This window comes from Pseudomonas putida (assembly GCF_003228315.1).
In the GTDB taxonomy this organism is placed as follows: domain Bacteria; phylum Pseudomonadota; class Gammaproteobacteria; order Pseudomonadales; family Pseudomonadaceae; genus Aquipseudomonas; species Aquipseudomonas putida_S.
On record NZ_CP029693.1, the window covers coordinates 2,427,501 to 2,652,069 of the forward strand.

The following is a 224,569-nucleotide window of genomic DNA, read 5'->3' on the forward strand; positions in this document are numbered from 1 at the left end:
GGATTGCCCTGGCGGCAGTCGGCTTGCTGTTACTGATACCGACAGGCGCGACAACGGCTGCCATCGATCCTCTGGGCGCGGGATATGCATTGGGCGCAGGGGTTTGCTGGGCGCTGTACATTCTTTTCGGGCAAAAAGCCGGCGCAGATCATGGCGTTCAGACTGCCGCACTGGGCGTGATGATTGCCGCGCTGTTCGTCGCCCCCATCGGCATCGTTCATGCAGGTACCGCCCTGCTGACACCCTCTTTACTCCCGGTGGCCCTCGGTGTCGCCGTCCTGTCCACGGCACTCCCCTATACCCTGGAGATGGTCGCCCTCACCCGCATACCGGCCAGAACCTTCGGCACCTTGATGAGCATAGAACCCGCTTTTGGCGCGCTGTCGGGCTTGCTGTTCCTTCATGAATACCTCTCCCTGTCACAGTGGATGGCGATCCTTTGCATCATCCTGGCATCGGTCGGCGCAACCATGACCATGGGCGGCGCCGCCAAGCCCGCAATTGCGGCGGATTAACGCGAGATTTGAAGAGGTGCTGGTATTTGCCGTTCATTTAGGCCATGTTTAGCCCCGCAACCCAGTGTCAGACATGGACTTTTCACGATAGGGATATCAGAACGCTTCATACGAAAAGCGACTACTGCCAGACCGGGCGTGAGATCCGGAGATGCACCAAGGAAAGCAATGAAACGAATGTTGATATTGATCGCCGTACTTGCAGTTGCGGGCTGTGCGGCGACCTCGAAGACCCAGATCAAGCACGGCAAGAAAGGCCTACACATCAACTGCTCAGGACTCTCATCCTCTTGGGACAAGTGCTACAGCAGTGCCGCCAATTCCTGCGCGCCGAAGGGATACAAGGTCATCGCCAAGTCAGGGGATGCCGTGGAGGAACCCGGCGATTATCCATTCGGGCTCAACCCGGCCGGCTATACCAGCCGCAGCATGATCGTCATTTGCAAATGATCCGGGGCGAACGCCGCCAAGCCCTCGCGTTAAATCTCGATGACCAGCCGTCCCTGTGCCGCACCCGATTTGAGCAACTCATGGGCGGCCTCGACGGTACTCAAGGTGAACCGGCGCGGATCGACAATCGGCTTGAGCTCGCCCGCCTCGATCAGACGTGCCGCCTCACGCAGTATCTCCCCATGACGCTCACGGCCCTGGCCGGTCAGTAACGGCAGCAGTGTAAAAACTCCGGAATAGCTCGCCCCACGAAATGAAAGTGGTGCGAGGCTGTGCTGCCCCCACCCCAAACAACTCACCACATGACCGTGATACACCCGCGCAGCCCTGAAGGACGCGTCCAGAGTTTCGCCACCCACCGTGTCATACACAATATCGAAGCCCACCCCGCCGGTATGCTCGCCCACATAGTCCTCGACTGACGATTTACGGTAATCGATAAAGGTCGCCCCCAGGCTTTCGATCACCCCCTGACTTCGTGCAGACCCCGTGGCGAAAACCTCGGCACCAAACGAACGAGCAATTTGCACCGCGACATGACCGACGCCTCCCGCTCCGCCATGAATCAACACTTTTTGCCCTGCCCGCACCCGCGCCCGGTCCACCAGTCCCTCCCAGGCAGTAATCAGCACCAGTGGCAACCCTGCCGCTTCACGCATGCTCAGATTGCTCGGCTTGCGGGCCAGCAGCCGCGCATCGACCACCGCATAATCCGCCAGAGAACCCTGGGCGCCACCAATCCCCGTTGCCATCGCATAGACCTCATCGCCAGGCTTCCAATCACACACGCCTTCACCCACGGCTTCCACGATTCCTGCCAAGTCCATGCCCAACACTGCCGGCAGAGGCTGACGCGCATGGCTGGCCTGACCAGCACGGATCTTGATATCCAACGGGTTCACCCCGCTGGCAGCAATCCGCACCAGCACCTGCCCTGCCCCGGGTGCAGGACGATCAATGGCAGCCAGGTGAAACGGAGCATTGGCCGATTCAACTATCAGCGCACGCATTTGCAGTGAATCCGTCATTTCGATTACTCCAGTCAGATAAAGAGACAGGACCGATCTTGCGCCCGCTCACTCATGCCGATAAGACACCGAATCGCTATAGTGAACATGCCCGATTGGCATGAATGAGAAATGCTGTGGATAAACTCAATGCAATGGCCGTCTTCGTGCGAGTGGTCGAACGCGGCAGCTTTTCCGCCGTCGCCCGGGAGCTGCAGACCAGTCAGCCCACCATCAGCAAAGTGCTGCGCGCACTGGAAACGGAGCTGGGGGGAAAGCTGATTGCCCGCAGCACCCGCAAGCTGTCCCTGACCGATGAAGGCCAGCGCTATTACAACGAGTGCCGGCACATCCTCGCCGCCGTGGATGCCGCCGAGCACAGCTTCCAGTCCGGCCGGGAATCCATCGCCGGGCCGCTGCGAATCGGTTCCTCAGTCAGCTTCGGGCGCTTGCAGATTGCCCCGCGCCTGGCGCAATTTCTCAACGACCATCCAAACGTTCAGATCGATCTGCAATTGAGTGATCAGAATCAGGAACTGGTCAGCGAGGGCCTCGATGTCACGTTCCGCATCGGCACGCTCAACGACAGCGGACTGATCGCCCGTCATGTCGGCACGACCCACCGGGTCACCGTCGCCGCGCCGCAATACCTCGCCCGGCACGGCCAACCCCGGACGCCCGAGGACCTGAAGCAGCACAACTGCCTGCTGTTCAATCTGCTCAGCAGTCAGAATCTATGGACGTACGAGGGGCATGAGGTGCGGATCAAGGGCAACGCACAAAGCAACAACTCCGAAGCGATTCGCGAGATGGTTTTGGGGGGATTGGGCATTGCGCTATCGCCGGTGTGGCTGTTCAGCGAGGATCTTAAGGATGGACGAGTAATCGCGATTCTGCAGGATTACGTTGCGCAATCGCTGCCGATCTATGCCGTGTCCCCGGCGAATCGTCGCCAATCCGCCAGGATCAAAGCCTTTGTCGATTACATGAGCCAGGCGCTGGCATCAGCGCCTGAGCTCCGTCCGATCAAATAGCCGCGGTGCGAGTGTTCAACCACTCGAGCGCGGCGCCGTCGAGCAACGGGCTCAAACGCTCACGCACCTCGGCGTGGTAAGCGTTGAACCACTGTTTTTCCTCTTCGCTGAGCAGCGACGGAATCAGGCAACGGGTATCGATCGGGCACAAGGTCAGCGTTTCGAATTTCAGGAACTCACCGAACTCGCTGCTGCCCGCCTCGCGGTTCATGGCCAGGTTCTCGATACGCACGCCCCAGCGACCCGGGCGGTAGGTGCCCGGTTCGATGGAGGTGATCATCCCAGGTTGCATCGCGGTTTGCGGTGCAGGAGCGGCTTGATAGGCGATGACTTGCGGCCCTTCGTGAACATTGAGGAAGTAGCCGACGCCGTGGCCGGTGCCGTGACCATAGTCGACGTTCTCGGCCCAGATCGGCGCACGGGCGATGGCGTCGAGCAGCGGCGACAGAATGCCTTTGGGGAAGCGGGCGCGAGACAAGGCGATGACACCCTTGAGTACGCGTGTGCAATCGCGCTTCTGCTCTTCAGTCGGCGTACCCACCGCCACCATCCGCGTGATATCGGTGGTGCCGCCCAGGTATTGGCCGCCGGAGTCAATCAGCAACAGGCCGTCGCCCTCGATCACTGCGTGCTCTTCCTCAGTGGCGTGGTAATGCGGCATGGCGCCGTTGGCGTTGTAGGCAGCAATGGTGTTGAAGCTCAGCGACACATAACCCGGACGACGCTCGCGTGCTGCAGTGAGTTTTTCGTCGATGGTCAGTTCGGTGATGCGCTCACGGCCCAGCGCCGAGTCGAGCCAGGTGAAGAACTCACAGAGTGCCGCGCCGTCCTGCTCCATGGCCTGACGGATGTGCTCGGCATCGGCCAGGCTCTTCTGCGATTTGGCCAAGGTCGTCGGGTTCAGGCCTTCCACCAGTTTGACGCCGCTATCAAGGTTATCCAGTAGCCCCGCCGTCACACGTGCCGGATCCACCAACAGGCTCGCACCGACTGGCACCGCACTCAAGGCCGCTGCCACTTCGCTGTAATCGCGCAACGTCACGCCGTCCTTCTCCAGAGCTGCGCGCAAATCGGCATCGACCTTGCTCAGCGCCACGAACAGCGTGGCCTGCTGCTGGCTGATCAGGGCGAAAGAGACGAACACCGGGTTGAACGACACATCGCCGCCGCGCAGGTTGAACAGCCAGGCGATGTCATCGAGGGTGGCGATGAAGTGCCAGTCAGCCCCCTTTGCCTGCAGGGTTTCACGCAGCTTGGCGAGTTTTTCGCCGCGGCTGACAGTGGCTTGCGGTGCCAGGTGCTGATAGACCGGCGCGTTCGGCAGTGTCGGGCGATCGCTCCAGACTTCGTTCAACAGGTCGATGTCGGTGCGCAGTCGAGCGCCACGCTCTTGCAGTTTGCTGCCCAGGGTACGCGCAGAGGCCACGGCCATCACCGCACCATCGACCGCGACAACGCCACCTTCCGGGGTTTGTTCGGCCAGCCAGTCCAGCGGGCTCGGTTGACCCGGTTGCAGCTTGACCAATTCGATGCCGCTGCCCTTGAGTTCCTTGGTCGCCTGTTCCCAGTAACGGCTGTCAGCCCAGACACCGGCGAAATCCGGGGTCACGATCAGGGTGCCGACCGAACCATGGAAGCCCGACAACCACTGGCGCCCTTGCCAGTAGCCCGGCAGGTATTCGGACAGATGCGGGTCGGCCGACGGCACCAGAAGCGCATGGATGCCCTCCCGGCTCATCAGTTCACGGGTTTGCGCCAGGCGCTGGGGCACCGATCCATTGATCGAAGACTGCGTATTCATCGTAACTCCTGCTAACCACTCATCAGTGTTGTTGTGTAGCGCCGATCAGGGTCGGCGCTTTATTGCCCTATTGCCAGAATGCCGGGGCACTGGCGCAGGCCGCTTTAATCAGTTGTGCCGCTTGATCGATATCCTGCTCGGTGGTGAACCGTCCCAGGCTCAGGCGGATGGTGCGTCCGGCCGACCGGGCGTCATGCCCCAAGGCCAGCAGCACATGGGATGGCGCATTGCTTGCCGAATTACAGGCCGAGGTCGCGGAAAACGCGATCTGCGCCTGCAGAGCCATCGAATTGAATTCGCCGTCGTTGAACGTCAGGCTCAAGGTATGCGGGATGCGTTGCTCTGCACTGCCATTTAGTCGCACGCCCGGCAGACCGAGCAACTGATCGAGCAGGCGTTTACGCAACGCGACGATATGGGCCTGTTCTTCCTCGAATGCAGCCGATGCCAACGCGAAGGCCTCGCCCATCGCCACGATCTGGTGGGTCGCCAGGGTGCCGGAGCGCAAACCGCCTTCGTGGCCACCGCCATGTATCTGCGCCAGCAAACGTTGGCGGGCCCGTGGGCCGACATACAACGCGCCGATGCCCTTGGGGCCGTAGAGTTTGTGCGCGGAAAAGGACATCAGGTCCACCGGCCATTGCGCCAGGTCGATCGCCACCTTGCCGGCTCCCTGAGCCGCGTCCACATGGAACAGCGCCTGGCGATCACGCACCACCTGGCCAATGGCCGGAATGTCATTGAGCGTTCCCAGCTCGTTGTTGACCAGCATCAGCGACACCAGGAAGGTGTCGTCGCGCATCGCCTCGCTGACCGCTTGCGGGGTGATCAGGCCATCGGCATCCGGCACCAGATAAGTCACCGCTACGCCGCTGTCCTGCAACTGCTTCGCAGTGTCGAGAATGGCCTTGTGTTCGATCTGGCTGGTAATGATGTGGCCGCCGGCAACGCCGCGGGCCTGGGCGACACCCTTGAGGGCGAGGTTGTTGGATTCGGTGGCGCCGCTGGTCCAGACGATCTGTTCAGCCAGGGCGCCGACCAGTTCGGCGACCTGGCGCCGCGCCAGCTCGACCGACTGCCGGGCCTGCTGGCCAAATGCGTGGGAGCTGGAGGCCGGATTGCCGAAATTGCCGTTGAAACCCAGACACTCGACCATGACCTTGATGACTCGCTCATCCACCGGCGTGGTGGCGGCGTAGTCGAAATACAACGGACGTTTATTCATATATGACTCACAGAGCGTGTTCCGGGGTCAGGAGGCTCATCACTGCAAACGGCAAAACGCAGCCTTGTGAGCTGCGTTGCGATTTCAGAACGTTACCAATACCTGATCGGATGCCGTTAAAGAAGTCCAGCTTCATTAAAAGTGCGTAGGTACGCTCCTGAAAAGCCAGCTTAACAGGCATCGGGCAACCGGTTGAAGCAATGAGTCAGCTAAAGCTTTCGTGCAGGATCGGATACAGCGAAGCCACCAGCAGCGCGGCCATGCCCCAGTTGAACAGACGCAACCAGCGTCGATCTTTCAACACATTGCGCAACAGCGTGCCGCAGGCCGCCCAGAGCCCAACGCTCGGCAGGTTGATCAGCGCGAACACGGCGGCGATCACGATCACGTTGGTGAAGTAGCCCTGCATCGGCGTGTAGGTACTGATCGCGCCGATGGCCATGATCCAGGCTTTGGGATTGACCCATTGAAACGCAGCGGCACCCAGATAGCTGATCGGCTTGCCTCCGCTCTTTTCAGTGTCGGAAACCGGCCCGGAATGGGCGATTTTCCACGCCAGATACAGCAAATACGCTGCGCCGATATAACGCAGGGCCGTGTAGAGCACCGGATAAGTCTGGAACACCGCGCCCAGGCCAAAACCGACCGCCACCACCAGCGCGAAGAAGCCGCAGGAAATGCCAAGCATATGGGGAATGGTCCGGTGAAAGCCGAAGTTCACGCCCGATGCCAGCAGCATCATGTTGTTCGGACCCGGTGTGATCGAGGTGACAAGAGCAAACAGGGCGAAGCCCAGCAGCAGATCGAGTGAGAGCGTCATGGGTGGCAGTCCGTCAGGGTCGGTCAGGTATTGACCCTATCGCACACCCTTGGGGAAACCCACGGACAGTTAGGCGAAAATTTGAGCAGTACAGTTTTCGATCAGCTGGCGCGACCGTGCAGCTGTACAGCTCGCTCGGCGTTCATTTCGCCTTGCTTGTCAAAACCGATGGTTTTTTGTGGCTGGCCAAGCAACTCGGCTTTTTTCGCGTGATATTCATCGAAAGACAAACCCCGGCGATTCAGGGCTTCCAGCGCCAGTTCACGGGTTTCCTCAGCGGTGTAGGGCCGCAGTTCCGGGGAAACATGACTGGCACATCCGGCAAGAACGGAAAGGCTCAGCAGCAGGGAAGCGGTGATCAGGGTTTTCATGTCTGGCGTCCTGGCGATCTGGGTTCGGGGCAATGAACACAGGCTACCCGCGCCTTTGGACGGGCAGAAATCACCGCTTTCGATAGTGGCTATCGAGTTTTTCTAATGACAGGTCCTTATATTCCATAAAGCACTATAAATATTTATTTAACTTATTTTACGGAATAACAGAGAAGCTTTATAACTCGCGCCACTGCGCAGTTTTGCGCGAATTGCGCACGACCCAATGGATTACAAGCTCCAGGAGCTGGGTGAAGGGGCACTGAACCAGGCCCCGACGATTCCCCCTTCCATTCATAGCCTGCCCGACAAGGAGCCTGCCCCATGCAACTGCTGACCTTACCGCCCTCGCCCGCGCTCGCCACCTCGATCCGCGCCACGGCGCAAGTATTCGAAGACCCGAAGTCCCAGGCCTTGCTGGCACACCTGCAACAAGTCGCGCCCAGTGAAGCCAGCGTGCTGATCATTGGCGAAACCGGCACCGGCAAGGAATTGGTCGCCCGACATATCCACAACCTCAGCGCCCGCCGCAACCGCCCGTTCGTGGCGGTGAACTGCGGCGCGTTTTCCGAATCGCTGGTCGAGGCCGAATTGTTCGGTCATGAGAAAGGCGCGTTCACCGGCGCCCTGAGCGCCAAGGCCGGCTGGTTCGAAGAGGCGGACGGCGGCACCTTGTTCCTCGATGAAATCGGCGATTTGCCGATGGCGATCCAGGTCAAGTTGCTGCGGGTCTTGCAGGAGCGGGAGGTAGTGCGCCTGGGTTCGCGCAAAAGCATCCCCATCAACGTGCGGGTGCTGGCGGCCACCAACGTGCAGCTGGAAAAGGCCATCAACGCCGGGCATTTTCGCGAGGACCTGTACTACCGGCTCGACGTGGTCAGCCTGGAGCTGAACCCGTTGCGCGATCGCCCGGGAGACATCCTGCCCCTGACCCGGCACTTCATCGATGTCTACAGCCAGCGCCTCGGATATGGCGAGATCACCCTCAGCAAGGAAGCCGAGCAGAAACTGCGCAGCTACAGCTGGCCGGGCAACATCCGTGAACTGGAAAACGTCATTCATCACACCCTGCTGATTTGCCGCAACGGGGTAATCGAACGCGATGACTTGCGCCTGTCGAACCTGCGCATCGAGCGCCAGGACGACGCCCACTTGCAGGTCGACAACAGCGCCGAAGCGCTGCTGGATCGGGCCTTTCAAAAGCTCTTCGAAGAACAGGCCGGCGCCTTGCACGAAAAAGTCGAAGACGCCTTGTTGCGGGCGGCTTATCGCTTCAGCCACTACAACCAGGTGCACACCGCCGCACTGCTCGGGTTGAGCCGCAACGTCACGCGCACGCGCCTGATCAAGATCGGCGAACTGGCGGTCAACAAGCGACGCCCCGCGGAAAACCTGCTCGGTGAGCGCTTGATGCAGCTGTCGATCTAAGCCACCAGATTGCAATGCAGGGCGTTGTCGTGACTGAGCTCCAGGCTGTGCAGCACCCGGAACGAACCAAAGGTCACGGTTTTCGCCTGATGGGCACGGATCAACTGCCAGAAATCCTGTTCACCGCTTTCAAAACCCTGAAACGCGGCTTCCCCGGCCTCGCGGGTTTGCCATTGCAGATAATTGAGCACACGCCGGCCATCGTCGCTGGCCTGGATGCTGGCACTCAGAAAACCACTGCAGTGCTGGGCCAGATGCTCGGTCTGCTGCGATAAGGCCGTCACCAGCGCCATTTGCTGATGGGGCTCGATCTCGAATTCGATCAACTGGGTGAAACTGCGATTTTTCTCCGGCGCTTGCATGAAAGCTCCCCCGCTACCTGTAGGACGGATCTTGCGATCCGAAGGCGTGCAGGTTAAAACCTCTAGTTAACTAGAGGTCAAGGAGCTTTTTCACATGATCAGCCCGGAACACCTGCACAAGGAACTCACCGTCGGCCAACTGGCGGCTCGCAGCGGCGTGGCGGTCACGGCGTTGCATTTTTATGAGTCCAAAGGACTGATCAAAAGCAACCGTAATCAAGGCAACCAACGGCGATATCCGCGAGAGGTTTTGCGTCGGGTGGCGTTGATCAAGGTCGCCCAGCGCCTGGGCATTCCCTTGGCCGAAATCGGCGAGGCGCTCAAGACCCTGCCGGACAATCGCGCACCGACGGCAGCGGACTGGAAGGTGTTGTCAGAGCAATGGAGTCGGGATCTGGATGAGCGGATCCGGCAGTTGACGCTGTTGCGCGACAAACTCAATGGCTGCATTGGCTGTGGGTGCCTGTCGATGGAGGCGTGTCCGTTGCGCAACTTTGGCGATGTGCTGGGGGAACAGGGGCCGGGGGCGCAGCTGCTGGAATCGGGGTCTGATCCGAGATAGCGGTGCGGCCATCGCGGGCAAGCCATGCTCCTACAGGATTTGTGTCGTTCGCACTAATCAAAAACGACTCGAAACCTGTAGGAGCAAGGCTTGCCCGCGATAGCGCCCTCAAGACCAAAGAAAAATCAGAACCCAGGCGCAATCTGCCCTTTGTACCGAGTCAGAATGAACTGCCGCACATCATCGGAATTCAACGCCTTGGCCAGCTTCTGCAAGCCAGGGTCGTTGATGTTGTCCGGCCGGGCGACCAGGAATTCGACGTACAGGCTCTTGCCCTTCTCGACGATCAACGCACTGTTGGTGTCGATCCCCGCCTCCAGCGCGTAGTTCGCGAACACGAACGCCAAGTCCACTTGGCTCACCGAACGGGCCAGCAACGCGCCTTCCAGTTCACGGATTTTCAGATGCTTGGGGTTCTCGGCAATGTCCCGCTGGGTGGCCAGGGTGTTGCTCGGATCCTTGAGCTTGATCAGCCCGGCCTCGTGCAACAGCACCAGCGCACGGCCGGTGTTCACCGGGTCGTTGGGGATCGATACCGTGGCGCCGTCCTTCAACTCGGAGATGTTTTTGATCTTGGTCGAGTAAGCACCGAACGGCTCGATGTGCACACCGACCACCGGCACCAGATCGGTGTGACGGGTCTTGTTGTAGTCATCCAGAAATGGCCGGTACTGGTAATAGTTGGCATCCAGGTTCTTCAACGCCAACTGCTGGTTGGGCTGGATGAAATCGGTGAAGACCTTGATGTCCAGGTCCACGCCTTCCTTGGCCAGGGTCGGTTTGACGAATTCGAGAATCTCCGCGTGCGGCACCGGCGTGGCGCCGACGGTGAGTTTTTCGTTGGCGTGAACACTTAACGAAATCAAGGCAGCCAGAACGGCCAATGTCTTTTTCATGCTGTACTCCTGGGCAGATTTAGATGGCCGTCGTGGGGCGGACGTGGGGCCGGACTTTTTCATTAAAAGGAATCGATTCTTCAGCGGTGGCTGTAGCGCGCCACCAGCCGGTCGCCGCTCATTTGCAGGGCCTGGACCAGCACCAGCAGCAACACCACGGTGACCACCATCACGTCGGTCTGGAATCGCTGATAGCCATAGCGGATGGCCAGATCGCCGAGGCCGCCACCGCCGATCACCCCGGCCATCGCCGTGTAATCCACCAGCACGATGGCGGTCACAGTGATCGCCGCCAACAGCCCTCCCCGGGCTTCGGGCAACAGCGTGTAGCGGATGATTTGCCAGGTATTGGCGCCCATGGCCTGGGTCGCCTCCACCACCCCGCGATCGACTTCGCGCAAGGCGGTTTCCACCAGCCGCGCAAAGAACGGCGTGCAACCCACCACCAGCGGCGGAATGGTCCCCGGCACCCCCAGCGAAGTGCCGACCAGCACGGTGGTCAGGGGAATCAGCACGATCAGCAGAATGATGAACGGCAGCGAACGCAGCATGTTCACGATCACCGACAGCACCCGGTAAAGCCCGACGGCTTCATGCAGCTGGCGCTTGCCGGTGAGGAACAGCAGCACGCCCAAAGGCAGCCCCAGCAGCACGGTAAAACCCAGGGCCGCGCCGAGCATGCTCAGGGTGTCGAGGCAGGCCTGGCCGATGTCCGCCCAATAAATGTTCTTGAACAATTCGGCCATGATCACGACCAGTCGTGGCGCGGCGGTTTCACGCCGTTGAGCAACCAGTTGCCGACCACGTGGTACTTCCAGCGCACAGGATCGTGCAGGGTATGCACCCGGGCGTTGCGCCAGTGGCGGTCGAGGTTGTGCTTCTTCAGGGTCGAACGGGTACCGCCGAGTTCGAACAGTTTGTTGGCCGCTTCGATGGCGATTTCGGTGGTCAGCACCTTGGCCTTGGCGACGGCCAAAGAAGCGTGGGCAACCGTGTCTTCGTCCGGTGCCGGGCGTGCCGCATCCAGCGCGCGCCCCGCCCGCTCCAGCAGGGCTTCGGCGGCCTCCAGGCGAATCTCCAGTCCGCCAACCGCAATGATGGTCAGCGGATCTTCGCTGGCCTTGTCCACACCCGCATCGATCCATGGCCGAGCGAACTCCCGGACGAAGGCGATGGTGTCGCGCAGCGCGGCGCGGGCGATGCCGGCGTCGATGGCGGCGGTGGTCAACTGGGCGAACGGGCCGGCCAGGGTCGGGCTTTCATAAGAACGATAGGTCGGGAACAGATTGAAAGCCGGGATGTGCAGGTCATCGGCCAGCACCGTGCCGCTGGAGGTGGTGCGCTGGCCGATGCTGTCCCAATCGTCGACGACCACCAGTCCTCGAGTGCCGCGTTCGACGAAGGCCAGTTGGCCCTTTTGCTCTTCATCCAGTGCCAGCACCGCCAGCCAGTGGGCGTACAGCGAACCGGTACAGTAACCCTTGCGACCGTTGATCACATAACCGTCGCCATAACGGCGGATGGTCGCCTGGATGTCCTGCACATTTTTGCCGCCGGTTTCCGACAGGGCATTGGCAAAGCGATGGCCTTGCAGCGCCAGGGCGAAGAAATGCGCTTGCTGTTCGGGCGAGCCTTGCAGGCGAATGTCTTCCAGCAGGCAATAGTGGTTCTGCGGGATCTGCCCCAGGGACGGATCGGCCGCGGAGATGATCGCAATGACCTGCGCCAGGACCGCGTAAGACACCTGTGCACCGCCGAACTCCCTAGGCACGGTGATGCCCCACAGGCCACTGTTGGAATACAGATCGACGATCTCGGCGGGTACCTGGCGTGTACGGTCGCGTTCGGCGTCCTGTTCCAGCAGGACAGCAGCGACTTGCTCGGCGACGCGCAGCGCTTCGGCTTCGTCGGCGATGCGATGGGCGGCTGGCGGGTTGATCGGATAAACGGCAGATGGGGGCAAGGCAGACATACAGGACTCTCGATAACAGTGTTTATCAAGGGTCATTGCAGCTTCTGTGCCTGGGTGCGTGGCGCCGTGTTTACGGGTGTTTCAGCGGTTTTTGCAAGTTTCGGCACTGCCGTAGCCGGGACAATCTGTTGCTTTGCTGTTGACTCACAAACACCGCAGTCCCCCTGTAGGAGCGGCCGCAGGCTGCGATCTTTTTGTGAACTCAATCCCTGCTGAAAGTCAAAATCAAAAGATCGCAGCCTGCTGTGCAGGTTTAGCCAGCTTCTACACTTGTTCCGCTGGAGAGCGGTCTTCAACTCACAAAAAAGGGAGAAGCATAATGAGCGTCAAACCGATTCCAGAGGGTTATCACAGCGTCACCCCGTACCTGGGCATCGCCAAGGCGGCCGAGGCCATCGAGTTCTACAAGAAAGCATTCGGCGCCGTTGAAGTCATGCGCCTGTCCATGCCCGACGGCGGCGTCGGCCACGCCGAACTGCGCATCGGCGACTGCCCGATCATGCTGGGCACGCCTTGCGATCAGGGGCCGCTGAGCAATCCGGACCAGTCGCCTTCCGTGGGCTTGCATCTATATGTGACCGATGTCGACAAGTCTTATAAGCAGGCGATTGCCGCCGGCGGCATCGTGGTGTCGGAGGTCAAGGATCAGTTCTATGGCGACCGTTCGGGGACCTTGAAAGATCCCTATGGCCATCTGTGGTTTCTGGCCACGCGCAAGGAGGATCTGACCCAGGAGCAGATTGAACAGCGGGCGAAGGAGATGTTTCAGCAAGGTTGAGGCATTGAGTGTTTGGGCGGGCCTCTTCGCGAGCAATCCCGCTCCCACAGGTACTGCAACCCATCCAGACTGAAAAAGTCCGCTGACCATCACCGGTTCAGCGGGCTTTCATTCCCGACTTCAACGATCACCGCCGCCAGCAATTGCACACCGGCCTCCGGGTCATTGAGCAGGTTCTCCAGGTCATTGAGGTTGGCTTTCACCCCTTGAGGATTTAGACCCTGGGTGGGCTTTCGATGAAGGTGACGCCAGGCCTTTTTGCAGGGGAACAACCTCAAGCCCCGCGACCATGAATGCAACGGAACCGGGCTGGTAACCCAGATGCCGGTAGAACGGCTCGCTGGAGCGAGTGCAGTGGAGCCGCACCCGTTGCTGGCCCTGATTGATCAACCAGTCTTCAAGATCGCGCACCAGGGTCCGCCCGGCGCCACGGCGAAACGATTCCGGCTGCACGTAACAGAACGCCACCTTGCCGCAGACCGAGGCCATGGCGACGCCGACAGGTTTGTTCTGCAACAAGGCGATATTCAGGTACAGCCGTGGGTCCGTGAGCCAGTGCCGGATATGCTCATCTGTCGTGTTGCAGGTCCAGGCGGCAAGGGTTTGCGGTTGGTTGCGGTGGTCACGAGCGCAACCAACGCGGATCGAACGCTCGATGATGCGGCTAATGATGCCGACATCGGCGGGCGTGGCCTTGCAGGTTTGAATCGGGTTATCCATGGCGACGTTACCTCAATCCGTTGAGAGTGAGGAACGATAGTTCTGAGAGGTCCGGGCGGCCAATGCAGAGACGTTACCTCTGATGTGCCGCATTGATTCCCATGCAGGAGCTGCCGCAGGGTATGTGTAGAGCCTGTCAGGCCGGCTGCAACGGCATGGTCAGCTCAACCCGCAACCCATCCGGCCGGCTGTCGAAATGCAGGGTGCAACCACAGCGTTGAACGATGGCCTGGACAATCGCCAGACCCAGGCCGCAACCGGTGCTCTGACCATTGCGCCAGAAACGCTGGGTCAAATGCTGCAAGTCGTCCTCGGCAATCCCCGGCCCGTGATCGCGGACCACAAACTGCACACGATTACCGGTGGTTTGCAGACTCAACTCCACCGGTCCGTCTCCGGGCGTATGGCGCAAAGCGTTGTCCAGCAGGTTGCGCAGCGCGGCAATCGACAGCACCGACGGCATTTTCACCGGTGCGTGGGAGAACCTGGCCGGGACGTTGAGCCTGATGCGCTGGCGATCGCCGCCGGCAGTGTCCTGGATCGCCAGTTTCGCCACCTGCTCGGCGCTGCATTGCACGCCGTCATCGAACGACAGACTGCCTTCGACCCGCGCCAGCAACAGCAATTGTTCCAGAGTCCGGTGCAGACGGTCGGCGCCCTCTTCGGCCCGGGCCAACGATTGATCGCGGGCCGCGCCCTCGGTCATCCGCGCCACTTGCAGATGGGTCTTGATCGCGGTCAACGGGCTGCGCAGTTCGTGGGCGGCATCACCGGTCAGCCGGCGCTCGCGCTCGATGGTCTTGCCGATGCGCTGGAACAGCTGGTTCTGCGTCTCGAGCAGAGGTTGCAGTTCGCTGGGCAACGGCTGGACCTGCAGCGGTTCGAGCGAGTCGGGACTGCGACGCATCAAGGCGTCGCGCATGCGATTGAGCGGCGCCAGCCCCTGGCCAATCCCCAGCCAGAGCAGGCACAGACATCCGAGTAACGCCACGCCTACTGGCACCGAAGCCGCCAGCAGGATCGACATGTTCAGGGCCTCGCGTTCGATCTGTCGATCCGCCGTGGTGATCCGCAGATCGCCACGGGCCAGGGTAAAACTGCGCCACGGCGCGCCATCGATCATCTGATCGTGGAAGCCCATTTTCTCCGCTTCCAGGGTTTGTCCCGGATCGCTGTGGCTGCGAGCGAGGATTTCCCCGCGCAACGAGCTGACCTGGCAAGCCATCCCCCCGGGAATATTGAGTTGTTCGGCACTGAAATGCGTGCCCTCGCCCTTGCTTGGCAACGGCGGCAACTGCTCCATCAGCCCGGCGACCATTCGCGCCGACGCCACCAGACGCTGGTCGAGGGAAAACATCATCTGATTGCGCAAATCGCTGAGCATCCAGGCCGCAGCCAGTGCCCAGATCAGCGCAAACGCGCCCCCGAGCACCAGGCTCAGGCGCAAACGCAGACTCATCACTTGGTTTGATCTCCCCCATCGGCCGGGCCCAGGCGATACCCCAGGCCGCGCACGGTCTCGACAATGCCATTGCCGAGTTTGCGCCGCAGATGATGGATATGGACGTTGAGGGCGTTGCTCTCCAGCTCGTCATTAAAGCCGTAGACGCTGTCCTTGAGCTGCTCGCTGGACAACACGCGGCCGCGGTTATGCAGCAGGGCTTGCAACAGGGATTGTTCGCGACGGGAAAGGTCCACCGGCTGCCCGGCAAGAGTGGTTTCGCGACTGCTCGGGTCGTAGGTCAGGGCGCCGTGCTCGATCAGGTTGACGCTGCGCCCCGCCACTCGTCGCAATAGAGTGTGCAGGCGCGCGGCCAGTTCGCGCAGGTCGAAAGGCTTGAGCAGGTAGTCATCGGCGCCGGCCTGCAAGCCGTCGACGCGGTCGGTGACCGAGTCCCGGGCCGTAAGGATCAGCACCGGCAGCTCCAGGCCGCTCTGGCGTAATTGTTGAAGCAACTTCAGGCCGTCTTCGTCAGGCAGGCCGAGGTCGAGTACCATCACGTCGAATTCCGCGACCTTGAGCATCGCCCGGGCCGCGGACGCCGTGGCCACGTGTTCAACGGTCAGGCCCTGAGCGGTCAGGCCGGCGACGATGCCGCTGGCGATCAACTCATCGTCTTCGCAAACCAGTACGTGCATGGGGAGCCTCGTGTAAATAACGCTGATTAGGCCGTTGACCGATTAAGCGGACATTATGCCGCAAGTCGCGCCATCACAAGGCCGCCAGGGTTAATCATCGGTTAATCGACACCGCACATTGTTCACTTCACTTGCAAAGGAATAAGGCTTTTCCATGCGTCATCTGCTTCTCCTCTTCGCTCTGCTGATATCGGGCCTGGCCCAGGCCGGGAGCAATCCGTTCGAAAGCAAACCTGACTTCCTCCCCGTCGCAAAAGCATTCGTTTTCACCTCCGAACGCCTCGAATCCGGCGAAATGCAGCTGTTCTGGCAAATTGCGGACGGCTACTACCTGTATCAGAAGCGGCTGAAGTTCGATGGCCTGCCCGACGCCCAGCACCCGACGCTGCCGCAGGGTGAAGCCCACAGCGACGAGTTCTTCGGCGAACAGCAGGTGTATCGCCAGGGCCTGGAGCTGAAGATTCCCAAAGGCGCGACCGGCCAGATCAAGGTAGGTTTCCAGGGTTGCGCCGATGCCGGTTTGTGTTATCCCCCGCAGACGCAGGTCGTCGATCTGGGCGGTCAGGCTGATCTGCCAGCGACTGCCCAGGCACAGGATCAGGCCCTGGCCAGCAGCCTTGAGCAGCGTGCGCTGGGCTGGAGCCTGCTGGTGTTCTTCGGGCTTGGCCTTCTGCTGGCCTTCACCCCCTGTTCGTTGCCGATGCTGCCGATTCTGGCCGGATTGATCGTCGGCAGTGGTGCCTCGCCCAAGCGCGGTTTCGCCCTGGCCGGCAGTTATGTGGTGAGCATGGCGCTGGTGTACGCGGCGATGGGTGTAGTGGCCGCGATGTTGGGCGCCAACCTGCAGGCACTGTTGCAAAACCCTTGGCTGCTGGGCAGTTTCGCGGCGATTTTCGTGCTGTTGGCCTTGCCCATGTTCGGCTACTTCGAACTGCAACTGCCGGTGGCCGTGCGTGACCGCCTGGAAAATGTCTCGCGCAATCAGCGCGGCGGCAGCCTGGTCGGCGCCGGCGTACTGGGCGCCTTGTCAGGGCTGCTGGTCGGCCCGTGCATGACCGCGCCGCTGGCCGGCGCGCTGCTCTACATCGCGCAAAGCGGCAATGCCCTGCACGGCGGGCTGATTCTGTTCGCCTTGGGCATTGGTATTGGCATGCCGCTGTTGCTGCTGGTGACAGTCGGCAATCGGTTCCTGCCCAAACCCGGCGCGTGGATGAACCTGGTCAAGGGAATCTTCGGCTTCCTGTTCCTGGCAACCGCCTTGCTGTTGCTGCGCCCGGTACTGGATGAATCGCTGTGGGTCGGCTTGTGCGGTGCCTTGTTGTTGATCGCGGCCTATAGCGCCTGGAAGCAATCGGAAGGCTTTGGACGCATTGCCCATCTGTTCGGCGCCAGCTCGTTGTTGCTCGGCCTGTGGGGCAGCCTGCTGGTGATCGGTGCGGCGGGCGGCAGTGACGATCTGTTCAAGCCGCTCCAGGTATTCCGCGCCACCGGCACCGCCGTCGCCGCGACACCGACCGGGCATGACGCCTTCACCACGATCAAGGATCCGGCGGCCCTGCAACGGGAACTCGACGCCGCGCAAGCGCAGGGTCAGTGGGTGCTGCTGGACTACTACGCCGACTGGTGCGTGTCGTGCAAGGTCATGGAAAAGCAGGTGTTCGCCAAGGCCAATGTGCTGCAGGCCCTGAGCGACGTACGACTGCTGCGGTTGGATGTCACCGCCGACAATGCCGCCAGCCGCGAACTGCTGGGTCGTTATAAGGTACCGGGTCCGCCGAGCCTGCTGTGGGTCGGCACCGATGGCGTCGAACGTCGCAGCCAACGCATCACCGGCGAGGTCGATGCCGAGACGTTCCTGCAACGCTGGACCACCACCCGGGACGCCCGTTAATGCTGACTTTCACCCTCGGCACCTTTGCCATCGCGCTCAACCATCTGCTGCTGATCAGTGCCCTGGCACTGGCGACGTTTGTTGGGTGGCGGGTGGCAAAACGCGGTGGCGAGAACCCCGAGTCGGTGCTGTTCGGGCTGTTCCTGATCGGCATGCTGGCGGCGCGGATCGCTTTCGTCGTCCTCTACTGGCCCCACTATCACAACGATCTCTGGCAGATCATCGATCTGCGTGACGGCGGCTTCCTCGCCTGGCCCGGGATCATCGCGCTGGTGATTGCCACGCTGTACCGTGGCTGGCGTCGTCCCGGCCTGCGTCGACCATTGGGCTTCGGCGTGGCCAGCGGCCTGGCGTTCTGGTTGCTGGCCACCTACTCCCTGACGATTTATGAACAAGGCACCCGTCTGCCGGAGATTACCCTGCGCAATGCCGCCGGTGAAACCGTGCAACTGGCGGACTACAAGGGTGGCCCACTGGTGATCAATCTGTGGGCCACCTGGTGCCCGCCTTGCCGCCGGGAAATGCCGGTGCTGGAGAATGCCCAGCAACAGCGTCCGGACCTGACTTTCCTGTTCGTCAATCAGGCCGAAAGCATGCAAAGCGTCGCCACCTTTCTGGAAACCCAGGGCCTGAGCCTGTCCAACGTGCTGTTCGACGGCGGTGGTCGCCTGGGGCAGGCCGTCGGCTCGATGGCCCTGCCGACTACACTGTTCTACAGTCCGGACGGTCGCCTGCTGGGCAGCCATCTGGGTGAACTGTCACAAGCGAGCCTCGCCCGCGCCCTGGAAAATTTCGAATCCGCTCCCGCCACTTCTGCAAGGAAATTGCCATGCCCCGCTTCCGCCACCTGCTGACCCTGAGCCTGGGTGCCGCCCTGCTGCACCTGCCATCGGTACAGGCTGAAGAGTTGCCCGCTGCGATCAAGCAGATCGAGGCCAAGGGCGCGAAAATCGTCGGTCAGTTCGATGCACCCGACGGCCTGCGCGGTTACGCCGCGCAATACCAGAACCGCGGGATGGCGCTGTACCTCACGCCGGACGGCAAGCATGTATTGCTGGGCAATCTGTACGACGCCGAGGGCAACGACTTGAGCAGCGCCCCTCTGCAAAAACTGGTGTACGCGCCGATGTCCAAGGAAGTCTGGGGCAAGATGGAAGCGAGCAACTGGATCGCCGACGGCAGTAAGGATGCACCGCGTGTGGTGTATTTGTTCAGCGACCCGAACTGTCCTTACTGCAACATGTTCTGGGAACAGGCACGGCCCTGGGTCAAGGCCGGAAAGGTGCAGTTGCGGCACATCATGGTCGGCATCATCCGTGAAGACAGCCCCGGCAAATCCGCCGCGCTGCTCGCCGCCAAGGATCCGCAAAAAGCCCTGCAAGACCACGAAGCGGCGGGCAAGGGCAGCTCGCTCAAGCCGTTGATGGAGGTGCCGCCGGCCATTCAAGCCAAGCTCGCCGCCAACATGCAGTTGATGGACGACCTGGAGCTGCAGGCCACGCCGGCGATTTTCTACATGGACGACAAGGGTGAACTGCAACAGCAGCAGGGCGCGCCATCGCCGGACAAGTTGGCGAAGATTCTCGGGCCTAAGTAGGTATTTTGGCTGCCAGACTTGCGCTGGCAGCACTGACGCCATCGCGGGCAAGCCCGCGATGGCGTCAGCACAAGCAACTAATTTCTTCTGGCAATAAACCTCAGCAACGCCTCGGTCACAAAACCCGGATTCTCCAGATTGGAGATATGTCCCGCCTCCGGCACCAGCACGCACGGACAACCAATCAATTCTGCCATTTCCCACGCTTCCGAAGGCGGCCGTGGCTTGTCCTGATCGCCACAGATCACCAGCGTGGTCGCTGCATCCAGTTCGCCCAAACGCGGTAGCAGATCATCGCGAGCAAAGGTAATCCGCCCCATCGGGACAACGCTTTCACGCAGACGCTTCGGTGGCAGCGCGGCCAGTTTGGCGCGGAAGTCCTGGTACAGCGCCGACTGCGGATCGATGCCCGGACGAAAGAAGATCGGCACCACAATGTCCAGCAACTGCGGCGCGATCACTCCGCTGTCTTCGATCATCTTGAACAGCGAGAAGTAATACTGGCGGGTCGGCTCCGGCTCGACGCCGACATAGGTGTCCATCAGCACCAGCCCGTTGAGTCGCTGCGGCGCCGACAGTGCCAGCCGCACACCCCACATGCCACCGACCGACAGGCCGACCAGGGTCACGCGATCGATGTCCAGGTGATCCAGCAACGCCAATGCCTGACGCGCCACATCATCCAGCGATGTCGTACCGGCGGGCATCGCCCCCGAATCGCCATGGCCCCACAGGTCCAGCGCGATGACCCGATACTGCTGCGAAAGCGCGGCAATCTGCGGCGCCCACATGGCCTGGTCCCACAGGTAACTGCCGGCCAGCAGAACCGCCGGGCCGGTGCCTTGATCGAGGTAGTGAAGAGGTTGTCCATCAATGGTTGCGAAGGGCATTGACTGTCTACTCGTCAAGAAAAGAGCTCAAAGACTGAGCCACGCACAATCGCCAGTCAATCAACCAAAGGTTTGGGCTGAGTCATTGAGAACGGCATGGGAGAGCGTTCGCGTGCCGCTGTTATCACTTTGCACCTTTGCGGCGAATTAGCTCAATTCCCAATTGACAATGATTATCATTAATCTTAGTTTGTCGCTCGATGTGACAGACGGCCCGAACTACTCGCCGTCCGACCAACCAATTTGGCAGCAGGGTGATTTCCATGACGGAACGAGCGTCCACAGGCAGGTGCGATTTGCCGCTACTTCAGACATTCGTCGACAATCGACTGATTCTGGTCAAGATTGCAGCGCGCATCACCGGCTGCCGCTCCCGCGCCGAAGACGTGGTGCAGGACGCTTTTTTCCGGCTGCAATCGGCACCGCAGATCACCTCTTCGCTCAAGGCCCAGCTCAGCTATCTGTTCCAGATCGTGCGTAATCTGGCGATCGATCACTACCGCAAGCAGGCAATGGAACTGAAATTTGCGGGGCCGGAAGAGGAAGGCTTGAACGTGGTAATCCAGGGTGCGTCACCGGAAACCTCGCACATCAATTTCTCCACCCTGGAACACATCGCCGAAACCCTCAGCGAGCTGCCGAGCCGGACCCGCCACGCCTTCGAGATGTACCGCCTGCATGGCGTGCCGCAGAAGGACATCGCCAGGGAACTCGGCGTTTCGCCGACCCTGGTGAACTTCATGATTCGTGATGCGCTGGTGCATTGCCGCAAGGTGTCGGGTGGCCGTGCGGATGCGGCAGCCCGCCGGTAGGATCTGATACCTCATCGCCCCCATTTCGCGAGCAGGCTCGCTCCTACAGCGGTTGGGTCAATTAATGCGGCACCGGCACAATCGCAATCTTGTACGGATCGAAGATCTTCAGCATCTGGCCGTTGTCTCGCAGCCCTTGCAGCAGTTGTCCGAAGGCCTCCCCCGAAATCGGAGCAGCGGGACGCAGGATGGCGTAGTGGTGATAAATCTGATCGATGCGATCGGACACCAGCAACTCGTCCGCGACCTTCAGGTTGCGCAGAAAGTAGTCACTCAAGTAGGAGCGCGTGACCAGGGCGATGTCGGCGCGCCCGCGCAGCACCATCAGCAGGTTGCTGTCATGGGAGTAGGTCAGCGTGGCGTTGTAGGTGGTGGCGAGGTATTTGGGGTCGGCGTTGAACTGGGCGAATTCGTAGTGATAACCGCTGAACAGCGCCAAGCGCTTGCCCGTGAGGTCAGTGAAATAATCCTGCTGGCGCGCCGGCTGGTTTTCCGGCTGGCGTTGCGCGACGAAAATCTCGGCGTCTTCCAGGCCCATGTCGACGTCGGTGCGGGGGATGTCCTTCCAGCCCCAGGCGGGGTTTTCGAAAATCGCCATGTCGATCCGGCCCTGCTTGAAATCACCAAAGCGCCGGGGAATCGAGGTGGGTACCAGCACAAACTGATAGTCGGTTTGCGAGGCATTGAGCGCCTCCACCAGCTGCGGCAGCAGGCCGGTGTCGGCACCGTTTTCCGGGCGCACGGTATAGGGTGGAAAGTGAGCGGCGCCGATGCGCACCAGTTGTGCAGCCGGGGATGGCAGCGCCCATGACGCGGCGATCACTGCCAGCAAAAGACCTGAAGCCGTCCGAATTGGCGAAGACATCAAAACTACTCACTCCCCGAATACTGCGTCGTTGCATTCAAGCCAGGCGGTTTCGCCCGGTTAGCCAGTTTCCTGTTCATCGACCTGCCGTTATTGCTTTTCCTCCAGCACCAGAATCAGCGCCTCATCGGCCAGCTGATCCAGGCTCATGCTGCCACCGGCGCGAAACCAGGTGGTGGTCCAGGACAGCGCTCCGGTGAGGAAGCGCCGGGTGATGAACACATCACCGCGAATGAAGCCGGCACTCTTGGCCTCGCCCAGCACCTGCAGCCAGATGTCTTCATAAATATCGCGCAGAGCCAGGACTTTTTCCTGGCCCTCCTCGGACAGCGAGCGCCATTCGTAGACCAGCACAGCCATGGCCTCGCCACTGCCGCCCATGATCGATTGCAATTCGCAGCGAATCAGCGCCAATACCCGCTCACGCACGTTCTCGGCTTCGGCAATGGCCGCACGCATCAGCGCGGTGTTGTAGCGGATGGTCTCTTCCATCACCGCCCGCAGTATTTCGTCCTTGCTTTTGAAGTGGTGAAAGATGCTCCCCGACTGAATGCCGACGGCACCGGCCAGATCGCGCACGGTGGTGCGCTCGTAGCCCTTGTTGCGAAACAGGTGGGCAGCCACTTGCAGCAGCTTGCCACGGGCGCTGTCCGGATCGGTCAACTGGCCGTTGCCGACCAAATCGCGCATGACCCTCAGGGCTTTTTGCTCGTCCACCCGTTCTCTCCTACAGTCGATCAATCATCAACGCCGATCCCCGCTAAAACAGCGGACTTGCGCGGGCAATTTAAGCTGGCATTGGCAACCAAGCAAGCGCTCGGGCAGAAAGTATTTCTGCCGTTTACAAACCAAGCGCTTGCTTGGTAGTCTCGAAACACTTCTGTCGATGGGGGTTATGCAATTGACTGCTGCCAAAACCATTCGCATCGGTTGCGCCAGCGCGTTCTGGGGCGATACCTCGACCGCCGCCGAGCAACTGGTGGACGGCGGACGCCTGGACTACCTGGTGTTCGACTACCTGGCCGAAATCACCATGTCGATCATGGCCGGTGCGCGGATGAAAGATCCCCAGGCCGGCTATGCCAGCGACTTCGTCGAAGTCCTGAGCCCCCTGCTCACCCAGCTCGCCGAACAGAAAATCCGCGTGATCAGCAACGCCGGAGGAGTCAATCCACTGGCCTGCGCCGCTGCCCTGCAAGCGGCCTGCGACAAGGCCGGAGTCGCCTTGAAGATCGCCGTGCTGCTGGGGGATGACCTTCAACCGCAGTTCAAACAGCTGAGCACCCACGGTATTCATGAAATGTTCAGCGGCGCCCCGCTGCCGCCGATGTGCGTCTCGACCAACGCCTACCTCGGCGCCCCCGGCATCGTCGAAGCCCTGCGCCTGGGCGCCGATATCGTGATCACCGGGCGCGTGGTCGACAGCGCCGTGGTCAGCGCCGCGCTGGTGCATGAGTTCGGCTGGTCGTGGCATGACTACGACAAGCTGGCCCAGGCGGCGTTGGCCGGGCACATCATCGAATGCGGCGCGCAGTGCACCGGGGGCAATTTCACCGATTGGCGCGAGGTGCCCGACTACGAGCACATCGGTTTTCCCATCGTCGAAGTCAGCGCCGACAGCCAATTCATCGTCAGCAAACCCGAAGGCACCGGTGGTCTGGTCACGCCGCTGACCGTGGGCGAGCAGATGCTCTACGAAATCGGCGATCCACGGGCTTATCTGCTGCCGGATGTGGTCTGCGATTTCACCCAGGTCAAGCTGGTGCCGCAGGGCAAAAATGCGGTGCGTGTGCACGGCGCCAGAGGCCTGCCACCCACCGATCAATACAAGGTCAGCGCCACTTGGCCCGATGGCTTCAAGTGCACCGCCAGTTGCCTGATCGCCGGCATCGATGCGGTGGACAAGGCCCGTCGCGTCAGCCAGGCGATCATCAACAAAACCTCGGAACTCTTCATCCGGCGCGGCTGGGCGCCATACACCGACGTGAACATTGAACTGCTGGGCAGCGAAGCCACCTATGGCCCCCACGGTCGGCGCCAGGACAGTCGCGAAGTGGTCATCAAACTGGCGGTGCGCCATCCAGACAAGCGCGCACTGATCCTGTTCTCCCGGGAAATCGCCCAGGCCGCCACCGGCATGGCGCCGGGGCTGACCGGCATTGTCGGCGGACGGCCGACGGTGTACCCGCTGATCCGCCTGTTCTCGTTCCTCATCGACAAAAATGCCTGCACGCTGGAGATTGATATCAGCGGCCAGCGTTTCCCCTGCACCCTGCCCGCCGTCGATGCGCTCGACCCGGACGACCTGCCCGTTCCCATCGAGCCCTCGAAACCCACCGAGCGGGCCGATGCCAGCGTCGCGCTGATCAAACTCGCGGTGGCCCGCTCCGGGGACAAGGGCAACCACAGCAACATCGGGGTCATGGCCCGCGAGCCCGAATTCCTGCCGTGGATCGCCGAGGCGCTGACACCGGCGGTGATCGTCGACTGGATGAGCCACGTCCTCGATCCGGTGCTCGGGCGCGTGGAGCGCTGGTATCTGCCCGCCACCCACAGCCTGAATTTCCTGCTGGAAAACGCCCTGGGCGGCGGCGGTGTCGCCAGCCTGCGCATCGATCCGCAGGGCAAGGCCTTCGCCCAGCAATTGCTGGAAATCCAGATTCCGGTGCCCCAGCGCATCGCCGACCAGGTCAACTAGAGGACTGCCGTCATGGCCTACGATTCGATTTTCAAAGCCGATCTTTTCGCTGGCCAAACGATCATCGTCACCGGTGGCGGCAGTGGCATCGGCCGCTGCACTGCTCACGAACTGGCGGCCCTCGGCGCTCATGTGATCTTGTTGGGGCGCAAGGCCGACAAGCTGAAAACCGTCGCCGCCGAAATTGCCGAAGACGGTGGCAAGGCCGACTGGAGCACCTGCGATATCCGCGATGAAGAGGCAGTAACGCATCTGGTCGGCGAACTGGTGCGCAAGCATGGACCGATTCATGGCCTGGTCAACAATGCCGGCGGTCAGTACCCCTCACCCTTGGCCTCGATCAACCAGAAGGGTTTTGAAACCGTGGTGCGCACCAACCTGGTGGGCGGTTTCCTGATGGCCCGGGAGGTGTTCAACCAGTCCATGAGCAAGCACGGCGGCGCCATCGTCAACATGCTCGCCGACATGTGGGGCGGCATGCCCGGCATGGGTCACTCGGGCGCTGCGCGTTCGGGCATGGACAACCTGACCAAGACCGCCGCCTTCGAGTGGGGTTACGCCGGAGTGCGGGTCAACGCCGTGGCGCCGGGTTGGGTCGCCTCCAGCGGCATGGACACTTACGAAGGTGCGTTCAAGGCGGTAATCCCGACCTTGCGCGAGCATGTGCCGCTCAAACGCATCGGCACCGAATCGGAAGTCAGCGCGGCGATCGTTTTCCTGCTCAGCCCGGCGGCGGCATTCATCAGCGGCAGCACCTTGCGCATCGATGGCGCCGCCAGTATTGGCGGACGTGCATGGCCGATTCACAAGGCGACCAACAGTGAGTCGTACAACGGCTTCCACCGTGCGTACCTTCCGGACGTGCTCAAGGACAAGGAATAACCCATGCCGGTGATTCAGTCACAACTCGATCCCCACAGCGAACAGTTCGCTCGCAACCGCGAGGCGATGCTGGGCGCGATCGAACAGGTCCGGGGGCTTGAACAGAATCTGTTGAACAAGGCGGCCGAGGCCAAAGCCAAATTCGATAAACGTGGGCAGTTACTTCCCCGCGAACGCCTCAATCTGCTGCTCGACCCCGGCGCGCCGTTCCTCGAACTGGCCAGCCTGGCCGGCTACAAGTTGCACGACGACAAGGACGGCAGTTCGGCCGGTGGCGGCCTGATCGCCGGGATCGGCTACGTGTCCGGCGTGCGGGCGCTGATCGTGGCGAACAACAGCGCGATCAAGGGCGGGACCATTTCCCCCAGCGGCCTGAAAAAATCCCTGCGCCTGCAACAGATCGCCATGGAAAACAAACTGCCGGTGATCACCCTCGCCGAAAGCGGTGGCGCCAACCTCAACTACGCGGCGGAGATTTTCGTCGAAGGCGCGCGCAGCTTTGCCAATCAGGCGCGGATGTCGGCCATGGGTCTGCCGCAGATCACCGCGGTGCACGGCTCGGCCACGGCGGGCGGCGCTTATCAACCTGGCCTGTCGGACTACGTAGTGGTAGTGCGCGGCAAGGCCAAGCTGTTTCTTGCCGGTCCCCCCTTGTTGAAGGCGGCCACCGGTGAAGTCGCCACCGACGAAGAACTGGGTGGCGCCGAGATGCACGCACAAACCGCCGGCACCGCCGAGTACCTGGCTGAAAACGATGCCGATGGCGTGCGTCAGGTGCGCGAGATTGTCAGCCTGATGTCATGGAACGAGCAGCTGCCGCAGGTGGCCCCGACGCAATGGCAAGCTCCCCTCTACCCCGTCGATGAACTGCTGGGGCTGATCCCGGACGATCCGAAAAAACCCTACGACGTGCGGGAAATCATCGCCCGCATCGCCGACGGCTCGAACTTTCTCGACTTCAAGAACGAGTTCGATCAACAGACCGTTTGCGGTCACCTGAAAATCCACGGGCGCACCTGCGGCTTCATCGGCAACAACGGCCCGATCACCCCCAAGGGCGCGAGCAAGGCGGCGCAGTTCATTCAGCTGTGCGACCAGAGCCAGACGCCGTTGCTGTTTTTCCACAACACCACCGGCTTCATGGTCGGCACTGAATCGGAGCAGCACGGCGTGATCAAGCACGGCGCCAAGATGATCCAGGCGGTGGCCAATGCCCGGGTGCCGAAACTCACTATCGTGGTCGGCGGTTCCTATGGCGCCGGCAACTACGCGATGTGCGGCCGAGGCCTGGATCCGCGTTTCATCTTCGCCTGGCCCAACAGCCGCACCGCCGTGATGGGCGGCGCCCAGGCTGGCAAGGTGCTGCGCATCGTTACTGAGGCCAAACAGGCCAAGGACGGGCTGGTGCCGGACCCGAAGATGCTCGACATGCTCGAGCAGGTCACCGCGCAGAAACTCGACGCCCAGTCCACGGCGCTCTACGGCAGTGCCAACCTGTGGGACGACGGCCTGATCGACCCGCGCGATACCCGGACTTTGCTCGGTTACTTGTTGGATATCTGTCACGAGGCCCAGGTGCGGCCAATGCAAGCCAACAGTTTTGGCGTAGCGCGTTTTTAATTTGATCGCTCCCACGCTCCCCGTGGGAACGAGCGGGTTTGTCAGGAGAACAATAAAAATGATCTTCACCCAGGAACACGAAGCACTGCGCCGCACCGTCCGCCAATTCGTCGATCACGAGATCAACCCGCACGTCGAGGAATGGGAAAAAGCCGGGCGCTTTCCGATCCACGAAATTTTCCGCAAGGCCGGTGATCTCGGCCTGCTGGGCATTTCCAAGCCAGAAAAATTCGGCGGTATGGGCCTGGACTACAGCTACTCGATCGTCGCCGCCGAAGAGTTCGGCACCATTCATTGCGGCGGTATTCCGATGTCCATCGGCGTGCAGACCGACATGTGCACCCCGGCCCTGGCGCGGTTCGGCTCCGATGAATTGCGTGACGAGTTCCTGCGACCGGCGATCAGCGGCGAGCAGGTCGGCTGCATCGGCGTCTCCGAAGTCGGTGCCGGTTCCGACGTGGCCGGGTTGAAAACCACCGCCCGCAAGGACGGCGACGACTACGTGATCAACGGCAGCAAGATGTGGATCACCAACTCGCCAAGCGCCGACTTCATCTGCCTGCTGGCCAACACCTCCGACGACAAGCCGCACATCAACAAGTCGCTGATCATGGTACCGATGAACACGCCCGGCATCAGCCTCAGCTCCCATCTGGACAAGCTCGGCATGCGCAGTTCGGAAACCGCCCAGGTGTTTTTCGACAACGTGCGCGTGCCGCAGCGCAACCGCATCGGCCATGAAGGTGCAGGGTTCATGATGCAGATGCTGCAGTTCCAGGAGGAGCGCCTGTTCGGCGCGGCGAACATGATCAAGGGCCTGGAGCATTGCGTCGACAGCACCATCGAGTACTGCAAGGAGCGCAAGACCTTCGGCAGTGCGCTGATCGATAACCAGGTCATTCACTTCCGCCTGGCCGAGTTGCAGACCGAAATCGAATGCCTGCGCGCGCTGGTCTATCAGGCCACCGAGCAATACGTCAAAGGCCAGGACGTCACCCGCCTGGCCTCCATGGCCAAGCTCAAGGCCGGGCGGCTGGGCCGCGAAGTGACCGACAGCTGCCTGCAATACTGGGGCGGCATGGGCTTCATGTGGGACAACCCCGTGGCCCGGGCCTACCGCGATGTGCGACTGGTGTCGATTGGCGGCGGCGCCGACGAAATCATGCTGGGGATCATCTGCAAACTCATGGGTATCCTGCCGGGGAAAAAGAAATGAGCCGCCTGCCCGATTGCCAGACGCTGTTACTCGACCAGCACAACAGTGTGCTGCACATCACCCTTAATCGTCCGCAAAGCCGCAATGCCATGAGCTTGCATATGGTGACCGAACTGCGCGCGGTGCTGACGGCGGTACGCGATAACCGTACCGTTCGCGCCCTGGTGATTGCCGGGGTCGGCGGACACTTCTGTGCGGGCGGCGACCTCAAGGACATGGCCAACGCCCGCGCCCAGGGCGCGACCGCGTACCGCGAGTTGAACCGAGCCTTCGGCGCCCTGCTGGAAGAAACCCAGCACGCACCACAAGTGGTGATCACCGTGTTGCAGGGCGCGGTGCTGGGCGGCGGTCTGGGTCTGGCTTGCGTCAGCGATATCGCCATCGCCGATCATCAGGCGCAATTCGGCCTGCCGGAAACCAGCCTCGGCCTGCTGCCGGCGCAGATCGCACCGTTCGTGGTCCAGCGCATCGGCCTGACCCAGGCCCGGCGCCTGGCCCTCACTGCAGCGCGCTTTGATGGCACGCAGGCGCGGCGAATGGGTCTGGTGCACTTTGTCGAGCAGGATCCGCAGGCTTTGGCCGAGCGCCTCGATGAGGTGCTGGCCCATGTGCTGTGTTGTGCACCGGGGGCGAATGCGGCGACCAAGAAGTTGTTGTTGGCGAGTGCGGTGCAGCCATCGGCAGAGCTGCTGGATCAGGCGGCGCAATGGTTCAGTGAGGCGGTGACGGGGGCTGAGGGTGTCGAGGGGACCATGGCTTTTGTGCAAAAGCGTAAACCGGGGTGGGCCTCTTAAAAGCATCGCGAGCAAGCTTTGCTCCTACAGGATTTCGCTCGATCTGTAGGAGCAAGGCTTGCCCGCGATGAGGCCATCACATTCACCGCAAATCCAAAGGGATAACCCAATGCCCGGACTCACAAAAATCCTCATCGCCAACCGCGGTGAAATCGCCTGCCGCATCCAACGCACCGCCCAGGCCCTGGGCTATCACACCGTCGCGGTGTTCAGCGACGCCGACGCCGATGCGCTGCATGTGCAGATGGCCGACGAAGCCGTGCACATCGGTCCCTCGGCGGTGCAACAGTCTTATCTGAACATTCCGGCCATCATCGACGCCGCTCGCCGTACAGGCGCCGACGCGATCCATCCGGGCTACGGCTTTCTCTCGGAAAACGCCGATTTCGCCCGCGCTTGCCAGGCGGCCGGCATCACCTTCATCGGCCCCAGTGCCGAAGCCATCGAACTGATGGGCAGCAAGCGTCTGTCGAAAATCGCCATGATCGACGCCGGCGTGCCGTGCATCCGGGGTTACCAGGGGGCTGATCAGGATGATGCAACCCTGAGCCGCGAAGCCGAACGCATCGGCTATCCACTGATGATCAAGGCCAGTGCCGGCGGTGGCGGGCGTGGCATGCGCCTGGTGCACGATGCCGCCAACTTGCTGGAGCAGATTCGCACCGCGCGTTCCGAGGCTCTTCATGGTTTCGGCAGTGACGAGCTGATTCTCGAACAAGCATTGATCGAACCACGGCATGTCGAAGTGCAGTTGTTTGGCGACGAGCACGGCAACCTGATCTACCTCGGCGAGCGCGATTGTTCGATCCAGCGCCGCCATCAGAAAGTCATCGAAGAAGCCCCCTGCCCGGTCATGACCGAGGCATTGCGCCAGGCTATGGGCGAGGCGGCGCTAAAGGCCGGTCGTGCCGTTAATTACGTCGGCGCCGGCACCGTTGAATTTCTGCTGGATGCGGATGGCCGGTTTTACTTCCTGGAAATGAACACCCGCCTGCAGGTCGAGCACCCAGTGACCGAAATGATCACTGGCCTGGACCTGGTGGCCTGGCAGTTGAGCATCGCCGAAGGGCAACCGCTGCCGCTGCGTCAGGAACAGGTGCAACTCAACGGGCATGCCATGGAAGTGCGCCTGTATGCCGAAGACCCGACCCGGGGGTTTCTGCCGCAGACCGGGCGCATCGATGCCTGGGAGCCTGCGTTGAACAGCGGCGTGCGGATCGACCATGGCCTGATCGAAGGTTCCAGCATCAGCCCGTTCTACGACCCGATGCTGGGTAAGCTGATCGCTCACGGCGCCACCCGTGAAGAGGCCCGGCGCAAGTTGCTGCGAGCGGTCGAGGACAGCGTGTTGCTGGGGGTGCAGAGTAATCAGCGTCTGCTCGCCAGCCTGTTGCAACACCCGCAGTTCATTGGTGGCCAATTCAGCACCGCGTTCATCGCAGAACACTTCACCGACCATCCATGCCTTCATCCCCATGTGCCCAGTGCCGAGGAACTGGCGATTGCCGCTGCACTGTTCTATCGGGCATCGGCTCAGGCACACCGCAATCCATTGGCCGGATGGCGCAACAACGCCAGCGTGCCGCTGCACTACCGGCTGGGGTTGGACGACCGGCAATGGTTGGTGTCACTGCATGCCGTGCCCGGCGAGGTCTGCAGGATTGAGGTCGACAACCGCAGCCTTGAACTGAAGATCATCGAGTGCGATGCACAGCATGCGACGCTGGAAATCGACGGTATCAGGCAACGTCATGCCTTCCGCTTGCAGGCCGGGCAAGTCTGCCTGTTTACCCGCCCGGGAAGCCTGTGCCTGGAGGATCGAACCCAGGTGGCAGTAAGTAGTCAGGTCGGCGTCAGCAGCGGCACCCTCAAGGCGCCAATGGACGGGGCGATCGTCGATGTGCTGGTCAACGAGGGCAGCGCGGTCAGCAAGGGTCAGCTGCTGGTGGTGCTGGAGGCGATGAAAATGGAGCATCCGCTGAAAGCAGGCATCGACGGCGTGCTCAAGCGCTTGCAGGTGCAGGTGGGCGATCAGGTCAAGAGCCGGCAGATTCTGCTGGAGGTCGAATAAGACGCTGGGCGGAACCGTCGGGTTTGGCTACGCTCAAACCCATCAAGCGCGGATACCGGGAAACCCTGCAATGCCTCACTGGCTGGTCATTGATCTGGAAGCCACCACCGATGAGGGTGGCTGGCCTGTCACGGAAATGGAAATCATCGAGATCGGCGCCACCCTGGTGGATCGCAAAGGGCGCGAAGTCGACCACTTCCAGTGCTTTGTGCGGCCATTGCGACGGCCATTGCTGACGCCCTTTTGCCGGGCTCTGACTCACATCACCCAAGCCGATGTCGATTCGGCGCAGACCCTGGGCGAAATCTGGCCATCGTTCGAACAGTGGCTGGGGCAACATCCTTCACCACTGGAAGGCTGGGTCAGCTGGGGCGACTATGATCGCCAGCAGCTCATTCAGGAATGGCAGCAGCTGCAACTCGACAGCCTGCTCAGCCGCACACCGCACATCAACCTCAAACAGCGCTTTGCCAAGGCCCGTCGCCTGGATCGCCCGCTGGGCCTCAATGGCGCGCTGCAACTGGCCGGCCTGCAATTTACCGGGCAGCAGCACCGCGCGCTGGAAGATGCGCGCAATACGGCTCGTCTGCTGCCGCAGATTCTCCCTCCTCTGGAGAGGTGACGACATCGGCCCCCTTGTGCATACTGGCCGGCCCTTTTTAGCCCTTTTCGAGGAATCGCCCATGTTTAAAGTCAATGAGTACTTCGACGGCACCGTCAAGTCGATCGCCTTTGGCACCGCTGAAGGTCCGGCGACTATCGGCGTCATGGCTCCGGGCGAATACGAATTCGGCACCAGCCAGCGTGAAATCATGCACGTGGTGTCCGGCGCCCTGACCGTCAAACTGCCAGAAAGCAGCGATTGGCAAACTTTCGCCGCCGGCAGCCAGTTCAACGTGCCTGCCAACAGCAAGTTCCAGCTGAAAGTCGCCGTCGATACCGCTTACCTGTGCGAATACCGCGGCTAAGCCCCCGGGTTTTCATGGCGTAAAAAAATGCCCGTGTCCAAGGACACGGGCATTTTCGTTTCAAGGGCACCTACTCCAGACACTCACTCCAGTACGGTCACCGGCATGCCGACTTCCAGCCGGCCACTGCCGTCATTGACCAGATTCTGCCCGAACATCGCGCCATCGGCCTCGGCACGGTACTTCTGCAAGGTGGCCAGAGGTTCACGATCAGCGCTGCGTTCACCGGTTTGCGGGTCGATGGTGGTGAGGATGCAGCGTGAGCAGGACTTGACCACCCGGAACTCGACCTCGCCGATGCGGATGCGCTTCCAGCTGTCTTCGGCAAAGGCCTCACTGCCCTCGATCACCAGGTTCGGCCGGAAACGCAGCATGTCCAGGGGACGTCCGACCCGTTGCGACAGATCCTCCAGCGACGCCTGGCCGATCAGCAGCAGCGGAAAGCCATCGGCGAAGGCCACCTGATCGTCATCCTTGCCGAAACCCGCCTCGGTGGTGCGGGCACGCTCAAGCGGGATCTGGACCAGCCGCGTCGGCTTGCCGATGAACGCGCTGACCCAGGCAGCGGCGGCATCACCAGCATCCGGCACCCGCAGTGTGTCGCGCCAGATGGTCACGCCGCGCAGCTCGGCATCATTGCCGGGCAAAGCGATTTCGATCGGAGAGTGGCCGGGGGCATTGAGGGTCAGACCGCCGTCGGCATTCCACAAGGCTGACAGCTGGCTCATCTGTGCCACCGCGCGCTGGGTGAGGAAGCGCCCGCTGGCCTCATCCACCAACATCCAGCGTCGATCGCCGTCCAGCCCCAGTTTGTCGAGGCCGATCTGCTGCAAAGTCTCGCCCTTGCCGGATTTCAACGGATAACGGTAAAGCGCGCTCAGACGCAGCATGGCCAGCTCCCTGGTGGACAAAAAAGCCACCCTATACGAGCTTGGTCACCGAATCAAAGCGAAGAAAACTGTAGGAGCGAGCCTGCTCGCAAAGAACGCCAAGGCAACACGGACTTTCAGGTAGCCCGAGTTATCGTTGACGACCATCGCGAGCAGGCTCGCTCCTACAAGTAGAGGTCCGTGCTTAAGCTGGAACCGCGTCCAGCATCAAACGCTGACGCACCACATCCACCAGCTTGTCCGGCTGGAATTTGGAGAGGAAGTTGTCGCAGCCGACTTTTTTCACCATCGAGTCGTTGAAGCTGCCGGACAAGGAGGTGTGCAGCACGACATAAAGGCCACGCAGGCGTGGATCGTTGCGGATTTCGGTGGTCAGGCGATAGCCATCCATTTCCGGCATTTCCGCATCGGTAAACACCATCAGCAGTTTTTCGGTCATGTCGACGCCGCTGTCCGCCCACGCCTTGAGCATGTTCAGCGCCTTCAAGCCATCGCTGGCGATGTGCATTTTCACGCCCAGTTGACCCAGGGTATCGCGCAGTTGCGCCAGTGCCACGTTGGAGTCATCCACCAACAGCACTTCACGGCCACGGGCACGTTCCAGCACCGGGTCGGCCAGTTTTTCGCGGGACACCTTGGCGTTGTAAGGCACGATTTCCGCCAGGACTTTTTCCACGTCGATGATTTCCACCAACTGATCGTCGACTTTGCTGATGGCGGTCAGGTAGTGCTGGCGACCGGCGCTGCCCGGTGGCGGCAGAATCGCTTCCCAGTTCATGTTGACGATACGGTCCACGCCACCGACCAGGAACGCCTGCACGGAGCGGTTGTACTCGGTCACGATGATGGTGCTGTTCGGGCCCGGTACCAGCGGGCGCATGCCGATGGCTTGGGACAGGTCGATGACCGGCAGTGTCTGGCCACGCAAGTTGACCACGCCGCAGACAAACGGGTGGCGTTGCGGCATCAGGGTCAGTTTCGGCAATTGCAGGACTTCCTGCACTTTGAACACGTTGATTGCGAACAATTGCCGTCCGGCCAGGCGGAACATGAGAATTTCCAGACGATTCTCACCCACCAGTTGCGTACGTTGGTCTACCGTATCAAGAATGCCGGCCATCAATGACTCCTGGGCTTTTACTGATGAATTCACGAATAGGAGGTTATCGGCTGTATTTGCAGGACCTTGACCCCATACAAAATGCCACGCTCAAACATTGATGTCACATTAACATCATGCTTTACTGGCGTTGTGATTTCATCTGCTACATTCTTTGCGACGCGACCATGGTTTGCGCGATTGGTTCCGCTGCGTAAGGGATTCCCTGAGCAACAATCAGGTGCAACCTGATATTCGCAATATCCAATAGCCATTAATGTGACGCCATTCTCATTGCATGAATGGAGTCAGGCTTTTGTGTGCGATCGCGGGTCAGCAGCCCTCTTCCCTCTCAATTAGTTCCGCAGCCTGTGCCAGAGCCGGGCGGAATGCGATTGCACGACGAAACGCAGACGCCCGAACGCCCGTCGTTCTCGTTGGCACACACGACATCCCCTCATTAGTCATGACGTTGTGGAGATAAGCATGCCGGACAATCGCAAAGAGTGGTCGAAACGGGTCCCGGAGTTTCTCATCGAAGCCGAATCGCTGCTGGCCAAGACCGAGGAGTGTCTGAGCCATCTGCAACTGATCAGCAATGACAGGGACGCAATCGATTGCATGCTCAGTACCCTGCTCAAACTGGCCAGCAAGGCGGATGCTCTGGCGCTGGCAGCAGTCTCGGAATTCTCCCTGCACATTCATAGCCTGCTTACCCATGCGCAGGGCCATATGGATCTGCACGACGAGGCTTTGAGTGCACTCAAGGACTGCCTGACGCTGATTGCCTGGCAACTGGAACTGATTGATCAGAAAACCGGCCAGCTCAGTCTCGATGAAAGCGAGCAGACGACCCTGATCGAAGCCTTTGCCTTCCAGGTGGGACACAGTCAGTTTCAACCACCGGTCAATTCCAAGCCTTTCTCGGTTGTCCCCTATTTGGAGCGTCAAGCCTGATGCTTAAGAAGCGTGTCGTATTTCACATTAATTGCCACTAGTACGCATTTAGTTGGCTGCATTCATGTCGCAATTGAATACTGCTTATCCATTTACGACCCATGCAAATAACAACACTTCTTTCCGGCAACTAAAAGCCTGTCTCGAACAGGGGTTAACCTGGCACCGAACCACCAGGTTTCACGGCAAATAGACTCTTTAGGCCGACGATAACCCCACTTTCCCCCCGTAGATGTCAGCAAGGAACGTTCTCTTTCCTGACTTTCAGGACATATATCCCGCAGGCGACCAACGGTAGCTTAAGTGTTATTATGCCGCCCATTAGTTGACGCCAAATAATGGCAGTATGATTTCCACTGGCCCGAACAACTTTCCGGCCGGTTTTTTTATACAGAAACTATGCACCGTTCACGTAGTTGTACAACTTTACAAACAGAGGCTCGTCAGCCCCATGACCAGCCTGCCCGCAGCGCATATTCATTGGCTCCATCCGCTATGTACGCCAACCTCAAGTCAATCGCCACGTGGCCACCTTCACGCGAAAACGCGCGTCGATTCACGCTTTCGTTATGCGCCTGCTCGACGCTGGGCAGTCTGCTGATCTATGGCCTTTCGATTCCCCTGCCCCTGGGACTGCTGATCCTCAACGTGGCGGCCTTGAGTTGTGTCTGGGTGCAATATCGGCTGTCGCGCAAGTCGATCAAGTTTCAGCCCCAGGAACTGGCCGATCGCTTGCTTGAGGTTCAGGAAAACGAACGTCACCGGCTCAGTCGCGAACTGCATGACGACATCGGTCAATTGCTGACCGCGGCGAAACTGCAAAGCGCCTGGTTAAAACGCCGGATGCCAGAAGAGCTCCAGGGACAATGCGCCGTCCTGTGCGACACGCTGGAAGAAACCCTGGCCAAGGTCCGGGATGTGTCGGCCATTCTCAATCCACGGCAATTGACCAGTCTCGGACTGGAAGCCAGCCTGCGTGCCCATCTGCTCAAGACGCTGGCCAATACTTCCGTGCACTGGAGCCTGGAATGCCACCAGCGCCTGACCGGGATACCGGAAGAAATGGCCGTGGCGGCGTTTCGCATTACCCAGGAAGCCGTCACCAACATGCTGCGCCACGCCCAGGCGCAGAATCTGCTGGTGTGCGTGCAACGCCTGCCCCAGGGCCTGTCCCTGTCGATTCGTGATGACGGCCAGGGCTTCGCGCCCGCTACGGATCCCGGTCGCGAGGGACAGCGCGGCATGGCCGGGATGTCGGAGCGGATCAGTCAGTTGGGCGGTACGCTGACCGTCACCAGCGAACCTGGCAAAGGCACTCATATCGAAGCTCTCTTCCCCTGGGCGCCCCGTGCGCTTGAGCGGGCCAGTACGAATAAGGTTATGCATTGACTTGTAACTTACTTCTTGTGGATGACCACTCGCTGATCAGGGCTGGCGTGCGCGCCCTGGTGATGGATCTTCCTGGCTATGCCGTGATCGGCGAGGCCAACGACGGCTCGCAGTTGCTTGCCATGGTCGAGCATCTGTCCCCGGACATCGTGCTGCTGGACATCTCCATGAAGCAGACCGGCGGCCTTGAGGCGTTGCAGCAGCTCAAGCGCATCCGTCCGCACAGCAAGGTGCTGATCCTGTCGATGCACACTGACCCGGCCCTGATCATGCAGGCGCTGGAATCCGGGGCCCATGGTTATTTGCTCAAGGACACCACCGCGACCGAGCTGGAACACGCGCTGGAAGCCTTGCGCAACAACGAACGCTACCTGAGCCCGGCCATTGCCCACACCGTCATCACCCAGGCACTGACCCGGACCCAGGCCGCCCCCGAACCCTCGGACACCCACAACCTGACGGCCCGTCAGCTGGAAATCCTGCGCCTGATCGTGCGCGGCAAATCCACCCGGGAAATCGCCAATGGCTTGGGCCTGAGCGTCAAGACCGTCGAAACCCATCGCTCGCAAATCATGAAGCGCCTGCAGATTTTCGATGTGGCGGGTCTGGTGTTGTTCGCTGTACGCGAGCAGATCATCAGTCTGGACGACTGACCGAGCCTTTCGTGTTCAAGAGCCCGTCGCACTCAGCAGCGGCGAGTTTTCAGGCAGATGCACGCGAAGGGCTGCCGGTCGTGCCGAGAAGCGCAGACTGTCACCCTCCAGCGGTTCGCCATCGAGGTTGATATAAAGGCCTTCGGCGGCCTTGAGCTCAACCCATGGCAGCCGGGCTCGCACGAACATGCTGTCGATACCGAAGCCGTCGGCCAAAATGTTCTTCAAGGTGCCCACCACTTCCTGCGGCGCCGGCAAAATACTGATATCGAGCAAGCCGTCATCGGCCAGAGCCTGTGGACACAGCACATGTCCACCCCCTGCCTGACGGCCATTGCCAATCCCCAAAGCCAGCAGATCACCGCTCCAGTGAAAATCAGGTCCCTGCAATTCGCCGTAGGCCGCGTGCAGTTCGCTGAAGCGTGACAAACCGGTGAACAGATACGCGGCGCCACCCAGGACCTTTTTCAGGTCCTCGGAGGTATTGGCGGTGACCTGGCTGCCAAACCCGCCCGTGGCCATGTTCAGAAATATATGCCCGCCGACTTCACCCAGATCGATGGCACAGGGTTTGACGTCCAGTAGATCCAGCGCCAAGGCAGGCTCCAGAGGAACGCCGGCCGCGCGGGCAAAATCATTGGCGGTTCCCAGCGGCATCAGCACCAGACTGGCTTGAGTCGACTGGGCGGACAGCGCTTCGGCGATATCACGCAGAGTACCGTCACCACCTCCGGCTACGATCTTCGTAAAGCCCGCCGACAAGGCTTCATTCACCAGACGCTGTGCATCACCCGCCTCCCACGTCAGCCGGACAGCCAGTTCCCAACCTTGTTGGCGCTTGCTTTCGACGGCCGCACGAACCTCCTCGTTGAGCGCTTGCTTGCCATGCAGAATCAACAGTGCCTTGCGTTCGCTCATGTGTCGCTCCCTCTTTTGGTACCACATGCGAGATGTTGACCGCGTACGGCACGGGAAAAGTCGATGCGTTTCGAATTATTTACCTTCGAGCACCTTGAGCTTTGGACGACAGGATTTTTCTTACAAAGAGTAAGGAATTGGCTTAATTGACCATCAGGTGGGATTCGTACACTTTGGTGTCCAGATTTTTCAGCCTTCCACAGAACAAAACATCCAAGGAGAAGTTGATATGGAACCTCGTGTCGTTGAGCTGGAAGCACACCTCAAGTACATCCGCAAAGACATGGAAAACATGCGCAACGAAGTCAGGTCCATGAAACATCGCCTTGCGTATTCCGTTGGGGGATCTGTCGTGCTGCTCGGCCTGCTTGGCTGGATTGCCAATAGCCGCTTCGATCAGGTTGTGACGCTGCTGTTGGCGCATTGACCCAAAAACAAACTTTAGGAGCGAGCATGCTCGCGATGGAAGTCCAGACAACGCGGGCATTCAGATACCCCGCGTAATCGTTGTCCTCCATCGCGAGCGTGCTCGCTCCTACAGTTACAGCAGTTACAGCACTTCACTCAGCGGAATGAAATACACCGCGTCACCGGCTACCAGCGTGCGATCTTCCAGTACCTCGACCAGCCCATCGGCCCAGGCAGCGCTGCGCAATACGCCAGAACTCTGATTTCTGTAGATGATTGCCCGTCCGTTCTCCAGGCGACCGCGCAAGTACTCACGTCGATTGCCTGCAACGGGCCAGTCAAATCCGGCCGGCACCTGAACTTTCAGCGGTTCCACCTGCTGCACGCCCTGGCGACGCAACAGATAGGGCCTGGCCAACAACGCAAACGTCACCAGTGTCGAAGCCGGGTTGCCTGGCAAGCCAATGACCGGTACGCCACGGAAATGTCCGAAGGTCAGCGGCTTGCCGGGCTTGATGGCGAGCTTCCACAAACTCAGCTCGCCCTCCTCCCGCAAGGCGATCCCCAGGAAATCAGCTTCGCCTACCGATACGCCACCGGTGGACAGAATCAGGTCGACATCCTTCAATTCGCCAAGCCGCGCACGGGTGGTGTCCAGATCGTCCGGAAGAATGCCCGCGTCGATCACTTCACAGCCAATGCGCTGCAACCAGCTGCAGAGCAATACGCGATTGCTGTTATAGATCTGCCCCGGTCCAAGCGCCTGTCCCGGTTCGATCAACTCATCGCCGGTGGACAGCACCGCCACCCGCACCCGGCGAACCACCTCCATTTCCGCACAACCGAGCGAGGCCGCCAGGCCCAGTTCGATCGGGCCCAGAACCGTACCGGCCGACAAAATCAACTCACCGACCGTGGTCTCCTGACCTTGTGGGCGAATGTTTTGCCCAGGGCTCAGGGCTTCGGTGAAGCGCACTCGCCCATCCGCCTGGACCTCAGCATTTTCCTGCATTTCGACACAATCGGCGCCGGCGGGAACAGGCGCACCGGTGAAGATTCGCGCGCAGGTGCCCGGTTGCAGAGCATCCGGCGCCTGCCCGGCGAAAATCTTCTGGCTGACGGCCAGCGGCTCGCCGGTCCAGTCGGCCACGCGCAAGGCATAGCCGTCCATGGCGCTGTTGGGCCACGGTGGCAGGTCGAGGGCCGACACGAGATCTTCGGCCAGCACCCGCCCCTGGATTTGCGCCAGCGGCAAGCGCTCACGCTCGACAATCCTTGAGACCTCGGCCATGTCCAGCAAACGTGCGAGCGCCACCTCGACCGGCATCAGGCTACCGGTCTTGCCTGGCTTACCCGCGGGATTCACAGGGAGCCGCCTGTTTCAGGTGAGTCACGAAATTGCACGGGCGGTGCCGCGAATCGAGCTGCTCGGCCAGGATGCCGTCCCAACCGGTGCGTACGGCATTGGTTGAACCCGGCAGACAGCAGACCAGCGTGCCATTGGCCAACCCCGCCAGAGCGCGCGATTGAACGGTCGAAGTACCAATGTCCGCGACCGAGATCTGCCGGAACAGCTCACCAAAACCATCCACCTGTTTGTCGAGCAGGCAGGCCACCGCTTCCGGCGTGCTGTCGCGACCGGTGAAGCCGGTTCCGCCGGTGATCAACACCACTTGCACGACGTCGTCGGCAATCCAGTTGGCGACTTGCGCACGAATTTTATAAAGATCATCTTTGAGCAGAACCCGGGAAGCCAGGTTGTGGCCGGCGGCGGTCAAGCGGTCGACGAAGACTTGACCTGATGTGTCGGTTTCCAGGGTTCGGGTGTCGCTGACAGTCAGAACCGCGATGTTGAGCGGTGCGAAAGGTACTTCAGCCTTGGTAGTCATAGGCTCATCCAGTTGTAGGAGAAACAGCCCGGTGTTATATCACAGCGCCCCATTTACTCGCCGCTCCACCCTGCTTAATGGAAGCCCGCCATGAAGTCGAATCAATTGCCCCCCTGTTCCATTCTGCTCCTGGCAGGCGGTCGCGGCCAACGCATGGGCGGCCAGGATAAAGGTCTGGTGCAATGGCACGGCGAACCGCTGATTGCTCACTTGCATCGCAAGACGCGCGCCTTGAGCGATGACTTGATCATCTCCTGCAACCGCAACCTGGAAAAATACGCCCCCTACGCCGACCAGTTGGTTCACGACGACGAGGGCGATTTTCCGGGGCCGTTGGCCGGCATTCGAGCGGGCCTGAAAGCAGCTCGACATACCCATATGTTGGTTTTGCCTTGCGATGTGCCACGCGTTGACGAGGCGCTGATCGCCGCCATGCGCGAAGCCGCCAGCCTTCATCTGGACAAACCGTTGATGCTGCGCCATGACGATCACTGGGAGCCTCTGCTGTGTGTCATTCCCGTGGCACTTCGCGATGATTTCGAAAGCGCCTGGCAACAGGGTGAACGCAGTCCCGGACGGCTCATGCGCCAGCTCGGCGCCACCGCGCTGCAGTGCCCTGACAACGATCCGCGACTGGCCAACCTCAATACGCCGGAACTGTTAAGCGCGCATAACACTGTGTCAGACTGACCGCACCGAGGAACTTGCAAGCGCTGCACACGTCTGAAGTTCAGTAACCAAAGAATTCATTTCGGAGACACACCATGACTCAACGGACCCTGGCCACTTTCATGCTCGCTCTGGGCCTCGCTACCCTCGCCGGTTGCTCATCGCCTGCAGTGATCACCTTGAATGACGGTCGCGAAATCCAGGCCGTCGACACGCCAAGCTATGACAAGGATTCGGGCTTCTACGAGTTCGAACAACTGGATGGCAAGCAGACCCGCATCAACAAGGATCAGGTCCGCACCGTTAAAGAGTTGTAATCCGCGCGGCGACTACCGGATACGAAAATGCCCCGACTTGTCGGGGCATTTGCTTTTCTGGCCGATGCCAATTACGGGTTCGGCTCTTTCGCCAGCTTGTCCACACGTGTGATCGCCTGCGTGGCTTCGGTAATGCATTTTTTATCGTCGTTCGCGGCGTTGGCCGCTTCCGCGCTGGCCTGCATGCGCTTGACTTCCATGGTGGTATTTTCGGAGGTGGCCGGCAGGGTGGTCACCTTGTCTCTGAGTTCCTGCAGCTTGATCGTGCAAAGGTCGTGGTCTGCGGCGAATACAGGAGAGGCCAGCATTGCCGCGCAAATGAACATTCCTGCGAAAACGGTACGTTTCATGGGTATCTCCTTGCATGGAAGGTCTCGGAGCCGCCGACGGATCTGGTTGGTGCGCCGAGTTCTTTGAACTCAAGCCTCGAGAGGCCTGTTCAAATGACTGCAAAGCTGATCATAAATTCGATTTATTCGAATCTCGTCGCCCGGCCCCCTTGGTTACCACTGCAGAGTGATCGCACTCTCGAACGTTCTTTCCTGCCCCGTGACCGGGTCCAAGAACGTCAATCCCTGGGCTAATAGCTTCAGAGGATTAGCGTAGTCGTCCTGCGCATCCTTGAGGACCTGTGGATAAAACGGGTCGTTACAGATGCTCGCGCCCAGCGCTGTCATATGCACCCGTAGTTGATGCTGCCTGCCTGTCACCGGATACAGAGCGTAGCGCCAGAGCTCACCGTTCTGCTCTTTGACCTCTACAAGCGTCTCGGAATTCGATACCCCCGCCCCTTCCTGCATACGAAAGAACGGCTCGCCCTTGATGAGTCGGCTTTTATGCACCAGGGGAAAAGAAAGATCCGGCAATGCCCGGGCGATGGCTTCATAGCGCTTTTCAATCTGCCGGGTGGGGAACAACGACTGATACGCCGAGCGGGTTTGAGGATTGGCTGAAAACAACACCAGTCCCGCCGTATGCCGGTCAATGCGATGCAATGGCACCAGGTTCGGGTTATCCAGGCGGCGTATCAGGCGCCTCAGCAAGGTCTGTTCGACATACCCGCCCGTGGGCGTCACTGGCAGAAAATGCGGCTTGTCCGCCACCACCAGATGTTCGTCCGCATACAGGATCGACTCGACCACAGGGATCGGTTTCTCGTCAGGGACTTCGCGAAAATAGTGAATGCGCAGGCCTTGCTTGTAGGGCAGGTCTAGCGGGATGGGTGAACCTTGTCCGTCAAGCACACGGCCCCGGGCGAAGCGGTCCAGCCACTGTTCACGACCGATGGCGCTGAAGTGCTCGCACAGGCAATCGAAAACGGTCTGCCACGAGCCAGGCGGCAAACAGAGTGTGCTGGCCTGGCTGTGTGCAGCGGAAAAAGACGAACTGGACATGTGAAAGCTCAAAAACTCAAGGCAGAGCGGCATTATCCAACAGCGGCGCGAGCGAACCTAGCGGAGAATCTCAAGCCGGTATCGGTGAGCGCGCCGCGGCCTCGGTGTACTCCTTGAGCCAGCGCAATACGTCGACCGCCTCCCAGCGCCCCGGGTCATACAAGGCGTACAACAAGCCCTGATAGCCCACGACATCCAACTGCCGGTGATAACCGGCACGCTGGAACAAAGCCTCGATTTCAGCGAAACAGGTATTGAAATGCAGTTTGTTGAAGGGCGTCTTGCCCTCCGTCACCAGACCGTCCAGACGCAATTCGAGGACCGCCTCGCGGACCACGTCCACCGACATCCGGTTCACGCTGCTCTTCAACTGTTCGACATTGACCACGATTCAACCCTCTTGCGCCCGGACCGGACGGCTCGCCCCTGAATCAAGGAACGGCCGCGTGCAATCCGAATTACTGTATGCGCATACAGCATCTGAATCGCACGTGTTAAGCCACCAGGATCAATCGCAAAGTTCGACCGCCATTGCGGTCATCAGGGAAGGTTCAGCGAAGAAAGTCCACCACATCGTCGGACCCGAAAGGCCAGCCCAGTTCGGCACCGGTATCAACCCGACGCAAGACCGGAATCCGCAGACTGTAGGCCTGGAACCAGGTTTCGTCGTCAGCGATATCCACCAGTTCCACCAGCAGGCCGCGTTCGACAAACTCCATCAGCAGGGCTTCGGCCACTTCGCAGAGATGGCACCCCAGGGTGCCGAACAGCTGACATTCAGGAGGCATGAGCGCTCAACCACAAAAAATAAGTGACTATTCTAGGCTTGCCTCGAAAAGTCGTCGAGCGCCCTCCCGGCGGTCGCTCAGTCCTGGCTGGTCGCGCCGATCTTGTGTATCGACAGGTCGGCACCGTAATACTCTTCCTCCTGGCTCAGTCGCAGGCCGTGGAATGTCTTTATCGTCCCATACACTGCGTAGCCGCCGACAAATGCCACCACCACGCCCAATGCCGTGCCGATCAACTGGCTGATCAGACTCACCCCGCCCAATCCACCCAATGCACTCTGGCCGAAGATGCCGCAGGCAACTCCACCCCACACACCGCACAGGCCATGCAACGGCCAGACACCCAGCACATCATCGATGTGCCATTTGCCTTGAGCAGCGGTAAAGCACCAGACAAACAGCGCCCCGGCAATCGCCCCGGTCACCAGCGCACCCACCGGGTGCATCAAGTCTGAGCCGGCACAGATGGCCACCAATCCGGCCAGCGGGCCGTTATGCAGGAAGCCCGGGTCATTGCGCCCGACGATCAGGGCCGCCATGGTGCCACCGACCATGGCCATCAACGAATTGACCGCCACCAACCCGCTGACACCTTGCAGGGTTTGCGCGCTCATCACGTTAAAACCGAACCAACCAACAATCAGGATCCACGAGCCCAGCGCCAGGAACGGAATGCTCGACGGTGCGAACGCCACCAGACGCCCTTCGCGATAGCGACCATTGCGCGGCCCGAGCAACAGGACCGCCGCCAGTGCCAGCCAGCCGCCCATGGCGTGCACGACCACGGAGCCGGCAAAGTCATGGAAACCGGCGCCGAAATGCTTGAGCAACCAGGCTTGCAAACCAAAGTTGCCGTTCCAGACCATGCCTTCGAAGAAGGGGTAGATGAACGCCACGATCAATGCGGTCGCGCACAACTGCGGAACGAATCGCGCACGCTCGGCAATGCCGCCGGAAATGATCGCCGGGATGGCAGCAGCGAAGGTCAGCAGGAAGAAAAACTTCACCAGCCCGTAACCGTGATCGACGTTGATCACCGCCGCCGGCTGCATGAAGCTCACCCCATAGGAAATCCAATAGCCTATAAAGAAGTAGGCCAGCGTCGAAACGGCGAAGTCACTGAGGATCTTGGACAGCGCGTTGACCTGGTTTTTCTGGCGAACCGTACCAACCTCAAGGAAGGCAAAACCGGCGTGCATGGCCAGGACCATGACCGCACCGATCAAAATGAACAACGTATTGGAGCTGTGAACCAGGCTGTCCACAGCGCTTTGCAGGTTTTCCATGGATTAGGCAGACCTTAAGGCAAAAAAAGCACCAAAGCAGTTCGCGCGGGCAATCCATGCACCAAGTTGTGACGCCTCGCATCGAGGGCATCACGCCTGATGAACCGCTTTGGCGCACAGGGTTCGTCAAGGCCAATCACAACCGTTTCTTTTGTTCGGGTTTTGATTGCTGCAATCAGGGTTTTGCGTAAATCATGCCCAGCAACGGCGCAATGGCCCGGGCTGACGCACCACGACACAGCAAAAGTTGTACCAGTCATTTGTACTGAACCTTCACACAAGGCTCATACTCGAACCTTTCAGACGCCACCCATGGAGATCACCAATGGCCAGCACCAAGGCAAAGACTGCTCAAGAAATCCTGATGAACGACTTTCAGACACTGGTCAGCGATACCGAACGGTTGCTGGAACATACGGCGTCCCTGGCCGGTGACCAGGCAGATGAGTTGCGCGAGCAGATCCATGAGAGCCTGCTGCGGGCCCGGGAAACCTTGAAGCTGACCGAAGACTCCTTGCGCGAACGCGGCCAGGCTGCCGTCACCGCGACCGAAGACTATGTTCAGGCCAACCCGTGGCAATCGGTCGGCATCGCCGCCGGCGTGGGTTTCCTGATCGGTCTGCTGGCGACCCGGCGCTGATCATGGCGATTGAAGATTTCGGCTCGTCCGCATCGAGCGCCAGTTCCTCATCGCGACGCCTCGGCGCCGCCGTTCTCGGGTTGCTGCACAGTCATGTCGAGTTGTTCGGCATCGAACTGCAGGAACAAAAGGCCCGCACCGTCAGCCTTCTACTGTTCGCGGGCCTTGCTCTGGTGTTTGCACTCCTGCTGCTGGTGGGGTTGTCGACACTGGTGATGATCCTGTTCTGGGACACCTATCGCCTGGCAGCCATCATCGGCCTTTGCGTCTTCTATACCCTGGCGGCGATCTTCTGCGGCATTCGCCTGAGAGCGGCGATTTTCGATGAATCCTCGCCCTTCCATGGCACGCTGGAAGAGCTGGCCAATGACCGGGAGCGCCTGCTGCCATGAACCTGCCTGAACTGCCTCGCAATAGCTCTCGCACAGAAATGCGCAAGACGCTGATCCGCTTGCGCATGGAAATGCATCGCCAGGAAATCCGCCACGAATCCGCGCAACTGCTGCAACCCTTGCAGCGTGCTCGCGGGATGGCGCAAAACCTGCACGACGGACTGGGTATCAAGCACGCTCCACTGTGGGGCGTGGCAGCGGTCACACTGCTGGGTTTCCTCACCGGCAAAGGTGCCAAGAGCGGCGGTGCCAGCAGCCTGGTCCGCCTGATTCGTCTCGGTGCGACGCTGGGACCGCTGATCAAGCTGGTGTTGCAGGGCTCCTCGCGCAAAACCTGAGCGGTCACTTTCTGGCTGTAGCCTTACCCAAAACCATGGGATGAACCTCTGCTCAAGGGGTTCAGCTCTGGGTGGCGATCTGCTCGATAGTTGCAGTTCCCCTTGCAGGTCCTGATGCGAACCGGGAAGCTAGGAATTCAAGTCCCCCGACGGAGAGCCCCGCCTTGGATTGGCATACCCTGCTTACCCGCGAACGCCTCAGAAAGCCCCTGCACAGCTCGCAAGAGCTCGGCCGCAGCCCCTTTCACAAAGACCATGACCGCATCATTTTTTCCGGCGCGTTTCGCCGCCTCGGGCGCAAGACCCAGGTGCATCCGGTTTCCAGCAACGATCATATCCACACGCGCCTGACCCACTCGCTGGAAGTCAGTTGCGTCGGCCGCTCTCTGGGCATGCGCGTCGGTGAGACCATTCGCAGCGTCCTGCCCGACTGGTGCGAGCCCGGCGACCTTGGGATGGTGGTGCAATCGGCTTGCCTGGCCCATGACATCGGCAACCCGCCGTTCGGTCACTCAGGCGAAGATGCGATTCGCCATTGGTTTCAGCAAGCCGCCGGCCGTGGCTGGCTGGACGCAATGAGCGAAGCCGAGCGTAATGATTTCCTCAACTTCGAGGGCAACGCCCAGGGTTTTCGGGTACTGACCCAGCTGGAGTACCACCAGTTCGACGGCGGCACCCGCCTGACCTATGCCACCCTCGGCACCTACCTGAAATACCCCTGGACGGCGAAGCATGCCGACTCGCTGGGGTACAAGAAGCACAAATTCGGCTGCTATCAGAGCGAACTGCCACTGCTGGAACAGATCGCCCACAAGCTCGGCCTGCCGCAACTCGAGGATCAGCGCTGGGCGCGCCATCCGCTGGTTTATCTGATGGAGGCCGCCGACGATATCTGTTACGCACTGATCGATCTCGAGGATGGCCTGGAGATGTCCCTGCTCGAGTACAGCGAAGTGGAGTCCCTGCTTTTGGATCTGGTGGGTGACGATCTGCCGGAAACCTACCGACAGCTCGGTCCCGGGGATTCTCGGCGACGCAAACTGGCCATTCTGCGCGGCAAGGCCATTGAACACCTGACCAATGCCGCGGCCCGTGCCTTCGTCGAGCAACAAGACGCGTTGCTGGCAGGTGCACTGCCCGGCGACCTGGTGGAACACATGCATGGCCCGGCCAAACGTTGTGTTATCAATGCAAAAGACATGGCTCGCAAGAAGATTTTCCAGGACAAACGCAAGACCCTCCACGAAATCGGTGCCTACACCACCCTGGAAATATTGCTCAACGCCTTCTGTGGTGCGGCGGTGGAACAGCACAACGGCCGCACGCCATCCTTCAAGAGTCGGCGGATTCTCGACCTGCTGGGTAACAATGCTCCGGATCCGCATGGTTCACTGCACGCATCGTTCCTGCGCATGATCGACTTCATCGCCGGCATGACAGACAGCTATGCCAGTGACATGGCGCTGGAAATGACTGGGCGCTCCAGCCGTTGATGACTTGCTGACAATCGGCCATTACACCACTGCAATGGCCGATCCCCCCTCAAAACACCGGTGACATTCAAGGCTCGCTGAATTGCCCTACAACGGATGTCGCTTCACCTGATCGATTGCCGGTTTTTGAAGCGAAACAATCGCGCTTCCTTTGTTCAAAAAAGAAGCATAAATAATATGATCAAAGACAATCTGCGCATCTTGCTGGTGGAAGACCACCCGTTTCAGCTCAAGGCAACTCAGTATCTACTCGAAAGTTATGGCTTTGACCGTTTAACTACAACCGGCTGTGCCCAGGAGGCGTTAACGCAAATGTTGGGTGCAGAGCAACCTTTCGATATTCTTTTGTGCGACCAATGCTTGCCGGATCTATCCGGCATTGAATTGGTAAAGTTCGCCAGCCAGCATGGAATGATCAAACAGGCCATCCTTTTGAGCAGCCTGACACCCGCTGAACTGAACAGTCTTGAAGACATGGCGACAACTCACGACCTCCCACTACTGGGTTATCTGATAAAACCACTGAAACAAGACGAATTCATAAGACTATTGACTTCAAATCCACTTAAAAAATCGCCAAAACAATAAACAAACAAAAACAACGACATCCAGATAAAACTAAAAACGCACAGCCCTCCGCCTATAAACGCCACCAATCCATGTAAGAAAACCTAGTTCAAGCGTAGTCCCATTCTTTTTTGCTTGTAGGAATTCTCCTATTTTGTCACTACAGACAAGCCAGTTCATACGTCACACCAACTATCTAAGCTAAGGTGCGCGCTTTATTACAGTTCGCATGGGAATTTATTATGAACTCCGTTTTTATTGTCGACGATCACCCTGTCATCCGGCTTGCGGTTCGCATGCTGCTTGAACACGAAGGTTACAAAGTCATCGGTGAAACCGACAACGGGGTCGATGCCATGCAGATGGTCCGTGAATGCATGCCGGATCTGGTCATTCTCGACATCAGCATTCCCAAGCTCGATGGTCTGGAAGTGCTGGCCCGTTTCAACGCAATGAGTACTCCCTTGAAAACGCTGGTACTGACAGCACAATGCCCGACACTCTTCGGCATTCGCTGCATGCAATCCGGTGCATCCGGATATGTCTGTAAACAGGAGGACCTTAGCGAACTGGTCAGTGCCATAAAAGCAGTATTGTCAGGTTACAACTACTTCCCCAGCGAAGCATTGAATCCTATACGTGGCGACGAAGCCCGTTGTGCTGAACTGGAACTGTTCAAGTCCGTGAATGACCGGGAACTGATGGTATTGCAACTTTTTGCACAGGGGCGTACCAACAAGGAAATAGCCAAAGGCATGTTCCTGAGTAACAAAACCGTAAGTACTTACAAGAAACGACTCATGCAGAAACTCAAGGCCAGGTCCCTGGTTGAACTCATCGAAATGGCAAAACGCAACGCACTCGTATGAGTAACAGGATGCCAGGTCGCGCAATGGATTATCTGATACTGATTGTCGTTGGCCTTTGCCTGAGCAACTCATCGTTCGCCTCGCAGCACAGTGAAAACTACGACTTGCTGAGTCGCTCGACAATCGGGCTCCCGGACATCCAACTGGACGCCGGACAAAAACGCTGGCTGAAGAACAAACGCGAACTGATCCTGGGCACTTCCGCTCCAGACTACCCACCCTTTGATCTGACCCTCAGCGGTCGCGACTACGAGGGTTTCACCGCCGACTACGCAGGCATCCTCGGCAAGGTCACCGAATTACCCATCAGAGTTCAACGATTCGCATCCCGCGAGGCGGCCATTGAAGCGCTTGAAAAAGGCGAAGTCGACCTGCTCGGTACAGCCAACGGATTCGAGGCACGCAACAACAATATTGTTCTCTCCGAGCCCTACGCCGTGGATCAACCGGTGCTGGTGACCCGAGAAGGAGAGTCCCGCTCATTGACCGATGGCCTGACCGACATGCGCCTGAGCATGGTGTATCACTACTTGCCGCTGGACGAAGTAAAGGCCCTGTATCCAAAGGCACTCATCACTTCCTACCCGTCCTACCAGAATGCGATCAATGCCGTTGCCTTCGATCAGGCTGACGTGTTTCTCGGCGATACCATTTCTACCCACTACATCATCAACAAGGGGTATCTGAACAACATCCGCATGGCCAGCTTCGGCAAACACGAAGCCCATGGTTTCAGCTTCGCGGTGCGCAGGAACAACCCCGATCTGCTGGGCATCGTCAACGCAATGCTCGAGGTGGTTCCTACCGGCGTTCGAGAAAGCATCGCCAAACGCTGGAGTGCCGGCAGTGACATTCTGCTCACCGATCACAAACTGGAGCTCAGTGACAGCGAGGAACGCTGGCTGGCGCAACATCCGGTGGTGCGTGTGGTAGTGAACGAAGCGTTTGCACCTCTGACCTTCTTCGACAGCGAGGATAACTTTCGTGGCGTTGCGGCGGATTTGCTCGAACTGATCAGACTGCGCACTGGCTTGCGCTTCGACATCCAGCGCAGCCGCAGCGACAGTGACATGGTCCAATGGCTCGAAGCCAATCAGGTCGATCTGATCGCCGCCCTGCTTCCCACCACACAACGGGAAACCTTGCTGAATTTCAGCCGACCGTACCTGCAAAACTCCAACGTCCTGCTCACGCGCAAGGCCGAAGACAGCCCGACCAACCTGACGCAACTTGAGGGCAAACGCCTGGCCATCGCCCAGGGGCATCCGCTGTCGACCTGGCTGCGTCGCGAATTTCCGTTGATCAAGGTCATTGAAACCCCGGACACCTTCAGTGCCGTGGAAATGCTGGCCGAAGGCCTGGTGGAAGGTACTGTCAACTCATTGGTGATTGCCAATTACTTCATTTCTTCACGACTGTTCGAGCACACCCTGCAGATCACTACCACCATTGGCACCGAGCAAGCCGCCTTCTCCCTGGCAACCAACCGCGAGGCCAAGGAACTGCATGACATCCTAAACAAGGCACTTCTAAGCATCTCGCCGGAAGAACTGGGCATCATCAACAGTCGCTGGCGCGGGTATTCGGCCTCCTCGCAAAACACCTGGCGTCACTATCACCGGCTGTTCTATCAAATCGTCATCGGTGCCGGCGTACTGCTGCTGATTTCCGTTGCGTGGAACGCTTACATGCGGCGTCAGATCAATCAACGCAAGGCCGCCGAACGCGCCTTGAATGATCAATTCGAATTCATGCGCTCGCTGGTCAATGGCACGCCGCACCCGATTTACGTGCGAGATCGCCAGGGTCTGCTGCAAAGCTGCAATGACAGTTATCTGCAGGCCTTCAATGTCAGACGCGAAGATGTCATTGGCAAAAGTGTCATCGAGGGCTCCCTGAGCAATGCCTGCGAAGCCCGGGAATATCAGGCCGACTATCAGCGCGTGATGGCCGAAGGCACACCAATGATTCTCGACCGTCCCATGCACATCGGCGGCCACCGGTTGACGATCTATCACTGGATCCTTCCCTACAAAGACTCGAGCGGTGAAGTCCAGGGCATCATCGGTGGCTGGATCGACATCAGCGAACGCCGACAATTGTTTGATGACCTGCGTTGCGCCAAAGAACGCGCCGATGAAGCAAACCGGGCCAAGAGCACGTTTCTGGCGACCATGAGTCACGAAATCCGCACACCGATGAACGCCATCATCGGCATGCTCGAATTGACGCTCAAGCGCATCGAATGCGAACACCCGGACCGTCCCGCCATCGATGTCGCGTACAACTCGGCGAAGGATCTGCTGGAACTTATCGGCGACATACTCGACATCGCACGCATCGAATCCGGTCATCTGAGCCTGAACCCGGAACGGGTCAATCCACAGGAAACAGTGGCATCGGTGGTACGGATTTTCGATGGCCTGGCACGGCAGAAAGCCCTGGAACTCCAGTTGGACTTCAACCCGGACAATCCTTGCGTCGACGTTCTGCTCGATCCATTACGTTTCAAACAGGTGCTGTCGAACCTGGTCAGCAATGCCATCAAATTTACCGAACAAGGACGGGTCAGGATCAGCGTCGAATTGCGCGCGACCACCGAGCCCGATCAGGTACGGATGCAGGTGCAAGTCGAGGACAGCGGCATCGGAATCAGTGCACAGGATCAACAACGCCTGTTCGAGCCCTTCGCCCAGGCTGAACATAGTGGGCATACGGCCCAGGGTGGCACCGGGCTCGGTCTGGTCATCAGTCGTACTCTTTGCGAAAGAATGGGGGGCAGCCTGCAACTGAGCAGTCAGCCCGGCGTCGGTACGCAAGTGCAGTTGTCACTGCTTCTGACGGCCCTGCCACGGGAGACCGCAGTGGGCAAAGCCGAGAAAACGATCCACGCGACCCGCACGCCGCTGAAGGTTCTGGTGGTCGATGACCATGCGGCCAATCGCCTGCTCATGTGTCAGCAACTGGATTTTCTAGGCCACCAGTTCAGTGTTGCGGCGGATGGTCGTGAAGGATTCGAGATGTGGAAAGCCGGCGTGTTCGACCTCGTGATTGCCGACTGCAACATGCCAGTCATGAATGGTTATGAGCTATCCCGGGCCATTCGCCAACACGAACAACAGATGCGGCAGCCGTACTGCACTGTTCTCGGTTTTACCGCCAATGCCCAACCCGAAGAGATTCAGCGCTGCAAAGATGCCGGCATGGATGACTGCCTGTTCAAACCCCTCACCCTGACGGCCCTCAGTCATTGGGTCGAGGGCCTGAAACCGACCGCCCATTCACCCGCCTTCAGCCTGGAGGGATTGCAGCAGATGACAGGTGGTAACCCAGTATTGAACCAGCGTCTTTTGACCGAGTTGCTCAACAGCAATCGCCAGGATCGCCAGGGATTGCTGGCGCTGCACGGTTCCAGCGAGCCGCAGGTATTTCTCGATATCGCCCACAAAATCAAAGGTGCTGCCCGGATCGTCCAGGCTTCTCGATTGATCGACAGCTGCGAAGCCTTGGAGATCGCTTGTCGTGAGCCCTTTCACCCCGACAAGGTGGCCGAATGCTCCGCAGCCGTGGAACGGTCGCTGCTGGAACTGGACCGGGCCTTGCTGCAAAAAATCGGCGACAACGACAACAGCAGAACGACAGAGGCTTAACTATGCTTGGTCGCTGAGCAGTGTGTTAACCATCACGGAGCGACCTGCATGCCTGACCCACTGCGTCCGGATCCACGGCGGTTTCCGCTGCACGTTCACATCAGCGTGATGTTTACCTGCCTGCTTTTGTTGACGGGGATCGTGCTGGGTATTTTCAACTATCAGCAATCCACGCAAATCATCCTGTCCAGCAGCGAGAAGCTCTTCGATCGCATAGAGCAGGATGTGCGCCTGGACCTGAAAGCCACCTATGAACCCATTCGCCATCTGCTGAGCCTGCAAGTGGTGAATCCGGCGATTCATGGGACGGACCTGGCACAGCGTCTGATGCTGCTCAAACCCTTCAGCCAGTCGCTCATCGACAACCCTGACTTGGCATCGCTCTACCTGGGCTACGGCAATGGCGACTTTTTCATGGTCCGCCCACTGCGAACCGACACTCTGAAAACACTGCTCGATGCGCCACAATCAGCGGCTTATCAAGTGTGGAGTATCGAGCGCAACAGCAATGGCCAGTCGCACTCCCAGTTCCTGTTCTTTGATCAGGAACTGACATTCATCAGTCGCCATGAAAATCCCGAGGATCGTTATGACCCGCGCAGTCGAAACTGGTTTACCAGTGCCAGTCGCGGTCATGACCAGATCACCACCGAGCCTTACATTTTTTTCTCCACCCATAACGTCGGTACCACCCTCGCCCGGCGCGGAGGCGAGCAGGTGGTGATGGGCGCCGACCTGACCCTCGCCGAGCTCAGTGCCACCCTCGCCAAACATGTGGTGACCCCCGCCACCCAAATCGTGCTGTTCGATACCCGGGGCAATGCCGTTGCCTACCCCGATGCCAGTCGCTTGATCATCGACGACCAGACCGCTCGCCTGATCAAGGCAGCCGACCTGAGCCCAAGCCTGGGCGCGTTGCTCAACAGCCCTCATGAAGGTAACCGCCTGAATGCCGATGGTCGCCAATGGATCGTCGCCCGCAGCAGCATGCAGGAAGGCGGTCCCAATGGGCTGCAACTGGCGATGCTGGTGCCCGAGGATGAATTACTCGCCGATGCCTACCGCATGCGCTGGCAAGCGGCATTGATCACCCTGGCAATACTGTTGCTGTGCATCCCGCTTGGCTGGCTGACCTCGCGCATCCTGGTCAAGCCCTTGCGGGCGCTGGTAAGGGAAGCGGATGCGATACGCAGTTTCGATTTCAACGTCCCTCTATCCCGCCGCTCACCGGTACTCGAAGTCGACCAACTGAGCGTGTCGATGGCCCGCATGAAAGACACCCTGGCGGGCTTCTTCCAGATCACCGACAGCCTGAGCGCCGAAACCCGTTTTGATCCCCTGCTGGAACGGGTGCTGTTTGAAACGGTGAAGATCGGCCAGGCCGAGGCCGGCCTGATCTACCTGCGCGAAGGTGACGGCGATCGCATGGAACCCTATGGTCTGGTGATCAAGGATGCGGCGCAGCCCCTGGCGTCTTTCGACTTGCAGGCCCACGAACTGAAGAACCCGAAGAGCCCGACCTGGATGCAGCAGCTGTGGAGCGCCGACAATGTCGTCAGCAATCTGGGTTTCGAACAGGCGGGGGATCTGCAAAAAGTCTTGCTCGCACTGGAGTGCCCCCGGGTTCATCTGATTGGCATCCGCTTGCACAATCGCCATAACGAAACCGTCGGCCTGCTGGTATTTCTCCTTTCCGACAGCGGCACCCGGGATGATTTGGAAAAACTGCGCCCGGATCGCATCGCATTCTTGCAAGCCGTATCCGGCGCGGCGGCGGTGAGTATCGAGAGCCAGCGCCTGCAAGCTCGCCAGAAGGATCTGATGCAGTCGTTCATCAAGTTGCTGGCCGGAGCAATCGACGCCAAGAGCCCCTACACCGGCGGACATTGCCAGCGCGTACCGGCCCTGACGCTGATGCTCGCCCAAGCCGCGGCGGCCAGCAAAGACCCGACCTTCAGCGGCTACCAGCCCAACGATGATGAATGGGAAGAACTGCACATCGCCGCCTGGTTGCACGATTGCGGCAAGGTCACCACCCCGGAATACGTCGTGGACAAGGCGACCAAACTGGAAACACTGAACGATCGCATCCACGAAATCCGTACCCGTTTCGAGGTGCTCAAGCGCGATGCGTGGATCAGCTACTGGCAGGCACTGGCCCGGGGAGGCGATGAGCAACCACTGGCACAACGGCGTGACGCCACCCTGCAAGAGCTGGACGATGATTTCGCCTTCGTTGCCCGCTGCAACCTCGGTGGCGAGGCCATGGCCGAGGACGACCTGCAACGTCTGTGCAGCATTGCCGAGCGAACCTGGACGCGGACCCTGGATGATCGCCTGGGAGTTTCCTGGGAAGAGAACCAGCGCCAGGCCCGCACACCGACACCGACACTGCCGGTCACCGAGCGGCTGTTGGCGGACAAAGCCGAACATCTGTTCGAACGCCCCGACGCAGAGCTGATTGCACCGGACAATCCCTGGGGCTTCAAACTCGATGTACCACTCCACAAATACAACCGCGGAGAGCTCTACAACCTGAGCATCACCCGCGGCACGTTGACGAAGGAAGAGCGCTACATCATCAATCACCACATCGTGCAGACCATCCTGATGCTCAATCAGTTGCCCTTCCCCGAACACCTGCGCAATGTTCCGGAAATCGCCGGTGGACATCACGAGAAAATGGACGGGACCGGTTACCCCAAACGCTTGAAGCGCGAGGAGATGAGCCTGCCGGCGCGAATGATGGCGATTGCCGATATTTTCGAAGCCTTGACCGCGGCCGACCGGCCTTACAAGAAGGCCAAGTCGTTGAGCGAAGCGTTGGGGATCATGGCCTTCATGTGCCGCGATGCCCACATCGATCCGCAGTTGTTCAGGTTGTTCATCGAGGCGCACATCTATCGGCAGTACGCCGAGCGTTTCCTCGACCCTCGGCAGATTGATGCGGTAGACCCGTCAGGCCTGCTGATCAAAGCTGGCCTGGCGGTTTGATCAAAAAACGGTCATCAGCAATCGGTCAGGCGCAGGAAAATCGCCGCCAATTGCTCGATACCCGCCTGATCCTCGGTGGTAAAGCGCGCCAGTTTCGGGCTGTCGAGATCCAGTACACCGATCAGGCGACCGTCCTTGACCAGCGGCACCACGATTTCGCTGTTCGAAGCGCTGTCGCAGGCGATGTGCCCGGGAAACGCGTGAACATCTTCGACCAACTGGGTTTGCAAACTCGCCGCCGCCGTCCCGCACACCCCGCGACCGAAGGGAATCCGCACGCAGGCGATCTGCCCCTGGAACGGGCCAAGCACCAACTCTTCATTACGGTTGAGGTAGAAACCGGCCCAGTTCAGGTCTTCAAGCTGATTGAACAGGAACGCGGAAAATTGCGCGGCGTTGGCGATGAAATCCCGCTCGTCCGCCAGCAGCGACTCAAGCTGCGCATGCAGCAGGCCGTAGCCTTCGAGGCCCTCGCCGCTCTTTTGTAAATCGATCATGCCTTGTGCTCCAACAGTTTCAGCCCGACCCAATAGCGGGCAAATTGATACGCGCAACGTCCGTTGCGGTTGCCGCGCCCGGTAGCCCAGCGCACCGCGAGGATGTCCAGCTCTTCAGTGCGCTGCCACGCAAGGCCGGCCTTGTCGGCCAGCTGGCCGATCCAGTGTTCGACGACGTTGAGAAAGTGTTCCTGGGTAAACGGATAGAACGACAGCCACAGACCGAAGCGATCCGACAACGCAATCTTGTCTTCCACCGCTTCACTCGGGTGCAATTCGCCATCGACCCGTTTCCAGTTTTCGTTATCGCTTTCCTTTTCCGGCACCAGATGGCGACGGTTGGAAGTGGCGTACAGCAACACGTTGTCCGGTGCCTGTTCGAGGGAGCCGTCGAGTACGCTTTTGAGCACGCGATAATCACCCTCGCCTGACTCGAACGACAGGTCATCGCAGAACAACACGAAACGTTGCGGGAGTTTGGCGATCTGCTCGACGACCCGTGGCAAGTCGGCCAGGTGGTCGCGCTCGATCTCGATCAGACGCAAGCCCGCCTGGGCATGCTCGGCCAGCAACGCGCGGACCAGGGACGATTTCCCGGTACCGCGCGAACCCCAGAGCAAGGCGTGGTTGGCCGGCATGCCGTCGAGAAACTGTTGAGTGTTGCGGCCCAGTTGCTCCACCTGGCGATCGACGCCGATCAGGTCGGACAGACGCATGTCGAGGCTGACTTGCAGCGGCAGCAGAAAACCGCTGCGCCCTTCGCGCTGCCAGCGTGCCGCCAGGCAGGTTGTCCAGTCGATGGCTTGCCGAGGGGTGGGCAACAGCGGTTCGATACGGGCCAGAACCGCATCGGCGCGTTCAAGAAAAGCATTCAATCGGGAGTCCACGTCTTTTCCTCGGGCAAGTTCACAGTAATGATGGTGATACAGCGACAGCACACAACGCTTGATGCCCGGACAAAGCCCCGGTACAACGCCGGCTCAACGGCCCGCGATAACGTCGGCATCCATGCATGATCGGCTATGCTTGAGCAGCGAAGGGAAACGGAAGTGATCCAACACCCCATGGATATCAAATTCACCCACCGGCTGTCCTACAAGCAAGCCCGGCTTACCGTGCTGGTGGGGTTTATTCTCGGCACGCTGCTCAGCCTGCTGCAAATAGGCATCGATTATGCCAGCGAAGACGCCTCCATCAACCGTGAAATCCTGTCTTTGCTGGAAATCAGCCACAACCCCGCTTCACGCATCGCCTACAACATCGACGCCGAACTGGCTCAGGAACTGACCCTGGGCCTGCTGCGCTCACCGGCGATCATCGGCGCGAAACTGACCGACAACAACGGCAACGTGCTGGCCAACGTCAAACGCGCCGGCCAGCAAAGCGGCTATCGCGTGCTCAGCGACTTGCTGTTCGGTGCTGACCGGCGGTTCGAGGACCGCCTCTATCTGGACCATCTGCCCAACGAATCCCTCGGCGTTCTGCAACTTGATGTCGACACTTACTCCTTTGGTTATCGATTCCTGCGCCGCGCCGAAGTGACCCTGCTCAACGGCTTTGCCCGCAGCCTGATCCTGACCGGCATCCTGCTGGCGCTGTTCTACGTGATGCTGACCAAGCCGCTGGTGCGGGTGATCCGTGAACTCAGTGGCCGGGATTCGCGCAGCCTCGAACCGACGGCCCTGGAATGCCCACCGGGGCACGCCAACGATGAAATTGGTGTACTGGTGACCGTCGCCAACCAGCAATTCGAGAATGTCGCCACCGAAATCCAGCAACGACGCAACGCGGAAAACCGCCTGACCGATTACCTCAGCCAACTGGAAAACATCGTCTCGGCGCGCACCACCGAACTCAAGGCAATCAACGCCCGGCTCAGCCAATCCAATCAGGAGCTGGAAATGGCCCGCAGTACGGCCCTGGACATGGCCGAAGCGCGCTCCGTATTCCTGGCCAACATGAGCCACGAAATCCGTACCCCCCTCAACGGCCTGCTGGGGATGATCGCGCTGTCACTCGATGGGCCGTTGACTGCCGAGCAACAGCAACAGCTATCCATCGCCCACGACTCAGGCAAGGTGCTGGTGGAATTGCTCAACGATATTCTCGACCTGTCGAAATTCGATGCCGGCCAGCTCGAGCTCGAACATATTCCGTTCGACCTCGGCTCGCTGGTTGAAGACACCGCCAACCTGCTGTCGCAGAACGCCGCGCCAAGTGTCGAGCTGACCTGCCTGATCGATCCGCAGTTTCCGGCCCTGGTGCTCGGCGATCCGACCCGGGTGCGACAGATCGTCAGCAATCTGCTGTCCAATGCTCTCAAGTTCACCCGTTTCGGCCGGGTTGATGTGCGCCTGTCGACCTTCGGCGAGGGCGTCAGAATCGAAGTTTGCGACACCGGCATCGGCATTCCCCAGGACGCCCAGGTCAAGATCTTTCAACCCTTCACCCAGGCGGGCGCCGGGATTACCCGGCAATTCGGCGGTACGGGGCTGGGTCTGGCCCTGACCTACAACCTTTGCGAGGCCATGAAAGGCCGCCTCAGCATCAGTTCGGAAGCCGGTTTCGGCAGCCAGTTCTGTGCGGAACTGCCACTGCCCCGCCATACCCGGGCCGTCACACCGTCGCCCATGAGAGGCAAGGTGATTGCCATTACCTCCGCCAGCAGCGGTCTGTCTGAATTGCTGTCCAGCGTATTGCCCGGCTGGGGCGTGGAATATCAGCAGCGTTCTATTGATGACCCGCTGATCGGCCTGGATCCCGATGTGCTGATTACCGATTGCCCGGAATGCCTGTTCAACCTGCGCCCCGCCATCACCGCACCGATTTTGCTGGTGACCGCCTACGGCAGTTTCCTGCCCAGTGAACAGGTCAGCGAGCTCGCCCCCTTGCAACAACAGGCCCGCCCGCTGGCACGAAATGCGTTGTACCAGAACCTGCGGCGCGTCCTGCAGCCGGAGATGACGACGATCAATGAAACCCTGCTCGACACGCCGTCTGCGCAACGCCGCGCGCGGGTGCTGCTGGTCGAGGACAACCCGGTCAATCAACTGGTGGCAAAGGGCATGCTGGGCAAACTTGGCTGCGAGGTCATCGTTGCCGCCCATGGCGTCGAGGCGCTGGATCAGTTGGAAAACAGCGAGTTCGACCTGGTGTTGATGGACTGCAACATGCCGGTGATGGACGGTTATGAAGCGAGCCGGCAAATCCGTCGCAGCGGGCGCTGGCCACAACTGCCCATCGTTGCCCTGACCGCCAATGCCATGTCCGAGGAGCGCGAGCGTTGCCGCGCGGCGGGCATGAACGACTACCTGGCCAAACCTTTCCGACGCGAAGAGCTCGCTTCCTTGCTGGATATCTGGATCCCCGTCACGACAGCGCCTTGATTTGCCCCAACAGGTGATCCAGGCCATCGCGCAGCTCATTCAGGCGATCCAGATCCACGCCGCTGTCGCACAACAGCCGGGCCTTCAGCGGTCCGACCTGGTCGCGCAGTGCCAGGCCACTGGCAGACAAGCTCAAGTGCACCTCGCGCTCATCGCGCACCGAGCGTTGACGCTGCACCAGTTGCAGTTGCTCAAGACGCTTGAGCAATGGCGTCAGCGTCCCTGAGTCCAGCGCCAGGCGTTCGCCCAGGGCCTTGACGGTCGGCTGCTCCGGCACGGTGTCCTGCCACTCCCACAACACCAGCATCACCAGGTATTGCGGGTACGTCAGGCCCAGTTGGTCGAGCATCGGCTTGTAGGCCCGGATCACCGCCCGGGATGCAGCGTACAGCTTGAAGCACAGCTGACTGTCGAGGTTCAGCGAGTCGGCGGACAAGCTGCTCATTTGAGCAGCGCTTCGATCTCGCCGGCCAGGTCCTGCGGTTTGGTCGCCGGAGCGAATCGCTTGACCAGTTGGCCGTCCTTGCCGATCAGGAATTTGGTGAAGTTCCACTTGATGCCCTGGGAGCCCAGCACGCCAGGGGCACGCTTTTTCAGTTGCACGAACAGCGGATGGGCGCCGGTGCCGTTGACTTCGATCTTCTTGAACAGTGGGAAGCTGACGCCGTAGTTCAGTTCGCAGAACTCGCTGATGGCGCCTTCGTTGCCCGGCTCCTGCTTGCCGAACTGGTTGCAGGGGAAACCAAGAACCACCAGCCCCTGATCCTTGTAGGTCTGCCACAACTCTTCGAGGCCTTTGTATTGCGGAGTGAAACCGCATTTGCTGGCGGTGTTCACCACCAACACGGCTTTGCCGGCGAAGTCCGCCAGGGTCTTTTGCTCGCCTTTGATGGTCGTGCAAGGGATGCTCAGCAGGTTGTCGCTCATGGGAAATGCTCCGACTTGAAGGTATTGAGCCAAACATAGCGAGCAATTGAATTGTGTGCAATTTAAATTATCGGATTCCCAACCCAATGTAGGAGCGAGCCTGCTCGCGATGGTCGTCAACGATAACGCGGGGAGCCTGATGCCCCGCGTTGTTCTTTAGGCCATCGCGAGCAGGCTCGCTCCTACAGGGTTCGCATTATTTGCGTGGTACCAGGTCCAGGCACACCGAATTGATGCAGTAACGCAGACCGGTCGGCGGTGGACCATCAGGGAACACGTGACCCAGGTGCGCGTCGCATTTGCTGCAGACCACTTCGGTGCGGATCATGCCGTGGCTGACGTCACGGATTTCGGTCATGGCGCTGTCGCCAATCGGCGCATAGAAACTCGGCCAGCCGCAACCGGAATCGAACTTGGTTTTGGAGTCAAACAGCGGCTCGTTGCAGCAGATGCAGTGGTAGATACCGTCGACCTTGCTGTCGTTGTATTTACCGGAGAACGGGCGCTCGGTGCCCTTGAGGCGGCACACGTTGTACTGCTCGGGGTCGAGCATGGCTTTCCATTCTTCCAGGGTTTTTTCCAACTTTTCCATCATCACACCTCGGCGGCTGAAAAAGCCCGATCTGTACCTTTTCCACGGATCGGGCGGCACGTATGATTGCGCCTCGTCAAAACGCCAGTCTGGCAGCCGGACCACGCGCATTCAAACGGATTCTCAAGGCGTCAGGCCTGTGAGATTACGCAGGATTCCCAGAGCGGTTGTTCACACGCCGCCTGGATCGTTCATTTTCGGGAACACATCGCCATGCAGGTCAGCAAATCGAACAAGCTCGCCAACGTCTGCTATGACATTCGCGGCCCGGTGCTCAAGCACGCCAAACGCCTGGAAGAGGAAGGCCATCGCATCCTCAAGCTGAACATCGGCAACCCTGCGCCGTTTGGTTTCGAAGCGCCGGACGAAATCCTCCAGGACGTGATCCGCAACTTGCCGACCGCCCAGGGCTACAGCGATTCCAAGGGCCTGTTCAGCGCGCGCAAGGCCGTCATGCAGTACTACCAGCAGAAGCAGGTCGAGGGTGTCGGCATTGAAGACATCTACCTGGGCAACGGTGTTTCCGAGCTGATCGTGATGTCGATGCAAGCCCTGCTCAACAACGGCGACGAAGTGCTGGTGCCAGCGCCGGACTACCCGTTGTGGACCGCCGCCGTGAGCCTGTCGGGCGGCAATCCGGTGCATTACCTGTGCGACGAACAGGCCAACTGGTGGCCGGACCTGGCTGACATCAAGGCCAAGATCACGCCGAACACCAAGGCGCTGGTGATCATCAACCCGAACAACCCGACCGGCGCGGTGTACTCCAAGGAAGTCCTGCTGGGCATGCTGGAGCTGGCGCGCCAGCACAACCTGGTAGTGTTCTCCGACGAGATCTACGACAAGATCCTGTACGACGACGCCGTGCACATCTGCACCGCCTCCCTGGCCCCGGACCTGCTGTGCCTGACCTTCAACGGCCTGTCCAAATCCTATCGCGTAGCCGGTTTCCGTTCCGGCTGGATCGCCATCTCCGGGCCGAAACACCACGCCCAGAGCTATATCGAAGGCATCGACATGCTGGCCAACATGCGCCTGTGCGCCAACGTGCCGAGCCAGCATGCGATCCAGACCGCACTGGGTGGTTATCAGAGCATCAATGATCTGGTGCTGCCGCCAGGGCGACTGCTTGAACAGCGCAACCGCACCTGGGAATTGCTCAATGACATTCCGGGCGTCAGCTGCGTCAAACCAATGGGTGCGCTGTATGCGTTCCCGCGCATCGATCCGAAAGTCTGCCCGATTCACAACGACGAGAAGTTCGTCCTCGACCTGCTGCTCTCCGAAAAGCTGCTGATCGTGCAGGGTACGGCGTTCAACTGGCCTTGGCCGGACCACTTCCGCGTCGTCACCTTGCCGCGAGTGGATGACCTGGAAATGGCCATCGGACGCATTGGGAACTTCCTCAAGTCCTATCGTCAGTAACTGACCCGTCACCGTGCGACGCCTCCCCTGTCGCACGGTGATTCATTCAGCAACATATGCTTACGCCCCGCCGTCTTACCCCTCGACTTAAAGCCTGTCGATCGTACGCACCCAACAAGCGCAGGGTTTGGGACGAGTGTCGACACGCGACCTCTTCCCCGGCAAACCTCGGAAATGTCCTGCAAGCAGCTAAGCTGTTGCTGTAGGACACAGTTTGAAATAGTCACTCGGTTGAATACCCCGGTGCATCACCTTATATACCCCGCAGTACGCTACATCTTAAGCAAAAGGAGATTTCTACAACCATGATGCGCATCCTGCTGTTCTTGGCCACTAACCTTGCGGTCGTGCTGATTGCCAGCATCACCCTGAGCCTTTTCGGCTTCAACGGGTTCATGGCGGCCAACGGGGTTGATCTGAACCTCAATCAGCTGCTGATTTTCTGTGCGGTCTTTGGTTTCGCCGGTTCCCTGTTCTCGCTGTTCATCTCCAAGTGGATGGCGAAGATGAGCACCAGCACGCAGATCATCACCCAACCACGTACTCGTCACGAGCAATGGCTGCTGCAAACCGTCGAGCAACTGTCCCGTGAAGCCGGGATCAAGATGCCCGAAGTCGGGATTTTCCCGGCCTACGAGGCAAACGCCTTCGCCACCGGCTGGAACAAGAACGATGCTCTGGTCGCGGTCAGCCAGGGCTTGCTCGAACGTTTTTCTCCGGATGAGGTGAAAGCTGTTCTGGCCCACGAAATCGGCCACGTGGCCAATGGCGACATGGTGACCCTGGCGCTGATCCAGGGCGTGGTGAACACCTTCGTGATGTTCTTTGCACGGATCATCGGCAACTTCGTCGACAAGGTGATCTTCAAGAATGAAGAAGGCCAGGGCATGGCCTACTACGTGGCAACCATCTTTGCCGAACTGGTCCTGGGTATCCTGGCCAGTGCCATCGTCATGTGGTTCTCGCGCAAACGGGAATTCCGCGCCGATGAAGCCGGAGCCAACCTGGCCGGCACCGCCGCAATGATTGGCGCCTTGCAGCGCCTGCGTGCGGAACAGGGTCTGCCAGTGCACATGCCCGACACCCTGAACGCCTTTGGCATCAACGGTGGCATCAAACAGGGGCTGGCACGCATGTTCATGAGCCACCCGCCGCTGGAAGAGCGCATCGATGCACTGGCGCGTCGCCGGGGCTGAATAGCTCAGGAGTAAACAAGAAGGCCCGCAGCGATGCGGGCCTTTTTATTTATCTGTTGATTAGGGGGTGATCACTCTCGCCCCTTCGCGAGCAGGCTCGCTCCCACAGGGGCTGTGCGAAACACAAATCCAATGTGGGAGCGAGCCTGCTCGCGAAGGGCCAGAACAATCAACGCCAATCAGCGACTGGAAACCCGATAAACCCGCTCTTCAAGCCGCGTTACACCAGCCTCCAGAAACTTCCCGCTCTCGCTCAGGACATCCTGGTCCTCAAGCACCTTCAACACCCACGAAGCTGCAAACAACCGCTGCACTTCATCATCGAGCACGGCAAATGGCGGTCCGGGCATTTGTTCCTGGTCGTAATCGAGCGTGATCAACAGCCCACTGGACTCCCTGGGCAATATCCGTTTCAAATGCTCCGCATAGCGCTCGCGCATCGCCTGCGGCAATGCAATCAGCGCGGCACGGTCATAAAGCGCGGAGCAATCAGCCACATCACCGGCAGTCAGCGCAAAGAAATCCCCGCACCACAGCTCAATCGAACCTGCCCGGTAGACCTTGAACGGCCCCTGTTCGCTGATGGCGGGATCGAAGCCATGTTCGGCGAAGAAATCCTCCACGGCTTTCTCCGACAGCTCGATTCCCAGGACTTCATGCCCCTGATGAGCCAGCCACAACAGATCCAGGCTCTTGCCACACAGCGGCACCAACACCCGAGCCCCGTCCTCCAGATCCAGCTGTTGCCAGAACCGTTTCAGATGAGGGTTCACATGCGGCAGGTGAAAACCGATCTGATTCGACGCCCATTTCTTGTGCCAAAACTCCGGCTGCATAATTAACCTCAAAATTCGATCAAAACACCCTAAAACTTATATTAGATTTAGATCAATGATCTGACTGAAGATGGTGCATCTTAACTCTCAGGAGCGCATTCATGTTCCCCAGCCTGTACATATCCCATGGCTCCCCGATGCTGGCCCTGGAACCCGGAGCCAGCGGGCCGGCTCTCGCCCGTCTCGCGGCGCAAATGCCGAAGCCCAAAGCCATCGTGATTGTTTCCGCGCACTGGGAGAGCCATGAGTTGCTGGTCAGCGCCAATCCCAGACCCGAGACCTGGCACGACTTCGGGGGTTTTCCAAGAGCACTGTTCGAAGTGCAGTACCCCGCGCCCGGCAACCCACAGCTCGCCGCCGAAGTCGTCGAACTGCTTGGCGCCGCAGAACTGCCTGCCCGTCTCGACCCTCAGCGGCCATTCGACCATGGCGTCTGGGTGCCGCTGAAATTGATGTATCCACAGGCCGATATTCCGATTGTCCAGGTGTCCCTGCCGACCCGCGGCGGCCCTGCCTTGCAAACCCGTGTCGGGCATGCGCTAAACAGCCTGCGCGGCCATGACGTGCTGCTGATCGGCTCGGGCAGCATTACCCACAACCTGCGGGAGCTGGACTGGCACGCCGGACCGGAGACTGTCGAACCCTGGGCCAAGGTGTTTCGCGACTGGATGATAGAAAAGCTGGCGGCCAATGATGAAGCGGCCTTGCATGACTATCGCCAGCAAGCGCCAAACGCGGTGCGTAACCACCCCAGCGACGAGCATTTGCTGCCGCTGTACTTTGCCCGTGCCGCAGGGGGAGATTTCAGCGTGGCCCACAAGGGATTCACCATGGGCGCGCTGGGGATGGATATCTACCGTTTCGGCTGATCTTTTCAGGGCAAAAAAAATCCCCGAACCAGTCGGGGATTTTTTATGCTCGATCAATCAGCCCGAAAGCGGATCAATCTTCGCGGTAGCGACGCAGTTTCAGCTGCTTACCGGCAACGCGAGTGTCCTTCAGCTTGGTCAGCAACTTCTCCAGGCCATCTTCCGGCAGCTCGACGAGGCTGAAGCTGTCACGCACCTGGATGCGACCGATGGCTTCACGCGCCAGGCCACCTTCGTTGAGGATGGCGCCCAGCAGGTTCTTGGCAGCGATGCCATCACGCGCACCCAGCGCGGTACGGCAGCGAGCACGACCTTCGGCCAGCGGCATCGGAGCACGACGCTCGCGGTCACCACGCTCAGGACGATCACCGGAACGCTCTGGACGATCACCACGTGGCGCGCTGTTCGGCACCAGTGGACGCTCTTTCTCGATAGCGGCCAGGTTCAACGCTTGACCGTTGGTTGCCTTGCGCAGCAGGGCGGCGGCCAGGGCACGTGGGCTGCAACCGATGTCGGCGGTCAGGCGATCAAGCAGATCACCGTGGGTCGACTCGGCGTCAGCTACCAGCGGCGACAGGCTGTTGGTCAGTTTCTTGATGCGAGCATCCAGAACGGCTTGAGCGTCCGGCAGGCGAACTTCAGCAACCTTCTGACCGGTAACACGCTCGATCACTTGCAGCATGCGGCGCTCACGTGGAGTCACCAGCAGCAGCGCACGACCTTCGCGACCGGCACGGCCGGTACGGCCGATACGGTGAACGTAGGATTCCGGATCGTACGGCATGTCAACGTTGAATACGTGAGTGATGCGCGGTACGTCCAGGCCACGGGCAGCAACGTCGGTCGCCACAACGATGTCCAGACGGCCATCCTTGAGGGAGTCGATCACGCGCTCACGCTGGTTCTGGGCAATGTCACCGTTCAGCGCAGCGGCTTTGTAGCCTTTGGCTTCCAGGGCGCTGGCCAGGTCCAGGGTCGCTTGTTTGGTACGCACGAACATGATCAGCGCATCGAAATCTTCCACTTCCAGCAAGCTGAGAACGGCAGAAGTCTTCTGGTCAGCGTGAACCAGCAGGTGAGCCTGCTCGATCGCGGTAACGGTCTGGGTCTTGCTCTGGATCTTCACGTGCTTCGGATCGCGCAGGTGGCGCTCGGCGATGGCACGGATCGACTGCGGCAAGGTGGCCGAGAACAATACGGTCTGACGGGTTTCCGGCATGGCCTTGAAGATGACTTCCAGGTCGTCCATGAAGCCCAGCTTGAGCATTTCGTCTGCTTCGTCGAGAACCAGGTGGTTCACGGTCTGCAGCACTTTTTCGTCGCGACGCAGGTGGTCGCACAGACGGCCCGGAGTGGCGACAACGATCTGTGCGCCATTACGGATTGCTTTCAATTGTGGGCCCATCGGCGCGCCGCCGTAGACAGCCACAACAGTCACGCCCGGCATTTGCTTGGCGTAGGTTTCGAAAGCGGTTGCAACTTGCAGCGCCAACTCACGGGTTGGGGCCAGGATCAGAGCTTGCGGCTCGCGCTTGGACGGATCAATGCGGTGCAGGATAGGCAGGGCAAAGGCAGCGGTTTTACCGGTACCGGTTTGCGCCTGACCAATCATATCGTGACCGGCGAGGATGATCGGGATCGACTGCTGCTGAATGGCCGAAGGCTCTTCATAGCCGGTAGCGACTACTGCAGCGACAATATTGGGATGAAGTTCAAGAGCGGCGAAGCCGCCGATTTCCTGGGTCATGGGTCTGCCTCTAAGTGCATCCGCAAAGACCCATGCTCCAAAGCTGCGCATGCCGTGTTGAGACTCAAGAGTCGCCCTGGCAGCTTTGTCGGCGGGGATTTGCGAAAACGAATGAATGAAAAGAATCGTCAAGGAAGAGTTCGCAGAGCGAACGTGCAACCGAAGTTGACTTCGGGGAATTGCGCTACCTAAACGCGGCCCGGTTAAAGACCGGCGCGCACTATACCGGAATTTGCCGAAAAAGGGAGCTTTTTTTAACGGGAAACTCCCGCGCATGGCGTTCTGTCACACGCTTTGCGGATAGTCGTGCCAGCGACTATTTTTCAAAGGCCCTGCCCTGCCGGGCGCAGCGCTAAAACGGTTCACCCGGAACGCGCGAACCGCCGGTCCGACTCCCCCTTTCCGCCTGAGGAAATGCTCCATGAAAGAGCTCGACGCCAGCCGTGTGAGCCGTGAAAAACGCGGTCATGTCCTGTTGATCGGCCTGGATCGGGTCGCCAAGCGCAACGCCTTCGACATGGACCTGCTCAACGGATTGAGCCTGGCCTACGGCGAGTTCGAAGCCGACAGCGAGGCAAGGGTGGCGGTGGTCTTCGGTCATGGTGAGCATTTCACCGCCGGCCTGGATCTGGCGAGCGCCAGCGCGGCCCTGAGCGAAGGCTGGCAGGCACCGCCCGGCGGCTGCGATCCGTGGGGCGTATTTGCCGGCCCCAGGGTCAGCAAACCGGTGATCGTCGCCGCCCAGGGCTACTGCCTGACCATTGGCATCGAACTGATGCTGGCCGCCGATATCAACCTCTGCGCCAGCAACACCCGCTTCGCCCAGATGGAAGTGCAGCGCGGCATTTTTCCCTTCGGCGGCGCCACCTTGCGATTGCACCAGGTGGCCGGGTGGGGCAATGCCATGCGCTGGATGCTGACCGGTGATGAGTTCGATGCCCACGACGCCTTGCACCTGGGTCTGGTGCAGGAAGTCATGGCCAGCGAGGATTTGCTGCCACGGGCGATCGAGCTGGCCGAGCGAATTGCCCGACAAGCACCGCTGGGGGTTCAGGCCACCTTGATGTCCGCGCGGCAAGCACGCTATGAAGGGGAAACCGCCGCAGCCCAGGGGTTGCCGGCGCTGGTGAAGAAATTGCTGAGCAGTGAAGATGCGCGGGAGGGGGTTCGGTCGCTGGTGGAGCGGCGGCCCGGGGTTTTCAAGGGTTGTTGAGGTTTGCATCGATAGAGATATCGCAATCGCGGGCAAGCCTTGCTCCTACAGGTTTTGTGTCATGCTCAGACAGAGTGAGCGACACAAAACCTGTAGGAGCAAGGCTTGCCCGCGATGACGCCTGACCAGACAACAACTCAAGTAGCTGGGCGAATCGCCTTGATCAACGCTTCCAATGAATACCCCAACCGCGGCGCCAGCGCTTCGGCCCGAGCAATCAGCCCTTGCATGTCCAACTCCTGATCCAGCTCCGAAGGCACGATCAGGATCACGTTGCCCTCCTTCACCGGCAACTCCCAGTAATGCCGGTGATAGAGCCCGCGCAGCAACGCGGCGCCCAACGGCTTGCCATCGTCGGTGGCCCATTGGTTGATCACCAGCCAGCCACCCGGGGTCAGGCGTTTCTGGCAGTTCTCCAGGAAGGTCCAGGCCAGATGCCCGACGCCCGGACCGACATCGGTGTAAAGGTCGACGAAAATCAGGTCCGCAGGCTCGGCGGTGTCGAGCAACTCCAGGGCATCACCAACACGAATGTACAGACGCGGATCGTCATCCAGACCAAGGTATTCGATCGCCAGGCGCGGCACATCGGGACGCAGCTCGATGGCTTCGACATCTTCCAGCGGCAGGAACTTGAGGCAGGCCTGGGTCAGCGTGCCGGCACCAAGCCCGAGGAACAGCGCGCTTTCCGGTTGTTCGTGGCACAGCGCACCGATCAGCATCGCCCGGGTGTAATCGTATTCGAGCCAGCTCGGGTCGGCGGTGAACACACAGCTTTGCTCGATGGCGTCTCCGAATTCGAGAAAACGGTAATCGGCCACTTCCAGCACACGAATCACGCCAAATTCGTCCTGCACCTCGGCGAGCAAATGCTCGACGCGCTCCTCAGTCATTTCGTCTCCTGATCGTCACCCTGCACTCAATTTAAAAAGCGGCGACGTGATAGCACCGCGAACAGGGCGCGGCAAAGGCGCGATTGTCCGCCAAGCGTCGGGAGCAGGTCACGCACTAATTGCTGATAACATGGCGATCCGAGCGTAAAACAATAGAGACCGTGATGAGCCAACCCTGGAGCCCTGACAGCTGGCGCGCCCTGCCGATCCAGCAACAACCCCAATACCCCGATGCGGCGCATTTGCAGCACGTCGAGCAGACCCTGGCCAGTTATCCGCCGCTGGTGTTTGCCGGTGAAGCCCGGGAATTGCGCCGTCAGTTTGCCGAAGTGACCCAGGGTCGCGCGTTTCTGTTGCAGGGCGGCGATTGCGCCGAAAGCTTCGCCGAGTTCTCCGCCGCGAAAATCCGCGACACCTTCAAGGTGCTGCTGCAAATGGCGATTGTCATGACCTTTGCCGCCGGGTGCCCGGTGGTCAAGGTCGGACGCATGGCCGGGCAATTTGCCAAGCCGCGCTCGGCCAATGACGAAACCATCGACGGCGTGACCCTGCCGGCCTACCGGGGCGATATCGTCAACGGCATCGGTTTCGACGAAAAAAGCCGCGTGCCGGACCCGGAGCGCCTGCTGCAGTCCTATCACCAGTCCACCGCCACCCTGAACCTGTTGCGCGCCTTCGCCCAGGGCGGTTTTGCCGACCTGCATCAGGTGCACAAGTGGAATCTGGATTTCATCGCCAACTCCGCGCTGGCCGAGAAATACAGCCACCTGGCCGATCGCATCGATGAAACCCTGGCGTTCATGCGCGCCTGCGGCATGGACAGTTCGCCGCAACTGCGCGAGACCAGTTTCTTCACCGCCCACGAAGCGCTGCTGTTGAACTACGAAGAAGCCTTCGTGCGTCGCGACAGCCTGACCAACGATTACTACGACTGCTCGGCCCATATGCTGTGGATCGGCGACCGCACCCGTCAGCTCGACGGCGCCCACGTCGAATTCCTGCGCGGGGTGAACAACCCGATCGGGGTCAAGGTCGGCCCGAGCATGAACACCGACGACCTGATCCGCCTGATCGACATTCTCAACCCGGAAAACGATCCGGGCCGTCTGAACCTGATTGCGCGGATGGGTGCGAACAAGGTCGGCGATCACTTGCCGCAACTGATTCGCGCCGTGCAGCGTGAAGGCAAGCAAGTGCTGTGGAGTTCGGACCCGATGCACGGCAACACCATCAAGGCCAGCAGCGGCTACAAGACCCGGGATTTCGCGCAGATTCTTGGTGAAGTGAAGCAGTTCTTCCAGGTTCACCAGGCGGAAGGCAGCTATGCCGGCGGCATCCATATCGAGATGACCGGGCAGAACGTGACCGAATGTATCGGCGGTGCGCGACCGATTACCGAGGATGGCTTGTCGGATCGCTATCACACCCATTGCGACCCGCGGATGAATGCGGATCAGTCGCTGGAGCTGGCGTTTTTGATTGCCGAGACACTGAAGCAGGTTCGGCGCTAAATATCAGTGCCCCTATCGCGAGCAAGCTTTGCTCCTACAGATTGTGATGCGCACAACTTGTAGGAGCAAAGCTTGCTCGCGATGGCGCAGGTTCAGGCACCATCAATATTGGCCAATGCCACCCTCAATTTCACCGCACTCGCCCTCGGGCAATTCAACTGCACCCGCTCCAACCCCAACCAATCCGCCATCCGCCGCAAATTGACCGCCAGCGCCAGCATCCCTTCCTCATCCAGCCCCAGCTCCTCCTCATGCACCGCATGCACCGCCAACTGCCCGGCAGCCCGTTCCGCACGTAAATCGACCCGCGCGGCAATCCGTTCGTTGTGCAGGAACGGCAACACGTAATAGCCATACACCCGCTTGTGCTGCGGCGTGTAAATCTCCAGCCGATAACGAAAATCGAACAGGCGCTCGGTGCGGCTGCGCTCCCAGACCAGCGAATCGAAAGGCGAAAGCAACGCACTGGCCGCCACCTTGCGCGGTGGACTGGCGTCGGGCCGGCAATACGCCGGTTGCCGCCAGCCCTGAACTTCACACATCTGCATCTCGCCCGCCTCGACCAGTTCCTCAAGACGAGGTCGACTGTCCGCAGGATTCAACCGAAAGTAGTCACGCAGGTCTTTCTCGGTCCCCACGCCCAGGGCGGTCACGGCATGCAACAGCAACCCGCGCTGGGCCTCGGGCTCGCTGAGCTGCGGTTGCGTCAGGATCGCCGAGGGAATCACCCGCTCCGGCAGATCATAGAGCCGCTCGAACCCGCGCCGACCGGCGACGGTCACTTCACCGGCGGCGAACAGCCATTCCAGAGCGTGCTTTTCCGCGCTCCAGTCCCACCAGGGTCCGGCCCGTTCCTGCCGCGTCGACAGGCTGCTGGCACCCAGCGCGCCCTGCTCCTGAACGCAGGCCAAGACCCGGTGAATCGTGTCCTGCTGCTCACGGCCGAAACGCGCCAGCTGTTGATAAATGTCTTCGCCGCGCATTGCGCGCTGCATGCGCCAACGCATCATCGGGTACAGCGACAGGGGCATCAGCGAGGCCTCATGGCCCCAGTACTCGAATAAAGTGCGACGTCGACCCTGACTCCAGGCCGCCTGGTCGAGCAGATCACTGGGATAATTGCCGAGACGGGAAAACAGCGGAAGGTAGTGCGAGCGCACCAGTGCATTGACGGAATCAATCTGCAGAATGCCCAGCCGGTCGATCAGCCGGTTGAGTTGAAGCGCCTTGATCGTCGCCGGCGGCTGGCGCCCGTTGAATCCCTGGGCGGCCAGCGCCAGACGCCGAGCCTGTTTGAGAGATAAGGACTGTGTTGCGGGCATGAGCATCTCCTTGTCTGCTCGCAACCTACCTCACCGGAAGTTGGTTTGTGTAGTTGTCGGTCACTCATTTATGCATTGGGTCGTTCCAGAATGGCTTGACCGACTCGAACTCCACATCCGCCCGACTCATACCGATGTCCTTCAACGCTTCGTCGCTCAGGCTTGCCAGCAGTTCGCGCTCGCGATGCAGCTCGTACCAGCGACTGACCTTGTGCAGCAGGTCGGAAATCAGATGAACCGAGTGTTTTTCCGCAGCGTGAAACTCATGTTGACCTTTCATCTTGTTGCCCTCCGTTTGGATGGCTCCAGTCTCTCGCCGGGTCTAAGATCAATCCAACAAATGTTTCTGATGGCAACCATCTCGGAGATTGATACATGTCGAGCTACCCGACTATCGATACCGAAGTGCTGCGCACCTTCGTCGCGATCGCCGACCAGGGTGGCTTTACCCGCGCCGGCGAACTGGTGCATCGCACCCAGTCGGCCGTCAGCATGCAGATGAAACGACTGGAGGAGGACGTGTTGCAGCGCCAGTTGTTCCAGCGTGACGGCCGACAAGTGCGGCTTACCGCCGAAGGCCAGGTGCTGCTGGGCTACGCACGGCGCATCCTCAAACTGCACAGTGAAGTGTTCAATACCTTGCGCGAACCGGACATGATCGGGACGGTGCGCATCGGTACGCCAGACGATTATGTGATGCGCTTCCTGCCCGGCATCCTGCGGCGCTTTGCCCAGTCCTACCCGCTGATCCAGATCGAGGTGCACTGCGAATCATCCAAACAATTGCTGATGCGCCAGGACCTCGACCTGTCGATCGTCACCCGCGAGCCAGGCAGCGAAATCGGCCAGTTGTTGCGCAAGGAGCGTTTTGTCTGGGCCGAGGCGCAGTGCTACAGCGCCCATGAGCAAACACCCTTGCCGCTGGCAATGTTCAATAGTGATTGTTTCTGCCGGATGTGGGCCTGCAATGCGCTGGATGCGATCGGCCGCGACTACCGCGTGGCCTACAACAGTGACAGCCTGTCGGCGATCATGGCGGTGGTCAGCGCCGGCCTTGCGGTGACCGCGCAACTGGAAAGCCTGATCACCCCCGACATGCGCATCCTCGGTGAAGCCGAAGACCTGCCCGTCTTGCCCGAGGCCAGCATCATGCTGGTGCGTAATCTGCACAACCCGTCGCCCATCACCGAATGCCTGGCCGAACATATCGTCGACGGTTTCAAACTTTAAAGGCGAGCATCACCGCGCAAAGCACCAGAAAGCCGCAGAACAGCGCACGCAGCAGGCGCTCGGGCATGGCATGGGCGACCTTCACGCCCCAACTGATGCTCAGCAGGCCGCCGATGGCCAGTGGTACACCAATCATCCAGTCCACCTGATGGTGCGCGGCATAGGTGACCAGGGTGACGCCGGTACTGGGTAACGCCAGGGCCAGCGACAGGCCTTGGGCAACCACTTGCGTGGTGCCGAACAGGCTGGTCAACACAGGCGTCGCCACGACCGCCCCGCCGACGCCAAACAACCCGCCCATGGTGCCGGACGCGGCCCCCAGAACGCCCAGCCATGGCCACGAATATTTCATCTGTGCCGACGCCGGTGTACGGGCGCCGAACATGCGCACCAGGTTGTAAGCCGAAAGGGCGACAAGGAACGCAACGAAGCCGATACGCATGGTTTGCGCGTCAATTCCCACGGCCCAGATCGAACCAAACCAGGCAAAACAGAAGCCCATGGAGGCCAGAGGCAGGGCATGACGCATTTCGATGCGATTGCGCTGGTGATAGCGCCAGAGCGCCAGCATGACGTTAGGCACCACCATGACCAATGCCGTGCCTTGAGCGATCTGCTGATCCAGACCGAACAAGACGCCCAGCAGCGGGATGGCAATCAGGCCGCCGCCGATGCCAAAGATACCGCCCAGGGTGCCCAGGGCTGCGCCAAAAACCAGATACATCAAAAACTCAATCACGGCATTTTTCTCGTCAGGTGATGGCATTCATCCTACGCAGTTGGTTATAGCGGGGAAACGCACAGCAACGCACAATGGCTGTGCCAAACTCGCACAAGCAAAGAGCGCGACATGAATCCCAACCAACTGACCGATCAACTCGGGCTGTTTCTTGATGTACTGGAAACCGGCAGCTTTTCCGCGGCCTCGCGGCGCCATCCGCTCACGCCTTCGGCGGTGGCGCGGCGGATCGACAGCCTCGAAAGTGCCGTCGGCAGCCAGTTGTTCATTCGCAGCACCCACGCGGTTCGCGCCACGCCCGCGGGACTGGCCTTTGCCGAGCGGGCGCGGAGAATTGTCGAAGAACTGCGCCTGGCCCGGGCCGAGGCGGTGTCCCTGAGCAGCGCACCCGAGGGCTTGATTCGGGTGGATGCGCCGGCGGCGTTCGGTCGACGGCACCTGGCACCGGTGATCGCCGACTTCCTGGTGCTCTACCCCGGCCTTGATGTGCAACTGCACCTGATCGACAGTTTTGTCGATATGCAGGGCCTGAACCTGGGCAAGGTCGATCTGGTGCTGCGCGCCGGGCAATTGGCCGATACCCGGCTGGTGGCTACGCCTCTGGCGAGCATCGTGCGTATCGCCTGTGCGAGCCCGGACTATCTGCGGCGTCGGGGCATGCCGAACGATCCAGCGCAGCTCATCGAACACGACGGCGTCGACTGGGATGGCCTGGCCCCGCCCTTTGCCTGGCGCTTCGAGCGTGAGGGGCAGATGCAACTGCATCGTCCGTCGCGCATCCGCATGAGCGCCAACAACGCCGAAGCCCTGGTTTTTGGCGCACTGGCCGGGCTGGGCGTTGCGCACTTGCCGACCTGGCTGGCCAGCGAATATCTGTTGCGCGGCGAACTGTTGCCCCTGTTTTGCGAAAACGGCCTGCCCAAGCCGGAATGCGCCGGGATCTATGCCCTGCGCCTGGAACAACAAGCCGTTGCCCGCAGCCGTTTGTTGCTTGAATACCTGAAAACCCGATTCAGCCCGATCCCGCCGTGGGACCTGGTGCTGCAGTCTCATCTGAACCGCCACTAGTCCGGAATTGTCTGGCGCATTAAAGATTTGCCCGCTAGATTCATGACGATCACTGATCAAGGCTATGAAATGACCACCGAACGCGACACCCCGGATAACTGCGACGGCCTGCTGCTGGACAACCAGGCCTGCTTCGCCCTGCATTCCACTTCGCTGATGATGACCAAGGTCTACAAGCCCCTGTTGCAGGCTCTGGGCCTGACTTATCCACAGTATCTGGCGATGATGGTGCTGTGGGAACAGGACGGTTTGACGGTAGGCGAAATCAGCGCACGACTGCTGACCGATCCCGGCTCGCTCACGCCGCTGCTCAAGCGCCTGGAAGCCGAAGGATTGCTCAGCCGCACCCGAAGCCGCGAAGACGAGCGCGTGGTGATTGTCGAACTCACCGAAGAAGGTCGCGGCTTGCGAGACAAGGCGCGGGGAATTCCTCAATGCATCCTCGGCGCCAGCGGCATGACGCTGGAGCGATTGCAGGCGCTGCAGGCGGAACTGCAAGAGCTGCGTCGGCATCTGCAGGACAGTCTCTGACCCACATCTCCCTGTAGGAGCGAGCCCTGCTCGCGATGGTGGCCAACGATAACGCGGGGAGCCTGACTCACCTCTGCGTTTTCAGGTTTTTCGCGAGCAGGCTCGCTCCTACAGTTTCTACCGTCGGTGAAAAAATTCTGCTGCCGACGATCTCGCCTGAACAGCTCTAACTCAATACTTCCAACCCCATCAGGTAGACCCGTAGCAAGTCAGTTTCGAATTTTCTCGAAAAAATATCTTGCGCACTAAACATTAGCGCGATACATTTATTTCGCACTCAGTTAGCGCGCAAATATTTAGCGCAAAATCAATCAAACCCGAACGAGGCTTTCACCATGCAAACTCTCTACACCGCAATCGCAACTTCCACCGGTGGCCGTGACGGTCGTGCGATTTCCAGTGACAACATTCTCGACGTCAAACTCGCCACCCCGAAAGAACTCGGCGGTGCCGGCGGTGCGGCGACCAACCCTGAGCAACTGTTCGCTGCCGGCTACTCGGCCTGCTTCATCGGCGCCCTGAAGTTCGTCGCCAGCCAGACCAAACGCAGCATTCCGAGCGACGCCTCGATCACTGCCCATGTCGGCATCGGCCAGATCCCTGGCGGTTTCGGTCTGGACATCGATCTGCACATCAGCCTGCCGGGCCTCGAACAAGCCGATGCGCAAAGCCTGGTCGACGCAGCCCACCAGGTCTGCCCGTACTCCAACGCCACCCGCGGTAACGTCGATGTGCGCCTGCACGTGACCGTCTAAGCCACGTCGTCCAAGCCAAGCCGTCCAACCAGGCCCGAACAGGAAATGAACATGAACACTTTCAGCAAAGTCTTGACCGGTACCCTTCTCGCTCTGTCCGTCCACAGTGCATTCGCCGGCGACGTTGAACACAACACCCAGGCCTTTCTCGACGTGTTGAACGCCGGCACCGGCAAACCGATGGAACAGATGACACCCAAGGATGCCCGCGCCGTGCTGGTGGGCGCGCAGTCGGGGGTGAAGCTGACGCTGCCAAAAGCGGATGTCAGCCAGAAGACCATCCAGGTCGATGGCCAACCGCTGGACCTGACCATCGTCCGGCCAGCCGGGGTCAAGGGCGAGTTGCCGGTGTTCATGTTCTTCCACGGTGGCGGCTGGGTATTAGGCGATTTCCCGACCCACGAGCGGCTGGTTCGTGACCTGGTGGCGGGTTCGGGTGCAGCGGCGGTTTTCGTCAACTACACCCCGTCGCCGGAAGCGCACTACCCGGTGGCGATCAACCAGGCTTACGCCGCGACCAAATGGGTGGCCGAGCACGGTAAAGAGATCAACGTCGATGGCAAGCGCCTGGCCGTGGCCGGCAACAGCGTTGGCGGCAACATGGCGGCGGTGGTCGCGCTGATGGCCAAAGACAAAGGCACCCCGGCGATCAAATTCCAGGTACTGCTGTGGCCGGTGACCGATGCCAACTTCGACACCGGTTCCTATAACCAGTTTGCCGAGGGGCACTTCCTCACTCGCAACATGATGAAGTGGTTCTGGGACAACTACACCACAGACGCCAAGCAACGTAACGAGATCTACGCCTCGCCGTTGCGGGCAACCCCTGCGCAACTCAAGGGCCTGCCACCGGCACTGGTGCAGACAGCCGAAGCCGACGTTCTGCGCGATGAAGGTGAAGCCTACGCTCGCAAACTCGACGAAGCCGGTGTGCCGGTGACCTCGGTTCGCTACAACGGCATGATCCACGACTACGGCTTGCTCAACGTGGTGAGCCAGGTGCCGGCGGTTCGTTCGGCGATGCTGCAGGCGTCGGAAGAGCTTAAGCAACATCTGAAGAAATAACGCAGTACCCCTGTAGGAGCGAGCCTGCTCGCTCCTACAGGGGCAGGTGTTCGTTCAGGCACAAAAAAGCCCGACTCAATGGTCGGGCTTTTTCATTCCTCAAGCAGTGCTTATTTCGCACGGCCTTTGTAGGAACCGCCTTCGCGGGTATCGATTTCGATCATGTCGTCGATTTCGATGAAGTCAGCAACCGACAGCTCGGTACCGTTCTTCAGTTTGGCAGGCTTCATGACCTTGCCGGAAGTGTCGCCGCGAGCGGAACCTTCGGTGTAGGCAACCTGACGCACGATAGTGGTCGGCAGCTCTACGGAAACCAGACGGCCTTCGAAGAACACGGCTTCGCAAACGTCGGTCATGCCTTCTTCGATGAACGGCAGAACGGCTTCGATGTCTTCGGCGTTCAGCTCGTACATGGTGTAGTCGGTGGTGTCCATGAACGTGTAGGAGTCACCGCTGATGAACGACAGGGTCGCTTCTTTGCGATCCAGGATCACGTCGTCCAGCTTGTCGTCCGCACCGTAAACGGTTTCGGTCTTGTAGCCGGTCAGCAGGTTCTTCAGCTTGGTCTTCATGATCGCGCTGTTACGGCCCGACTTGGTGAATTCAGCTTTTTGAACCAGCCATGGATCGTTGTCGATACGCAGCACGGTACCGGGTTTGAGTTCTTTACCAGTTTTCATTGCGAATATCCGAATTTGGATGGGATTTACAAAAATCTAGGCCGCGTATCATAGCCAATTTACATAAAACTGTACCAGCGCCGCGGCAAGATCGGTCCGGGAGGCCTGTTCCAGACACCACGCCTGGGCGTGTTTTTGCAGCTCTGGCCAGTATTTGCGGGTCGAATGCCAGTGGTCGGTCATTTTTTCGCCAGCGTTCCACGCTCGCCATAAACCGCTGATCGCTTCTCGCGCAGGCGCCGAAAGGTCCTTCACATAGAGCGTGAGAAAGGCTTCAAGCTTGTCCAGATGGACGTCTTCTTCCTGCTGATAGATGTGCCAGAGCAACGGTCGGCCCGCCCACTGGGCGCGGACAAACGAGTCCTCGCCACGCACCGCGTTGAAATCGCAACACCATAGCAACTGGTCATACTGGTCCTGTCGGACGAACGGCAGTACCTGAATGGTCAGGCCATCGCGCACATGCACGGCACCGGCCGTCAGGTCGTTCACGCCGAGCCAGCGTTCGACATCCCCCAGGATCCGTCCCTCCGGCACCAAAAGATGTGTAGGCACCGAATCGCTCGACAGCGCATCCAGCCAGCTGGCAAGTCCCGCATTTTCGTAGGCAAACAGCGAAATAAGCTGTGAGCCCGGGGCACGATCAACCCCCAGGCCTTGCAGGAAAGTGCGCTGGGCCTCGGGATCCTGCTGAAACGTCTGACGCCTTTCGAGCAACCCACTTTCACGCAGCAATCCGCCGGTGCCCTCTCGGAAGCCCGGAAAAAAGAAGATTTTCTGCACGTGCCGGTACTTCACCGACGGCAAACCGTGGCAACCGATCACCCAGTCCTCGGCGCTCAAATAATCCAGATTCATCCACAGCGGCGGCTTCTGCCGCTCGGCCATGGCGTCCATGTAGGCGCCCGGCAACTGGCAGGCAAACGCGGCGATCACCACATCCGCCGCTTCAACAGGCTGCCATTCGGCGCCCCAGTGACGCACCTCGACACCCTGCTGCCATTGCTGACCGAGTTGGATATCAATCTCCGGGCACATGCGTTCGAAAGCGCGCAAATCATCAACCCACAAGCGCACGGCCACGTCATGCTCGGCAACCAGCTGCCGCGCCAACCGCCAGGTCACGCCGATGTCACCGAAGTTATCGACCACGGTGCAAAAAATATCCCAGCGGGTTTTCAATTGAGACATTCCAGGCTCCCGTTGGCAAAGGCAGCGATTGTCCGCATAAATTCCCCCCTACAGAAGAGCCGACGACGATTAATCTTTCTGCGACAATCGCATTTGCCCGCGACCCACCGCCAGGAGGCAGCCATGCCCTACCGTCCCAACCCGCGCCTCCCGTTGCCGATCCAGCTCAACGCCGCAAAACTGACCGGCAGCATCGCCCTCGGCATGTGGCTGGGGTTCCTTGCGATCGCACTGACCTGCTGGCTCGCCTCGCGCTTTCTGTTAAACGAGCAATTGGCGCCGGTGGCCCAGGCGATGCAGCAACTGGCCAACCCGCCGGTGGTGCAGCAGGTGCCTGACATTCCTCCCCAGAGCCCGCTGTTCCAACAGTACGAAGAGAACCTGCGCAAAAGCGAACAGGCGCAACGGCTCGATCAGGCCCGTAGCAATAACCGTAATCTGTCCAATGCCAAATGCCAGTTCTGGCTGCAACAGGACCAGACGGCACCCAGCGAGAAAAGCCGTACCAATGTCCTGCAATTCTGCGATTGATCATGAATAAGCATACCGTCCACCAATTGATTCTCGACAAGCTGCGCATCGATCTCGACATTGCCGAACGCGCAGCGCTGACCGCCTATGAAACGGCGACTCACGAAGAAAACATCGCCGAAAACAAGTACGACACCCTGGGACTGGAGGCGTCCTATCTGGCCGCCGGCCAAGCCAGACGAGTGGAGGAAATTCGGCAGTCCCTGGCGCTTTGCCAGAACCTGATCCTGCGCCCCTATGATGACCGGCGGGGAATCGAGGTCGGTGCGCTACTGGGCCTGGAGGACGAACAGGGTCGCGAGCAGTGGCTGTTTCTTGCACCGGACGCGGCGGGCCTGAAGGTGGAGCTGGTGGGGCAACCCATTACCGTCATCACCCCGCGCTCACCACTGGGCAAAGGCCTGCTGGGCAAGTTCGAAGGCGATGAGGTGGAGATTCTGGTGGCGGGCACTCGGCAACAGTTTGCTGTCACCGAGGTCGTCTAGGAAAGATTAATGGACGGGCAGTTCGACACCGTCGAACAGCTCTTCCAGCTCCTGCTTGTTGTGGCACTGGATGGCCTTGGCCATCACGTCGCGCGTCAGGTGCGGCGCGAACTTCTCGATGAAGTCGCACATGAAGCCACGCAGGAAGGTGCCGCGACGGAAACCGATCTTGGTGATGCTCGACTCGAACAATTCGCTGGCATCGAGCACGACCAGGTCGCTATCGAGTTTGGTATCCACCGCCATTTTCGCCACGATGCCCACGCCCAACCCGAGGCGAACGTAAGTCTTGATCACGTCGGCGTCGGCGGCGGTGAACACGACCTTTGGCGTCAAGCCACGATGGCTGAAGGCTTCGTCGAGTTTCGAACGGCCGGTGAAGCCGAACACATAAGTCACGATCGGGTATTCGGCCAGCGCTTCGAGGGTCAGCTTCGACAGCTTGGTCAGCGGGTGGCCCTGAGGGACTACGACGCAACGGTTCCAGCGATAGCAGGGCATCATCACCAGATCGCCAAACAGCTCCAGCGCTTCAGTGGCGATGGCGAAATCCACGGTGCCATCAGCGGCCATTTCGGCGATTTGCATCGGCGACCCCTGGTGCATGTGCAGGGCAACGTCCGGGTACTGCTTGATGAAATTGCTGATCACCGGTGGCAGCGCATAGCGCGCCTGGGTGTGAGTGGTGGCGATCGACAGGGTGCCTTTCTTCTCGTTGGAGAATTCCTGGGCGATCTGCTTGATGCTTTCGACCTTGCGCAGGATTTCGCCGGCGGTAGTGATGATGCGCTCGCCTGCCGGGGTGACACGGGTCAGATGCTTGCCGCTGCGGGCGAAGACTTCGACGCCCAGTTCGTCTTCCAGCAGGCGGATCTGTTTGCTGATGCCCGGTTGCGAGGTGTAAAGGCTTTGGGCTGTAGCGGAGACGTTGAGGTCGTGGTGCGCCACTTCCCAGATGTAGCGCAATTGTTGAAGCTTCATATGTATCCCTCAAAGCAGATAGACGCCACGGGCATCAGCGACGGTATATAACTATATGAATGGTTTGAAGAATAAATCTAGAACTTTTTATCAGAATGCCACTATTCGTGTTCTAGCGATCCCCCTGGCGACGACGTTGCATCAGAGGCACCAGGTAAACCGGCACCTTTGACAGTTGCAACACACGCGCTGCGGTCCGGCCCAAGGGCGTTTCCGCACCAGCACCATGGCTATGGCTACCTACGATCAGCAAATCCACGGAGAGTTTCTGCGCCTGGTCCAGAATCACTTGCGCCGGATCGCCCTGCAGCACCCGTACCGCCTGAATTCTCTCCAGGTCATGCTCGCCCTCCTCTCCCAATTCCTCCCGAAAACTGTCCAGCACGCGCTGTTCGATATTAGCGATTACCGTATTCAGACCCTGGCTGTGAAATTCGTTCAGCGCCTGCTCATCCAGATAGCTCTGCAGTACCGATTCGGCAAACAGCCCCATGGGTTCAACCGCATGCACCACGTACAGGTTGGCATTGAAGGTCCGCGCCAGTTCTAGGGCGTGTTGCATCACCACGGGGGCGTACAGGCCGAGGTCAGTGGCATAGAGCATCGAGCGAATCATATGACCTCCTCGAATGCCAACATGGCGGAGATTGATTCAGCTTAGCAGTGCCTTGGCGAGTGCGACGTTTGGCGCAACACGTTGATCGGCGGGCTTAAACCTTTTGCTCGTTGCTTATGCCATGGGGTACATGACCGGTGGCGACGACCTCCCGGGCCAACTCGCAATGACCAGCCTGGTCATCGAAAAACACGTCGGCGGCGAAGGCTTCGAGAAAGGCCGACTTGGTCAGGCCGCCGAGAAACAGCGACTCATCCAGGCGGATATCCCACTCGCGTAACGTGCGGATCACCCGCTCGTGGGCAGGAGCCGAGCGGGCAGTGACCAATGCCGTGCGGATCGGGCAAGCGCCATCGGGAAACTCGCGCTGCAACAGATTGAGGGCCGCGAGGAAACCCTTGAAAGGACCGCCGCGCAGCGGTTCGCGGGCGGCTTCGCGCTCCTTGGCCTGGAAGGCTTCCAGACCACCAGCCTGATACACGCGCTCGGATTCATCGGAAAACAGCACTGCGTCGCCGTCGAAAGCGATGCGCAATTCATCGCTCGCGGCCCGGCTGGCGCCCCCTGACAGGATGGTCGCCGCGGCAAAGCCGGCGTCCAGCGCGCTGCGCACGTCTTCGGCATGGGTCGACAGGAACAGATCGCAGCCGAAGGCCTTGAGATAGGGATAAGGACTGCGCCCACCGACGAATGCTGCACGGGAAATGGCCAGTCCATAGTGATCGATCGAATTGAACACCCGCAGGCCGGTGTCGGCACTGTTGCGCGACACCAGGATTACCTCGACCCGGGCGCGACCGAGGTGAGCATTGAGGTTGAGGAGCTTCTGCACCAGAGGGAAGGCATCGCCGGGCTCGAGAATTTCATCTTCGTGTTCAATCTGATATTGCCGGTAGGCCTCGACGCCACTCGACAGATAAACCTTGTGGCTTTCACTCAAATCGAACAGTGCCCGCGAGGAAATCGCCAGCACCAGTTTGTCGTCGATCGTCTTCGCCATGCACTTCCCCCTCGGATGGATCGACTCAGCGGTTGCGTCGATCGATAAAACCCAGACTGCGATACAACGCCTCGATTCTCGGCAGTTCGCAACCCGCGGCCTTTGCCGCCGCCAGTGGCCGCGCATAAATGGCGTCCAACTCCAGCGGTCGCTTGTGCAGATGATCGTGGTACATGCTCGGCCAATAGTCGGGCATTTTCTCGGTCATCATGAACAAATGCTCGGCATAACCGGCCGGCACCTCGTGGCCGCAGGCTATGGCCCCCTGAACCACTTCGGCCATCAGCGCCTTGATCAGCTCGCGGCTGTCGGTGTCCGCCATCAACGGCGTGGTGCTCGCCCCCAGCAACACCGACAGACCGTTGTACGGAATATTCCAGACCAGTTTCAGCCAGCGCGCCTGGTGCAGGTTCGCCATGACCTGTGAATCGATGCCGGCACGGCGAAACAGTTCGACGCCCTCCTCGACAATCGCGGTGCGCTGCGCACCGTCGGTGGCCGGACCGCTGTGGTAGCCGACATGCACCGCGCCCAGCGCCTGGTGGGTGATGACTCCAGGTGCTTCGCGATGGACACAGATATAGCAGAGGCCGCCCAGCACATGCAGTGAATCGGGCAACAACTCACGCAGGCTGTCTTCGACGTCAAGACCGTTTTGCAACAACAGTACCTTGGCATTCGGCGCCGCGGCCTGAAGGATGACCGGTGCCAGGTCTGTGTTACTGGAGGTTTTTGCCCCCACCAGCAGCCAGTCGCAGGGCGGCATGTCTTCGGCCGCCGAATAGGCCTGCACCGGATTCAATGACAGCGCACCGTGCGCCGCACTGTGCAATTGCAGCCCGTGTTCGGCCACCGCGGAAAACTCACTGCGCAACAGGAAATGCACATCGAACCCGGCGCGCGCCAGCATCAACCCGTAGAAACCACCGATTGCACCGGTCCCGATAATCCCGATTGTCGGTTTGGCAACTGCCCCCATCATGGCAACTCCTCTGCTGTTCGACTCAGTGCCTGACGGATCGCCCGATTGAGTTCGGTCGCGGTCAGGCGCGAATGCAATGCTCCAAAGAACTCACCGTCGCCTACCAAAAAGAGCGCCGGCAAATGAAAGACCTGATATCGCTCGACCACCCCGCCGTTGTTCCCGGCATCTATCCAGCACAGTCGATCGACCGCCAGATCGAGTGCCGGCAATTGCTCGCGGGCAAATCGGCAACTTGAACAGCCGACACTGGTGAATATCACCAGCGAGGTGCCGTTCATCGTCAGGAGCCGCTGGTCGGCGTCAAAATCGGTCAGTTCCGATTCGACCACTATACTGGGGGAAATAATGTCAGATGGCCGACACATGGAGTCCGTGTTCATGGGACGTTTTATTCCTCATCCTGACGATGTACCCGTGGAATTGACGCTACTCAAGCCCGAATGCATTTCACGGCAACAGCTGCACACTATCAGCCTCGGGGGCGTGGCTTGCAATTATCACCGTGCCTGGCGCCACGGTACGGCCCTGGAGGTGCGCATGCCGACCCTGAACCCCGACATGCGCTTTCTCGGCTATGTGGCCTGGTGCCTGCGCCGCAAGCACGGCTATCTGGTAGGCATTGCCTTCGTCGACGAGCAGACCCTTTTCAGTGCCCGTATGGGCGAACAGGTGTGCCGGATAGAGCGTTACTGCCGCCAGCACGACGTCCACGATGACTTGCAGGAAGTCCAGGCGCGGGCGCTGGAATGGGTCCAGCAACATGCCGACGAGTTTTCCCACGAAACCGTACGCAAAGCGTTTGCACAACCGGTGCTGGAATAGGCATTGATGCCGGTTTGCCTGCCAAAGGGCGAAAACTCAGGGTCAAAGCCGCCTGAACCGGCGTCTGCCCATTGTCGAGCCACGGTGTAACGCGCTAAGGTTCGGCTCCCCGACGCGCTTAATTTGCTGTGCTCCGCCGCGCGGGTTCGCTGGCGGCCTGCACCCGTGACCTGACGAGTAAACGATGGCTGATTTACCGATCAACGACCTTAACGTCTCTTCCAACGAGACGCTGATCACCCCCGATCAGCTCAAGCGTGACATCCCTCTGAGCGACGCCGCGCTGCGCACCGTCACCAAGGGCCGCGAAGTCATTCGCAACATTCTTGATGGCACCGACCACCGCCTGTTCGTCGTCATCGGGCCTTGCTCGATCCACGACATCAAGGCCGCCCACGAGTACGCCGAGCGCCTGAAGGTCCTCGCCGCCGAAGTGTCCGATACCCTGTATCTGGTGATGCGCGTGTATTTCGAGAAGCCGCGCACCACCGTCGGCTGGAAAGGCTTGATCAACGACCCGTATCTGGACGACTCGTTCAAGATCCAGGATGGCCTGCACATCGGTCGCAAGCTGCTGCTAGACCTGGCCGAAATGGGCCTGCCAACCGCCACCGAAGCCCTCGACCCGATCTCCCCGCAGTATCTGCAGGACCTGATCAGCTGGTCGGCCATCGGCGCGCGTACCACCGAATCCCAGACTCACCGTGAAATGGCTTCCGGCCTGTCCTCCGCAGTCGGCTTCAAGAACGGCACCGACGGTGGCCTGACCGTGGCGATCAACGCCCTGCAATCGGTCTCCAGCCCTCACCGCTTCCTGGGCATCAACCAGGAAGGTGGCGTATCGATCGTGACCACCAAGGGCAACGCCTACGGTCACGTCGTGCTGCGCGGCGGCAACGGCAAGCCGAACTATGACTCGGTCAGCGTCGCGCTGTGCGAGCAGGCACTGAACAAGGCGAAGATCAAGCCGAACATCATGGTCGACTGCAGCCACGCCAACTCGAACAAGGATCCGGCCCTGCAGCCGCTGGTGATGGAGAACGTCGCCAACCAGATCCTCGAAGGCAACCAGTCGATCATCGGCCTGATGGTCGAGAGCCACCTGAACTGGGGTTGCCAGGCCATTCCAAAAGACCTCGCCGACTTGCAGTACGGCGTGTCGATCACCGATGCCTGCATCGACTGGACGGCCACCGAGAACACCTTGCGCAGCATGCATGCCAAGCTCAAGGATGTCCTGCCCAAGCGCGACCGCACCTGATCGTCGCCAAGGCAAAAAACGCAGACAAAAAAACGCCGGGCAAGCCCGGCGTTTTTTTATGTGTTCGTTTTGCTGAAGGTCACTGGCTCAGCTTGGCCGCATGCCGCTGGTGGCGCTCCATGTAGCGCTCGACATAGGAGCACGAGGGAATGACGGTGTAGCCCATTTCCTCGGCGTACTCCAGCGCCTTCTCGGTCAGTGCTGCTGCGATGCCGCGACCGCGCAATGCGTTGGGCACGAAGGTGCGGTAGATATCCAGGGTCTGTTTCCCCAGATCCATATAAGTCAGGTAGGCACGATGACCGTCCACATTGGTCTCGAACTGATGACCAGCCTGGTCATGGTGGATGGACAACGCCTCGCTCATCACTACTCCTCGCGGGTCTTTAATTGCGACCCCTACCTTACCGATGTTTTCCCGGCGAAGGAACAACTACGCCACCCCGTGCCTCAATGGACACCGAGAAGAGCTACACCGATCTCGCGCAACCGAGCACGTACAAATAGTAGGCACCATTGGCGAAAATGCTCAAGGTGCGCTCGTCATCAGCCGGGTTGGCGGGTGCTGCTCCGGGTTACGCAGGAACGGCTCGACCGAATGTCACACAAGGTCGACAGCCTGATCATTGCCGGATGTTGAGACTTAAGACGTGCCCCCGTGTTTAAAGTCACCAGAACATGGAGAAAGATATGAGAGGCATCGCGCAAAATCCGAACGAAAGTGTAGACGAAACCATCTAGACACACTTTAGTAAAGACTGGAAAAAACAGCTGTTTAGGCGCGGAACTTTTCCTCGCCGGCTCGCTCATCTCGGGGCTCACAGCTGAATATTTTTTAAACAGCGCAGTTAAAAGTTGCTCGAAAAAGAATCAACGCCTACAATTTTTTTGGCTTCCTGCTTTATGTCAGTTTACTTACGACAAGTAATGGGTAGTATGTACGCCGGCTATTTCCTCAATCGGAGGAGAAAGCCACTTAATAGAAAGTCCTTGAAGGGGAACACGATGAACAACGTTCTGAAATTCTCTGCTCTGGCTCTGGCCGCAGTTCTGGCTACCGGTTGCAGCAGCGCATCGAAAGAAACCGAAGCACGTCTGACCGCTACTGAAGACGCAGCAGCTCGCGCCCAAGCTCGTGCAGACGAAGCTTACCGCAAAGCTGACGAAGCTCTGGCTGCTGCTCAAAAAGCACAGCAAACTGCTGACGAAGCTAACGAGCGTGCTCTGCGCATGCTGGAAAAAGCTAGCCGCAAGTAATAATAGTCCTTCGGGATTGTTATCAAGCCGACCCATTCTTGGGTCGGCTTTTTTATTGCCCGTGGTTTCCTGCAGGCATAAAAAAACCCGCCGACGCGGCAAGCATCGGCGGGTTCTTTTCAAGCGTTACTGCAGCGGATCCAGCGGTGCACTGCTCACCATAGGAGCGGTGGTGTTCGGTACCGCGATTTCCACCGGCAAACCATCTTCAGCGGCGACCACGTCACGCACTACATCCCAGTTCATGCGCAGGTTGTTGGTGATGTCCTCACGCTTGAGCATGGCGTTGATCACCGAGGTGTGCTTGTCGACCACCGACGGGTTGCCCTTGTCGTCCAGTGGCGTGTGCGCTTCCAGATAAACCTTGCCGCCACTCACACCAAACTTGTACGGATCGTTGATGATGCGCACCGAAGTGCCCACCGGCACCATGCCGGCCATTTCCAGCACGTTGTTGTTGAACATGCGGAAGCAACCGTGGCTGGTGCGCATGCCGATGCCGAACTTCTTGTTCGAACCATGAATCAGGTAGCCCGGAGTACCCAGGGTGAACTTGAACGGCCCCAGGGGGTTATCCGGACCTGCCGGCACTACGTTGGGCAGCGGGTCGCCATCGGCGGCGTGCTCGGCCTTGATCGACGCCGGAGGCGTCCAGGTCGGGTTCGGTGTCTTGGCAGTGATCGTGGTGTGGGCAATCGGCGAGCCCCAGCCTTCACGCCCGATACCCAGCGGGAAGGTGTACACCACGTTCTTGCCTTTCGGGTAATAGTAAAGGCGGTATTCAGCCAGGTTGATGACGATGCCTTCACGAGGGCCTGGCGGCAGGATGAAACGGGTCGGCAGCACGATTTCGGTGCCGGCGCCCGGCAACCAGGCATCAACGCCCGGGTTGGCCGCGACCATTTCCGAGTAGCCCAGATCGTAGGTGGTGCCCAGGTCGGCGAAGGTATCTTCGTACTTGGCCTTGATCACCTGTACCTGACCGATGATGTCCTCACCGGGCGGTGGCAGGGGAAACTCCAATGCAGCAACGGGACCGGCCACACACAGGGCGGCAAGAGACAGGCAGCGGGTGACGGCAGGAAAGCGCGGCAACATCCGGAAAATCCTTCGCATGATCAACAGGGGTATAAGAATCGGATTGTACACCGCCGCCGGTTATTTCGGGGAGCTAGCCGATAGCTTGCTATCTTTGAGGCTCAAAGCTCAAACCGCAGCTCCGGCCAGATCGGCGAAGTGCCGCGCTTTTGTGACTCGAGAATCGCCCGGCACAACGAGCACAGGCGGTGGTCCTGGAACACCCGGCGATCGACGCTCGACCAGCGTGGCTGCGCCGGCAACAGGCTGCCGCATAAGGTCCGGTCCGCAGAGCCACCCAGCTCCAGCTGTCGGGTCACCAGATGCACCCGCACTTCCTGGCAGGCGAACAGATCCAGCTGTTCGTCAGGCTCGATCAGTTGGTAGGAAAATAGGGACCAGGCGGGACGCGGCATCGGGGGCTCCAAATCGGGGGCGCCACATTAGCCGAAAGCCCGCGCCTAGAAAAGTGTCATAACAGCGGTTTTAAGGTAGGCCAGACATTTTCCAGCAACTTGTCCTGGGCCCCGGCCGCCGGGTGGATACCGTCAGCCTGCATCAGCTCGGGATGACCGCCCACGCCGTCGAGGAAAAATGGCACCAGAGGGATGTTTTTTTCACTGGCGACATTGCTGAAGACATCAGCGAATGCCTTGGTGTAACGCGCACCGTAGTTGGGGGGCAGCTGCATGCCGAGCAACAACACCTTGGCGCCGCTGGCACGGGAGCTGTCGATCATCGACGCAAGATTTTGTTGCAATTGCGTTGGCAGCAGTCCGCGCAACCCGTCATTGCCGCCCAGCTCAAGGATGACCAGCTTCGGCTTATGCTCTGCAAGCAGCGCCGGCAGCCGCGCCTGACCTCCGGCACTGGTGTCGCCGCTGATGGATGCATTGACCACTTTATCGTTAAAACCTTCGCGCTTGAGCCGTTGCTCAAGCAGCGACACCCACCCCAGCCGGGTATCCAGCCCGAAACCGGCGCTGATACTATCGCCAACGATCAGGACTGTACCCGCCGCTGCGTTCTGGGCCATGCACATCAAGGCCAGGCCAGCACTCAAAAACCACACACGCATCGGATTCTCCATGGGCGCAAGCATTCTCACCGCGAAGAACCTTAGCAAAGTGGTTCCCAGCGCGGAAGGTGAACTGACCATCCTGCACGAACTCAGCCTGCAACTGAACAAGGGCGACAGCCTGGCCATCGTCGGTGCCTCGGGCTCCGGCAAATCCACCCTGCTGGGACTGCTCGCCGGCCTCGACCTGCCGAGCAGCGGTGAAGTCACCCTGGCCGGGCAAGCCCTGAGCAATCTCGACGAGGACCAGCGTGCGCGCATCCGCGCCGAGCACGTCGGCTTCGTGTTCCAGTCCTTCCAGTTGCTCGACAGTCTCAACGCGCTGGAAAACGTCATGCTGCCCCTGGAGCTCGACGGCCGCAAAGATGCCCGTGGACGCGCCACCGAACTGCTGCAGCGGGTCGGTCTCGGCCAACGCCTGACCCACTCCCCTCGCCAGCTGTCAGGCGGCGAACAGCAGCGCGTGGCCATTGCCCGGGCGTTTGCCGCCGAACCCGACGTGCTGTTCGCCGACGAACCCACCGGCAACCTCGACAGCCACACCGGCGAGCGCATCAGCGATCTGTTGTTCGAACTCAACAAGGAACGCGGCACGACCCTGGTACTGGTCACCCACGATGAGCGCCTGGCACATCGCTGCCGGCGCCTGATCCGCCTTGAAGCCGGCCTGCTGGTCGCCCCTCTGGAGCCTTGATGGCACGTTTGCCGCTGTTGCGCCTGTTCAGTCTCGCCATTCGCCAATTGCTGCGCGATGCCCGCGCCGGTGAATTGCGCGTGTTGTTCTTCGCCTTGCTCGTGGCGGTGGCGGCGAGTACCGCCATTGGCTACTTCGGCGCCCGTCTCAACGGCGCCATGATGCTGCGCGCCACCGAGTTTCTCGGCGCCGACCTGCTGCTGGAAGGCAGTTCTCCGGCTCGCCCCGAACAAATTAAAAGCGGCACTGAACTGGGACTCGAACACGCACAAGTGGTGGAGTTCTCAAGCGTCATAGCCACTGACAACGGTATTCAGCTGTCCAGCATCAAGGCCGCCGATGCCGTTTACCCGTTACGTGGCGAGCTGAAAAGCGCCCCCGCCCCGTTCGCTCCGGAGGAGTCTGGAGGCGGTCCGAAACCCGGTGAAGCCTGGGTCGAGGGCCGCCTGCTGACCGCGCTGAACCTGAAGATCGGCGACAGCATCGATGTCGGCATGAAAACCCTGACACTGACACGAGTACTGACCTACGAACCCGACCGCGCCGGCAACTTCTACAGCCTGACGCCACGGGTCCTGATCAACCTCGAAGACCTCGCCGCCACCGGCGTGGTACAACCCGGCAGCCGGGTCAGTTACCGCGAGCTCTGGCGCGGCAATGCCTCGGCCCTTGAAACCTATCGTCAACTGATCAAGCCTGGCCTCGCGGCCAACCAGCGCATTCAGGATGCCCGCGATGGCAACCGGCAGATTGGTGGCGCCCTGGGCAAGGCCGAGCGCTACCTGAACATGGCGAGCCTGGTGGCGGTGCTGTTGGCCGGTGTCGCTGTGGCCCTGTCGGCGACACGCTTTGCCACGCGTCGATTCGATGCCAGCGCGCTGTTGCGCTGCCTGGGGTTGTCCCGCCGGGAAACCATGGTGCTGTTCAGTTTGCAGCTGACCGTTCTGGGATTGCTCGCCAGCATCACTGGAGCTTTTATTGGCTGGCTGGCGCAACTTGGGCTGTTTGCCTTGCTGCATGACTTGCTGCCCAGCGACGTACCGCCGGGTGGCCTGTTTCCCGCCATCGCCGGGATCGGCACCGGACTGGTTGCATTGGCCGGTTTTGCCTTGCCACCACTGGCGGCATTGGGCCGGGTTCCACCCCTTCGGGTATTGCGCCGGGATCTGCTGCCGATTCCTTCGAGCACCTGGATGATCTACGGCGCAGCACTGGGCGCCCTCGGTCTGATCATGTGGCGCTTGAGCCTGGATCTTGTGCTGACTTTCGCACTGCTCGGCGGCGGCGTGATCGCGGCACTGGTGCTGGGCAGCTTGTTGTTGCTGCTGCTCAAAAGCCTGCGACGCTTGCTCGCCCGTGCTTCGTTGCCATGGCGCCTCGGGCTGGGTCAATTGCTGCGTCATCCGCTGGCAGCCGCCGGACAATCCCTGGCATTCGGCCTGATCCTGCTGTCGATGGCGTTGATCGCCCTGTTGCGCGGTGAGTTGCTGGACACGTGGCAGAATCAGCTACCGAAAAACGCCCCGAACTATTTCGCTTTGAACATCCTGCCAGCGGACAAACAGGCGTTCATTGATCGCTTGATTTCACTATCAGCGCAATCGGCACCGCTGTACCCGGTGGTGCCGGGACGCCTGATCAGCATCAACAGCGAACCGGTGCAGCAGATCGTCACCAAGGAATCGGCGGGGGATCGAGCCATACAGCGCGATCTCAGTCTGACCTGGGCTGCGGACTTGCCGGCGGGGAACAGGATTACCGCAGGCAACTGGTGGTCCGAGCAGCCATCCGATGAAATTCCAGGGGTATCGGTCGAAGGCAAGGTTGCGGAGAGTTTGAAACTCAAGCTGGGCGACCATCTGGTCTTCACCGTGGGTGGGGTGAATCGTGAAGCGAAAGTCACCAGCCTGCGGGAAATCAACTGGGACAACTTCCAGCCGAACTTCTTCATGATCTTCCAGCCGGGCACGTTGAAGGATCTGCCAGCGACTTATCTGACCAGCTTCTATCTGTCGGCCGGTCATGATCAGCAGATCGTCGATCTGTCCCGCAGCTTTCCGGCGGTCACCATCCTGCAAGTCGAGGCGTTGCTGGCGCAGCTGCGCAGCATCCTCGCCCAGGTCACCCTGGCGGTGGAGTATGTGCTGCTGTTTGTCCTGGCGGCTGGCATGGCCGTATTGTTTTCCGGTTTGCAGGCGACGCTCGATGAGCGCATCCGCCAGGGTGCGTTGTTGCGGGCGCTGGGCGCAGAGCGTCAATTGCTGGTCAAGGCCCGGCGAATCGAGTTCGGTTTGCTGGGTGCGGTCAGCGGCCTGCTGGCGGCGCTGGGATCGGAGGTGGTGAGCCTGGTGCTCTACCGTTACGCGCTGGATCTGCCATGGCATCCACATCCATGGCTGTTGCTGCTGCCATTGATTGGTGCGGTGCTGATAGGCGGGGCCGGTGTGTTTGGCACTCGCCGTGCACTGAATGCCAGCCCCCTGACAGTCTTGCGGGAGGGCTGAATACTCGGCTGACATCGTCCGCGCGGATCTTCACGAAGGTGAAGCGCGGACGCACACCGGCTGAGAAAATCCCTACTTTGCTTCGTAAAAAATCTCGTTGATCCACCACAACACCTCTCCGCTGGGTGTGTGGACAACCGCCTCATCGCCGACTTCCTTTTTCAAAAGCGCGCGAGCCATTGGCGAGTCGATCGAGATGTAATCGTTGCGACCATATATTTCGTCGTAGCCCACGACTCTGAATTTCTTGATCTCCCCCGCCTCGTTTTCGATCTCGACCCAAGCCCCGAAAAACACTTTCCCTTCCTGCTCGGGCGAATAGGCCACCACTCGAACATCTTCCAGGCGCTTGCGCAGGTATCGGACGCGCCGGTCAATTTCCCGCAGCAGCTTCTTGTTGTACTGATAGTCCGCGTTTTCGCTGCGATCACCCAGCGACGCGGCCCAGGTCACCTTACGCGTGGTGTCAGGGCGTTTCTCTCGCCATAGATAGTCGAGCTCTTGCTTCAGAGCTTCATGACCTTCCTTTGTGATGATGTTCGTACTCAAAGCGGATGCTCACTGGCGATTACATCGGCTAACCATATTTGAACCGCTCTCGATCAAGCAACCTGTCGATGCGTGATTGGAACGTCCCGGCAGTCGCTGATCACTTCACCGGTTGACATTAGAGACGACCAGTCTAATATCCTACTGCAATTACTAGACGGTCGGTCCAATAGAGGAAAAACATGTTCAGTGCGATCCTGATTGAAAAAGGCGACACCGGTAACCGCGCGCGCGTTGCACAACTGGAGGAATCGCAACTGCCGCCAGGCGATGTTTCCGTACGTGTGGCTTGCAGCACCCTCAACTATAAGGACGCACTGGCTATCACTGGCAAAAGCCCGGTGGTGCGCAGCTTTCCCATGGTGCCGGGCATCGACCTGGCGGGTACGGTCGAACACAGCAGCCATCCCGATTTCAAGGCGGGTGACAGTGTGCTGCTCAATGGTTGGGGAGTGGGTGAAGGGCACTGGGGCGGACTGTCCCAAATGGCCAGATTAAATGGCGACTGGCTGATTCCATTACCCCAAGGCTTCACGGCCCAGCAAGCCATGGCCATTGGGACCGCGGGTTATACGGCCATGCTTTCGGTGCTCGCCCTGGAGCGCAATGGCGTCACGCCAGACAAGGGCGAAATTCTGGTCACCGGGGCCAATGGCGGGGTCGGCAGCTTCTCCATCGCCCTCCTCTCCCGCCTGGGTTATACCGTCGTCGCCTCGACCGGTCGCCTTGAAGAAACGGACTACCTGAAAAAGCTGGGGGCATCCGAAATCATTGACCGTGCAACACTCAGCGAGCCCGGTCGCCCGCTGGCAAAGGAACGCTGGGCCGGCGCCATCGATTCAGTGGGCAGTCACACTCTGGCCAACGTCTGCGCCAGCACCCGGTACGGTGGCACTGTTGCCGCCTGTGGATTGGCCCAAGGCATGGACTTCCCCGCCAGTGTTGCCCCATTCATTTTGCGCGGAGTGACGCTGGCCGGAATCGACAGCGTGATGCGCCCGCGCAAGGATCGCCTGGAAGCCTGGAGCCGCCTGGCCCGAGACCTTGATCTTTCCATGCTGAAGGAGATCACCCGGGAAATCGCCCTGGACGAAGTCATCCAGACCGCCAGTCAACTGTTGGCCGGCGAAGTGCGCGGGCGAGTTGTAGTGAACGTCAACGGGTAAGCCATTGCGCTGCTCAGCGACGGGTAATCAACCCTTGTCGGGCAACACGGATCAGTTGCCTGATCACTTGCGGGGCGTCTTCGGCGTCGGGGGATTGAATCACCGCCAGGTCAAAACTGTCGCTGGCAAAGCGCTCCAGCGACTCACCGTCCTCGACAAATTGAATCAGGAAGGCCGCTGGCCCACCGGTGCGACGTGGCCAGCCGTCGAGATAACGCAAAAGCGTCGGCTGATGCTTGCCGCCAAGCAGGATTTTTGGATTGCGCTGGGTGAGATGTGCCGTGATCGGCGCGGGACGTACAACAGGGCTTGGTGCATTCATTGGGTCGTGTCTCTGCCTCAAAAGTCTGCATGGCAGGTGAGAGGCAACACCGAACCAGCGCTTTAGCGGTATTTCGAAACCGGATTCCGGCTTCTACGGCGACTGAATGAGTCACCTGGCGCCCCGCAAGTAGCTGTTTAAATCGGCGCATGAGCAGCATCCTAGAGAAGCTGACCGGACAGTGTCAAGAATGACGCACGCCACCGTTCAAGACTTTTCAGACGGCGCAAAAAGAAAAATGCCCGAATCTTGCGATTCGGGCATTTCCCTTGATTCGATCAGCAGATCGTTCGAAATCAGTGACGCTTGTGACCGTGAGCCAGGTTGCTGCCCACGCCGCCGCCCAAGGCGCCGCCCAGGCCTGCACCGATGGTGGAACCGGTCTTGCCACCCAGGCTGTTGCCGATGACCGAACCGCCAGCGGCACCGACGCCACCACCGATTGCAGCGCTGGTGCGGTGACCCTTCTTGGCGGCCACTGCACTACCCGCTGCGCCCGCTACGCCAGCACCAATGGCTGCACCGGTGCTGCCGCCCATGCTCTGGCCCACAACGTTGCCCAGCGCACCGCCCAAACCGCCGCCGATTGCGGCAGTACCGTCGCCAGCCATCGCGCCTTGAGCGACCAGAAGACCCAGAACCAAAGCAGGCAGTGTGAAACGCATGACAAAAACCTCAAAAATAGGGATGAAAATCAAAAGGGTCGGGATTGAATGCTTTAGCGCAGACAAAGTCCAGACATGCGCGTGCGCAACCTCGTTATCGGCGACGGTTGGACAGCATTTATCGAAAAGGTTTTATGACAGGCAAAAAAAAGCCCGCTGGGGAACGGGCAGGGAGTTGCTTTCTAACGGATGAATTCAGCCTACGTACGCACTCGTGAAAAGTCTGTGAAAAAACCGCCAGCTTAAACATTCGTTCATTCAAGCCGGATGAACGGAAATCCAGACACAAAAAACCCCGCTCATTGGCGGGGTTTGTTGATGCAATCCACATTCACTTCCTGACCGGTGCCGTTACCCTGGGAAGAAATTTCCCCTTCAGCATTCGGCTTGCCTGAGTCTTGATCCTGCGGACTTCAACCTGATCCTCGCCGAAGCTTGCAACGTACACAGTCTGCCCACACTGGACGAAATTGTTGATCGGAAATTCCGCGCCATCGTCTTCAACATACAGATCAACCATTTCATCACCCCCTTCTTCCAAAGCGGGATCGACACCGGCAAGCCCCCTTGCCCGAACCATATCGATCACCAAGGGTTTTCAGACTAGCCGGTCATTACCGGACTTGTGATTCATATTGTCGAAGGCCCGACGAATGGACCGCCAGAAAGCACAAAACCCCTGGCTTCTTTCGAAACCAGGGGTTCTGTTTACATCGAATTTGGCGGTGAAGGAGAGATTCGAACTCTCGATACAGTTTCCTGTATACACACTTTCCAGGCGTGCTCCTTAAGCCACTCGGACACTTCACCGTATCTCTTCAAACATGTTCTGTCTGTCGAGGCGCGCTAATGTAGTCGAAAGCTTTTCCGATGGCAAACATTTTTTTCAGAATTTTCATGCGCTTAACGCAGTTCACTGTTTCGGGCCAATCGGGCGATGGCAAACCGGCCAATCTCAGGTTCACCGCACACTTCTATATAGAGAGCAACGCACCGCCAGTGTGGAGGGCCGTAGCGCTAGAGCAGGCAAAGGGTGACTGGCGGGTCAGTCACAGCGCTTTACCTTGCCAATGACGCTGGGTAACGTCTGCCCATCTTTATTGAAAGGAATAGCGTCATGAGTGAGTTGATTTCCTACCACCTCGAAGACGGTATCGCGACCCTGACCCTGAGCAACGGCAAGGTCAACGCCATCTCTCCGGACGTGATTGCAGCCTTCAACACTGCGCTGGACCAGGCGGTGACAGATCGCGCGGTAGTCATCATCACCGGTCAGCCCGGAATTCTCTCGGGTGGTTATGATTTAAAGGTCATGACATCCGGTCCGAAGGAAGCCGTGTCCCTGGTTACTTCCGGCTCGACGCTGGCCCGTCGCCTGTTGTCGCACCCTTTCCCGGTGATTGTCGCCTGCCCCGGTCACGCCGTGGCCAAGGGCGCGTTCCTGCTGTTGTCGGCGGACTACCGCATCGGTGTCGATGGCCCGTTCAGCATCGGCCTGAACGAAGTGCAGATCGGCATGACCATGCACCACGCCGGCATCGAACTGGCCCGTGATCGCCTGGGCAAGGCTGCATTCCACCGCTCGGTGATCAACGGTGAAATGTTCAATCCGCAAAGTGCCGTGGATGCTGGCTTCCTGGACGTGGTGGTCTCGGCCGAAGAGCTCCAGGCTACGGCGCTGGCCGCGGCTCGCCAATTGAAAAAGATCAACATGACCGCCCACAAGAACACCAAGTTGAAAGTACGCAAGGCACTGCTCGACACCCTGGACAACGCGATCATCGCGGATCAGGAACATCTGGGCTGAGCCCCGGCCCTGTGACAACGAAAGCCCGGCCATCGCGCCGGGCTTTTTCTTACGTGGCCTGTGGAAAAGTCCATAGCCGCTCTAGCCTGTGCCTGACCGATCAGTCAGACACATATGCTTAAACATCGGCTATCTCCCCCGTCCTGAGCAGCAATTGCCGAAAACAGTGCACATCCGTACACTGCGCCACCTTTTGTCCCGGTGGGGCCTGAAAATGCTGTTTGCTTTACGTATGTCATTGATGGGCCTGCACTTTATCGTGGCAGGTGTGCTGGGCGTGGTGCTCGGCCTGTGCCGTCCGTTCAATCCGGACAACAGTCGTCTATGCGCCCGCCTTTATGCCTGGCCGGCCATGTGCATTTTGCGCTTGCGGGTGAAGGCCGACGTCGGTCCGTTGATGGATAAACCCGACAGTTGCGTGATCATCGCCAACCACCAGTCCAACTACGATCTGTTCGTTTTCGGCAACGTCGTCCCCCGCCGTACCGTGTGCATCGGTAAAAAAAGCCTGAAATGGGTGCCATTGTTCGGGCAGCTGTTCTGGCTGGCCGGCAATGTGTTGATCGACCGAGGCAATGCGCAGAAGGCGCGCCAGTCGATGCTGACCACGACCCATACCCTGCAAAACCAGGACACTTCGATCTGGGTCTTCCCCGAAGGCACACGTAACCTGGGCAAGGAATTGTTGCCGTTCAAAAAGGGTGCCTTCCAGATGGCGATTGCGGCCGGGGTACCCATCGTTCCGGTGTGTGTCAGCAGTTACGTCAATCACATGCGACTGAACCGCTGGCGCAGTGGGAAAATTCTGATTCGCTCACTACCGGCGATACCGACCGTAGGTATGAGCATGGATGACATGCCGATGTTGATTGCCCGGTGCCAGGAACAGATGCGCGAATGCATCGATTCGATGGACCGGCAACTGCAAGCCGCCTGAACATGAAACCCGCCTTGTGCGGGTTTTCTTTTGCTGGAGAACTCTGCATATTTTGCCGACTCTCAAGCAATAGACATGGCTAAGCTGATTACTGCCTGCCCCTTTGCCATTGAATGCCTGCCAATAAGAAGTGAACCAAGATCATGGGTCGAGTTGTTGCTGCTGCGGTTTACAGCGCTGGTAAGAAAGTCACCAATATCACTCTCGATGAAGGCGCGGCCTGGGCCGCAAAGCCGGGTCACTTTGTCTGGATCGGCCTGGAAGAGCCGAACGCCGAGGAACTGGCCAACCTGCAACGCCAGTTCAACCTGCACGAACTGGCCATCGAAGACGCCCTGGAAAAACACAGTCGCCCCAAGCTGGAAACCTTCGGCGACGCGTTGTTCATCGTCACCTATTCCCCTATCCGGGAAGACGGCAAACTCAAGTTCATCGAGACGCATATCTTTGCCGGCAACGGTTACATCATCACCGCACGCAATGGCCACTCGGCGTCCTACGCCCATGTCCGACAACGCTGTGAGGCGCGCCCACTGTTGCTGGAGCACGGGGAAGATTTCGTGCTCTATGCCATCCTCGACTTTGTGATTGAAAACTACCAGCCGATGGGCGAAGCGATCCATGCCGAGATTGATGAGCTGGAACACAACGTCATGTGCGGCTCGCTGAATGAATGCGATATCCAGAACCTGCACGGCCTGCGTCGCGATGTCCTGCGCTTGCGCCGTTATGCGGCGCCGATGGTGGAGATCGGCGAAGAACTGCAGCGACTCAGCTTCCCGTTCATCGACAAGAACATGCGCCCGTACTTCCGTGATGTGCAGATCCACGTCAAGCGCCAGCTGGAAGACCTGACCACTCTGGCAGAGATCGCCAGCCAGACCATCGAGGTCGGTGTGCTGCTGGAGGCCTCACGGCAAAGTGTGGTGCAGCGCAAGTTCGCAGCCTGGGCGGCCATTCTGGCATTCCCCACGGCCATTGCCGGGATCTACGGGATGAACTTCCAGGACATGCCGGAGTTGAGCTGGCACTACGGCTATTTCGGCGTGCTGGGGGTGATTACGGTGGGATGCGTGAGCTTGTGGGCGAGCTTCAAGAAGTCGGGGTGGTTGTAACAGCGCTTCATGCAAAACCTGTAGGAGCGAGCCTGCTCGCGATGTACGCAATAACACCGCGGGGTATCAGGTTCCCCGCGTTAACGTTGACGACCATCGCGAGCAGGCTCGCTCCTACAGGGGCTGTTTAAGCTGTCTCTGGCTTATGCGCCACAAACCGCATCATCCACTCGGCCACCGTGGTGCCGTGATGCTCACTGTCCAGGCTTGCAATCCCTTTCGAATAGACCTGCTCGCCCAGCGCCTGCTGACGAATGTCCAGCAAGGCCCGGGAGTAATCGTGGATGAATTCCGGGTGCCCCTGGAAGCACAGCACCTGATCGTTGATGTGGTACGCGGCGAACGGGCAGAAATCGCTGGAAGCGATCACCGTGGCGTTTTCCGGCAGTGACGTCACCTGGTCCTGATGGCTGATCAGCAGCGTCAGCTCCTCACGCACCGGGCTCATCCATGGCGCCTTGGCGGCCATTTTGTACTTGTGGGTGCCGACACCCCAGCCCTGGCTCGCCCGTTCGCTCTTGCCACCGAGTAACAGCGCCAGCAATTGATGGCCGAAGCAAACGCCCAGCAGCTTGTCGCCCCGCTCATAGCGGGTCAGCAGGTATTGCTTGAGAGTCTGGATCCACGGGTCGGTGCCGAAGGAGTCGGCCTTGCTGCCGGTCACCAGGTAAGCGTCGAAGACTTCGTCATCAGCGGGATAGTCGCCCTGCACCACGTTGTAGATGGTGAAATCGGCGGCAATGGGTTGCTGCGAAAACAGGCGTTTGAACATCTGCCCGTAGCCCTGATATTGGTCGACCAATTCCGGACGCAGGTTGTCGGTTTCCAGAATGCAGATGCGTAACGACATAAAAAATACCTGACACGTGATGGGAATAATGCACACCCCAGAGCCTGCCTCTAACACTGCAACAAGGCAAGCCCCGAGATGCGTCATCCATCTCTAAAAGACCTCCCCTTTGGCGGCTTTCTCCAGCAACAAGGCAGGTGGCGCGAAGCGTTCGCCGTATTGCCCCGCCAGATACTGGGCGCGGGCGACGAAATCCTTGACCCCGTATTGATTGATGAATTGCAACGCACCACCGGTCCAGGCGGCAAAACCGATGCCGAACACCGAGCCGACGTTCGCATCGGCGGTCGACATCAGCACCCCCTCCTCCACACACCGCACCGTCTCGATGGCTTGCACGAACAACAGGCGATCACGCACGTCCTTCGCTGAAATCTGCCCGTCGACCTTTTCAAAACGCGCTTTCAGTTCCGGCCACAGGTGCTTCTGGGCGCCGGTGGGATAATCATAGAAACCACCACCCGCCGCCCGGCCCGCACGCTTGTATTCGTTGAGCATCAGGTCAATCACCCTGAACGCCGGGTGCTCGACCAGCGGTTTGCCCTCGGCCTGCAAGTCCCTGGCGGTTTGCTGGCGGATGTGGCTCATCAGGCTCAAGGACACTTCATCAGAGATCGCCAGGGGCCCGACGGGCATGCCGGCCTTGCGCGCTTCAGTCTCGATCATCGCCGCACTCACGCCTTCGCCCAGCATCGCAATGCCTTCGTTGGTGAAGGTGCCAAACACGCGCGAGGTAAAGAACCCCCGACTGTCGTTGACCACAATCGGGGTTTTCCTGATTTGCAGGACGAAATCGAAACCGCGAGCCAGGGTTTCGTCGCTGGTGTTGGCACCCTTGATGATTTCCACCAACGGCATCTTTTCCACAGGACTGAAGAAATGCAGGCCGATGAACTTGCTCTGATCCGGCACCGCCGTGGCCAGGCCGCTGATCGGCAGGGTCGAGGTGTTCGAGGCGATCACCGCGTCCGCACCGACGATTTGTTGCGCAGCCAGCGACACCCTGGCCTTCAGCTCACGGTCTTCGAACACCGCCTCGATGATCAGGTCGCAACCGGCCAGGTCGACATCGCGTTCGGTGGTCCGGATGCGCGCCAGCACGGCGTCACGTTGCTCGGCACTCATCTGCCCGCGCGCCACTTTCTTGTCCAGCAGTGCCGCCGAATGCGCCTTGCCTTTCTCGGCCGCCGCCAGAGTGACGTCCTTGAGCACCACCTCGACGCCGGCCGAGGCGCTGACAAAGGCAATGCCCGCGCCCATCATCCCCGCGCCGAGTACACCGACCCTTTTCGTCACGTAAGGCGCGAACCCCTGTGGCCGCGAGCCACCGGCATTGATTTCGTTGAGCTGGAACCAAAAAGTGCCGATTAGGTTCTTCGAGACCTGGCCGGTGGTCAGTTCGGTGAAGTAACGGGTTTCGATCAGATGCGCCGTGTCGAAGTCCACCTGGGCACCTTCCACGGCGGCACACAGGATTTTCTCCGGCGCTGGCATGCAGCCCTGGGTTTTGCTGCGCAGGATCGACGGCGCGATGGCCAGCATCTGCGCGACCTTCGGATTCGACGGCGTGCCACCGGGGATCTGGTAACCCTTAACATCCCAACGTTGCACGGCCGTCGGGTTGGCATTGATCCAGGCGCGCGCCTTGACCAGCAGCTCATCGTGATCCGCGGCCAGTTCATCGATCAGCCCCGCCTGCAGCGCCTGTTGCGGCCGCAACTTTGTCCCTTCGAGCAGATACGGCAAGGCCTTTTCCAGCCCGAGCAAACGCACCATGCGCACCACGCCGCCACCGCCCGGCAACAAACCGAGGGTCACTTCCGGCAGGCCGAGCTGCACCGACGAATTGTCCAGCGCCACCCGGTGATGACAGGCCAGGCAGATTTCCCAGCCTCCGCCCAAGGCCGCGCCGTTGATCGCCGCCACCACAGGCTTGCCGAGGGTTTCCAGAGTACGTAACTGCGCCTTGAGGCTGAGCACCATGTCGTAGAAGGCTTTGGCCTCGGGCTTGCCGACCTTGATCAATTCATTGAGGTCACCGCCGGCGAAGAAGGTTTTTTTCGCCGAAGTGATGATCACGCCGGCAATGGCCTCCTTGTCGGCTACCAGGCGCTCAACACAATCGGCCATGGCTTCGCGGTATACCGCGTTCATGGTGTTGGCGCTCTGGCCGGGCATGTCGATGGTCAGGACGACAATCCGGTCCTGGCCCTTTTCGTAACGAATGGCTTGGGTCATGAAAGGGTTCCTTGAATGTCTGGCTCAGAGGCGTTCGATGATGGTGGCAATGCCCATGCCGCCGCCGACACACAGGGTCGCGAGGCCATAGCGCAGGTGGCGGTTTTCCAGTTCATCGAGCAAGGTGCCGAGAATCGCGCAACCCGTCGCGCCCAGCGGGTGCCCCATGGCGATCGAGCCGCCGTTGACATTGACCTTGTCCGGGTCGACGGCCATGTCCTTGATGAATTTCAGGACCACCGAGGCAAACGCCTCGTTGACCTCGAACAGGTCGATGTCCTCGACCCGCAGACCGGCCTTGGCCAGCGCCTTGCGGGTGGCCGGCGCGGGACCGGTGAGCATGATGGTCGGGTCGGTGCTGGTCACCGCCGTGGCGACGATCCGCGCCCGTGGTCGCAAACCCAGCGCCTGGCCCTTGGCCTCGGAGCCGATCAGCATCAAGGCCGCGCCGTCGACAATTCCGGAACTGTTGCCAGGAGTGTGTACGTGATGGATTCGCTCGACATGGCTATAGACCCGAAGCGCCGTGGCATCAAAGCCCATCTGCCCGATCATTTCGAAACTCGGCTTGAGTTTGCCCAGGCCTTCGAGGGTTGAATCGGCGCGAATGAATTCATCGTGATCGAGCAGGAGGATGCCGTTCTGATCCCGCACCGGTACCAGCGATTTGCTGAACGCGCCATCAGCCCGTGCCCGCGCGGCTTTTTGCTGCGAGTGCAACGCATAGGCATCGACGTCCTGGCGGCTGAAGCCTTCGAGCGTGGCGATCAGGTCGGCGCCCACGCCCTGCGGGGTGAAATGGCTGTGCAGGTTGGTGGCCGGGTCCAGCGCCCAGGCCCCGCCATCGCTGCCCATCGGGACACGTGACATCGACTCGACGCCGCCGACCACCACCAGGTCTTCGAAACCGGAGCGTACTTTCATTGCCCCAAGGTTCACTGCCTCCAGTCCCGACGCGCAAAAACGGTTGATTTGCACCCCGGCCACGCTGACATCCCAGTCCGCCACCTGGACGGCGGTTTTCGCGATGTCGGCGCCTTGATCGCCGACAGGCGTTACGCAGCCGAGGACCACATCATCGACCTGGCTGGTATCGAGGTCGGTTCGCTGTTGCAGCGCAACGAGCAACCCGGCCACCAAATCCACCGGCTTCACGCTGTGCAAGGCGCCATCGGCCTTGCCTTTGCCACGGGGCGTGCGTAACGCATCGAAAATCAACGCTTGGGTCATGACGTCCTCGATCTTGTTGTTATTGGTTTTTGGCGCTTTCAAGCAGCCTCCACCTTGATTCCCGGCCCCCGGGGATTCAATGACCGCAACGCTCACCGGCATTGACGCTCACGCTCAGACGGACGGTCGTCAACAACCGGGCAAACCGTTTTTTGACGCGCAAGTGTCTAGCAAAAGGCCGCCCAAGAAGCTGGCAATAGGCCTCATGCCTTTTTAATAGCAAAAACTCAGAACACCATACTAAATGGATCTAAACCGCGCGTGACGCGGGCTCTAAGGTGAAGGTGTACGAAGTTGTCGTCGGGTTTTGCCGAGACGGTCGTCCTTACAGGAAGTGCATCGTTTGCCGACATGGAGATATGCAGGCAGGCATCAGGAAATAACAAAAAGAAGGCGGTCAGCCATGTTTAAACAATCGAAAGTTCGTCAAGCAGGTCTCATTCTCTTCGCCACTACGCTGTTGTTGATTCTGCCGAACCTGACCAGGGTACTCGGCTAGTCGGTTTGTGAAAATTACGGCGCCACACTTGTCTATCGCCACAGCAAAAATGTGACTGGCTCGCTACCCGAGCCAGCGTGGCTGTGCCAACCTTTGCGGCACTTCCACGACATGGACGGCGGTCATTTTGAAAACGCTCATTGTGTTCGGGGCCCTGCTGCTCAGCACCCCCTTGTTTGCCGCACAGCTGAACCTGGAGCTGGGCGCGAACAGTCGCACCTGGCAAACCGAGGAACTGCTCAAGCACCCTCAGGTCCAGACCATCAATATTCCCGATGATGTTTCCTACAAACGCGACATGAGCTACCGCGCGGTGCCGCTGTCGGCCTTGTTGACGGACGTCAAACCCGAGGACCATTTGCAAGCGGTGGCGCTGGATGGTTTTGCCGCGGAGTTGTCGGCTGCACCCTTGCTCAACACTCAGGGCGCCCGGGCCTGGCTGGCCGTTGAAGACCCGGCCAAACCGTGGCCACCGCTGTCGGAAGGCAAGCACAGCGCCGGGCCGTTCTATCTGGTGTGGACCGACCCGCGAGCGGGCAATATCAGCCCGGAACAATGGCCGTTCGAAGTGGCCAGCATCAAGCGCCTGGCACCGGTGGCCGAACGCTTCCCTGCCTTGCTGCCTGATTCGGCACTGAAGGCGAACGATCCGCTGAACAAGGGGTTTGCGCTGTTCCAGAAAAACTGCCTGGCGTGCCATCGATTGAACGGGGCCGGGGACTCTCAGTTCGGGCCGGACCTGAACATTCCGTACAACCCGACCGAGTACTTTGGCGCGGACTTCCTCAAGCGCTACATCCGTGATCCGCAGAGTTTGCGTCAGTGGCCCCAGGCGAAGATGCCCGGTTTTTCCGCCGAGGTGCTGCCGGATGAGGATCTGCAGATGCTGGTGGGGTATTTGCAGCATATGGCCGGGCGCAAGGTGAAACCGTAACCCAGTGGCTCCCTGCGCGGTTTGCCTATCACCCGCATAGTCAGAGTTGATTTCACCGGCCGGCTGGCGCTGTGGATAATTCGCACATTGACCTCCCGACCGGTTTCCCTCCTTTCCGGTCTTCCCTTATAGCCACCCGCTCAGGTGGCTTTTTTTTTGTGCAAAAACGAAAACGGCCGACCCGAAGGTCAGCCGCGATAGTGCTTGTTACCGTTCATAAGATTATGCGAGACGCCCTCGTACCTCCTGTTTCACACCCCAGCCCTCAATGATGCCGCCCAACGGCTCGACCACCGCTTCGAAACCCTGTTCGAAGTCGCCGATCTCGTCGTAGGTGGCGTACATGACTTTGCATAACTCCAGTGCCCAGGCACCGTCGTCGCGCACACTGATTTGCGAATTGAGGGATTCACCATGATGAAAATGACGCGCTGCCCTGCGTGCCCGCTCCTCGTCCGGGAAAATCGCGTAGAACTCGATGGGGTGGAATCGTGAAAAATCGAAACCGCCTTCTTTCATGCGGCGCAGCACGTTGCTGCTGATGTCTTCTTGATAGGCTGTGCTCATGAAACGTCCTCCTCAAAAAACCGATGGATAGACTTTCCGTACTCCCTGCGCACGCACGTGCGGGCGGTTCGGCAGCGATGTGCCGGCGGGAAACAAGCATGTAGCTGACAAGACCAGACCTTAGCGATCCATTCGCTGATCTCGATTGCAGAGTAGCCCCAGGATAGAGGCGCTGCCAAGGCCTGGATGAGAATGTGTCAGGAAGTGTTCAGATTGGCGCGATGCCGAGGATTTGAATGCTGTTCTGGGTCTTGAGTTCTTTGACGCTGGCGTCGGCGGTACGCCCTTCCAGATCGTTCAGATCCAGCTTGGCGGCGACAGGGAGGAACCGTTCCTTGATGAGTTTGGCGGCCTGCTCGTTGTTCGGGCGTGCCTCGCACTCGAAGACTTCATTGATCGTTTCCCCATGATCATCAACGAAAGTGACTTTCCACTTTGACATCGGAGCCTCCTCGAAAAACCCGTAAATGGGTTCACACCTATCTGGACTTTTGCTCTGGGTGATCGTTCAAACGCAGTACGGCTTGTTGCGGTGAAATTAAATTTCACTTGTAGGAGCGAGCCAGTTCGCAATGGAGGCCCCGGCACCGCGGGCATTCAGGTATCCCGCGTTATCGTTGGCGTCCATCGCGAGCAGGCTCGCTCCTACAGGGTGGTGGATATCAATCGTTGCCCGGCTTGTTCACGGCCTGCAGCACGTACTGCGGCAAGGCGAAGGCACCGATGTGGATCTCCGGATTGTAGTAGCGCGTGACGATGCCGCTGCCCGCGAAGCGCTGTTGCAGGGTTTCGCGAGTCAACTTGCGATAAGCGGTATTGGTCGAACCCCAGGCGAAGGTCATCGAACCGCCGATATAGGTCGGCACCGCGGCCTGGTAGAAGTGCCAATCGGCAAACAGGCTTTGCAGGCGACCGGCGGTGGTTTTGACTTCTTCGATCTGCATGAACGGCGTGCCGTTTTGCGTCACCAGGATGCCGCCTTCGTTCAGGCAGCGATGGCAGGCCTGGTAGAAGTTTTCCGAAAACAGCACTTCGCCCGGGCCGATCGGGTCGGTGGAGTCGGAAATGATCACGTCGAACTTTTCGGTGGTGGTGGCAACGAAACGCATGCCATCGTCGATCACCAGGTTCAGGCGCGGATCATCGTAGGCGCCATTGGAGTGCTTGGGCAGGAATTGCTTGCACATGTCGACCACGGTGCCGTCGATCTCGACCATGGTGATGTGCTCGACGCTGGCGTGCTTGGTTACCTCACGCAGCATGCCGCCGTCGCCGCCGCCGATGATCAACACGCGCTTGGCGCTGCCGTGCGCCAGGATCGGCACGTGGGTGAGCATCTCGTGGTAGATGAACTCGTCGGCTTCGGTGGTCTGGATCACGCCGTCCAGCGCCATGACCCGGCCCATGCGCGGGTTTTCGAAAATCACCAGGTGCTGGTGTTCGGTGCGCACTTCGTGCAGCAGTTTGTCCATGCGAAAACGCTGGCCATAACCTTCGTAAAGGGTTTCCAGGTAGTCGTTGTTGGGGGTGATGCTCATGGGAAGCGCTCCGATGAATGCGGTGGCAACGGACGGTTACCCGCCCATGATGGCCCATCGAATACCTCGACAGGCCGGGAAAGGCGCGCATTCTACGTCGCGGGAGATGACAGGTCGAACCTTCTGAATCACCTAGACCTGTAGGAGCAAAGCTTGCTCGCGATCAGGGCAACTTGGTCTTACAGCTAGGCAGCGACAACCCGATCGCGAGCAAGCTTTGCTCCTACAGGTTTTGAGTCAGATCCTGACATTACCCCGCGGCCCGGCAATCGCCCAGATGATCAGGCCCAGAACCGGCAGCAGCACGATCAACAGCACCCAGAGGATTTTCATCCCGGTTTCGGCGCCACTTTTCAGCACGTTGATGATTGCCCAGATGTCCAGGGCAAGAATGATCAGGCCAACCAGGCTGTTGAAGGTGGAACCCATGGTGACGCTCCTGAAGAATGGTATGCACCCTTAGGATAGCCGGCCCTGCCCAGGGTTCCGTTTTATTGACAGCTTTGTCGCCTCAGACGTGGATCGCCACTTTCAGGGCTTCCAGGGCAGGCGCCGCCGCGATGCCGACCTGGGTGCACAATTCCAGCACCCGTGGGACGTCGTTCCCATAGACCAGGACCATCTGCAGTTCATCGTCGAGCAACTGGCTGATATTCATCAGGGTGTAGCCGCCGTTTTCCTTGTTCAGGCTGCTCATTTGCACCTGGATGCGATTGAGCGCCGTCAGGGCTTCGGTTTTGGCCAGTTGTTTGGGCTTGAGGTTGAACTCCACAGTCGGACCGAACGAGGCGACGATCTGCGCGAACAGGTCCATGTAGGTGTCAGCCTGGAACAGCACGGTCTCGGGAAGGCTGCCGACGACCACCCACTCGCCCAGCGGAATCGGGAAGGTATCGTCGTAGTTGATGTCCGGGTTGGCGCCCAGGAAGCCCTCGGGATCCGCATAGGCCTGGGCCGCTTCGTCAGCGACCTTGAGGATTTCATCTTCAGCCATGCACCCGGAGCTGATTTTGCTGATGAGTTCGACGAGTGCGGCTTTCATGGGGGCAGATCCTGTAGCGAGGGAGTTTTGAGGGCGCGAAGGATAACGCATTGCGCCCCGCATTTGCTTTTGTAGGAGCAAGGCTTGCCCGCGATAAACGATAACGCGGTCCATCTTCAATCCGTGCCATCGTTCATCGCGAGCAAGCTTTGCTCCTACGGGTTGGGGTTTAGCCCAGCAGTTTCTCCAACTGCGCGACAGTATCGTTGGCCCCCATGGTTCTGGCCGCATCCAGCGCCGTCAGGCCGTTGGCGTCCTTGGTTTTCGGGTCGGCGCCCTTGCTGATCAGGTAATCGACAATGGCAACGCGGTTGAACATGGCCGCCATCATCAGTGCAGTGCGGCCGTCGAACGATGAACCGTCCACTTGAGCGCCACCTTCGACCAGCGCCGTGACCACCGCCAGGTCACCCTTGAAGGCGGCCCCGGCAATCGGGCTCTGGCCGTTGTCGTTGCGGATTTCCGGATCGGCCTTGTGTTCTAGCAACACTTTCACGGTGTCCACATGGCCGTGGTACGCGGCCAGCATCAGCATGGTGTCACCCTTGTGATTGCGCAGGTTCGGCGGCAGGCCTTTGCTCAGCAGCGCTGCCATCATGGCCGCATCGCCCTCCCGTGCCTTGTTGAATACCTGTTCGGCAAACTCGGCGGCTTCTTCGGGGGTCATCTGGCGGCTTTGGTCTGACATTGGACACTCCAGGTTCTGTCATTCGGAAAGCCGACAGTTTCCCGAGCAGCCCCAGAGCTGTCACTTGTTTTTTCTGATGGACGGCCATAGCCACATTCAATGAAGGCACTCAGTAACGATAGTGTCCGCCCTGAATCTGCGACAGCAATTGCCCAGTGACTTGCACATAGGTATCGGTGCCGGGCAACCAGGCGTAAATCGGATCATCGCCGGTGCGGCCCGGGTCGAACCCCTCGTCCTTGAGCCGGGTTTTCTGATACTTGAAGGTCCCGGTGGTCTCCATTTTCAGCTTCACCCGCAGAAACAACGGCACCGCATAGGCCGGCAGCTGTTGGCGCAGAAAGGCCAGCAACGCACTGAAATCCAGGGTCGCCAGGGATTCGGCGGGCGTGATCGCGGCCATCCCCGCGCGACCGTTGGTGTTGTGGATTTCCACGCCATAGGCCACGGCTTCGGAGATCTGCGGATGCATGAGGAGCATGTTCTCGACTTCGGTGGTCGAGACGTTTTCCCCCTTCCAGCGGTAGGTATCGCCCAGGCGATCGACGAACTGCGCGTGGCCGAACCCGATGTTGCGCAGCAAGTCGCCGGTATTGAAGTAGCTGTCGCCCTTCACGAACACATCGTGAAGTACGACTTTCTCGGTTTTCTGCGGGTCGGTGTAACCGTCCAGCGGCGCCTTGTCGTCGATCCTCGCCAACAACAGCCCCTGCTCGCCTTTCCCGACCTTGCGCATGAAACCATTGGTGCCACGGATCGGCGCACCACTGTCATGGTCGTAGGCGGCCAGTTCCCAGGACATCAGGGAAAAACCGACCGTGTTGTCGAAATTCAGAATGTTGGTGAACCCGATATTGCCGTCGCTGGCGGCATACAGCTCACAGATATGCTTGACGCCAAAACGCGTCTTGAATTCCTGCCACGCGCCAGGGCGCAGGCCGTTGCCGATCATCTTGGTCACTGCGTGCTGGTCGTCATCCTTGCCGGGCGCTTGATCCACCAGATAACGACACAGTTCGCCGACATAACCCAGGGTGGTTGCGCGATATTTGCGCACGTCGCTCCAGAAGTGACTGGCGCTGAACTTGCGGCGCAGGGCGAACCCCGACGCGCCGCTGATGGCCGAACCCCAGCACACGCAAAGACCCGTGGCGTGATACAGCGGCAAGGTGCAATAGACGATGTCCGTCGGGCGCATATCCAGCGCGACCATCCCAAAACTGGCGAAGCTGCGCATCCAGCGACCGTGCTTGAACACGCCGGCCTTGGGCAGGCCGGTCGTGCCCGAGGTGTAGATATAGAAACAGGGGTCATCGAAGAAAATCTGCCGGCTACTGGCCGGATTGTCATCACAACCGTCAAGGCTGGCCGTCATCAGATTGATGAAACCCTCGGGTGCAATGCCCGGATGGTCGTAGGTGTTCTGATCGGCAACGAACCAGCAGTGGGTTGCCGGGATCGTCACCTGGTCGAGTACCGCCAGAAACGCCGGGACCAACTCCTCACCGACGATAATGGCGGCGGGAGCCACCAGATTCAGGCTGTGGATGAGGGTGTCGCGGGTTTGCGAAGTATTGAGCAAGGCACTGATCGCGCCGACCTTGGCCACCGCCAATATCGTCACCAGCAGTTCCGGACGGTTCTCGATGAACACCGCAACCACATCGCCCTTGCCGATCCCTTGGTCGATCAAATGATGGGCGATGCGATTGGCCCACTGGTTGACCTGTGTATAACTCAGCGACAGTGCATCGTGCAGCAGTGCCGGGCCATCGGGGTTACGCAGAGTGGCCTGTTCGAAACTCCAGGCCAGGCCACACGGTTGGGTCGGGTCCTTGACGTTGGCGACCTTCATGCCTTTGACCACCCGAGGCACGACTTTGGCAATCGCCGGCAGCTTGCGGAGCATCATGCTCCAGGTAATCGTGTCGTTTGACGTGCTGCTCATTCTTGCTCCCGTTCGATCTTTTTATTGTCGGGCGGCGCTGATGGAAGCCCGAAAATACGTCAACGGTTCTTGAGCTGTACACGCGGTTTTTGAAATGTTTTGTATCCGCAACAGCGGTGTTGCAGATCGAGAGCACGGGCGCTGCAAATGGTTCAATCGAACCGCCGAGAACCTCGCAAAATGCAGGATGCACGATAGCCATTCTTGCAAATTGCACGAATGCAAAAATCAGCCAAAACTACAACCTATTGTTTTTTAAAGACTTTTATTGAAGTCAGGTGCTGGCACAATCATTGCGACGCTCTGTACATGCTTGCCATTCAAGTCATCACGGAGCCGAAAGACATGAACCTGATCCAGGAAAAATTTGCATCCCTGTTTTCCAACTTCGACGTCACCACGCAGCCTCGCCCGGACGGCGGGATCCTGCTGACATTGCGTGCCGGCGAAGACAAAGTATTCAAGCGCTCGATTTCCTATCAGCAATTGCACAACGGTGACCAACTGTCGTGGGTCATCAGCGCCATCCGCCGCGACCTCGCCGAGCAAGCCAGCGAGTTGCCACAGATTTCCATGCTGCAGAGCCAGCAACGGTTTGCGTTGCCGACTTATCACTCGGCCTGAATATTATTTCCCTGTAGGAGCGAGCCTGCTCGCGATGAACTCGAAAACGCCGCTGGGCATCAGGTCTCCAGCGTTATCGTTCACGACCATCGCGAGCAGGCTCGCTCCTACAGGGTTTCCGTTGTTTAGAAAGTGCCGGGATCGATTCGGGTAAAACTGTCCACAGTGACATGCCCCGCCAGTTCCCCGCCCTCACGGGCCAGCCCACACGTGGCCATTCCCGCTGCACGCGCCGCGTCCAGCTCTTGCACGATGTCCGACAGGAACAATATCTGCGACGCCTCAAGCCCCATCGCCTGCGTGATATTCGCGTAGGACTGCGCCTCGCGCTTGGGTCCCGACGTGGTGTCGAAATAGCCGCTGAACAGAGGCGTCAAATCCCCCGCCTCAGAGCAGCCAAAGATCAGTTTCTGCGCCTGGATCGAACCCGAGGAATACACGAACAGCTGGTAACCGTCCTGGTGCCAGCGCTTGAGCGCTTCAACGGCATCGGGATACACGTGACCCTTGAGCTGCCCGGCCTGATAGCCCTGCTCCCAGACCATGCCCTGCAATGCCTTGAGCGGCGTGGCCTTGCGGTCTTCTGCAATCCAGCCCAGCAGGATCTGGATCACGCGCTCGACATCGGCATCGGGCTCATTGCTGTCCCGGCGCACCGCGTCCAACTGTTCGGCCACATCCACACGCCCGGCCTGCTGGCGAACGAAGTCCGGCAAGTGTTTGGCGGCATAGGGAAACAGCACGTCGAACACAAAACTCACCGCGCTGGTAGTGCCTTCGATGTCGGTGAGAATCGCTTTGATCGGCATCGACTCAGTCCTCAAGACGCGGGAATTGGCTGGCGATGTTCTCGCCGGTGAAGTTAGCCACCCAGCCTTCCGGGTTGTTGAACAGGCGGATCGCCACGAAATGCGGGTGTTCGCCCATGTCGAACCAGTGTTTGGTGCCGGCCGGTACCGAGATCAGGTCATTCTTTTCGCAGAGCACGGCATAGACGTAGTCGTCGATGTGCAGGGTGAACAAGCCACGCCCGGCCACGAAGAAGCGCACCTCGTCTTCGCCATGGCGGTGCTCGTCGAGGAACTTGGCGCGCAATTCGGCTTTTTGCGGGTGGTCGCTGTTGAGGCTGATGACGTCGACCGTGATGTAGCCGCGTTCGGTCATCAGCTTGTCGATCTGTTCTTTATAGGCCGCGATGACTTCTTCCTGGCTGGCACCGGGCTGGATCTTCGCGGCGGCTTGCCAGCGGTCGAAGCGCACGCCCTGCTCGGCCAGGGTCGAGGCGATGTCTTCGAAATGGGTCAGCACCTTGTTGGGAATTTCAGGGCTGGAGACGTGATAGACGGACAGGCTGCTCATGGGGCGATTCCTCGGTATCGGCCGCGCCGTCCGGTTTGTGGACACCGGTCGGGCGCAGCGCTGCATCAGGCGATGGGCGACTTGTGGATAAGTCTGCCGTTAACGGTTCAACACGCTGCGAGTCTTCAACTCGCATTCGAACAAAAATTCAAAGGCCTCGATCTGCCGCAAGGCGTCGCTCATCCGCGCGCCCCAGGTATAGAGGCCATGGCCGCGAATCAGGTAGCCAACGCAATCGGGGTGGGCGTCCAGCCAAGGCTGAACCTTGGCGGCAAGGCGCGCAATGTCCTGGTCGTTATCGAAAATCGGCACCCGCACCCGGGACTCGTGGGTCGACACGCCGCTGAAGGCTTTTTGCAGTTCGTAGTCTTCGAATTCGATGAAGTCGCCTGGCGTCAGGCGCGACAGCACCGTGGCGTTGACCGAATGGGTGTGCAGCACCGCGCCGATCTCCGCACGCCAGGTGTAGAGCTGGGTGTGCAGCAGGGTTTCGGCGGAGGGTTTCTTGCCCGGCTCCAGGCTATTGCCGGCCAGATCCGTGGCGAGCACATCGTCCGGGCCCAACTGGCCCTTGTGCTTGCCCGATACCGTCAGCAGGGCTTCGGTGGGCGACAGTCGGGTCGAATAATTACTGCTGGTGGCCGGCGACCAGCCGCGGCCATACAGAAAACGCCCGGCGTCGATGATTTCCTGGGCGAGGTGTTCACGGGTAAGGCTCATGGCCTGTCCTCTTGCATACGTGTGGCAATGATAACGGCAGCCGCGACGGCTGCGAGACTGGCAATACTAAAGGTCCATGCCGCGCCAAGGGCGTTCCAGCTATAACCGGAATACAACGCGCCCAACGCACCGCCGGTGCCGGCCAATGCGGCGTACAACGCCTGGCCCTGCCCTTGCTGGCGTGCGCCGAAACTACGTTGCACGAAAGAAATGGCAGCGGCGTGAAAACTGCCGAAGGTCGCCGCGTGCAGCACCTGGGCAAACAACAGTACCCAGAGAAATTCGGCCAATGAACCCAGCAGCAACCAGCGCAGCGCCGCCAGCAGGAAACTCGCCAGCAATACGCGTCGCAGGGAAAAGCGCGCGAGGATCCGGCTCATGGCCATGAACATCAGCACCTCGGCCACCACGCCGACGGCCCAGAGCATGCCGATGACGCCACGGCTGTACCCCAGGCGCTCCAGGTGCAGGGTCAGAAAGGTGTAATACGGCCCATGACTCATCTGCATCAGCGCCACGCAGGCGTAAAACGCCAGCACGCCGGGGCTGCGCAACTGCTTGAGAAAACCCTCGCCCGTCGGCCGGTTGCCCTGCGCCGGTTGAGCGTTCGGCACCCACAGGCTGCTCAGAACAATCCCGGCCATGATCAGCACCAGTGCGGCCGGGTAGATGTCCAGGCTTAGCCATTCGAACAGGCGCCCGAGCGCGACCACGGTAATGATGAAACCGATGGAGCCCCACAGGCGGATCTGGCTGTAGCGCGAGGTCTGCCCCTGCAGATGCGCCAGGGTGATGACCTCGAACTGCGGCAGCACTGCGTGCCAGAAGAACGCATGCAAGGCCATGACCATCGCCAGCCAGGCGTAGGTCTTGCTGACGAATATCAGCGAGAAGGTCAGCAGCGTGCAGACCGCGCCGAAGCGCACGATGGCCAGGCGCCGGCCGGTGTAGTCACCGAGCCAGCCCCAGATATTCGGCGCCACGCAGCGCATCAACATGGGAATCGCCACCAGCTCGCCAATGCGCGCGGCGGGAAATCCCAGGTGATCGAAGTACAGCGCCAGAAACGGCGCTGTCGAACCGAGCAAGGCGAAATAGAACAGATAGAAACTGGAGAGCCGCCAGTACGGAAGCGCCGCAGCCATCAGGCTGCGGCGCTTTTCATATTAATCATTCAGGTCAGCCATTCAGAGCTGACCCAGCACCGGCGTGCTCACGCGCACATCGGCATTTTGCCCACGGTGACGCAGCAAATGGTCCATCAGCACGATCGCCATCATCGCTTCGGCGATCGGCGTGGCGCGGATGCCCACGCAGGGGTCGTGACGGCCCTTGGTAATGACGTCCACTGGATTGCCGTGGATGTCGATGGAGCGGCCCGGGGTGGTGATGCTCGAGGTCGGCTTCAACGCCAGGTGGGCAACGATGGGCTGCCCGGAGGAAATACCACCGAGGATCCCGCCAGCGTTGTTGCTGAGGAAGCCTTCCGGCGTCAGCTCATCGCGATGCTCGGTGCCGCGTTGGGCAACGCAGGCGAAGCCGGCACCGATTTCCACGCCCTTGACCGCATTGATGCTCATCAGCGCGTGGGCCAGTTCTGCATCGAGACGATCGAAAATCGGTTCGCCCAGGCCCGGCATCACGCCCTCAGCCACCACGGTGATCTTCGCACCGACCGAATCCTGGTCGCGGCGCAGCTGGTCCATATAGGCTTCCAGCTCCGGAACCTTGTCCGGGTCCGGGCTGAAAAAAGCGTTCTGCTCCACCGAATCCCAAGTCTTGAACGGGATTTCGATCGGACCGAGCTGGCTCATGTAGCCGCGAATGACGATGCCCTGGCTGGCCAGGTACTTCTTGGCGATGGCGCCAGCCGCCACGCGCATGGCGGTTTCCCTCGCCGAGCTGCGACCGCCGCCGCGGTAATCGCGCTCGCCGTATTTGTGGTGGTAGGTGTAGTCGGCGTGTGCGGGACGGAACAGATCCTTGATCGCCGAGTAGTCCTTGGACTTCTGGTCGGTATTGCGAATCAACAGGCCGATGGCGCAACCGGTGGTGCGACCTTCGAATACGCCGGAGAGGATTTCGACCTCATCGGCTTCCTGGCGCTGGGTGGTGTGACGGCTGGTGCCGGGCTTGCGCCGGTCCAGGTCGCGTTGCAGATCCTCCAGGGAAATCTCAAGGCCCGGCGGGCAGCCATCGACAATGGCGACCAACGCCGGACCATGGCTTTCGCCCGCGGTGGTGACAGTGAACAGCTTGCCGTAGGTATTGCCGGACATGCAGGACGCTCCGTGAAATCGAACCCAAATACGTAATGGGCGCCAGTATACGCAGGCTACCCAAGTAGTTCATCCTCGAACCTTATGGGTGCCTGCGAGTCCAACCGGCATCTTGTGAATGATGGCGCGATAATGCTGCGAGTTTTGATCTTGAGCCTTACCCTGATATCCGGCTTCGCCCAGGCCACCGTGCTGCAACGGCCAATCACCCTGAACACTGGCAACGGCGAGCTATTCGGCTCGCTGCTGCTGCCAAAATCCGACACGCCGGTGCCGGTTGTGCTGATCATTTCCGGCTCCGGCCCGACGGATCGCGACGGCAATAACTCCGACGGCGGGCGCAATGACAGCCTCAAGCGCCTGGCGTGGGTCCTGGCCAAGCACAACATCGCCAGTGTGCGTTACGACAAACGCGGCGTGGCGGCGAGCCTGGCGGCTGCCCCGGACGAGCGCAACCTGACGGTTGAAGGCTATGTTGCCGACGCCCAAGCCTGGGGCCGCAAACTCAAGACCGATCCGCGCTTTGGCCAACTGATCCTGCTCGGGCACAGCGAAGGCGCGTTGATCGCCACCCTCGCCGCGCCGGATGTCGATGCAGCGGCAGTGATCTCCATGTCCGGCAGCGCGCGCCCCATCGACCAGGTATTGCGCGAGCAACTGGCCCGCAGCCTGCCGCCAGCGCTGATGCTGCGCAGCAACGAACTGCTCGACAGCCTCAAGGCCGGAAAACCCGACGACAACGTGCCGCCTCCCCTTCAGGCGATCTTCCGTCCGAGCGTGCAGCCGTACCTGATTTCGCTGTTTCGCCAGGACCCGGCGGCGGACTTCGCCCGCCTGAAAATGCCGGCGCTGATCATTCAGGGCAGCAACGACATGCAGGTTGGCATCAATGACGCCCGCTTGCTCAAGGCGGCCAAACCGGATGCCGAACTGGCGCTGATCGAGGGCATGAACCATGTCCTGCGCATCGTGCCCAACGACGTCAAGCGTCAGTTGGCGTCCTATAAAGATCCCAATTTGCCACTGGCGGCCGAGCTGGGCGCCCGCATTCTCGGGTTTATTGACGAACTTCGCGCCAGTTAGGCCTCCAGTCCTGAAAAAAACGGCCGATAAGCCTTTGTCGCCAGCACACATGCTGGCGACGAGCTGAGCTTGGACAGGATCTCGCCGTTATGACTGATACCCCGACTACACCCGACACCACCGCTGAAAAAGAAGCACCGCCAGCGGTCGAGCTGCCATGGGCGGACGTCCACGTCGAGCACCACAAGATGCTCCGCCTGGCGCCCTTGCAGACCGATCGCAACACCGGCGGGCGGCCCCTGCGCTTTGTCGAATTCGGCTACGCCGAACGCAATGACAAACAGCGCAGCCTGATGCGCATGACCATCACGCTGCCGGGGCAGCGGGTGCGCAAGGAACAGAATCACCTGGACGTGTGGGTCGACCACACGGAGAAACGCGTGCATTTCGGCCCGGACAGCGGCCTGCAGATCGAACCGCTGAACCGTGGCATCGGCCGCTTCATGGCGGCGCAAGGCATCAACTGGGCGAAGAAACGCTGGCCCGGTTACACCGTCGACGGCACCGACCTGAACAACAAGGACGCGCTGAACGAAGACACGCGCCTGCGCCGCGATCACTTTCTGCGGGTCCACGGTTTTGATGTGGTGTATGCCGACGCCCAGCATTTGAAGGGTAGTGTCAAAGAGGTGCAGGTCGGCGACCTGCTCGGCGACTGGAATACGGAAAAGCTGCAGGTCGTGGAAATTCTCGAAGCGGCGCAGATGCTCCAGCAGGCCGAACAGAACCTGGCCGAGCAGGAAGTCAAACTCAAGAAGCACGAAGAGAAAGTCAGCAAGTACAAGCGTGAAGACGCGGGGTTGCGGTTCACCATTACCTGCCTGGTTGCGTTTGCGGTGTTTCAGGCGGGGTTGTTGATCTGGATTGCGACGCACCGCTGACGGCTTGAAACCGCGGTGCGGCCATCGCGGGCAAGCCACGCTCCCACAGGTTTTACGTTTGCCACATCATCTGGGCACGACACAACACCTGTGGGAGCGGGCTTGCCCGCGATAGGATTTAAAGGTCAGACGCGAGAAGCGAACAGCGCCTGATGATCCCGGCATTGCTCGGCCGTCAACATGAACACACCATGCCCGCCGCGCTCGAATTCGAGCCAGGCAAAATCAACTTCCGGGTACAACGCCTCAACGTGCACCTGGCTGTTGCCCACCTCGACAATCAACAAGCCCTTCTCGGTCAGGTGATTCGCCGCTTCGGCGAGCATGCGCCGCACCAGGTTCAAGCCATCGTCACCACAGGCCAGGCCCAGTTCCGGCTCATGCTGGTACTCGTCCGGCATGTCGGCGAAATCTTCGGCATCAACGTAAGGCGGGTTCGACACGATCAGGTCGAAACGCTGCCCCGGCAAGCCATCGAAGCCATCGCCCTGCACCGTGTAGACCCGCATATCGACGCCATGGCGCTCGATGTTCTGGTTGGCTACTTCCAGCGCTTCGAACGACAGATCGGCCAATACCACTTCGGCGTTCTGGAATTCGTAGGCGCAGGCGATACCGATGCAGCCGGAGCCGGTGCACAGGTCGAGGATCCGTGCCGGCTCTTTGCCCAGCCAAGGGGTGAAACGGTTTTCGATCAGTTCGCCAATCGGCGAGCGTGGGATCAGCACGCGCTCATCGACGATGAAGGACAGGCCGCAGAACCAGGCTTCGCCCAGCAGGTAGGCGGTCGGCACGCGTTCTTCGATACGACGCTTGAGCAATAGCTGCAAATGCGCGACTTCGTCTTCTTCCAGATTGCAGTCGAGGTAGCTGTCAGCGATTTCCCACGGCAAGTGCAGCGCACCCAACACCAGTTGACGGGCTTCGTCCCAGGCGTTGTCGGTGCCGTGGCCGAAAAACAGATCCTCCCCATGGAAGCGGCTGACGGCCCAACGGATATGGTCACGCAGGGTGCGAAGGCGGGAAGTGATCACGACGGCAAACTCCAGAAAAATCGACGGGCGATTCTACCAGTCAAACGTCTTTGCGACGACGCTGCAGGAAAACACCGACATCGATGTAGGGCTAATCTCTTTTTACCGCCCGCTATTGAACAAAACGGACCACTTGACAACGCTGCACGCCAGTAACGACGGTGCCTACGATGGTAGCGATTCACAGAAACGCTCAGCCAGAGGACAATGGCGCAAAAGCCCCACTCCAAGGAGCCCCAGAATGTCCGTTCCACAAACGATGTTTCAACTCAGCGGCCGCGGTTATGCAGCAGCCAAACTGAGTCATGCGACCCTGATCATCATCGATGCCCAGAAAGAGTACCTCAGCGGCCCCCTGGCCCTGAGCGGCATGGATGAGGCGGTTGCGAACATCAAACAATTGGTGACTGCCGCCCGCGCGGCCGGTCGGCCAATCGTGCATGTCAGCCACCTCGGCACCGTCGGTGGCCTGTTCGACCCTCGCGGCGAGCGTGGGCAATTCATCCCGGGGCTGGAACCGCTGGCCGGCGAAATCAGGATTGAAAAGATCCTGCCGAGCGCCTTTCACGGCACCGACCTGAAAAAACGCCTGGAGGACCTGGGTTCGGTGGACCTGGTGGTGTGTGGCTTCATGAGCCACTCCAGTGTCAGCACCACGGTACGGGCGGCGAAAAACCTGGGCTTCCGCTGCACGCTCGTGGAAGACGCCTGCGCCACCCGCGACTTGCCTTACAAAGGTGGCGTGTTGAGCGCCGAGCATGTGCAACAGACCGAGATGGCAATCATGGCGGACAACTTTGCCGCCGTTGCCCAGACCACCAGCCTGGTCTGATCCATGATCAATGAGCGGCCCATGCGCCGCTCATCCGCTAAAGCCTCTCAATAGCTGCAATTGTCTTAGCCTCAGGAACAACCCGGTCAACTTCCGGTCGAAGGGCCGATACCCACTGAGGAAGGTCGGAATGAAGTTATCCGATGGTTTTGACGCTCGCCGCCTGCGCCCGAAAGGCCAGCGCAACTGGCGTTTTCGAATCGGCGCGGCATTCGCCGCGCTGCTGGCAACCTGCGGAGTGCTGCTCGCCATGGCCGGCGTCGCCGCCCTGCTGGGCCACGCCCCATCCCTGGGCGAGTTGAACAGCAACCGTGCAGGCGCTGCGGTGATCCTGGTGATCGGCCTGTTCGTGCTGTACATCGGCGTATGGTTGTGGCGCCGTTGCCGACGCCGCTCGCGGCAGTCCCGAGAGCTGAGCATGTCTCCGCACCTGATGAAAAAACACGACTGAAACCCGGCCTGTATCGAACGTCGCGCGTTTTGTCGCGCGCCCATTTGCTTCGAGTTGGGTAAACTGGCCGCCCTTCGCGGAGGCTGACATGCAAGACGACGATTTTTCCCTTTTCAAAAGCGCGATCCAGGGCGTCAAGCCCATCAAGCACGATCGCGCCGAAACCGGCAAACCCAAAGCTGACCGCGCGCAGATCGCCAAGCTGCGCCAGGCCGCCACCGTGCGCGTCGACGCCACCACGGTTGACGGGCTGTCCGATCAATTCGTCATCGACGTCGGGCCTGAAGACGAGCTGATGTGGGCACGTGACGGCGTGCAGGAAAGCCAGATGCGCAAGCTCAAGGTTGGGCAGATTCCGTTCGAAGGCAGTCTCGACCTGCACGGTATGAGCGTGGAAAAGGCCCGGGAAACACTCTGGGCTTTTCTCGCTGAAGCGACCAAATTCGAAATCCGCTGCGTGCGCGTCACCCACGGCAAGGCCGTGCGCCTGGACGGCAAGCGGCCGATGATCAAAAGCCACGTCAACACTTGGCTGCGCCAGCATCCGCAGGTACTTGGCTTCACCTCTTGCCAGGCGAAACACGGCGGTGCCGGCGCGGTTTATGTGATGCTCAAACGCACCATGATGGAAGGTCGCGACGAGTAAAGCTGATGCATCGCGCTTGCAGCGCCGTGCCGGCCACCGTACCCTTGTTCTTTGCGTAAAATCCCACAGGTAGTTTCATGTCCCTGGAACAGAATTACACCGCGATCCTTGGCCAATTGGGCGAGGACGTCTCCCGCGAAGGCCTGCTCGACACGCCAAAACGTGCCGCCAAAGCCATGAAGTACCTCTGCCGCGGCTACGAACAGACGCTCGAAGAAGTCACCAACGGTGCCTTGTTCAGCTCCGACAACAGCGAAATGGTGCTGGTCAAGGACATCGAGCTCTACTCGTTGTGCGAACACCATCTGCTGCCATTCATCGGCAAGGCCCACGTCGCCTACATCCCGAGCGGCAAGGTGTTGGGCCTGTCGAAGGTTGCACGGATCGTCGACATGTACGCCCGCCGCCTGCAGATCCAGGAAAACCTCAGCCGCCAGATCGCCGATGCGGTCCAGCAGGTGACCGGTGCACTGGGTGTCGCCGTGGTGATCGAAGCCAAGCACATGTGCATGATGATGCGCGGTGTGGAAAAGCAGAATTCGTCGATGATCACCTCGGTGATGCTCGGTGAGTTCCGCGAAAACGCCGCGACCCGCAGCGAATTCCTCAGCCTGATCAAGTAATTCGCGGCAAAAGGAAAACCGGCATTCATCGCCGGTTTTTTTTCGCCCGTGAAAAATCAGGTAAGCTGCGCGCCTTTCTCAATTTGCCCCGTGAGGCTTGTACCGTGTTAGTCAAAGCGCTTCGTGTCGGCCTCGGCCAACTGATCATCTTCATCGATTTCCTCACCCGCCCCGGCAAGAAAAAGCGCCCCGCCGCTGCTCAAGCCCAGGTCGAAGCCGCCGCCAAGGGCCTGACCCTGTATCAATTCCACGCCTGCCCGTTCTGCGTGAAAACCCGCCGCACCCTGCGCCGCCTGAACGTGCCGGTGGCGTTGCGTGATGCGAAGAACAACGAACAGGATCGCCAGACCCTGCTGGAGCAAGGCGGCAAGATCAAGGTACCGTGCCTGCGGATTGAAGAAGATGGCAAGACCACCTGGATGTATGAGTCCAAGGTGATCATTGATTATCTGGATAAGCGTTTCGCTGCTGTCTGATGGTTTTGTGGTGTGATTGATGGCCTCATCGCGAGCAAGCTCGCTCCCACAGGGTTTTGTGAACGCCGCATATCACTGTGGGAGCGAGCTTGCTCGCGATGAGGCCGGTACAAACACCGAAAATCTCGGACAAAAAAACCGGCCCTTGAGCCGGTTTTTTTGTTTCAGAGATCAGGCCGCTTTCGCCGCCTGAGCCTGTCGCACCACCGCCGCCAACCGCCCAAGCCCTTCATCGAGCCGCGCTGGATCGATGTGGCTGAAGTTCAGCCGCAGATGCCCATGATGGTTATCCGGCTCGGGAAAGAACGGCTCCCCCGGCATGAACGCCACATCATCGGCCAACGCCGCATTCAACAAGGTTCGAGTGTCCAGCGGCTGCTTGAGCGTCAGCCAGAAAAACAGCCCGCCCTGTGGCGCGTTCCAATCCGCCAGATCGAAAAAGTGCTTTTCCAGCGCCGCTTGAAACGCATCGCGACGTTCCCGGTAGAAATCGCGCAATTCACTCAGATGCTGCTGATAGGACGCGCTGCCAATCCATTGCAGCGCTTGCCACTGGCCAACCCGATTGGTGTGCAGATCCGCCGACTGCTTGAGCTTGAGCAGGTGCGGGAACAGATCCGGGCTGGCGATCAGATAACCCACACGCAACCCCGGCAGCAGGGTTTTCGAGACGGTCCCGGTGTAGATCCAGCTGGATTTTTCCAGGCGCCCGGCAATCGGTCTGGCGCTGCCGCCATCGAAAGTCAGTTCGCGGTAGGGCTCATCTTCGATCAGCGTCACACCAAACTCATCAAGCATGGCCGCTACCGCCTCGCGCTTGACCTCGCTGTAACGTACCGCCGACGGATTCTGGAAAGTCGGGATCAGGTAGATGAACGCCGGGCGATGTTGCTCCAGGCGCAAGCGCAATTGCGTCAGGTCAGGTCCATCCGCCTCCAGCGGCACGGTGAGGCAATCGGCACCGAACAGCTGGAAAATCTGCAACGCCGCCAGATAGGTCGGGGCTTCGAGGACGATTTCCGTGCCTTTGTCGATGTAGAGCTTGGCCGCCAGATCGAGGGTTTGCTGGGAACCGCTGACCACCAGCACCTGGCTCGCCTCGCATGGCAAGCCCAAGGCCCGCGCCTCGGCCGCCAGGGCTTCACGCAAGGCCGGTTCACCTTCGCTCATGCCGTATTGGCCCATGGACACCGGCATATCCGCCCACTCGACTTTGGGCAGCATGGCTTCGGCGGGCAAGCCTCCGGCAAATGACATCACCTGCGGACGCTGGGCGGCAGCAAGGATTTCACGGATCAAAGAACTTTTAAGGCGCGAGACACGTTCGGAAAAAGCCATGGGGATCACCGGTAGCGAGGCCAGAGGAAAATGAGTCAAACTTATTGACCGAAATTACGACAGCCTGAGCGGATACGTCAATATGCTTGACCTTAAAAACCCCAATTCCCAGCAACAGGCCATGGAAGCGTTTTTCTTCGGCTACCAGGCCTTCACCGCCAAGGCCGACGAAATGCTTGAGCGCCGAGGCTTGAGCCGGGTGCATCAACGCATCGTGTTTTTCGTCGCCCGCTACCCGAACCTCAGCGTCAAGGAGTTGCTGGAACTGCTTGGCGTGACCAAGCAGGCGCTGAACATGCCGCTGCGTCAGCTGCTGGAAATGCATCTGGTGAACAGCGTCGCTTGCGAGACGGACAAGCGTAAACGGCTGCTGGAGTTGACCGAGGAAGGTGCGCGGTTTGAACAGGCGTTGCGCCGTGAGCAGGTGAAGTTGCTGGAGCGGGTGTTCAGTGAGGCTGGAGAGGCGGCGGTGAATGGATGGTTGGCGGTGAATCTGGCCCTTGGTGAAAACCAACAAAAAATCTGAGTACCACAAAACCATCGCGAGCAGGCTCGCTCCTACAGGTGACCGCATTTCCCCTGTGGGAGCGAGCCTGCTCGCGAATACGTCCGAACAGACGATATATCCCTATTTCCAAAATTTTCGTCGACAAAACCAAAAACATTATTTGCTTTATTTGTATACAAAAGCATAATCCACTTCGTGCGAGTTTCTGACCAATGAGTCAACAAATTCGCAAGTACCTCAAAGGGCCGCTGCCACCCCTCTCGGATCCGGCCCTGGAAATAAAAATAAAACTTTTGAGGAGTACTCGCTGTGGAAAGCCGCAAATCCGAAGCATCGACGCTGGATCTCTCGCCGCCTCTACGCAATGGCTGGCTGGAGCGCATCTTTAAACTCAGCTTGCATGGCACCACGGTGAAGACCGAGCTGATTGCCGGTCTGACAACCTTCATCACGATGGCCTACATCATCTTCGTCAACCCCAACATCATGGCGGACGCCGGTATCGATCATGGCGCCGCCTTCGTCGCCACCTGCATCGCCGCCGCACTGGGTTGCCTGCTCATGGGTCTCTACGCCAACTGGCCTGTGGGCCTGTCGCCGGGCATGGGCTTGAACGCGTTCTTCACCTACACCGTAGTCGGCACCATGGGCTACAACTGGGAAACCGCCCTCGGAGCGGTGTTCGTGTCCGGTGTGCTGTTCATGATCCTGACCTTTTCCAGGATCCGCGAATGGTTGCTCAACAGCATTCCGGTCAGCCTGCGCTTCGCCATGGGCGCCGGCGTGGGCCTGTTCCTGGGGCTGATCGGCTTGAAAACCGCGGGCATCGTCGTCGACAGCCCGGCCACCCTGATCAAGCTCGGTTCCCTGCGTGAACCTGGCCCGCTGCTGGCTGCCGTGTGCTTCCTGATGATCGCGATCCTCAGCTATCACAAGGTGTTCGGTGCGATCCTCATCAGCATCATCACCGTGACCCTGGCTGGCTGGGGTCTGGGCCTGGTGCACTACGAGGGCATCATGTCCGCCCCGCCAAGCCTGGCGCCAACCTGGATGGCCATGAATGTCGCCGGCGTGTTCAACGTCAGCATGATCAGCGTGGTCCTGGCCTTCCTCTTCGTGCACATGTTCGACACCGCCGGCACCCTGATGGGTGTCGCCCAGCGCGCCAACCTGGTGGGCGCTGACGGTCGAATCGAAAACCTTTCCCGCGCGATGAAAGCCGACAGCGCCTCCAGCGTATTCGGTGCGGTGGTCGGTGTGCCGCCCGTCACCAGCTATGTGGAAAGTGCCGCGGGCGTAGCCGCCGGTGGTCGTACCGGCCTTACCGCCGTGACCGTGGGCGTGCTATTTATCGCCGCCATGTTCTTTGCCCCGCTGGCCGGGATGATTCCTGCCTACGCCACCGCTGGTGCACTGATCTACGTGGCCATGCTGATGATGGGCGGCATGGCCCACATTGAATGGGACGAAGCCACCGACAGCATTCCGGCGATCGTCACCGCGATCATGATGCCGCTGACCTTTTCGGTCGCCGACGGTATCGCGCTGGGCTTCATCACCTACGTGGCGCTGAAGGCCGGTACCGGCAAGTACAAGGAAATTTCCGTCAGTCTGTGGGTGCTCTGCGCGATCTTCATCGCCAAGTTCATCTTCTTGTAATCGCGGTACAGGTTCGAAAATAGCCTCACCCCGTCGGGTGAGGCTTTTGTGCAAATGGAGGAAAGTGATGAGTCTGGAAACCTGGCTGCTGTTCAGCGGCGCTGCGTTGATTGTGATCCTGATCCCGGGGCCATTGTCCTTGCTGATGATCAGCAACAGCCTGAATTACGGGTTGCGCCGTTCCTACCCGGCGTTTCTGGGAGGCGTGTTTGCCTCGATCTGCCTGCTGAGTGCTTCGGCGCTGGGTCTTGGCGCGCTACTGCTGGCATCGGAACAGTTGTTCAGCGCATTGAAAATCGTCGGCGCGCTGTACCTGTTCTACCTCGCCTGGCAAAGCTGGCAGCAATCGCGCCAGCCTTCCCACGGCGCCGAAGTGCCTCAGGCGGCGCCGGTGCCGCGCTTTCGCGCACTGTTCGCACGTGCGTTCGTGCTGGGCGCCAGCAATCCCAAGGACATCCTGTTTTTCGCCGCATTCCTGCCGCAATTCCTGAGTGCCGAGCAGCCGTTCCTGCTGCAGTTGCTGGTGATGATCGCCACCTGGACCGTGCTGGATCTGCTGTGCAAAGTGGCCTATGGCCTGGGTGCCCATGGCGCGGCGCGATACCTGCGTAGTGGCAAGGGGCAGAGCTGGTTCAACCGGATCAGTGCCGGGTTGTTCAGTGGCGCCGGTGCAGCGTCGCTGTTGAGTCGTTAAGAGCAAAGGCATCGCGAGCAGGCTCGCTCCCACAGGGGATTTGTGAACGCCGTAAATCCAATGTAGGAGCGAGCCTGCTCGCGATGGCGTCAGCACAGACAACACTTATCTACAGGCGAAAAAAAGCCCGCAGTGTGAGCGGGCGAAAGACCAAAGAAGCTATATGCGCAGTCGCTTCCAGGGTGAGGCAGCTGCTTGGGGGATCAGCTGCCGCGATACGTGGAATAGCTGTACGGCGAAATCAGCAATGGCACATGGTAGTGATCCTGTTCTGCCGAAATGCCAAAGCGCAGCACCACCACATCCAGGAACGCCGGCTCCGGCAACTGGACACCACGGGCGCGGTAGTAATCGCCCGCATGGAACTGAACCTGATAAACCCCGGTGCGATAGTCATCGCCCTGCAACAGCGGTGAATCGACACGGCCATCGCTGTTGGTTGTCGCGCTGGCGACCAATTCCAGCTGCGAACCCTCAACGCGGTACAGCTCGACCTTGATCGAGCTGCCCGGGCAACCGTGTGCAGCGTCCAAAACGTGTGTAGTCAAACGTCCCATTGATTCTGCGCGCCTGCCTGCGTGGAAGCAGTCAGACCTCGCGCCTCCCGAAGTCAGTTGAAAAGGAGACCGCACCGTTTCGGAACACGAAAAGTTGCGGCGAGCGGTTGATTAAGACACTTTTCAAAAAAATTGTACACAATAAAAGCGACATTTTTGCGACCAACGGCTTCACCCCTCGATTTGCTGCGCAACCACTGCATTGCAGGACCTCACAACCACTGGCTGACCGACCGGGCAAATTTCTTGCAGGCTCAACCCTGTAGCACGTAAAGATGACCGTTAGCGAAAAATGCGAAAATTCAGGCTTACAAAGTGAATATAAAGTTGTATACAATCAGCCCATCGCTGTGACGCCAGCCTCACTCCACATTCGCCGGCGCATCACACAACCTGTCAACACGAATAAGAAGGAAGACTGCAGTGAGCGCTGACTACCCACGCGACCTGACCGGTTACGGCAGTAACCCTCCGCACCCACACTGGCCGGGCAACGCCCGGATCGCCCTGTCCTTCGTACTCAATTATGAAGAAGGCGGCGAGCGCAACATCCTCCACGGCGACAAGGAATCCGAAGCCTTCCTCTCGGAAATGGTCGCGGCGCAACCTCTGCAAGGCGCGCGCAACATGAGCATGGAATCCCTCTACGAGTATGGCAGCCGCGCCGGTGTCTGGCGGATTCTCAAGCTGTTCAAGGAATTCGACATCCCGCTGACTATCTTCGCCGTGGCCATGGCCGCCCAGCGTCACCCGGACGTGATCCGCGCCATGGTCGATGCCGGCCATGAGATCTGCAGCCACGGCTACCGCTGGATCGACTACCAGTACATGGACGAAAACCAGGAACGCGAGCACATGCTCGAAGCGATCCGCATCCTCACCGAAATCAGCGGTGAACGTCCGCTGGGCTGGTACACCGGTCGCACCGGCCCGAACACCCGTCACCTGGTGATGGAAGAAGGCGGATTCCTCTACGACAGCGACACCTACGACGATGACCTGCCCTACTGGGAACCGAACAACCCGACCGGCAAGCCGCACCTGGTGATCCCGTACACCCTGGACACCAACGACATGCGCTTCACCCAGGTCCAGGGTTTCAACAAGGGCGACGATTTCTTCGAATACCTCAAGGATGCGTTCGACGTGCTCTACGCCGAAGGCGCCGAAGCGCCGAAGATGCTGTCGATCGGCCTGCACTGCCGCCTGATCGGCCGTCCGGCGCGTCTGGCGTCGCTCAAGCGCTTTATCGAATACGCTAAAAGTCATGAACAGGTGTGGTTCAGCCGCCGCGTCGACATCGCGCGCCACTGGCACGAAACCCACCCGTACCAAGGGGCTGCGAAATGAGCGCCTTCCAGACATTGAAACCATCGACCCTGAGCCGCGACGCCTTCGTCAAAGCCTTCGCCGACATCTACGAACATTCGCCATGGGTGGCCGAAAAGGCCTTCGACCTGGGCCAGGACGCTTCGATCGACCAGATCGAAACCCTGCACCAGCGCATGAGCGACATCCTGTTGAGCGCCGATCACCAAAGCCAATTGGCCCTGATCAACGCTCACCCGGACCTGGCCGGCAAAGCAGCCGTCCAGGGCCAGTTGACCGAAGCCAGCACCAATGAACAGGCTGGCGCCGGTATTCACCAATGCACGGCCGAAGAGTTCCAGCGCTTCACCGAGCTGAACGACGCCTACAAGGCCAAGTTCAAGTTTCCCTTCATCATGGCGGTAAAAGGCAGCAACCGGCATCAGATCCTCGCAGCGTTCGAAACGCGCATCCACAACCCGGTTGACACCGAGTTCAAGTGCGCGCTGGCGGAGATCAACAAGATCGCCCTGTTCCGATTACTGACCCTATAGCGATCCTGGCCCGAGTTCCTTCATGAACGCCGAACGAACCCAGGGCCCCGAGAGCATCCCAAGCCACTTATTTAAAGGCAGACAAGAAGAATGAAAGCTTACGCCGTACCTTTCGAGAAGTTCGTCAACCTGGCCGACGCCCGCCTGGGCACCAAAATCATCTCGGTCACCGATGACTGGTTCGCAGACGCCAACCGTCTGTTCCAACCGACCCCGGCCGTGTGGAAGGAGGGCGTGTTCGATGACAACGGCAAGTGGATGGATGGCTGGGAGTCGCGCCGCAAGCGCTTCGAAGGCTATGACAGCGCAGTGATCCGCCTGGGCGTACCGGGTTCGATCAAGGGCGTGGACATCGACACTTCATTCTTCACCGGCAACTTCCCGCCATCGGCTTCCCTGGAAGCCTGCTTCCTGGCCGAAGGCGAGCCGAACGAAAACACCCAGTGGACTGAAGTGCTGTCGGCCGTCGAACTGCAAGGCAACAGCCACCACTACCACGAAATCAAAAACGAGCAGGCCTTCAGCCACCTGCGCTTCAACATCTACCCGGATGGCGGCGTGGCCCGTCTGCGCGTGTACGGCGTGCCGTTCCGCGACTGGTCTGCCGTGGGCGACAACGAACAGGTCGACCTGGCCGCAGCCCTGAACGGTGGTCGCGCCCTGGCCTGCTCCGACGAACACTTCGGTCGCATGAGCAACATCCTCAACCCGGGCCGTGGCATCAACATGGGCGATGGCTGGGAAACCGCGCGTCGCCGTACCCCAGGCAATGACTGGGTGATCGTCGCCCTGGGCCATGCCGGTGAAGTCGAGAAAGTCATCGTCGACACCCTGCACTTCAAGGGCAACTACCCGGACAGCTGCTCGATCCAGGGCGCCTTCGTGAAAGGCGGTACCGACAGCCAGATCGAAACCCAATCGCTGTTCTGGCGCGAACTGCTGCCAAGCCAGAAGCTGGAAATGCACGCCGAACACACCTTCGCCGAGCAGATCAAGGCGCTGGGCCCGATCACCCACATCCGCCTGAACGTGTTCCCGGATGGTGGTGTGAGCCGCCTGCGCGTTCTGGGCAAGGTCGCTAAATAAGGTTGACCGCAAACCTGTAGGAGCACAGCTTGCTGGCGATGGCGCCAGTGAGACCGCCATCGCCGGCAAGCCGTGCTCCTACAAAAGCAACACAACAACGAATTCGGATAAGAAGAACAGCATGCGCACACTGACGATTGAACCCTTGACCAAAGAAGCCTTCGCCCCTTTCGGTGACGTGATCGAAACCGACGGCAGCGATCACTTCATGATCAACAACGGTTCGACCATGCGCTTCCATAAACTGGCCACGGTCGAAACCGCCACGCCAGAGGACAACGCGATCATCAGCATCTTCCGCGCCGACGCGCAGGACATGCCGCTGACCGTGAGCATGCTGGAGCGCCATCCGCTGGGCAGCCAGGCTTTCATTCCGCTGCTCGGCAACCCCTTTCTGATCGTGGTCGCGCCACTTGGCGATGTACCTGTATCAGGCTTGGTCCGCGCCTTCGTCACCAACGGCAGGCAGGGCATCAATTACCATCGCGGCGTCTGGCACCACCCGGTGCTGACGATCGAAAAGCGGGATGACTTCCTGGTGGTTGATCGCAGTGGCACAGGCAATAACTGCGATGAGCATTTTTTCAAAGAGGATGAGCGTTTGATCCTCGCCCCCCACCAATAAGAGAAGGTCCGATCACGCGAAAACAAGCGTGACGGGCGAGAGGTAAAGACTGTGGAAGCACATCTGTTGGAATGGCTGAACCTGAGCGTGCGCTGGGTTCATATGATTACCGGTGTGGCCTGGATCGGCGCGTCGTTCTATTTCGTCTGGCTGGAAAACAACCTCAATCGGGTCAACCCGAAAAGCGGTCTGGCCGGTGATTTGTGGGCGATCCACGGCGGCGGCATCTACCACCTGGAAAAATACAAACTGGCCCCACCGACCATGCCGGACAACCTGCACTGGTTCAAATGGGAAGCCTACTTCACCTGGATGTCGGGTATCGCGCTGCTGTGCGTGGTGTTCTACTCCAACCCGACGCTCTACCTGCTGGCTCCGGGCAGCACCCTGAGCGGCCCTGAAGGCGTGGCCATCGGTCTGGGCTCGCTGCTCATCGGCTGGTTCGTCTACTCCTTCCTCTGCGACTCGGCCCTGGGCAAACACCCTGCCCTGCTCGGCGCCATCCTGTTCGTATTGATCATCGGCGCGGCCTACGGCTTCAGCAAAGTGTTCAGCGGTCGTGGTGCGTACCTGCACGTCGGCGCGCTGATCGGTACCATCATGGTCGGCAACGTGTTCCGCATCATCATGCCGGCACAGCGTGCACTGGTCGCGGCCATCGCCGAGAACCGCACGCCGGACCCGGCACTGCCAGCCAAAGGCCTGCTGCGTTCGCGTCACAACAACTACTTCACCCTGCCAGTGCTGTTCATCATGATCAGCAACCACTTCCCGAGCACCTACGGCAGCCAGTACAACTGGCTGATCCTGGCCGGGATCGCGATCCTGGCGGTACTGGTACGTCACTACTTCAACACCCGTCACGACAGCCACAGGTTTGCCTGGACCCTGCCGGTGGCAGCGGTGGGCATGATCTGCCTGGCCTATGTGTCTGGTCCGAAGCCGATGTCCAGCGCTCCGGAAGTGGCCAAGGCCCCTGCCGCGATCGAATACCAGCCCCTGCCGGAAACAGCATTGGGCGGTGGTCTGAAACCGGCTGAGGCAAAACCTGCAGAAGCTCCGGCCGCTGCACCGGCGCAAGCGTCCAACGCAGGTCCTGGCTTCAACAAGGTGCACAGCGTGATCCAGGAGCGGTGCGCCGTCTGCCACTCCGCCAAACCGACCAGCCCGCTGTTCAGCGCGGCCCCGGCCGGCGTGATGTTCGACACCCCTGAGCAGATCCGCCAGAACGCTGCACGGATCCAGGCTCAAGCCGTCGCCACCCAGATCATGCCGCTAGGCAACATCACCCAGATGACCCAGCAGGAACGCGATCTGATCGGCGCCTGGATCGTTCAGGGTGCACCGACCAATTAACCGTTAAAAGCATCGCTGGCAAGCCAGCTCCCACAGGGATCACCTAAATCCTGTGGGAGCTGGCTTGCCAGCGATTGGCCGCGCCGCGGTCGCCCTGATGCAAATAATCACAAGAATAAAAAAGATCCGAGGTGTTGCATGTCCGAGCTATCCCAAGCACGCATCCCCGACGCACCCGCCATTCAGCGTTTACCCCTCTTTCAACTGATCCTGGTTGGCCTGCAACACGTTCTGCTGATGTACGGCGGAGCCATCGCGGTGCCGCTGATCATCGGCCAGGCCGCCGGCCTGAGTCGTGAAGAAATCGCCTTCCTGATCAACGCCGACCTGCTGGTCGCCGGCATCGCCACCATCGTGCAATCCCTCGGTATCGGTCCCATGGGCATCCGCATGCCGGTGATGATGGGCGCCAGTTTCGCCGCCGTTGGCAGCATGGTGGCGATGGCGGGGATGCCCGGTGTCGGCCTGCAAGGGATCTTCGGCGCGACCATCGCCGCTGGGTTCTTCGGCATGTTGATCGCGCCGTTCATGTCCAAAGTCGTACGCTTCTTCCCGCCACTGGTGACCGGCACCGTGATCACCTCGATCGGCTTGTCGCTGTTCCCCGTGGCCGTGAACTGGGCCGGCGGCGGCGCCCAGGCGGCGCAATTCGGATCGCCTATCTACCTGACCATCGCCGCGCTGGTGCTGGGCACCATCCTGTTGGTGCATCGCTTCATGCGCGGTTTCTGGGTCAACATTTCCGTGTTGATCGGCATGTGCCTGGGTTACGTACTCTGCGGCCTGATCGGCATGGTCGACCTCAGCGGCATGAGCAACGCGCCCTGGCTGCAATTCGTCACCCCGCTGCACTTCGGCATGCCGAAGTTCGAGTTGGCGCCGATTCTGTCGATGTGCCTGGTTGTGGTGATCATTTTCGTCGAGTCCACCGGGATGTTCCTCGCGCTGGGCAAGATCACCGGCCAGGACGTCTGCCCGCGCATGCTGCGCCGCGGCTTGCTGTGCGATGCCGGCGCCTCGTTCTTCGCCGGTTTCTTCAACACCTTCACCCATTCCTCCTTCGCCCAGAACATCGGCCTGGTGCAGATGACCGGCGTGCGCTGCCGCTCGGTGACCATCGTCGCCGGTGGCTTGCTGATCGTCCTGAGCCTGCTGCCCAAGGCCGCGTTCCTGGTGGCCTCGATTCCCCCGGCAGTGCTCGGCGGTGCGGCGATTGCGATGTTCGGCATGGTCGCCGCCACCGGCATCAAGATCCTTCAGGAAACCGATATCGGTGACCGTCGCAACCAGTTGCTGGTGGCGGTGAGCATCGGCATGGGCCTGATCCCGGTGGTACGACCGGAGTTTTTCGCCCACCTGCCCCTGTGGATGAGCCCGATCACCCACAGCGGCATCGCCATGGCCACCCTCAGCGCCCTGTCGCTGAACCTGCTGTTCAACATCCTCGGCGGAGCCGAACGCGCCGCGGCCAACGACTGCCACGCCCACTGACAGACAAGGACACCACCCCCTGTAGGAGCGAGCCTGCTCGCGATGGACCCGAGAACACCTCGGGTATTCAGACAACACGCGTAATCGTTGACGACCATCGCGAGCAGGCTCGCTCCTACAGGGGACGGGGTTGCCTGCGCCTTGAACAATAAAAACAAGAGGGAGCAACAGATGATTCGGACACAGACAAGCATGTTGTTGGCCGCTGGCCTTCTGGCCGCCAGCCAGGCCATGGCCGGGGATTTACTACTGTGGCAGACCAACAGCCTGAGTTACCTGTACGGCAAGGATTTCGCGGTCAACCCGTCGATCCAGCAAACGGTGACCTTCGAACACGCCGACCGCTGGAAGTACGGCGACAACTTCATGTTCATCGACAGCACCTACTACAACGGCAAGGGTGATCGGAACAAAGGCGTGCACGCCTATTACGGCGAGTTCAGCCCCCGCCTGTCGTTCGGCAAGATCTTCGACAAGAAACTGGAGCTGGGCCCGATCAAGGACGTGTTGCTCGCCATGACCTACGAGAACGGTGAAGACGACACCGAGGCCTATCTGATCGGCCCCGGTTTCGACCTCAAGGTGCCGGGGTTCAACTTCGTCACCCTGAACATCTACCAGCGCTATACCGAAGGCTCGCGCCCCGGCGATGGTGTGTGGCAGATCACGCCGGCCTGGTCCTACACCCTGCCCCTGGGCAATTCGAGCCTGTTGATCGACGGCTACATCGACTGGGTCACGGACAACGACCAGAACTCCCACGGCACCTACCACGCCAACCTGCACTTCAATCCGCAGGTCAAATATGACCTGGGCAAGGCCATGGGCTGGCGTGAGAAGCAGGTGTATGCCGGCATCGAGTACAGCTACTGGAAGGACAAGTACGGCATCGAAAACACCAGCAATTTCGACACCAACGAAAACACCACCAGCCTGCTGGTGAAGGTGCATTTCTAAGATGAACCGCAACCGTGCCCCAAGCCTGTCGTCGGTGCGCGGTTGCGCAGCACTTGAGACCTGGCCCGGGAGTCAGTATTCTCCGCGGCCGCCTGAATCCGCTTTAAAAAAAAGCCCGGATTTAATTCCTGACCAGCAAGCCAACTTATCCCGGCTCTGGACGGTACCAAGGCATCCCCAAAACCCTCTCAATCGACTGCCCACATGCAGCCGAACGGGAGTTTTTTTGTTTTCGAAAAGCCTTGGCGCAGCGCTCGCTGACAGCACTCAAGCTGACCGAATGGAACATTTATTACAGCTACAGAAAAAGGCGCCACACCAGAGCGTCGACCTTAAAAAATCGTGAATCACTAACTTTTGGGAGCAACCGAATGAAACGCACGTGCACTAGCCTGATGCTGGCCGGATCATTGCTGGCAGGGGGCCAGGCCATGGCAGGCGATTTGCTGCAATGGCAGAACAACAGCCTGACCTACCTCTATGGCAAGGACTTCCAGGTCAATCCGCGCATTCAGCAGACCGTGACCTTCGAACACGCCGACGGCTGGAAATACGGCGACAACTTCTTCTTCGTCGACAAGATCTTCTACAACGGCAAGGAAGACGCCTTCGCTGGCAATAACACTTACTACGGCGAATTCAGCCCGCGCCTGTCGTTTGGCAAGATCTTCGATCAGAAGCTGGAATTCGGCCCGATCAAGGACGTGCTGCTGGCCATGACCTACGAGTTCGGCGAGAACGACACCGAGTCCTACCTGATCGGTCCTGGCTTCGACCTGGCCATCCCGGGCTTCGACTACTTCCAGCTGAACTTCTACAACCGTCACACCGAAGGCGCCCGTCCGGGTGACAACATCTGGCAAGTCACCCCGGTCTGGTCCTACACCATCCCGGTGGGCGACTCGAACGTGCTGATCGACGGTTTCATGGACTGGGTGGTCGACAACGACGTGAACAGCAAGGGCGAATACCACGCCAACCTGCACTTCAACCCGCAGATCAAGTACGACCTGGGCAAGGCGCTGAACCTGGGCGAGAAGCAACTGTACGTGGGTGTCGAGTACGACTACTGGAAGAACAAGTACGGTATCGAAGACAGCTCGGGCTTCAAGACCGATCAGAGCGTGACCAGCTTCCTGGTCAAGGTGCACTTCTGATTCGGCGGCGTCTGTAAAGACGCCATCGCGGGCAAGCCTTGCTCCTGCAGGTTTTGTGTCGTTCGCCGCTCACATGAATGACACAAAACCTGTAGGAGCAAAGCTTGCTCGCGATAGCCGCACCGCCGATCTCAAGCCAGAGTCACCGGCTCCGGCAACCCCAGAAACCGGCTCAACTCCTCCCTCTTGGCCAACGCATCCCGCCGCCCCAGCTCAATCAACTCGCTGCAATACCCCGCCTCGAACAGCAAATAGCTCAGCACCCCAGCCCCACTCGTCTTGGTCGCCCCCGGCCCGCGCAGGAACAGGCGAAGCGCAGCCGGCAATTCATGACGATGGCGTGCGGCAATCTCGTCGATCGGCTGGCTCGGTGCAATCACCAGCACCTCCACCGGCGCCACACCCAGCGTGCGGATCGGCGTGCCAGCCGGCATGAGGTGGCTGAACTGATTCAGACGCTGCAACAGCTCGATATCGCTTTCCAGGCTGTCAATGAACGTGCTGTTGAGCATGTGCGCACCGATCTGCGCCAGGGTCGGTTGCTGCCCGGACCAGGCCCTTTGTAGCGGTTGCTCCGGATCGATGCCTCGCGGGTTGCCACTGACACCCACCACCAGCACGCGACTGGCCCCCAGGTGCAGCGCCGGGCTGATCGGTGCCGACTGGCGTACCGCGCCGTCGCCGAAATACTCTTCGCCGATTTTCACCGGGGCAAACAACAACGGAATCGCCGAACTGGCGAGCAGGTGCTCGACCGACAGTTGCGCAGGTACGCCAATGCGCCGATGGCGCAACCAGTCGTGGATGGTGCGGGTGCCTTGATAGAAGGTCACTGCCTGACCGGACTCGTAACCAAACGCGGTGACCGCCACCGCATGCAACTGCTGGTGAGCGATGGCCTCGGCGATGCCGTTCATGTGCAACTTGTCGTTGAGCAAGTCACGCAGGGGCGAGCTGTTGAGCAACGCCACCGGGACCTGGGCGCCAAGGCCCAGCAGGCTGTGACCGACGAAGCGACTGGCCTGGCGGATCACCCCGGGCCAATCACTTCGCAGCACCAGATGACTGCGAAAACCCTGCCAGAAGGCGGTGAGGCGCTCGATGGCGGCGCGAAAATCCATGGCGCCACTGGCCAGGCTGACCGCATTGATCGCCCCGGCGGAGGTGCCGACGATCACCGGAAACGGGTTGTCGGCGCCCATCGGCAACAGCTCGGCAATCGCCGCCAGCACCCCCACCTGATAGGCCGCCCGGGCCCCGCCGCCGGAAAGAATCAAACCTGTAACCGGTTCAGCGGGACTCATGCACAGCTCTCCATGGTGCTTGATGGGATTTTCCGTTCCCTGTAGGAGCGAGCCCGCTCGCGATGGTCGTGAAAACACCGTGGGGTATCAGGTGCCCCGCGTTATCGTTGCCCACCATCGCGAGCAGGCTCGCTCCTACAGGGATCGGTTGTTCAACCGCGTTTGGCGTACAGCTTGGGCTCGCCCGGTGGACGGCTCTTGAAGCGGCGATGGGCCCACAGGTATTGCTCCGGGCAGTCGCGCAGCACGCCTTCGATCCACTGATTGATGCGCAGGCAGTCTTCTTCTTCGGTTTCACCGGGGAAGCCTTCGAGCGGCGCATGAATCACCAGGCGATAACCACTGCCATCCGCCAGGCGTTCCTGGGTGAACGGCACCACCAGCGCCTTGCCCAGGCGCGCAAACTTGCTGGTGGCGGTGACGGTGGCCGCCTGAATGCCGAACAGCGGCACGAAAATGCTTTGCTTGGCGCCGTAGTCCTGGTCCGGTGCGTACCAGATCGCCCGGCCCGAGCGCAGCAGCTTGAGCATGCCGCGCACGTCCTCGCGCTCCACCGCCAGCGAATCGAGGTTGTGCCGCTCGCGACCGCGACGCTGGACGTAGTCGAACAATGGATTCTTGTGCTCGCGGTACATGCCGTCGATGGTGTGCTGCTGGCCCAGCAGGGCCGCGCCGATTTCCAGGGTGGTGAAGTGCACCGCCATCAGGATCACGCCCTTGCCTTCACGCTGGGCTTTCTGCAAATGCTCCAGCCCTTCGACGTGGGCCAGTTTGGCCAGGCGCTCCCGGGACCACCACCAGCTCATGGCCATTTCAAAGAAAGCGATGCCGGTGGAGGCGAAGTTTTCCTTGAGCAGACGCTTGCGCTCGGCGGCGGACTTTTCAGGGAAACACAGTTCCAGGTTGCGCCTGGCGATGCGCCGTCGGTCGCCGGCCGCCCGATACATCAAGGCACCCAGGGCGCGGCCGATCCACAGCAATGCCGGGTAAGGCAACTGGACAATCAGCCACAACAGCCCAAGGCCCAGCCACAGCGGCCAGAAACGTGGAGATAGAAAGGTTGCGCGAAACTGCGGGCGATCCATTAAAGCTTCCATAAAGACAATGGCCGCGCATTCTACATCGTTCGACCCGGCTTGCGGCCTGCGGGCGTTCTCGTTATAAGTCTGGGCACTTTTAGTGACAAGTCGTTGTATGCCGACCATGAGCCAAACCGAACCGCAAGACCAGGACCCCGTGTTCCAGCTGAAGGGCAGCATGCTGGCCATTACCGTGCTGGAACTGGCCCGTAACGATCTCGAAGGCCTCGACCGGCAATTGGCCGCCAAGGTCGCCCAGGCGCCTGGTTTTTTCAGCAATGCACCGCTGGTCCTGGCCCTGGACAAACTGCCGGCCAGCGAAGGCGTGATCGACTTGCCAGGCCTGATGCGCATCTGCCGCCAGCACGGTTTGCGCACCCTGGCCATCCGCGCCAGCCGCATCGAAGACATCGCCGCCGCCATTGCCGTCGACCTGCCCGTATTACCGCCCTCCGGTGCCCGTGAGCGCCCGCTGGAGTTGAACGAGCCCGTTGTCGCGAAAAAACCGGAAAAGCCGGCGGAACCGACGATCAAACCGACGAAAATCATCACCTCGCCCGTACGCGGCGGCCAGCAAATCTATGCCCAGGGCAGCGACCTGGTGGTGGTCTCCTCGGTCAGCCCGGGGGCGGAACTTCTCGCCGATGGCAACATCCATGTATACGGCCCCATGCGTGGTCGTGTGCTGGCCGGGGTCAAGGGCGACACGAAAGCCAGGATTTTCTGTCAGCAAATGAGCGCTGAACTGGTCTCCATCGCCGGTCATTACAAGGTCTCCGAAGACCTGCGTCGCGACCCTTTATGGGGTTCTGGCGTACAGGTCAGCCTGTCGGGCGATGTGTTGAACATCATTCGGCTTTAACGGATACTGCCGCATTTTCCAAACATCTCTAAAACGTAGCGAAAACGGCTCAAACGAAGTAGGAAACAGGCCAAAAGCAGTGTTTATCCTCGATAAATACCGTCCAGAACCGAATTCCAGCCAAGGCTGTCCGACTGCAGTAGTTTTCAAGAGATGTTTTTCAGGGGCTAAAAGTCCTTTTTCATTAGGGGTGAAACACCTTGGCCAAGATTCTCGTGGTTACATCCGGCAAGGGTGGTGTGGGTAAGACCACCACCAGCGCCGCCATCGGTACCGGCCTCGCTCTGCGCGGCCACAAGACAGTAATCGTCGACTTCGACGTCGGTTTGCGTAACCTCGACCTGATCATGGGTTGCGAGCGCCGTGTGGTGTACGACTTCGTCAACGTCGTCAACGGCGAAGCCAACCTGCAACAGGCCCTGATCAAAGACAAGCGCCTGGAAAACCTCTACGTGCTGGCCGCCAGCCAGACCCGCGACAAAGACGCGCTGACTGTCGAAGGCGTGGAAAAAGTCCTGATGCAACTCAAGGAAGACTTCGAGTTCGTGGTCTGCGACTCCCCGGCGGGCATCGAAAAAGGCGCTCACCTGGCCATGTACTTCGCCGATGAAGCGATCGTCGTGACCAACCCGGAAGTGTCCTCGGTCCGTGACTCCGACCGCATGCTCGGCCTGCTGGCCAGCAAGTCCCGTCGTGCCGAACGCGGCGAAGATCCGATCAAGGAACACCTGCTGATTACCCGTTACCACCCGGAGCGTGTGAGCAAAGGCGAAATGCTCGGCGTAGAAGACGTCAAGGAAATCCTCTCGGTGACCCTGCTCGGCGTGATCCCCGAATCCCAGGCGGTGCTCAAGGCATCCAACCAGGGCGTTCCGGTGATCCTCGACGACCAGAGCGATGCCGGCCAGGCCTACAGCGACACCGTAGACCGCCTGCTGGGCAAGACCGTCGACCATCGATTCCTCGATGTACAGAAGAAGGGATTCTTCGAGCGCCTGTTTGGAGGCAACTAAGCAATGAACCTTTTTGACTTCTTTCGTGCCAACAAAAAGCAAAGCACCGCGTCGGTAGCGAAAGAGCGTCTACAGATCATCGTGGCGCACGAACGCGGCCAACGCAGCACCCCGGACTACCTGCCAGCCTTGCAGAAGGAACTGGTCGAAGTGATCCGCAAGTACGTCAACATCGGCACCGATGACGTGCATGTCGCACTGGAAAGCCAGGGCAGTTGCTCGATTCTGGAACTCAATATCACCCTGCCAGATCGCTGAGTCGATCCGGCGGGAGCCACGGCGGTTCAGGCCCCCGCTCTGTGGGAGCAAAGCTTGCTCGCGATTCAGGCGCCTCGGTGAATCAGATACACCGAGGTGATGCTATCGCGAGCAAGCTTTGCTCCCACAGAGTGCAGACAGCCTGAACCGCCGTTGGCGTTTGTTACGAGGCTGTTTTAATGCCGTTGTCCAACGTCCACATCCTTTATCAGGACGCCGCCATTCTGGTGGTGAACAAACCAACCCTGTTGCTTTCCGTCCCCGGCCGGGCCGACGACAACAAGGACTGCCTGATTACCCGCCTGCAGGAAAACGGCTACCCGGACGCGCTCATCGTCCATCGGCTGGACTGGGAAACCTCCGGCATCATCCTGCTGGCCCGGGATGCCGATACGCACCGTGAGCTGTCCCGACAATTCCACGACCGCGAAACCGAAAAAGCCTACACCGCGCTGTGCTGGGGCCAGCCCGAGCTGGACAGCGGCAGCATCGACTTGCCCTTGCGCTACGACCCGCCAACCAAGCCGCGGCATGTGGTCGACCATGAGTTCGGCAAAAACGCGCTGACCTTCTGGCGGGTACTGGAGCGTTGCGGCGACTGGTGCCGCGTGGAGCTCACACCAATCACCGGTCGTTCGCACCAATTGCGCGTGCACATGCTGTCCATCGGTCATCCGCTGCTGGGAGACGGGCTCTATGCCCACGAACAGGCCCTGGCCGCCTGGCCGCGCCTGTGCCTGCACGCCAGCATGCTCAGCTTCACCCATCCCCAGACCGGCGAACGCCTGCGCTTCGAGTGCCCCGCTCCGTTCTAAATGCAGATTCTTTGTAGGAGCAAGGCTTGCCCGCGATGGCGGTGTGTCTTTCACCAATGATGCAGGCTGACACGTCGCTATCGCGGGCAAGCCTTGCTCCTACAGGGTTCTTCTACAGGTTCAAAATCGCGGACATCCCCCCGCACTCCACCGCCAAATCCCCGACCAATACGTTAAACTGGCGCCATTGCTGTCTGGAGCTACTTATGCGCGAAGAGTTGAACCAAGGCCTGATCGACTTCCTCAAGGCCTCCCCTACCCCATTCCATGCCACCGCCAGCCTTGTACAGCGTCTGGAAGCGGCGGGTTATCAACGCCTCGACGAGCGCGAGACATGGCACACCGAAGCCAATGGCCGCTACTACGTCACCCGTAACGACTCCTCCATCGTCGCGATCAAGATGGGCCGGCACTCGCCGCTGCACGGCGGGATTCGCCTGGTCGGCGCCCACACCGACAGCCCGTGCCTGCGGGTCAAGCCGCAACCGGAACTGCAACGCCAGGGCTTCTGGCAACTGGGCGTCGAAGTCTACGGCGGCGCACTGCTGGCCCCTTGGTTCGACCGCGATCTGTCGCTGGCCGGCCGCGTGACCTTCCGCCGCGACGGCAAGGTCGAAAGCCAGTTGATCGACTTCAAGGCACCGATCGCAATCATCCCCAACCTGGCCATTCACCTCAATCGTGAAGCCAACATGGGCTGGGCGATCAACGCGCAAACCGAGCTGCCGCCGGTGCTCGCGCAATTCGCCGGCGACGAGCGCGTGGACTTCCGCGCCGTGATCACCGACCAGCTCGCCCGCGAGCACGGCCTGAACGCCGACGTGGTGCTGGACTACGAACTGAGCTTCTACGACACCCAAAGCGCTGCCGTCATCGGTCTGCACGGCGACTTCATCGCCGGCGCGCGCCTGGACAACCTGCTGTCGTGCTACGCCGGCCTGCAGGCGCTGCTCACCGCTGACACCGACGAAACCTGCGTGCTGGTATGCAATGACCACGAAGAAGTCGGTTCCTGCTCGGCCTGTGGCGCCGACGGCCCGATGCTGGAGCAGACGCTGCGCCGCCTGCTGCCTGAGGGTGACGAGTTCGTACGCACCATCCAGAAATCCCTGCTGGTCTCGGCCGACAACGCCCACGGCGTACACCCCAACTACGCCGAGAAGCACGACGCCAACCACGGCCCGAAACTCAACGCCGGTCCGGTGATCAAGGTCAACAGCAACCAGCGCTACGCCACCAACAGCGAAACCGCCGGCTTCTTCCGTCACCTGTGCATGGCCGAAGAAGTGCCGGTGCAGAGTTTCGTGGTGCGCAGCGACATGGGCTGCGGCTCGACCATCGGCCCGATCACCGCCAGCCATCTGGGCGTGCGCACCGTGGACATCGGCCTGCCGACATTCGCCATGCACTCGATCCGCGAACTGTGCGGCAGTCACGACCTGGCCCACCTGGTCAAAGTGCTGAGCGCGTTCTACGCCTGCCGCGAATTGCCATAGCGCCCTTGTAGGAGCAAGGTTTGCCCGCGATGGCAATCTCACGGACGCTATCGCGGGCAAGCCTTGCTCCCACGAAAAACGGGGCCCGGCAACTTGAATCCCACCTAGACTTTAAATACCCCTTCGACAAGGCAGTCACCATGATCTCGTTGTCCACCTTCAATTCCATGCTGATCCCGATTCTCGCCGGCATGATCCTGCTGGCGATCGGCTTCAACTTTCGCGATAAAAACGCCGGCGTATTCGCCATGTGGATCGGTATGTTGACGATCCTCGCCACTGTCGTGATCAAGATCCTCGCCAAGCTCAACGAATAAATCCTCGCCTGACTCGCATAGATTCTGACGGGCTCGTACACTCGGTCGACCCGTTCACTCCGAGGTTGACCGCCCAGTGCTCGCTCGCCTGTTTGCCCTACCGTGCTTTTTCCTCATTGGCCTTTTGACACTGCTGTCGATGGCGCCTGCCCAGGCGGCCGGTCTGCCGAGCCTGCTCAACAGTTCGGCCAATGCCCAGCCGCAGGCACAGGAGCCCCTCGGGCAATCCCTCGATGAAGTGATCAAGTCACTGGAAAACGACCAGCAGCGCAGCAAATTGCTGGCGGACTTGAAGAAACTGCGCGACGCCACGAAAAAGGCCCAGCCGGCCACCGAGGAGGGCGTACTGGGCCTGATCGGCGGGACACTGGCCAGCTTCGAAAAACAATTCACCGGGGCCGATAGCCCGCTGACGCGCTGGTCCGACGAATTCAACCTGGCCCGGGATGAACTGAACGCCCTGATACTGCCGGCCAACGAATGGCTGCCGATCATCTTTGCCTTCGCCATGATCCTGATGGTCTGGAGCCTGCTGGCGGCGGCGCTGATCTGGATCAGCCATCGGGTGCGCATGCGCTTCGGCCTGACCGAAGAGCTGCCACAGCATCCCCGGGCTCTGGACATGCTGCGTTTCGCCCTGCGCAAGCTCGGCCCGTGGCTGATCGCGCTGGTCATCACCGTCTATCTGAGTTACGCCCTGCCCTCGTCATTGGGCAAGAGCCTGGCCATGGTGCTGGCCTATGCCCTGGTGGTCGGCACCTGTTTTTCGGCGATCTGCGTGATCGCCTTTTCCCTGCTCGACGGCCCGCACCGCCACCGCGCGCTGTACATCCTGCGGCATCAGGCCTTTCATCCACTGTGGTTGATCGGCAGCTTCGCCGCATTTGGCGAAGCCCTGAACGACCCGCGCCTAGTCAACAGCCTGGGTGCTCATCTGGCGCATACCGCCGCGACCGTGGCCAATGTCCTGGCGGCGTTGTCCACGGGGCTGTTCATCCTGCGCTTTCGCCGCCCGATTGCTCATCTGATCCGCAACCAGCCGTTGTCCCGGCGCCTGACCCGTCGCGCCCTGAGCGACAGTATCGAAATCCTCGGCACCTTCTGGTTCGTACCGGCGCTGGTATTGGTGGGTATCTCGCTGTTCGCCACCTTCGTCTCGGCCGGCGATACCAGCACGGCCCTGCGCCAGTCACTGATCTGCACCGTGCTGCTGGTGTTGTGCATGGTCATCAACGGCCTGGTGCGCCGCCATGCCCTCAAGCCACAGCGCGGCGTGAAGCGCCACGCGCTGTATTCCGAACGCCTTAAAAACTTCTTCTATACCCTCGCTCATCTTCTGGTCTGGCTGGCCTTCATCGAGCTCGGCCTGCGTGTGTGGGGCATGTCACTGATTGCCTTCACCGAGGGTGAAGGTCATGAAGTCAGCGTCAAACTGTTCAGCCTGGGCGGCACGCTGATCTTTGCCTGGCTGATCTGGATTCTCAGCGACACCGCCGTGCACCATGCCCTGACCCGTTCGCGCAAAGGCCTGGCCAACGCCCGCGCGCAAACCATGATGCCGCTGATTCGCAACGTGCTGTTCGTGGCAATTTTCATCATCGCGCTGATCGTCGCCCTGGCGAACATGGGCATGAACGTCACGCCACTGCTGGCCGGTGCCGGCGTGATCGGCCTGGCCATCGGCTTCGGCGCGCAATCGCTGGTGGCCGACCTGATCACCGGGCTGTTCATCATCATCGAAGACTCCCTGGCCATCGACGACTACGTGGACGTCGGCGGCCACCTGGGTACCGTCGAAGGCCTGACCATTCGCACCGTGCGCCTGCGGGACATCGACGGCATCGTCCATACCATCCCGTTCAGCGAAATCAAAAGCATCAAGAACTACTCCCGGGAATTCGGCTACGCGATCTTCCGCGTTGCCGTGCCGGCCAGCATGGACATCGACAGCGCCATCAAGCTGATGCGCGATGTCGGCCAGAAAATGCGCACCGATCCGCTGCAACGCCGCAATATCTGGTCGCCACTGGAAATTCAGGGGGTGGAAAGTTTCGAATCCGGCAACGCGATCCTGCGCGCCCGATTCAAGACGGCGCCGATCAAGCAATGGGAGGTTTCACGCGCATTCAACCTGTCGCTGAAACGGCACCTGGATGAAGCCGGGATGGACCTGGCGACGCCGCGAATGAGCGTGCAGGTCATCACCGCCGGTGGCGGACCGGATCAGACCACATCCACGCCGACATGAATCGCGTCATGGCGCCAGAACTCCAGGTCACAATCGATCAGCCGCTCGTGCTGATCGTAGTTGACCCGTGCAATGCGCAATCCCGGGCTACCCACTGACACGCGCAAACCCGCGGCGGCTTCCACTGACAAGGCCGTCGGCACGATCTCGAACCGCACCCGTCCGTAATGCAGATCGTAGTGCCGCGCGTAGAGTTCGGTGATCGACTGGTTCAGATCAAACTCAAGAATCCCGGGAAAATACTGCGGGTTCAGATAGTGCTCCACGTACAACACCAACCGCCCATCGATGCGTCGGGAACGGCAGATCTGGATCACGCTGGACAACGCCGGCAACTGTAACCAGGCACAGACCGCCGCCGACGCTGGCTGCAATCGCGCAGAAATCACCTCAGTGGACGGCACTCGCCCCTGGGCGCTGACCATCGCGTGAAAGTGGCTGCGCTGCATCAGGTTATAGGCCAAGCGCGGCGGCGAAACGAACCAGCCACGCCGTTCTTCACGATAAATCTGCCCCTGGGCCTCCAACTGCAACAACGCCTCGCGCACAGTGATCCGGGTCGTCCCGAACAACTCACTGAGCTTGCGCTCGGCCGGCAGTTTGCTGCCCGGTGCCAGCAACCCGTGATCGAGCTGCTCCTGTAACACCTGGCCAATGGCGGTCACTGCTTTTGTTGCCTCATCACGCATCAACATTACCTATCTGGACTAGACCAGCACGGTTTCGGGGCAGAACCACGCGAAAATCGGGCTCCTTGAGCATCCTGCAAGCGTAGGCAGTGCAGATGACTGTGAGATGACAAGCGACCGAACGGTCGTGCCCGTGGAGCGCCTCCAGACCTGCAATACCTCGGCCAAGTCCCTTGCGCAGCGGGCGTTTGCCGATGGTCTACGCTTACCGGACACCCGCCAATGCCGGGCAAATAAAAGCCAGTTCGGGCGACGAACGACATCAAAGTGTCATCGAGGGCCCTTAGATTGGCTCAGGTATTGCTGACCTAGACCAACACAACCGCAATCGCAGCGTTGAAAACGCCCATAGGAGCTTCGGAATGAAAAAGCTTTTCCTGGCAACACTGTTAGGTTCGACCATTGCCATGTGCACCGCCGCCATGGCGGCCGATGACTTGAAAACCCTGGAAGCCGCTGCGAAAAAAGAAGGCGCGGTCAACAGTGTCGGCATGCCCGATGACTGGGCCAACTGGAAAGACACCTGGGCCGACCTGGCCAAGAACTACGGTTTGAAACACATCGACACCGACATGAGCTCGGCCCAGGAAATCGCCAAGTTCGCCGCGGAAAAAGACAACGCCAGCGCCGACATCGGCGACGTCGGTGCCGCCTTCGGCCCGATCGCAACGAAACAGGGGGTGACCCAGCCTTACAAGCCATCCACCTGGGATCAGGTACCCACCTGGGCCAAGGACAAGGACGGCCACTGGGCCCTGGCCTATACCGGCACCATCGCCTTCATCGTCAACAAGAAGCTGCTGCACGGTTCCGAAGCACCGACAAAATGGGCTGACCTCAAGGGCGGTAAATACAAGGTCTCCATCGGTGACGTGAGCACCGCTGCTCAAGCTGCCAACGGCGTTCTGGCTGCCGCACTGGCCAACGGTGGCGACGAGAAAAACATCGACCCTGCGCTGAAATTGTTTGCCGATATCGCCAAGCAAGGTCGCCTGTCGATGGCCAACCCGACCATCGCCACCATGGAAAAAGGCGAGATCGAAGTCGGCGTGGTCTGGGACTTCAACGGCCTGAGCTACAAGGCCAAGATGGCCAACCCGGATGACTACGTGGTGCTGATTCCGTCCGACGGCTCGGTGATTTCCGGCTACACCACCATCATCAACAAATACGCCAAGAACCCGAACGCCGCCAAGCTGGCCCGCGAGTACATCTTCAGCGACGCCGGCCAGATCAACCTGGCCAAGGGTAACGCCCGTCCGATCCGCGCCGAGCACCTGACCCTGCCAGCCGAAGTGCAGGCCAAGCTGCTGCCGAACGAGCAGTACAAGAAAGTCACGCCGATCAAGGACGCGGACGCGTGGGAGAAGACCTCCAAGGCGCTGCCTCAGAAGTGGAACGAAGAAGTTATCGTTGAAATGAAGTAATGCTTCATCTGTAGGAGCAAAGCTTGCTCGCGATGCAGGCAACTCGGTCTATCCGATGGATCAGAGTTGATGCCATCGCGAGCAAGCAATGCTCCTACAGGTTTTGAGAGCACCCACGGAGTTCCGCCCCTATGAAGCACAACGTCATCCTTGTCGTGCTCGACGGCCTCAACTATCAGGTCGCCCGCCACGCCATGGGGCACCTGCAGGCTTATGTCGGCGCAGGACGCGCAGCGCTCTACAAGCTGGAGTGCGCATTGCCGGCCCTGTCCCGACCGCTGTACGAATGCATCCTGACCGGCGTCACGCCGATCGACAGCGGCATCGTGCACAACAACATCTCGCGCCTGTCCAACCAGCGCAGCATTTATCACTACGCCACCGACGCCGGCCTTACCACCGCTGCGGCGGCGTATCACTGGGTCAGTGAGTTGTACAACCGCTCGCCATTCGTGGCGGCACGGGATCGTCACACCGACAACCCGGACCTGCCGATCCAGCACGGACATTTCTACTGGAGCGATCATTACCCCGATTCGCACCTGTTCGCCGACGCCGAAAACCTGCGCCTGCGCCACACGCCGAATTTCCTGCTGGTGCACCCCATGAACATCGACGACGCCGGGCACAAGCACGGCCTCGACACCCCGCAGTACCGCAACAGCGCACGCTCGGCGGACATCATCATCGCCGACTACCTGCAAGGCTGGCTCGACGCTGGCTATCAGGTGCTGGTGACCGCCGATCACGGCATGAACAACGATCGCTCCCATAACGGCCTGTTGCCCGAAGAGCGTGAAGTGCCGCTGTTCGTGCTCGGCGATGCGTTCAGTTTCAACCCCGACGCGGCACCGAAACAGACCGAGATTTGCGGCACGGTCTGCGATCTGCTGGGTGTCCCCCACGACAAACCCGTGTGCCGGGAGCTGCTCAAGTGAATGCCATGACCCGCGGCAAATGGCTCGCCGCCCTGTGCCTGGTGCCTTTCGCACTGTTCTTTATCGTGTTTGAAATCGCCCCGCTGGTGTGGGTGATGATCAACAGCCTGGAGTCGGAAGAGTCCGGCTGGGGCATCGCCAACTTCAGCAAAATCTTCAGCTCCAAGTTCTATCTGCAAGCGATCCAGTACAGCCTCGAGATCAGTTTCTGGTCCAGCGTCTTCGGCATCATCATCGCGGTACTCGGCGCTTATTCCCTGCGCCGGGTCGACTCGAAACTGCGCAACTTCGTCAACGCCTTCGCCAACATGACCAGCAACTTCGCCGGCGTGCCCCTGGCGTTCGCGTTCATCATCCTGCTGGGTTTCAACGGCAGTTTCACCATCATGCTCAAGCAGGCCGGACTCATTCAGGACTTCAACCTGTACTCGAAAACCGGCGTGATCATTCTCTACACCTACTTCCAGATCCCCCTTGGCGTGTTGCTGCTCTACCCGGCTTTCGATGCGCTGCGTGAAGACTGGCGCGAGTCCGCCGCCTTGCTGGGCGCGAACGGCTGGCAGTTCTGGCGCCACATCGGTCTGCCGGTATTGACCCCGGCGCTGCTCGGCACCTTCGTGATCCTGCTGGCCAACGCCCTGGGCGCCTACGCCACGGTGTATGCCCTGACCACCGGCAACTTCAACGTGATGCCTATCCGCATCGCGGCAATGGTCTCGGGCGATATTTCCCTGAACCCGAACCTGGCCAGTGCCCTGGCCGTGGTGCTGGTGGCGTTGATGACCCTGGTGACCGTGGTGCATCAGTTGCTGCTGAAGAGGAGCTACCATGTCTCGCGCTGAATTGGGCCCTGTCGGTATCTATCACCGGGTAGTGGTCTATCTGCTGTTTGCCATCCTGTTGTTGCCGTTGCTCGGCACCTTTATCTATTCGATTTCCAGCAGTTGGTCGGCCACCATCCTGCCCAGCGGCTTCAGCATCAAATGGTATGTGCAGCTGTGGAGTGACCCGCGTTTCCTGAGTGCTTTCGGCCAGTCGCTGCTGGTCTGCGTCGGTGCACTGCTGCTGTCGGTCGTGCTGATTCTGCCCCTGCTGTTCGTGGTGCATTACCACTTCCCGAAACTCGATGCGCTGATGAACATCCTGATCCTGCTGCCCTTCGCGGTGCCGCCGGTGGTGTCGTCGGTGGGCTTGCTGCAACTCTACGGCTCCGGGCCGCTCGCCATGGTCGGCACGCCGTGGATCCTGATCGGTTGCTACTTCACCGTGGCGCTGCCGTTCATGTACCGGGCGATCACCAATAACCTGCAAGCGATCAACCTGCGCGACCTCATGGACGCCGCCCAGTTGCTCGGCGCCAGCACCTTTCAGGCGGCAATCCTGGTGGTGCTGCCGAACCTGCGCAAAGGCCTGATGGTCGCATTGCTGCTGTCGTTCTCGTTCCTGTTCGGTGAGTTCGTGTTCGCCAACATCCTCGTCGGCACCCGTTACGAAACCCTGCAGGTCTACCTCAACAACATGCGCAACAGCAGCGGCCACTTCACCAGTGCACTGGTGATTTCCTACTTCTTCTTCGTGCTGGTTATGACCTGGGCGGCCAACATCTTGAACAAGGACAAAAGCGAATGAGCTATGTCAGCGTCCAACACCTGCAGAAAAATTACGCGGGCACCACGGTGTTCAGCGACATCAACTGCGAGATCAACAAAGGCGAGTTCGTCACCCTGCTCGGCCCGTCCGGTTGCGGCAAATCCACGCTGCTGCGCTGCATCGCCGGGCTGACACCGGTGGACGGCGGCAAGATCCTGCTCGATGGCGTCGACATCGTGCCCTTGAGTCCGCAGAAGCGCGGGATCGGCATGGTGTTCCAGAGCTATGCGCTGTTCCCCAATATGACCGTCGAGCAAAACGTCGCCTTCGGCTTGCGCATGCAGAAGGTCAACGCCGACGACAGCCAGAAACGCGTGGCCGAGGTGCTGCGGCTGGTGGAGCTGCAGGATTTCGCCGCCCGCTACCCCCATCAAATGTCTGGCGGCCAATGCCAGCGCGTGGCCCTCGCCCGCTCCCTGGTGACCCGTCCACGGCTGTTGCTGCTGGATGAACCGCTGTCGGCCCTCGATGCACGGATTCGCAAGCACTTGCGCGAACAGATCCGTCAGATCCAGCGTGAACTGGGCCTGACCACGATTTTCGTCACCCACGATCAGGAAGAGGCCCTGACGATGTCTGACCGGATTTTCCTGATGAACCAGGGGAAAATCGTCCAAAGCGGCGACGCCGAAACGCTCTACACAGCCCCTGTGGATGTGTTCGCCGCCGGCTTCATCGGCAACTACAACCTGCTGGACGCCGAGAGCGCGACCAAACTGCTACAGCGCCCGATCAACCATCGCATCGCGATTCGCCCGGAGGCCATTCAATTGAGTTTGAACGGCGAGCTGGACGCACAGATTCGCAGTCACAGCCTGCTGGGCAACGTGATCCGCTACCGGGTCGAAGCCCGGGGCGTGGAACTGGTGGTGGACGTGCTCAACCGCTCGGGCGCCGATCTGCATCCCGATGGTCAGCGCCTGGCACTTTCCATCGATCCGACGGCCCTGCGTGAGGTAGCCTGATGGCTTCGCTGACGCTTACGAGAGAACTGCACTGATGGCCCTGGCAATTTTTGATCTGGATGAAACCCTGATCCACGGCGATTGCGCATCGCTATGGAGCGAACAGATGGTCCGCCTCGGCTGGGTCGACGGCGAATCCTTCCTGCGTCGCGACAAGGAACTGATGGATGCCTACGGCAGGGGGCATCTGGCGATGGAGGACTACATGGCCTTCAGCCTGGAGCCCTTGATCGGGCGCACACCGGCTGAGGTCGAGCATCTGGTTGGCCCCTGGGTCGAAGACTTTATCGAGCCAATCATCTTCAGCGACGCCACCAAGACCATCGCCGCACATCGCAAGGCCGGAGACCGCATCCTGGTGATCTCGGCGTCCGGTGTGCACCTGGTCGCACCGATCGCCGAACGCCTGGGGATCGACGAGATTCTCGGCATCAATCTGGAAGTGGCGCACGGGGTCTACACCGGCAACACCGTCGGTACCCTGACCTACCGCGAAGGCAAGATCACCCGGCTGCTGGAGTGGCTGGATGCGGAAGAGGAAAACCTGGAGGGCGCGAGCTTTTACTCCGACTCACGCAATGATTTGCCGTTGCTGCTGAAGGTGGATTACCCGCACGTGGTCAACCCCGATCCGGTGTTGCGTGAACAGGCTGAAAAAGCCGGCTGGCCTATCCATCTCTGGAAGTAACCGGCGCCCCTTGTAGGAGCGAGCCTGCTCGCGATGGACGTGAACGATAACGCGTGTGGACGGACAAAACGCGTCGCCTTCAAATTCATCGCGAGCAGGCTCGCTCCTACAAGGTTTACGTCAGGCTTTCGTCGATCACCAACACCACCTTCCCCGCCACCGTATTACTCGCCAGCTCCGCAAACGCCGCTTCGGCATCCTTGATCGCAAAGGCCTTGGCCAGTTGCGGACTCAGGCGTTTTTCGGCGAACAACGGCCACACATGCACACGCAGGTCACTGATCAGATCCGCCTTGAATTGATCACTGCGACTGCGCAAGGTTGAACCCAGCACCTGCACACGCTTGGCCAGCACCTGCGCCAGGTCCAGCTTGGCTTCGCGACCGCCCATCAAACCGATCAGCACCCAGCGACCGTCCACGGCCATCAGCTTCACGTTCAGCGTCGCGTAGTTGCCGCCCACGGGGTCGAGGATGACATCGAACGGCCCCAGGTCACGCAGACGCTCCAGATCGTCGGTGCGCACCACGCCGCCCTGGGCGCCGAGGGCTTCACAGTAGGCCAGGCGTTCGGCGGAGCCGACGCTGACCCAGCACGGGTTACCAAAGGCCTTGCACAACTGAATGGCGGCTGAACCAATTCCACTTGCCCCGGCGTGCAGTAAAACCTTTTCGCCCGGTTTGAGCGCGGCCAGCTGGAACAGATTCAGCCAGACCGTGGCATAGACTTCCGGCAAGGCGGCGGCTTCGGCCAACGACATTTCGTCGGGAACCGGCAACACGTGCCGCCCGTCGACAACCACCTCTTCGGCCATCCCGCCCCCGGCCAGCAAGGCGCAAACCCGATCCCCGACCTGCCAGGAAGAGCCCGGGCCGACCTCGCTGATCACCCCCGAACACTCTAGACCGAGCACCTCGCTGGCCCCCGGTGGTGGCGGATACAGACCGGCCTTCTGCAACAAATCGGCGCGATTGAGTCCCGCAGCCGCCACTCGAATGCGAACTTGCCCTGCATCGCATGCAGGACTGGGCTGTTCTACCCACGCCACTTGACCGTCAACGCCTTGCAATGCTTTCACAGTGCCTCCATAGTGAGTCTGGACTGAGCCCGAAGCGCTAGCGCCGGGCTTTTTGCATTATGCGACCGGCTCTTGTGGAACCGGCGACTTCAAAAGACGGCCTAATATGCGTTATCAATTGTCCCCGCGTCGAATCAACATGAAGCGTTTGTTCCCCAGCACTGCCCTCGCCCTTTTCATCGGTATCGGCATGCTGCCGTTGTCGAGCAACTCCTTTGCAGCCAACAGTTGGGACAAGCTCCAGCCCGATCGTGACGAAGTCATCGCCAGTCTGAATGTCGTGGAACTGCTCAAGCGCCACCACTACAGCAAGCCGCCCCTCGATGACGCGCGCTCGGTGATCATCTATGACAGCTACCTGAAATTGCTCGATCCGTCGCGCAGCTATTTCATGGCCAGCGACATCGCCGAATTCGACAAGTGGAAAACCCAGTTCGACGACTTCCTCAAAAGCGGCGACCTCAACGCCGGGTTCACCATCTACAAGCGCTACCTGGACCGCGTCAAAGCGCGTCTGGACTTCGCCATTGCGGAGCTGAACAAGGGCGTCGACAAGATCGACTTCACCACCAAGGAAACCTTGCTGATCGATCGCAAGGACGCTCCTTGGCTCAAGTCCACCGCTGAACTCGACGACCTGTGGCGCAAGCGCGTCAAGGACGAGGTCCTGCGCCAGAAGATCGCCGGCAAGGACACCAAGCAGATCCAGGAAACCCTGACCAAGCGCTACAAGAACCAGTTGGCGCGCCTGGACCAGACCCGCGCCGAGGACATCTTCCAGGCGTACATCAACACCTTCGCCATGTCCTACGACCCGCACACCAACTATCTGTCGCCGGATAACGCGGAAAACTTCGACATCAACATGAGCCTGTCCTTGGAGGGCATCGGCGCCGTGTTGCAGAGCGATAACGATCAAGTGAAGATCGTGCGCCTGGTACCGGCAGGCCCGGCGGACAAGACCAAACTGGTTGCACCGGCCGACAAGATCATCGGCGTTGCCCAGGGCAACAAGGAGATGGTCGATGTAGTGGGCTGGCGCCTGGACGAAGTGGTCAAGCTGATCCGCGGTCCGAAAGGCACCATCGTGCGCCTGGAAGTGATTCCGGCCAGCAACGCGCCGAACGACCAGACCAGCAAGATCGTGCCGATCACCCGCGAAGCGGTGAAGCTCGAAGACCAGGCGGTACAGAAGTCGGTCCTCAACCTCAAGCAGGATGGCAAGGACTACAAGCTCGGCATCATCGAGATCCCGGCCTTCTACCTCGACTTCAAGGCGTTCCGCGCCGGTGATCCGGACTATAAGAGCACCACTCGCGACGTCAAGAAACTGCTGACCGAGTTGCAGAAAGAGAAAGTCGACGGCGTGGTCATCGACCTGCGCAACAACGGCGGCGGTTCCTTACAGGAAGCCACCGAACTGACCAGCCTGTTCATCGACAAAGGCCCGACGGTGCTGGTGCGTAATGCTGATGGCCGTGTGGATGTGCTCGAAGATGAAAACCCTGGCGCGTTCTACAAAGGCCCGATGGCGCTGCTGGTCAATCGCCTGTCCGCCTCGGCTTCGGAAATTTTTGCCGGCGCCATGCAGGACTACCACCGTGCACTGATCATCGGTGGCCAGACCTTCGGCAAAGGCACCGTACAGACCATCCAGCCGCTCAACCATGGCGAGCTGAAACTGACCCTGGCCAAGTTCTACCGGGTTTCCGGCCAGAGCACCCAGCATCAGGGTGTACTGCCGGACATCGATTACCCGTCGATCATCGACACCAAGGAAATCGGTGAAAGCGCCCTGCCGGAAGCCATGCCGTGGGACACCATCAAAGCGGCAATCAAACCTGCGGTCGACCCGTTCAAGCCATACATCGCCCAGCTCAAATCCGAGCATGACCTGCGTACGGCCAAGGACGCGGAGTTCGTCTTCATCCGCGACAAGCTGGCCCTGGCGCAAAAGCTGATGACCGAAAAAACCGTCAGCCTCAATGAAGCCGAGCGTCGCGCACAACACGCCGACATCGAAGCCAAGCAACTGGCCATGGAGAACATCCGTCGCAAGGCCAAGGGCGAAGAGCCACTCAAGGAACTGAAGAAAGAAGACGAAGACGCCGCTGCGGCCGAGCCGGACAAGGTCAAGCCGGAAGACGATGCCTACCTGAGCGAAACCGGGCGCATCCTGCTGGATTACCTCAAGCTCAACACCGCGGTGGCCAAGCACTGATCGGTTACCGGCAAGTGATGGCAAATTAATGCTGACGCTCCTCGGAGCGTCATCAAACAGTCATCATTCTGTCGTGAAATAACGGGCTGGGCGTGCTCTCTTATCAGAGCCCGCCCGGCCCTTTTTTTATCGCCAGAGAACGCCATGACCACAACCGAACAGCTGAGTGCGTTGAGCTCAATTCTGACTCAAGGCGGTTTGCACAGTCTGTTCCAGCCGATCATCAGCCTTTCCGAGCGACAAATTCTCGGGTACGAAGCCTTGAGCCGTGGCCCGTCCAACAGTCCGCTGCACTCCCCCATCACCTTGTTTGCCGTGGCCCGTCAGGCCGGCCGCTTGAGTGAACTGGAGATCGCCTGCCGCCAAAGCGCTTGCCGCCGCTTCAGCGAACAGCAACTGCCTGGCAAGCTGTTCCTCAACGTGTCCCCCGAATCCCTGCTCGAATCGTCGCATCAACCGGGGCGAACCCTGCAACTGCTGCAAGACTTTGGCATTCCGCCCAGTCAGGTGGTCATCGAGCTCACCGAACAGACGCCGATCGACGACTTCCAGTTGCTGCAAAATGCACTGCATCACTACCGGGCGATGGGTTTTTCCATTGCCCTGGACGACCTGGGTGCAGGTTATTCGAGCTTGCGCCTGTGGTCTGAATTGCGCCCGGATTACGTGAAGATCGATCGTCATTTCATCGACGGGATTCACCAGGATGCACTCAAACGCGAGTTCGTCGGCTCGATCCTGCAAATCGCCAAGGCTTCACGGGCGCAGGTGATTGCCGAAGGCATCGAGTTGCCTGAAGAACTGGCGGTATTGACGGAGATGGGCGTCGATCTGGTCCAGGGTTATCTGCTGTGTCGTCCGCAGGAGCACCCGCCACGGGAGGCACGCACCCTGATGCCTAGACAGGACAGCTCCGCAGTCGTATTGAGCGACGAAGCCAGCGACCTCAGCGCCCTGCTCAACGACCAGCCTGCAGTGGACCGAGAAACCCCGACTGCCAACGTCCTGGAAGCCTTTCGCCGCCAGGCCAACCTGAACTCGCTGGCGGTGCTGGACGAGCATGGCCAGCCCTGTGGCATCGTCCATCGGCACTCGCTCTCGGACGCCCTGCTCAAGCCGTTTGCCACCGACCTGTTTGCGCGCAAACCCATCAGCCGGCTGATGAGCGATGACTTCCTCGCCGTCGAGTTGAGTCAGTCGCTGCAGCAGGTCAGCCGCCTGATTACCAGCCGCGCCCGGCAACGCATCGAAGAAGATTTCATCATCACCCTCAACGGCAGCTACCTGGGCCTGGGGCGGGTGATCGATGTGCTCAAGCTGATCACCGAACTGAAAATCCAGCAGGCCCGCTACGCCAACCCGTTGACCTTGTTGCCCGGCAACGTGCCGATCCAGCAATGCCTGACACGGCTGCTGCAACAGCAACGCGAATCGGTGATCTGCTACGTCGACATCGACAGCTTCAAACCCTTCAACGACATCTACGGCTATGGCCGCGGGGATGAAGTCCTGTTGTGCCTGGCGCAATGCCTGAACGAACGCGTCGACCCGTCCCGCGATTTCGTTGGCCACATCGGCGGCGATGATTTCCTGTTGGTGCTTGGCCCGGAAGATTGGCGCAAACGTTTGAACCAGCTACTGGATGACTTCAAGAGCCAGTGCCGACGCTTCTATCGCAGCGAACACCTTGAAGCGGGTTGCTTCATCGCCCTCAACCGTCAGGGTGTACGCCAGGAATTCCCGCTGTTGTCGCTGTCCATTGGCGTGGTGCTCTTGCGTCCCGACGCCTGCACAGCCATCGATGCCAGCCAATTGGCGGAAATGGCGTCCCAGGCCAAACATCACGCGAAGAATGTGCCGGGGTATAGCGTGCATGTGATTGATAGCCTGGTGGCGCCGAGGCCTGAAGTTGAGATGCTGGCAGGTCATCGCTGAATCCGATGACAGCATCGCTGTCACTTCATCGAATCACGGCCGGCCAGCTCCTGAAGCTTGATCTGCGCCAGCGGATGCCCCGCCTTCGCCGCAATACCCCAGAAGCGCGCCGCTTCACCAGGGTCGGGCGCCTTGGTCGGGCTACCCGCCAGGCTGATTACCCCGACCTGATAGGCCGCCTTGCCATCACCCGCCAGTGCCGCCAGGCGCAACAAGCGAATGCCCTCTTCCCGCGCGCCAAGTCCGACACCGCGAAAGGTCAGAATGTGGCCATAGAAGCTCTGGGCGTCGACATCGCCCAGGTTCGCCATTCGCGCGAACTGGCCTTCGAGCCAGCGCCAGCCACGGGGCTGGCGTACAAACCACGGCCAATGAAACAACCTGCGCGCCAGCCAGTAACCGACCCGCGCCTTGAGCCGCAAAAACACTCAGGCCTCCGCCGACTCGGGGTACTCGTACTCGAACACCCGCACCACTTCCGACGCATGCCAGGACGCTGCCGCGACGCCATCGGACGGTCCGGAAAATCGCCCCAAGCGCTCGACACATTCAAAGAACCCCGTGCGTGGCAGGCGACTGGCCCCCTGGCTGATCACCAGCGAACTGCGCAAGGGCTGTTCGGCCCTGGCGTCCAGTGCCGCCAGATGCTCAAGCGCGGCCGTCAGGGTTTGCATGGCTGGCGTAGGCAGCTGCAAACGCTCCAGCAACGCACGATAAGTCAAGAGGTGACGCTGACGACGCGCCTGATCCAGCTCGCCCAGCAATCCGTCCCAGTGTTGACGACTGATGCGTACACTCACAATTCATCCCTCCACCCTGGCACCGTCAATTCCCAGGCCAGGCTGCGGCGAATCGCGGCGTCGGGCTGACGCTCGCCACTTTCGATCATGGCCAGATAAGACGGGCTGATGCCTACCGTGCGGGCGAGCACCTCGATGGCGATGCCCTTTCCTTCACGCAAACTGCGGAGTTGATCAAGACCTGGAAGAATCGGGTCCTGGGCTGTCGCAAGCGGCGCCGGGGCGGGACGCGACGGTGTTTCGTTGATGCCTGCAGCCTTGAGTAGAGCCTGATACTGAGCCCATGGCAGAACCGCATATTCGGGTTCGCCTTCGCGTGTAATTATCTGAATATCCATGACTACCCCGTAGGACAAAAACACTTAGCGAGTCGGCACTTTTCCCTAGAAGTGTAATCCTAACAGCGGCCAAGGTCGCGGGGGGTATCTAACTATGGAGGGGGTTTGATCAACTTTTAGCGGTTTTTCGGCCCTTGCAGCTGAAGTTGCTCGGGCGTAGCAGGCAGACGCTCCACCAGTACGAGCTTCTCTGGCGCCTGACGCTTGCGCCAGATTCGGAAGGCGGTGAGTTCATCGTCCAGAACTTTCATCAGCCAACCCAGCACGGCAATGTCATCAAGCATGCCGAACATGGGCAGAAAATCCGGAATCGCATCCACGGGACTCAGGAAATACATCAGCCCCGCCACCACCGAAACCATCGCCTTGGGACTGATCGCACGATACTCACCACGCCAGTAAGCAAGGCAGAGTGCTTGCAGCAGGCGCAGATCGTCCTTGAGTTTGCCCAGCCGATTGCCTTGGCTGGCACCTTTGGCGGCCACGGCGAACAGCAGGGTCGGCAAGCGCCCACGTGCCAGCAGGCGTCCGGCCAGTGGCAGGAAACGAGCAAAATTCCAGGGTGCTTTCATGGGACTCTCCAACGGAAATGTTATCCACACAAATTGTGGATAACCTTGTGAACAGAGCTGCTTTTCATGGCTGAAAGCCCCGCTGCACAAGGGCTGAGCTTAGATCGGGCGTTTTTTACTCATCAAAAAAAACCCAATATTTCATTGACTTGGCGGTCGGTCACGGTTACCCCGGTCCTACAAAGCCTATGACTGTGACCTACAGCATCTGTTCGTTTTGTTTACCCGTGATGAACCCCAGATGCAACAACGCCCCGCAAGTGCGAGGCGTTGTTTTCGAAAGTGCCGCTTATTGCTTGGCAGCTTCTTCTTTTGCCGGATCCTTGATCGCCAGCAGTTCCAGGTCGAATACCAGCACCGAGTTGGCCGGAATTGCCGGGCTTGGGCTTTGCGCGCCGTAAGCCAGTTCGCTAGGAATGTACAGCTTGTACTTCTCGCCCACGTGCATCAGTTGCAGGCCTTCGACCCAACCCGGAATCACACCGCTGACCGGCAGATCGATCGGGCTGCCGCGCTCGACGGAGCTGTCGAAAACGGTGCCATTGGTCAGCTTGCCGGTGTAGTGAACGGTCACTACGTCAGTCGGCTTCGGCTGAGCGCCATCGGCTTTCTTTTCCACTTCGTACTGCAGGCCGGAAGCGGTGGTCACGACACCTGCTTTCTTGCCGTTTTCTTCGAGGAATTTCTTGCCGGCTGCTGCCGACTCTTCACTCATCTTGGCCATGCGCTCTTCAGCACGCTTTTGCAGCGCGGCGAAGGCTTCAACCAGTTCTTCGTCCTTGAGCTTCTGCTCTTTCTTGCCGACGGCATCTTCGATGCCCTGGGCTACGGCTTTGGAATCCAGGTCATCCATGCCTTCCTGAGCCAGGCTCTTGCCCATGTTCAGGCCAATGCCGTAGGAAGCTTTTTGCGCCGGGGTTTTGAGCTCTACGCTGGTTTGCGAGTCGCAACCCGCGAGTACCAGGCTAACCAGGGCCACCGCCGCCGCCAACCGATGCTGTTTCATGCTATTTCCTTGTTCATTCGCCTAAAGGGCAATCGAGTAAAGTCGCGAGCTTATCAGGCGGCCACGACCAATGGCTACCGGCATGAGAGCCGGACATTTGCGATAAGTTCAGGTGTTTAAACGCTTTTCGCAGTGTAGATGATGAAACTTCTGTCATCTGACTCTCGCACACAAAGTTTGCACCGCCCGCCAATCTGGCGTGATGGCCTCTTGCCGCACCCCAAACGCTCAGGCATAACGGAAGAATAAATCGACAAGGATGTTCATCTTGCGCCTCTTCTTCCGCTTGCTGATTGTGATTGTTGCTCTGCTGGGTGCGGTTCTGGCAGTGGTTCTATATTACGTCGCCAACCCGAAACTGCCGCTCTGGACCCCGGCGCAGCAGGTGCACTACCTGGATCAGTGGAGCGCGGACGATCGCCAGACCTATTACTTCACCCCTCAGGGCACCCAAGTCAAAGGCTTGCGTTATGAGTGGTTCACGGCGCTTGAACTGCCGTTCTCCCAAGAGCGCTTTGCTGCCCCGGAATACTTGGCGCGCTTCGGCTTTCTGATCGACCCCAAGCAAAAACCCACCGAGAACAACCCCGGCAACTTGCCGGTCGGTTTCGCTCGGCATACAAACCCCGGTGGCACGGATACTTTTCTGGATATTACTTGCGCCGCCTGCCACACCGGAGAGCTGCGCTTCAAAGGTCAGGCGGTGCGTATCGACGGCGGTTCTGCTCAACATGTGTTGCCGTCCAGCGTTCCTACGCTCAAAGGTGGCAGTTTCGGACAAGCCCTGGTCGCAAGTCTGGCGTCGACTTACTACAACCCCTGGAAATTCGAGCGTTTTGCGCGAAAAGTTTTGGGCGCTGACTACGACGTGCGCAATGAACAGTTGCGCAAGGAATTCAAACGTTCCCTGGACACCTTCCTGAAGGTGGCCTGGAACGACACTCACCGTGGGCTCTACCCGACCGAAGAAGGCCCGGGACGTACCGATGCCTTCGGACGCATCGCCAACGCGACCTTCGGCGATGCCATTTCCCCCGCCAACTACCGCGTGGCCAATGCCCCTGTCGACTACCCGCAACTGTGGGACATGTGGACATTCGAATGGGTGCAATGGAATGGCTCCGCCAAGCAGCCCATGGCGCGCAATATCGGTGAAGCCTTGGGTGTAGGCGCCACTCTGAATTTCTTTGATAAGAACAGACAACCCCTGATGGGCGATGACCGTTACCCGTCAAGCGTTCGCGTGCGCGATTTGCACCTGATCGAAGAAACCCTCCAGCGCCTGGAACCGCCCGCCTGGCCGGAGGCGCTGCTGGGAGCCATCGACAAACCCCTGGCCGCCAAAGGTCGCGCGCTGTTCAGCGAAAACTGCGCCGGCTGCCACGTCCCCCGTGTAACCCAAGAGGAAGGTCGCTTCGTACAGCATCTGAAAATGCTCCCGGTGGATGTCATCGGCACCGACCCGAATGCCGCCAACAATATCGCCGACTACCGCTTCGATCTGACTGCGCTGCAATGGAATCAACAAGACCTGTTGAACCTCGACGTACAACCCAAGCCCACCAAGCCACTGGATCTGAGCAAGATGTCGGTGGCCAAGGGCCTGGCTTATGTCACAGCCTTCGTCGAAAACCGCGCGTATCGCGAAGCGGGCATCACCCCGGACGAGCGACCGCAGATGGATGGTTTCGGCCTGCCGATCGGTGTTCGCGAATTGCGCGCCTACAAGGCTCGCCCCCTGGCGGGCGTATGGGCAACAGCGCCGTTCCTGCACAACGGTTCGGTGCCCAACCTCTATCAACTGCTTTCGCCGCAGGATGAACGCGCGACGACCTTCTACAAAGGCACCTTCGAATATGACCCGCAGCATCTGGGTTATCGCACCGAAGCCTTTACCAATGGCTTCCTGTTCGACACGAGCATCACCGGCAACCACAACAGCGGTCACGAGTTTCGCGCCGGCAAGCCTGGCAACGGCGTGATCGGCCGCCTGCTGCAACCGCAGGAGCGCTGGGCGTTGCTGGAGTACCTGAAGGTGCTGGGCGGTCCGCTGGAATCGCAGCTGCCATGATCAAAAGGAATTTTGAATGTTGAAGAGCCTCTGGCTGCGTATGGGTGCCTTTATCGGCAAGACATTGCTCTGGTTGCTGGGGCTTGGATTGCTAGGCTGGGCGCTGGCCTCGGCGTGGTTCGCCTGGCAGCACCACGGCCCGGTGTCGGCGCAGGAATTGATTCCGGATGGCGAAGCGGCCATGACTCAGGGCGTCATTCAGACCGCCGTGCGCATCGTCGACCAGCACCGGGAAAACACCCGTTATTTACGCGATGCCCACGCCAAGGCCCACGGCTGCGTGAAGGCACAAGTGCAGGTGCTGTCGGATCTGCCGGGCGAGCTTCGCCAGGGTGTGTTCAGTGAGCCGGGAAAAACCTGGCAGGCGACCATGCGCCTATCCAACGGCAACGCTTACCCGCAGTTCGACAGCATCCGTGATGCCCGGGGCATGGCGATCAAGCTGCTCGATGTACCGGGCAAGCAATTGTTGAGTGATCAACCGCAGCGAAACGAACAGGATTTCGTGATGTTCAGTCATCCGAACTTCTTCGTCAGCGATGTCGCCGAGTATCGTCAGAATGTCGCGGCGCAGGCGGACGGAAAAAAGATCATGGCGTTTTTTCCGGGCTGGAACCCGTTCAAATGGCAGGTTCGTCATTTGTTCATTGCGCTGGCAACCCTGTCCCCTGCTCCGCCAAGCCCGACGCAAACGACTTATTTTTCGGTTTCGCCCTACAAATTCGGCGAAGCCAATGCCAAGTTTCGCGTGATGCCCGATCCACAAAACTGCCCCGGCTACACGCTGCCGGCACAAAACGAGAAGTTGCCGAATTTCTTGAGAAGTGCGTTGAATCAGCAACTGTCGACCGATCGGATTGCTGCCTGCTTCGTCCTGCAGATCCAGCGTCAGGACGCGAATAAATACATGCCGATCGAGGACACCAGCATCGAGTGGCGCGAAAGCGATGCACCCTTTGAGACGGTGGCGCAGATCACAGTGCCGGCACAGGATTTCGACACGCCGGCGCTGAACCTGCAATGCGACAACCTGTCGTTCAATCCCTGGTTCGGCATTGAAGCGCACCGCCCCATTGGCGGCATCAACCGGTTGCGCAAGGCAGTGTATGAAGCTGTCAGCGATTACCGCCATGCCCGTAATGCGGGGCAATAAACCAACATCGAACTGTAGGAGCGAGCAGGCTCGCGAAAAACCTGAGCACATCACGGGGTGCCAGGTAGCGCGCGTTATCGTTGACGACCATCGCGAGCAGGCTCGCTCCTACAAGAACGGGAATTGCCAAATTGCAGACGACAAAAAGCCCGCACTAGGCGGGCTTTCCGTGTGGTGACCTGGCGTTCAGTGTTCCAGGTTACCGAATATGGCGCAGCGGACGGGACTCGAACCCGCGACCCCCGGCGTGACAGGCCGGTATTCTAACCGACTGAACTACCGCTGCGCGTAGCGTTGAAAGTGGTGGGTGATGACGGGATCGAACCGCCGACATTCTGCTTGTAAGGCAGACGCTCTCCCAGCTGAGCTAATCACCCTTTACCTTCGTTGCGGGGCGCATTATGCCACAGGTTTTCATAAAGTGTTGATTTAATTGATAAATTTTTCAAAAAAATCTGAAAACCCGTGAAACCATGCAAACCGCGAAACAACCATCAAACTTCAGACAGAAAAAAGCCCGCTTCAGCGGGCTTTTCCGTGGTGACCTGGCGTTCAGTGTTCCAGGTTACCGAATATGGCGCAGCGGACGGGACTCGAACCCGCGACCCCCGGCGTGACAGGCCGGTATTCTAACCGACTGAACTACCGCTGCGCGTAACACTGAATGCGAATGGTGGGTGATGACGGGATCGAACCGCCGACATTCTGCTTGTAAGGCAGACGCTCTCCCAGCTGAGCTAATCACCCTTCACGTTCGGTGTGGCGCGCATTCTACGGAGCGACCCTACCTCTGGCAAGCACTTTTTTAATTAATTTTTTCATGCCTTCCAAAGGCTTAGAGAAGGGTTGGCCTATGGCACGGCGAAGACAATAATGCCCCCCTTTGTATAAAGGAGAGAGTCACCCCATGTGGTTCAAGAACCTGCTTATCTATCGCCTGACCCAAGATCTGCCTGTTGATGCCGAGGCGTTGGAATCTGCACTGGCCACCAAACTGGCGCGCCCATGTGCAAGCCAGGAGTTGACCACCTACGGTTTCGTCGCCCCCTTCGGCAAGGGCGAAGATGCGCCCCTGGTACACGTCAGCGGTGATTTCCTGCTGGTCAGCGCACGCAAGGAAGAACGCATTCTGCCGGGCAGCGTCGTGCGTGACGCCGTGAAGGAAAAGGTCGAAGAGATCGAAGCCGAACAAATGCGCAAGGTCTATAAAAAGGAACGCGACCAGATCAAGGATGAAATCATCCAGGCCTTCCTGCCGCGTGCCTTCATTCGTCGCTCGTCGACCTTTGCCGCCATCGCGCCGAAACAGGGCCTGATCCTAGTCAACTCGGCCAGCCCGAAACGCGCCGAAGACTTGCTGTCCACCCTGCGTGAAGTGATCGGCACCCTGCCGGTACGTCCACTGACCGTGAAGATGGCCCCGACCGCAACCATGACCGAGTGGGTCACCACCCAGAAAGCCGCAGACGATTTCTTCGTGCTGGACGAGTGCGAACTGCGCGACACCCACGAAGACGGCGGTATCGTGCGCTGCAAACGCCAGGACCTGACCAGCGAAGAAATCCAGCTGCACCTGAGCACCGGCAAAGTGGTCACCCAATTGTCGCTGGCCTGGCAGGACAAGCTGTCCTTCGTCCTCGACGACAAGATGGTGGTCAAGCGCCTGAAGTTCGAAGACCTGCTGCAAGACCAGGCGGAACAGGATGGTGGCGACGAGGCCCTGGGCCAGCTGGATGCCAGCTTCACCCTGATGATGCTGACCTTCGGTGATTTCCTGCCGGCGCTGGTTGAAGCGTTGGGTGGGGAAGAGACTCCGCAGGGCATCTAAAGCCTGATGAGCCTCTAATGTAGGAGCGAGCCTGCTCGCGATGGAGTGTCAGTTGCCCCTCTTTGGCTGACACACCATCGCGAGCAGGCTCGCTCCTACAGGGGATTTGTGGCGTTACTTAAAACAAGGATCAAGCCATGCGTGCATTGGCAGCACTGAGCCGCTTTGTCGGCAACACTTTCGCTTACTGGGTTCTGATTTTCGCCGTCGTGGCGTTCCTGCAACCGGCATGGTTCATCGGTCTCAAAGGCGCCATCGTGCCGCTGCTGGGCGTGGTGATGTTCGGCATGGGCCTGACCCTCAAACTCGACGACTTTGCCGAAGTCGCCCGTCATCCCTGGCGCGTGGCCCTGGGGGTGGTGGCACATTTCGTGATCATGCCCGGCGTGGCGTGGTTGCTCTGTCAGGCGTTTCATCTACCGCCTGAGATCGCCGTCGGTGTGATCCTGGTCGGCTGCTGCCCAAGCGGCACCTCGTCGAACGTGATGACCTGGCTGGCCCATGGTGATCTGGCGCTGTCGGTGGCCATCGCCGCCGTGACCACCCTCCTCGCTCCGTTGCTGACCCCGGCGCTGATCTGGCTGCTGGCGTCCGCGTGGTTGCCGGTTTCATTCATGGAGTTGTTCTGGTCGATCCTGCAAGTGGTGCTGCTGCCGATTGTGCTGGGCGTCGTGGCCCAGCGCCTGCTCGGTGCGCGTGTTCGCCACGCCGTGGACGTGCTGCCGCTGGTGTCGGTGGTGAGCATCGTGATCATCGTCACCGCCGTGGTCGCCGCCAGCCAGGCGAAAATTGCCGAATCCGGCCTGCTGATCATGGCCGTGGTCATGCTGCATAACAGCTTCGGTTACCTGCTGGGTTACTTCACCGGCCGCCTGTTCAAGCTGCCATTGGCCCAGCGCAAATCCCTGGCGCTGGAAGTCGGCATGCAGAATTCGGGGCTCGGTGCTGCCTTGGCCAGCGCGCACTTTTCGCCGTTGGCGGCGGTGCCTAGCGCGCTGTTCAGTGTCTGGCACAACATTTCCGGCGCACTGCTGTCGACGTATTTCCGCCGCATGAGCGAGAAACAGGACCGGGAAATGGCCGCTCAGCAGGCCGCTGACTGAGTCGGAAACTTGATCCCCGGATTAATGCTGGGCACTATATTGCGCAACGCGAGGACGACCTCGCGGCTCGATCGAGTCATTAATCTGGGGACGACCCCGTCAACCGATGGAGGTCTTTCATGTCCTGGATCATTCTGTTTTTCGCCGGCCTGTTCGAAGTCGGCTGGGCCGTAGGCCTCAAGTACACCGACGGCTTCAGCCGTCCCCTGCCCACTGCCCTCACCGTCGCGGCCATGGCTATCAGCCTGGGTTTGCTGGGCCTCGCCATGAAGGAATTACCGCTGGGCACGGCCTATGCGATCTGGACAGGTGTGGGTGCCGTGGGGACGGTGATTGCCGGGATTATCCTGTTTGGCGAGTCGATGGCGCTGGTGCGGTTGGCCAGTGTGGCGTTGATTGTTGCCGGGTTGGTTGGGCTCAAGGTTAGCGCCTAGGCGACTACTGCTTTCGCGAGCAGGCTCGCTCCTACAAGGGGTCGGTGGTGTATCAGCCACACCACCGATCCTGTGGGAGCGAGCCTGCCCGCGATGAGGCCCGCCCAGTCACTGACTATCTAACGGCCCCTCGCAAATCCCCCACCAACACCTGCAGCTTCGCTGGCTCCGCCGCCTCAGCCGACACCGCCTCCCCCGCCACCACAGTCACCCGCGACCACAACCGCCGAAACAACCCCTTGGCCGGATCGCGGCTGAAGAAACTCCCCCACAACCCCTGCAACGCCAGTGGAATAACCGGCACAGGCGTCTCCTCGAGAATCCGCGTCAAGCCGCCCTTGAACTCATTGATCTCACCATCGGCGGTCAATTTTCCTTCAGGGAAAATGCACACCAGCTCGCCATCCTTCAGATAACGGGCAATGCGCGTGAAGGCCTGTTCGTAGATCTGGATATCTTCCTGACGCCCCGCAATCGGAATCGCCCCCGCCGTGCGAAAGATAAAGTTCAGCACTGGCAGGTCGTAGATTTTGTAGTACATGACGAAGCGAATCGGCCGACGCACCGCGCCGCTGATCAACAAGGCATCGACAAACGAGACGTGGTTGCACACCAGCAACGCCGCGCCTTCATCGGGGATCAGCTGCAGGTTGCGATGCTCCACACGGTACATGGAATGGCTGAGCAGCCAAATCATGAAACGCATGGTGAATTCGGGGACGATTCTGAAGATGTAGGCGTTGACGCCGATGTTCAGCAACGACACCACGAGGAACAGCTGCGGGATCGACAGCTTGACCATGCTCAACAGGATGATCGAGACAATCGCCGAGACCACCATGAACAGCGCGTTGAGAATGTTGTTGGCGGCGATCACCCGCGCCCGCTCGCCCTCAGCGGTACGTGACTGGATCAGCGCATACAGCGGCACGATATAGAAGCCGCCGAACACACCCAGGCCGAGGATGTCGATCAGCACCAGCCAGGTATGGCCGAACCCGAGGATTTCAATCCAGCCATGCCCAGTGACGCTGTCCGGAATTCCACCGGAATGCCACCACAGCAAGAGGCCAAACACGGTCAGGCCGAAGGAGCCGAACGGCACCAGGCCGATTTCGACTTTGCGCCCGGACAACCTCTCACAGAGCATCGACCCCACGGCGATACCGACCGAAAACACCGTCAGAATCAGGGGCACCACGGTTTCGTCGCCGTGCATCCATTCCTTGGCATACGCCGGGATCTGCGTCAGATAAATCGCCCCGACAAACCAGAACCAGGAGTTGCCGACAATCGAGCGCGACACCGCCGGGGTCTGCCCAAGGCCCAGTTTCAAGGTGGCCCAGGACTGGCTGAAGATGTTCCAGTTCAGGCGCATTTTCGGCGAAGCGGCCGCCGCCCGCGGAATCCCGCGACTGGCCAGGTAGCCGAGCACGGCGATGCCGATGATCGCGGTGGACACCACCGGCGCGTAATGACTGGAGGACATCATGATCCCGGCGCCGATGGTCCCCGCGAGGATCGCCAGGAAAGTGCCCATCTCCACCAGACCGTTGCCACCGACCAGTTCGTCTTCATGCAAGGCCTGGGGCAGGATCGAGTACTTCACCGGCCCGAAAAGCGCCGAGTGGGTGCCCATGGCGAACAACGCCACCAGCATCAATGACAGGTGATCGAACATGAAGCCGACCGCGCCGACCGCCATGATGGCGATTTCGCCGAGCTTGATCAGACGGATCAGTGCGTCCTTGGCGAATTTTTCCCCGAACTGTCCGGCCAATGCCGAAAACAGAAAGAACGGCAGGATGAACAGCAGCGCGCACAGGTTGACCCAGATCGAGCGGTCACCTTCGATCGCGAGCTTGTACAGGATGGCCAGGATCAACGACTGCTTGAAGATGTTGTCGTTGAACGCGCCCAGTGACTGGGTCACGAAGAACGGCAGAAAGCGCCGTGTGCGCAGCAAGTTGAATTGTGAGGGGTGACTCATCGTCCATGTGTCCCTGATCTAGGTAAAGAGTGGCGTGGGTACATTGCGTGGGTACATCCATTGGAACGCTCCACGCCGATCCAGGCCACACATTACCTAAACCAGGACGGTTATTTCTTCAATCCCGCAATGCACGGCGAGACAAACAGCTCGCCGCGCCACGCGCCCTGCAGCGTACGCTTGCCGACGATCAGCCACATCACCGCCAGCAGGCTCACCAGCACACAACCGAAGACACTGAAAAACGTCAGGTGCAAGGTACTGGCCAGTTTCAGCGTCGCCAGAGAATAGACGCCCAACGGGAACGTGAAACCCCACCAACCGAGATTGAACGGAATGCCGGCGCGCAGATAGCGCAGCGTGATCAACACCGCCATCAGCATCCACCACAGACCGAACCCCCACAAAGTGATGCCGGCGACAAGGCCCACGCCAGCAGCGATCTCACCCATGCCCGGTAAACCATTGGCGGCGAAGATGGCCGGAGCGTCGGCCCCCAACAGCAACATGCCCAGTGCCCCGGTGCCAATCGGACCGAGCGCCAGCCAGCTCGAAGCAGCCATGTTTTCGTGGGGCAGTTTATGCAAAGCCATGCGCAACAAAAGAATCGTCAGAATGCTGAACGCCACCGGCAGCGAAAAGGCCCAGAGCACGTAGCTGGTCACGAGAACCACCAGTTGCGAATGGGTGTCAGCCAAGTGCGGCGCCAGCAGGCCACCGCTGGCAGCCGCTACTTCCGCCGCCACTACGGGCAACAACCACACGGCGGTCATCTGGTCGATGCTGTGCTCCTGACGGGTGAACATCATGTAGGGAATCAGCACGCCACAGGCCAGGGACAGCACCACATCCAGCCACCACAAGGCTTCGGCCAGGGCAATCACACCCTCGCCCCAACGTGGCAGGCCGAACACCAGAAAGCCGTTGATGATGGTCGCCAGCCCCATGGGAATGGTGCCGAAGAACATCGAGACCGTGGAGTGGCCGAAAATCCGCCGCGCCTCATCGAAAAACAGCACCCAGCGCGCTGCATACAGCGCCGTGAACAACAGGAACAGCAGGATATTGAACTGCCAGAGGGCTTCGGCCACGGCACGTAAAACCGGATTGGCGACCGGCAATTGCGCCAGCGCCAGGGCCAGCACCCCGGTGCCCATGGTGGCGGCGAACCAGTTGGGGGTGAACTGGCGAATCACTTCGCGCGGGTGTTGCAGATGAGTGAAAGGCTTGATGCCAGGTTTGGCGGTGTTGGGGCAAGTCATGGTGGGCTCCTGTCCTCTGGTGAGGTGGAGCCCATCATAGATCCGAATCGAATATCGATATAACGGGTAATATCTCTATAAGTTATCGGTTTTACAGATGATATTTATCTCGCTTTCCATTTCAACCCGCCGCATTGCAAACATTGGCAGTGCGCTGTCGCATCATCGCCAGCAACGCCCCCAGGGACAGAATGATCAGCACTGCGGCATAACCATCAGTGGTCGTGACCAGGCCGAACGTGTGGGAGAGATTGCCCGCCAGCAAGGACGGCAGGCAGAACGCCAGGTAACTGAGCACGTAGTACGCCGACATCAAACCCGCCCGCTCATGGGGTAGTGCAAGCGGAACCAGAGTACGGACCGTACCGAGGAAACCGGCACCGAAGCCGCAACCGGCGATGAATGTGCCCATGAAAAACAACCCAAGACTGGCGCTGTGCACGCCCATCAGAATCAGGCTGACACCCACCGGCAGCGAGCTGGCACCGATCCGAAGTCCCAGGGAGGCCGGCCGATTGCGCAAGGTGAAAATCATCAGGGCGCCGGTCATGGTCAACGCCGCCACGGTCGATCCGCCGATCAGGTTCGAGGTCGAGCCTGTCGCCGCACGCACTAGCGAGGGTGCCAGGGAGGCGAAGAAACCGCCCAGCGCCCAGGTCGCCGTATTGAGCGCCAGCAAACGCCACAGGGTAGGCCGCGCCTGCACCGGTACATGCAGGGTCGGGCGCAATGACGACCATGCACCGGGCTGTGGCGAGACGCTTTCCGGCAAGCGCCAGACGTACAGGGCTTGCATCACGAACAACGCCAGCAGCAGCCAGTAGGTCAGGTGCAATGGTGCCGGCGCGAACTCGGCCAACAAACCGCAACCCAGTCCACCCAGTGCCATGCCCATCAAGGGTGCCACGCTGTTGATCAAAGGCCCCTGCTGGCGGTCGGTATCCAGCAACGTTGCGCTCAACACCGCGGTCGCCATGCCGGTGGCAAAACCTTGCAGCACCCGAGCACTGATCAACCAGGCAACATTGTCGGCATAGATGAACAGCAGCATCGCCACACCGTTGAGCAGCACCGCCGTGAAGATCACCGGTTTGCGTCCCAGATGATCTGACAGCGAGCCAACCGTCAGCAGCGCGACCAGCAGGCTGAGGGCATACACGCCGAAGATCAGGGTCAGCACCGCCGCCGAGAAATGCAGTTGCTCCTGGTACAGGTGATACAACGGCGTCGGCGCGGTGGAAGCCGCGAGAAAACTGAGTAAGGTGATGGCCAGAAACCACAGGCTGGCACGGTTTGAACGGGTACTGGACATGGGCACGCTCCGCAAAAGCTAATTTTTTGCTTTTGCAGAGTGTGCTACTGGTTTGCGCTTAAAGCAAATTCTTTGTGTTAAGGTCCCGTGCAATGGCTTTTCAAGACAAGACCGCAGTCGCGCACGAAACAGGAAACACGTGATGACCGCTCCTACGTTACGACCCGGAGGCCGCAGCGCCCGGGTACAAGAATCGATTCATACCGCCGTGCGCGAACTCCTCGAAGAGCAGGATCGCGCCTCGGTGACGGTGCCGCAGATTGCCGCGCGAGCGGGCGTCACGCCCTCGACCATTTATCGCCGCTGGGGGGATTTGTCGGCGCTTCTGGCGGACGTCGCCATGGCGCGCATGCAACCGGAAACCGAGTCGGCCAGCACCGGCACCCTGTCGGGCGATGTGCGGGCCTGGGCGGAGCAGTATCTGGACGAAATGAGCTCGGCGCCGGGGCGCAACATGCTGCGTGACATTCAGGCCAGCCTGAAACCGAGTTATTGCGCGACGATCATTGGCGGGCAATTGCAGGTCATTCTGGATCGCCACCCGGATGAGCCCAAACCCGATGTCGATCGACTGATCAACATGATTGCCGCTCCCATCGTGTTTCGCATCCTGTTTTCCGAGGCGCCGCTGGAGGTTGAGGAGTTGCATCGGTTGATCGGGATTGCGTTGAATCAGTGAGGGCCCCATCGCGAGCAAGCTCGCTCCCACAGGGAATTTGCTATTGCATCGGTCCATTGTGGGAGCGAGCTTGCTCGCGATAGCGACTGCACGAACACCAAGAATCTGACTGACACCCCACCTGCGACACCCCGCCACGCCACGACCTTGGTCGACACTGACTAACCTCTGCCATCGTGCGAGACTGTGTCTGTCCGGGCGGGAGGCCCGGGAGCCTTTGGTTATCTGGAGTTCCCATGTCGCTGTCCAGCGGATTGATCGCCGCCGTCGCCGTGGCCTATATGGCCATCATGTTCGCCATCGCCTTTTACGGCGACCGTCGCAGCGCGCCCCTGCCGCCACGGATGCGTGCCTGGGTGTACAGCCTGTCGCTGGCCGTCTACTGCACCAGCTGGACATTCTTCGGCGCGGTGGGCCAGGCGGCCGAACAGCTGTGGTCCTTCCTGCCGATCTACCTCGGGCCGATTCTGCTGCTGATCGCCGCACCCTGGGTCCTGCAAAAAATGGTGATGATCAGCAAACAGGAGAACATCACCTCCATCGCCGACTTCATCGCCGCGCGCTATGGCAAATCCCAGTCGCTGGCGGTGGTGGTGGCGCTGATCTGCCTGGTCGGCGTGCTGCCTTACATCGCCCTGCAGCTCAAGGGCATCGTGCTGGGGGTCAACCTGTTGATTGGCGCAGGTGCCGATGCCATGGGCGTTCGCGCCCAGGACACCGCCCTGGTGGTGTCACTGGTGCTGGCGCTGTTCACCATCGTTTTCGGTACGCGCAACCTCGATGCCACCGAACACCACCGCGGCATGGTGCTGGCGATCGCTTTCGAATCCCTGGTGAAGCTGTTCGCATTTCTGGCCGTTGGCGCCTACGTGACCTACGGCCTGTACGACGGTTTCGATGACCTGTTCAACCAGGCCATGCTCGCCCCGCGACTGGAGCAGTACTGGAAGGAAACCGTCAACTGGCCGTCCATGGTGGTACAGACCGGGGTGGCAATGATGGCAATCATCTGCCTGCCGCGACAATTCCAGATGACCGTGGTGGAAAACATCGAACCCCAGGATTTGCGCCTGGCCAAGTGGGTGTTTCCCGCTTACCTCGCCCTGGCCGCCCTGTTCGTCGTGCCGATCGCCCTGGCCGGCCAGATGTTGCTGCCCAGCTCGGTACTGCCGGACTCCTTCGTGATCAGCCTGCCGCTGGCCCAGGCCCACCCTGCCCTGGCGCTGCTGGCGTTTATCGGCGGTGCGTCGGCGGCCACCGGCATGGTGATCGTGGAGTGTGTGGCACTGTCGACCATGGTCTCCAACGACATGCTGTTGCCCTGGCTGTTGCGCCGCAACAATGCCGAGCGCCCGTTCGAAGTGTTCCGCCAGTGGATGTTGTCGGTACGCCGCGTGACCATCGTGGTGATCCTGCTGCTGGCCTATGTCAGCTATCGCCTGCTGGGTTCGACCGCGAGCCTGGCGACCATTGGCCAGATCGCCTTCGCCGCCGTCACCCAGTTGGCACCGGCCATGCTCGGTGCGCTGTACTGGAAACAGGCCAACCGTCGCGGTGTATTCGCCGGCCTCGCCGCCGGGACGTTCCTCTGGTTCTACACCCTGATCCTGCCGATTGCCGCCCACAGCCTCGGCCTGCCCCTGAGCAGTTTCCCTGGCCTCGCGTGGCTGCACAGCAACCCGCTGAACCTGCCGATCACCCCGCTGACCCAAGGCGTGGTGCTGTCCCTGGCCGGCAACTTCACGCTGTTCGCCTGGGTCTCGGTGCTGTCGCGGACACGGGTGTCGGAACACTGGCAGGCCGGCCGTTTCATCGGCCAGGAAATCAGTGCCCGCCCCAGTGCCCGTTCGATGCTGGCGGTGCAGATCGACGATCTGCTGCAATTGGCCGCGCGCTTCGTCGGTGAGGAACGCGCGCGCCAGAGCTTCATTCGTTTTGCCTACCGCCAGGGCAAAGGCTTCAACCCGAACCAGAATGCCGACAGTGAATGGATCGCCCACACCGAGCGCTTGCTGGCCGGTGTATTGGGCGCCTCGTCGACCCGCGCGGTGGTAAAAGCCGCGATCGAAGGTCGGGAGATGCAACTGGAGGACGTCGTGCGCATCGCCGACGAAGCCTCGGAAGTCCTGCAATTCAACCGCGCGTTGCTGCAAGGGGCGATCGAGAACATCAGCCAGGGCATCAGCGTGGTCGACCAGTCGCTAAAGCTGGTGGCCTGGAACCGTCGTTACCTGGAGCTGTTCAACTATCCGGATGGCCTGATCAGCGTCGGCCGCCCGATTGCCGACATCATCCGCCATAACGCCGAGCGCGGCTTGTGCGGCCCCGGTGAGGCCGAAGTGCATGTCGCACGCCGCCTGCACTGGATGCGCCAGGGTCGCGCACACACCTCCGAACGCCTGTTCCCCAATGGTCGAGTGATCGAGCTGATTGGCAACCCGATGCCCGGCGGTGGTTTCGTCATGAGCTTCACCGACATCACCCCGTTCCGCGAAGCCGAGCAGGCACTGACGGAAGCCAACGAAAGCCTCGAACAGCGAGTGGCCGAACGCACCCGTGAACTGTCACAGCTCAACGTCGCCCTGACCGAAGCCAAGGGCACCGCCGAGGCGGCCAACCAATCGAAAACCCGCTTCCTGGCGGCGGTCAGCCATGACCTGATGCAACCCTTGAATGCTGCGCGATTGTTCTCCGCCGCACTGAATCACCAGGAAGATGGCTTGTCCGGCGAGGCGCAAAAACTGGTGCAGCACCTGGACAGTTCGCTGCGTTCAGCAGAGGACCTGATCAGCGACCTGTTGGATATTTCCCGACTGGAAAACGGCAAGATCAATCCCGACATCAAGCCGTTCGCCCTCAATGAACTGTTCGACACCCTCGGCGCCGAATTCAAGGCACTGGCACGGGACCAAGGCCTGGAGTTCCGCGTTCGGGGCAGCACCTTGCGCATCGACAGCGATATCAAGTTGTTGCGGCGGATCCTGCAAAACTTCCTGACCAATGCCTTCCGCTACGCCAAAGGCCCGGTGCTGCTGGGTGTGCGACGTCATCAGGGCGAGTTGTCCCTGGAGGTCTGGGACCGTGGGCCGGGCATTCCCGAAGACAAGCAGCAGGTCATTTTCGAAGAGTTCAAACGCCTCGACAGCCATCAGACCCGCGCCGAGAAAGGCCTCGGCCTGGGCCTGGCGATTGCCGACGGCTTGTGCCGCGTGTTGGGGCACACCCTGCGCGTACGCTCGTGGCCGGGGCGCGGCAGCGTGTTCAGCATTCGCGTGCCACTGGCCAAGGCGGCCACCGCATTGCCGACCAAGGCGGCCGAACTCAACGGCAAATTGCTCGGTGGCGCGCAGGTGCTGTGTATCGATAACGAGGACAGCATCCTGATCGGCATGAACAGCTTGCTGACGCGCTGGGGTTGCCAGGTCTGGACCGCGCGCAACCGTGAAGAGTGCGCCGCGTTACTCGGCGACGGGCTACGGCCACAATTGGCGCTGGTGGATTACCACCTGGACGATGGCGAAACGGGGACCGACCTGATGGCCTGGCTGCGCACCCGCTTGGGAGAGCCGGTACCGGGCGTGGTGATCAGCGCCGATGGGCGACCGGAAACCATGGCCCAGGTACATGCGGCGGGGCTGGATTACCTGGCCAAGCCGGTGCGGCCGGCGGCGTTGCGGGCGTTGTTGAGTCGGCATTTGCCGTTGTAATGGATTGAATCTCGCTGCGAATCGACTGCCGCTATCGCGAGCAAGCTTTGCTCCCACAGGATTGATGCAAACCTGTGGGAGCAAAGCTTGCTCGCGATGCGTTTCTGGTTACTCCGGCAACTCGACCAGGCCGTCTACATCGGTCATCGCCCGCTCCAGCAAATCCGCCGGCAAACTCTTGCTCGCCCGCGCGCCCAGCAACTTCAGCTGCTCACTGCGGCTGACCAGATTGCCGCGGCCTTCTGTCAGCTTGTTACGTGCGGCGCTGTAGGCTTTATCCAGTTGCTGCAGTCGATTGCCGACTTCATCCAGGTCCTGAATGAACAACACGAACTTGTCGTACAGCCAACCGGCCCGCTCGGCAATTTCCCGGGCGTTCTGGCTTTGCCGCTCCTGCTTCCACAGGCTGTCGATCACCCGCAGGGTTGCCAGCAAGGTGGTCGGGCTGACGATCACGATGTTGCGGTCGAACGCCTCCTGGAACAGGCTCGGCTCGGCTTGCAGGGCGGCGGAAAACGCGGCTTCGATCGGCACGAACAGCAGGACGAAATCCAGGCTGTGCAGACCGTCCAGGCGTTTGTAATCCTTGCCCGCCAGGCCTTTGACGTGACTGCGCAGGGACAGTACGTGCTGCTTGATGGCGATCTGGCGGATGCCTTCATCATCAGCCGCCACGTATTGCTGATAGGCCGTGAGACTGACCTTGGAGTCGACCACCACCTGCTTGTCGCCGGGCAGGTAGATGATCACGTCCGGCTGGAAGCGCTCGCCGTCCGGGCCTTTTAGATTGACCTGGGTCTGATACTCACGCCCCTTCTCCAGGCCGGCATGTTCGAGCACCCGCTCCAGGATCAGTTCGCCCCAGTTACCCTGGGTTTTCTGGCCCTTGAGGGCACGGGTCAGGTTGGTGGCTTCGTCGCTCAGGCGCAAATTGAGTTGCTGCAGGCGCTCCAGCTCCTTGGCCAGGGAAAAGCGTTCCCGGGCTTCGGCCTGATAACTTTCCTCGACGCGCTTTTCGAAAGACTGGATGCGTTCCTTCAACGGATCGAGCAACTGCCCCAGGCGCTGTTGGCTGGTTTCGGCAAAACGCTGCTCGCGTTCATCGAAGATTTTCCCCGCCAATTCGGCGAACTGCGCTCGCAGCTCGTCGCGAGAACCCTGCAGGTCATTGAGGCGTTGCTGATGGCTTTCCTGCTGCTCGCGCAATTCGGCCTGGAGTGAAGCGGCCTGGGCGTCCAGGCGCCGCAATTCGGCTTCTTTGCCCGAGCGCTCGATGTTCCAGGCATGGGCGGCGTCGCGGGCATCGTCCCGTTCGATTTGCAGCAGTTCGACTTCACGGCGCAGGGCGGCCAGATCAGCCTGCTTGGCAGCGTTGGCCTGGCCAAGATCGGCGATTTCATCGCGCCCGGCTTCCAGTTGTGCGTTCAAGCCATCCTGGGCCAGTTGCGCCATGGCCAGCCGTTCTTCCAGCAGGGCCACTTCTGCCTGCGTGGTACTGGTCTTGCGCTGAAGTTGCCAGGCCAATATCAGTAACGGCAGAGCAGCGCCCGCCAGACCGAGCAATGCGCTGGTCAAGTCCATAGCCATAGCCATTCCTGCGTTTGAAATAAAGCCTGAAGGTTAACCAAGGCGTAAGGTCTTGGACAGCTTAGTCTTGAGCTGTTCGATCTTCGATTCGGCCCAGTTCCCGTTGCGCACGCTGATCCCCCGCTCGCGCGGCCTGACGCAGCAGATCCTGGCCGATCCGCCGATCCCTGGCATTCCCGCATTCGCGGCACATCAGCTGACCAAGACGGCTTTGCGCAGCCACAACCCCTTCACGCGCCGGTTGCTTGAGCAATCGGCCGGCGATGTGTTTCACGCTGGTGTTTTCGCCCAGGCGCGGACTGTCCAACAGCCACTCGGCGACGCGCATCGAAAAGCGTTTTGTGGGGACGACAGCGGAACTTTTTGCGGGGGAAGAACTGGAAGATGTACGAAACTTCATAAAGCACTGTGGGCAGATCGCGGGGCGCGCCACTCTACTCTTTTTTTCTTACAGGTAAAGGTGAAAAAATCCCGGCACGCCCGTGCTAGAGCAAGCGCTCGGGACAATCCACAGAAGCTGTGGATAACTCAGTGGACAACCGACCCTCAAACCCCGCAAAGCCCTGTGGAACGGGGCCTGCGCTCAAACTGATGATTTTTTCACCAGCAAAAAAAAGCGATGTTTTTCATTGACTTAAATTTTGGTTACAGGCACCCACCGTGCTTGAAGGCTGGATGACAGCGGTGTGACAGACCGCGCAATTAATGTGCACAAGTACCTGCTTGACGGTTATATCGATGCACTTTTTCGACGCATTCTGTCTTCCAGCTTGGGGATAACCGAGAGCAAACCCGCGATCCAGGCCCCTCAAGAGGCTTGAATCAGCCATACCGCCGGTCGGATAGTGAGCCAATTCGGGGCGCCTCTGCTTTACGCATGGCGTTCGGTAATCGAGTTTTAGGGAGCTGAAATTCAAACCAGCGGTCAGCTTTTTGGCTAGCACACTTCCATTCCCCAATTCAATCCGCTAGTATCCGCGCCGTTAGTACCAAGCTGAAAATCAATTCCGGTCGAACAATCCCCCCCGGTAAGCCTTCCACAGGAAGCCTTGCACCGAACAAGCGGGATCGACCACCTCGATGGTTTCCAGGTAAACCCTGCGTCAGCACAGCCTTTGAATCGAATGCAAAGGGTGTTGCCAGGCTCACTTACTCTGACCGAACCAACCTGCAATTGATCAGGATCTTCACCCCGGGCACAGAACCTTTGCCCTCGATGTGTTGCCTGCCCTCCTAAGTACCTACCTGCCAGCCCAAGCGCGCCAATTTAATCAGCGCTTCAAACTGGCTGCTTTGTTCCAGTCGGGTTCTTCGTTCGACCAATGGTGGTCGACGTTACTGGAACGTTTTTATTTTGCACGGCTCTTATCCGTGTCGCTTGTAGGAACACCATGACTATGTCTACTCAAATCCATGCACAGGATGCCATCCGCACCCTAACCAACGCTTTTGCACCAATGAACTGCCTGATCATGGCCGCTCGCAAAGGCTGTTTCAGCTTTACCCTGGTCAACGAACACGGCATCGCCCGTCACAGCGAACGCCTGTACCCCGATCAATACTCCAGCGCCGAACCGCTGCAGGCCGTGATCGAGCGTACCCGCCAGGCCCTGGTTGCCTGACACGCTGGCAAGGCTGAAACAACAAGGCCCCGCTCAAAAAGCGGGGCTTTTTGTTATCTGGAATCTCCCATCGCAGCGTCGACGGGTAAGCACCAACCGATATAACGGTTATAACTGGAAGCCGGAAATATTTTAAAAACAGGCCTTTACGCGCCGAATATGACACTACACTTCAACTCAAGCGGCCTGAGCCGCTTCCGGCGAGCCTGAGTCGACCCACTGCTGCCAAGCTCCCTTGTTCAGGTCTCGCCGACCAATTCGAGTTTCGAGGGTTATATGGGTATCGCTGCCAGCGAACTGTGCCGCTATGTGATCCGTCCCACCTTGATCTACCTGGGACGCCATAGCGCGACTGCGGAAGCCCTTTTACTGGGGATCGCCGCCAGCCAGTCGGCCCTGGGTTCAGCGCTGCACGACCGCCGCGGACACGGCCTGTACCGCATCGCCGAACCTCGCCATCAAGCACTCTGGGATCACTACCTGGCACTCGATCCCGAACGCGCCAGCCTGGTTCGTGGCCTGGCCAGTCAACATGCCTTTCTCAGTGGTCCTCATCTGGAACTGACCGTAAACCTGCGTTATGCCACTGCCATCGCCTGGCTGCTGGTCGAAGAACAGAACACTCCCCTCCCCGAAGCCGATGATCTGTTGGGAATGGCTCGCATCTGGCGCCAGACCTTCCAGCCTCAAGGACGCCTCAGAGACTTCACCTGCGCCTGGCAGACCTGTGTTTCACCGCTGAATCAGGTAGCCTGCTGACCTCATCTGGATCCAAAGTTCGCTCATTGGGGGGCGAATCTGGTCGGATTGTCCTACAAAACCGCTCTAAATCAAGTGATTCGGCCTATAGCGCCGGGACGAAAATGTTGGTAATTTTCGCCCCGGTGATCACCAGGAGTTCTAATAATGAAAAAAGTAATGCTCAAAACCACCATTAGCCTGGCCGTTGCCATGGCCTCCTCCCAGATTTTCGCAAGTGGCTTCGCCCTCAACGAACAAAGCATCAGCGGTATGGGGACAGGTTTTGCCGGGCGATCTTCTTCTGCCGACGACGCATCCACCGTGTTTGGCAACCCTGCCGGCATGTCTCGCCTCAAGCGCGAACAAGTGACCGGCGGTGTTGCATTCATCGACGCCCACACCGACATCAGCGATGCCAGCTCCCGTCCGAACGGCGGCACCAACAAAGGTGACATGGTTCCGTTCATGGGCGTTCCGATGGGCTACTACGTCAAGCCGATCGATGACCAATGGGCATTCGGTTTCGGCGTCTACGCGCCATTCGGCCTGGTGACCGATTACGAGAACGGTTTTGCCGGCCGTTACTTCGGCAGCAAGAGCGAAGTGCAAGTCATCACCCTGCAGCCAACCGTCAGCTACGCCTTCAACGACAAGGTGTCGATCGGTTTCGGTCCGACCATCAACCGCATCGACGGTACCCTGGAGTCGAAACTGTCGCTGAACCCGCTGGCGCCGGACGGCAACGTCAAGATCAAGGGTGACGACACTGCTGTCGGTTACAACATCGGCATCATGATCCAGGCCCTGGACAGCACTCGCGTCGGCCTGACCTACCACTCGAAAGTGAAGTACAAGCTCGACGGCGACACCAAGGTCAACTACGGCCTGCTCGCCGCGCTGGGTCAGAACCCGAACCAGAAGTTCGATGCCTCGCTCGACATCACCACGCCTGAGTCGGTCGACTTCTCCGTGACTCATCAGCTGAACGACCAGTGGACCCTGTACGCAGGCAGCACCTGGACTCGCTGGAGCCGCCTGAAAGAAATCTCCGTCGAGAACGAAGGCGTACCGGCAGCACTGGCCGCACGCGGCTTCGGCACCATCACCGAAGAGCAGGACTGGCACGACACCTGGGCGCACGCCATCGGTGCTTCCTACCAGCTGAACAAGCAGTGGGTACTGCGTACCGGTCTGTCCGTCGACCAGGCGCCGACCAACAACACAAACCGCTCCCCACGCATCCCGACTGGCGACCGCACCGTCTTCAGCCTGGGCGCCGGCTGGAGCCCGACCGACGACCTGACCATTGACGTGGCGTACTCCTACCTGAAGGAAGAGGACGTCAAGGTCAATAACAACAACGGTCGTCAGGCCTACAGCGCCAAGTATGAAAACTGGGCGAACGGTTTCGGTATCGGTGCGACCTACCGCTTCTGATGAAACCCGGCGAGCCTGAGTGGCTCGCCACCCGAATCAAAAAAGCCCCGGCTCTGTCATGGAACCGGGGCTTTTTTGTGGGAGCGAGCCTGCTCGCGATGGGCGCTAACGATGACGCGTTTGCACAGGATGCTTGCGGCGCCTTGACCTCCATCGCGAGCGGGCTCGCTCCTACAGTGAGTAGGTGTACACCTCAGGGTCTGGAAGCCAGCGCCTTCTCCACCGCCGCGATGAACTCGGGATCATCCGGCTTGGTCAGGCTGGAGAAGTTGGCGATGACCTTGCCTTGCCGGTCCACCACGTACTTGTAGAAATTCCACTTCGGCGCACTGCTCTGTTCGGCCAGTACCTTGAACAAATGCGTGGCGTCTGCACCACGGACTGCCTGCGGATCGGTCATGGTGAACGTGACGCCGTAGTTCACGTAGCAGACCTTGGCCGTCTCGGCACCGTCCTTGGACTCCTGCTTGAAGTCGTTGGACGGCACACCGATCACCTCCAGCCCTTGATCCTTGAAACGCTGATTCAACGCCTCAAGGCTTTTGAATTGAGGTGCGAAGCCACAGAAGCTGGCGGTATTGACCACCACCAGCGGTTTGCCGGCAAAGCGCTGGCACAGATCGATGGATTCATTGCTGCGCAACTTGGGCAATGAGCCTTGCAGCAACGCCGGACACTCTTCTGCCTGAGCCAACCCGGTAAAGGCTGCCAGTAACGCGGGAACTGCCAACCAGCGCATCAGCATATCGGTGCTTCCTTGTGAGCAATCGTCAGGCCGACGTTACTCGCCCTCCTGTTCCCCAGCAAGCAACCCGTGAACAAGCGGCCTACTGGCAAAGGCTCATGCCCAACTGCATCAACGCCAGCCCGCCCTGATGCCAGCCCCACCACGCCAAGGCCAGCAGCAAGGCACAGATCGCCAGCACGGTAATGCGTGGCCAGAGCCGGTTCATGTCGCGCTCATCTGCGATTGCAGGCGCGCCACCGGACGCTCGCGCACCGGCCAGTTCAGGGCAGCGGCCATCAGGCTCAAGAGAATCGCTACTTGCCAGATCAAGTCATAGTTCCCGGTCCGGTCATACACCACCCCACCCAACCAGCCGCCGAGGAACGAGCCGAGCTGGTGGAAGAGGAACACGATGCCACCGAGCATGGACAGGTTTCGGACACCGAATAAGGTCGCGACGGTGCCATTGGTCAGCGGCACCGTTGACAGCCACAGGAAGCCCATGGCCATGCCGAACAGATAGGCGCTGGTGGTGGTCACCGGTGCCCACAGGAACAAGGCAATCACCACCGCCCGAAGCAAATACAAGCCAGTGAGCAAACGCGGCTTGGACATGCGTCCACCGAGCCAGCCGGCCGTATAGGTGCCAAAGATGTTGAACAGTCCGATCAATGCCAACACCGTAGTGCCGACAGTCGCGGGCAGATGCTGATCCACCAGGTACGCCGGCAGATGCACGCCGATGAACACCACCTGGAAGCCACAGACAAAAAAGCCGAACGCCAGCAACCAGAACCCCGAATGCGAACAGGCCTCGCGCAGCGCTTCAGGCAGGGTTTGCTCATGGCCCTGCACCGGCAGGGGTTTGTCCTTGAGCATGCTCACCAGCGGCACGATCAGCGCCACCAGCAAGCCCAGCGCCAGCAAGGCCGCGGACCAGCCCAGCCAGCCGATCAAGCCCAGCGTGCCCGGCAACATGGCGAACTGACCGAAGGAACCGGCGGCACTGGCGATCCCCATGCCCATGCTGCGTTTTTCCGGCGGCACGGCGCGCCCGACCACGCCGAGGATCACCGAGAACGAGGTGCCCGACAGGCCGATGCCAATCAACAGGCCGGCACTCAGGGACAGGGTCACCGCCGAATCCGACATGCCCATGAAAATCAGGCCCAGGGCGTACAGCACGCCACCGATGAGCACCACTTTCGCGGCGCCAAAACGGTCGGCCAGCGCGCCGGTAAAGGGTTGCGCCAGGCCCCAGATCAGGTTCTGCAGGGCGATGGCAAAGGCGAAGACTTCACGCCCCCAGCCGAACTCGGCACTCATCGGTGCCAGGAACAGGCCGAAACCATGTCGAACCCCCAGGGACAACGCCAGGATCAGCGCACTCCCCAGCAGGACCCAACCGCATGTACGCCACATCGATGTCATTGTTGTTCTCCGATCGCGGGTATATACCCGCTTGAAATCAAACAAACCGGCCTCATGCCAGTTCGTCCAGCAGCTTGAGTAGCATTTCGCGCTTTTCCGCACCCAGGCGATCTACCAATCGCTGTTGTGCCGCTTCCCAGGCCGGCAACGCGGCCTTCAAGCGTTCGGCCCCGGCGTCGGTCAGCCGGACGATGCGATTGCGCATGTCTTCACCCTCAACCAGCGTGACCAGCCCCTCGCCCTCCAGCACCCGCAGGTTGCGCCCCAGGGTGCTGCGATCCAGGCCCATGGCTTCGGCCAGGGTGGAAATGCTCGGTTGATCCAGACGCTGCAGATTGCACAGCAAAGAATACTGCGCAACGTTGATCCCGAAGCCATCGAGAGCGCCGTCGTAGTGTCTGCTGACGCCACGGGCGGCGCGGCGCAGGTTGATGCATAAACATTGGGAGTCGAGCATGGTGCGTGTATATACCCGCGATTAAGGGAATGCAAATTTATGTTACACCGAACCCCTCCCCCTGTAGGAGCGAGCCTGCTCGCGATGGACGACAAAACACCGCGGGGTGTCAGGCAGACAACGTTATCGTTGACGACCATCGCGAGCAGGCTCGCTCCTACAGGGCCAGCGCCAGGCCTGTGAGCACCGTCATTTCCAGCAACTCCAGCAACGCCCCTGCCGTATCGCCGGTCGTCCCGCCCAACCGTCGCAGCATCACCTGCCGGAGCCAGACCAACACCAGGCTCGCCAGCACCACGGCAACAGCACCGCTGACACCCGCGATCAGCACACAGGCCAACGCACTGACCGCCAACACCTGCTTGCCCGCCGAACGCGGCAGATGATCGGCCAGCGCCTGCCCCAGACCACCGGCACGCACGTAGGGTGTACTCAGGAACAAACCCAGCAACGCGCTGCGACCGATCAGGGGAACGATGATCAGCGCCACCGCGTGCTGCTGCTCGATCAACGCCAGCAACGCACAGAACTTCAGCAACAACACCAGCACCAGCGTGACCACTGCGATAGGTCCGCTGCGCGGGTCTTTCATGATGGTCAGTGTGCGTTCGCGGTCGCCAAAACCGCCGAGCCAGGCATCGGCGCTGTCGGCCAGGCCATCCAGGTGCAGCGCACCACTGAGCAACACCCAGACCGTCAGCAACAGTGCGGCATGCAACAACAGCGGCGTTCCGAGCAACAGCCAGTTGAACGCCCATAGAATCACGCCGAACAACAGGCCCACCAGCGGATAAAACAGCAGCGAGCGCCCCAGTTCCTGCGACGCCGGCATGCCCCGCAGGCGAATGGGCAGGCTGCTGAGAAATTGCAGGGCGATCCAGAACGGCAACATGGTCAGGACACTTCCCTGAGCATGCCATCGGCCTCGACCGTGAGCGAAACCAGCGCCCCATGCCCCACTTCGACGTTGAGCAGTTGCTCCCGGGGCAAACCCCGCGCCTGAGCCAGCAACAAACGCATCACGCCACCATGGCTGATCAGCAGCACTCGCTCACCGGCATACGCCGATTGCAAACGCGCCACCGCCGCCAGCACCCGCACCGAGAAGTCAGCCACCGGCTCGCCTTCAGGCGGGGTAAACGCATAGGGATCGGCCCAGAACAGGCCCAAGGCTTCAGCATCGGTTTCCATCAGCGCCGCAGCGCTCTGCCCTTCCCAGTCGCCGAAGTGCAGTTCCTGCAGGTTGCGGTCGAACTCCAATGGCAAGCCATATTGCCCCGCCAGTTCTTCGGCGAACCGCGCGCAGCGCTGCAACGGCGAGCTGACCAGACGGTCCCACGGCCCCTGCTCCATCACCGCCGCCCGCATCTGCTGCCAGCCCTTTTCGGTCAACGCATCATCGAGGCTGCCGCGCAGGCCGCCACCGAGTTCGGTCTCGCCGTGACGCAACAGATCCAAGTGCAAGGTCATGCCGGACGATCCGCAACGGCCGCTTCAGCGAACGTCGCCATCTGGCCGTGCAGGTCACACGCCAGACGCAGCAACGGCACCGCCAGCGCCGCGCCGCTGCCTTCGCCCAGCCGCAAGCCGAGATCGAGCAACGGCTCGGCGTTCAGGGTTTCCAGCACATGCCGGTGGCCCGGCTCGGCGCCACGGTGGCCGAACAACAGCCACGGCCGGCATTGCGGATTCAGACGCACCGCGACCAGTGCCGCAACGCTGCAGATAAAGCCGTCCACCAGCACCGCGATGCCTTCCTGGGCGCAGGCCAGATAGGCACCGACCAGCGCGGCGATCTCGAAACCGCCCAGGTTGAACAGCGTCTGCAAGGCATCGCCGCGTTGAGCAGCATGCAGCGCCAACGCACGCTCGATGACGTGCGCCTTGTGACTGACGCCCGCGGCGTTCAAGCCGGTGCCGGGCCCTGTCAGGTGCACCACCGGGCAATCCAGCAAGGCACAGGCCAGTGCACTGGCGGCGGTGGTGTTGCCAATGCCCATCTCGCCACCGATGAACAATTGCGCCCCGGCGGCTTTTGCTCGCAGCACACTGTCACGGCCCCCCTTGAGCGCAAACTCGCCCTGAACGGCAGTCATCGCCGGCCCCTGGACGAAATTCGCCGTGCCCGGGCCAACGTTCAAATGACGCACCCCCGGCAGGCTCAAGGACGGCGTGACCGTTCCCAGATCGACCACTTCCAGGGACGCGCCCAACTGCCGCGCCAGGACACTGATCGCCGCGCCGCCGTTGACGAAGTTGTGCAGCATCTGCCCGGTGACTTCCTGGGGAAACGCCGATACGCCTTCGGCCACCACGCCATGATCACCGGCAAAAATCGCGATCCAGACCTGCGCAAGGCTTGGCTTGACCTGCCCCTGCATACCCGCCAGTTGCACCGCCACCGACTCCAGCTGGCCGAGGGAGCCGGCCGGTTTGGTCAGTTGCTGTTGCCGGGCCTGCGCCTGTTCGAACGCCTGGGCGTCGAGGGTCTTGCACGGGTTCAGCCACCAGGATTGAGTCATAACGCAGTTCCTTTCAGAGTCAGGGGCAGGCCGGCCACGGTCAGGACAACCCGCTGACAACGCTCGGCCAGAGCTTGATGCAGCCATCCGGCTTCATCGACATAGCGGCGAGTCAATTCGCCCAGCGGCACGACACCCATTCCGGTCTCGTTGCTGACAAAAATGATTTCGCCCGGCAGTGATGCCAGGCATTCGAGCAGGGCATCGCGCTCGGCGTTCAGGCGCTCGTGGTCATCGAGCATCAGCAGGTTGGTCAGCCACAGGGTCAGGCAATCCACCAACAGGCAGTGGTCGACACGCGCGTTTTCACGCAGCACGCGGGCCAGTTGCAGGGGTTCTTCGATCAAGGACCAATGCGCCGGACGCCGGGCGCGGTGATGGGCGACCCGTTCGCTCATTTCGCCGTCCAGGGGTTGGCTGGTGGCGATGTAGGTCACTGCCAGGCCGCTATCGCAGGCGAGTTTTTCGGCCAAACGGCTCTTGCCGGAGCGGGCGCCGCCGAGGATCAGTTGCAACATCATTCATTCCTTAAAATCTTTGGTGTGGCAATCGCGAGCAGGCTCGCTCCTACATGGGAATGCGTTCAACTGTAGGAGCGAGCCTGCTCGCGATGAGGTCGGCACGGCCACCTTAAATCCCGCAGAGTTCACGCAACAGTCCGGTATCCAGATGCTTCTCCACCAGATCCGCCAACCGCTCGATATCCCGTTCGCGCAGCCCGTGGTAATCCACCTCCTGCACATCGCTCAAACCGGCCCAGCGCAATAACGCGCCACAAGCCGCCGGCGATTCGAACAGGCCATGCAAATAAGTGCCGAAAATCTGCCCATCGAGGCTCTGCGCGCCATCGCAACGACCATCATCGAGCTGCGATGCGGCGTTTTCCAGCGCCGGGCCAGTGGTCACGCCGGCGTGGATTTCATAGCCGCTGACTTCAGCATCTTCAAGCGCCAGTCGCCCGCGCACATTGCGCAGTTGCTTCTCTTGCTCAAGCACGGTTTCGAACGCCAGCAACCCAAGACCGGCACTGGAACCCGGCGCGCCTTCCAGGCCCAGTGGGTCATGCACCTGTTCGCCGAGCATCTGCAGGCCACCGCAAATACCCAGCAACTTCCCGCCATAACGCAGATGGCGAGAGATTGCGGTTTCCCAGCCGTTGGCCCGCAGATACGCGAGGTCACTGCGCACGCTTTTCGAGCCGGGAAGGATGATCAGATCGGCTGCCGGGATTGCCTGGCCCGGGCCAACAAATTGCAGGTCCACTTGCGGATGCAGGCGCAGCGGATCGAAATCGGTGTGGTTGCTGATGCGCGGCAACACCGGCACCACCACTTTCAGCACTTGATCGGCCTTGTCGGCCTGGCGCTGATCGATACCGTCCTCGGCCTCCAGATGCAGGTCCATCACGTAAGGCAACACGCCGATCACCGGTTTGCCGGTGCGCTGTTCCAGCCAGTCCAGGCCCGGTTGCAGCAAGGCGATGTCGCCACGAAAACGGTTGATGATGAAGCCCTTGATCCTCGCCTGCTCGCTCGGCGACAGCAGTTCCAGTGTGCCCACCAGATGCGCGAACACCCCGCCACGGTTGATATCGGCGATCAGCACCACCGGGCAATCCACCGCTTCGGCGAAGCCCATGTTGGCGATGTCGCCGGCGCGCAGATTGATCTCGGCCGGTGAACCCGCGCCCTCGACCATCACCAGTGGATAGGCGGCGCAGAGCCTTGCATGGGAGGCCAGCACCGCTTGCATGGCGATAGCCTTGTAGTCGTGATAGGCCACGGCGTTCATGGTCGTGACCGCGCGGCCATGGATGATCACCTGGGCGCCGGTGTCGCTGTTGGGCTTGAGCAGCACCGGGTTCATGTCCGTGTGCGGTTCAAGAAAGGCAGCCTGTGCCTGCACCGCCTGGGCGCGTCCGATCTCGCCACCGTCGGCGGTCACCGCGCTGTTGAGCGCCATGTTCTGCGGCTTGAACGGCACCACGCTCACACCCTGACGCGTGGCCCAGCGACACAGCGCCGTCACCAAGGTACTTTTGCCGGCATCAGAGGTGGTGCCCTGCACCATCAGCGTGCTCATGAAATGTCCTTGGTGAAAGCTTCCAGCGCTGCGGTGAGACGCGCCCAATCAGCGTCTTCGCCCGGCAGGCCAAAACGCAGGCTGCTGGTTTGCGTGAACAATCGCAGGAGTATCCCGCGCCGCGCCATGAAGTCATGCAATTGCTCGGCGCGCTCGGTGACCAGCCACTGGAACAAGGCACAACCGCCCTGGGGCTTGAGACCGTGCTGCTCGAGCAACGACGCCAGGCGTTCACTGGCTTCTTCGGCGCGCAGCCGTTGCCGCGCATGCCCTTCGGTATCGCGCAGGCAAGCCTGGCCCAATACCCGGGTCGGCCCACTTACAGCCCAAGGCCCGACCTGTTCGGCAAGCAATTTGAGCAACTTGCGCTCGGCCAGCACGAACCCCAGTCGCACCCCGGCCAGGCCGAAAAACTTGCCGAAGGAGCGCAGCACGATCAATCCCACCTGATGGGCAAACGGCGCCACGCTCAAGTGCGGCGTGTTGTCCATGAACGCTTCATCCACCACCAGCCAGCCACCGCGCTGGGCCAGTCGCGAATGCCAGTCGAGCAAGCGCGCGGGTGTCAGGCTCAGGCCCGTGGGATTGTTCGGATTGACCACCACCAGCACATCGAGGCTGTCGAGGAAAAAGTCGACTTCCTGCTCCAGCACTTCGCGCACGATATAGCCATTGCGCCGCCAGGCTTCGGCATGTTCGGCGTAACAGGGCGAGAGCACGCCGACTTTGCCGGCCCGACGCAGGCGCGGCAGCAGCTGGATGGCCATTTGCGACCCGGCCACCGGCAACGCCTGCAGGGTGCCGTAGTAATCGCAGGCGGCCTGTTCCAGGCCGTCATCGGTTTCCGGCAAGCGTGCCCAGGCGCGCATCGGGATCTCGGGCAGCGCAAACGGCCAGGGCGCCAGGCCGCTGGACAGATCGAGCCAGTCGGCTTCCTCGATGCCGTATTCGAGCGCCGCCTTGCGCAACCGTCCACCGTGTTCAAGCATAAAATTCAGCTCCCACACACAGAATCAGCAGCCATAACCATACCCCGCGCTGGACCAATTGCCAGCCGCGGTCGATGGAGTCGGCGTCCGCCGGAGCGCCTTCGCCCAGTTGCGGACGCTCGTGCAGCTCGCCGTGATAAATCGCCGGCCCGCCCAGCTCGACACCCAGGGCACCGGCACCGGCGGCCATCACAGGTCCTGCGTTGGGGCTGTCCCAGGTCGGGCCCTGGGTGCGCCAGCATTTCAAGGCCAGTCGGGTTTTGCCCAGCAGCGCGTAGGTCAATGCCACCAGGCGCGCGGGAATGTAGTTGAGCACATCGTCGATCTTCGCCGCCGCCCAGCCGAAGCGCTCGAAGCGTTCGTTGCGATAGCCCCACATCGCATCCAGGGTGTTGCTCAAACGGTAGAGCACCACGCCCGGCGCACCGGCCACGGCAAACCAGAACAAGGCGGCGAACACCGCGTCGCTGCCGTTTTCCAGCACCGACTCGGTGGCGGCACGGGCGACTGCGGTTTCATCCAGCTCGCTGGTCTTGCGGCTGACCAAGTAGCTGACACGCGTGCGTGCTTCTTCGAGATCACCGCTGCGCAAGGCCTTGGCCACGGGCTCGACATGCTCGCCCAGGCTGCGCATGCCGAGGGCGCAATACAGCGCGAGAATTTCGACGACCCAACCGACATAAGGAGCCCATGAAAATGCCGTGGCCAGCAGGGTCAGCGGCAACACCGCAATCACCCAGGCGGTGACACCGTGACTGCGCCAGCCACGACCGCCACCGTTGAAACGTTGCTCGATGCGGTCGGCAAATCGGCCGAACGCCACCAGCGGATGCCAACGTTTAGGCTCACCCAGCAGCGCATCCAACCCCACGGCGGCGACACTCAACAAAGCCACACTCATGGACGCACTCCCCAAAAATTTTCAAATAACAGTTCGTTCAGCGGACGCGCCTGCGCCCAGCCTTCGAGCACCAGCATCGGCGCCGGATAAAACTCCTTGACCGGTCCCAGGCACAAAATGGCCAATGGCTTGGCGCCGGCAGGCAGGCCCAAAAGATCCGCCAATGCCTGCGGCTCGAACAGCGACACCCAGCCCATCCCCAGGCCTTCGGCGCGGGACGCCAGCCACAGGTTCTGGATCGCGCAGGACAACGAAGCCATATCCATTTCCGGCAGGGTGCGCCGACCGAAGATGTGCCGTTCGCGATCGTCCATCAGCGCCGCCACCAACAACTCGGCGCAATCGTTGATGCCTTCGACCTTGAGTTGCATGAATTCGTCACTGCGCTCGCCGAGGGCTTCGGCGGTGCGAATGCGCTCCTCTTCCACCAGATCGCGGATCTTGCCGCGCAGGTCGCGGTCGCTGATGCGAATGAAGCGCCAGGGCTGCATCAGGCCGACGCTGGGGGCTTGATGCGCGGCTTCGAGCAGGCGCTGGAGCAGTTCGGGTTCGACCGTGCCGCCGGTGAAGTGGCGCATGTCGCGGCGTTCGGCGATGGCGCGGTAGACCGCTTCGCGATCGACGTGACTGAATGCGTTGTCTGTCATGGCCTCTTCGCGAGCAGGCTCGCTCCTACAGGAGAATACGTTTCTTCAGGCATCACATCTTCCAATGTGGGAGCGAGCCTGCTCGCGAAGGCGGTCTCACGGTCAGGCGCAAACAGCGCAGCAATCGCCGTCGGATTGGACGGAAAATAAAAATGCACATACGAAGCCGTCATCCGCCCCTCGCGATAAACCGCTTCCGCCCCTCGCCCACCGTTAGGGCTCATGCCACGGGCAATAGGCGTCAGTTCGGTCGTAGTCAGCGAATGATGGTAAGTGTGGCCACGTAACGAACCTTCCGGCAGTTCGACCGCCTGCAAGGCCAGCGCGGCAAGGCGCTTCTGCATCACCGCGTCGCCACTGAGCAAACCAACCAACTCCGCGCGCGTGCCTTCGACATCGGTCAGCGAATCGAGCAGATAGAGCATGCCGCCGCACTCGGCCAGCAGCGGTTTGCCCGCTGCATGGTGCGCGCGAATCGCGTCCAGCATCGACGTGTTTTGCGCCAGCGCCACATGGTGCAACTCCGGGTAGCCGCCCGGCAGATACAAGCTGTCGGCCTCCGGCAATTCGGTATCACGGATCGGCGAGAAGAACCGCAGATCAGCACCCATCGCCCGCAACAGATCGAGGCTGGCGCCATAGGTAAAGGCAAAGGCTTCGTCCCTGGCCACGGCAATGCGAACACCGGCGAGCAGCGGTTCAGCAATAATCACCTCGGGCGCGGCAAACTCCACCGCCGGCGGCAGCGCGACTTCACAGCTCCCGGCCAGGGCGTCGGCCGCCGCATCGAGGCGCAGGTCCAGATCGTTCAATTCACTGGCCTGCACCAGGCCCAGGTGCCGACTCGGCAATTCGATCCCGGTTTCCCTGGACAAGGCACCGTACCAGCGCAGGCCTTCGGTCAGGCTGCCTTCGAGCAACTGGGCGTGGCGCAGGGTGCCGACGCGGTTGGCCAGCACGCCGGCAAACGGCAGGTCCGGTTGATAACGCGCCAGCCCCAGCGCGAGCGCGCCGAAAGTCTGGGCCATGGCCGTGCCGTCGATGACAGCCAGCACCGGTACACCGAAGTGCCGCGCCAGGTCAGCGCTGGACGGTGTGCCGTCGAACAGGCCCATGACGCCTTCGATCAGAATCAGGTCGGCATCACCCGCCGCTTCCCACAGCAAGCGACGGCTTTCCTGTTCGCCGACCATCCACATGTCCAGTTGATACACCGGCGCACCGCTGGCGCGCTCGAGGATCATCGGGTCGAGAAAGTCCGGACCGCATTTGAACACGCGCACCTTGCGCCCCTGATTGCGATGCAAGCGGGCCAAGGCGGCGGTGACGGTGGTCTTGCCCTGACCGGAGGCCGGCGCGGCAATCAATACCGCCGGGCAATGGCGAGGCTGGCTCACAGCTCGACGCCTTTCTGCGCCTTGATACCGGCCTGGAAGGCGTGCTTGATCATGCCCATCTCGGTGACGGTGTCGGCCAGTTCGATCATTTCCGGCTTGGCGCCGCGACCGGTGACCACCACATGCTGCATTGGCGGACGGGCCTGCAGATCGCTGAGCACCTGGTCGAGATCGAGGTAGCCGTGCTTGAGGGCGATGTTCAATTCGTCCAGCACCACCAGGCCGATGGCCGGGTCGCGCAGCAATTCCTGCGACACCGCCCAGGCCGCTTCGGCGGCGGCGATGTCACGCTGACGGTCCTGGGTTTCCCAGGTGAAGCCCTCGCCCATCACATGAAAACGCACCTGCTCGGGGAAGCGGCGGAAAAACAATTCCTCGCCGGTGCTGTTGCGGCCCTTGATGAATTGCACCACACCGCACTGCATGCCATGGCCCAGGGATCTTGCGAGCATGCCGAACGCCGAGCTGCTCTTGCCCTTGCCGTTGCCGGTCAGTACCAGCAGCAGGCCGCATTCGTTGGGGGAGTTGGCGATGCGTTCGTCGATCACGGCTTTTTTGCGCAGCATGCGCGCCAGGTGACGTTCGTCACGATCAGTGGATTCAGTCATGGGGAGCTCTCCGTTGAGGCGGGAATAACGGCGGGCAGGCACAAGAATAGATGGCAGGAAGCCTGGCATCGCCCACCGTGATGCCACTGGGATGGATCAGGCCGGTCTCCGGGCTCATGAGCGGCGCAAGCCTGACTGCGCGCCTTCCCATGTCATCGACACAGTGGCTCAAGACGCAGCCTTCACTCATTTACCGTTGCGGGGGCAGCGCCGGGATCGCAAGCCTCGATGCTTTGCATCGGCCACTCACCGGCTTCCCTGTTTCACTCTGTCGACCGGAGTCACAGAGCACCTGAAACAAGCCGCGAAGGTTAGAGGGTTGGGGGTGGAGCGTCAATTAAAGCCGGCCCCCTGCACCTGCAATCTGCTGGAACATCGACTGCTGCTCAATATTCTGACGTCAATCTTGTGCCACACTGTCAGCAGTGATATCAAAGCGCCATAACTCACACCACAATAAAAAGGTGAGCCCCATGCAAGGCATGATCATCAGCAACCCGAAGCTGGAATTCCTGCGCCCGGTGCTGGAGCGCTGGTTTGACTGTATCGATCGCTACAACGCCATACGCGGCGACAGCGAAACGCCCTACTGGCTGGACGAAAAAGCCAATCTCGGGTTGCTCAGCGCTGCCGCGTGGATGGCCGAGATCATCACCCTGGAACAATCGCCCACCCGCAAACAGATCGAGGAAGGCGAGCGCAATGGTCGCGCCGACATGTTCATCGCCACGCCTGAAGCCCGCGCGTGGCTGCAGGCCACGCAGCGCTGGCCTCGGGTCAATCAACTGAATCTGACCCAGCCGCTGCACGACATCACCAGCAGCGCCAAACGCATCAGCTACGCCAGCGATCTGAAGCTCGGCTGTCTGTTCGTGGCGCCGCAGAAGACCCAGCACAGCGCCACCCCGGAAGAATTGCAGGACATGGTCGACGACCTGCAAAAGGAGCACACCTGCGCCGTGGCCTGGTATTTCCCCTACGCCTATCGCAAGTTGCACAACGAAGCGGGCCACTATCACCCCGGCATCGCCATGCTGCTCAAGGAAGCGCGCGGCTGACCGGTTGAACCATCGCGCGCCTGCGCTTCTCTACTGATCAGGTCACTGCATTTATAGGGAAGATCAGCATGCGCAAGCTCCAGCTCGTTCTCGCCTTGGGTTTCGCCTGCGGGCTCGTCGCCTGCGGTGAAACCTCCAGCCTGCAAGTCTCCGACGGCACCGGCCCGACACCCAGGCTGCCGGAACCGAACAAGACCCTGTTTCCGACGATGAACATCGCCCCGGCCATCGGCTGGCCCCAAGGCGCCAAACCGGTTGCCGCCAGTGGCACCCAGGTCGCCGCCTTCGCCGATGGCCTCGATCACCCGCGCTGGCTCTACGTACTACCCAACGGCGACATCCTGGTCGCCGAAACCAACGCCCCGCCCAAACCCGACGACAACAAGGGCCTCAAGGGCTGGATCACCAAGAAAGTCATGAGCCGCGCCGGCGCCGGCACCCCGAGCCCGAACCGCATCACCTTGCTGCGCGACAGTGACCACGACGGCATCGCCGAAACCCGCACGGTGTTCCTGGAGAACCTCAATTCGCCCTTCGGCATGACACTGGTCGGCAATGACCTGTACGTCGCCGATACCGATCGCCTGTTGCGTTTTCACTATGAAAACGGCGACACCGTCATCAAGTCACCGCCGATCAAGGTGATCGATCTGCCGGGAGGCACGCTGAATCACCACTGGACGAAAAATGTCATCGCCAGCAAGGACGGCAGCAAGTTGTACGTGACCGTTGGTTCGAACAGCAATGTCGGCGAAAACGGTCTGGATAAGGAGGAAGGTCGTGCGGCGATCTGGGAAGTGGATCGCGCCACCGGCAAGCACCGGATCTTCGCTTCCGGCATCCGCAACCCCAACGGCCTGGCCTGGGAGCCATCCAGCGGTGCACTGTGGACCGCCGTCAATGAGCGCGATGAAATCGGCAGCGACCTGGTGCCCGACTACATCACCTCGGTGAAGGACGGCGGTTTTTATGGCTGGCCGTACAGCTACTACGGCCAGCACGTCGACGTACGGGTCGAACCGCAAAATCCGCAATTGGTGGCCAAGGCCATTGCGCCGGACTATGCGGTCGGCCCGCACACGGCATCGCTGGGCCTGAGTTTTGCCGAGGGCAACCGCTTGCCGGCGCAATTCAAGGAAGGCGCTTTCGTCGGCCAGCACGGCTCATGGAACCGCAAGCCGCACAGTGGCTACAAAGTGATCTTCGTGCCCTTCAGCGCCGGCAAGCCAGTCGGGCCGCCGGTGGATGTGCTGAGCGGTTTCCTCAATGACAAGGAAGAAGCCATGGGCCGCCCCGTGGGTGTGGTGATTGATCAACAAGGGGACCTGCTGGTGGCGGACGACGTGGGGAACAAGGTGTGGCGGGTGTCGGCGACGAAATAACGACACCTGACACTGTAGGAGCGAGCCTGCTCGCGAAGAGGCCGGCACATTCAACATCAATTCTGCCTGACACACTGCTATCGCGAGCAGGCTCGCTCCTACAGGAGGTCAGCGTTTACGGCAGAGTGTGAGCCCGTCACCCAACAGCAACAACGACAAGTCCACCCGCTCATCATCCTTTAACGCACGATTGAGCGTCTGGATCGCGCGGGTGTCCTCACTCTCCGGATTATCCTCAAGCACCCGCCCGCTCCACAGGGTGTTGTCGAACACCACCAACCCGCCGGTGCGCAGCAGACGCAGCGCATGCTCGAGATAGGCCGGATAGTTGGCCTTGTCGGCATCGATGAACACCAGATCGAACTGACCCGGCTGATCCAGCTTTCCCAGGGTTTCCAGCGCCGGCGCCAGGCGCAGGTCGATGCGATCGGCCAAGCCTGCTTCCTGCCAGTAACGCCGCGCCGTGGCGTTGTAATCGCCAGCGATGTCACAACAGATCAACGAACCGCCAGCCGGCAATGCCGCCGCCATGCACAGTGCGCTGTAACCGGTGAACGTGCCGACTTCGAGTACGCGTCTTGCGCCAGTGAGCTTGACCAGCAACGCGAGAAACTGCCCCTGTTCCGGCGCCACCTGCCAGCGCGCGTTGGGCAAGGCCTGGGTTTCGTCGCGCAAGCGTTTGAGCAACGGCGTTTCGCGCAGGGAGACGTCCAGCAGGTACTGATAGAGCGAATCGTCGAGATTGAGTGTGCGAGCGGTCATGACCACACCCTCCGGCTATCAGGGATTACGCGCCAGGTGCTCCGGTTGCAGGACGCGCTTGGCGCTCAGGTAGGCTTTCTGCCAATACGCCTTGGACAGGCTGTCCAGCTTGACCGTACCGCCCGTGGCGGGCGCGTGGACGAAGCGGCCTTCGCCGACGTAGATGCCGGCGTGGCTGACCTGCGAACCGCCATTGGTGGCGAAGAACACCAGATCACCGGTCTGCAGGCCTTCCTTGCCGACATCGGCCGCTTGCATGCTGATCATTTCCCGGGTGGTACGCGGCAGGGAAATACCGGTGACATCACGGTAGACATAGCCGATCAGGCCGCTGCAATCGAACCCGGAATCCGGCGTATTGCCGCCCCAGCGATAGGGCGTGCCGACAAGACCGAGCGCACGGAACAGCACGTCTTCCGCTTCAGGGGAAAACGCTTGCGAGGGGCCGAATACGACGGGAGGGCGTACCACCGGCGCAGGGGGCGGTGTACGACTGGCGCACGCACTGAGCAGCGCGGCGAAGAACATGATTGCGAGGCGGGCCGACGTCGACATAAGCAGAGCATCCTGATCTGGCTGCGGCTTTTTCTGCAACGACGCAGAAAAGAAAACCGCCTGCGCGTCACGCAGGCGGTTTGCCATCATTCATGGATCAGAATTCTAGCGCTTATGCGGCAAACTTCAAGTAAGACTTTAAGTTCGCCTTACAGATTGTCCGCTTACTTGCGCGCGGTGACGATTTCCGGCGTCGCAGCAGGCGCCATCGCGAGTGCGCGCTTGGCTTCGATGAAGGATTTGCTCCAGTAGCTGTCGCCCAGGCTATCAATCCGCACACCACCGCTGCGGCGGCTGCTGGAATGGATGAACTGGTTGTCGCCCAGGTAGATGCCAGCATGGCTGACACGATTGCGACGGCCGGAGGTTGCGAAGAACAGCAGATCACCTGGCTTGAGCTTGTTGCGCGAAACCAGTGGTGCATCCACGTTGATCATTTCGCGGGTGGAGCGCGGCAGGTTCATGCCCGCTTCTTCACGAAACAGATAGCCGATGAAGCCGCTGCAGTCGAAACCGGCTTCTGAGGTACCGCCGAAACGGTAACGGGTACCGATCAGGGACATGCCGCGTTCGAGGATGCTGTCGGCCAGGGCCGGCAACTGGTAGGACTTGCCGTCAGCAAAAGCGGCCAGTTCTTTTTCGGTGGCCACTTCGTCCTGGTAAAGAGAGTCTTGATAACGGACGGAAGACTGGGCGGTAACAGCGTTTTGAACCTGCTGTGGCGCTTGCTGGGACACTGGCGTGTGGGCAGCGCAACCGAACAACAGGGTAACGAGTGCGAGAGGCACGAGGGGTGCGAAGCGATTTAGCATGGGCACGACCGTGGCTGATAGTTGTAAAGAAGCCGAGACTATGCCCGCTATCAAACCTATTTGCAAATTCAATCGAACTTTTTGTGACTTATCGTTTTCCCGCTGACATCTAAGCGCTTAAGCCCATTTTGATTGTTCACGCGGCCTGCACCGTGCAGGAAAGCGTGTTTTCTGGCGCCTGAAATATGCCAAACCGCGCTGCAGCCCGCGACTTACCGGGCCTGACTACCAGCCCAGGGTTTCTTTCAGGAAGGGAATGGTCAACTTGCGTTGCGCTTGAAGGGAGGCCTGATCGAGGCGTTCCAGCAACTCGAACAATGCACTCATGCTGCGGGTGCCGCGGGTCAGGATAAAGTGCCCGACTTCGTCGGTCAGGTGCAGGCCGCGCCGGGATGCGCGCAATTGCAGGGCGCGCAATTTGTCTTCATCGGAAAGCGGGCGCATCTGGAAGATCAAGGCCAGGGTCAGGCGGGACTTGAGGTCCGCCAGCTTCACTGGCAACTCACGCGGCGAGTGCGATGCGGCGATCAGCAAGCGCCGGCCGCTGTCACGCAGACGATTGAACAGATGGAACAGCGCCTCTTCCCAGTCAGCCTTCCCGGCCACCGCCTGCAGATCATCCAGGCAAACCAGTTCGTACTGTTCCAGGTGATCGAGAATTTCCACGCCGCGATCCATCAACTCCGCCAGCGGCAGATAAACCGCCGGCTCCCCCATCTGCTCGAAACGCAGGCAAGCAGCCTGCAACAGATGCGTACGGCCTACGCCGTGTTTGCCCCAGAGGTAAATCAGGCTTTCGGTCCAGCCGGCGTCGGCTTCGCACAGTCGCTCGACATAGCCGAGTGCAGCGGCATTGGCGCCTGGGTAGTAGTTGATGAAGGTGGCGTCGTCACGCAGACGCACACCTAGGGGCAGCTGAATTGGTTCCATGCTGACTGTACAGTTCCCAAGGAACCGTTAGTGGCCTCTGTGTAAAGTTTGCGAAGTTTATACCCGTGACGCCGACCGCACAATGCGACGCACCACAAGCAAAATCAAAGGTTTGCGTTGATGTCCCGGTTTTATGACGGTTTCTCTGGCGGTACAGGCATCGACCCGGCATCCCACCGGGTCGCGCATGAGCAAGCCTAAAGCTCCGGCTCGTCGACACCACTGTAGATTTCGGAATCCTTGTACAGGTCGTGAACATGACGCACCAGCACCATGATCACCGCCGCCACCGGCAACGCCAGGAGGATGCCGGTAAAGCCGAACAGCTCACCACCGGCCAAGATCGCGAAAATCACCGCCACTGGATGCAGACCGATGCGATCCCCCACCAGCAACGGCGTCAACACCATGCCTTCCAGTGCCTGCCCGACCATGAACACCGCAACGATGCCAACCATCGGATACAGATCGCCACCAAACTGAAACAGGCCGGCGATCAAGGCCGAGCCAATACCGATGACAAACCCCATGTACGGCACAATCGCTGCCAGACCGGCGATCAGACCGATCAACAAGCCCAACTCCAGCCCCACCAGCATCAGGCCCGCGGCATAGATCACGCCCAAGGCGAGCATCACCAGCAACTGCCCGCGCACGAAGGCCCCGAGCACTTCATGACATTCGCCAGCCAGTGACACCACGCGCTCCTCGCGATCGCGAGGCAGCAAGCTGCGCAACTTGGCCATCATCACATCCCAATCCCGCAGCAAGTAGAAACTCACCACAGGGATCAGCACCAGATTCGCCAACCAGGCCATCAAGGCCAGTCCGGAAGCCGTGGCCTGGCTCAGCACCACGCCGACGATATCGGTGGTCTGCCCCATGTGCTCGCTGATGGCGGCCTTGAGCTTGTCGAACTTCCAGAACCCTTCGGACAAGCCGAATTTCGATTGCGCCCATGGCAACGCCGTGTGCTGCAGCCAGTCGAGCATCTGCGGTGCCAACTCATATAAGCGAAAGAGTTGCTTGGCCAGCATCGGCACCAGGACCAGCAGCAGCGCGGTGAAGATCAGGGTGAACAGCGCGAACACCGTGACGACGCCCAGTGTGCGAGACAGCCCGGCCCTCTCCAGCCGATCCACCAGGGGATCGAACAGATAAGCCAGCAAGAGCGCCACCAGGAACGGCGACAGGATCGGATGCAACAGCCAGATGAACCCGCAGAGCAGAACCACCCCACCCAACCAGAACCAACGCCGTGTATCAGCCATGAACCACTCCCTTGCTTCTATATATAGAAAGAAAAACTACCAGCGAAAATGCAGCGCAGGCGTAGCTGCCGGGGCCGGTGCTGGCGCTGCGGCAGGGGCTTGGCCGTCGGCCGTCGGTGCAGCAGGCGGCAGGTTGGCCGGAGCCGGTGCCGACACCTCCTGCAACTTCGCCAGCGACAACTGCGCCCGCAACTGCTCGGTACTGCCATTGACCCGATACAGGATCTTGTCGCCATCCACACTTTGCGGCCGTCCGTTGAAGGGCTCCAGCAAGCGCCCAAGGGTCGCATAGCGCTCAAGGTTCATGCCTTGAACTTCCAGTAGTTGCGCAGTGGATGCCCCAGCCTTGGCGACGAAACGCGGCGCCAGTCGCTGGTTGACCGCCAGCATCACCGCGTCCGCGACGGCCGCTTGATCGCCCCCCGTGACGGTGCCCGCTTCCTTTTGATCCCCCAGCCACAAACGCCAGTTGGCTTGCCATTGCCCTCCCTCTTCGTGAGCATGCACTGCCAGCAGGGCGTCAGCGTTGTAGCGCTCCGAAGCGTTGCGCAAAGGTGCCGGGTCGGTACCTTCCAGGTTGGGCGCGGTGGCAACAAGCTGTTCATTCAGATCCGCCAACGGCAAGCGCAGCGGTAAACCGCGATGTTGCGCGGCACGTCGCAATGGGGCTGCGCTGGCCTGCCCATCACCCACAAGGCTTGCTCCTTCGGTTGTGTCGTTCAACCACCAACCGAGAATCGACGGACGATTGGCGCCCCACGTGGCCAGTCCGGCGCGGCGCAATGCTTGTTCAGTGGTGCCTGGATCGAAATCGACTTTCAATACTTCCGGCGGCCCGGCGTCGTAACCGAACTGGCTGATGATTTGCTGCGGATCCTTGCGGATCGCCGCCAGCCCCGGGCTTTGCGCGGCCTTGGGGTCGCCGGTCAGGCGCAGCACCAGCGTATCGAGGGCGCGCTGGGTCGCTTGATCGCGCTCTTCCGGTGACTGGCCGTTGACCGGCTCGCGCACCTGATAAAGACCTTTGACGGTTTCGGCCTGGCTGACCAGGCTGATCAATGACAGACAACCCACAAACAAGAATTTACAAAAACGCATGGAGGATTCCTGACGACAAGAGCGGCTGGAACAGGCCGCATGAAGACGTTCGAGCAAGGCTGTGACCATGACCGGACGCAAAACATTCACACGGGCTGGGTAAGTTTTCGCACTGTCATAACGATAGACGCTTAACGGCGATACTTTACGCAGGCCGCAAGGATGCCACCATCGAGCGCGCATGACGGTTTTTTTAAGCCGATATGCCCCTGCCGTCGGCGTGAGGATGGCCGCTGCCCTTCAAGCCTGATAAAATCGCGCGCCTTCGCAGACCGGCAACAGCCGGGCACTTTCGAAATTCGCGTGAGGCAATCGCCCGCTTCGATTTCGGCAGCCCCGCTGAACTCGGTCGTTACCCAGAAATTCCCCCTAAAGGCCTGGATCATGAGCAAGCAACCCTCCCTGAGCTACAAGGACGCCGGTGTAGACATCGACGCCGGTGAAGCATTGGTCGAACGCATCAAGAGCGTCGCCAAGCGCACTGCGCGCCCGGAAGTCATGGGCGGCCTGGGCGGTTTTGGCGCCCTCTGCGAAATCCCGGCCGGCTACAAGCAACCAGTCCTGGTTTCCGGCACTGACGGCGTCGGCACCAAGCTGCGCCTGGCACTGAACCTGAACAAGCACGACAGCATCGGTATCGACCTGGTCGCCATGTGCGTCAACGACCTGGTGGTGTGCGGCGCCGAGCCGCTGTTCTTCCTCGACTACTACGCCACCGGCAAACTGAACGTCGACACCGCCGCTCAGGTCGTGACCGGCATCGGCGCGGGCTGCGAGCTGTCCGGCTGCTCCCTGGTCGGTGGCGAAACCGCTGAAATGCCTGGCATGTACGAAGGCGAAGACTACGACCTGGCCGGCTTCTGCGTCGGCGTCGTGGAAAAATCCGAAATCATCGACGGTTCCAAGGTTGCTGCCGGCGATGCCCTGCTCGCCCTGCCATCTTCCGGCCCGCACTCCAACGGTTACTCGCTGATCCGCAAGATCATCGAAGTGTCCGGTGCCGACATCGAAAACACCCAGCTCGACGGCAAACCGCTGACCGACCTGCTGATGGCCCCGACCCGTATCTACGTCAAGCCGCTGCTCAAGCTGATCAAGGAAACCGGCGCTGTCAAAGCCATGGCCCACATCACCGGTGGCGGCCTGCTGGACAACATCCCGCGCGTCTTGCCAAAAGGCGCCCAGGCGGTGGTCGACGTGGCGAGCTGGACCCGCCCGGCGGTGTTCGACTGGCTGCAAGAGAAAGGCAACGTCGACGAAAACGAAATGCACCGCGTCTTGAACTGCGGCGTCGGCATGGTCATCTGCGTGGCTCAGGAGCACGTTGAAGCCTCCCTCAAAGTGCTGCGCGACGCTGGCGAGCAGCCATGGGTCATCGGCCAGATCTCCACCGCTGCCGAAGGCGCGGCCCAGGTCGAACTGAAGAACCTCAAGGCTCATTGATGAGCCAGACCTGTGATGTGGTGGTGCTGTTGTCCGGCACCGGCAGTAACTTGCAGGCCCTGATCGACAGCACGCGGACCGGCGACAGCCCGGTCCGCATCGCTGCGGTGATTTCCAACCGCGCCGACGCCTACGGCCTGCAACGCGCCAGGGATGCGGGTATCGACACCCGCGCCCTGGATCACAAGGCTTTCGATGGCCGCGAAGCCTTCGATGCCGCGCTGATCGAACTGATCGACGCGTTCAACCCCAAACTCGTGGTACTGGCTGGCTTCATGCGCATTCTCAGCGCGGATTTCGTGCGCCACTATCAGGGTCGCCTGCTCAATATCCATCCCTCGCTGCTGCCCAAATACAAAGGGCTGCACACGCATCAGCGCGCGCTGGAAGCTGGCGATGTGGAACATGGCTGTTCCGTGCACTTCGTCACCGAGGAACTCGATGGCGGACCACTGGTCGTACAGGCAGTAATACCGGTAGAGTTGCACGACTCGCCGCAAAGCCTGGCGCAGCGAGTCCATGTTCAGGAACACTTGATCTACCCGATGGCCGTCCGCTGGTTTGCCGAAGGCCGGTTATCACTTGGCGACCAAGGTGCTTTACTGGATGGACAGTTACTCGCGGCCAGCGGCCACTTGATACGAACCTAGGAGATTTTATGCGTCGTGCCCTGCTCTTCGCTTGCGCGCTGCTCGCCCTGCCCTTCGCACAGGCGGCAGACCTTCAACCCTTCTCCGCCAGCTACACCGCCGACTGGAAGCAGCTGCCCATGAGCGGCACTGCCGAACGCAGCCTGACCAAGGACGCCAACGGCACCTGGAAGCTCAGCTTCAAGGCGTCGATGATGATCGCCAGCCTGACCGAAGAAAGCACCCTGACGGTCGACAAGGACACCCTGCTGCCGCAGTCCTACCATTTCGAGCGGGGTGGCCTGGGCAAAGCCAAGAAAGCCGACCTGGACTTCGACTGGGCCGCCAAGAAGGTGACCGGCACCGACCGTGGCGACGCGGTGAACATTCCACTCAACCGCGGCATGGTCGACAAATCCACCTACCAGCTCGCGCTTCAGCATGACGTGGCCGCCGGCAAGAAAAGCATGAGCTACCAGGTGGTCGATGGTGGTGAAGTCGATACCTATGACTTCCGCGTGCTGGGCTCCGAGAAAGTCGACACCAAGGCCGGCCAGATCGATGCAGTCAAGGTCGAGCGCGTGCGCGATCCGACACAAAGCAAGCGCACCACCGTGCTGTGGTTCGCCAAGGACTGGGACTACCTGCTGGTCCGCCTGCAACAGGTCGAAACCGACGGCAAGGAGTACAACATCATGCTCCTGGACGGCAAGGTGAACGGCAAGACGGTCAAAGGCAGTTGATCCAGCGACACGACAAAGCCCCGCAATTGCGGGGCTTTTTTTTTGCGCGCTGATGTGGGAGCGAGCCTGCTCGCGATGGACGTGAACGATAACGCGCACCGCCTGCGTGAACACGCCCACAAAATTGGAACGACAGATCAGCGTGATGGCTCTATACCTTCAGCGTTCTTTTTGATCGAATGACTTTTCCTGATGCCAGCGAGGTTTCCCATGACCGTTACCGTCAACACCGTCTCCGCCGAAGGTTTTCGTCACAGCGTGCAAATCGATGACCACGAACTCTTTGCCGACGTACCCGCCACGGCTGGCGGTGAAGGTTCTGCACCGGAACCACACGATTACTTCGATGCTGCGCTGGGCGCCTGCAAAGCCCTGACCTTGAAGCTGTATGCCAAGAAGAAAGACATTCCCCTGACCGGCGTTGGCGTCGAGGTCAAACGCGACAACAGCCAGGAGCAAAAGGGCAAATACGCCCTGCACGTCAAACTGACTCTCAAAGGCGTGCTCACCGACGCCCAGCGTGACGAACTGCACCGCGTAGCCGACCGCTGCCCGATCCACAAGCTGATGACCACCAGCGAAGTCAGCATCGAAACCCATCTTTCCGAAGGCGCGTTCAGCCAATAGCGGCAACGATGGCGCAAGCGGGTTATGCTCGATCGCATCACCCGCTCAGCCTGGAACGCACCATGAACACTCCGCTCGTGATCCGCCCCCGCGCCGAAGACGTCGAGGGCCAGCCGATTCTTCGCCCGCTACCCTCAGCCAAATGCCGCAATGTCGGGCCCTTCGTGTTTTTCGATCACATGCTGCAAACCCGCTACGCCGCGGGAGACGGCATGAACATCCGCCAGCATCCGCATATCGGTCTGTCCACGCTGACCTACCTCTTCGAGGGACAGCTCCAACACAAGGACAGCTTGGGCTCGGATCAGGTGGTCAGCCCCGGGGATGTCAGCTGGATGACCGCCGGCAGCGCCATCGCCCACGTCGAGCGCACCCCCGAAGCCCTCAAAGGCCGCGAATTCACGATGCACGGCCTGCAAATCTGGCTGGCCTCACCCAAGGACCAGGAACAAGGTCCCGGCTACTACAGCCATCATCCTGCCTCCACATTGCCGGTCAGCGAGAACCTTGGGGTGAAGATCCGGATGATCGCCGGGTCAGGCTTTTGCCTGGAATCGCCGGTACCGGTGCTTTCTCCTACGCTGTACGCCGAATTGCACCTGCAAACGGCAACGACCCTGCTGATTCCCACCGAACATGAAGAACGTGCGCTGTATGTGCTCAGTGGCGAGGTACTGCTCAATGGCGAGCCGGTCGAACCTCACGATCTGGTGGTATTGCCGACCGGGGAAGAGATGACATTGTCCGCTGACAGCGACAGTCATGCGGTGCTGTTTGGTGGCGCACCGCTGGACGGCCCAAGGCGGATCAACTGGAATTTTGTCTCGAGCGATCCGGCGAAGATCGACGAAGCGCGCAGGCGCTGGGCGGCCGGGGATTGGCCGAAGGTGCCGGGGGAAGTTGAGCGGATCGAGCTGCCTTAACTTTGCCGTCGTCAGTTACACCGTCTTCGCGAGCAGGCTCGCTCCTACAGGGAAACGCATTCCATTGTAGGAGCGAGCCTGCTCGCGATGAGGCCGGCACTAGCGAAGACAAATGCACGGCATAAGCTGCAATCAGCCCTTGAACACTTCATCCAGCAGGTTGTGCATCGACGTAAACGCCCGTGCGGCAACCTTGGCGTCATACATCATCATCCCCGGCACCTTGGCGTGCGGGTCAGTGAACGAGTGAAACGCACCGCCGTAGCTGAGCAACTGCCAATCCACACCGGCGGCATTCATTTCATCCTCGAATGCCGGCAACTGCTCCTTCGGCACCAATGGATCGGATGCGCCGTGCAGGACCAGCACCTTGCCCTTGATGTTGTTCGCATCGGCCGGATTCGGGGTATCGAGGGTGCCGTGGAACGAGACCGCCGCCTTCACCGGAGCACCGGTACGCGCAAGTTCCAGCGCACAGCAACCACCAAAACAGAAACCGAAGGTCGCCAGCTTCGAGGTATCGACGGCAGCCTCACCCTGTTTCTGCAATTGCTCGAAAGCCGCCTGCATGCGCTTGCGCAGCAACGCGCGGTCATTCTTCAGCGGCATCATTGCCGCGCCCGCCTCGTCGTTGTTCTGCGGACGCACCGACTGCCCATAAATGTCGGCGATCAACACCACGTAGCCCTTGGCAGCAACCGACTTGGCGATCTCTTCAGCACCCGCGCCGACACCCATCCAGTTTGGTGCCATCAGCAAGCCCGGACGCGCGCCCTTGTGCTCGGCGTCGAACGCCAGGCGACTTTCATAGGGCTGGCCGTCAATCTGGTAGGCCACGGAACGTACAGTGATTTGGCTCATTTCTGACTCCTGATTTTTTGAACACCAGAATGAAAAAACCCGCCGAAGCGGGTTTTTCTGCAACACAGTTAAGCCGACAACTCGACCAACAGCTTGTTCAGGCGACGAACATAGGCCGCCGGGTCCTTCAGGCTGTCGCCGGCCGCCAGGGCCGCCTGATCGAACAGGATGTGCGACAGGTCGCCGAAGCGCTCGTCACTCTGCTCGTTGTCGAGCTTCTCGATCAGCGGGTGAGCCGGGTTGAATTCGAAAATCGGCTTCGAATCCGGCACCTTCTGCCCGCTGGCTTCCAGGATCTGACGCATTTGCAGGCCCAGGTCCTGCTCACCAATGGCCAGGATCGCCGGCGAATCGGTCAGGCGATGGGAAACCCGTACTTCGGCAACGGATTCGCCCAGTGCGGTCTTGAGACGCTCCACCAGACCTTCCTTGGACTTGGCGACTTCTTCAGCGGCCTTCTTGTCCTCTTCCGAATCCAGGTTGCCCAAGTCCAGGTCACCGCGCGCCACGTCGACAAAGCTCTTGCCGTCGAATTCACTGAGGTAGCTCATCAGCCACTCGTCGATGCGGTCGGTCAGCAGCAGCACTTCGATGCCTTTCTTGCGGAAGACTTCCAGGTGCGGGCTGTTCTTGACCTGGGCGTAGGTTTCACCGGTCAGGTAGTAGATCTTGTCCTGGCCTTCCTTGGCGCGGGCCAGGTACTCGGCCAGGCCAACCACTTGCTCGCCGTCATCACCGTGGGTGGATGCGAACCGCAGCAGGCCGGCAATTTTTTCCTTGTTGGCGAAGTCTTCCGCCGGGCCTTCTTTCATGACTTGGCCGAAGTTCTTCCAGAAGCCCTTGTATTGCTCAGGCTCGTTCTTCGCCAGCTTCTCCAGCATGTCCAGCACGCGCTTGGTCAGTGCCGACTTCATGGAGTCGATGATCGGGTCTTTCTGCAGGATTTCCCGCGACACGTTCAGCGACAGGTCGTTGGAATCGACCACACCCTTGATGAAGCGCAGGTACAGCGGCAGGAACGACTCGGCCTGATCCATGACGAATACGCGCTGCACGTAGAGCTTCAGGCCTTTCGGCGCTTCGCGCTGGTACAGGTCGAACGGTGCACGGGCCGGTACGTACAGCAGCGAGCTGTATTCCAGCTTGCCTTCGACCTTGTTGTGGCTCCAGCTCAGCGGGTTCTCGAAGTCGTGGGCGATGTGCTTGTAGAACTCCTGGTATTCCTCGTCCTTCACTTCAGTGCGCGGACGGGTCCACAGGGCGCTGGCGCGGTTGACGGTTTCCCATTCAACGGCTGGCTTCTCTTCGCCCTCGGCGGCTGCCGCTTCTTTCGGCAACTCGATCGGCAAGGCGATGTGGTCGGAATACTTTTTGATGATGTTGCGCAGGCGCCAGCCGTCGGCGAACTCGTCTTCACCGGACTTCAGGTGCAGCACGATACGAGTGCCGCGGTCGGCCTTGTCGATAGTGGCAACTTCGAACTCGCCCTCGCCCTTGGACGACCAGTGCACGCCTTCGCTGGCCGGGCTACCGGCACGGCGGCTGAACACGTCGACCTTGTCGGCAACGATGAACGCGGAGTAGAAGCCCACGCCGAACTGACCGATCAGGTGCGAATCCTTCTTCTGGTCGCCCGACAGGTTTTTCATGAAGTCGGCGGTGCCGGACTTGGCGATGGTCCCCAGGTGGGTGATCACATCTTCACGGCTCATGCCGATGCCGTTGTCTTCGAGGGTGACGGTCTTGGCGTCCTTGTCGAAGCTCACACGGATTTTCAGTTCCGCGCCACCTTCCAGCAATTCAGGCTTGGCGAGGGCTTCGAAACGTAATTTGTCTACAGCGTCAGAGGCGTTCGAGATCAGTTCGCGAAGGAAGATTTCCTTGTTGGAATACAGCGAATGGATCATGAGGTGCAGCAGCTGCTTTACCTCGGTCTGGAAGCCCAGGGTTTCCTTTTGAGTTTCCACACTCATGGTCATCAAACTCCAATCAGATGGCATAAGCCGCGACCAAGAGGGTCAGCGGCGGGTTGTCATGAGAGTTGGGGGCTGTGTTCAGGATTTCAAGGGTTCCTCCAGTTTGAAATGCGCCCTGGCCGTCGCGATAGGCTCAGCTTCCGTGGTTTGCCAGGCGGTAATGGCGACGTTGCCCACCCGACGCCCCTGGCGGCACACCTGGCATCGGGCCCAGGTATCGCGAAATTGTCCGGCACGCAGGTAATCGAGGGAGAAATCGATAATTTTCGGTACCCCCGGCGATCCGGTGCTGATCAGCAGATGCAGCGCGGCGGCCAGTTCCATGAAACCGGCAATCACGCCGCCATGGATCGCGGGTAACAGGGGATTGCCGATGTTGTCCTTGTTGGCCGGCAGGCGAAACAGCAATTCATCCCCCACCCGCGAACATTCGACGCCGATCAGCGTGGCGTAGGGGATCAGCTGCAGCAGCGTGCTGTAATCGCCCTGCTCGTGAGCCTGTTGCAATTGTTCCTGAAAGGAATCGCTCATTTCGCACCTCCAGCGATGGCGCCACCAAAGCTTTTGGTGCCCTTGATGCCTTTGCCCATGCGCATGAACGTGCCCACCACATGGGCAATCGGCTGCTCGGGATCGTCCTGATAGGCAAAGCCGCGGGCGAAGATCACATCGGTGGTCACCCGGTAGCACTGGGCGAAACCGTACACGTCCTTATGGGGCTCGGCGGCGTGCATATAGTCGATGCGCAGGTCGAGGGTCGGGCAGACTTCGAATTCCGGCAATACGCAGAGCGTGGACATGCCACAGGCAGTGTCCATCAACGTGGTGATCGCCCCGCCATGAATCACCCCGGTTTGCGGGTTTCCTACGATCTGCTGGCTATAAGGAAGAACGACGGTCAACCCCTCATTACTGGCACTGTGAACACGTAACCCGAGGACCTGACAATGACGCAGGGCTGACATGAATCGTATTGCGCGCTCAAAAACAGGGTTTTCAGCCATTGGTTAAAGCTCTTCTTGAATACCTACAGAATGAAGTAGCGGTTCGCATAAAAGTTCCGCTTTAGAACAAACTTATATATCTCAAGCATTTGTGGAACTTAACCCCTGGGCTTGTGCTCGAAAGGCCAGTAGTTATTTTCATCAGGAGAAACACCCCATGCGTAAGACTTTAGCTATTGCCTTGATGTTGACCGCTTCCCTCGGTCTCGCTGCCTGCGATAAAAAATCCGAGGACAAAGCTCAAGAAGCCAACAAACATGCTGAGCAAGCTCAGCAAGACATGAGCAAAGCTCAGGATAAAGTGAACGACGCGGCGAAAGAAAACGCCGAAGCCGCCAAAGCTCAGGCTGAATCGAACGAAGCAGCGGCAAAAGAAGCCGCGCCGGAAGCACCTAAGAACTAATTCGGTTTTTAGCGTGAAAAAAGAAAACCCGCCAAGTGCGGGTTTTCTTTTGCCTGCGATTTTGTTGGCCATCCAGTCTTAGAGCAAAATCGTGCGAAAAGTCGGACTAATCATCAGCAATAGTGAACAGACAAATCCCACCAGCCATACCATGCTGCGTTGCCAGGTCAGGTCTTTCCAGTAACACAGCAAATAGATAACTCGTGCGATGACAAAGATGATGGCCAACAGATCAATGAGCCATCCCGCCGTCTGCGTGGTATGCGCCATCAATACTCCCACCGCAAACAAAATGAACGCCTCGAAACTATTCTGGTGTGCAGCCAATGCACGGGCACCGAAACCGGTGAGTTGCCCTTGTTGTTGGCGTGGCAAGTGATTGTTGTAACCGCCCTGCTCTTTCATGGCTTTGGTAACGGGCATGCGCGCCACGTAAATCAACAGTGCACTGATAAACACACACCAGAACGGAATACTCATCAAGCGGCCTCTTTATTCACCTCGGGCAATGGCGCCTCTGTAGGGGTATAGACCATCACGTCGAGAACGTCGGAATGAAACTCGCGGCGATACAAGACGAACACCACGCCCGCACTCATCAACATGAACAGCCAGGGGCTGACGAACCAGGCGAGCATGCTCATCCCGAAATAGTAGGACCGCAGACCAAAGTTGAACTGGTTGGCCGCCATCGAGATGACCCGCGCCGCCCGCGAGGCAAAGGCCTTGCGCTCAAGTTCCGATACATGGCGCTCGCCGGCCATCGGCGCCGAGCCCACCAGAATCGCGGCGAAATTGTACTGGCGCATGCACCAGCTGAAAGTAAAGAAGGCGTAGACGAACACCAGCGCCAGGCACAGCAACTTGATTTCAGACATGCCCTGTGTCGCCTGTTGCACCATGGGAATATCCGCCAGCAGCGACACCGCCCGTTCGGAGGAACCCAGCACGGTCAGGATGCCGGCCAGGATAATCAGGGTGCTGGAGGCGAAGAAGGACGCGTTGCGCTCCAGGTTGCCGATCACGCTGGCATCGGCAATGCGGTTGTCGCGCAGCAGCATGCGGCGCATCCAGTCCTCGCGATAAAGATGCAGGACACTGGCCAGGCAGGCGGTATCGCGGCCTTTCCAGGTCGCATAGCGGGTGTAACCGCCCCAGCAGATGACAAACCAGAACGCGGCAAGGATGTGGATCAGGTTGGCTTGGATGAACGACATGCAGGTCCTTTTTTGATGTAGTGACGAAACGCCAAACCTTGTGGGAGCGAGCCTGCTCGCGATAGCGCTGGATCAATCAGCACCTCTATTGAATGTGACGCCGCTTTCGCGAGCAGGCTCGCTCCCACAATAGGTCAGGAGGTCAGGAGGTCAGGCAGTGCTTCGACGTTAGCTTAAGGAAAAAGACACTGCCCCGCGCCCATAAAAAATGCCCCGCATCGATTGATGCGGGGCATTTCTGTTTTGCTCACAAGCCCGCTTGTGACGGGCCGCAGCAGCATTTAAGCCAGTGCTTCTTCGCGCTTGCCCAACAGGCGGTCGCAGACCACGGCGACGACCAAAGTCATCACCGACGGCACCAGCCACGCCAGGCCTTGATCACTGAGCGGCAGGTGAGCCAGCTGCGCCGGCATCCAGTCCGCCAGACCGGCGCCCTTGAGCGCATCGATCAGACCGAAGAGGAACGACACCAGCATCACCGGACCGACGATGCGGCCTTGCTCGTGCCAGAAGTCCTTGCAGAAGCTCAGGGCGACCAGGGCGATGCAAGGCGGGTAGATCGCGGTCAGTACCGGGATCGAGAACGCAATCAGCTTGGTCAGGCCCAGGTTGGACACCAGCAGGGAGAACGCAGCGAGGATGATCACCAGGGTCTTGTAGGACAGTGGCAGCACGCGGCTGAAGTACTCGGCGCAGGCACAGGTCAGGCCTACAGCGGTCACCAGGCACGCCAGGGAAATCAACACCGCGAGGAAACCGCTGCCCAGCGAACCGAAGGTGTGCTGCACGTACGCGTGCAATACCGCCGCGCCATTGGTCGCGCCGACGGCCACTTCGTGACTGCCCGAACCGAGACGAAACAGGCTGATGTACACCAGTGCCAGACCCACGCCGGCGATCAGCCCGGCAATGATTGCGTAACGGGTGATCAGCGCGGGCGATTCAACGCCGCGGGAGCGGATAGCGTTGACGATCACGATGCCGAACACCAGTGCGCCGAGGGTATCCATGGTCAGGTAACCATTGATGAACCCCTGGGAAAACGGTGCAGCCACGTATTCAGGTGTTGCCTGACCGATATCACCCGCTGGCAAGGCGAATGCCGCGATACCCAATACCGCCAGGGCAATGATCTTCAGTGGCGCGAGGAAACGTCCCACAGTGTCCAGCAGGCGGCCCGGGTAGAGCGAGATGAAGAACACCAGCAGGAAATACACCGAGCTGTACAGGAACAGCGCCAACGGGCTTTCGCCGGTCAGCGGAGCCAGGCCCACTTCGAAGGACACGGTCGCGGTGCGCGGCGTGGCAAACAGAGGGCCGACGGCGAGGTAGCAGGCAGCGGCCAGCAGACCGCCCGCCAGCTTGCCGATCGGACTGCTCAGGGCATCCATCGCGCCACCGACTTTGGCCAGCGCTACAACGGTGACCACCGGCAGACCCACCGCCGTGACGAGAAAGCCCAGCGCCGCCATCCAGACATTAGGCCCGGACTGCAAACCGACGATAGGCGGGAAGATGATGTTGCCGGCCCCGACGAACAGGGCAAACGTCATAAAACCAAGTGCCAGGATGTCCTGGCCTTTCAACACTTTCATTAAGGAAATACCACACTACTGAATCGGAATTTAGAGAGGGGTTTCCCTTATGGGTGAGGGAAATGCTGCCGGTCCGTATGGGACTGACCCTTTAGCGCGTAGCCGCCTTGTGGGCAGCGGACGCAAAAATGGCGCGTAGCCTAACGAATTTGTCTGACAAACGCACTGTTAGAGGGCGAACTATCCGATCTACGACATTTTCGTGTCGCGTTTTCGCATGTAAATGGTGGGTGCCTGTAAGTCCGTCATCGCGAGCAAGCTCGCTCCCACAGGATTCGTGAGCGTTGAGATCAATTGAACAAACAACACAAATCCGAAAACGACAAAGGCCACCCGAAGGTGGCCTTTGCTTGGTGAAAAGTCAGCCAAGCACGAAGCTTACTTGACTTCCCAACCAGTCAGCTCGGCCAGGGCCTTGCCGATGTCTGCCAGCGAACGCACGGTTTTTACGCCTGCGTCTTGCAGCGCAGCGAATTTCTCGTCTGCAGTGCCTTTGCCGCCAGAGATGATTGCGCCAGCATGGCCCATGCGCTTGCCCGGAGGAGCAGTCACACCAGCGATGTAGGAAACAACCGGCTTGGTCACGTTTGCCTTGATGTAGGCAGCCGCTTCTTCTTCAGCCGAACCGCCGATCTCACCGATCATCACGATCGCTTCGGTCTTCGGGTCTTCCTGGAACAGCTTCAGGATGTCGATGAAGTTCGAACCCGGGATCGGGTCACCACCGATGCCGACGCAAGTCGACTGACCGAAACCGGCGTCAGTAGTCTGCTTAACAGCTTCGTAGGTCAGGGTGCCGGAACGGGAAACGATACCGACCTTGCCTGGCAAGTGAATGTGACCTGGCATGATGCCGATCTTGCATTCGCCTGGAGTGATCACGCCTGGGCAGTTAGGGCCGATCAGGGTAACACCCAGCTCGTCGCACTTAACTTTAGCGTCCAGCATGTCCAGGGTAGGAATGCCTTCGGTGATGCAGACGATCAGCTTGATGCCGCCGAAAGCAGCTTCCAGGATCGAGTCCTTGCAGAAAGGAGCCGGAACGTAGATCACGCTGGCGGTGGCGCCAGTGGCAGCTACGGCGTCTTTCACGGTGTTGAACACTGGCAGACCCAGGTGCTCGGTACCGCCTTTGCCTGGAGTTACACCACCAACCATCTTGGTGCCATACTCGATGGCTTGCTGGGTGTGGAAACTACCTTGCGAACCGGTAATACCCTGGCAGATAACTTTGGTGTCTTTATTGATCAGGACGCTCATTATTTGCCCTCCGCAGCTTTGACAACTTGTTGAGCAGCGTCGGTCAGGCTGGTAGCAGCGATGATGTTCAAACCGCTTTCTGCCAGTACTTTAGCGCCCAGCTCAGCGTTGTTGCCTTCAAGGCGAACAACAACCGGGATTTTCACGCCGACTTCTTTCACTGCACCGATGATGCCTTCGGCAATCATGTCGCAACGAACGATGCCGCCGAAGATGTTAACCAGTACTGCAGCGACGTTGGTGTCGGACAGAATGATCTTGAATGCTTCGGTAACGCGTTCTTTGGTAGCACCGCCGCCCACGTCGAGGAAGTTGGCTGGCTTGCCGCCGTGCAGGTTGACGATGTCCATGGTACCCATGGCCAGGCCGGCACCGTTGACCATGCAACCGATGTTGCCTTCCAGCGCTACGTAGTTCAGTTCGAACTTGGCAGCGTGCGCTTCGCGCGGATCGTCCTGCGACGGATCGTGGAAAGTCTTCAGCTTAGGCTGACGATACATGGCGTTGGCGTCGATGTTGATCTTCGCGTCCAGGCAGTGCAGGTCGCCGTCAGCCTTGATCACCAGCGGGTTCACTTCCAGCAGGGCCAGATCGTGATCCTGGAACAGTTTGGCCAGACCGGTGAAGATCTTGGCGAACTGGGCAACTTGCTTGCCTTCCAGACCCAGCTGGAATGCCAGCTCGCGACCCTGGAATGGCTGAGCGCCAACCAGTGGATCGATAGTGGCCTTCAGAATTTTTTCTGGAGTGTCGTGAGCGATTTTCTCGATGTCCACGCCACCTTCGGTGGAAGCCATGAACACGATGCGACGGCTCGAACGGTCAACGACAGCGCCCAGGTACAGCTCTTTAGCGATATCAGTGCACGATTCAACCAGGATCTTGGTGACTGGCTGACCATTGGCGTCAGTCTGGTAAGTCACCAGACGCTTGCCCAGCCACTGCTGTGCGAAGGCTTTGGCGTCTTCTTTGTTGCGAACCAGCTTAACGCCGCCCGCTTTACCGCGACCACCGGCGTGGACCTGGGCTTTGACAACCCACTCGGTGCCGCCGATCTTGTCGCAAGCTGCTGCTGCTTCTTCCGGGGTGTCTACCGCGTAGCCTTTGGATACTGGCAGGCCGTACTCAGCGAACAGCTGCTTACCCTGATACTCGTGAAGATTCATGCTTTTTACCGTCTTCGTTAGGTACTGCGCATTCGGTGCTGCACTTGTTCAAGTGCCGCACCACCTGTGACTGCTGCTTGCGTAGCCTTTCCGGATACCCGGTGCAGCTACGCAAGGCTGCGTCCAGCGGACATTCCGCGGTGAGTCTTGCAGGCAAGGCTCACGACGGGCCGATACCGCCGTGGTTTCTTATTGTCTTAACGCTTCTTGCGGTTGGCGATGTGGATGGCGCCGCCATTCACAGCCAAAGCTGCTTCGTGCAAGGCTTCGGACAGGGTCGGATGGGAGAAAACCATCATGCCCAGGTCTTCAGCGCTGGTGCCGAATTCCATCGCGATCGCGCCTTGCTGAACCAGTTCTGCAGCGCTCGGGCCAATGACGTGAACGCCCAATACGCGGTCAGTCTTGGCATCGGCGATGACCTTGACGAAACCACCGGTATCGTTGGCGGCCATTGCACGGCCGGATGCTGCGAACGGGAAGGTGCCGACGTTAACTTCAACGCCTTCAGCTTTCAAGGCCTGTTCGGTTTTACCGACCCACGCGATTTCCGGGTGAGTATAAATAACCGAAGGGATCAGGTCATAGTTCATCTGGGCCTTGTGGCCCTTGATGCGCTCGACAACCATGATGCCTTCTTCCGACGCCTTGTGCGCCAGCATCATGCCGCGAACCACGTCACCAATGGCGTAAACGCCCGGTACGCTGGTGGCGCAGTGGTCGTCGACGAACACGAAACCACGCTCGTCGATGGTCACGCCACTGTCGGCAGCCAGCAGATCAGTGGTCACCGGACGGCGACCAACGGCTACGATCAGCTTGTCGAAAGTGATGGTCTGTTCGCCGTTGGCATCGGTGTAGTTCACAACGACTTCGTCGCCGTTCACTTTGGAGCCGGTCACGCGAGCGCCCAGCTTGATGTCCAGGCCCTGCTTGGTCAGGGTCTTCAGCGCTTCCTTGGAAACAGCGGTGTCCGCTGCCATCAGGAAGGTGTCCAGGGCTTCCAGGACAGTCACTTCTGCACCCAGACGCGACCATACCGAACCCAGTTCCAGGCCGATAACGCCGGCGCCGATCACGCCCAGACGCTTAGGCACGGTCTGGAATTCCAGGGCACCGGTGGAGTCGACGATGACTTTCTGGTCAACAGGAGCAGGCGGGATGTCGATCGGACGGGAACCGGAAGCCAGGATTACGTTCTCGGCTTCGATCACTTCAACCGAACCGTCTGGCTTGGTGACTTCGACTTTCTTGCCAGCCAGCAGCTTGCCGTGGCCCTGGATCGACGTAACGCCGTTGGCCTTGAACAGGGTGGCAACACCGCCGGTCAGGTTCTTGACGATGCCAGCCTTGCGGCCAACCATCGCAGCGACGTCCATTTTGACTTCGCCGGTGGAGATACCGTGGACGTTGAAGCTCTCTTTGGCTTCCTTGTATTTCCAGGAGCTGTCCAGCAGCGCCTTGGAAGGAATGCAGCCCACGTTCAGGCAGGTGCCGCCCAGGGCCAGCTTGCCTTCGCCATCGGTGTACTTCTCGATGCAGGCGGTGGAAAGACCCAGCTGTGCGGCCTTGATGGCAGCTACGTAACCGCCAGGGCCCGCGCCGATCACTACAACGTCAAATTTCTGCGACATTCAAAAAATCCTCTTTAGCGAAAAGCTTCAAGCCGCGCGCTGCAAGCCAAACTGCCGTTTCTTGCAGTTTGAAGCCTGCAGCTCGCGGCTGCTTCTATCAGATATCCAGCAACAGACGAGCCGGATCTTCCAGCAGGTTCTTGATGGTCACCAGGAAGGTTACAGCTTCTTTGCCATCGATCAGACGGTGATCGTAGGACAGTGCCAGGTACATCATCGGACGGATAACGACCTGGCCGTTGATTGCCATAGGACGCTGGATGATGTTGTGCATGCCCAGAATAGCGGCCTGCGGCGGGTTGACGATCGGGGTCGACATCATCGAACCGAAAGTACCACCGTTGGTGATGGTGAAGGTGCCGCCGGTCATTTCTTCCATCGACAGTTTGCCGTCACGGGCTTTCTTGCCGAAAGTCGCGATGCCGCCTTCGATTTCAGCCAGGCTCATCAGTTCGGCGTTACGCAGAACCGGTACAACCAGACCGCGGTCGCTGGACACGGCAACACCGATGTCGGCGTAGCCGTGGTAAACGATGTCGGCACCGTCGATCGACGCGTTGACAGCCGGGAAACGCTTCAGCGCTTCGGTGGCCGCTTTCACGAAGAACGACATGAAGCCCAGGCGCACGCCATTGTGGGACTTCTCGAACAGATCCTTGTACTTCGAACGCAGGGCCATGACTTCGGTCATGTCGACTTCGTTGAAAGTGGTCAGCATCGCCATGTTCGATTGAGCTTCAACCAGACGCTCGGCAACCTTGGCACGCAGGCGGGTCATTGGAACGCGCTTCTCAACGCGATCACCGGCAGCGAATACCGGAGCGGCAGCGGCAGGTGCAGCAGCCTTGGCAGGCGCGGCAGCCGGAGCGGCTTTCTTGGCGGCAACGGCTGCAACCACGTCTTCCTTGGTCACACGACCGCCTTTGCCGGTACCGGCAACGGAAGCGATGTTGATGCCGTTTTCTTCAGCCAGCTTGCGAGCAGCCGGAGCAGCAACAGGATCGTCTTCGCCATCGGCAGCAGGAGCAGCAGCCTGAGCGGCAGCTGGTGCAGCAGCAGGCGCTGCGGCGGCAGCGCCACCTTCAACGATCGAGCCCAGCACTTCGTCGGACAGAACGGTGTCGCCTTCGTTCTTGACGATAGCGCCCAGAACGCCGTCGGCAGTCGCCAACACTTCCAGTACGACCTTGTCGGTTTCGATGTCGACGATCAGATCGTCACGCTTGACGGCTTCGCCCGGCTTTTTGTGCCAGGTGGCAACGGTGCCGTCGGCAACCGATTCCGGGAAAGTGGGGGCTTTGATCTCGATAGCCATTGTCTGTGGTTCCTTAAATTCGGTTTCAGGTGCGCGAAGGCGTTAAACAGTAAAGGCGGCTTGCAGCAGTTGTTCCTGCTGCTCGGCGTGCATCGATGCGTAACCACATGCAGGTGCGGCGGAAGCCTCACGGCCCGCGTACTCGAGTACGAGAGACTTGTTGAGGTTCGCGACGCTACGACGCAAGTGGTGTTGGCTGCAGTACCACGCACCCTGGTTCATCGGCTCTTCCTGGCACCAGACGGCATGCTTGACGTTGGTATAAGGAGCCAGGACTTCTTTCAAGTCGTCCTCAGGGAATGGGTACAGCTGCTCGATACGCACGATGGCGATATCTTCGCGGCCTTCGGCACGGCGTTTTTCCAGCAGGTCGTAGTAGACCTTGCCGCTACACAGAACAATGCGCTCGACCTTTTTCGGGTCCAGGGCATCGATTTCCGGGATAACGGTCTGGAACGAACCTTCGGCCAGATCTTCCAGCGTCGAGATAGCCAGTTTGTGACGCAACAGCGACTTCGGAGTCAGCACGACCAATGGCTTGCGCAGCGGGCGAATCACCTGACGGCGCAGCAAGTGGTAGATCTGAGCCGGGGTCGTCGGCATGCACACCTGAATGTTGTGCTCGGCGCACAGCTGCAGGTAACGCTCAAGGCGAGCCGAGGAGTGCTCAGGGCCCTGACCTTCGTAACCGTGTGGCAGCAGCATGGTCAGACCACACAGACGGCCCCACTTGTGCTCGCCACTGGTGATGAACTGGTCGATTACGACCTGTGCACCGTTGGCGAAGTCACCGAACTGGGCTTCCCAGATCACCAGCGCGTTTGGCGTGGTGGTCGAGTAACCGTATTCGAATGCCAGAACGGCTTCTTCCGACAGGAACGAGTCGTACAGGTCGAAACGCGGCTGACCGTCGTACAGGTTCTGCAACGGGATGTAGGTGCCCGCGTCCTTCTGGTTGTGCAATACGGCATGACGGTGCGAGAACGTACCGCGACCAATGTCCTGGCCGGTCATGCGGATCGGGTGACCTTCGAACGCCAGGGTCGCGTACGCCATGGTTTCAGCGTAACCCCAGTTGATCGGCAGGCCGCCGGCTTGCATCTTCTGACGGTCTTCGTAGATCTTGGCAACCTGGCGCTGAACCACGAAGCCTTCCGGAACTTCCAGCAGCTTGGCGGACAGTTCCTGCAAGGTCTTGAGGTCGAAGCGAGTGTCGTGACGCGCAGTCCAGGCGTGGCCCAGATACGGACGCCAGTCCACGAACAGCTCTTTGTTCGGTTCCTTGACCAGGCTCTTCACTACGTGCAGACCGTTGTCCAGCGCATTGCGGTACTCGTCGACTTTCGCCTGTACACGCTCTGCGTCCAGCACACCGCTCTGGGTCAGACGATCGGCATACAGCTCACGGGTGGTGCGCTGTTTGGTGATCTGCTGATACATCAGAGGCTGGGTACCGCTTGGCTCGTCGGCCTCGTTGTGGCCACGACGACGGTAGCAGACCAGGTCGATCACCACGTCACGCTTGAACTGCATGCGGTAATCGATGGCCAGCTGAGTCACGAACAATACGGCTTCCGGATCATCACCATTTACATGGAGGATCGGCGCCTGGATCATTTTCGCGACGTCGGTGGCGTACTCGGTGGAACGCGAGTCCAGCGGGTTGCTGATGGTGAAACCGACCTGGTTGTTGACCACGATGTGCACGGTACCGCCGGTCTTGAAACCGCGGGTTTGCGACATCTGGAAGGTTTCCATCACCACGCCTTGACCGGCGAATGCCGCGTCACCGTGGATGGAGATCGGCAGAACCTTCTCACCGGTGGAATCGTTGCGACGATCCTGACGGGCACGGACCGAACCCTCGACCACTGGCGATACGATTTCCAGGTGGGACGGGTTGAAGGCCATGGCCAGGTGAACTTCACCGCCGGTGGTCATGACGTTGGACGAGAAGCCCTGGTGATATTTAACGTCACCGGAACCCAGCTCGACCTTCTTCTTGCCTTCGAACTCGTCGAACAGCTCGCGCGGGTTCTTGCCGAAGGTGTTGACCAGCACGTTCAGACGGCCACGGTGGGCCATGCCGATGACGATTTCCTTGGTGCCGTAGGAGCCGGAACGCTGGATCAGCTCGTCGAGCATCGGAATCAGGCTTTCGCCGCCTTCCAGACCGAAACGCTTGGTGCCCGGGTATTTGGTACCCAGGTATTTTTCCAGGCCTTCCGCTGCAGTCACGCGCTCAAGCAGGTGGCCCTTGATGTCCGCCGAATAGGTCGGACGGCCACGTACGCTTTCCAGACGCTGCTGGAACCACTGGCGCTGCTCGGATTCGGTGATGTGCGTAAATTCAGCGCCGATGGTGCGGCAATATGTCTGCTGCAACGCTTCGTGAATTTCGCGTAGGCTCGCTTCCTCTTTGCCGATGAACAGGTCGCCGGCACGGAAGGTCGTATCAAGATCGGCATTGGTCAAGCCGTAATGATTGATCGACAGGTCTGCAGGTGCAGTACGCTGCCACAGCCCCAGCGGGTCAAGCTGGGCTGCCTGGTGGCCACGCATACGGTAGGCCTGGATTAATCGCAGCACTTCAACTTGCTTCTTCTCGTGCTCAGTGCTCACGCTTCCGGCGGAAACCGGCTGGGCGCGGCGCTGGTTCTTTGCCAGCAACACGAAATGATCGCGAATTGTGGAGTGCGAAACATCGGTGGCAGAGTTGCCGTCAGCTGGCAACTTCTGAAAGTAGGTGCGCCACTCTTCTGGCACAGCGTTAGGGTCGTGCAGGTAGAGCTCATAAAGCTCTTCCACATAGGCAGCGTTACTACCGGAAAGGTAGGCGCTGTTCCACATGCGCTGCATCACGCTTTCTTGCATGCTTGGTCACCCTCGGTTAGGGGAACACCACCGGCGACGACACCGAGCAAACTTGCAGAAGTCCGAATGCAGCGACCAAAACAAGCCACTTAGGATCACGCTGATAGTCCGGGTACCAGCCCGGATGCCCCTGCTTGTCTCATTTCTTCAAAATAAGAGCGGTAGCCTTTTGGGCTGCTGCTCAGGTTAAAACTACGGCGCCGGTTGAAGCCTGCGCCGTAGCATCTACGGGTACAGCGGTACAACATTTACAACAGCTGGGTTACAGCAGCTGAATCACACGCCACTCGATAGCAGCATGTTACGGATGTGACCGATGGCCTTAGTCGGGTTCAGGCCTTTCGGACATACGTTGACGCAGTTCATGATCCCGCGGCAGCGGAATACGCTGAACGGGTCATCCAGCGAAGCCAGACGCTCGGTAGTCTTGGTGTCGCGGCTGTCTGCCAGGAAGCGGTACGCTTGCAGCAGGGCAGCTGGACCCAGGAACTTGTCCGGGTTCCACCAGAAGGATGGGCAAGAGGTCGAGCAGCAGGCGCACAGAATGCACTCGTACAGACCGTCGAGCTTTTCACGCTCTTCAGGGGACTGCAGACGCTCGATGGCCGGAGCCGGCGTGTCGTTCTGCAGGAATGGCTTAACCTTCTCGTATTGCTTGTAGAAGATGCTCATATCGACGACCAGGTCACGGATAACCGGCAAACCTGGCAGTGGACGAACGATCAACTTGTTACCTTTTACAACAGCAGACAGCGGCGTGATGCACGCCAGGCCGTTCTTGCCGTTGATGTTCATGCCGTCGGAGCCGCAAACGCCTTCACGGCAGGAACGACGATAGGAGAAACCCTCGTCCTGCTCTTTGATCAGCGCCAGCACGTCCAGCACCATCAGGTCCTTACCACCGGTATCGACCTGGAAATCCTGCATGAACGGCGCAGCGTCCTGATCAGGGTTGTAACGATAAACACTGACTTGCAACATGGCGGTCACCCTTAATAAGTCCGGACTTTAGGTTCGAAAGTCGGAACAGTCTTCGGCGAGAAGTTCACGGCACGCTTGGCAACGCGTTTCTCACCCGGGAAGTACAGGGTGTGGCACAGCCAGTTTTCGTCGTCACGGTCTTCGAAGTCTTCACGGGCGTGAGCACCGCGGGACTCTTTACGTACTTCGGCAGCGATGGCGGTAGCTTCAGCCACTTCCAGCAGGTTTTGCAGCTCAAGAGCTTCGATACGCGCAGTGTTGAACGCCTGCGACTTGTCGTTGATCTTGACGTTGGCGATGCGCTTGCGCAGATCGGCCAACTGGGCAATACCCTTCTGCATGTATTCGCCGGTACGGAATACACCGAAGTAGTTCTGCATGCAGCTTTGCAGCTCGCGGCGCAGGGTAGCGACGTCTTCGCCGTCGGTACGGTTGTTCAGTGCGTTCAGGCGCGACAGGGCCGCTTCGATATCGGCTTCGGTGGCGTCATCGTATTCGATGCCGTCGGTCAGTGCTTTTTCGAGGTGCAGGCCGGCAGCACGGCCGAATACCACCAGGTCGAGCAGCGAGTTGCCGCCCAGTCGGTTGGCACCGTGAACCGATACGCAAGCCACTTCGCCCACAGCGAACAGACCAGGAATGATCTTGTCCACGCCTTCGGCGTCCTGGGTGATCGCCTGGCCATGAATGTTGGTGGCAACGCCGCCCATCATGTAGTGGCAGGTCGGAACAACCGGAACCGGAGCAACAACCGGGTCAACGTGAGCGAAAGTCTTCGACAGTTCGCAGATGCCTGGCAGACGGCTGTGCAGCACTTCCTCGCCCAGATGGTCGAGTTTGAGCATTACGTGGTCGCCATTCGGACCGCAACCGTTGCCGGCGATGATCTCTTTAACCATCGAACGGGCAACCACGTCACGACCGGCAAGGTCTTTCGCGTTCGGAGCATAACGCTCCATGAAACGCTCGCCGTGCTTGTTGATCAGGTAACCACCTTCACCACGGCAACCTTCGGTCACCAGTACACCGGCGCCGGCGATGCCGGTCGGGTGGAACTGCCACATTTCAATGTCTTGTACCGGTACACCGGCACGCAGCGCCATGCCAACGCCGTCACCGGTGTTGATCAGGGCGTTGGTGGTCGAAGCGTAGATACGACCTGCACCGCCGGTCGCCAGTACGGTGGCTTTCGAACGGATGTAGGTGGTTTCGCCGGTTTCGATGCAGATCGCGATCACACCGACGAACTCGCCTTCCTGGTTCTTCACCAGGTCGACAGCGTAGTACTCGTTCAGGAACGTGGTACCGGCTTTCAGGTTGCCCTGATAAAGGGTGTGCAGCAGTGCGTGACCGGTACGGTCGGATGCCGCGCAGGTACGGGCAGCCTGGCCGCCTTTACCGTAGTCCTTGGACTGACCGCCGAACGGACGCTGGTAGATACGGCCGGTTTCGGTACGGGAGAACGGCAGACCCATGTGGTCCAGTTCGAAAACTGCGGCCGGGCCTTCCTGACACATATATTCGATAGCGTCCTGGTCACCGATGTAGTCGGAACCCTTGACGGTATCGTACATGTGCCAGCGCCAGTCATCGTTCGGATCCGCCGAGGCGATGGCGCAAGTGATGCCGCCCTGTGCCGAAACGGTGTGCGAACGGGTCGGGAACACCTTGGTGATCACGGCAGTTTTGTGACCGCCCTGTGCCAGCTGCAGCGCTGCGCGCATGCCGGCGCCGCCACCACCAATGATGATGGCGTCGAAAGAAATCGTTGGAATGTTAGCCATGACTCAGATACCCCAGAGAATCTGCACACCCCAGACGAAGTAAGCGAACATCGCAACGCCGCATACTGCCTGGAAGAGGAAACGTACAGCGGTCGCGGACTTGCCGAACGCCATTGGCGTCAGGTAGTCGGTCGCGATGGTCCACATGCCGACCCAGGCGTGAGCGCCGAGGGCAACGAGGGCCAGAAGGCTGAAGATACGCATCCAGTTGTTGGCGAACAGTTCATGCCATTGGGCGTACTCGAGGCCCGGGTGGGCGACGATGTATCCGATCAGGAAAATGAAGTAAGCCGCGAGAACGACCGCAGAAACGCGTTGCGCCATCCAGTCATAGAGGCCCGAACGCGACAGGTTCGTGACGTTAGTTACCATATCCAAACTCCTGCCAGAACGATTACCACCACGGAAACGGCGATAACGATTTTCGAGCCCAGCTTGCCGCCTTCCAGCGTCTCGCCGATGCCCATGTCCATGATCAAATGGCGCACGCCGGCTACCAGGTGATACAGCAGAGCGGACAGGATGCCCCAAATCACTAGCTTGGCTAGCGGACTGGTCAGACACGCTTTCACCTGACCGAAGCCTTCCTCGGAGCTCAGCGACTTGTCCAATGCATAAAGCATGATGGCAAGGCAGACAAAGAGGATGACACCGGAGATACGGTGAAGAATGGACGTGTAAGCAGTGACTGGGAGTTTGATGGTCCTTAGGTCTAGGTTTACAGGTCGTTGGCTTTTCACGGCTTTTTTTTCACACTGAAGAGCCCCTAACAATCAGGGCAAAGTTGTTGGGGAGTGCACTGGTCAGGTAACCACCACCCAGGGAGGCGACCCCCAATAAAGCAAGCCCAAAAGCCCTTGGCGGTCGGTGGCCGAGTATAGACAGTTAGGCTACTAATGACAACGGACATACCTACCCAAAACGGCTCATTGCACAACTCGCATAAAAGGCGTAAATGGCAGGCAATTTCGAGAAAAAAGTGCGGTTAAAGCCTTCTGGAGCAAGACTTTAGGCAAATTGACATTCGAATTTATCTCACTATAGTGGTGCGGGCCCTGCGTGGGGGGTCTGTCTGATGATTTCAAGCATGAATAGGAGGCCACATGGCTGACAAAAAAGCGCAGTTGATCATCGAGGGCGCAGCCCCCGTCGAGCTGCCCATTTTAACCGGCACCGTTGGTCCCGATGTTATCGATGTTCGGAGCCTGACGGCCACGGGCCGCTTCACCTTTGACCCTGGTTTCATGTCGACCGCCTCCTGCGAGTCGAAGATTACCTATATTGATGGCGACAACGGCATCCTGCTGCATCGCGGCTACCCGATCGAGCAGCTGGCTGAAAAGTCGGACTACCTGGAAACCTGCTACCTGCTGCTCAACGGCGAACTGCCGACCGCAGAACAGAAAGCCCAGTTCGTCAGCACCGTCAAGAACCACACCATGGTTCACGAGCAACTGAAGACCTTCTTCAACGGCTTCCGCCGCGACGCTCACCCAATGGCCGTGATGTGCGGTGTAGTCGGCGCCCTTTCGGCCTTCTACCACGACTCCCTGGACATCAATAACCCGCAGCATCGCGAAATCTCCGCGATCCGCCTGGTTGCCAAGATGCCGACCCTGGCAGCGATGGTTTACAAGTACTCCATGGGCCAACCCATGATGTACCCGCGCAACGACCTGTCGTACGCGGAAAACTTCCTGCACATGATGTTCAACACCCCGTGCGAGATCAAACCGATCAGCCCGGTACTCGCCAAGGCCATGGACCGGATCTTCATCCTCCACGCCGACCACGAGCAGAACGCATCGACTTCCACCGTGCGCCTGGCAGGCTCCTCGGGTGCCAACCCGTTCGCCTGTATCGCCGCCGGCATCGCTGCACTGTGGGGCCCTGCCCACGGCGGCGCCAACGAAGCCGTTCTGACCATGCTCGATGAAATCGGCGATGTTTCGAACATCGACAAGTTCATCGCCAAGGCCAAGGACAAGAACGATCCGTTCAAACTGATGGGCTTCGGTCACCGTGTTTACAAAAACCGCGACCCACGCGCTACCGTCATGAAGCAGACCTGCGACGAAGTGCTGAAGGAACTGGGCATCCAGAACGATCCGCAACTCGAACTGGCCATGCGCCTGGAAGAGATCGCCCTGACCGACCCGTACTTCATCGAGCGCTCGCTGTACCCGAACGTCGACTTCTACTCGGGGATCATCCTCAAGGCGATCGGCATTCCAACCAGCATGTTCACCGTGATCTTCGCCCTGGCGCGGACCGTCGGCTGGATTTCCCACTGGAAGGAAATGCTCTCCAGCCCGTACAAGATCGGCCGCCCGCGCCAGCTGTACACCGGCTACGAGTCGCGTGACATCACCAAGCTGGAAGACCGCAAGTAAGACCTGTCTTGCGAAAACGTCTTAAGTTGCACCGAGAACGGCCTCTATATAAATAGAGGCCGTTTTTGTTTGTGCGATGGCTTTGGGTATAGGTCACTGGCGGTTCCGCTTTCCTGTAGGAGCGAGCCCTGCTCGCGATGGACGTC

The 224,569-nt window shown here is 60.0% G+C and carries 226 protein-coding genes, 5 tRNA genes, 2 pseudogenes and 1 riboswitch (1 of these 234 running past the window's edge); of the genes and pseudogenes, 108 read left to right on the forward strand and 125 right to left on the reverse strand.

What is annotated here, in order from left to right; translation table 11 throughout:
- Positions 1-515 carry the 3' portion of a threonine/homoserine exporter RhtA gene (rhtA, locus tag DKY63_RS10995; RefSeq protein ID WP_110964111.1) on the forward strand. Its footprint begins 373 nt before the window's first position, so 515 of the gene's 888 nt are visible here — the last part of the coding sequence; its start codon lies beyond the left edge, outside the window; its stop codon occupies positions 513-515.
- 168 nt (positions 516-683) lie between these two features.
- Positions 684-965 carry a hypothetical protein gene (locus tag DKY63_RS11000; protein WP_110964112.1) on the forward strand — a complete coding sequence of 94 codons (282 nt, stop codon included), beginning with the start codon at positions 684-686 and terminating at the stop codon, positions 963-965.
- Between the two features lie 29 nt (positions 966-994).
- Here the strand turns inward: DKY63_RS11000 and DKY63_RS11005 are convergent, their stop codons facing one another.
- The gene (locus tag DKY63_RS11005) at positions 995-1,993 is read right to left on the reverse strand and encodes a zinc-dependent alcohol dehydrogenase family protein (protein ID WP_110964113.1); all 999 of its coding nucleotides are present in this window, start codon (positions 1,991-1,993) and stop codon (positions 995-997) included.
- 104 nt (positions 1,994-2,097) lie between these two features.
- On the opposite strand from DKY63_RS11005, the gene DKY63_RS11010 reads away from it, so the two are divergent.
- A complete protein-coding gene (locus DKY63_RS11010; protein ID WP_204354322.1) occupies positions 2,098-3,006 on the forward strand; it encodes a LysR family transcriptional regulator in 909 nt (302 codons plus the stop codon).
- On the opposite strand, the gene DKY63_RS11015 is transcribed toward DKY63_RS11010, so the two are convergent.
- From DKY63_RS11015 to DKY63_RS11030, 4 genes are all read right to left on the reverse strand, one after another.
- Complete coding sequence (locus DKY63_RS11015; protein ID WP_110964115.1) at positions 2,999-4,807, reverse strand: aminopeptidase P family protein; 1,809 nt, start codon at positions 4,805-4,807, stop codon at positions 2,999-3,001. The two genes, DKY63_RS11010 and DKY63_RS11015, sit on opposite strands and share 8 nt — an antisense overlap.
- Before the next feature lie 67 nt (positions 4,808-4,874).
- Positions 4,875-6,032, reverse strand: a complete 1,158-nt coding sequence (locus tag DKY63_RS11020) for an aminotransferase class V-fold PLP-dependent enzyme (RefSeq protein WP_110964116.1) — start codon at positions 6,030-6,032, stop codon at positions 4,875-4,877.
- A 205-nt stretch (positions 6,033-6,237) separates the two neighbouring features.
- The gene (locus DKY63_RS11025) at positions 6,238-6,852 is read right to left on the reverse strand and encodes a LysE family translocator (RefSeq protein WP_110964117.1); all 615 of its coding nucleotides are present in this window, start codon (positions 6,850-6,852) and stop codon (positions 6,238-6,240) included.
- 101 nt (positions 6,853-6,953) lie between these two features.
- Positions 6,954-7,223: a hypothetical protein gene (locus DKY63_RS11030; RefSeq protein WP_110964118.1), complete on the reverse strand. Its 270-nt coding sequence runs from the start codon at positions 7,221-7,223 to the stop codon at positions 6,954-6,956.
- Positions 7,224-7,547: 324 nt separating this feature from the next.
- Between DKY63_RS11030 and DKY63_RS11035 the strand changes: the two genes are divergently transcribed.
- Positions 7,548-8,651 (forward strand): sigma-54 interaction domain-containing protein, encoded by a 1,104-nt coding sequence (locus DKY63_RS11035; RefSeq protein WP_110964119.1) that lies wholly within the window; start codon positions 7,548-7,550, stop codon positions 8,649-8,651.
- Here the strand turns inward: DKY63_RS11035 and DKY63_RS11040 are convergent.
- Positions 8,648-9,013 carry an antibiotic biosynthesis monooxygenase gene (locus DKY63_RS11040; RefSeq protein ID WP_110964120.1) on the reverse strand — a complete coding sequence of 122 codons (366 nt, stop codon included), beginning with the start codon at positions 9,011-9,013 and terminating at the stop codon, positions 8,648-8,650. The two genes, DKY63_RS11035 and DKY63_RS11040, sit on opposite strands and share 4 nt — an antisense overlap.
- 94 nt (positions 9,014-9,107) lie before the next feature.
- Here DKY63_RS11040 and soxR point away from each other — a divergent pair, with 94 nt between their 5' ends.
- Positions 9,108-9,575 (forward strand): redox-sensitive transcriptional activator SoxR, encoded by a 468-nt coding sequence (gene soxR, locus DKY63_RS11045; RefSeq protein ID WP_110964121.1) that lies wholly within the window; start codon positions 9,108-9,110, stop codon positions 9,573-9,575.
- A gap of 125 nt (positions 9,576-9,700) precedes the next feature.
- Here soxR and DKY63_RS11050 read toward each other — a convergent pair whose 3' ends face one another.
- From DKY63_RS11050 to DKY63_RS11060, 3 genes are all read right to left on the reverse strand, one after another.
- Positions 9,701-10,471, reverse strand: a complete 771-nt coding sequence (locus DKY63_RS11050; protein ID WP_110964122.1) for a MetQ/NlpA family ABC transporter substrate-binding protein — start codon at positions 10,469-10,471, stop codon at positions 9,701-9,703.
- A gap of 80 nt (positions 10,472-10,551) precedes the next feature.
- Positions 10,552-11,217 (reverse strand): methionine ABC transporter permease, encoded by a 666-nt coding sequence (locus DKY63_RS11055; RefSeq protein WP_110964123.1) that lies wholly within the window; start codon positions 11,215-11,217, stop codon positions 10,552-10,554.
- 2 nt (positions 11,218-11,219) lie between these two features.
- Positions 11,220-12,443, reverse strand: coding sequence for an SfnB family sulfur acquisition oxidoreductase (locus DKY63_RS11060; RefSeq protein WP_110964124.1), 1,224 nt, complete (start codon positions 12,441-12,443; stop codon positions 11,220-11,222).
- Positions 12,444-12,762: 319 nt separating this feature from the next.
- Between DKY63_RS11060 and DKY63_RS11065 the strand changes: the two genes are divergently transcribed.
- The gene (locus tag DKY63_RS11065; protein ID WP_110964125.1) at positions 12,763-13,221 is read left to right on the forward strand and encodes a VOC family protein; all 459 of its coding nucleotides are present in this window, start codon (positions 12,763-12,765) and stop codon (positions 13,219-13,221) included.
- Between the two features lie 116 nt (positions 13,222-13,337).
- Here DKY63_RS11065 and DKY63_RS32675 read toward each other — a convergent pair.
- From DKY63_RS32675 to DKY63_RS11085, 4 genes and pseudogenes are all read right to left on the reverse strand, one after another.
- A pseudogene (locus DKY63_RS32675) lies at positions 13,338-13,427 on the reverse strand (hypothetical protein); the annotation flags it as partial.
- A complete protein-coding gene (locus DKY63_RS11075) occupies positions 13,405-13,941 on the reverse strand; it encodes a GNAT family N-acetyltransferase (RefSeq protein WP_110964127.1) in 537 nt (178 codons plus the stop codon). The gene DKY63_RS11075 and the pseudogene DKY63_RS32675, both read right to left, overlap by 23 nt.
- Before the next feature lie 136 nt (positions 13,942-14,077).
- Positions 14,078-15,403: an ATP-binding protein gene (locus tag DKY63_RS11080; protein WP_110964128.1), complete on the reverse strand. Its 1,326-nt coding sequence runs from the start codon at positions 15,401-15,403 to the stop codon at positions 14,078-14,080.
- Complete coding sequence (locus tag DKY63_RS11085; protein WP_110964129.1) at positions 15,400-16,080, reverse strand: response regulator; 681 nt, start codon at positions 16,078-16,080, stop codon at positions 15,400-15,402. Before DKY63_RS11085 ends, DKY63_RS11080 begins: the two co-directional genes overlap by 4 nt.
- A gap of 154 nt (positions 16,081-16,234) precedes the next feature.
- Here DKY63_RS11085 and dsbD point away from each other — a divergent pair, with 154 nt between their 5' ends.
- From dsbD to dsbG, 3 genes are read left to right on the forward strand one after another with little or no spacing between them, the layout of a single operon-like run.
- Positions 16,235-17,971, forward strand: a complete 1,737-nt coding sequence (gene dsbD, locus DKY63_RS11090) for a protein-disulfide reductase DsbD (RefSeq protein ID WP_110964130.1) — start codon at positions 16,235-16,237, stop codon at positions 17,969-17,971.
- On the forward strand, positions 17,971-18,825 hold the full coding sequence (locus DKY63_RS11095) for a TlpA family protein disulfide reductase (protein WP_110964131.1): 855 nt from the start codon (positions 17,971-17,973) through the stop codon (positions 18,823-18,825). Before dsbD ends, DKY63_RS11095 begins: the two co-directional genes overlap by 1 nt.
- Positions 18,801-19,568 carry a thiol:disulfide interchange protein DsbG gene (gene dsbG, locus DKY63_RS11100; protein WP_110964132.1) on the forward strand — a complete coding sequence of 256 codons (768 nt, stop codon included), beginning with the start codon at positions 18,801-18,803 and terminating at the stop codon, positions 19,566-19,568. Before DKY63_RS11095 ends, dsbG begins: the two co-directional genes overlap by 25 nt.
- Before the next feature lie 77 nt (positions 19,569-19,645).
- On the opposite strand, the gene DKY63_RS11105 is transcribed toward dsbG, so the two are convergent.
- Positions 19,646-20,458: an alpha/beta fold hydrolase gene (locus DKY63_RS11105; protein WP_110964133.1), complete on the reverse strand. Its 813-nt coding sequence runs from the start codon at positions 20,456-20,458 to the stop codon at positions 19,646-19,648.
- Between the two features lie 263 nt (positions 20,459-20,721).
- Between DKY63_RS11105 and DKY63_RS11110 the strand changes: the two genes are divergently transcribed.
- Positions 20,722-21,270, forward strand: a complete 549-nt coding sequence (locus DKY63_RS11110) for an RNA polymerase factor sigma-70 (protein WP_110964134.1) — start codon at positions 20,722-20,724, stop codon at positions 21,268-21,270.
- A gap of 61 nt (positions 21,271-21,331) precedes the next feature.
- On the opposite strand, the gene DKY63_RS11115 is transcribed toward DKY63_RS11110, so the two are convergent.
- Together DKY63_RS11115 and DKY63_RS11120 are read right to left on the reverse strand one after the other, a co-directional pair.
- Entirely contained in the window at positions 21,332-22,135 is an 804-nt protein-coding gene (locus DKY63_RS11115) for a substrate-binding periplasmic protein (protein ID WP_204354323.1), read from the reverse strand.
- A gap of 90 nt (positions 22,136-22,225) precedes the next feature.
- The gene (locus DKY63_RS11120; protein ID WP_110964136.1) at positions 22,226-22,852 is read right to left on the reverse strand and encodes a TetR/AcrR family transcriptional regulator; all 627 of its coding nucleotides are present in this window, start codon (positions 22,850-22,852) and stop codon (positions 22,226-22,228) included.
- A 178-nt stretch (positions 22,853-23,030) separates the two neighbouring features.
- Here DKY63_RS11120 and DKY63_RS11125 point away from each other — a divergent pair, with 178 nt between their 5' ends.
- From DKY63_RS11125 to DKY63_RS11160, 8 genes are all read left to right on the forward strand, one after another.
- Entirely contained in the window at positions 23,031-24,833 is a 1,803-nt protein-coding gene (locus DKY63_RS11125) for an acyclic terpene utilization AtuA family protein (protein WP_110964137.1), read from the forward strand.
- Between the two features lie 12 nt (positions 24,834-24,845).
- Entirely contained in the window at positions 24,846-25,715 is an 870-nt protein-coding gene (locus DKY63_RS11130) for an SDR family oxidoreductase (protein ID WP_110964138.1), read from the forward strand.
- Positions 25,716-25,718: 3 nt separating this feature from the next.
- Positions 25,719-27,335 (forward strand): geranyl-CoA carboxylase subunit beta, encoded by a 1,617-nt coding sequence (atuC, locus tag DKY63_RS11135; RefSeq protein ID WP_110964139.1) that lies wholly within the window; start codon positions 25,719-25,721, stop codon positions 27,333-27,335.
- A gap of 58 nt (positions 27,336-27,393) precedes the next feature.
- On the forward strand, positions 27,394-28,551 hold the full coding sequence (gene atuD / locus DKY63_RS11140; protein ID WP_110964140.1) for a citronellyl-CoA dehydrogenase: 1,158 nt from the start codon (positions 27,394-27,396) through the stop codon (positions 28,549-28,551).
- Positions 28,548-29,345 carry an enoyl-CoA hydratase/isomerase family protein gene (locus DKY63_RS11145; protein WP_110964141.1) on the forward strand — a complete coding sequence of 266 codons (798 nt, stop codon included), beginning with the start codon at positions 28,548-28,550 and terminating at the stop codon, positions 29,343-29,345. The genes atuD and DKY63_RS11145 overlap by 4 nt, the downstream gene beginning before the upstream one ends.
- A gap of 109 nt (positions 29,346-29,454) precedes the next feature.
- Positions 29,455-31,416, forward strand: a complete 1,962-nt coding sequence (locus DKY63_RS11150; protein ID WP_110964142.1) for an acetyl/propionyl/methylcrotonyl-CoA carboxylase subunit alpha — start codon at positions 29,455-29,457, stop codon at positions 31,414-31,416.
- Positions 31,417-31,486: 70 nt separating this feature from the next.
- On the forward strand, positions 31,487-32,038 hold the full coding sequence (locus tag DKY63_RS11155; protein ID WP_110964143.1) for an exonuclease domain-containing protein: 552 nt from the start codon (positions 31,487-31,489) through the stop codon (positions 32,036-32,038).
- Between the two features lie 61 nt (positions 32,039-32,099).
- Positions 32,100-32,384, forward strand: coding sequence for a pyrimidine/purine nucleoside phosphorylase (locus tag DKY63_RS11160; RefSeq protein WP_110964144.1), 285 nt, complete (start codon positions 32,100-32,102; stop codon positions 32,382-32,384).
- Between the two features lie 83 nt (positions 32,385-32,467).
- Here DKY63_RS11160 and DKY63_RS11165 read toward each other — a convergent pair whose 3' ends face one another.
- Positions 32,468-33,274 carry an MOSC domain-containing protein gene (locus tag DKY63_RS11165; protein WP_110964145.1) on the reverse strand — a complete coding sequence of 269 codons (807 nt, stop codon included), beginning with the start codon at positions 33,272-33,274 and terminating at the stop codon, positions 32,468-32,470.
- A 184-nt stretch (positions 33,275-33,458) separates the two neighbouring features.
- Positions 33,459-34,394 carry a chemotaxis protein CheV gene (locus DKY63_RS11170; RefSeq protein ID WP_110964146.1) on the reverse strand — a complete coding sequence of 312 codons (936 nt, stop codon included), beginning with the start codon at positions 34,392-34,394 and terminating at the stop codon, positions 33,459-33,461.
- Between the two features lie 465 nt (positions 34,395-34,859).
- Here DKY63_RS11170 and DKY63_RS11175 point away from each other — a divergent pair, with 465 nt between their 5' ends.
- The 3 genes from DKY63_RS11175 to DKY63_RS11185 all read left to right on the forward strand — a co-directional run bounded on the left by DKY63_RS11175 (position 34,860) and on the right by DKY63_RS11185 (position 37,372).
- A complete protein-coding gene (locus DKY63_RS11175; RefSeq protein WP_110964147.1) occupies positions 34,860-35,330 on the forward strand; it encodes a hypothetical protein in 471 nt (156 codons plus the stop codon).
- Positions 35,331-35,825: 495 nt separating this feature from the next.
- Positions 35,826-36,719, forward strand: a complete 894-nt coding sequence (locus DKY63_RS11180; RefSeq protein WP_110964148.1) for a sensor histidine kinase — start codon at positions 35,826-35,828, stop codon at positions 36,717-36,719.
- Entirely contained in the window at positions 36,716-37,372 is a 657-nt protein-coding gene (locus tag DKY63_RS11185; protein WP_110964149.1) for a response regulator, read from the forward strand. The genes DKY63_RS11180 and DKY63_RS11185 overlap by 4 nt, the downstream gene beginning before the upstream one ends.
- 15 nt (positions 37,373-37,387) lie before the next feature.
- On the opposite strand, the gene yegS is transcribed toward DKY63_RS11185, so the two are convergent.
- Entirely contained in the window at positions 37,388-38,290 is a 903-nt protein-coding gene (gene yegS, locus DKY63_RS11190; RefSeq protein ID WP_110964150.1) for a lipid kinase YegS, read from the reverse strand.
- 184 nt (positions 38,291-38,474) lie between these two features.
- Between yegS and DKY63_RS11195 the strand changes: the two genes are divergently transcribed.
- The gene (locus DKY63_RS11195; RefSeq protein WP_430523152.1) at positions 38,475-38,717 is read left to right on the forward strand and encodes a hypothetical protein; all 243 of its coding nucleotides are present in this window, start codon (positions 38,475-38,477) and stop codon (positions 38,715-38,717) included.
- Between the two features lie 123 nt (positions 38,718-38,840).
- Here the strand turns inward: DKY63_RS11195 and DKY63_RS11200 are convergent, their stop codons facing one another.
- Together DKY63_RS11200 and moaB are read right to left on the reverse strand one after the other, a co-directional pair.
- Entirely contained in the window at positions 38,841-40,064 is a 1,224-nt protein-coding gene (locus tag DKY63_RS11200) for a molybdopterin molybdotransferase MoeA (protein WP_110964152.1), read from the reverse strand.
- Entirely contained in the window at positions 40,048-40,587 is a 540-nt protein-coding gene (gene moaB / locus DKY63_RS11205) for a molybdenum cofactor biosynthesis protein B (RefSeq protein ID WP_110964153.1), read from the reverse strand. The genes DKY63_RS11200 and moaB overlap by 17 nt, the downstream gene beginning before the upstream one ends.
- Positions 40,588-40,677: 90 nt before the next feature.
- On the opposite strand from moaB, the gene mobA reads away from it, so the two are divergent.
- Together mobA and DKY63_RS11215 are read left to right on the forward strand one after the other, a co-directional pair.
- Entirely contained in the window at positions 40,678-41,277 is a 600-nt protein-coding gene (gene mobA, locus DKY63_RS11210; RefSeq protein ID WP_110964154.1) for a molybdenum cofactor guanylyltransferase MobA, read from the forward strand.
- 74 nt (positions 41,278-41,351) lie between these two features.
- Positions 41,352-41,573 carry a YgdI/YgdR family lipoprotein gene (locus DKY63_RS11215; RefSeq protein ID WP_110964155.1) on the forward strand — a complete coding sequence of 74 codons (222 nt, stop codon included), beginning with the start codon at positions 41,352-41,354 and terminating at the stop codon, positions 41,571-41,573.
- A 71-nt stretch (positions 41,574-41,644) separates the two neighbouring features.
- Here DKY63_RS11215 and DKY63_RS11220 read toward each other — a convergent pair whose 3' ends face one another.
- The 5 genes from DKY63_RS11220 to DKY63_RS11240 form a co-directional block, all read right to left on the reverse strand.
- Positions 41,645-41,923 carry a hypothetical protein gene (locus tag DKY63_RS11220; RefSeq protein ID WP_110964156.1) on the reverse strand — a complete coding sequence of 93 codons (279 nt, stop codon included), beginning with the start codon at positions 41,921-41,923 and terminating at the stop codon, positions 41,645-41,647.
- Positions 41,924-42,076: 153 nt separating this feature from the next.
- Positions 42,077-42,967, reverse strand: a complete 891-nt coding sequence (locus DKY63_RS11225; RefSeq protein WP_110964157.1) for a pseudouridine synthase — start codon at positions 42,965-42,967, stop codon at positions 42,077-42,079.
- A gap of 70 nt (positions 42,968-43,037) precedes the next feature.
- Positions 43,038-43,355 carry a transcriptional regulator gene (locus DKY63_RS11230; RefSeq protein ID WP_110964158.1) on the reverse strand — a complete coding sequence of 106 codons (318 nt, stop codon included), beginning with the start codon at positions 43,353-43,355 and terminating at the stop codon, positions 43,038-43,040.
- A gap of 163 nt (positions 43,356-43,518) precedes the next feature.
- The gene (locus tag DKY63_RS11235) at positions 43,519-43,755 is read right to left on the reverse strand and encodes a glutaredoxin family protein (protein WP_110964159.1); all 237 of its coding nucleotides are present in this window, start codon (positions 43,753-43,755) and stop codon (positions 43,519-43,521) included.
- A 77-nt stretch (positions 43,756-43,832) separates the two neighbouring features.
- Positions 43,833-45,041: an ammonium transporter gene (locus DKY63_RS11240; protein WP_110964160.1), complete on the reverse strand. Its 1,209-nt coding sequence runs from the start codon at positions 45,039-45,041 to the stop codon at positions 43,833-43,835.
- A gap of 325 nt (positions 45,042-45,366) precedes the next feature.
- Here DKY63_RS11240 and DKY63_RS11245 point away from each other — a divergent pair, with 325 nt between their 5' ends.
- From DKY63_RS11245 to DKY63_RS11280, 8 genes are all read left to right on the forward strand, one after another.
- A complete protein-coding gene (locus tag DKY63_RS11245) occupies positions 45,367-45,681 on the forward strand; it encodes a DUF883 family protein (RefSeq protein WP_110964161.1) in 315 nt (104 codons plus the stop codon).
- A 2-nt stretch (positions 45,682-45,683) separates the two neighbouring features.
- Positions 45,684-46,073: a phage holin family protein gene (locus DKY63_RS11250; RefSeq protein WP_110964162.1), complete on the forward strand. Its 390-nt coding sequence runs from the start codon at positions 45,684-45,686 to the stop codon at positions 46,071-46,073.
- Positions 46,070-46,411, forward strand: coding sequence for a hypothetical protein (locus DKY63_RS11255; RefSeq protein WP_110964163.1), 342 nt, complete (start codon positions 46,070-46,072; stop codon positions 46,409-46,411). Before DKY63_RS11250 ends, DKY63_RS11255 begins: the two co-directional genes overlap by 4 nt.
- 164 nt (positions 46,412-46,575) lie before the next feature.
- A complete protein-coding gene (locus tag DKY63_RS11260; RefSeq protein WP_110964164.1) occupies positions 46,576-47,904 on the forward strand; it encodes a deoxyguanosinetriphosphate triphosphohydrolase in 1,329 nt (442 codons plus the stop codon).
- A 177-nt stretch (positions 47,905-48,081) separates the two neighbouring features.
- Positions 48,082-48,492, forward strand: a complete 411-nt coding sequence (locus tag DKY63_RS11265; RefSeq protein WP_110964165.1) for a response regulator — start codon at positions 48,082-48,084, stop codon at positions 48,490-48,492.
- A gap of 221 nt (positions 48,493-48,713) precedes the next feature.
- Positions 48,714-49,340, forward strand: coding sequence for a response regulator transcription factor (locus tag DKY63_RS11270; RefSeq protein WP_110964166.1), 627 nt, complete (start codon positions 48,714-48,716; stop codon positions 49,338-49,340).
- Between the two features lie 8 nt (positions 49,341-49,348).
- The gene (locus DKY63_RS11275) at positions 49,349-52,990 is read left to right on the forward strand and encodes a transporter substrate-binding domain-containing protein (protein WP_110964167.1); all 3,642 of its coding nucleotides are present in this window, start codon (positions 49,349-49,351) and stop codon (positions 52,988-52,990) included.
- A gap of 48 nt (positions 52,991-53,038) precedes the next feature.
- A complete protein-coding gene (locus tag DKY63_RS11280) occupies positions 53,039-55,984 on the forward strand; it encodes an HD domain-containing phosphohydrolase (RefSeq protein ID WP_110964168.1) in 2,946 nt (981 codons plus the stop codon).
- A 14-nt stretch (positions 55,985-55,998) separates the two neighbouring features.
- Here the strand turns inward: DKY63_RS11280 and DKY63_RS11285 are convergent, their stop codons facing one another.
- Together DKY63_RS11285 and DKY63_RS11290 are read right to left on the reverse strand one after the other, a co-directional pair.
- Complete coding sequence (locus tag DKY63_RS11285) at positions 55,999-56,481, reverse strand: GAF domain-containing protein (protein ID WP_110964169.1); 483 nt, start codon at positions 56,479-56,481, stop codon at positions 55,999-56,001.
- Positions 56,478-57,368: an ATP-binding protein gene (locus DKY63_RS11290; RefSeq protein WP_110964170.1), complete on the reverse strand. Its 891-nt coding sequence runs from the start codon at positions 57,366-57,368 to the stop codon at positions 56,478-56,480. The genes DKY63_RS11285 and DKY63_RS11290 overlap by 4 nt, the downstream gene beginning before the upstream one ends.
- A gap of 177 nt (positions 57,369-57,545) precedes the next feature.
- Between DKY63_RS11290 and DKY63_RS11295 the strand changes: the two genes are divergently transcribed.
- On the forward strand, positions 57,546-59,867 hold the full coding sequence (locus DKY63_RS11295; RefSeq protein ID WP_275428114.1) for a hybrid sensor histidine kinase/response regulator: 2,322 nt from the start codon (positions 57,546-57,548) through the stop codon (positions 59,865-59,867).
- Here the strand turns inward: DKY63_RS11295 and DKY63_RS11300 are convergent.
- From DKY63_RS11300 to msrB, 3 genes are all read right to left on the reverse strand, one after another.
- On the reverse strand, positions 59,851-60,312 hold the full coding sequence (locus DKY63_RS11300) for a MarR family winged helix-turn-helix transcriptional regulator (RefSeq protein ID WP_110964172.1): 462 nt from the start codon (positions 60,310-60,312) through the stop codon (positions 59,851-59,853). The two genes, DKY63_RS11295 and DKY63_RS11300, sit on opposite strands and share 17 nt — an antisense overlap.
- Positions 60,309-60,794 carry a glutathione peroxidase gene (locus DKY63_RS11305; protein WP_110964173.1) on the reverse strand — a complete coding sequence of 162 codons (486 nt, stop codon included), beginning with the start codon at positions 60,792-60,794 and terminating at the stop codon, positions 60,309-60,311. The genes DKY63_RS11300 and DKY63_RS11305 overlap by 4 nt, the downstream gene beginning before the upstream one ends.
- A 196-nt stretch (positions 60,795-60,990) precedes the next feature.
- Entirely contained in the window at positions 60,991-61,386 is a 396-nt protein-coding gene (msrB, locus tag DKY63_RS11310) for a peptide-methionine (R)-S-oxide reductase MsrB (protein ID WP_110964174.1), read from the reverse strand.
- Positions 61,387-61,599: 213 nt separating this feature from the next.
- On the opposite strand from msrB, the gene DKY63_RS11315 reads away from it, so the two are divergent.
- Both DKY63_RS11315 and htpX read left to right on the forward strand, forming a co-directional pair.
- The gene (locus DKY63_RS11315) at positions 61,600-62,811 is read left to right on the forward strand and encodes a pyridoxal phosphate-dependent aminotransferase (RefSeq protein ID WP_110964175.1); all 1,212 of its coding nucleotides are present in this window, start codon (positions 61,600-61,602) and stop codon (positions 62,809-62,811) included.
- Between the two features lie 305 nt (positions 62,812-63,116).
- Complete coding sequence (gene htpX, locus DKY63_RS11320; protein WP_110964176.1) at positions 63,117-64,007, forward strand: protease HtpX; 891 nt, start codon at positions 63,117-63,119, stop codon at positions 64,005-64,007.
- Positions 64,008-64,186: 179 nt separating this feature from the next.
- Here the strand turns inward: htpX and DKY63_RS11325 are convergent, their stop codons facing one another.
- Complete coding sequence (locus tag DKY63_RS11325; protein ID WP_110964177.1) at positions 64,187-64,843, reverse strand: thiopurine S-methyltransferase; 657 nt, start codon at positions 64,841-64,843, stop codon at positions 64,187-64,189.
- Between the two features lie 101 nt (positions 64,844-64,944).
- Here DKY63_RS11325 and DKY63_RS11330 point away from each other — a divergent pair, with 101 nt between their 5' ends.
- Positions 64,945-65,712, forward strand: a complete 768-nt coding sequence (locus DKY63_RS11330) for a DODA-type extradiol aromatic ring-opening family dioxygenase (protein WP_110964178.1) — start codon at positions 64,945-64,947, stop codon at positions 65,710-65,712.
- A 73-nt stretch (positions 65,713-65,785) separates the two neighbouring features.
- Here the strand turns inward: DKY63_RS11330 and DKY63_RS11335 are convergent, their stop codons facing one another.
- Entirely contained in the window at positions 65,786-67,459 is a 1,674-nt protein-coding gene (locus tag DKY63_RS11335) for a DEAD/DEAH box helicase (RefSeq protein ID WP_110964179.1), read from the reverse strand.
- A 421-nt stretch (positions 67,460-67,880) separates the two neighbouring features.
- Here DKY63_RS11335 and DKY63_RS11340 point away from each other — a divergent pair, with 421 nt between their 5' ends.
- Positions 67,881-68,672 (forward strand): crotonase/enoyl-CoA hydratase family protein, encoded by a 792-nt coding sequence (locus tag DKY63_RS11340; RefSeq protein ID WP_110964180.1) that lies wholly within the window; start codon positions 67,881-67,883, stop codon positions 68,670-68,672.
- Between the two features lie 137 nt (positions 68,673-68,809).
- On the opposite strand, the gene DKY63_RS11345 is transcribed toward DKY63_RS11340, so the two are convergent.
- On the reverse strand, positions 68,810-69,565 hold the full coding sequence (locus DKY63_RS11345) for a spermidine synthase (protein WP_110964181.1): 756 nt from the start codon (positions 69,563-69,565) through the stop codon (positions 68,810-68,812).
- Between the two features lie 164 nt (positions 69,566-69,729).
- Between DKY63_RS11345 and DKY63_RS11350 the strand changes: the two genes are divergently transcribed.
- Positions 69,730-71,076, forward strand: coding sequence for a class II 3-deoxy-7-phosphoheptulonate synthase (locus DKY63_RS11350; protein WP_110964182.1), 1,347 nt, complete (start codon positions 69,730-69,732; stop codon positions 71,074-71,076).
- 92 nt (positions 71,077-71,168) lie between these two features.
- On the opposite strand, the gene DKY63_RS11355 is transcribed toward DKY63_RS11350, so the two are convergent.
- Both DKY63_RS11355 and DKY63_RS11360 read right to left on the reverse strand, forming a co-directional pair.
- Positions 71,169-72,398 (reverse strand): winged helix-turn-helix domain-containing protein, encoded by a 1,230-nt coding sequence (locus tag DKY63_RS11355; protein WP_110964183.1) that lies wholly within the window; start codon positions 72,396-72,398, stop codon positions 71,169-71,171.
- Between the two features lie 64 nt (positions 72,399-72,462).
- Positions 72,463-72,678, reverse strand: a complete 216-nt coding sequence (locus DKY63_RS11360) for a DUF1127 domain-containing protein (RefSeq protein ID WP_110964184.1) — start codon at positions 72,676-72,678, stop codon at positions 72,463-72,465.
- Positions 72,679-72,773: 95 nt separating this feature from the next.
- On the opposite strand from DKY63_RS11360, the gene DKY63_RS11365 reads away from it, so the two are divergent.
- Positions 72,774-73,628, forward strand: coding sequence for a LysR substrate-binding domain-containing protein (locus DKY63_RS11365; protein ID WP_110964185.1), 855 nt, complete (start codon positions 72,774-72,776; stop codon positions 73,626-73,628).
- Here DKY63_RS11365 and DKY63_RS11370 read toward each other — a convergent pair.
- Complete coding sequence (locus DKY63_RS11370) at positions 73,618-74,352, reverse strand: sulfite exporter TauE/SafE family protein (protein WP_110964186.1); 735 nt, start codon at positions 74,350-74,352, stop codon at positions 73,618-73,620. The genes DKY63_RS11365 and DKY63_RS11370 overlap by 11 nt on opposite strands.
- Positions 74,353-74,478: 126 nt before the next feature.
- Here DKY63_RS11370 and DKY63_RS11375 point away from each other — a divergent pair, with 126 nt between their 5' ends.
- From DKY63_RS11375 to DKY63_RS11390, 4 genes are all read left to right on the forward strand, one after another.
- Positions 74,479-75,435: a LysR family transcriptional regulator gene (locus DKY63_RS11375; protein WP_110964187.1), complete on the forward strand. Its 957-nt coding sequence runs from the start codon at positions 74,479-74,481 to the stop codon at positions 75,433-75,435.
- Between the two features lie 69 nt (positions 75,436-75,504).
- Entirely contained in the window at positions 75,505-75,966 is a 462-nt protein-coding gene (locus DKY63_RS11380; RefSeq protein ID WP_110967903.1) for a MarR family winged helix-turn-helix transcriptional regulator, read from the forward strand.
- Positions 75,967-76,301: 335 nt separating this feature from the next.
- The gene (locus DKY63_RS11385; RefSeq protein ID WP_110964188.1) at positions 76,302-76,721 is read left to right on the forward strand and encodes an organic hydroperoxide resistance protein; all 420 of its coding nucleotides are present in this window, start codon (positions 76,302-76,304) and stop codon (positions 76,719-76,721) included.
- Positions 76,722-76,772: 51 nt separating this feature from the next.
- The gene (locus tag DKY63_RS11390) at positions 76,773-77,786 is read left to right on the forward strand and encodes an alpha/beta hydrolase (protein ID WP_110964189.1); all 1,014 of its coding nucleotides are present in this window, start codon (positions 76,773-76,775) and stop codon (positions 77,784-77,786) included.
- A gap of 110 nt (positions 77,787-77,896) precedes the next feature.
- Here DKY63_RS11390 and DKY63_RS11395 read toward each other — a convergent pair whose 3' ends face one another.
- Complete coding sequence (locus tag DKY63_RS11395; protein WP_110964190.1) at positions 77,897-78,466, reverse strand: elongation factor P; 570 nt, start codon at positions 78,464-78,466, stop codon at positions 77,897-77,899.
- A 48-nt stretch (positions 78,467-78,514) separates the two neighbouring features.
- Positions 78,515-79,657, reverse strand: a complete 1,143-nt coding sequence (gene earP / locus DKY63_RS11400) for an elongation factor P maturation arginine rhamnosyltransferase EarP (protein ID WP_110964191.1) — start codon at positions 79,655-79,657, stop codon at positions 78,515-78,517.
- A gap of 123 nt (positions 79,658-79,780) precedes the next feature.
- Between earP and DKY63_RS11405 the strand changes: the two genes are divergently transcribed.
- Entirely contained in the window at positions 79,781-80,188 is a 408-nt protein-coding gene (locus DKY63_RS11405) for a hypothetical protein (RefSeq protein ID WP_110964192.1), read from the forward strand.
- Between the two features lie 2 nt (positions 80,189-80,190).
- Entirely contained in the window at positions 80,191-80,673 is a 483-nt protein-coding gene (locus DKY63_RS11410; protein ID WP_110964193.1) for a GreA/GreB family elongation factor, read from the forward strand.
- 6 nt (positions 80,674-80,679) lie between these two features.
- On the opposite strand, the gene cysB is transcribed toward DKY63_RS11410, so the two are convergent.
- The 5 genes from cysB to DKY63_RS11435 form a co-directional block, all read right to left on the reverse strand.
- The gene (cysB, locus tag DKY63_RS11415; protein WP_110964194.1) at positions 80,680-81,654 is read right to left on the reverse strand and encodes an HTH-type transcriptional regulator CysB; all 975 of its coding nucleotides are present in this window, start codon (positions 81,652-81,654) and stop codon (positions 80,680-80,682) included.
- 112 nt (positions 81,655-81,766) lie between these two features.
- A complete protein-coding gene (locus DKY63_RS11420) occupies positions 81,767-82,270 on the reverse strand; it encodes a universal stress protein (protein WP_110964195.1) in 504 nt (167 codons plus the stop codon).
- A gap of 94 nt (positions 82,271-82,364) precedes the next feature.
- Positions 82,365-83,270 carry a 5'-nucleotidase gene (locus DKY63_RS11425; protein ID WP_110964196.1) on the reverse strand — a complete coding sequence of 302 codons (906 nt, stop codon included), beginning with the start codon at positions 83,268-83,270 and terminating at the stop codon, positions 82,365-82,367.
- A gap of 25 nt (positions 83,271-83,295) precedes the next feature.
- A complete protein-coding gene (locus DKY63_RS11430; RefSeq protein WP_110964197.1) occupies positions 83,296-84,252 on the reverse strand; it encodes a putative 2-dehydropantoate 2-reductase in 957 nt (318 codons plus the stop codon).
- Positions 84,249-84,635, reverse strand: a complete 387-nt coding sequence (locus DKY63_RS11435) for a thioredoxin family protein (RefSeq protein ID WP_110964198.1) — start codon at positions 84,633-84,635, stop codon at positions 84,249-84,251. The genes DKY63_RS11430 and DKY63_RS11435 overlap by 4 nt, the downstream gene beginning before the upstream one ends.
- Between DKY63_RS11435 and DKY63_RS11440 the strand changes: the two genes are divergently transcribed.
- Both DKY63_RS11440 and DKY63_RS11445 read left to right on the forward strand, forming a co-directional pair.
- Positions 84,634-85,077, forward strand: a complete 444-nt coding sequence (locus tag DKY63_RS11440) for a PilZ domain-containing protein (RefSeq protein WP_110964199.1) — start codon at positions 84,634-84,636, stop codon at positions 85,075-85,077. The genes DKY63_RS11435 and DKY63_RS11440 overlap by 2 nt on opposite strands.
- A gap of 184 nt (positions 85,078-85,261) precedes the next feature.
- Entirely contained in the window at positions 85,262-86,338 is a 1,077-nt protein-coding gene (locus DKY63_RS11445) for a 3-deoxy-7-phosphoheptulonate synthase (RefSeq protein ID WP_110964200.1), read from the forward strand.
- A 79-nt stretch (positions 86,339-86,417) separates the two neighbouring features.
- Here the strand turns inward: DKY63_RS11445 and DKY63_RS11450 are convergent, their stop codons facing one another.
- Complete coding sequence (locus DKY63_RS11450; RefSeq protein ID WP_008057026.1) at positions 86,418-86,705, reverse strand: GNAT family N-acetyltransferase; 288 nt, start codon at positions 86,703-86,705, stop codon at positions 86,418-86,420.
- 638 nt (positions 86,706-87,343) lie between these two features.
- Here DKY63_RS11450 and oprI point away from each other — a divergent pair.
- Positions 87,344-87,595 (forward strand): outer membrane lipoprotei OprI, encoded by a 252-nt coding sequence (gene oprI / locus DKY63_RS11455; RefSeq protein WP_011335311.1) that lies wholly within the window; start codon positions 87,344-87,346, stop codon positions 87,593-87,595.
- Positions 87,596-87,721: 126 nt separating this feature from the next.
- Here the strand turns inward: oprI and DKY63_RS11460 are convergent, their stop codons facing one another.
- The 3 genes from DKY63_RS11460 to DKY63_RS11470 all read right to left on the reverse strand — a co-directional run bounded on the left by DKY63_RS11460 (position 87,722) and on the right by DKY63_RS11470 (position 89,750).
- Entirely contained in the window at positions 87,722-88,693 is a 972-nt protein-coding gene (locus DKY63_RS11460) for a L,D-transpeptidase family protein (protein ID WP_110964201.1), read from the reverse strand.
- Positions 88,694-88,794: 101 nt separating this feature from the next.
- Entirely contained in the window at positions 88,795-89,088 is a 294-nt protein-coding gene (locus DKY63_RS11465; protein ID WP_077044623.1) for a hypothetical protein, read from the reverse strand.
- Positions 89,089-89,144: 56 nt separating this feature from the next.
- Complete coding sequence (locus DKY63_RS11470; RefSeq protein ID WP_110964202.1) at positions 89,145-89,750, reverse strand: arylesterase; 606 nt, start codon at positions 89,748-89,750, stop codon at positions 89,145-89,147.
- Between the two features lie 10 nt (positions 89,751-89,760).
- Between DKY63_RS11470 and DKY63_RS11475 the strand changes: the two genes are divergently transcribed.
- A complete protein-coding gene (locus tag DKY63_RS11475) occupies positions 89,761-90,444 on the forward strand; it encodes an ABC transporter ATP-binding protein (RefSeq protein ID WP_110964203.1) in 684 nt (227 codons plus the stop codon).
- Entirely contained in the window at positions 90,444-92,948 is a 2,505-nt protein-coding gene (locus tag DKY63_RS11480) for an ABC transporter permease (protein ID WP_110964204.1), read from the forward strand. The genes DKY63_RS11475 and DKY63_RS11480 overlap by 1 nt, the downstream gene beginning before the upstream one ends.
- A gap of 72 nt (positions 92,949-93,020) precedes the next feature.
- Here the strand turns inward: DKY63_RS11480 and greB are convergent, their stop codons facing one another.
- Positions 93,021-93,497, reverse strand: coding sequence for a transcription elongation factor GreB (greB, locus tag DKY63_RS11485; protein ID WP_110964205.1), 477 nt, complete (start codon positions 93,495-93,497; stop codon positions 93,021-93,023).
- Between the two features lie 182 nt (positions 93,498-93,679).
- Here greB and DKY63_RS11490 point away from each other — a divergent pair, with 182 nt between their 5' ends.
- The gene (locus DKY63_RS11490) at positions 93,680-94,663 is read left to right on the forward strand and encodes an MDR family oxidoreductase (RefSeq protein WP_110964206.1); all 984 of its coding nucleotides are present in this window, start codon (positions 93,680-93,682) and stop codon (positions 94,661-94,663) included.
- A 13-nt stretch (positions 94,664-94,676) separates the two neighbouring features.
- On the opposite strand, the gene DKY63_RS11495 is transcribed toward DKY63_RS11490, so the two are convergent.
- The 4 genes from DKY63_RS11495 to DKY63_RS11510 all read right to left on the reverse strand — a co-directional run bounded on the left by DKY63_RS11495 (position 94,677) and on the right by DKY63_RS11510 (position 96,460).
- The gene (locus DKY63_RS11495) at positions 94,677-94,985 is read right to left on the reverse strand and encodes a class I SAM-dependent methyltransferase (RefSeq protein WP_110964207.1); all 309 of its coding nucleotides are present in this window, start codon (positions 94,983-94,985) and stop codon (positions 94,677-94,679) included.
- A gap of 296 nt (positions 94,986-95,281) precedes the next feature.
- Positions 95,282-95,650: a hypothetical protein gene (locus DKY63_RS11500; RefSeq protein WP_046816163.1), complete on the reverse strand. Its 369-nt coding sequence runs from the start codon at positions 95,648-95,650 to the stop codon at positions 95,282-95,284.
- Positions 95,651-95,981: 331 nt separating this feature from the next.
- A complete protein-coding gene (locus DKY63_RS11505; protein ID WP_110967904.1) occupies positions 95,982-96,170 on the reverse strand; it encodes a hypothetical protein in 189 nt (62 codons plus the stop codon).
- Positions 96,171-96,370: 200 nt separating this feature from the next.
- Positions 96,371-96,460: transfer RNA gene (locus DKY63_RS11510), tRNA-Ser, on the reverse strand.
- Positions 96,461-96,767: 307 nt separating this feature from the next.
- On the opposite strand from DKY63_RS11510, the gene DKY63_RS11515 reads away from it, so the two are divergent.
- From DKY63_RS11515 to DKY63_RS11525, 3 genes are all read left to right on the forward strand, one after another.
- The gene (locus DKY63_RS11515; RefSeq protein WP_110964208.1) at positions 96,768-97,457 is read left to right on the forward strand and encodes a crotonase/enoyl-CoA hydratase family protein; all 690 of its coding nucleotides are present in this window, start codon (positions 96,768-96,770) and stop codon (positions 97,455-97,457) included.
- Between the two features lie 214 nt (positions 97,458-97,671).
- Positions 97,672-98,394 carry a lysophospholipid acyltransferase family protein gene (locus DKY63_RS11520; RefSeq protein WP_110964209.1) on the forward strand — a complete coding sequence of 241 codons (723 nt, stop codon included), beginning with the start codon at positions 97,672-97,674 and terminating at the stop codon, positions 98,392-98,394.
- 143 nt (positions 98,395-98,537) lie between these two features.
- Positions 98,538-99,509, forward strand: coding sequence for a magnesium and cobalt transport protein CorA (locus DKY63_RS11525; RefSeq protein WP_110964210.1), 972 nt, complete (start codon positions 98,538-98,540; stop codon positions 99,507-99,509).
- Positions 99,510-99,636: 127 nt separating this feature from the next.
- Here DKY63_RS11525 and DKY63_RS11530 read toward each other — a convergent pair whose 3' ends face one another.
- The 3 genes from DKY63_RS11530 to DKY63_RS11540 form a co-directional block, all read right to left on the reverse strand.
- On the reverse strand, positions 99,637-100,359 hold the full coding sequence (locus DKY63_RS11530; protein ID WP_110964211.1) for an amidotransferase: 723 nt from the start codon (positions 100,357-100,359) through the stop codon (positions 99,637-99,639).
- A 93-nt stretch (positions 100,360-100,452) separates the two neighbouring features.
- Positions 100,453-102,597 (reverse strand): 3-hydroxyacyl-CoA dehydrogenase NAD-binding domain-containing protein, encoded by a 2,145-nt coding sequence (locus DKY63_RS11535; protein WP_110964212.1) that lies wholly within the window; start codon positions 102,595-102,597, stop codon positions 100,453-100,455.
- A gap of 24 nt (positions 102,598-102,621) precedes the next feature.
- Positions 102,622-103,827 carry an acetyl-CoA C-acetyltransferase gene (locus DKY63_RS11540; RefSeq protein WP_110967905.1) on the reverse strand — a complete coding sequence of 402 codons (1,206 nt, stop codon included), beginning with the start codon at positions 103,825-103,827 and terminating at the stop codon, positions 102,622-102,624.
- A 610-nt stretch (positions 103,828-104,437) separates the two neighbouring features.
- On the opposite strand from DKY63_RS11540, the pseudogene DKY63_RS11545 reads away from it, so the two are divergent.
- A pseudogene (locus DKY63_RS11545) lies at positions 104,438-105,260 on the forward strand (c-type cytochrome).
- A 222-nt stretch (positions 105,261-105,482) separates the two neighbouring features.
- Here DKY63_RS11545 and DKY63_RS11550 read toward each other — a convergent pair.
- The 7 genes from DKY63_RS11550 to DKY63_RS11585 form a co-directional block, all read right to left on the reverse strand.
- Positions 105,483-105,827, reverse strand: coding sequence for a ribonuclease E inhibitor RraB (locus tag DKY63_RS11550; protein WP_110964214.1), 345 nt, complete (start codon positions 105,825-105,827; stop codon positions 105,483-105,485).
- 208 nt (positions 105,828-106,035) lie between these two features.
- Positions 106,036-106,269 (reverse strand): hypothetical protein, encoded by a 234-nt coding sequence (locus DKY63_RS11560; protein WP_110964216.1) that lies wholly within the window; start codon positions 106,267-106,269, stop codon positions 106,036-106,038.
- 220 nt (positions 106,270-106,489) lie between these two features.
- Positions 106,490-107,365 (reverse strand): polyamine aminopropyltransferase, encoded by an 876-nt coding sequence (speE, locus tag DKY63_RS11565; protein WP_110964217.1) that lies wholly within the window; start codon positions 107,363-107,365, stop codon positions 106,490-106,492.
- Positions 107,366-107,602: 237 nt separating this feature from the next.
- Positions 107,603-107,794: a PLDc N-terminal domain-containing protein gene (locus DKY63_RS11570; protein WP_077044645.1), complete on the reverse strand. Its 192-nt coding sequence runs from the start codon at positions 107,792-107,794 to the stop codon at positions 107,603-107,605.
- A gap of 82 nt (positions 107,795-107,876) precedes the next feature.
- Positions 107,877-108,407: a hypothetical protein gene (locus tag DKY63_RS11575; RefSeq protein ID WP_110964218.1), complete on the reverse strand. Its 531-nt coding sequence runs from the start codon at positions 108,405-108,407 to the stop codon at positions 107,877-107,879.
- A 169-nt stretch (positions 108,408-108,576) separates the two neighbouring features.
- Entirely contained in the window at positions 108,577-109,095 is a 519-nt protein-coding gene (locus DKY63_RS11580; RefSeq protein WP_110964219.1) for an ankyrin repeat domain-containing protein, read from the reverse strand.
- 109 nt (positions 109,096-109,204) lie between these two features.
- Positions 109,205-111,043, reverse strand: coding sequence for a long-chain-acyl-CoA synthetase (locus DKY63_RS11585; RefSeq protein WP_110964220.1), 1,839 nt, complete (start codon positions 111,041-111,043; stop codon positions 109,205-109,207).
- Between the two features lie 345 nt (positions 111,044-111,388).
- Between DKY63_RS11585 and DKY63_RS11590 the strand changes: the two genes are divergently transcribed.
- Positions 111,389-111,667: a DUF3509 domain-containing protein gene (locus tag DKY63_RS11590; RefSeq protein ID WP_110967906.1), complete on the forward strand. Its 279-nt coding sequence runs from the start codon at positions 111,389-111,391 to the stop codon at positions 111,665-111,667.
- A 125-nt stretch (positions 111,668-111,792) separates the two neighbouring features.
- On the opposite strand, the gene mtnC is transcribed toward DKY63_RS11590, so the two are convergent.
- From mtnC to aroC, 5 genes are all read right to left on the reverse strand, one after another.
- Positions 111,793-112,476 carry an acireductone synthase gene (gene mtnC / locus DKY63_RS11595; protein ID WP_110964221.1) on the reverse strand — a complete coding sequence of 228 codons (684 nt, stop codon included), beginning with the start codon at positions 112,474-112,476 and terminating at the stop codon, positions 111,793-111,795.
- A gap of 4 nt (positions 112,477-112,480) precedes the next feature.
- Complete coding sequence (locus DKY63_RS11600; protein WP_110964222.1) at positions 112,481-113,026, reverse strand: 1,2-dihydroxy-3-keto-5-methylthiopentene dioxygenase; 546 nt, start codon at positions 113,024-113,026, stop codon at positions 112,481-112,483.
- Positions 113,027-113,125: 99 nt separating this feature from the next.
- Complete coding sequence (locus DKY63_RS11605; RefSeq protein ID WP_110964223.1) at positions 113,126-113,746, reverse strand: methylthioribulose 1-phosphate dehydratase; 621 nt, start codon at positions 113,744-113,746, stop codon at positions 113,126-113,128.
- Positions 113,743-114,891 carry an MFS transporter gene (locus DKY63_RS11610; RefSeq protein WP_110964224.1) on the reverse strand — a complete coding sequence of 383 codons (1,149 nt, stop codon included), beginning with the start codon at positions 114,889-114,891 and terminating at the stop codon, positions 113,743-113,745. Before DKY63_RS11610 ends, DKY63_RS11605 begins: the two co-directional genes overlap by 4 nt.
- Positions 114,892-114,933: 42 nt before the next feature.
- On the reverse strand, positions 114,934-116,025 hold the full coding sequence (gene aroC / locus DKY63_RS11615; RefSeq protein WP_110964225.1) for a chorismate synthase: 1,092 nt from the start codon (positions 116,023-116,025) through the stop codon (positions 114,934-114,936).
- An 84-nt stretch (positions 116,026-116,109) separates the two neighbouring features.
- On the opposite strand from aroC, the gene DKY63_RS11620 reads away from it, so the two are divergent.
- Positions 116,110-117,108: an alpha/beta hydrolase gene (locus DKY63_RS11620; protein ID WP_110964226.1), complete on the forward strand. Its 999-nt coding sequence runs from the start codon at positions 116,110-116,112 to the stop codon at positions 117,106-117,108.
- 89 nt (positions 117,109-117,197) lie between these two features.
- Positions 117,198-117,989 carry a hypothetical protein gene (locus DKY63_RS11625; protein WP_110964227.1) on the forward strand — a complete coding sequence of 264 codons (792 nt, stop codon included), beginning with the start codon at positions 117,198-117,200 and terminating at the stop codon, positions 117,987-117,989.
- 125 nt (positions 117,990-118,114) lie between these two features.
- On the opposite strand, the gene prmB is transcribed toward DKY63_RS11625, so the two are convergent.
- A complete protein-coding gene (gene prmB, locus DKY63_RS11630; protein WP_110964228.1) occupies positions 118,115-119,023 on the reverse strand; it encodes a 50S ribosomal protein L3 N(5)-glutamine methyltransferase in 909 nt (302 codons plus the stop codon).
- A gap of 241 nt (positions 119,024-119,264) precedes the next feature.
- Between prmB and DKY63_RS11635 the strand changes: the two genes are divergently transcribed.
- From DKY63_RS11635 to DKY63_RS11655, 5 genes are all read left to right on the forward strand, one after another.
- On the forward strand, positions 119,265-119,855 hold the full coding sequence (locus DKY63_RS11635) for a cysteine hydrolase family protein (RefSeq protein ID WP_110964229.1): 591 nt from the start codon (positions 119,265-119,267) through the stop codon (positions 119,853-119,855).
- Between the two features lie 130 nt (positions 119,856-119,985).
- Positions 119,986-120,306, forward strand: coding sequence for a hypothetical protein (locus DKY63_RS11640; protein ID WP_110964230.1), 321 nt, complete (start codon positions 119,986-119,988; stop codon positions 120,304-120,306).
- An 88-nt stretch (positions 120,307-120,394) separates the two neighbouring features.
- Positions 120,395-120,952, forward strand: a complete 558-nt coding sequence (locus tag DKY63_RS11645) for a Smr/MutS family protein (RefSeq protein ID WP_110964231.1) — start codon at positions 120,395-120,397, stop codon at positions 120,950-120,952.
- Between the two features lie 77 nt (positions 120,953-121,029).
- Positions 121,030-121,575 carry a GTP cyclohydrolase I FolE gene (gene folE / locus DKY63_RS11650; RefSeq protein WP_110964232.1) on the forward strand — a complete coding sequence of 182 codons (546 nt, stop codon included), beginning with the start codon at positions 121,030-121,032 and terminating at the stop codon, positions 121,573-121,575.
- Positions 121,576-121,679: 104 nt separating this feature from the next.
- Complete coding sequence (locus tag DKY63_RS11655) at positions 121,680-122,051, forward strand: glutathione S-transferase N-terminal domain-containing protein (protein ID WP_110964233.1); 372 nt, start codon at positions 121,680-121,682, stop codon at positions 122,049-122,051.
- A gap of 171 nt (positions 122,052-122,222) precedes the next feature.
- Here the strand turns inward: DKY63_RS11655 and DKY63_RS11660 are convergent, their stop codons facing one another.
- Positions 122,223-123,389 (reverse strand): PLP-dependent aminotransferase family protein, encoded by a 1,167-nt coding sequence (locus DKY63_RS11660; protein ID WP_110964234.1) that lies wholly within the window; start codon positions 123,387-123,389, stop codon positions 122,223-122,225.
- A gap of 82 nt (positions 123,390-123,471) precedes the next feature.
- Between DKY63_RS11660 and DKY63_RS11665 the strand changes: the two genes are divergently transcribed.
- The 3 genes from DKY63_RS11665 to DKY63_RS11675 all read left to right on the forward strand — a co-directional run bounded on the left by DKY63_RS11665 (position 123,472) and on the right by DKY63_RS11675 (position 126,250).
- Positions 123,472-123,915 carry a MarR family winged helix-turn-helix transcriptional regulator gene (locus tag DKY63_RS11665; protein WP_110964235.1) on the forward strand — a complete coding sequence of 148 codons (444 nt, stop codon included), beginning with the start codon at positions 123,472-123,474 and terminating at the stop codon, positions 123,913-123,915.
- A 291-nt stretch (positions 123,916-124,206) separates the two neighbouring features.
- Positions 124,207-125,556 carry an NCS2 family permease gene (locus DKY63_RS11670; RefSeq protein ID WP_110964236.1) on the forward strand — a complete coding sequence of 450 codons (1,350 nt, stop codon included), beginning with the start codon at positions 124,207-124,209 and terminating at the stop codon, positions 125,554-125,556.
- Positions 125,557-125,623: 67 nt separating this feature from the next.
- The gene (locus DKY63_RS11675) at positions 125,624-126,250 is read left to right on the forward strand and encodes a LysE family translocator (RefSeq protein WP_110964237.1); all 627 of its coding nucleotides are present in this window, start codon (positions 125,624-125,626) and stop codon (positions 126,248-126,250) included.
- 203 nt (positions 126,251-126,453) lie between these two features.
- On the opposite strand, the gene uraH is transcribed toward DKY63_RS11675, so the two are convergent.
- Entirely contained in the window at positions 126,454-126,807 is a 354-nt protein-coding gene (gene uraH, locus DKY63_RS11680; protein WP_110964238.1) for a hydroxyisourate hydrolase, read from the reverse strand.
- A 423-nt stretch (positions 126,808-127,230) separates the two neighbouring features.
- Here uraH and puuE point away from each other — a divergent pair, with 423 nt between their 5' ends.
- The 8 genes from puuE (at position 127,231) to DKY63_RS11720 (ending at position 135,341) form a co-directional block, all read left to right on the forward strand.
- Positions 127,231-128,157 carry an allantoinase PuuE gene (gene puuE, locus DKY63_RS11685; RefSeq protein ID WP_110964239.1) on the forward strand — a complete coding sequence of 309 codons (927 nt, stop codon included), beginning with the start codon at positions 127,231-127,233 and terminating at the stop codon, positions 128,155-128,157.
- On the forward strand, positions 128,154-128,669 hold the full coding sequence (uraD, locus tag DKY63_RS11690) for a 2-oxo-4-hydroxy-4-carboxy-5-ureidoimidazoline decarboxylase (RefSeq protein ID WP_110964240.1): 516 nt from the start codon (positions 128,154-128,156) through the stop codon (positions 128,667-128,669). Before puuE ends, uraD begins: the two co-directional genes overlap by 4 nt.
- A gap of 90 nt (positions 128,670-128,759) precedes the next feature.
- Complete coding sequence (alc, locus tag DKY63_RS11695) at positions 128,760-129,755, forward strand: allantoicase (RefSeq protein ID WP_110964241.1); 996 nt, start codon at positions 128,760-128,762, stop codon at positions 129,753-129,755.
- Between the two features lie 121 nt (positions 129,756-129,876).
- On the forward strand, positions 129,877-130,380 hold the full coding sequence (locus DKY63_RS11700) for an ureidoglycolate lyase (RefSeq protein WP_027613342.1): 504 nt from the start codon (positions 129,877-129,879) through the stop codon (positions 130,378-130,380).
- A 51-nt stretch (positions 130,381-130,431) separates the two neighbouring features.
- Entirely contained in the window at positions 130,432-131,736 is a 1,305-nt protein-coding gene (locus DKY63_RS11705; RefSeq protein ID WP_110964242.1) for a urate hydroxylase PuuD, read from the forward strand.
- Between the two features lie 138 nt (positions 131,737-131,874).
- Positions 131,875-133,227, forward strand: coding sequence for a nucleobase:cation symporter-2 family protein (locus tag DKY63_RS11710; RefSeq protein ID WP_110964243.1), 1,353 nt, complete (start codon positions 131,875-131,877; stop codon positions 133,225-133,227).
- Between the two features lie 171 nt (positions 133,228-133,398).
- Positions 133,399-134,184: a hypothetical protein gene (locus DKY63_RS11715; RefSeq protein WP_110964244.1), complete on the forward strand. Its 786-nt coding sequence runs from the start codon at positions 133,399-133,401 to the stop codon at positions 134,182-134,184.
- Between the two features lie 371 nt (positions 134,185-134,555).
- Complete coding sequence (locus tag DKY63_RS11720; RefSeq protein WP_110964245.1) at positions 134,556-135,341, forward strand: outer membrane protein OmpK; 786 nt, start codon at positions 134,556-134,558, stop codon at positions 135,339-135,341.
- Positions 135,342-135,472: 131 nt separating this feature from the next.
- On the opposite strand, the gene DKY63_RS11725 is transcribed toward DKY63_RS11720, so the two are convergent.
- Together DKY63_RS11725 and DKY63_RS11730 are read right to left on the reverse strand one after the other, a co-directional pair.
- Positions 135,473-136,645: a patatin-like phospholipase family protein gene (locus tag DKY63_RS11725; protein ID WP_110964246.1), complete on the reverse strand. Its 1,173-nt coding sequence runs from the start codon at positions 136,643-136,645 to the stop codon at positions 135,473-135,475.
- A gap of 152 nt (positions 136,646-136,797) precedes the next feature.
- Entirely contained in the window at positions 136,798-137,730 is a 933-nt protein-coding gene (locus DKY63_RS11730; protein WP_110964247.1) for a lipid A biosynthesis lauroyl acyltransferase, read from the reverse strand.
- 118 nt (positions 137,731-137,848) lie between these two features.
- On the opposite strand from DKY63_RS11730, the gene minC reads away from it, so the two are divergent.
- The 7 genes from minC to DKY63_RS11760 all read left to right on the forward strand — a co-directional run bounded on the left by minC (position 137,849) and on the right by DKY63_RS11760 (position 144,733).
- Positions 137,849-138,586 (forward strand): septum site-determining protein MinC, encoded by a 738-nt coding sequence (gene minC, locus DKY63_RS11735; RefSeq protein ID WP_110967907.1) that lies wholly within the window; start codon positions 137,849-137,851, stop codon positions 138,584-138,586.
- Between the two features lie 200 nt (positions 138,587-138,786).
- Complete coding sequence (minD, locus tag DKY63_RS11740) at positions 138,787-139,599, forward strand: septum site-determining protein MinD (protein WP_007974946.1); 813 nt, start codon at positions 138,787-138,789, stop codon at positions 139,597-139,599.
- 3 nt (positions 139,600-139,602) lie between these two features.
- A complete protein-coding gene (gene minE / locus DKY63_RS11745; RefSeq protein ID WP_110964248.1) occupies positions 139,603-139,857 on the forward strand; it encodes a cell division topological specificity factor MinE in 255 nt (84 codons plus the stop codon).
- 179 nt (positions 139,858-140,036) lie between these two features.
- A complete protein-coding gene (locus DKY63_RS11750; RefSeq protein ID WP_110964249.1) occupies positions 140,037-140,672 on the forward strand; it encodes an RluA family pseudouridine synthase in 636 nt (211 codons plus the stop codon).
- A 206-nt stretch (positions 140,673-140,878) separates the two neighbouring features.
- Positions 140,879-142,168, forward strand: coding sequence for a M18 family aminopeptidase (locus DKY63_RS11755; RefSeq protein ID WP_110964250.1), 1,290 nt, complete (start codon positions 140,879-140,881; stop codon positions 142,166-142,168).
- 140 nt (positions 142,169-142,308) lie between these two features.
- A complete protein-coding gene (locus DKY63_RS32385) occupies positions 142,309-142,485 on the forward strand; it encodes a hypothetical protein (RefSeq protein ID WP_204354324.1) in 177 nt (58 codons plus the stop codon).
- Between the two features lie 76 nt (positions 142,486-142,561).
- Positions 142,562-144,733, forward strand: coding sequence for a mechanosensitive ion channel family protein (locus DKY63_RS11760; protein ID WP_110964251.1), 2,172 nt, complete (start codon positions 142,562-142,564; stop codon positions 144,731-144,733).
- Here DKY63_RS11760 and DKY63_RS11765 read toward each other — a convergent pair.
- Positions 144,709-145,422 carry a UTRA domain-containing protein gene (locus tag DKY63_RS11765; RefSeq protein ID WP_110967908.1) on the reverse strand — a complete coding sequence of 238 codons (714 nt, stop codon included), beginning with the start codon at positions 145,420-145,422 and terminating at the stop codon, positions 144,709-144,711. The two genes, DKY63_RS11760 and DKY63_RS11765, sit on opposite strands and share 25 nt — an antisense overlap.
- 362 nt (positions 145,423-145,784) lie before the next feature.
- Here DKY63_RS11765 and DKY63_RS11770 point away from each other — a divergent pair, with 362 nt between their 5' ends.
- The 6 genes from DKY63_RS11770 to DKY63_RS11795 all read left to right on the forward strand — a co-directional run bounded on the left by DKY63_RS11770 (position 145,785) and on the right by DKY63_RS11795 (position 151,090).
- Positions 145,785-146,849, forward strand: a complete 1,065-nt coding sequence (locus DKY63_RS11770; RefSeq protein WP_110964252.1) for an ABC transporter substrate-binding protein — start codon at positions 145,785-145,787, stop codon at positions 146,847-146,849.
- 131 nt (positions 146,850-146,980) lie between these two features.
- Positions 146,981-147,787 carry an alkaline phosphatase family protein gene (locus DKY63_RS11775; RefSeq protein WP_110964253.1) on the forward strand — a complete coding sequence of 269 codons (807 nt, stop codon included), beginning with the start codon at positions 146,981-146,983 and terminating at the stop codon, positions 147,785-147,787.
- Between the two features lie 5 nt (positions 147,788-147,792).
- Complete coding sequence (locus DKY63_RS11780) at positions 147,793-148,629, forward strand: ABC transporter permease (protein WP_162634958.1); 837 nt, start codon at positions 147,793-147,795, stop codon at positions 148,627-148,629.
- Positions 148,616-149,416 carry an ABC transporter permease gene (locus DKY63_RS11785; RefSeq protein WP_110964255.1) on the forward strand — a complete coding sequence of 267 codons (801 nt, stop codon included), beginning with the start codon at positions 148,616-148,618 and terminating at the stop codon, positions 149,414-149,416. The genes DKY63_RS11780 and DKY63_RS11785 overlap by 14 nt, the downstream gene beginning before the upstream one ends.
- A complete protein-coding gene (locus tag DKY63_RS11790; RefSeq protein ID WP_110964256.1) occupies positions 149,413-150,402 on the forward strand; it encodes an ABC transporter ATP-binding protein in 990 nt (329 codons plus the stop codon). The genes DKY63_RS11785 and DKY63_RS11790 overlap by 4 nt, the downstream gene beginning before the upstream one ends.
- A gap of 34 nt (positions 150,403-150,436) precedes the next feature.
- Complete coding sequence (locus tag DKY63_RS11795; RefSeq protein WP_110964257.1) at positions 150,437-151,090, forward strand: HAD family hydrolase; 654 nt, start codon at positions 150,437-150,439, stop codon at positions 151,088-151,090.
- Positions 151,091-151,205: 115 nt separating this feature from the next.
- Here the strand turns inward: DKY63_RS11795 and DKY63_RS11800 are convergent, their stop codons facing one another.
- Complete coding sequence (locus DKY63_RS11800; RefSeq protein ID WP_110964258.1) at positions 151,206-152,168, reverse strand: zinc-binding dehydrogenase; 963 nt, start codon at positions 152,166-152,168, stop codon at positions 151,206-151,208.
- 139 nt (positions 152,169-152,307) lie between these two features.
- Between DKY63_RS11800 and DKY63_RS11805 the strand changes: the two genes are divergently transcribed.
- Together DKY63_RS11805 and DKY63_RS11810 are read left to right on the forward strand one after the other, a co-directional pair.
- Positions 152,308-154,389 carry a carboxy terminal-processing peptidase gene (locus DKY63_RS11805; RefSeq protein WP_204354325.1) on the forward strand — a complete coding sequence of 694 codons (2,082 nt, stop codon included), beginning with the start codon at positions 152,308-152,310 and terminating at the stop codon, positions 154,387-154,389.
- A gap of 144 nt (positions 154,390-154,533) precedes the next feature.
- On the forward strand, positions 154,534-156,324 hold the full coding sequence (locus DKY63_RS11810) for a bifunctional diguanylate cyclase/phosphodiesterase (RefSeq protein ID WP_110964260.1): 1,791 nt from the start codon (positions 154,534-154,536) through the stop codon (positions 156,322-156,324).
- 20 nt (positions 156,325-156,344) lie between these two features.
- Here DKY63_RS11810 and DKY63_RS11815 read toward each other — a convergent pair whose 3' ends face one another.
- The 5 genes from DKY63_RS11815 to DKY63_RS11835 all read right to left on the reverse strand — a co-directional run bounded on the left by DKY63_RS11815 (position 156,345) and on the right by DKY63_RS11835 (position 159,040).
- Complete coding sequence (locus DKY63_RS11815; RefSeq protein ID WP_110964261.1) at positions 156,345-156,752, reverse strand: sel1 repeat family protein; 408 nt, start codon at positions 156,750-156,752, stop codon at positions 156,345-156,347.
- On the reverse strand, positions 156,753-157,124 hold the full coding sequence (locus DKY63_RS11820; protein ID WP_007898892.1) for a hypothetical protein: 372 nt from the start codon (positions 157,122-157,124) through the stop codon (positions 156,753-156,755).
- Positions 157,121-157,462, reverse strand: coding sequence for a helix-turn-helix domain-containing protein (locus tag DKY63_RS11825; RefSeq protein WP_110967909.1), 342 nt, complete (start codon positions 157,460-157,462; stop codon positions 157,121-157,123). Before DKY63_RS11825 ends, DKY63_RS11820 begins: the two co-directional genes overlap by 4 nt.
- Positions 157,463-157,578: 116 nt before the next feature.
- Positions 157,579-158,034: a YkvA family protein gene (locus DKY63_RS11830; RefSeq protein ID WP_110964262.1), complete on the reverse strand. Its 456-nt coding sequence runs from the start codon at positions 158,032-158,034 to the stop codon at positions 157,579-157,581.
- Between the two features lie 289 nt (positions 158,035-158,323).
- Positions 158,324-159,040, reverse strand: coding sequence for an FKBP-type peptidyl-prolyl cis-trans isomerase (locus DKY63_RS11835; RefSeq protein WP_110964263.1), 717 nt, complete (start codon positions 159,038-159,040; stop codon positions 158,324-158,326).
- Positions 159,041-159,308: 268 nt separating this feature from the next.
- Here DKY63_RS11835 and DKY63_RS11840 point away from each other — a divergent pair, with 268 nt between their 5' ends.
- Together DKY63_RS11840 and DKY63_RS11845 are read left to right on the forward strand one after the other, a co-directional pair.
- On the forward strand, positions 159,309-161,111 hold the full coding sequence (locus DKY63_RS11840) for a di-heme-cytochrome C peroxidase (protein WP_110967910.1): 1,803 nt from the start codon (positions 159,309-159,311) through the stop codon (positions 161,109-161,111).
- A 16-nt stretch (positions 161,112-161,127) separates the two neighbouring features.
- A complete protein-coding gene (locus DKY63_RS11845) occupies positions 161,128-162,264 on the forward strand; it encodes a catalase family protein (RefSeq protein WP_110964264.1) in 1,137 nt (378 codons plus the stop codon).
- 209 nt (positions 162,265-162,473) lie between these two features.
- Here the strand turns inward: DKY63_RS11845 and DKY63_RS11850 are convergent.
- From DKY63_RS11850 to DKY63_RS11865, 4 genes are all read right to left on the reverse strand, one after another.
- Positions 162,474-162,550 (reverse strand) — tRNA-Asp (locus DKY63_RS11850).
- 15 nt (positions 162,551-162,565) lie between these two features.
- Positions 162,566-162,641, reverse strand: a tRNA-Val gene (locus DKY63_RS11855).
- Between the two features lie 198 nt (positions 162,642-162,839).
- Positions 162,840-162,916 (reverse strand) — tRNA-Asp (locus DKY63_RS11860).
- A 19-nt stretch (positions 162,917-162,935) separates the two neighbouring features.
- Positions 162,936-163,011, reverse strand: a tRNA-Val gene (locus DKY63_RS11865).
- 160 nt (positions 163,012-163,171) lie between these two features.
- On the opposite strand from DKY63_RS11865, the gene rdgC reads away from it, so the two are divergent.
- The 3 genes from rdgC (at position 163,172) to sugE (ending at position 165,629) form a co-directional block, all read left to right on the forward strand.
- Positions 163,172-164,092, forward strand: coding sequence for a recombination-associated protein RdgC (gene rdgC, locus DKY63_RS11870; protein ID WP_110964265.1), 921 nt, complete (start codon positions 163,172-163,174; stop codon positions 164,090-164,092).
- Positions 164,093-164,229: 137 nt separating this feature from the next.
- Positions 164,230-165,195, forward strand: coding sequence for a bile acid:sodium symporter family protein (locus DKY63_RS11875; RefSeq protein ID WP_110964266.1), 966 nt, complete (start codon positions 164,230-164,232; stop codon positions 165,193-165,195).
- A gap of 119 nt (positions 165,196-165,314) precedes the next feature.
- Positions 165,315-165,629: a quaternary ammonium compound efflux SMR transporter SugE gene (sugE, locus tag DKY63_RS11880; protein WP_110964267.1), complete on the forward strand. Its 315-nt coding sequence runs from the start codon at positions 165,315-165,317 to the stop codon at positions 165,627-165,629.
- Between the two features lie 115 nt (positions 165,630-165,744).
- On the opposite strand, the gene DKY63_RS11885 is transcribed toward sugE, so the two are convergent.
- The 3 genes from DKY63_RS11885 to DKY63_RS11895 all read right to left on the reverse strand — a co-directional run bounded on the left by DKY63_RS11885 (position 165,745) and on the right by DKY63_RS11895 (position 170,193).
- A complete protein-coding gene (locus DKY63_RS11885; protein ID WP_110964268.1) occupies positions 165,745-167,619 on the reverse strand; it encodes an MFS transporter in 1,875 nt (624 codons plus the stop codon).
- Between the two features lie 110 nt (positions 167,620-167,729).
- Positions 167,730-168,881, reverse strand: coding sequence for a TDT family transporter (locus tag DKY63_RS11890; protein ID WP_110964269.1), 1,152 nt, complete (start codon positions 168,879-168,881; stop codon positions 167,730-167,732).
- 121 nt (positions 168,882-169,002) lie between these two features.
- Positions 169,003-170,193, reverse strand: a complete 1,191-nt coding sequence (locus DKY63_RS11895) for an MFS transporter (protein ID WP_110964270.1) — start codon at positions 170,191-170,193, stop codon at positions 169,003-169,005.
- Between the two features lie 142 nt (positions 170,194-170,335).
- Between DKY63_RS11895 and DKY63_RS11900 the strand changes: the two genes are divergently transcribed.
- Positions 170,336-170,872 (forward strand): TetR/AcrR family transcriptional regulator, encoded by a 537-nt coding sequence (locus tag DKY63_RS11900; protein ID WP_110964271.1) that lies wholly within the window; start codon positions 170,336-170,338, stop codon positions 170,870-170,872.
- 236 nt (positions 170,873-171,108) lie between these two features.
- Positions 171,109-174,579 carry a hybrid sensor histidine kinase/response regulator gene (locus DKY63_RS11905; RefSeq protein ID WP_110964272.1) on the forward strand — a complete coding sequence of 1,157 codons (3,471 nt, stop codon included), beginning with the start codon at positions 171,109-171,111 and terminating at the stop codon, positions 174,577-174,579.
- 108 nt (positions 174,580-174,687) lie between these two features.
- On the opposite strand, the gene rmuC is transcribed toward DKY63_RS11905, so the two are convergent.
- Together rmuC and DKY63_RS11915 are read right to left on the reverse strand one after the other, a co-directional pair.
- Positions 174,688-176,052, reverse strand: a complete 1,365-nt coding sequence (gene rmuC, locus DKY63_RS11910) for a DNA recombination protein RmuC (RefSeq protein ID WP_162634959.1) — start codon at positions 176,050-176,052, stop codon at positions 174,688-174,690.
- A 175-nt stretch (positions 176,053-176,227) separates the two neighbouring features.
- A complete protein-coding gene (locus DKY63_RS11915) occupies positions 176,228-176,566 on the reverse strand; it encodes a sel1 repeat family protein (protein WP_110964274.1) in 339 nt (112 codons plus the stop codon).
- Positions 176,567-177,563: 997 nt separating this feature from the next.
- On the opposite strand from DKY63_RS11915, the gene DKY63_RS11925 reads away from it, so the two are divergent.
- The 3 genes from DKY63_RS11925 to DKY63_RS11935 all read left to right on the forward strand — a co-directional run bounded on the left by DKY63_RS11925 (position 177,564) and on the right by DKY63_RS11935 (position 179,966).
- Positions 177,564-177,788 (forward strand): hypothetical protein, encoded by a 225-nt coding sequence (locus DKY63_RS11925; protein WP_003204606.1) that lies wholly within the window; start codon positions 177,564-177,566, stop codon positions 177,786-177,788.
- 276 nt (positions 177,789-178,064) lie between these two features.
- Positions 178,065-178,547 carry a hypothetical protein gene (locus DKY63_RS11930; protein WP_110964275.1) on the forward strand — a complete coding sequence of 161 codons (483 nt, stop codon included), beginning with the start codon at positions 178,065-178,067 and terminating at the stop codon, positions 178,545-178,547.
- 147 nt (positions 178,548-178,694) lie between these two features.
- Positions 178,695-179,966 carry an OmpP1/FadL family transporter gene (locus tag DKY63_RS11935; protein ID WP_110964276.1) on the forward strand — a complete coding sequence of 424 codons (1,272 nt, stop codon included), beginning with the start codon at positions 178,695-178,697 and terminating at the stop codon, positions 179,964-179,966.
- 193 nt (positions 179,967-180,159) lie between these two features.
- On the opposite strand, the gene DKY63_RS11940 is transcribed toward DKY63_RS11935, so the two are convergent.
- The 14 genes from DKY63_RS11940 to cobO all read right to left on the reverse strand — a co-directional run bounded on the left by DKY63_RS11940 (position 180,160) and on the right by cobO (position 191,727).
- Complete coding sequence (locus tag DKY63_RS11940; RefSeq protein WP_110964277.1) at positions 180,160-180,711, reverse strand: glutathione peroxidase; 552 nt, start codon at positions 180,709-180,711, stop codon at positions 180,160-180,162.
- Positions 180,712-180,793: 82 nt separating this feature from the next.
- Positions 180,794-180,919 (reverse strand): hypothetical protein, encoded by a 126-nt coding sequence (locus tag DKY63_RS32890; RefSeq protein WP_275428115.1) that lies wholly within the window; start codon positions 180,917-180,919, stop codon positions 180,794-180,796.
- The gene (locus DKY63_RS11945) at positions 180,916-182,124 is read right to left on the reverse strand and encodes an MFS transporter (protein ID WP_110964278.1); all 1,209 of its coding nucleotides are present in this window, start codon (positions 182,122-182,124) and stop codon (positions 180,916-180,918) included. Before DKY63_RS11945 ends, DKY63_RS32890 begins: the two co-directional genes overlap by 4 nt.
- Positions 182,125-182,176: 52 nt before the next feature.
- The gene (locus tag DKY63_RS11950) at positions 182,177-182,581 is read right to left on the reverse strand and encodes a MarR family winged helix-turn-helix transcriptional regulator (RefSeq protein ID WP_110964279.1); all 405 of its coding nucleotides are present in this window, start codon (positions 182,579-182,581) and stop codon (positions 182,177-182,179) included.
- A gap of 157 nt (positions 182,582-182,738) precedes the next feature.
- Positions 182,739-183,473 carry an adenosylcobinamide-GDP ribazoletransferase gene (locus tag DKY63_RS11955; protein WP_110964280.1) on the reverse strand — a complete coding sequence of 245 codons (735 nt, stop codon included), beginning with the start codon at positions 183,471-183,473 and terminating at the stop codon, positions 182,739-182,741.
- A gap of 2 nt (positions 183,474-183,475) precedes the next feature.
- Complete coding sequence (cobC, locus tag DKY63_RS11960; RefSeq protein WP_110964281.1) at positions 183,476-184,051, reverse strand: alpha-ribazole phosphatase family protein; 576 nt, start codon at positions 184,049-184,051, stop codon at positions 183,476-183,478.
- Entirely contained in the window at positions 184,048-185,103 is a 1,056-nt protein-coding gene (cobT, locus tag DKY63_RS11965; RefSeq protein WP_110964282.1) for a nicotinate-nucleotide--dimethylbenzimidazole phosphoribosyltransferase, read from the reverse strand. The genes cobC and cobT overlap by 4 nt, the downstream gene beginning before the upstream one ends.
- A complete protein-coding gene (cobU, locus tag DKY63_RS11970) occupies positions 185,100-185,621 on the reverse strand; it encodes a bifunctional adenosylcobinamide kinase/adenosylcobinamide-phosphate guanylyltransferase (protein ID WP_110964283.1) in 522 nt (173 codons plus the stop codon). Before cobU ends, cobT begins: the two co-directional genes overlap by 4 nt.
- A 112-nt stretch (positions 185,622-185,733) precedes the next feature.
- Positions 185,734-187,185, reverse strand: coding sequence for a cobyric acid synthase (locus DKY63_RS11975; RefSeq protein ID WP_110964284.1), 1,452 nt, complete (start codon positions 187,183-187,185; stop codon positions 185,734-185,736).
- Complete coding sequence (cobD, locus tag DKY63_RS11980; protein WP_110964285.1) at positions 187,182-188,174, reverse strand: threonine-phosphate decarboxylase CobD; 993 nt, start codon at positions 188,172-188,174, stop codon at positions 187,182-187,184. Before cobD ends, DKY63_RS11975 begins: the two co-directional genes overlap by 4 nt.
- Positions 188,167-189,075, reverse strand: a complete 909-nt coding sequence (gene cbiB, locus DKY63_RS11985) for an adenosylcobinamide-phosphate synthase CbiB (RefSeq protein ID WP_110964286.1) — start codon at positions 189,073-189,075, stop codon at positions 188,167-188,169. The genes cobD and cbiB overlap by 8 nt, the downstream gene beginning before the upstream one ends.
- Positions 189,072-189,722, reverse strand: coding sequence for a 5,6-dimethylbenzimidazole synthase (gene bluB, locus DKY63_RS11990; protein WP_110964287.1), 651 nt, complete (start codon positions 189,720-189,722; stop codon positions 189,072-189,074). The genes cbiB and bluB overlap by 4 nt, the downstream gene beginning before the upstream one ends.
- Positions 189,719-191,119 carry a cobyrinate a,c-diamide synthase gene (locus DKY63_RS11995; protein WP_110964288.1) on the reverse strand — a complete coding sequence of 467 codons (1,401 nt, stop codon included), beginning with the start codon at positions 191,117-191,119 and terminating at the stop codon, positions 189,719-189,721. Before DKY63_RS11995 ends, bluB begins: the two co-directional genes overlap by 4 nt.
- Positions 191,116-191,727: a cob(I)yrinic acid a,c-diamide adenosyltransferase gene (gene cobO, locus DKY63_RS12000; RefSeq protein WP_110964289.1), complete on the reverse strand. Its 612-nt coding sequence runs from the start codon at positions 191,725-191,727 to the stop codon at positions 191,116-191,118. The genes DKY63_RS11995 and cobO overlap by 4 nt, the downstream gene beginning before the upstream one ends.
- An 82-nt stretch (positions 191,728-191,809) precedes the next feature.
- A riboswitch (cobalamin riboswitch) is annotated at positions 191,810-192,038 on the reverse strand.
- A gap of 162 nt (positions 192,039-192,200) precedes the next feature.
- Here cobO and DKY63_RS12005 point away from each other — a divergent pair.
- Positions 192,201-192,785 carry a hypothetical protein gene (locus tag DKY63_RS12005; RefSeq protein WP_110964290.1) on the forward strand — a complete coding sequence of 195 codons (585 nt, stop codon included), beginning with the start codon at positions 192,201-192,203 and terminating at the stop codon, positions 192,783-192,785.
- 68 nt (positions 192,786-192,853) lie between these two features.
- Positions 192,854-194,167 carry a PQQ-dependent sugar dehydrogenase gene (locus DKY63_RS12010; RefSeq protein ID WP_110964291.1) on the forward strand — a complete coding sequence of 438 codons (1,314 nt, stop codon included), beginning with the start codon at positions 192,854-192,856 and terminating at the stop codon, positions 194,165-194,167.
- A gap of 108 nt (positions 194,168-194,275) precedes the next feature.
- Here DKY63_RS12010 and DKY63_RS12015 read toward each other — a convergent pair whose 3' ends face one another.
- From DKY63_RS12015 to DKY63_RS12040, 6 genes are all read right to left on the reverse strand, one after another.
- The gene (locus DKY63_RS12015) at positions 194,276-194,929 is read right to left on the reverse strand and encodes an O-methyltransferase (protein WP_110964292.1); all 654 of its coding nucleotides are present in this window, start codon (positions 194,927-194,929) and stop codon (positions 194,276-194,278) included.
- Positions 194,930-194,947: 18 nt separating this feature from the next.
- Positions 194,948-195,484 carry a C40 family peptidase gene (locus tag DKY63_RS12020; RefSeq protein WP_110967911.1) on the reverse strand — a complete coding sequence of 179 codons (537 nt, stop codon included), beginning with the start codon at positions 195,482-195,484 and terminating at the stop codon, positions 194,948-194,950.
- 164 nt (positions 195,485-195,648) lie between these two features.
- Positions 195,649-196,296: a C40 family peptidase gene (locus tag DKY63_RS12025; protein WP_110964293.1), complete on the reverse strand. Its 648-nt coding sequence runs from the start codon at positions 196,294-196,296 to the stop codon at positions 195,649-195,651.
- Between the two features lie 225 nt (positions 196,297-196,521).
- Positions 196,522-197,226 carry a DnaA regulatory inactivator Hda gene (gene hda, locus DKY63_RS12030; RefSeq protein WP_110964294.1) on the reverse strand — a complete coding sequence of 235 codons (705 nt, stop codon included), beginning with the start codon at positions 197,224-197,226 and terminating at the stop codon, positions 196,522-196,524.
- Positions 197,227-197,423: 197 nt separating this feature from the next.
- Positions 197,424-198,497, reverse strand: a complete 1,074-nt coding sequence (locus DKY63_RS12035; RefSeq protein ID WP_110964295.1) for an AI-2E family transporter — start codon at positions 198,495-198,497, stop codon at positions 197,424-197,426.
- A gap of 36 nt (positions 198,498-198,533) precedes the next feature.
- The gene (locus tag DKY63_RS12040; RefSeq protein ID WP_110964296.1) at positions 198,534-199,595 is read right to left on the reverse strand and encodes a DUF2066 domain-containing protein; all 1,062 of its coding nucleotides are present in this window, start codon (positions 199,593-199,595) and stop codon (positions 198,534-198,536) included.
- A gap of 384 nt (positions 199,596-199,979) precedes the next feature.
- Here DKY63_RS12040 and purM point away from each other — a divergent pair, with 384 nt between their 5' ends.
- The 5 genes from purM (at position 199,980) to DKY63_RS12065 (ending at position 203,960) form a co-directional block, all read left to right on the forward strand.
- The gene (purM, locus tag DKY63_RS12045) at positions 199,980-201,038 is read left to right on the forward strand and encodes a phosphoribosylformylglycinamidine cyclo-ligase (protein ID WP_110964297.1); all 1,059 of its coding nucleotides are present in this window, start codon (positions 199,980-199,982) and stop codon (positions 201,036-201,038) included.
- On the forward strand, positions 201,038-201,688 hold the full coding sequence (purN, locus tag DKY63_RS12050; protein WP_110964298.1) for a phosphoribosylglycinamide formyltransferase: 651 nt from the start codon (positions 201,038-201,040) through the stop codon (positions 201,686-201,688). The genes purM and purN overlap by 1 nt, the downstream gene beginning before the upstream one ends.
- Positions 201,689-201,696: 8 nt before the next feature.
- Positions 201,697-202,410 (forward strand): DUF3108 domain-containing protein, encoded by a 714-nt coding sequence (locus tag DKY63_RS12055; protein WP_110964299.1) that lies wholly within the window; start codon positions 201,697-201,699, stop codon positions 202,408-202,410.
- A gap of 210 nt (positions 202,411-202,620) precedes the next feature.
- Positions 202,621-203,037: an OsmC family protein gene (locus DKY63_RS12060; protein ID WP_110964300.1), complete on the forward strand. Its 417-nt coding sequence runs from the start codon at positions 202,621-202,623 to the stop codon at positions 203,035-203,037.
- Positions 203,038-203,099: 62 nt separating this feature from the next.
- Positions 203,100-203,960: a pirin family protein gene (locus tag DKY63_RS12065; RefSeq protein WP_110967912.1), complete on the forward strand. Its 861-nt coding sequence runs from the start codon at positions 203,100-203,102 to the stop codon at positions 203,958-203,960.
- Positions 203,961-204,092: 132 nt separating this feature from the next.
- Here DKY63_RS12065 and DKY63_RS12070 read toward each other — a convergent pair whose 3' ends face one another.
- The 4 genes from DKY63_RS12070 to DKY63_RS12085 form a co-directional block, all read right to left on the reverse strand.
- Positions 204,093-204,821, reverse strand: coding sequence for a dienelactone hydrolase family protein (locus DKY63_RS12070; RefSeq protein WP_110964301.1), 729 nt, complete (start codon positions 204,819-204,821; stop codon positions 204,093-204,095).
- A 68-nt stretch (positions 204,822-204,889) separates the two neighbouring features.
- The gene (gene htpG / locus DKY63_RS12075; RefSeq protein WP_110967913.1) at positions 204,890-206,794 is read right to left on the reverse strand and encodes a molecular chaperone HtpG; all 1,905 of its coding nucleotides are present in this window, start codon (positions 206,792-206,794) and stop codon (positions 204,890-204,892) included.
- Between the two features lie 81 nt (positions 206,795-206,875).
- Positions 206,876-207,328, reverse strand: coding sequence for a PaaI family thioesterase (locus DKY63_RS12080; RefSeq protein ID WP_110964302.1), 453 nt, complete (start codon positions 207,326-207,328; stop codon positions 206,876-206,878).
- A complete protein-coding gene (locus tag DKY63_RS12085; RefSeq protein WP_110964303.1) occupies positions 207,325-207,801 on the reverse strand; it encodes a PaaI family thioesterase in 477 nt (158 codons plus the stop codon). The genes DKY63_RS12080 and DKY63_RS12085 overlap by 4 nt, the downstream gene beginning before the upstream one ends.
- Positions 207,802-207,958: 157 nt before the next feature.
- Here DKY63_RS12085 and DKY63_RS12090 point away from each other — a divergent pair, with 157 nt between their 5' ends.
- Entirely contained in the window at positions 207,959-208,204 is a 246-nt protein-coding gene (locus DKY63_RS12090) for a hypothetical protein (protein WP_110964304.1), read from the forward strand.
- Between the two features lie 78 nt (positions 208,205-208,282).
- On the opposite strand, the gene DKY63_RS12095 is transcribed toward DKY63_RS12090, so the two are convergent.
- The 12 genes from DKY63_RS12095 to sdhC all read right to left on the reverse strand — a co-directional run bounded on the left by DKY63_RS12095 (position 208,283) and on the right by sdhC (position 222,770).
- Positions 208,283-208,684 carry an MAPEG family protein gene (locus DKY63_RS12095; protein ID WP_110964305.1) on the reverse strand — a complete coding sequence of 134 codons (402 nt, stop codon included), beginning with the start codon at positions 208,682-208,684 and terminating at the stop codon, positions 208,283-208,285.
- On the reverse strand, positions 208,684-209,421 hold the full coding sequence (locus DKY63_RS12100; protein ID WP_110964306.1) for a DUF599 domain-containing protein: 738 nt from the start codon (positions 209,419-209,421) through the stop codon (positions 208,684-208,686). Before DKY63_RS12100 ends, DKY63_RS12095 begins: the two co-directional genes overlap by 1 nt.
- Before the next feature lie 281 nt (positions 209,422-209,702).
- Entirely contained in the window at positions 209,703-211,016 is a 1,314-nt protein-coding gene (gene brnQ, locus DKY63_RS12105) for a branched-chain amino acid transport system II carrier protein (protein WP_110964307.1), read from the reverse strand.
- A 378-nt stretch (positions 211,017-211,394) separates the two neighbouring features.
- A complete protein-coding gene (sucD, locus tag DKY63_RS12110; protein ID WP_085723285.1) occupies positions 211,395-212,276 on the reverse strand; it encodes a succinate--CoA ligase subunit alpha in 882 nt (293 codons plus the stop codon).
- Positions 212,276-213,442 (reverse strand): ADP-forming succinate--CoA ligase subunit beta, encoded by a 1,167-nt coding sequence (gene sucC / locus DKY63_RS12115; protein WP_110964308.1) that lies wholly within the window; start codon positions 213,440-213,442, stop codon positions 212,276-212,278. Before sucC ends, sucD begins: the two co-directional genes overlap by 1 nt.
- Positions 213,443-213,639: 197 nt before the next feature.
- Entirely contained in the window at positions 213,640-215,076 is a 1,437-nt protein-coding gene (gene lpdA, locus DKY63_RS12120) for a dihydrolipoyl dehydrogenase (RefSeq protein WP_110964309.1), read from the reverse strand.
- Between the two features lie 97 nt (positions 215,077-215,173).
- Complete coding sequence (gene odhB, locus DKY63_RS12125; RefSeq protein ID WP_110964310.1) at positions 215,174-216,391, reverse strand: 2-oxoglutarate dehydrogenase complex dihydrolipoyllysine-residue succinyltransferase; 1,218 nt, start codon at positions 216,389-216,391, stop codon at positions 215,174-215,176.
- Between the two features lie 42 nt (positions 216,392-216,433).
- Positions 216,434-219,265 carry a 2-oxoglutarate dehydrogenase E1 component gene (locus DKY63_RS12130; RefSeq protein WP_110964311.1) on the reverse strand — a complete coding sequence of 944 codons (2,832 nt, stop codon included), beginning with the start codon at positions 219,263-219,265 and terminating at the stop codon, positions 216,434-216,436.
- A 276-nt stretch (positions 219,266-219,541) separates the two neighbouring features.
- Complete coding sequence (locus DKY63_RS12135) at positions 219,542-220,246, reverse strand: succinate dehydrogenase iron-sulfur subunit (protein ID WP_110967914.1); 705 nt, start codon at positions 220,244-220,246, stop codon at positions 219,542-219,544.
- Positions 220,247-220,257: 11 nt separating this feature from the next.
- A complete protein-coding gene (gene sdhA / locus DKY63_RS12140) occupies positions 220,258-222,030 on the reverse strand; it encodes a succinate dehydrogenase flavoprotein subunit (protein WP_110964312.1) in 1,773 nt (590 codons plus the stop codon).
- A gap of 3 nt (positions 222,031-222,033) precedes the next feature.
- Positions 222,034-222,402, reverse strand: coding sequence for a succinate dehydrogenase, hydrophobic membrane anchor protein (sdhD, locus tag DKY63_RS12145; protein WP_110964313.1), 369 nt, complete (start codon positions 222,400-222,402; stop codon positions 222,034-222,036).
- Positions 222,396-222,770 (reverse strand): succinate dehydrogenase, cytochrome b556 subunit, encoded by a 375-nt coding sequence (sdhC, locus tag DKY63_RS12150; protein WP_016773673.1) that lies wholly within the window; start codon positions 222,768-222,770, stop codon positions 222,396-222,398. Before sdhC ends, sdhD begins: the two co-directional genes overlap by 7 nt.
- Positions 222,771-223,133: 363 nt before the next feature.
- Here sdhC and gltA point away from each other — a divergent pair, with 363 nt between their 5' ends.
- Positions 223,134-224,423, forward strand: a complete 1,290-nt coding sequence (gene gltA, locus DKY63_RS12155) for a citrate synthase (RefSeq protein WP_110964314.1) — start codon at positions 223,134-223,136, stop codon at positions 224,421-224,423.
- Positions 224,424-224,569 lie beyond the last annotated feature (146 nt).

Bases quoted from the DNA above. Each gene is read 5' to 3' on its own strand.
- DKY63_RS11725 (WP_110964246.1), bottom strand. From the start codon at position 136,645: ATGAGTCCCGCTGAACCGGTTACAGGTTTGATTCTTTCCGGCGGCGGG.
- DKY63_RS11095 (WP_110964131.1), top strand. From the start codon at position 17,971: ATGCTGACTTTCACCCTCGGCACCTTTGCCATCGCGCTCAACCATCTG.
- DKY63_RS11620 (WP_110964226.1), top strand. From the start codon at position 116,110: ATGGGTGCCTGCGAGTCCAACCGGCATCTTGTGAATGATGGCGCGATA.
- DKY63_RS11375 (WP_110964187.1), top strand. From the start codon at position 74,479: ATGAATCCCAACCAACTGACCGATCAACTCGGGCTGTTTCTTGATGTA.
- DKY63_RS11360 (WP_110964184.1), bottom strand. From the start codon at position 72,678: ATGAAAGGTCAACATGAGTTTCACGCTGCGGAAAAACACTCGGTTCAT.
- DKY63_RS11505 (WP_110967904.1), bottom strand. From the start codon at position 96,170: ATGGTTGATCTGTATGTTGAAGACGATGGCGCGGAATTTCCGATCAAC.
- DKY63_RS11030 (WP_110964118.1), bottom strand. From the start codon at position 7,223: ATGAAAACCCTGATCACCGCTTCCCTGCTGCTGAGCCTTTCCGTTCTT.
- moaB (WP_110964153.1), bottom strand. From the start codon at position 40,587: ATGACTACCAAGGCTGAAGTACCTTTCGCACCGCTCAACATCGCGGTT.
- DKY63_RS11905 (WP_110964272.1), top strand. From the start codon at position 171,109: ATGTCGCTGTCCAGCGGATTGATCGCCGCCGTCGCCGTGGCCTATATG.
- DKY63_RS11490 (WP_110964206.1), top strand. From the start codon at position 93,680: ATGTTCAGTGCGATCCTGATTGAAAAAGGCGACACCGGTAACCGCGCG.
- DKY63_RS11700 (WP_027613342.1), top strand. From the start codon at position 129,877: ATGCGCACACTGACGATTGAACCCTTGACCAAAGAAGCCTTCGCCCCT.
- DKY63_RS11330 (WP_110964178.1), top strand. From the start codon at position 64,945: ATGTTCCCCAGCCTGTACATATCCCATGGCTCCCCGATGCTGGCCCTG.
- folE (WP_110964232.1), top strand. From the start codon at position 121,030: ATGTCCCTGGAACAGAATTACACCGCGATCCTTGGCCAATTGGGCGAG.
- DKY63_RS11765 (WP_110967908.1), bottom strand. From the start codon at position 145,422: ATGCGTGATGAGGCAACAAAAGCAGTGACCGCCATTGGCCAGGTGTTA.
- DKY63_RS11040 (WP_110964120.1), bottom strand. From the start codon at position 9,013: ATGCAAGCGCCGGAGAAAAATCGCAGTTTCACCCAGTTGATCGAATTC.
- DKY63_RS11830 (WP_110964262.1), bottom strand. From the start codon at position 158,034: ATGAAAGCACCCTGGAATTTTGCTCGTTTCCTGCCACTGGCCGGACGC.
- cobT (WP_110964282.1), bottom strand. From the start codon at position 185,103: ATGACTCAATCCTGGTGGCTGAACCCGTGCAAGACCCTCGACGCCCAG.
- DKY63_RS11940 (WP_110964277.1), bottom strand. From the start codon at position 180,711: ATGCTGATGCGCTGGTTGGCAGTTCCCGCGTTACTGGCAGCCTTTACC.
- oprI (WP_011335311.1), top strand. From the start codon at position 87,344: ATGAACAACGTTCTGAAATTCTCTGCTCTGGCTCTGGCCGCAGTTCTG.
- DKY63_RS11640 (WP_110964230.1), top strand. From the start codon at position 119,986: ATGAAGTTATCCGATGGTTTTGACGCTCGCCGCCTGCGCCCGAAAGGC.
- purN (WP_110964298.1), top strand. From the start codon at position 201,038: ATGAGCCAGACCTGTGATGTGGTGGTGCTGTTGTCCGGCACCGGCAGT.
- DKY63_RS11710 (WP_110964243.1), top strand. From the start codon at position 131,875: ATGTCCGAGCTATCCCAAGCACGCATCCCCGACGCACCCGCCATTCAG.
- DKY63_RS11625 (WP_110964227.1), top strand. From the start codon at position 117,198: ATGACTGATACCCCGACTACACCCGACACCACCGCTGAAAAAGAAGCA.
- DKY63_RS11790 (WP_110964256.1), top strand. From the start codon at position 149,413: ATGAGCTATGTCAGCGTCCAACACCTGCAGAAAAATTACGCGGGCACC.
- DKY63_RS11450 (WP_008057026.1), bottom strand. From the start codon at position 86,705: ATGAGCGAGGCGTTGTCCATCCACCATGACCAGGCTGGTCATCAGTTC.
- minE (WP_110964248.1), top strand. From the start codon at position 139,603: ATGAACCTTTTTGACTTCTTTCGTGCCAACAAAAAGCAAAGCACCGCG.
- DKY63_RS11540 (WP_110967905.1), bottom strand. From the start codon at position 103,827: ATGACCCAAGCGTTGATTTTCGATGCGTTACGCACGCCCCGTGGCAAA.
- DKY63_RS12040 (WP_110964296.1), bottom strand. From the start codon at position 199,595: ATGCGTTTTTGTAAATTCTTGTTTGTGGGTTGTCTGTCATTGATCAGC.
- DKY63_RS11060 (WP_110964124.1), bottom strand. From the start codon at position 12,443: ATGTCTGCCTTGCCCCCATCTGCCGTTTATCCGATCAACCCGCCAGCC.
- dsbG (WP_110964132.1), top strand. From the start codon at position 18,801: ATGCCCCGCTTCCGCCACCTGCTGACCCTGAGCCTGGGTGCCGCCCTG.
- DKY63_RS11470 (WP_110964202.1), bottom strand. From the start codon at position 89,750: ATGCGTGTGTGGTTTTTGAGTGCTGGCCTGGCCTTGATGTGCATGGCC.
- DKY63_RS11805 (WP_204354325.1), top strand. From the start codon at position 152,308: ATGAAGCGTTTGTTCCCCAGCACTGCCCTCGCCCTTTTCATCGGTATC.
- DKY63_RS11925 (WP_003204606.1), top strand. From the start codon at position 177,564: ATGTCTACTCAAATCCATGCACAGGATGCCATCCGCACCCTAACCAAC.
- DKY63_RS11255 (WP_110964163.1), top strand. From the start codon at position 46,070: ATGAACCTGCCTGAACTGCCTCGCAATAGCTCTCGCACAGAAATGCGC.
- DKY63_RS11395 (WP_110964190.1), bottom strand. From the start codon at position 78,466: ATGAAAACTGGTAAAGAACTCAAACCCGGTACCGTGCTGCGTATCGAC.
- DKY63_RS11150 (WP_110964142.1), top strand. From the start codon at position 29,455: ATGCCCGGACTCACAAAAATCCTCATCGCCAACCGCGGTGAAATCGCC.
- atuC (WP_110964139.1), top strand. From the start codon at position 25,719: ATGCCGGTGATTCAGTCACAACTCGATCCCCACAGCGAACAGTTCGCT.
- DKY63_RS11795 (WP_110964257.1), top strand. From the start codon at position 150,437: ATGGCCCTGGCAATTTTTGATCTGGATGAAACCCTGATCCACGGCGAT.
- DKY63_RS11785 (WP_110964255.1), top strand. From the start codon at position 148,616: ATGTCTCGCGCTGAATTGGGCCCTGTCGGTATCTATCACCGGGTAGTG.
- htpG (WP_110967913.1), bottom strand. From the start codon at position 206,794: ATGAGTGTGGAAACTCAAAAGGAAACCCTGGGCTTCCAGACCGAGGTA.
- DKY63_RS11235 (WP_110964159.1), bottom strand. From the start codon at position 43,755: ATGCCTCCTGAATGTCAGCTGTTCGGCACCCTGGGGTGCCATCTCTGC.
- DKY63_RS11875 (WP_110964266.1), top strand. From the start codon at position 164,230: ATGCGTGCATTGGCAGCACTGAGCCGCTTTGTCGGCAACACTTTCGCT.
- DKY63_RS11340 (WP_110964180.1), top strand. From the start codon at position 67,881: ATGAAAGAGCTCGACGCCAGCCGTGTGAGCCGTGAAAAACGCGGTCAT.
- soxR (WP_110964121.1), top strand. From the start codon at position 9,108: ATGATCAGCCCGGAACACCTGCACAAGGAACTCACCGTCGGCCAACTG.
- DKY63_RS11125 (WP_110964137.1), top strand. From the start codon at position 23,031: ATGCAATTGACTGCTGCCAAAACCATTCGCATCGGTTGCGCCAGCGCG.
- DKY63_RS11720 (WP_110964245.1), top strand. From the start codon at position 134,556: ATGAAACGCACGTGCACTAGCCTGATGCTGGCCGGATCATTGCTGGCA.
- DKY63_RS11675 (WP_110964237.1), top strand. From the start codon at position 125,624: ATGAGTCTGGAAACCTGGCTGCTGTTCAGCGGCGCTGCGTTGATTGTG.
- cobU (WP_110964283.1), bottom strand. From the start codon at position 185,621: ATGTTGCAACTGATCCTCGGCGGCGCCCGCTCCGGCAAGAGCCGTTTG.
- minC (WP_110967907.1), top strand. From the start codon at position 137,849: ATGAGCCAAACCGAACCGCAAGACCAGGACCCCGTGTTCCAGCTGAAG.
- DKY63_RS12060 (WP_110964300.1), top strand. From the start codon at position 202,621: ATGACCGTTACCGTCAACACCGTCTCCGCCGAAGGTTTTCGTCACAGC.
- DKY63_RS11600 (WP_110964222.1), bottom strand. From the start codon at position 113,026: ATGAGCAGCCTGTCCGTCTATCACGTCTCCAGCCCTGAAATTCCCAAC.
- earP (WP_110964191.1), bottom strand. From the start codon at position 79,657: ATGTCTCAATTGAAAACCCGCTGGGATATTTTTTGCACCGTGGTCGAT.
- cysB (WP_110964194.1), bottom strand. From the start codon at position 81,654: ATGAAGCTTCAACAATTGCGCTACATCTGGGAAGTGGCGCACCACGAC.
- DKY63_RS11525 (WP_110964210.1), top strand. From the start codon at position 98,538: ATGGGTCGAGTTGTTGCTGCTGCGGTTTACAGCGCTGGTAAGAAAGTC.
- DKY63_RS11755 (WP_110964250.1), top strand. From the start codon at position 140,879: ATGCGCGAAGAGTTGAACCAAGGCCTGATCGACTTCCTCAAGGCCTCC.
- DKY63_RS12090 (WP_110964304.1), top strand. From the start codon at position 207,959: ATGCGTAAGACTTTAGCTATTGCCTTGATGTTGACCGCTTCCCTCGGT.
- DKY63_RS11500 (WP_046816163.1), bottom strand. From the start codon at position 95,650: ATGCGTTTCACACTGCCTGCTTTGGTTCTGGGTCTTCTGGTCGCTCAA.
- DKY63_RS11730 (WP_110964247.1), bottom strand. From the start codon at position 137,730: ATGGATCGCCCGCAGTTTCGCGCAACCTTTCTATCTCCACGTTTCTGG.
- DKY63_RS11305 (WP_110964173.1), bottom strand. From the start codon at position 60,794: ATGAGCGACAACCTGCTGAGCATCCCTTGCACGACCATCAAAGGCGAG.
- sugE (WP_110964267.1), top strand. From the start codon at position 165,315: ATGTCCTGGATCATTCTGTTTTTCGCCGGCCTGTTCGAAGTCGGCTGG.
- DKY63_RS11955 (WP_110964280.1), bottom strand. From the start codon at position 183,473: ATGTTGCCGTTCTGGATCGCCCTGCAATTTCTCAGCAGCCTGCCCATT.
- DKY63_RS11075 (WP_110964127.1), bottom strand. From the start codon at position 13,941: ATGGATAACCCGATTCAAACCTGCAAGGCCACGCCCGCCGATGTCGGC.
- DKY63_RS11590 (WP_110967906.1), top strand. From the start codon at position 111,389: ATGAACCTGATCCAGGAAAAATTTGCATCCCTGTTTTCCAACTTCGAC.
- DKY63_RS11530 (WP_110964211.1), bottom strand. From the start codon at position 100,359: ATGTCGTTACGCATCTGCATTCTGGAAACCGACAACCTGCGTCCGGAA.
- DKY63_RS11930 (WP_110964275.1), top strand. From the start codon at position 178,065: ATGGGTATCGCTGCCAGCGAACTGTGCCGCTATGTGATCCGTCCCACC.
- DKY63_RS12020 (WP_110967911.1), bottom strand. From the start codon at position 195,484: ATGTCGACGTCGGCCCGCCTCGCAATCATGTTCTTCGCCGCGCTGCTC.
- DKY63_RS11825 (WP_110967909.1), bottom strand. From the start codon at position 157,462: ATGGATATTCAGATAATTACACGCGAAGGCGAACCCGAATATGCGGTT.
- DKY63_RS11145 (WP_110964141.1), top strand. From the start codon at position 28,548: ATGAGCCGCCTGCCCGATTGCCAGACGCTGTTACTCGACCAGCACAAC.
- DKY63_RS11220 (WP_110964156.1), bottom strand. From the start codon at position 41,923: ATGAAACGTACCGTTTTCGCAGGAATGTTCATTTGCGCGGCAATGCTG.
- DKY63_RS11130 (WP_110964138.1), top strand. From the start codon at position 24,846: ATGGCCTACGATTCGATTTTCAAAGCCGATCTTTTCGCTGGCCAAACG.
- DKY63_RS11935 (WP_110964276.1), top strand. From the start codon at position 178,695: ATGAAAAAAGTAATGCTCAAAACCACCATTAGCCTGGCCGTTGCCATG.
- DKY63_RS12025 (WP_110964293.1), bottom strand. From the start codon at position 196,296: ATGCTAAATCGCTTCGCACCCCTCGTGCCTCTCGCACTCGTTACCCTG.
- DKY63_RS11495 (WP_110964207.1), bottom strand. From the start codon at position 94,985: ATGAATGCACCAAGCCCTGTTGTACGTCCCGCGCCGATCACGGCACAT.
- mobA (WP_110964154.1), top strand. From the start codon at position 40,678: ATGAAGTCGAATCAATTGCCCCCCTGTTCCATTCTGCTCCTGGCAGGC.
- DKY63_RS11900 (WP_110964271.1), top strand. From the start codon at position 170,336: ATGACCGCTCCTACGTTACGACCCGGAGGCCGCAGCGCCCGGGTACAA.
- DKY63_RS11445 (WP_110964200.1), top strand. From the start codon at position 85,262: ATGGCTGATTTACCGATCAACGACCTTAACGTCTCTTCCAACGAGACG.
- DKY63_RS11240 (WP_110964160.1), bottom strand. From the start codon at position 45,041: ATGGAAAACCTGCAAAGCGCTGTGGACAGCCTGGTTCACAGCTCCAAT.
- hda (WP_110964294.1), bottom strand. From the start codon at position 197,226: ATGGAACCAATTCAGCTGCCCCTAGGTGTGCGTCTGCGTGACGACGCC.
- DKY63_RS11480 (WP_110964204.1), top strand. From the start codon at position 90,444: ATGGCACGTTTGCCGCTGTTGCGCCTGTTCAGTCTCGCCATTCGCCAA.
- DKY63_RS11975 (WP_110964284.1), bottom strand. From the start codon at position 187,185: ATGAGCACGCTGATGGTGCAGGGCACCACCTCTGATGCCGGCAAAAGT.
- DKY63_RS11890 (WP_110964269.1), bottom strand. From the start codon at position 168,881: ATGACTTGCCCCAACACCGCCAAACCTGGCATCAAGCCTTTCACTCAT.
- gltA (WP_110964314.1), top strand. From the start codon at position 223,134: ATGGCTGACAAAAAAGCGCAGTTGATCATCGAGGGCGCAGCCCCCGTC.
- DKY63_RS11635 (WP_110964229.1), top strand. From the start codon at position 119,265: ATGTCCGTTCCACAAACGATGTTTCAACTCAGCGGCCGCGGTTATGCA.
- DKY63_RS11265 (WP_110964165.1), top strand. From the start codon at position 48,082: ATGATCAAAGACAATCTGCGCATCTTGCTGGTGGAAGACCACCCGTTT.
- brnQ (WP_110964307.1), bottom strand. From the start codon at position 211,016: ATGAAAGTGTTGAAAGGCCAGGACATCCTGGCACTTGGTTTTATGACG.
- DKY63_RS12055 (WP_110964299.1), top strand. From the start codon at position 201,697: ATGCGTCGTGCCCTGCTCTTCGCTTGCGCGCTGCTCGCCCTGCCCTTC.
- DKY63_RS11000 (WP_110964112.1), top strand. From the start codon at position 684: ATGAAACGAATGTTGATATTGATCGCCGTACTTGCAGTTGCGGGCTGT.
- odhB (WP_110964310.1), bottom strand. From the start codon at position 216,391: ATGGCTATCGAGATCAAAGCCCCCACTTTCCCGGAATCGGTTGCCGAC.
- DKY63_RS11165 (WP_110964145.1), bottom strand. From the start codon at position 33,274: ATGCTGCGTCTGAGCGCGCTTTACCGTTATCCGTTGAAATCCGGCAAG.
- cbiB (WP_110964286.1), bottom strand. From the start codon at position 189,075: ATGAGTGTGGCTTTGTTGAGTGTCGCCGCCGTGGGGTTGGATGCGCTG.
- DKY63_RS11170 (WP_110964146.1), bottom strand. From the start codon at position 34,394: ATGGCCGGCATTCTTGATACGGTAGACCAACGTACGCAACTGGTGGGT.
- DKY63_RS11325 (WP_110964177.1), bottom strand. From the start codon at position 64,843: ATGCAGCCGGAGTTTTGGCACAAGAAATGGGCGTCGAATCAGATCGGT.
- DKY63_RS11660 (WP_110964234.1), bottom strand. From the start codon at position 123,389: ATGGCTTTTTCCGAACGTGTCTCGCGCCTTAAAAGTTCTTTGATCCGT.
- DKY63_RS12015 (WP_110964292.1), bottom strand. From the start codon at position 194,929: ATGACCGCTCGCACACTCAATCTCGACGATTCGCTCTATCAGTACCTG.
- DKY63_RS11115 (WP_204354323.1), bottom strand. From the start codon at position 22,135: ATGTCTTCGCCAATTCGGACGGCTTCAGGTCTTTTGCTGGCAGTGATC.
- DKY63_RS11160 (WP_110964144.1), top strand. From the start codon at position 32,100: ATGTTTAAAGTCAATGAGTACTTCGACGGCACCGTCAAGTCGATCGCC.
- DKY63_RS11780 (WP_162634958.1), top strand. From the start codon at position 147,793: ATGACCCGCGGCAAATGGCTCGCCGCCCTGTGCCTGGTGCCTTTCGCA.
- DKY63_RS11750 (WP_110964249.1), top strand. From the start codon at position 140,037: ATGCCGTTGTCCAACGTCCACATCCTTTATCAGGACGCCGCCATTCTG.
- DKY63_RS11385 (WP_110964188.1), top strand. From the start codon at position 76,302: ATGCAAACTCTCTACACCGCAATCGCAACTTCCACCGGTGGCCGTGAC.
- DKY63_RS11085 (WP_110964129.1), bottom strand. From the start codon at position 16,080: ATGCACGTACTGGTTTGCGAAGACGATGAGTTGATCGCCAGCGGCATC.
- DKY63_RS11055 (WP_110964123.1), bottom strand. From the start codon at position 11,217: ATGGCCGAATTGTTCAAGAACATTTATTGGGCGGACATCGGCCAGGCC.
- DKY63_RS11460 (WP_110964201.1), bottom strand. From the start codon at position 88,693: ATGTTGCCGCGCTTTCCTGCCGTCACCCGCTGCCTGTCTCTTGCCGCC.
- DKY63_RS11110 (WP_110964134.1), top strand. From the start codon at position 20,722: ATGACGGAACGAGCGTCCACAGGCAGGTGCGATTTGCCGCTACTTCAG.
- rdgC (WP_110964265.1), top strand. From the start codon at position 163,172: ATGTGGTTCAAGAACCTGCTTATCTATCGCCTGACCCAAGATCTGCCT.
- atuD (WP_110964140.1), top strand. From the start codon at position 27,394: ATGATCTTCACCCAGGAACACGAAGCACTGCGCCGCACCGTCCGCCAA.
- DKY63_RS11225 (WP_110964157.1), bottom strand. From the start codon at position 42,967: ATGTCCAGTTCGTCTTTTTCCGCTGCACACAGCCAGGCCAGCACACTC.
- purM (WP_110964297.1), top strand. From the start codon at position 199,980: ATGAGCAAGCAACCCTCCCTGAGCTACAAGGACGCCGGTGTAGACATC.
- DKY63_RS11370 (WP_110964186.1), bottom strand. From the start codon at position 74,352: ATGTATCTGGTTTTTGGCGCAGCCCTGGGCACCCTGGGCGGTATCTTT.
- bluB (WP_110964287.1), bottom strand. From the start codon at position 189,722: ATGACAGACAACGCATTCAGTCACGTCGATCGCGAAGCGGTCTACCGC.
- DKY63_RS11245 (WP_110964161.1), top strand. From the start codon at position 45,367: ATGGCCAGCACCAAGGCAAAGACTGCTCAAGAAATCCTGATGAACGAC.
- alc (WP_110964241.1), top strand. From the start codon at position 128,760: ATGAAAGCTTACGCCGTACCTTTCGAGAAGTTCGTCAACCTGGCCGAC.
- DKY63_RS11435 (WP_110964198.1), bottom strand. From the start codon at position 84,635: ATGAACACGGACTCCATGTGTCGGCCATCTGACATTATTTCCCCCAGT.
- DKY63_RS32385 (WP_204354324.1), top strand. From the start codon at position 142,309: ATGATCTCGTTGTCCACCTTCAATTCCATGCTGATCCCGATTCTCGCC.
- DKY63_RS11535 (WP_110964212.1), bottom strand. From the start codon at position 102,597: ATGACCCAAGCCATTCGTTACGAAAAGGGCCAGGACCGGATTGTCGTC.
- DKY63_RS11895 (WP_110964270.1), bottom strand. From the start codon at position 170,193: ATGTCCAGTACCCGTTCAAACCGTGCCAGCCTGTGGTTTCTGGCCATC.
- DKY63_RS11915 (WP_110964274.1), bottom strand. From the start codon at position 176,566: ATGAAGTTTCGTACATCTTCCAGTTCTTCCCCCGCAAAAAGTTCCGCT.
- msrB (WP_110964174.1), bottom strand. From the start codon at position 61,386: ATGGAAAAGTTGGAAAAAACCCTGGAAGAATGGAAAGCCATGCTCGAC.
- DKY63_RS11885 (WP_110964268.1), bottom strand. From the start codon at position 167,619: ATGAGTCACCCCTCACAATTCAACTTGCTGCGCACACGGCGCTTTCTG.
- DKY63_RS11775 (WP_110964253.1), top strand. From the start codon at position 146,981: ATGAAGCACAACGTCATCCTTGTCGTGCTCGACGGCCTCAACTATCAG.
- DKY63_RS12010 (WP_110964291.1), top strand. From the start codon at position 192,854: ATGCGCAAGCTCCAGCTCGTTCTCGCCTTGGGTTTCGCCTGCGGGCTC.
- DKY63_RS11105 (WP_110964133.1), bottom strand. From the start codon at position 20,458: ATGCCCTTCGCAACCATTGATGGACAACCTCTTCACTACCTCGATCAA.
- DKY63_RS11175 (WP_110964147.1), top strand. From the start codon at position 34,860: ATGCCGGACAATCGCAAAGAGTGGTCGAAACGGGTCCCGGAGTTTCTC.
- DKY63_RS11335 (WP_110964179.1), bottom strand. From the start codon at position 67,459: ATGACCCAGGAAATCGGCGGCTTCGCCGCTCTTGAACTTCATCCCAAT.
- DKY63_RS11390 (WP_110964189.1), top strand. From the start codon at position 76,773: ATGAACACTTTCAGCAAAGTCTTGACCGGTACCCTTCTCGCTCTGTCC.
- aroC (WP_110964225.1), bottom strand. From the start codon at position 116,025: ATGTCCGGCAATACCTACGGCAAGCTGTTCACTGTCACCACCGCGGGC.
- DKY63_RS11580 (WP_110964219.1), bottom strand. From the start codon at position 109,095: ATGTCAGACCAAAGCCGCCAGATGACCCCCGAAGAAGCCGCCGAGTTT.
- DKY63_RS11015 (WP_110964115.1), bottom strand. From the start codon at position 4,807: ATGAATACGCAGTCTTCGATCAATGGATCGGTGCCCCAGCGCCTGGCG.
- DKY63_RS12065 (WP_110967912.1), top strand. From the start codon at position 203,100: ATGAACACTCCGCTCGTGATCCGCCCCCGCGCCGAAGACGTCGAGGGC.
- DKY63_RS11380 (WP_110967903.1), top strand. From the start codon at position 75,505: ATGACCACCGAACGCGACACCCCGGATAACTGCGACGGCCTGCTGCTG.
- DKY63_RS11050 (WP_110964122.1), bottom strand. From the start codon at position 10,471: ATGAAAAAGACATTGGCCGTTCTGGCTGCCTTGATTTCGTTAAGTGTT.
- DKY63_RS11770 (WP_110964252.1), top strand. From the start codon at position 145,785: ATGAAAAAGCTTTTCCTGGCAACACTGTTAGGTTCGACCATTGCCATG.
- htpX (WP_110964176.1), top strand. From the start codon at position 63,117: ATGATGCGCATCCTGCTGTTCTTGGCCACTAACCTTGCGGTCGTGCTG.
- DKY63_RS11345 (WP_110964181.1), bottom strand. From the start codon at position 69,565: ATGACTGAGGAGCGCGTCGAGCATTTGCTCGCCGAGGTGCAGGACGAA.
- DKY63_RS11280 (WP_110964168.1), top strand. From the start codon at position 53,039: ATGCCTGACCCACTGCGTCCGGATCCACGGCGGTTTCCGCTGCACGTT.
- DKY63_RS11440 (WP_110964199.1), top strand. From the start codon at position 84,634: ATGGGACGTTTTATTCCTCATCCTGACGATGTACCCGTGGAATTGACG.
- DKY63_RS11810 (WP_110964260.1), top strand. From the start codon at position 154,534: ATGACCACAACCGAACAGCTGAGTGCGTTGAGCTCAATTCTGACTCAA.
- DKY63_RS11420 (WP_110964195.1), bottom strand. From the start codon at position 82,270: ATGATTCGCTCGATGCTCTATGCCACTGACCTCGGCCTGTACGCCCCC.
- DKY63_RS11270 (WP_110964166.1), top strand. From the start codon at position 48,714: ATGAACTCCGTTTTTATTGTCGACGATCACCCTGTCATCCGGCTTGCG.
- DKY63_RS11355 (WP_110964183.1), bottom strand. From the start codon at position 72,398: ATGCCCGCAACACAGTCCTTATCTCTCAAACAGGCTCGGCGTCTGGCG.
- DKY63_RS11365 (WP_110964185.1), top strand. From the start codon at position 72,774: ATGTCGAGCTACCCGACTATCGATACCGAAGTGCTGCGCACCTTCGTC.
- DKY63_RS11570 (WP_077044645.1), bottom strand. From the start codon at position 107,794: ATGGGTTCCACCTTCAACAGCCTGGTTGGCCTGATCATTCTTGCCCTG.
- DKY63_RS11410 (WP_110964193.1), top strand. From the start codon at position 80,191: ATGAATAAGCATACCGTCCACCAATTGATTCTCGACAAGCTGCGCATC.
- DKY63_RS11575 (WP_110964218.1), bottom strand. From the start codon at position 108,407: ATGAAAGCCGCACTCGTCGAACTCATCAGCAAAATCAGCTCCGGGTGC.
- DKY63_RS11430 (WP_110964197.1), bottom strand. From the start codon at position 84,252: ATGATGGGGGCAGTTGCCAAACCGACAATCGGGATTATCGGGACCGGT.
- DKY63_RS11295 (WP_275428114.1), top strand. From the start codon at position 57,546: ATGGATATCAAATTCACCCACCGGCTGTCCTACAAGCAAGCCCGGCTT.
- DKY63_RS11475 (WP_110964203.1), top strand. From the start codon at position 89,761: ATGGGCGCAAGCATTCTCACCGCGAAGAACCTTAGCAAAGTGGTTCCC.
- DKY63_RS11845 (WP_110964264.1), top strand. From the start codon at position 161,128: ATGTTGAAGAGCCTCTGGCTGCGTATGGGTGCCTTTATCGGCAAGACA.
- DKY63_RS11020 (WP_110964116.1), bottom strand. From the start codon at position 6,032: ATGAATAAACGTCCGTTGTATTTCGACTACGCCGCCACCACGCCGGTG.
- DKY63_RS11275 (WP_110964167.1), top strand. From the start codon at position 49,349: ATGCCAGGTCGCGCAATGGATTATCTGATACTGATTGTCGTTGGCCTT.
- DKY63_RS11025 (WP_110964117.1), bottom strand. From the start codon at position 6,852: ATGACGCTCTCACTCGATCTGCTGCTGGGCTTCGCCCTGTTTGCTCTT.
- DKY63_RS11065 (WP_110964125.1), top strand. From the start codon at position 12,763: ATGAGCGTCAAACCGATTCCAGAGGGTTATCACAGCGTCACCCCGTAC.
- DKY63_RS11515 (WP_110964208.1), top strand. From the start codon at position 96,768: ATGAGTGAGTTGATTTCCTACCACCTCGAAGACGGTATCGCGACCCTG.
- DKY63_RS11665 (WP_110964235.1), top strand. From the start codon at position 123,472: ATGCTTGACCTTAAAAACCCCAATTCCCAGCAACAGGCCATGGAAGCG.
- DKY63_RS12005 (WP_110964290.1), top strand. From the start codon at position 192,201: ATGCAAGGCATGATCATCAGCAACCCGAAGCTGGAATTCCTGCGCCCG.
- DKY63_RS11010 (WP_204354322.1), top strand. From the start codon at position 2,098: ATGAGAAATGCTGTGGATAAACTCAATGCAATGGCCGTCTTCGTGCGA.
- sdhD (WP_110964313.1), bottom strand. From the start codon at position 222,402: ATGGTAACTAACGTCACGAACCTGTCGCGTTCGGGCCTCTATGACTGG.
- uraD (WP_110964240.1), top strand. From the start codon at position 128,154: ATGAGCGCCTTCCAGACATTGAAACCATCGACCCTGAGCCGCGACGCC.
- DKY63_RS12080 (WP_110964302.1), bottom strand. From the start codon at position 207,328: ATGAGCGATTCCTTTCAGGAACAATTGCAACAGGCTCACGAGCAGGGC.
- lpdA (WP_110964309.1), bottom strand. From the start codon at position 215,076: ATGTCGCAGAAATTTGACGTTGTAGTGATCGGCGCGGGCCCTGGCGGT.
- DKY63_RS12070 (WP_110964301.1), bottom strand. From the start codon at position 204,821: ATGAGCCAAATCACTGTACGTTCCGTGGCCTACCAGATTGACGGCCAG.
- DKY63_RS11950 (WP_110964279.1), bottom strand. From the start codon at position 182,581: ATGCTCGACTCCCAATGTTTATGCATCAACCTGCGCCGCGCCGCCCGT.
- DKY63_RS11180 (WP_110964148.1), top strand. From the start codon at position 35,826: ATGTACGCCAACCTCAAGTCAATCGCCACGTGGCCACCTTCACGCGAA.
- DKY63_RS12130 (WP_110964311.1), bottom strand. From the start codon at position 219,265: ATGCAAGAAAGCGTGATGCAGCGCATGTGGAACAGCGCCTACCTTTCC.
- sdhA (WP_110964312.1), bottom strand. From the start codon at position 222,030: ATGGCTAACATTCCAACGATTTCTTTCGACGCCATCATCATTGGTGGT.
- DKY63_RS11250 (WP_110964162.1), top strand. From the start codon at position 45,684: ATGGCGATTGAAGATTTCGGCTCGTCCGCATCGAGCGCCAGTTCCTCA.
- DKY63_RS11610 (WP_110964224.1), bottom strand. From the start codon at position 114,891: ATGGCTGCGGCGCTTCCGTACTGGCGGCTCTCCAGTTTCTATCTGTTC.
- DKY63_RS11215 (WP_110964155.1), top strand. From the start codon at position 41,352: ATGACTCAACGGACCCTGGCCACTTTCATGCTCGCTCTGGGCCTCGCT.
- cobO (WP_110964289.1), bottom strand. From the start codon at position 191,727: ATGACTGAATCCACTGATCGTGACGAACGTCACCTGGCGCGCATGCTG.
- DKY63_RS12100 (WP_110964306.1), bottom strand. From the start codon at position 209,421: ATGTCGTTCATCCAAGCCAACCTGATCCACATCCTTGCCGCGTTCTGG.
- cobC (WP_110964281.1), bottom strand. From the start codon at position 184,051: ATGACCTTGCACTTGGATCTGTTGCGTCACGGCGAGACCGAACTCGGT.
- DKY63_RS11035 (WP_110964119.1), top strand. From the start codon at position 7,548: ATGCAACTGCTGACCTTACCGCCCTCGCCCGCGCTCGCCACCTCGATC.
- DKY63_RS12085 (WP_110964303.1), bottom strand. From the start codon at position 207,801: ATGGCTGAAAACCCTGTTTTTGAGCGCGCAATACGATTCATGTCAGCC.
- sucD (WP_085723285.1), bottom strand. From the start codon at position 212,276: ATGAGCGTCCTGATCAATAAAGACACCAAAGTTATCTGCCAGGGTATT.
- DKY63_RS11350 (WP_110964182.1), top strand. From the start codon at position 69,730: ATGAGCCAACCCTGGAGCCCTGACAGCTGGCGCGCCCTGCCGATCCAG.
- DKY63_RS11645 (WP_110964231.1), top strand. From the start codon at position 120,395: ATGCAAGACGACGATTTTTCCCTTTTCAAAAGCGCGATCCAGGGCGTC.
- DKY63_RS11285 (WP_110964169.1), bottom strand. From the start codon at position 56,481: ATGATCGATTTACAAAAGAGCGGCGAGGGCCTCGAAGGCTACGGCCTG.
- DKY63_RS11835 (WP_110964263.1), bottom strand. From the start codon at position 159,040: ATGAAACAGCATCGGTTGGCGGCGGCGGTGGCCCTGGTTAGCCTGGTA.
- speE (WP_110964217.1), bottom strand. From the start codon at position 107,365: ATGAGCATCACCCCCAACAACGACTACCTGGAAACCCTTTACGAAGGT.
- DKY63_RS11520 (WP_110964209.1), top strand. From the start codon at position 97,672: ATGCTGTTTGCTTTACGTATGTCATTGATGGGCCTGCACTTTATCGTG.
- DKY63_RS11315 (WP_110964175.1), top strand. From the start codon at position 61,600: ATGCAGGTCAGCAAATCGAACAAGCTCGCCAACGTCTGCTATGACATT.
- sucC (WP_110964308.1), bottom strand. From the start codon at position 213,442: ATGAATCTTCACGAGTATCAGGGTAAGCAGCTGTTCGCTGAGTACGGC.
- uraH (WP_110964238.1), bottom strand. From the start codon at position 126,807: ATGGGACGTTTGACTACACACGTTTTGGACGCTGCACACGGTTGCCCG.
- DKY63_RS11300 (WP_110964172.1), bottom strand. From the start codon at position 60,312: ATGAGCAGCTTGTCCGCCGACTCGCTGAACCTCGACAGTCAGCTGTGC.
- DKY63_RS11155 (WP_110964143.1), top strand. From the start codon at position 31,487: ATGCCTCACTGGCTGGTCATTGATCTGGAAGCCACCACCGATGAGGGT.
- DKY63_RS12095 (WP_110964305.1), bottom strand. From the start codon at position 208,684: ATGAGTATTCCGTTCTGGTGTGTGTTTATCAGTGCACTGTTGATTTAC.
- DKY63_RS11715 (WP_110964244.1), top strand. From the start codon at position 133,399: ATGATTCGGACACAGACAAGCATGTTGTTGGCCGCTGGCCTTCTGGCC.
- DKY63_RS11405 (WP_110964192.1), top strand. From the start codon at position 79,781: ATGCCCTACCGTCCCAACCCGCGCCTCCCGTTGCCGATCCAGCTCAAC.
- DKY63_RS11560 (WP_110964216.1), bottom strand. From the start codon at position 106,269: ATGTCAAAGTGGAAAGTCACTTTCGTTGATGATCATGGGGAAACGATC.
- yegS (WP_110964150.1), bottom strand. From the start codon at position 38,290: ATGAGCGAACGCAAGGCACTGTTGATTCTGCATGGCAAGCAAGCGCTC.
- dsbD (WP_110964130.1), top strand. From the start codon at position 16,235: ATGCGTCATCTGCTTCTCCTCTTCGCTCTGCTGATATCGGGCCTGGCC.
- DKY63_RS12035 (WP_110964295.1), bottom strand. From the start codon at position 198,497: ATGGCTGATACACGGCGTTGGTTCTGGTTGGGTGGGGTGGTTCTGCTC.
- DKY63_RS12135 (WP_110967914.1), bottom strand. From the start codon at position 220,246: ATGTTGCAAGTCAGTGTTTATCGTTACAACCCTGATCAGGACGCTGCG.
- mtnC (WP_110964221.1), bottom strand. From the start codon at position 112,476: ATGCCGATCAAAGCGATTCTCACCGACATCGAAGGCACTACCAGCGCG.
- DKY63_RS11425 (WP_110964196.1), bottom strand. From the start codon at position 83,270: ATGGCGAAGACGATCGACGACAAACTGGTGCTGGCGATTTCCTCGCGG.
- DKY63_RS11585 (WP_110964220.1), bottom strand. From the start codon at position 111,043: ATGAGCAGCACGTCAAACGACACGATTACCTGGAGCATGATGCTCCGC.
- DKY63_RS32890 (WP_275428115.1), bottom strand. From the start codon at position 180,919: ATGAACCGGCTCTGGCCACGCATTACCGTGCTGGCGATCTGTGCCTTG.
- DKY63_RS11945 (WP_110964278.1), bottom strand. From the start codon at position 182,124: ATGACATCGATGTGGCGTACATGCGGTTGGGTCCTGCTGGGGAGTGCG.
- DKY63_RS11605 (WP_110964223.1), bottom strand. From the start codon at position 113,746: ATGAGCCTTACCCGTGAACACCTCGCCCAGGAAATCATCGACGCCGGG.
- DKY63_RS11005 (WP_110964113.1), bottom strand. From the start codon at position 1,993: ATGACGGATTCACTGCAAATGCGTGCGCTGATAGTTGAATCGGCCAAT.
- DKY63_RS11550 (WP_110964214.1), bottom strand. From the start codon at position 105,827: ATGAGCACAGCCTATCAAGAAGACATCAGCAGCAACGTGCTGCGCCGC.
- cobD (WP_110964285.1), bottom strand. From the start codon at position 188,174: ATGCTTGAACACGGTGGACGGTTGCGCAAGGCGGCGCTCGAATACGGC.
- DKY63_RS11465 (WP_077044623.1), bottom strand. From the start codon at position 89,088: ATGCCGCGTCCCGCCTGGTCCCTATTTTCCTACCAACTGATCGAGCCT.